Below are 226441 nucleotides of genomic sequence, written 5' to 3' on the forward strand. Positions count from 1 at the left end.
GACGTACGAATGGACGCCCCCTGGCTCCAATCCTGCCGACCATGCTTGCGTAACCACACCAACACCGTCGACCGGCCCTGGATGCCATAACGGGCCTGAGCTTCCTTGTAACTCATTTCGCCTTTTTCGACCTGATCGACCACCGCCAATTTAAAAGCCTGTGTGTAATCGCGCTGGCTACGTCGTACACCTTCTGCCATGGAGCTCTCCTGAAAATAAGGGCAAAGGTGTAAACCTTATTCAGGACGGGACAATGGATGCAGAAAGGCCCGCGAAAGCGGGCCTTTTTCGTTCCCTGTGAATTGGCAGGTTTGTGCGGTTGCCGGGGTCCGCACCCGCCGGTGCTTCCCTAACCCCCGGCCCCTCTCCCCTCTTTGGGGAGAGGACCGTGTCAGACCATCACCCCCGATACTGCGCCACCACCTCGTTCACCGCCCGCTGGATGTCGTTGCGCACATACCCTAACAGCGCGGTTTCGGCGGTATCCGGCTCGTAGCTGACGGTATTGCCGCGCCCGGTGTAGAGCGCCATGTCTGGCAGCAGCGGATGCTCCTGGTCCAGCGACGGCACCTCGGCGTCGTTGCCGACGGCGCGCAGGAAGGTCTCGAAGTATTCCGCGTAGCTGAGGTTCTCGTCCCCCACCAGATAGGCCTTGCCCGACTCGCCATGGAGCAGCGCCCCGAGGATCGCCTGGGACAGCGAGCGGGTGGAGATGAAGTTGCTGCCACCGGCCGGACCGAAGAACGGCAACGGCGCGAACTTGCCCTCGGCGTAACGGGTATAGGCCTCGAACATGTCGACTTTCAGCCCCGCCACCGCACCAACCACGAAGGGCGCATTGACGCTGCACACGCGGAAGTCCGGCGTGGACAGCGCACGTACGCCTTGATCCGACAGATGGCGCGACCGCACGTAGGGAATGCTCTCGATCAGTTCCGGCGCCACCTGGGGATAGAAGCTACCCACCAGCACCGCCTGACGGACACCCGCGCTGCGGGCCAGCTCGAAGAAACGCGGAATGGCCTCGACGTTGGCCCGCTGCCAGTGGGCGTCGATGTCACCACCCTGGGGCGCGTGGCGGATATCACTGCCGGCGGCAAACACCAGGGCGTCGAAGCCGACCAGGTCATCACGGCTGAAGCTACCCGCGACGTAGTCGCCCTGCAGCTGCTTCAGGTCAGCGAGTGCGCTGCCCGCTGCAGCTGGTTTGCGCCCGGCAATGGTCACGTCATGGCCGCGGTCCTTGAGGTAAAGCGCGGCATGGCCGCCGATCAGGCCGGTCCCGCCAATCACCAGAATCTTCATCACTTCCTCACTCCTGCATGGAACCCTTCCAGTCCCGTGGTTGAAGCGCCCGGAGCATCCCGGGCGATGGTCGGTTCAGATCACCCGCGCGGGGTGCTGCACACGCGGTGCGCCGAGCATGTCGCGGTAGGACGGCGGCTGCCGCCCGGCGTCTTCAGTGATGCCGTAGCCGGCGGCGAGCTCGGCGGTGATCAGCGTCTGTCCGGAACGTGCGGCCAGCTCCGGGTCGTTCAGCAGCGCGTTGATCACACGGCCGTTGAACTCCGGGGTCTCCGCCATGGCGAGGAATTCCTCGTACTGGTCGGCACGCTCGGCGCCGGCGATCGCGGTGCGTTCGGTGCGCTGCGGACCCAGCCACAGCGAGACCGCAGCGACTCCGGTGTCTTCCAGGTCGATGGCCATATCAGCGGCGAACTTGTCGACGCCGGCCTTCTGCGCACCGTAGGCCGGGCCGTGCATGTAGCAGCCGGCACCGAAGGAGGAGACGAAAGCGATCAGGCCGTGGCCGTTCTTCACCAGCAGCGGCGCGGCGAAGTAGCTGGCGACATAGGACGAGCGCAGGCCGATATCGAGGATGTCCACCATATCCAGGGGCTTCTGCCAGAAGGGGCCCGGATCGATCAGGTTTTCGTGGATGTAGGTGGCGTTGTTCACCAGCAGATCCAGGCGTCCCTGCTCGCGCTCGACGCGGGCAAAAAGTTCGCGCACCTGCTCGTCGTCACGATGGTCGCAGGCCACGACAATGCCACGGCCGCCAGCGCGGGTTACCGCCTCGGCGGTTTCCGCCAGGCTGCCGGGCAGGGTCTGGCCACGCAGCTGGCTGCTGCTCTGGGTGGCGGAACGGCCGCTGAGGTAAACGGTCATGCCAGCTGCGCCCAGGGCGATGGCGATGCCCTTGCCGACGCCACGACTGGCGCCAGTGACCACGGCGACTCTGGAGTTCTTCGCGTTCATTCGGAATTCCTTGTTGCGATCAGCGAAAGCTGGGGTTCTAGAAGTTGAAACCGTTGCCCGTGATTACCGGAACATTGGTCCAGGTGCCTTTCGGGTCGCGGTACCAGCCCGCAGCAGCCAGGGCGCCGCCGTCCACGTGCAACGTGGTGCCGGTCACCCAGCCGGAAAGCGGACTGGCCAGGAAAAGTGCCGCGCCGGCCATGTCTTCCGGCTGGCCGAATCGCCCCAGGGGAATCCAGTTCGGCAGTTGCGCACCGTGTTCCGGCGCGATCATCAGGGACATCGGCAGCTGCGGGGTTTCGGTGGACTCAGGGGCGATCTGGTTGACGCGGATGCCCACTGGGCCCAGTTCCAGGGCCAGACTCTTGGTGAAACCACCGATGGCAGCCTTGAAGGCGGCGTAGACGCTGCAATTGGGAATGCCGCGGAAGGCCTCGATAGACGACAGGCTGATGATGCTGCCGCCCGCACCCTGACGGCGCAGCAGCGGCAGCATGGTGCGGGTCACGCGGAACACGTGCCCCAGGTTGACGGCGTAAAGCCGATCGATATCGTCATCGCTGTATGCGTCGAACGGTTTGGCGATCATCAGCGAGTCGCCGACGTTGTTGATCAGCACGTCGAGACCACCGAAACGGGCCTCGATCCGTTCAGCCAGTACGGCGACCTGCTCCTTGCAGGTCACGTCCGCTTCCACCACCAGCGCCTCACCGCCGCAACTGGCCAACCAGTCACGCACCTGCGCGGCGCGCTCGGCGTCCCGTTCCGCCACTGCCAGCCGGGCGCCAGCGCGGGCGAAGGCTTCGACCATGGCACGGCCTATGCCCACGCCACCGCCGGTGACCAGCACCGTCTTGCCGGTGAAATCGATCATCGCGTCTTCCTCTTTTTTGTTTCTGTTGGGGGGAATACGTGCACCGGGGGCCGCACGGCGGCCCCGTCCGTCAGTCGACCGGCTGCGCCACGTTGCGGCTACCTTCCGTCGCAGCAGCGGCGTGCTGGGCATGCAGGTCTTCCGCTGCACGGAAGCCGAACACCATGGCCGGGCCGATGGTGGAGCCAGCCCCCGGGTAGGTGCGGCCCATCATGGAAGCGGCGCTGTTGCCGATGGCGTAGAGACCGGTGATGGGCGCGCCGTCCTCGCGCAGCACGCGGGCATGCACGTCGGTGAGCAGACCGCCCTTGGTGCCGATGTCGCCGGCATCCACCTTCACCGCATAGAACGGCGCCTTCACCAGCGGTGCCAGACAGGGGTTGGGGGTTACGCTGGGGTCGCCGTAGTAGCGGTCGAATAGCGAATCGCCCTTGTGGAAATCCAGGTCGCTGCCGGCTTCGGCCATCGGGTTGAAGCGCTCCACGGTACGCATCAGTCCGGCCTCATCGACGCCAATGGCGCGCGCCAGCTCCACCAGGCTGTCGGCCTTGTGGAAGTAGCTCTTGAGGTGCGCCGGCACACGGCTGTCGGGCATGGCATAGCCCGGCAGCAGCGCACCGCAGGGGTATTTGTGGCGATAGTCAGCATCGAAGATCAGCCAGCAGGGCACGCTGGTGGCGCCCTCGCGGTTGCTGCCGTACATCGCGTAAACGATGTCGGTGTAGGGCGCGCCTTCGTTGACGAAGCGCTCGCCCGCCGAGTTCACCATGATGCACCCCGGCAGGTTGCGCTCGACGAACAGCGCGCGCTGTTTTTCCTCGCCCTCCACATGAGTGGTAGGTGCCCACCAGCTGTGGTCCATCAGCGCAGTCCGCGCGCCCAAGGCCTGTCCGGCGCGGATGGCATCACCGGTGTTGAACGGCGGCGTGGCGCTCCAGTCGCTGCGCGACGGTTCCGGGTGGTACTGGGCGCGCATGGCCTGATTGCGCTCGAAGCCACCCGCGCCGAGGATCACACCGCAACGGGTCTCCACGCGCAGGGAACGGCCCTGGTGGACCAACTCGGCGCCCACAATGCGGCCGCCCTCTTCCACCAGTTTTTCCAGCCGGCATTCAAGCTGCAGCGCTACGTCACGATCCTTCAACGAAACCCGCAGCGCCGCCACCAGGGCGTTACCCAGGGTGAGGAAGCGGTCGCGCCGCGAGCGCAGGCGCCAGCCCAGGTCGCGCCAGTAGCGCCACATCACCTTCATGGTCAGGCCGACCCAGCCCGGCCCACGGCAGAGCAGCACGCGGGCTTCCTTCATGGTCATGGTCATACGCCCCAGCATCAGGGTGCCCGGCGAGGGTTCGCGCAGGCGCATGAAGTCTTCGCCCAGTTCGCGGGCATCGAAGGGCCCCGGGTCCATGGAGCGATAGCCGGGCTTGCCGCCAGGCACCTCCGGGTAGTAGTCGGCGTAAGCGGCCTGGGCCTCGAAGCGTACCCGCGAGTTCATTTCCAGGTACTGGATGGCACGGTGGCCGTGCTCGACATAGGCCTCGATGCGGCCATCGTCGACCTCACCGTTGGTCACGGCGCGGATGTAGGCGATGGCTTCTTCGGCCGTGTCTTGGCCGCCCAGCGCGGCAATGCGGTGGTTGCAGGGGATCCAGATTCCGCCGCCGGAGATGGCCGAGGTGCCGCCGAAACGGTCGCTCTTCTCCACCACCAGCACCTTCAATCCCAGGTCGTGTGCCCTGAGCGCGGCGGTCATGGCACCGGCTCCGGATCCGACCACCAGTACGTCGCAGCTTTGGTCCCATTTCGGGCTGTTCGCGCTCATCGGGCATGCTCCCTTTTTGTTGTTCGTGGTGCGCAATTGCCCGGATTCTCAGTGCGCCCCCAACCGCCAACATCGTCCGATGGGACTAAGAAAATTCCACAGGAGCCGGGAAACGACATCCCGGCAATAGGTTCCGACAACCCCTCCGCATTCGTACAAACCTCGTAGTCTTTTCGGACGATGTTGCGCCCCCTCGGTGACCACATAGTCAGCCCGCCACACTCAACTCAATCTTGGGCCTGGCGGACCGAGCTGTGCCCAGACACGCCGAGAGCGACATCATGATAAGAACAAGAAAGGGTCATCCCCTTGCGCCGCTTCACTCCGCGATCCGCATTGCCTGCATGGGGCTCGCCCTTGGCCAGGCAGGGCAGAGCCACGCGCTGGCTTTCCAGCCCAACGATGACCTGAAGATTTCCTGGGACACCACCCTCACCTACGCCCTCGCCTGGCGTACCGAGTCCCGTGACCATGCACTGTCCAATGGCTTCCCGAACCCGGCTATCGCCAACATCGACGATGGCAACAACGCCTTCGACAAGGGCAGCCTGATCACCAACCGCTCCAGCTTCCTCACCGAGGCCAACTTCAACTGGAAGGAAGACTTCGGCCTGTTCGTACGTGCCAGCGGGTTCTACGACGACGTCTACAACCGCAGCAACGACAATGGCACCGGCACTTCCAACTGCGTCGCCGGCGGCCAGTGTTCGCAAGCCAACCACTTCCCTCACGGCACCATCGACCAGCACGGTCATGACCTGCGCCTGCTGGACCACTACGTCTACGGCGCCTGGGACCTGGGCGGCCACAACCTCAACCTGCGCGTTGGCGACCAGGTGGTGAGCTGGGGCGAGAGCCTGTTCATCGGCAACGGCATTTCCGGTGCCATGGCCCCGGTGGATGCCACCAAGGCCAACACCCCGGGTGTGGAACTCAAGGAACTCTTCCTGCCGGTGGGCCAGGTGTTCGGCCAGATCGACCTGACCGACGCGCTGAGCCTCCAGGCGTACTACCAGTACGAGTGGAAGAAAACCGAGATCGACGGCGTCGGCAGCTTCTTCTCCGTTTCCGACCAGATCGATGAAGGCGGCTTCACCGATGCCTTCGGCATCACCCGCCGCCTGCACGACGACAACCCCAGTGACAGCGGCCAGTACGGCGTGGCGCTGAACTACGTGGCGGAATCGCTGAACAACACCGAGTTCGGTCTCTACTACGTGCGCTTCCATGACAAGGCGCCGCAGATCGACTTCCTCACCGACTGGAACACCGCCAACTACCGGGTGAAGTACTTCGAGGACATCGACCTCTACGGCGCGAGCTTCTCCACCGTGGTCGGCGACACCAACATCAGCGGCGAGGTGAGCTATCGCGACGGTCAGCCGGTGCTGGTGGATACCGGCCTGGTGCCGCACCCGGTACGCGCCGAAACCATGCAGGCGCAGATGTCGTTCATCCACTCCATCGGCACCACGCCCTTCGCCGACAACGCCACCCTGACTGGCGAGGTGGGCTACAACGAGGTGCTCGATAACGACAAGGCACCCAGCTTCACCGCTTTCGTTCCGGATGGTCTCGGCGGTGCCTTCCCGCTGGTCACGCCGAACACCGACAAGCTGTATTTCGACAAGAGCTCCTGGGGCTACACCCTCAACCTGTCCCTGGAGTACCTGAACATCTTCAACGGCTGGGACCTGACCGTGCCCCTGATCTTCAGCCAGAACCTGGGAGGCGACTCTTCCATTCCGGGCACCTTCGGCATGGGTGAAGGTGACCATCGCCTGGGCGTCGGCACCACCTGGCGCTACCTCAACAACTTCACAGTGGAAGCTCGCTACAACGCCTTCCTCGGCGATGCCGGCGACACCCCCTTCGCGGACCGCGACAACTTCGGAATCAACGTCAAGTACAGCTTCTGATCCACTGCCGCAGGAGACTCATGATGCAACTTAACAACAAGACCCCGCTCCTGGCCGGCGTTCTCGCCGCCGCTCTCGCCAGCACTCCGGTCCTGGCCAAGGTCACCCCGGAAGAGGCCAAACGCCTGGGCGACGACCTCACCCCCATGGGGGCAGAAAAGGCCGGCAACTCCGATGGAAGCATTCCTGCCTGGAGCGGCAAGTGGCTGGGGGCTCCGCCCCAGGTCAACTACGCAGGTACAGGCACCGCCTATGGCGACCCCTATGCCGATGAGAAGCCGCTGTTCGTGATCACCGCCGATAACATGGCGCAGTACGCCGACAAGCTCACCGAAGGTCAGAAGGCACTGTTCCAGCGCTACAAGAGCACATTCAAGATCCCGGTTTATCCGAGCCATCGCGACTTCCGCTACTCCGACCGGGTCCTGCAGCGCACCCTCGCCAACGCCACCAGTGCCGAGTTGGTCAGCGACGGCAACGGCGTGATCAACGCCATCGGCGCCTCGCCCTTCCCGATCCCGAAGAACGGCTACGAGCTGATGTGGAACCTCAACCTGCCGGCCCGTGCCTGGAAGGAAGACGCCATCTACACCATGGCGCTGACCCTCTCCAATGGCACCCGCTCGCTGGAGTCCATGGACTACAAGATCCTCTCGGTATGGGACTCACCCAAGGAATCCGTGGAAACCTTCGGTGGCCAGCAGGCCTACGCCCTGGTCCAGACCCTGGAGCCGACCCGCAAGAAAGGCGAGATCATCCTCGCCCATACCTTCACCGACCCGATCGCCTCGCCGTCGCAGTCCTGGCAGTACCTGCCGGGTAATCGCCGGGTGCGGCGCGCACCGACCGTTGCCTATGACACCCCGTTCGGCGCCGGTGGCTTCCGCGTAATGGACGAGGACCGCCTGTTCAACGGCGCCCCGGACCGCTACGAGTGGAAACTGGTAGGCAAGAAGGAAATCTACATCCCGTACAACAACTACAAGCTGGACGACCCGAGCCTGAAGCTCGACAACCTGCTTTCCACCAACGGCCACGTCAACCCCGAGTACATGCGTTATGAGCCGCACCGTGTCTGGGTCCTGGAGGCCACGCTCAAGCCCGGCAAGCGTCACATCTACGGTAAGCGCGTGCTCTACATCGACGAGGACTCCTGGATCGCCGTACTGGCCGACAACTACGACGGCAAGGGCCAGCTCTGGCGCAGCAACATGCAGACCACGGCCTACGCCTACGACCTGCAAGGCTTCCAGGCCCGGGTCGCGATCTTCCACGACCTGATCGCCGGCTCCTACCTGACCGACCGCCTGCTCAACGGCAAGCCGCCGGCGAAGCTGAACAACAGCGATTACGAAGCTGACTACTTCTCCGTCGCCAACCTGCGAAAGCTGGGCAAATAAGCGCCCTGATCGAGCGAGGCCCCCGGGCCTCGCTTTTTTGTGTCCCGCTGCAAACCGCCTTAGTTCAGCCAGCAGTCGACCCAAGGTTCCCTTCTTCCGATAGAGGAAACGAGATGACGCACACGCTGTTGAAATCCGCCATCAGCCTGGCCGCCCTGTCCCTTTCGCTCCAGGCCAGTGCCCTGAACATTCTTCTGACCAACGACGACGGCTGCCGCGCTCCCGGCATCGACGCCGTGTACCAGGCGCTGGTCGCCGCCGGCCACCAGGTGACCCTGGTTGGGCCGCAGAACGACAGCAGCGGCATCGGCGCCGCCAGCGTTGTGGTGCCCGGCCAGGCTGTCGCCATTACCCAGCTGGCGCAGGACAAGTACTGCGTCGGCGCTCCCGCCGGCTACACCCCGCCGGCTGGCAAAACCTCCGCCATCGGCACCCCGGTGGACGCGGTGAACGTCGGCCTCGACCTGCTGCTCAAGGACAACCGCCCGGACCTGGTGGTCTCCGGCACCAACTTCGGCGACAACGTCGGCCCGCTGACGCAGATGTCCGGCACCGTGAACGCAGCCGTCCGCGCCATGTTCAAGGGCGTGCCGGCGGTGGCCGTGTCTACCGCCATCGACCTGCAGCTGATCGCACAGAACCCGCAGGCCGGCTACCAGAAAACCCTCAACGCAATGGACGACACCGCACGCTTCGCCGTCCGCGTGATCAACCGCGCCGCCGCCATCGGCGCCGAAGCCAAGCGCATCTGCGATAAGAGCCACGGCAAGGCCAAGCCCTACTGCGAGACCAACGTGATCGGCCTGCCGGGCAACACCGGGCTGAACATCAACTACCCGGCGCTGGAGTCGGGTGAAGTGACAGGCGTGGCCTTCGCGCCGATCAGCGACTGGGGCAACGTGGTCTTCCAGCCGCAGCAAGGCGCTGACGGCGTGGTACGGGTGAACCTCGTCCCTCCGCCCGCCCCCACCGCCGAACAGAAGCAGGGTGACTCCTACCAGCTGTCTCTCGGCAAGGCCGTGATCACCCCCATCGACGGCAACTACACCGCCTCCGCGCTGGTCCAGGCGCAGGCGAAGCTGATGTTGGGTGGCGTGCAACCCTAAGCTTTCAGGGTTAAAAAAAGAGCCCCGCGAATGCGGGGCTTTTTGTTGCGGGTTCGTGGGGAGCTCAATATCGCCTCGCAGCTCCCGTAGGTTGGCGCAGAGCGCAGCGAAGCCCAACGTTACCCGGCATCAGGTCCGTACCGTTGGGCTTCGCGTAGCTCAGCCACAACCTACGAAAGGCGCATGGTGCGTAGGGTGGATGTCGCTCTTTACATACACCAGCGAAGTTCGGGTGAACCCCACGCCTTGTGCGTCAGACGCCGTATCCCCCATCCACCGCCAGTATCTGCCCGGTCGTGTAACCGGCGCGGCGGGATGCCAGGAAGGTCACCGCTTCGGCCACTTCTTCCGCCATGCCCCATCGCTTGATGCACAGCTTGGCCTGCACTGCATCCTTCCACCGCTCGTCGAAGGTGCCGTCGGCCCAGAGGCGGTGGAAGATTCCGGCGTCGATCACGCCGATGGCCACGCTGTTGGCGCGGATGCCGTGGCGGCCCTCTTCCTTGGCGATGCCCTGGATCAGCGACTCGATGGCGGCTTTGGGTGCCACGGACAGCACATCGCCCTCCGGCCAGCGGAACAGCCCGGCGGAGCTGATATGCACGATCGAACCACCGCCCTGTTCGCGCATGTGCGGCAACAGGCACAGCACCAGATTGAGGAAACCGTTGAGGTCGGCGTCGATCACCCGCTTCCATTGCGCGAGGTCGAGATCACCGATGCGCGGCTGGCTGATGTCAGAGCCGGAGGCGATCACCAGGGTGTGAATGCGCCGGCCAGCGGTGAGCTTTTGCAGCGTTGCGGCAACGCCCGCTTCATCGCCGAGGGTCAGTTGCACCGCCTCGGCGCGGCACCCCTGTTCCATCACGGCACCGACCACGGACTGCGCGCGTTCAGCGTTGCGGTGGTAGGTGAGCACGACATCGCTGCCAGCTTCGGCCAGGCGCTCGCAGATTGCCTGGCCCATGCCACCACTGCCGCCCACTACCAGGGCGACGCCTTCGGGGAATGCTTCACGAGTCATGGGTGTTCCTTGTTGTTGTGGATAACGCCTGTAGGAGCGAATTCATTCGCGAAAGGCCGCGAAGCGGCCCCAAATCCCTGAGGCAGAGCCGTGCTCTGCTTCGCGAATAAATTCGCTCCCACAAGAGCATTCGAGCTAGGCAAACACCGCCGGCTGATTCAGCACGCAGCGAATCCCCCCAGGCAGCCCCATGCTGGCCACGCACTGGTTGCAATGGGTGCAGGCGCTGCGCCAGGTGGCGCCTTCGTGCTGAAGGCGTTGCGGCAGGTGCGGGTCGTTGAGCAGGGCGCGGCCGAGGGCGAGGAAATCGAAGCCTTCGTTCACCGCTCGCGCCATACCCTCGGCGCTGGCCACGCCGCCCAGGTACACCAGGGGCATGGACACTGCCTTGCGCATCTGTCGGGCCAGTTCGAGGAAGTAGAGTTCTTCGAACGGCAGGTCCGGGAAGCTCGCGCCGCCAAACCATTTCATCGCCGTGCGCTGCAACGGGTTCTTCTCCAGCGGCACCATCTGCTGCAACGGGCTGTCACCACGGAAGAGGAACATCGGCGTGCGGCTGACCAACCCGCCGCTCATGACGATGGCGTCCAGCCCTGCCTGCTCCAGCAATCGCGCAGCCTGGCAGGCGTCCTCTATGTCCAGACCGCCCTTGAACCCATCGCTCAGGTTGAGCTTGGCCAGGATCGGGAAATCCGGCCCCACGGCGCCGCGCACCGCCGCCAGCACCTGCAGCGGCAGACGCATGCGGTTTTCCAGCGAGCCGCCATAGGCGTCACGACGCTTGTTCAGCGCCGGGGAGATGAACTGGCTGAGCAGGTAGCCATGTCCCATGTGGATTTCGACGGCGTCGAATCCCGCGTCACGGACCAGGCTGGCCGCCGCAGCGTACTCGGCGACGGTACGGCCGATGTCGGCGATGCCCATGGCGCCGCCGAAGGGAATGCCGGAGAACAGCCCGTACTGGTTGATACAGGCGCTTGGGCCACGCGGCCGTGGGATGTTGCGCGGGCGATTGCGACTGAAGTAGCCGCAGTGGGCGAGCTGGGCGGAGATGGCACCACCCTCGGCGTGCACCGCTGCGGCCAGGCGCTGCAACTGCGGGAAGATGCCGGCATGCATCCACATCTGGTCAGGGAAGGTCAGGCCATCCGGAGAGACACCGCAATAGGCCACCGTGGTCAGACCGACACCGCCTCGGGCCATGGCGGCGTGATGGCGGATCAGGTCGTCGCCCGGTATCCCGCCGGGGCACATGCCTTCGAAGGTGGCGGTCTTGATCAGGCGGTTGCGCAGTTGAAGGCCGGCCAGGCGGGCCGGTTGCAGCAAAGTATCCAGTTGCGGGTTCATGCTGGCTCCCGTGCGTCGAAGGGGACGAATTCAGCGACCTCCAGCTCGAAGCCGGACACCGCCTTATAACTCACCGGAAAGCTCAACAGGCGCATCTTGCGCACACCCACATCGCGCAGGATCTGCGCACCGACGCCCAATGTGCGCTGCGGGAAGCTGGGCGGACGCAGCTTCTGCGAACCTTGCTGGAGCTGCTCGATCACCGTCGCCGGGGTTTCCTGGTGCGCCAACAGCACCACGACGCCTGCGCCCTCCTCCGCCACCTTCGCCAGGGAGCGGTCGAGGTTCCACTGGTTCGGGTGGGTGTCGAGCAGGTCGCGCAAGGTCTCCGCCGCCTGTACCCGCACCAGCGTGGGCCGATCGCGGCGGACCTCACCACGAACCAGGGCCAGGTGCAGTTGCCCCTGGTAGTCGTCCAGGTAGGTGATGACGCGGAACTCGCCGTGACGGGTGTGAATGGGGTACTCGCCGGAGCGGCGGATGGTGCCTTCATGCAGGATGCGGTAGTGGATCAGGTCGGCCACGCTGCCCACAGGCAGGCCGTGGCGCTGGGCGAAATCACGCAGCGCCTGGCCACGAGCCGGTTCGCCCTGCTCGTCGAGAATACTGACCAGCACGGCGGCCGGCATCAGGCCGGCGAGCCGAGCGAGATCGCAAGCCGCCTCCACATGGCCGGCCCTCTGCATCACGCCGCCAGGCTGGGCACGCAGGGGGAAGATGTGACCAGGCTGGACGAGGTCAGCGGCGCTGCTGGCGGGGTCCACGGCGACCGCAACGGTGCGGGCGCGGTCAGCAGCGGAAATGCCGGTGGACACCCCGCTTCGCGCTTCGATGGACAGGGTGAAGCCCATCCCGTGGCGGGCACGCGAGTTGGGCACCATGAGCTCCAGGCCGAGGGCCGTGCAGCGCTCCTCGGTCAGGGCAAGGCAGATCAGCCCGCGAGCCTCGCGGGCCATGAAGTTGATGGCGGCGGCATCGGCCTGGCCGGCGGCAATCACCAGCGAGCCTTCGCCTTCCCCTTCATCGTCGGTCACCACCAGCATGGCGCCACTGGCCATGGCTTCGATCAGTCGCTGCGGGCTGTCCATGTCCATTTCCTCAGTTCAATGCCTGGCGCAGGTCGGCAGCCGCCGCTTCCAGCGCGGACTGGGCCTTGCCGACGAATGCGGACATGCTGATGAAGCCGTGGATCATGCCCTCGCAGCGTTCCAGGCGGACCTTGACGCCAGCCTGTTGCAGACGCTTGGCGAAGGCTTCGCCTTCGTCGCGCAACGGATCGTATTCGGCACTGATCAGGGTGGTTGGCGGCAAGCCGGCCAGGTCTTCGGCACGCAGGGGCGAGGCCAGGGCGTCGTCGACCAGCTCGGCACGGGGCAGGTACTGGCTCCAGAACCAGCGCATCTGCTCGCGGGTCAGGAAGTAACCTTCGGCAAAGGCTTCGTGAGACGCGCTGTCACAGCGGGCATCGGTGGCCGGATAGAACAGGCACTGGTAGGCGATACGCGGGGCCTTGCGGATCTGCGCCAGGCGGCTCACGGCGATGGCCAGGTTGCCACCGGCGCTGTCCCCGGCCACGGCCAGGCGGCTGGCGTCAAAGCCCAGTTCGCGGGCACGCTCCACCAGGTCGCAGGTGGCGCGATAGCAGTCGTGGGGCGCCGCCGGGAAGCGGCTCTCCGGAGCCAGGCGGTAGGCCACCGAAACCACCACGGCGTTGCACAGGCGCGCGAGGCTGCGGCAGAGGTTGTCGTGGGTGTCGATATTGCCGATGACGAAACCGCCGCCGTGGAAGAACACCAGCAATGGCAGGTCGTTGCGGTCTTCCGGGCGGTAGAGGCGCGCATCCAGTTCACCCTCGGCACCGGCCAGCTTGAGGTTGCGCACCTCGAACAGGCGGTCGCCGGGAATCGGCGGCATCAGGTTGTCGCAGAACTGCCGGTACTGCACGGGGTCGAGCTGGCTGTAGTCCGGTTGCGGCATGCCGCTGAATTGCTGGAGCACAGCGGCGATCTGGGGGTCGAGTGACATGCTGGCGCTCCTTATGCGTCGGCCATCTGGAAGACCGGATTGGTCTCGTCGAGGATGCTGGTGAGGCGCCGTTCCAGCGCCGGCTTGAAGTTCTTGTGGGGCAGCAGCCAGAAACGCTCTGCCTCGATGCCGGCGAAGACTTCGCGGGCCAGTTCGCGCGGATCCATGCCCTGGCGGATGCTGCTGTCAAGCAACGCGTCGAGCTGGCCGGTGGCGCCACCGGCGGCCTGGTTGGAATTCATGATGTCGCTGGCCACCGGACCCGGGCAGAGCACGGCCACACGGACCTGGGACTGCAGCACGGCCAGTTCGTAATGGAGGGTTTCCGACAGGGCCACCACCGCCTGCTTGCTGACGGTGTAAGGGCCGAGCATGGGGCTGCACACCAGCCCGGCGAGGGAGGCGGTGTTGACCACCTGAGCCGGACGCTGCTGGCCAAGCAGCAGGGGGACGAAGCTGCGGATACCGTTGATCACGCCGCCAAGGTTGATGTCCAGCAGGCGCTGCCAGCGGTCGGCGCCGATCTCCCAACTGAAGCCGGTCTGCAGGACGCCGGCGTTGTTGAACAGCAGGTCGACACCGCCGAAACGTTCCACCGCCAGGTCACGCAGGGCATCCACCTGGGCCGCATCGCCCACGTCGGCCACCCGGCTCACCACCTCCACGCCCTGCCCTTGCAGTTGTTCAGTGAGGGCCGACAGGCGCTGCCCGTCGACGTCGCTCAATACCAGGCGCAATCCCCTCGCGCCCCCTTCTTCCGCCAGGCCGCGGCCTATGCCGCCGGCCGCACCGGTGATCACCGCCACCTGGCCCTGTTCGATACGCATGGCTGACGCTCCTGCCTCTTGTTGTAGTGGTCGCCAGTAGAGCGGCTCCGGCCCGTCTATCCATCGTCCGAGCGGACGAGGCTTGAGGTCAGCCGGCGACTTGCAGCACCTGCTTGCGTCGCGCGTGCCCATGCTGGAGCCGATCGTGGGCGCTGGCCACGTCACTCAGGGGCAGCAGGTCCAGCGCGGGCGGCCGCACCCGGCCAGCGGCCAGCAGGCTGGCGATGCGCCCCAGCAATTCGCCGCTGGGCATGCGGCTGTAGGCCACCGCCGTGCGCAGGCCGCGTCGGGCCGCTTCGGCGTGATCGGGGCCGGCGTCGCCCGGCGCCAGGGTGAGGATGGCGACCAGCGCACCGCCCGGCCGCAACAGGTCGAGCCCGTTCGGCAGGCTGCCGCCGCCGATGCAGTCGAGCACCAGGTCGACGCCCTCCGGCGCCCATCGGCGCAGGGCTCCGTGGATGTCACCGGCGCGGTAGTCGATGGCGAGTTCGGCGCCCAAAGCCTGGGCCTGGCTGGCGTTGTCGGCGCTACAGGTGGTGGCGATGCGCGCACCGGCACAGCGGGCGAACTGAATGGCGAATCCGCCCACCGCACTGCCGCCGCCATGCACCAGCACGGTCTGGCCGGGACGCAGGGCGCCCTCTTCGAGCAGGCCGGTCCAGGCCGCCAGTGCTGGCGTCGGCACAGCGGCGGCAGCGGCGAAGTCGAGGTTCTCCGGCATCGACACCAGGGAGGCACGGGAGACGCAGGCGTACTCGGCGTAGGAGCCCCACTTGCCGGCGCCGACATCACTCTGGGCGAACACCCGGCTGCCCAACGGCAGGTCGTCCACGCCCTCGCCCAACGCGGCTACGGTTCCAGCCAGGTCGAAGCCGAGGACGAAGGGAAAGCGATAGTCGAGGAAGCCGCCCAGGTAACCCTCACGGCATTTCCAGTCCGCCGGGTTCACCCCGGCGCACACCACTTGCACCAGCACTTCGCCGGGGCCGGGTTGTGGACGCTCAAGTTCCTTGAGTTGCAGGACTTCGGCTCCGCCGAGGCGTTCGATCACCACTGCACGCATGCGTGTCTCCAGGTCAGTTTCCAATTGAGTGGCGCGCCTGGGAGCAGTCTTGCCCGGCAGGGACAAATGGCGTGGGCGACGCACTTCGGTTGATGTCAGCGCCGGTTTGTTGCGCTTGCTCGCAGTAAAACCGTGGCGCCAACCAGGGCCATCGTCCGATCAGACGATGCCGGGAAATGCTGGCACCGCAGAATCCGGTCCGTGCACGCGCTGCAACGGTCTGCCTGAGTCGGATGCAGCCCTCCAGAACCCTGATGGGAGAACAAGAAGATGAGTACCCTGCACCGCATCGAAGCCAAGCAGCTGGAGCCCCGTTACGCGCGTGGCTGGCACTGCCTGGGCCTGGCCAGCCAGTACCGTGACGGCAAGGCCCACCGCCTGGATGTATTCGGCACCCGCCTGGTGGCCTTCGCCGGAGAGGACGGGCAGATCCGCATCCTCGACGGCTACTGCCCGCACATGGGGGCCGACCTGAGCCAGGGTTGCGTCGAGGGCGACGCGATCCGCTGCCCCTTCCATGAATGGCGCTGGCGCGCCGACGGCATCTGCGACGACATCCCCTATGCCAAGCGCATTCCGCCGCGGGCGAAGATCAAGTCCTGGCCGGTTTCCGAGCAGAACAATCTGCTGTTCGTCTGGAACGACCCGGAAGGCAACCCGCCGATCGAGGAGCAGGCCATTCCACGTATCGATGCCTGCTTCAGCGACGAATGGGCCGAGTGGGAAGTGGCCGAGCTGAAGATCGACACCAACTGCCGCGAGCTGATCGATAACGTCGCCGACATGGCGCACTTCGACTCGGTGCACGGCACCGAGCTGACCCACTTCAGCAACAAGTTCGACAAGCACCTGGCAATCCAGTACATGCGCGGCGGCAGTGCGCGCCTGTCCGGCGACAGCCAGCTGGCCACGGTGGCCACCTACTACGGCCCGGCCTACCAGATCACCGAAATGACCGGCGCCATGGGCGGTGTGGAAATCCACTCGATCCTACTCAACTGCCATGTGCCCATCGACCTCGACAGCTTCACTTTGCGCTACGGCGTGCTGGTCAAGAAGGTACCGGGGCTGACTGACGAGCAGAACCGCGAGATGGCAAAGGCCTACGTGAAGCAGGCGCAGGATGCGTTCTACGAGGACGTGGCCATCTGGCACACCAAGACCCGCGTGGACAACCCGCTGCTCTGCGATGGCGACGGCCCCGTCTACCAGCTGCGCAAGTGGTACGACCAGTTCTACACCGACATCGCTGAACTGAGCGCCGCCGCCAGCGAGCCCCGCACTTTTGTTGTCCTGGATGTGAAAGAGCCGGCGTAAGCCGGCTCCTTGCCAATCGTCAACCGATCGACGGAAGACGATTGGCCTTGTAAATAAGGCTGAAGAGTCTGTAAGAATCTTCCCAAGTCATAAAAATAAGAAAGCTTTCAGACATGGCACACGTACTCACGCTCGACGAGTTCAGCGGGATGCTCCGCGACCTCTACAAGGGGCCGCTGGAAAACATTCCGTGGACTACGTTCCTCGATCAGCTCAAACACTGCCTTGCGTCCCGCTATGCCACCTTCATCCTGCGGCCACCGAGCCAGCACGTTGAAGGCCTGACCATCAATACCGATGGTGCCTCGGCCGAAGTCACGCACTCCTACAACCAACATTTCTACAACCTGGACCCCTTCGTTGGCCTGCCCAACCGGCAGGTGATCACCCTGGCGGAGTTCGTCACCGACTGCGACTGGCTGAACTCGGAGTTCTACAAGAACTTCATGGAGCCGGTGGACGTGTTCCACATCCTCGGCGCCGACATCAACACCAGCGATGGGGCACAGTGTCGTATCCGCATTTCCCGGGGCAAGCAGGACCCGGCCTTCACCCAGTCTGACAAAGACCTGCTGACCCTGTTCCTGCCGCACCTGGAGCAGGCGGTGCAGTTGCACATGCACCTGAACCGGGTGGAAAGCGAGCGCAACCTCTATGCCGGTGCCGTGGACCAGCTGGCGGTGGGCACCATCATCCTCGACCAGGACGGCAAGTTGCTGCAGAAGAACCGTCTGGCCGAACGCCTGCTGGAGGAAAAGGACGGCATCAAGGTAGTCAACGACACCCTGCAGGTGGGCACGCCGCGCGACAGCCAGCTGTTCCGCCAGTTGGTGAAGCAGGCCCTGCTGTCGCAAAAAAGCAACCACCCGTCGGTGGTGGAGGCCATGCGCGTACAGCGTCCGTCCGGCCGTGCCGACCTCGGTATCATCGTGCGCTCCATTCCGCCCGCCACCTGGAACGAGGGCAAGCAGTGCCCCTCGGTAGCCATCTTCATCAGCGACCCGGAACAGGAATCCAGCGCGCCCCAGGAAATCGTCAAGGCGCTGTTCGACCTGACGCCGGCCGAGGCCCAGTTGGCGATGCTGCTGGCCAACGGCCTGACCCTGGACGAGGCCTCCGACGCCCTCGGCATCAGCCGCAACACCGCACGGGCCCACCTGCGCTCCACCTTCTCCAAGACCGGCGTGACTCGGCAGACCATGCTGGTGCGGTTGATCCTGCGCAGCGTGGCGACACTGGGCTGATTGGTCTGCCCTCCACCGTTCGCCAGCAAGCTGGCTCCTACAGCTGGTGCGACGCTGGGCTGAGCGTCTGGCCCGCGCTGTTTTTGTAGGAGCGAGCTTGCTCGCGAACAGCCCTAGCGCGCAGCCGTTCGCCAGCAAGCTGGCTCCTACAGCTACTGCGACGCTGGGCTGAGCGGCCCGGCCCGCGCTGTTTTTGTAGGAGCGAGCTTGCTCGCGAATAGCCCCCGCGCGTCCGTTCGCCAGCAAGCTGGCTCCTAGAGCGTCCACCGGTGACGTAGTCCATCCAGACGATGCCCCACATCCCTTTGCGCGCGACCCTCTTGCGGAACCGCCACGGGAGCCCGCCATGCGCAGCCTGCCCACCATCCTCAAGACCGAACTGCGCGCCAGGAGCGATTGGTTCCAGATCGAAGCCCTGCACCTGGAGTTCGCCAACGGCCAGCAGCGGGTTTACGAGCGTCTGCGCGGCTCCGGCTATGAATCGGTGTTGGTCGTGGCCCTGGTCGATCCACAGCACGTGCTGCTGGTTCGCGAGTACGCCGTCGGCGTGGAGCAGCGGGTGCTGGGCCTGCCCAAGGGCGGGGTCGAACCTGGGGAAACCACGCTGCAGGCGGCCAATCGCGAACTGATGGAGGAAGTCGGCCTGCGCGCCGGGCACCTCCGTGAACTGGGCGTGCTGACCCTGGCACCCGGACACCTGTGCCATAGCTGCCGCGTGGTGCTGGCCGAAGACCTGCAGCCCTGCACCGCCACGGGCGATGAGCCGGAACCCCTGGAGGTCATGCAGGTACCCCTGTCACAGCTGCCAGCCCTGGTGGCCTCGGGAGAGTTGCAGGAAGCACGCGCCATTGCCGCGCTGTTCATGGCACTCAGCAGGTCGTCCCGAATCTAGTCCATTCGGACGAGGCGGCTTGTCGCAGCAGTTCCTAGTCTTGCTTCACAACAAGATGTCCCTCCATTGCAGAGGAATGACCATGACAATAAGAGAAAAGCTGTGCCTCGCCGTTGCCGTCTGCGCCTTCGGTGCTGCCTACACCGCAGCGCTGATGCGTCCCCTGCCGCAGCCCCTGGCCGCGACCCAGTACTGTCCGCCCGCTTACCCCACCTGCATCATGCCGGTTGCCACCATAGGCTCGATGTTGCGCTGATCGCTGTGCTGCGGCACGTCTGACCGGATCAGAGCCGCTTGCCTCGCCCAACGACCCGCGACCAGATGCCGCACAGCTGTCATGGATTCCACCGCCAGGCGCCCACGCCATGCGTGTTGCGGCCTGGCGGCCCATCACGGCTCATCTGATATGGTTTTTGCCGTCTGATCTGAATCTGTTTTGCCGATCAGTGCCTTCCTATAGTCCGTCTCGCCGTAACAGCCTGATGGGCACTGATCATGAGCGAGAGAATTCCGGCGCAGGTCATCGAGGTCACACCCAACCTGCCCCCCATTGCCAACAAACCCCTTTCCGCCTCCAGCGGACCTATCCACACGCGCCGCTTCACCGGCCTCTTCCGCGACCTGCGCCGCATCGGTGCGGGCCTGCTGTGCCTGCTCTTCTTCGGTACCGTCTGGCTCGACTGGGACGGTCGCCAGGCGGTGCTCTGGAGCCTGGAACAGAGCAAGTTCTACATTTTCGGCGCCACCTTCTGGCCCCAGGATTTCATCCTGCTGTCGGGGCTGCTGATCATCTGCGCCTTCGGCCTGTTCTTCATCACGGTGTTCGCCGGCCGCGTCTGGTGCGGCTACACCTGCCCGCAGAGCGTCTGGACCTGGATGTTCATGTGGTGCGAGCAAGTCACCGAGGGTGATCGCAACCAGCGCATCAAGCTGGCGGCCGCGCCCTGGAGCGCCAACAAGCTGCTGCGCCGTTCCGCCAAGCACGTTCTCTGGCTGGCCATCAGCCTGGCCACCGCCATCACCTTCGTCGGCTACTTCACCCCGGTACGTGACCTGGCGGCGAACCTGGCCACCTGGGAAATCGGCGGCACCGCACTGTTCTGGGTGATCTTCTTCGCCGGGGCCACCTATATAAATGCAGGCTGGATGCGCGAGCAGGTATGCATCCACATGTGCCCCTACGCCCGCTTCCAGAGCGTGATGTTCGACAAGGACACCCTGATCGTCTCCTACGACGCACCCCGCGGCGAATCCCGTGGTCCTCGCAAGAAGGGCAGCGACCCGAAGGCCCAGGGCCTGGGCGACTGCATCGATTGCCAGATGTGCGTGCAGGTCTGCCCCACCGGTATCGACATCCGCGATGGCCTGCAGATCGCCTGCATCGGCTGCGCCGCCTGCATCGACGCCTGCGACTCGATCATGGACCGCATGGGTTACGCCCGAGGCCTGGTGGGCTACAGCTCCGAGCGCGCACTGGAAGGCGGCAAGACAAATCTGCTGCGCCCACGACTGATCGGCTACGCCATCGCCCTCGTGCTGATGACCCTCGCCCTGGCCTGGCTGGGTGCCACCCGTCCGCAACTGTCGGTCGACGTGATCAAGGACCGTGGCATGTTCCGCGAGAACGCCGCCGGCGAGATCGAGAACATCTACAACCTCAAGCTGATCAACAAGACCCAGCGCGACCAGCGTTACGTGGTGGAGCTGGAGGAAGCCCCCGGCTTCCGCCTGCAAGGCGAGCACGAGGTCAGCATCGGCGCTGGCGAGATCCTCTCCCTGCCGGTATCGGTGGCGCTCACCGACGACGAAGGCCCCGCCGGTTCCCGTCCGCTGCGCTTCGTGGTGCGCAGCCTGGATGAACCGGATACCGAGGTCAGCGCCGGCAGCACCTTCGTCAGCCCGAGCCGCTGAAGCATGGGCCGGGATCATGGCGGCGTTCGCGCCGAGCGCTTAGAGTTGGGCACCGCCTTGCCGCTGCCCAACCAGGAAAAGATGAAGCGCTACGAGAAATTCGCCGACGAGATCGCCGAACTGATCCGCACCGGGGTACTTGCTCCGGGTCAAAAAGTACCCTCGGTGCGGCACGCCAGCCGCACCTACGGCGTCAGCGCTTCCACCGTGTTCCAGGCTTATTACCTGCTGGAAAGCCGCGGGCTGATCATCGCCCGCGCCCGCTCCGGCTACTTCGTCTGCGAACACGTGCGCCGGCCCTTGCCCGAACCCCAGCCGGGGCCACGGGAAGCGGCCACCACCGAGGTGGATGTCAGCGAACTGGTGTTCTCGGTGCTGAGTTCCATCAAGGACCCGGACACCGTGCCCTTCGGCTCGGCCTTCCCCAGCCCGGAACTCTTCCCCCTGCAGCGCCTGGCCCGCTCCATGGCCCACGCGGTTCGGGAAATGGACCCGCGCTCCACGGTGGCCGACATGACGCCGGGCAACCATGCCCTGCGCCGGCAGATCGCCCTGCGCTACATGGTCGGCGGCCTGCCGCTGCCCATCGAGGAACTGGTGATCTGCAACGGCGCACTGGAGGCCCTCAACCTCTGCCTGCAAGTGGTCGCCCGGCCAGGTGATCTGGTGGCCATCGAAGCGCCTGCCTTCTATGCCAGCCTCCAGGTGCTCGAACGCCTGAAGCTGAAGGCGGTGGAAATTCCGGTGCACCCCCGCGACGGCATCGACCTGCAGGTGCTGGAAGACAGCCTGGAGCGATTGCCGATCAAGGCCTGCTGGTTCATGAGCAACTTCCAGAATCCGCTGGGGGCGAGTCTTTCGGAAGACAAGAAACGCCAACTGGCTGCGCTGCTGGCCAAACACCAGGTGCCGATGATCGAGGACGACGTCTATGCCGAGCTGTACTTCGGCCAGCACGCCCCCAAGCCGGTGAAGGCCTACGACAGCGAAGGCCTGGTGATGCATTGCAGTTCCTTCTCCAAGAGCCTGGCACCTGGATACCGGGTTGGCTGGGTCTCTGGTGGGCGCTTCGCCGGGCAGATCGAGCGGCTGAAGCTGATGACCAGCATCTCGGCTTCGGTGCCGGCCCAGGCCGCCATCGCCGACTACCTGCAACACGGCGGCTACGACCGTCACCTGCGCAAACTGCGCTACGCCCTGGAGAGCCAGCGCAACGCCATGCTCGCCGCCGTGGCGCGTCACTTCCCCGAAGAAACTCGCGTCAGCCGCCCGGAAGGGGGCTACTTCCTCTGGCTGGAATTCCCCGAGCAGGTGGACTCCCTGCGCCTGTTCCAACTCGCTCTAGCGCAGGGCATCAGCATCGCTCCGGGGCCGATTTTTTCCGCCACACGGCGTTTCGGCCATTGCGCCCGTCTCAACTTTGGTCATCCCTGGAGCAACTCCAGCGAACAGGCGATGGAAACTCTTGGCAGGATTATCCGGTCTCTTCTGGGTAACTCCTGACATTCGAAGAGTAGATATCGTTCGGCCGCTCGGGAATTCTCTGTAATGGAGCTTTCCCGATTCCTTGTTATACTTCGCAACGTTCTTTCGGGGTTTTAAGGGAAATCGACTTCCAATCCCGGAGATTTCGCAGGGACTTTCTGCAGTGCGTAGGAAAGTCCAATTTAGTTGCGATAACTGAACTTTGACCTACAAGAAGGCCGGACCAACGGCCTCGATCGGGCGACCGACGCCAAAGAGGCCAACGCCTCTAGATCGCCTGTTTCAGTTAATGACCATTGATCAAAAAAACGGAATAACCACGTGACGAAAGACGAACTGCGCGCCGAACTCGAGCGCCAGGCGCAACGTTACAAGGACGTATACGGCGGCGAAATCACTACCTATGCCGCGCAAAGGGACCCAGAACGCAAGCCCTGGCGCAAAAAACCCAGCCTGCTCGACAAAAGCTTCGAAAGAGAGCTGGAAAAGATCGAGAAAGAGTTGCGAGAGGAACCCTGACAGATTGTCGCACCCCGCCCGCCGGGAGAATCGATCGTATTGATTTGCGACAACTTCAGTAGGGAATGTCGGAAACCGCTCGGCGTCAGGGTCTGGGCGACGACCGGTTTTCTGGCATAATCGCGGCCCCTTCATGACCTCAGTCACAAAACCTTCATGTTCGATCTCTTCAGCGGGCTAGATGCCTGGCTGGTGCTGAGCCTCTGTCTCGCCCTGGCATTCGTCCTGACCTTCGAGTTCATCAACGGCTTCCATGACACCGCCAACGCGGTAGCCACCGTCATCTACACCAAGGCCATGTCGCCCTACCGGGCGGTGATCCTTTCGGGGATCTTCAACTTCCTTGGCGTGCTGCTGGGCGGTGTCGGTGTGGCCTACGCCATCGTCCACCTGCTGCCGGTGGAGCTGCTGATCAACGTCAATACCGGCCACGGCCTGGCCATGGTGTTCAGCCTGCTGACCGCGGCCATCGCCTGGAACCTGGGCACCTGGTACTTCGGTATCCCGGCCTCCAGCTCCCATACCCTGATCGGCTCCATCCTCGGCGTCGGCCTGGCCAACGCCCTGCTCACCGACGTGCCGCTGGCCGAAGGTGTGAACTGGGGCAAGGCCATCGACATCGGCCTGTCGCTGATCTTCTCCCCGGCCGCCGGCTTCATGGTCGCAGCCCTGCTGCTGCTTGGCCTGAAGTGGATGTATCCGCTGTCGAAGATGCACAAGACCCCGGAAACCCGTAAGGAGCTGGACGAGAAGAAGCATCCGCCCTTCTGGAACCGCCTCGTGCTGGTGATTTCCGCAATGGCCGTGAGCTTCGTGCACGGTTCCAACGACGGTCAGAAAGGCATCGGCCTGATCATGCTGGTACTGATCGGTATCGTTCCGGCCAAGTTCGTACTGGACCTCAACAGCACCACCTACCAGATCGAGCGTACCCGCGACGCCGCGGTCCACCTGAGCCAGTTCTACCAGCGCCACACTGATACCCTTGGCGAGATGCTGGCCCTGGGCAAGAGCAATGGCAGCGACATGCCGGAACTCTACCGCTGCGATCCGAAGCAGACCGAGCCGACCATCGCCGCCCTGCTGAAGACCCTCGACGGCGTCTCCAACTACAAGGACCTGAGCGAAGAGCGCCGCGTCGAAGCCCGCCGCTACCTGCTCTGCCTGGACGACACCGCGAAGAAGGTGGGCAAGCTCTCCGAACTGCCGGCCCGCGAGAAGGCCGACCTGGAGAAACTGCGCAAGGACCTGACCGCCACCACCGAATACGCCCCGTTCTGGGTGATCCTGGCCGTAGCCCTGGCGCTCGGCATCGGCACCATGGTCGGCTGGAAGCGCGTGGTACGTACCGTCGGCGAGAAGATCGGCAAGCACGGCATGACCTACGCACAGGGCATGAGCGCGCAGATCACCGCCGCCTGCGCCATCGGCATGGCCAACATCTACAGCCTGCCGGTGTCCACCACCCACGTACTGTCCTCCGGCGTCGCCGGCACCATGGTCGCCAACAAGAGCGGCCTGCAGGGCGGCACCGTGCGCAACATCCTGATGGCCTGGGTACTCACCCTCCCGACCACCATCCTGTTGTCCGCCGCCCTCTTCTGGCTGGCCATCACCTTCATCGTCTGATTTGGACGAGCATGAAAAAGGGCGCCTTCGGGCGCCCTTTTTCGTTCCTGACTTTTCTGTAGGGGCGAATTCATTCGCCAAGGCAAGGCAGACCTTCGGTCTGCAAGTCGATTGAAATCGACCCTACAGAGGTAGCCGCGCCTTAACGGCGCTTGCTGCCTCCCAACAGCGATCCCATCAATCCACGCACCAGTTGCCGGCCAAGCTGGTTGGCGGCCTGACGTACCGCAGTCTTCATCGCCTGGCTGGCAAAAGTGCCCAGCAGTTCACCAGCCAAATCGCCCATGCCGGGTTGGCTGGCCTCGGCCTTGCCGCTCTTCTGCTCGGGTTCTTCGACCGGTGCCTGGGCCTTTCGAGCCGTGAGCATTTCATAGGCGGACTCACGGTCGATGGGTTTGTCGTAACGCCCGGCCTGGGGTGAGCTGCGTACCAGCACGGCGCGCTCGCTGTCGTTCAGCGGACCAATGCGCGACTGCGGTGGAGCGATGGCCACGCGCTGGACCATGGCCGGTGTGCCTTTCTCTTCCAGGGTGCCCACCAGGGCTTCGCCAATCCCCAGTTCGGTGAGCACGGTCAGGGTGTCGAAAGCCGGGTTGGGACGGAAGCCATCGGCCACTGCGCGCAGGGACTTCTGCTCCTTCGCGGTGAAGGCGCGCAGACCGTGCTGGATGCGCAGGCCGAGCTGGGCCAGCACATCATCGGGCAGGTCGCTGGGGGACTGGGTGACGAAATAGACGCCAACACCTTTGGAGCGGATCAACCGCACCACCTGTTCCAGGCGTTCCTGCAATGCCTTCGGGGTACCGCTGAAGAGCAGGTGCGCCTCGTCGAAGAACAGTGCCAGCACTGGCTTGTCGGCATCGCCGCGTTCGGGCAGTTGCTCGAAGAGCTCCGCCAGCAGCCAGAGCAGGAAGGTGGCATAGACCTTGGGCGCTTCGTGGACCAGGCGGCTGGCATCCAGCAGGTGGATGCGGCCACGGCCGTCGCGGTCGGGCTGGAGGATATCTTCCAGTTGCAGGGCCGGTTCACCGAACAGCGACTCGGCCCCCTGCTGTTCCAGGGTAGCCAGGCGCCGCAGCAGGGCCTGGGCGGAAGCGCCGGCGAACAGGGCGCGGTCTTCTCCAAGCAGCTCCGGATGATCCTTGAGGTGATTGAGCAGCGCCTTGAGATCCTTCAGGTCGAGCAACAGCAGGCCTTCGCGGTCGGCGACCTGGAAGGCGGCATAGAGCGCGGCCTGCTGGCTGTCGGTCAGCTCCAGCAGGTTACCCAGCAGCAGCGGCCCCATTTCACTGAGGGTGGTGCGCAGCGGATGGCCGGTCTGTCCGGCAACGTCCCAGAGGGTGACCGGGTAGGCCTGGGGCCGGTGGCCCAGCCAGGGCATGGATGCGATGCGTTCGGCCACCTTGCCCTGGGGATTTCCCGCCGCGCCAAGGCCGCAGAGATCACCCTTGATATCCGCCGCGAACACCGCCACGCCGGCATCGCTGAAGACCTCCGCCAGATGCTGCAGGGTCACCGTCTTGCCAGTGCCGGTAGCGCCGGCGATCAGGCCGTGGCGGTTGGCCAGTTTCATGGCCTGGGCGACGGCGTTGCCCTGCGGATCAGCGCCAAGCGTCAAGGACCGGGGTTCGGGCATTTTGCACTCCTCGAATTAAAGCTTTGATCGAATCCCGCCGATATATAAACCGACGTTTCTACTCAGTTTTTTCAGTACTCACGTGCCGTAAAGACTGGTGCCTGACCCAACCGGACGCAAGCAAACATGATCAAAAACCTGCGGTTCAGCCACAAGATTCTGCTCGCCGCCTCCCTGGTGGTGATTGCAGCTTTCTCGCTGTTCACCCTGTACAACGATTACTTGCAAAGGAATGCGCTCCGTGACGACCTGGAAAACTATCTGCAGGAAATGGGCGATGTAACCGCCAGCAATATCCAGAACTGGCTTTCGGGCCGGATTCTGCTGGTGGAAAGCGTTGCCGAATCCCTTGCCGCCAACCCATCTGGCGACGCCGTACCCACCCTGCTGCAACAACGGGCCCTGAGTTCCACCTTCGCTTTCACCTACTTCGGCACCCAGGACGGGCAATTCACCATGCGCCCGGACAGCGCCATGCCCGAAGGCTACGACCCGCGCACCCGTCCCTGGTATCAAGGCGCCAAGAGTGCCGGCGGAACCACCCTCACCGAGCCCTACGTGGACGCGGCGACCGGCCAGCTGATCATGACCATCGCCACGCCGGTGCAATCCCTCGGCGTCGCCGGCGGTGACCTGAGCCTGCAGACCCTGGTGCAGATCATCAACGCCCTGGACTTCGATGGCATGGGTTACGCCTTCCTGGTCAGTGCCGACGGCAAGATCCTGGTGCACCCGAACAAGGACATGGTCATGAAGAGCCTGCGGGACATCTACCCGCAGAACACCCCGACCATCAGCACCGGCTTCAGCGAAGTCGACGTGGACGGCACCACCCGCATCCTCACTTTCGCTCCGGTGAAGGGCCTGCCATCGGTGAACTGGTACATCGGCGTATCGGTGGACAAGGGCAAGGCCTACAGCATGCTTAGTGAGTTCCGCGCCTCGGCCATCGTTGCCACCGTGATTGCGGTGGTGATCATCATGATCCTGCTGGGCATGCTGATCCGCGTGCTGATGCAGCCACTGCACACCATGGGTCGCGCCATGCAGGACATCGCCCAGGGTGAAGGCGACCTGACTCGCCGCCTGGCGATCCATACCCAGGATGAGTTCGGCGAACTGGCCAGCGCCTTCAACCGTTTCGTCGAGCGTATCCACGGCTCCATCAGCGAAGTGTCCTCGGCCACCAATCACGTGAACCAGGTGGCCAAGCTGGTGCTGAATGCCTCCAACTCGTCCATGAGCAACTCCGACGAGCAGGCCAACCGCACCAACAGCGTCGCCGCCGCGATCAACGAACTGGGCGCCGCCGCCCAGGAAATCGCCCGCAACGCCGCCGACGCCTCGCACCAGGCCTCCTCCGCGCGCACCCTGGCCGAGGACGGTCGCCAGGTGGTGGAGCGCACCATCGCCGCGATGAACGAGCTGTCCGGGAAGATCCGCGCCTCCTGCGGCAACATCGAGACGCTGAACAGCAAGACGGTGAACATCGGCCAGATCCTCGAAGTCATCAAAGGCATCTCCGAACAGACCAACCTGCTGGCGCTCAACGCTGCCATCGAAGCCGCCCGCGCCGGGGAAGCCGGCCGTGGCTTCGCCGTGGTGGCCGACGAGGTGCGCAACCTGGCCCACCGCACCCAGGAATCGGCGCAGGAAATCCAGCAGATGATCGAGGAACTGCAGGTCGGCGCCCGCGAGGCGGTCACCACCATGACCGAGAGCCAGCGCTACAGCGAGCAGAGCGTGGAGATCGCCAACCAGGCCGGCCAGCGCCTGGGCAGCGTGACCCAGCGCATCGGCGAGATCGACGGCATGAACCAGTCGGTGGCCACCGCCACCGAGGAACAGACCGCCGTGGTCGACTCGCTGAACATGGACATCACCGAGATCAACACCCTCAACCAGGAAGGTGTGGAAAACCTCCAGGCCACCCTGCGCGCCTGCGCCGACCTGGACCAGCAGGCCGCACGGCTGCAGCAGTTGGTGGGGAGTTTCCGGATCTGACGGTGGGTGGTTGCTCGTGTGGGGGGCGAATTCATTCGCGACGGTGGGTAAAAAGAGCGTTATCCACCCTACGAAACCAGGTCGACTCCCAGCCACTCCAGCTCCCCTCACCCCAGCCCTCTCCCAAAGGGAGAGGGGGCAGATCGTGCAGGATGGGCCAGAGCCACAAACAAGAAAGGCGCCCTAGGGCGCCTTTTTCTTTTCTTCCTCTTCCTGCACCTTGCGCCACAACTCGGCGGCCCCGGGAAACTCGGTGCCGTTCTCCTCGCTCAACTCATCCGGGTCGTAGCGCCGGACGCAGCCTTCGCCGAGGGTGGGAGGCGGGGTTGAGGTGGCGCGGTCACGCGGGTCGGCCATGGCAGGGTCCTCAGACTTCCGGAGGTTGTTCGGGGTCGTGCTGGGCGAACGCCTTCACCGCACGCAAGACATCGCGGCGACTGATCTGGCCGACCAGCACGCCCTCCTCCACCACAGGGAAACGCCGACGCTTGTCACGCAGGAAGCGTTGGCAGACTTCGATGATGTCGGTTTCAGGGGAAACGCTCTCGACCTGGGTGGCCATGTAGCTGCTGACGCTGCCGCCGACGGCGTCGAAATATGCGCCGGAGAGAATGCCACGCAAGCAGTCGCCGTCGGAGATCATGCCGATCAGGTGGCCCTGGGAATCCACCACAGGAGCGCCGGATATCCGGTGCTCCAGCAGGCGGTCGATGGCCAGGAAAAGGTCGGTGTCGGACCTGAAGGTCACCAGGTGACGAGTCATGTAGTCGCGCACCTTGATGGACTTGAGCATGGGGCGGGCTCCTCTGCCGGGTGACCGGAGCGGATGCCCGCCGAAGGCATCAGTTGAACACGACAGTCTTGTTGTCGTGCACCAGCACCCGGTCTTCAAGGTGATAGCGTAGCCCACGGGACAACACCATCTTTTCCACGTCCTTGCCGAAGCGAACCATGTCTTCGATGCTGTCGCGATGGGTCACACGCACCACGTCCTGCTCGATGATCGGGCCGGCATCCAGCTCCTCGGTAACGTAGTGGCAAGTGGCGCCGATCAGTTTCACGCCGCGCAGCGAAGCCTGATGGTAGGGCTTGGCGCCGACGAAGGACGGCAGGAAGCTGTGGTGGATATTGATTACCTGATGGGCGTAACGCTGGCACAGCTCGGGCGGGAGGATCTGCATGTAGCGGGCGAGCACCACGGTATCGGCGTTGTGCGCTTCCACCAGGCGGGAAACCTCGTCGAAGGCCGGCTGCTTGTTCTTCGGGTCCACCGGAACATGGAAGTACGGAATGCCGTGCCACTCCACCATGCTGCGCAGGTCGTCGTGGTTGGCGATCACGCAGGGAATCTCGCAATCCAGTTCGCCGCTGTGCCAGCGGTGCAGCAGGTCGGCCAGGCAGTGGGAGTCGCGGCTGGCCATCAGCACCACGCGCTTCTTCACTTCGGAGTCGGTAATGCGCCATTCCATCGAGAACTCGCGGGCGATGGGCGCAAAGGCCTGGCGGAAACCGTCCAGATCGAAGGGCAGCGAGTCAGCACGGATTTCATGGCGCATGAAGAACCAGCCGCTCTGATTATCCGAGTGATGACTGGCCTCGGTAATCCAGCCGTTGTAGGTAGCCAGGAAGTTACTGACCTTGGCTACGATGCCGACGCCGTCCGGACAGGCAATCACCAGACGAAATGTGCGCATTTGGGAACACTCCAGAGACTTCGCAAAGGCGGCCATTCTAGCCAGTACGCGCAAAAACTTCAGTAACCTCGTGGCCTCCAGCGGATTGCCGCTGATCGCGGAACAACACAAGACAGGCAAACTAAGGGGTGAAGCTGGAGCTCGATATAGCGAGTACTCCTGGCGCAATTACGCATTAGAGGGGCCATGGGACTAGTATGAAAGAAGAAGTCGCCAACAATGCGTACAAAACTTTTCCTGCTTATTTACTTGCAGATAATCGCTGTCTATTATTGCTGACACTTCGCAATCGCAAGTCAACGTACGATTCCAACAAGGGACGCCGACATGTCGCTGATCAACGAATACCGGGCAACGGAAGAAGCCATCAAGGAGCTCCAAGAGCGCCTGAAGAACCTGTCCCAGGACGACAAGCTGAAGAAAGAACTGGAGTTCGAAGGCAAACTGCGCACTCTGATGGGTGAATATCAGAAGTCCCTGCGCGACATCATTGCCCTGCTCGATCCGGATGCCCGCTCCGCCAAGGCTCCGCGTGCCGCCAAGGCCGCTGCAGGCGGCAGCAAGCGCGCCCGCAAGGTCAAGCAGTACAAGAACCCGAACACCGGTGAAGTCATCGAAACCAAAGGTGGCAACCACAAGACTCTGAAAGAGTGGAAAGCCAAGTGGGGCGCCGACGTCGTTGAAGGTTGGGCCACCATCCTGGGCTAAGCCTTCGGTAATAAAGAACGCCAGCATCTGCTGGCGTTTTTTATTGGCGAGGGAAAAGCCCCGAAAAGTTTCCAGGGCGTTTATCGCAACTGATAGCGCTGTCCCAGTTCCGTGGCATATCGGCGCCACTCCAGCAAGATCGCCTGTTGTGCCGGCTCTGCTTTGGCCTGAAATTCATCCAGCGCCAGGAAAAAACTCTCCAGGGTATTAGGCGCCCCGAATTCCGGGCTTTTCAGCCGATTTCTACAAAACTCTTCCCAACGCGACCGGTCAGTCTCCGACAAAGTTTCAGGAAAGTTTCTTGCGCGGTAACGGAACAGCAATTCTGGCAGACGCGGGTCGTCGAACGGCCAGTTCTCCAGCGACAGCCGTTGCGGATCGGCGCGTCGCACTTGTTCGCAGAGTCGACGATCGCGATCACCGAGAAATCCGTCATACAACTGCTGCTCCGGATCATCCGGCGAAGCGAATTCTTCTTCCGCATAAATAACCGGCAACTTCTCTTGCCACACGGCGGATTGCGCAGTGAGTAGCGCGGCGCGGCGCTGGCAGAGTTCCAGATCCACGCCAAGCCGCTGGCGATCGTCCTCACGCAGCACGCCGAGGGGCGCCACCACCGGACAACGGTTGATGTGCAACAGCTTCAGCGGTACCGGCAGCTCGCCTTCGGCCAGTTCGTCACGACGGGTGTAGAGACGCCGGCGCAGGGTTTCCCCGTCCTGCTCCAGCAGGGGGGCCGGGTCCGACTGCAGGTCGAGCACGATCAGCGCATTGCGGTTGCGCGGATGCCAGGCCAGCGGCAGCACCACTGCCAGGTAATGACGTTCGCCGGAGAAGCGTCCGGAAATGTGCACCAGCGGCTGCAGCAGGCGAACCTGTTCCTGCACCTTGTGCTTGCTGCGCAACTGATAGAGGTAATCGAAGAGCTTCGGCTGACGCTCACGCAGCAGGCGCGCCAGGGCGATGGTCGCGCGAACGTCGGAGAGTGCATCGTGGGCCTGGCCATGGTCGATGCCGTTGGCCGCCGTGAGCAGCTCCAGGCGCAGGCTGACGCGTCCGTCCTGCTGCGGCCATTCGATGCCTTCCGGGCGCAGGGCATAGGCGGTACGCACCAGGTCGATCAAGTCCCAGCGGCTGTTGCCACCTTGCCACTCGCGGGCGTATGGATCGTAGAAGTTGCGATAGAAGCTGTAACGGGTGACCTCGTCGTCGAAGCGCAGGGTGTTGTAACCAGCGCCGCAGGTGCCCGGCAGTGACAGCTCGGCATGCACCCGGTGCATGAACTCCGCCTCGCCCAGCCCCTTCTCCGCCAAGGTGCCGGGCAGGATGCCGGTAACGAGGCAGGCCGCCGGATGGGGCAGGATGTCGTCGCTGGGCTTGCAGTAGAGATTGATCGGTTCGCCGATCTCGTTGAGCGACTCGTCGGTGCGAATGCCGGCCACCTGCAGCGGCCGGTCGCAGCGCGGATTGATGCCGGTGGTTTCGTAGTCGTGCCAGAAGATGCTGGAAGTCACGGCGTCCCCCCTTGTTCGTGAGCGGGCCAGTCTAACACCGGGCCGAACGCGGCAACGGCGCCGAACTGGGCCGGAAACTTCGCCATCCGCCGTCTTGCTGGCCGCTTTGCCGCAAGCCTAGAATCGCCGCCACTGGATGATCGACCCCGACAAGGACTGCCCCATGCCCGCGCCTACCGCCCCCCGCGCCGACGCCCGCGCGCCATTCGCCTTGTCGAATTCCCCGATCCTTTCACAGCATGCGGGCTGAGTCCTCCCTGCCCGGTTGCCTGGATACCAGCCGCTCGCTAGCATCTGGCTTTCCCCTTGGCGCCCAGCCGATGCCCGCACCCCGATCCGGTTCCCATCCCGCCGATTCCCAGGCCCAGCCGCTGGACACCCGCTACCAGGTCGAGACACCGGAAGGCATCGACCTGGTCCTGCGTCCGGCCGGCCTGCTGCCACGCGCCCTGGCCTATGCCATCGACCTGGCGATTCGCGGTGCGATCATGCTGGTCCTGTTCATCGCCCTGGCCCTGCTCGGGCAGCTCGGCATGGGCCTGGGGCTGATCCTCATGTTCCTGCTCAACTGGTGGTACATGGTGCTATTCGAAGTGCTCAACCAGGGCCGCTCGCCGGGCAAGCAGGTGATGGGCCTGCGCGTGGTGCATGACGACGGCACCCCCGTCGGCTGGTCCTCCTCCCTGGTGCGCAACCTGCTGCGCTTCGTCGACCTGCTGCCCTTCGCTTACACCCTGGGCGCCCTCAGTTGCCTGCTGCACCCCACCTTCAAGCGCCTGGGGGATATCGCCGCCGGCAGCCTGGTGGTCTACCGCGACGAGAAGAGCCAGCGCCCGACATTGCCGGACGCCGAGCCGGAGCGCGCGCCCTTCTCCCTGACCCTCGCCGACCAACGCGCCCTGCTCAGCTTCGCCGAACGCCAGGCCAGCCTGTCCCCGGCACGCCGCGCCGAACTCGCCGGCATCCTGGCCGAACCGTTGTCCGTGCCGGCGGAACAGGCGCAGGCGCGCATCAATGGCATCGCACGCGGCCTGCTGGGGTCGGATTCGCCATGAAACAGAATCTCTTCGAACGCCAGCACCGGGCCAGCTGGAAGGCCTTCGCCGAGCAACTCGAACGTCTCGAACGCGGCAAGGCCGACGCCCGCGCCTGTGAAGCCTTCTCGGCTGATTACCGGCAGGTGTGCCAGCAGTTGGCCCTGGCCCAGGAGCGCGGCTACAGCAGCCATCTGGTGGAACACCTGCAGCAATTGGCCATGCGCGGCCACCAGCAGTTCTATCGCCACCGCAGCCATCTCGGCGCACGCCTGCTGGGCTTCCTGCTCGGAGGCTTCCCGCGCCTGGTACGCAGCCAGTGGCGCAGCATCGCCGCCGCCAGCCTGCTGTTCTACGGCAGCCTGATGCTGATGGGCCTGCTGGTGCACAACTGGCCGGACCTGGTCTACAGCGTGCTGGACCCGGAACAGGTGTCGTCGATGGAATCCATGTACGACCCGGACGCCCGACGCATCGGCCCCATGAGCGAGCGCGACTCGGGGGACGACTGGATGATGTTCGGCCACTACATCATGAACAACATCGGCATCGCCTTTCAGACCTATGCCGGCGGCCTGCTCTTCGGGGTCGGCAGCCTGTTCTTCCTGCTGTTCAACGGCCTGCATATCGGCGCCGTCGCCGGCCACCTGACCCAGATCGGCTTCGGCGAAACCTTCTGGTCCTTCGTCGTCGGCCACGGCGCCTTCGAGCTCACAGCCATCGCCTTTGCCGGCGCCGCCGGCCTGCAGCTGGGCTGGGCCCTGCTCGCCCCGGGCCGCCTGCCCCGTGGCGAGGCCCTGCGCCTGGCTGCCGGGCGCAGCGTGCAGTTGGTGGCCGGGGTGATCCTGCTGTTGGTGATCGCCGCATTCGTCGAGGCCTACTGGTCGTCCATGACGCTGGTGACGCCGCAGGTGAAATATCTGGTGGGCGCGGGCCTGTGGCTGCTGGTCGCGCTCTATTTCGGCCTGGTGGGACGGAGGACGCATGCGCCTGACTGACGCCAGCGTCGCCATCCGCCCACGCAGCGCCTGGGAGGCCATGGACCTCGGCGTGCTGCTGGCGCGCCGCCACGCCGGCCTGCTGATGGCCAGCTGGGCCATCGTCACCTTCCCGGTGTTCGCCCTGCTCACCCTGGTCTGCTGGAACTACCCGGGACTCGCGGTGTTCCTTTTCTGGCAGCTCAAGCCCGCCTACGAACGGCTGCCGCTGTACATCCTGTCCCGCGCCCTGTTCGGCGACACGCCAACCCTCAAGGAAGCCCTGCGCGCCTACCCACGCCTGCTCAAGCCGCAATTGCTCGCCAGCCTCACCTGGCGCCGCCTGAGCACCACCCGCAGCTTCGACCTGCCGGTGCTGCAACTCGAAGGGCTTTCCGGGCACGCGCGCAGCCAGCGTCTGGTAGTGCTGGGCCAGCGTGATGCGGGCGGCGCTACCTGGCTGACGGTCATCGGCGTGCACCTGGAATCGGCCCTCTGGTTCGGACTGCTCACCCTGCTCTACCTGATGCTGCCCCAGCAGGTGGCCATCGACTGGGACTGGCAGAAGCTCCTGGAGATGGCCTCGGGCGAATGGCTCTGGCTGGAACACCTGTCCAACAGTCTCTACGTCCTGGTGCTGATGATCTGGGGACCGGTCTATGTCGCCTGCGGCTTCACCCTCTACCTGAACCGCCGCACGTCCCTGGAAGGCTGGGACATCGAACTGCAATTCCGCCGCCTGCGCCAACGCTTGACCGGCACCGCGTACGCCCTGCTGCTGGGCCTTGGCCTGCTGCTCAGCCAACTGCCGCAACCGGCCATGGCCGAAGATGCGCCCGCCCTCTGCCTCGCACCCCAGGCCTACCTCGACGGCCCGGACGCCGAGCGCCTCACCCACCAGACGCTCACCAGCCAGGCCGCGAAGGACAAGATCACCACGCTGCTCGACGCTGCGCCCTTCCAGAACCGCGAAACCGTCACCCGCTGGCGCCTGGGCGATGAAAACGCCGACAAGGAAGTGAAACCCGAAGACGTCGAAGGCTGGGCCGAGTTCATCCGCAACCTGTTCAAGCTGGCCGAGTACGCCAAGAGCCTGGACAGCGTCGCCCTGGTGATCAAGGTGCTGCTCTGGGGCGTGCTGATCAGCCTCGTCGCCCTGCTGGTCTGGCGTTACCGCGACTGGCTCAGCGCCTTTGCCGGACGCCTGGGCCTGCCCCAGCGCCGCCCGCGTGAAGCCCCTGCCGTGCTGTTCGGCCTTGAACTCGCACCGGAAAGCCTGCCCGACGACGTGGCAGGCGAAGCCGAACGACTCTGGGCCAGCCAGCCCCGCGAGGCCCTCGGCCTGCTCTATCGCGCCCTGCTCAGCCGCCTGCTGCACGACTTCCGCCTGCCCCTCAGGCAATCCCACACCGAAGGCGAAGTGCTGCAACTGGTGCTCCGTCTGGAGAACAGCGAACTGGAAGGCTTCAGCCGGACCCTCACCGACCACTGGCAGAACCTCGCCTATGGCCACCGCCTGCCCGCCGCCGAACTGCGCCAGGGACTCTGCGATGGCTGGCGGCGCCTGTTCGCCAGCGGAGCCGCGCAATGAACCTGCGTCCGCGTTTCCTCATTGGCGCCGGCCTGTTCCTGCTGCTGGGACTGATCGCGATCTACGTCGCCGGCCGGCTGCAGCCTTACCAGGACACCGTCGAGCACGGCCCGTCGCCCGAGGTGCTGGGCAACCCCTATCTGGCGGCCGAATACTTCCTGCGCAAGCAAGGCCTGCAGGTGAACCGCGCCGACGGCCTGGAAGTGCTCGACACCCTGCCCAGCGCCGGCAACACCCTGTTGCTACTCGGCAGCCGTTCGCGCATGACCCCCCGCCAGGCCAATCGCTTGCTGGAATGGGCGAGCAAGGGCGGCCACCTGCTATTCATCGTCGAGCGCCTCTACGACGAGAAGGAAGGCAAGAGCGGTGACCTGCTGGCCGACCGTCTTGGCATCCAGCAGTACGAAACCCGCGACCTCGAAGAAGACGAAAGCACGGAACCGGAGGAGCCCGAAGAGCCGGAAGGCCTGCGCGCCGAGGAACGGCCGGAGGATGCCGCGCCCTCCCAGGACGAAGAGACCGATGCCGAGAACGATCCCTTCCCCGAACTGACCAAGCTCTACCTGGAAAACGAGCAGGCGCCGGCCTACGCCAGCTTCGACACGGATTTCCACCTCTACGACAGCCAGAACCGCGCCCACGCCTGGGCCAACAGCGCCAAGGCCACCCATATGCTGCAGCTGAACCACGGCGACGGACTGGTCACCGTGGTCACCGATGGCTGGATCTGGCAGAACCGCGATATCGACCAGTACGACAACGCCTGGCTGCTCTGGTACCTCACCCAGGACAGCGCCGTCACCCTGCTCTACCGCGCCGAACGCGATGGCCTGGCCACGCTGCTCGGACAGAACTTCCCCGAGGCCCTGGTGGCCCTTGCCTTGCTCATCGCCCTGGTCCTCTGGCACGTCGGCCAGCGCCAGGGGCCCTTGCAGGCACCGGCCAGCCGCGCTCGCCGGCAGCTGGAAGAACACCTGCGCGGCAGCGCCGACTTCCTGCTCCGCCGCAGCGGCCAGGTCAGTCTGCTGCAAGGCCTGCAGCGGGATATCCAGCGCCGCGCACGGCATCGCCATCCCGGATTCGAACGGCTTCCCGTGGCCGAGCAGTGGCAGGTGCTGGGCCGCCTGACCCGCCTGCCGCCCAGCGCCATCAGCCAGGCCATGCGGCCGTTGCCCAAGCAACGTCTCACCGCCGCCGATTTCACCCGCCAGGTCGCCCACCTGCAAACCCTCAGGAATGCCCTATGACGAGCGAACAGATTTCCGATCCGTCGCAAGCCGAAGCCGCCAGCTCCGCGGCGACCTCCACCGCCACCCAGCGCCAGCGCGCCAGCCAGCTTGCCCAGGCACTGCGCCTGGAACTGCAGAAGGCCGTAGTCGGTCAGGTCGCGGTAATCGACGACGTGCTCACCGCCTTGCTGGCCGGCGGCCACGTACTGGTGGAAGGCGTGCCGGGCCTTGGCAAGACTCTGCTGGTGCGGGCTCTCGCGCGCTGCTTCGGCGGTGAGTTCTCGCGCATCCAGTTCACCCCCGACCTGATGCCCAGCGATGTCACCGGCCACGCCGTGTACGACATGCAGAGCGAGCAGTTCAAGCTGCGCAAGGGTCCGGTGTTCACCAACCTGCTGCTGGCAGATGAGATCAACCGCGCCCCGGCCAAGACCCAGGCCGCCCTGCTGGAAGTGATGCAGGAGCGCCAGGTCACCCTGGAAGGCCGCGCCCTGCCGGTGCCGCAGCCGTTCCTGGTGCTGGCGACCCAGAACCCGATCGAGCAGGAAGGCACCTACCCCCTGCCGGAAGCCGAGCTCGACCGCTTCATGCTCAAGCTGCGCATGGACTACCCGGCTGCCGACGAAGAACTCAGCCTGGTGCGTCAGGTCACCCGCTCGGCCCGCGCCGACATGCTCGACGTGGCACCGCTGCGCACCCTGATCCAGGCCCGCGACGTGATTGCCCTGCAGAAGATCGCCAGCGAATTGCCGGTGGATGACCAGGTGCTCGACTACGCCGTGCGCCTGGCCCGCGCCACCCGCAGCTGGCCGGGCCTGGCCATGGGTGCCGGACCACGCGCCTCCATCGCCCTGGTCCGTGGCGGTCGCGCCCGCGCGCTGCTGCGCGGTGGCGACTTCGTGCTACCGGATGACGTCAAGGGCTGCGCCCTGGCTGTCCTGCGCCACCGCGTACGTCTGTCGCCGGAACTGGATATCGAAGGCCTGTCGGTAGACCAGGTGCTCCAGCAGATCCTCGACCAGGTGCCGGCGCCGCGCCTATGAAGCCGTCCCGCGCACTGCTCGCGCTGGTAGCCGGACTCTTCGGTCTGGCCCTGTTGCTCGGTGCCCTGCCGGCGCTGGGTGTCGACCTGCCGGCGCAGCTGCAGCCGCTTTGGTGGGGCCTGCTCTGCGCCCTGGTTCTACTCAGCCTGCTCGACGCCATCTGGCTGCGCCGGCTGCCTTCGCCGCGCCTGGAACGTGCGCTGCCGGGTAACCTGGCGTTGGGCCGCTGGAGCGACGTGCGCCTCACCCTGCATCACGGCTACGGGCGCTCCCTGAACGTCGGCGTGTTCGACCAGGTGCCCGCCGCCATGGACTTCGAACCCCTGCCCCAGCAGGTGGCCCTGCATCCCGGCGAACACACCGAGTTCGGCTATCGGGTGCGACCGCTCAAGCGTGGTCATTTCCACTTCCCGGCCTGCGAATTGCAGCTGCCCAGCCCCCTGGGCCTGTGGCGGCACAAACGGGTGCTCGACCTCCCAGGAGAGGCACGCGTCTATCCGGACTTCGCCCGCCTTTACGGCGCCCAGTTGAAGGCGGTGGACGACTGGCTCAGCCAGCTCGGCGTGCGCCAGCGCCCGCGCCGCGGCCTCGGCCTGGAATTCCATCAGCTGCGGGAATTCCGCGATGGCGACACGCTGCGCCAGATCGACTGGAAAGCCACCGCCCGCAAGCGCACGCCCATCGCCCGCGAATACCAGGACGAGCGCGACCAGCAGATCGTTTTCCTCCTCGACTGCGGGCGCCGCATGCGCAGCCAGGACGGCGACCTTTCGCACTTCGACCACGCCCTCAATGCCAGCCTGCTGCTCAGCTACGTGGCCCTGCGTCAGGGCGATGCGGTGGGCCTGTCCACCTTCGCCGCCGAACGCGACCGCTTCGTGCCGCCCGTGAAAGGCCCGGCCCAGCTGAACGTACTGCTTAATGGCGTCTACGACCTGGACAGCACCTTGCGCCCAGCCGACTTCAGTGCCGCCGCCGAAGCCCTGCTCGCCCGCCAGCGGCGCCGCGCCCTGGTGGTACTGGTCAGCAACCTGCGCGACGAAGACGATGCCGAGCTGTTCAGCGCCGTGAAACGCCTCGGCCGCCAGCATCGCCTGCTGGTGGTCAGCCTGCGCGAGGAAATCCTCGACAGCCTGCGCCATACCCCAGTGCAAGGCTTCGATGACGCCCTCGCCTACTGCGGCACAGTGAACTATCTCAACGCCCGCAACAGCCTCCACGAACGCCTCGCCGCCCGCGGTGTGCCGGTGCTGGACGCCCGCCCCAGCGAATTGGGCCCGCAGTTGGTGAGCCGTTACCTGGCGTGGAAGAAGGCGGGTGCGCTGTAAGGACAGCCCGGCACTGGACTGTCGGCTTTCGCTGCACCCTACGCCAACCTGCCCTCTGTAGGAGCTAGCTTGCTAGCGAATAGGGGCCATTCGCTGGCAAGCCAGCTCCTACGGGCAATGCAGCGGAGTCACGGTCAACCTCGTTGGGCTTCGCTGCGCTCTGCCCAACCTACAAAAGCCCCGCCCCCAACCCTCTCCCTCAATGGAGAGGGAGTTGTCCGAGCTAGGCACAATCGCGGCGCTCTTCCTGTAGGGGCGAATTCATTCGCCAAGGAGGCCGCAGGTCTCCCCTCCCCGTTTCGCGCCCAAAGAAAAAGGCGAAGCCTAAGCTTCGCCTTTTCTCATTCCACTCGACCTCAGTGGTGCTTGCGCGGCACCGACTTGAGCAGTTCGGTGGGGGGCATTTCGCAGTTGATCTTGCGGCCCAGCAGTTCCTCGATCGGCGGCAGGGCGAAGGCGTCGTCCTCACCGGCGAAGCTGATGGAGGTACCGCTGGCGCCTGCGCGGCCGGTCCGGCCGATGCGGTGCACGTAGTCGTCCGGGTCTTCCGGCAGGGTGAAGTTGATCACGTGGCTGATGCCATCGATATGGATGCCACGGCCGGCGACATCGGTGGCCACCAGGACGCGGATCTTGCCTTCGCGGAAGCCTTCCAGAGTCTTGATGCGCTTGTGCTGGGGCACGTCGCCGGACATCTGGGCGGCGCTGATGCCGTCCCTGGTCAGGCGTTCCTCGATGCGGCGCACTTCGTCCTTGCGGTTGGCGAAGACCATCACCCGCTCCCAGTTGTTCTGAGCAACCAGGTTGTAGAGCAGCTTGTACTTGTCGCTACTGGCCACGGCGTAGACGTGCTGTTCGACGGTCTCGCTGGCGACGTTTTCCGGCTCGATCTCGACGATGGCCGGGTCGACGGTCCACTGCTTGGCCAGGTTCATCACGTCTTCGGTGAAGGTGGCGGAGAACAGCAGGGTCTGGCGTTCGCCCTTGAACGGCGTCTGGCGGATGATCTGGCGCACCTGCGGGATGAAGCCCATGTCGAGCATGCGGTCGGCTTCGTCCAGAACCATCACCTCGACCATGTCCAGGTGCACTTCGCCGCGCTGGTTGAAGTCCAGCAGGCGGCCGGGGGTGGCGACCAGGATGTCGCAGAAGCGGGATTCCAGCTGCCTGAGCTGTTTGTCGAAGTCCATGCCGCCGACGAAGCTCATGACGCTGAGGCCGCTGTACTTGGTCAGCGCCTGGGCGTCCTTGGCAATCTGCACCACCAGCTCGCGGGTCGGCGCGATGATCAGCGCGCGCGGCTCGCCCATGTAGCGCTCTTTCGGCGGCGGGGTCTGCAGCAGCTGGGTGATGGTGGAGATGAGGAAGGCAGCGGTCTTGCCGGTACCGGTCTGCGCACGACCGATGGCGTCCTTACCCTTGAGGGTATGGCCGAGGACCTGGGCCTGGATCGGGGTGCAATAGGGGAAACCCAGATCGTGGATGGCGTGCATCAGCGTCGGATCGAGGTTGAAGTCGTGGAAGCGGGTCTTGCCCTCCTGGGGCTCCACCGCGAAGTCTTCCAGCTTCCAGTTGTCCACCGGGGCAGCCGCCTTGGCCGGACGCTCACGGCGCGGCTTGTCGGACTTGGGCTTGTCGCTGCGGGGCTTTTTCTCGCCACGGGGCGGGCGTTCGCTGGAACCTTCGGCCTTTTCGCCTGCTTCACGAGGCGCTTTCTTCGGTTTGGCCGGACGCTCTTGCTTCTCGGTCTGGGCGGGGGCTGGCGCGGCGGGGGCGGGGTTGGCCTGCGGCTCTTCACCCTTGCTGAAAATCTTCTTGAGTGCTTTGAGCACGGTGGTCTCGTCGATTGGTTAAGGAATGAACGGCCGCCAGTGTAAAGCAAGATGCCCGCAGGGCGAAGAGCTGCGGGCACTCAAGGGCTTGACTTGGACTAAGGAAGGGACTCCAGCAGCAGCCGGCGGACGTTTCCGCCCATGATGGCGGCGATGTCGGGCTCACTGAATCCGGCTTCCTTCAGGCCCTGGGTCAGTTGCGCCAGGCCGCTGGTGTCGAAGGGCGTATGCACCGCGCCGTCGAAGTCCGAGCCCAGCGCCACATGCTGCACGCCGACCTTGTCGGCGACGTAGCGGATGGCCTTGACGATGGCCTTGACCGAAGTTTCGCAGACGGCAGTATCCCAGTAGCCGATACCGATCACTCCGCCAGTGGCGGCGATGCGCTGGATATGCGCGTCGGTGAGGTTGCGGGTACCCGGGCAGGTGCCCTCGACGCCGGTATGGGAGACCAGCACCGGACGTTCGGCCATGTTCAGCACATCGTCGATCAGTGCGCGGGAGGCGTGGGCCAGGTCCACCAGCATCTTCTTCTCTTCCAGGCGGGCGATCACCCGGCGGCCGAAGGGCGTCAGCCCGCCCTTCTCCAGGCCATGGGCGGAGCCACCCACTTCGTTATCGAAGAAGTGGGTCAGGCCCATGATGCGGAAGCCCGCGTCGTACATGCGGTCGACGTTCTCCAGCTTGCCTTCCAGCGGATGCAGGCCTTCGGTGGCGAGGATGGCGGCGACCTGGTTCGGGTCCTTTTCCCAGGCGGCGAGGTAGCGGGCGAAGTCGTCGCGGCTGCGCACCAGGGTCAGCTTGCCCTGGCTACCGGCGGCGGCTTCCTCGAGCCTCTTGCCCTGATAGAGCGCGCGCTCCAGCAGGCTGTGCCACGTTGCGCGGGGCCAGCGCTGGGCCATGACCAGCAGGGTGATGTTGTCGGAGTCGGAACCATTGCGCTCGTAGTTGAGGCCGCGCGGGGTCTTGGTCACGGTGGAGAACACCTGCAGGCCGACATGCCCTTCAAGCAGGCGCGGCAGGTCGCTGTGGCCGAAGTCATGGCGATCCAGCAGGTTGCGGCTCCACAGCAAGGCATCGTCGTGCAGGTCGGCGACGAACAGCGTCTTGTGCAGGTTCTCGGCCTCATCCGAGGCGTGATAGGGCGGCGGCGATTCCACCGTGTTCATCTCGCGGTCGAGCAATCCCGGCAGGTAGAAGAAAATCCCCAGGCCAACGGCCACCAGCAGTAGCAAAGCGATCAGGAGTTTGCGCATGTCCAGCTTCCCGGCTGTCTTGTAGTGAACGGACTCTAGCAAACAGACGTTTGAGCGGACGGGAAATCGAGGGCATGCCTCATTCGGGGAAACACCCGTGAGGCTCAGCTACCCGTTCAGTCGATTACGCCCATCGTGCTTGGCCTGGTAGAGCGCGTTGTCTGCCCGGGCGATCAGGCCCTGCAGGCTGTCCGGCTGCTGCATCTCGGCCATGCCGATGGAAACGGTCACGCCGGGCAGCACGCCCAACGGGGAATAGAAGGAGGCAATCTGCTCCAGGCTGACGCGCAGCCGCTCACCAATACTGCGCGCCTCATCGCCGTTGATTTCCGGTAGCAGGATGACGAACTCCTCGCCGCCGTAGCGCGCCATGCTGTCCTTGGGCCGCAGCTGGTTGCGCAGGGTGTGGGAGACCAGGCAGAGCGCGTAGTCGCCAGCCAGGTGGCCGTGACGATCGTTGTAAGCCTTGAAATGGTCCACATCCAGCATGAGCATCGACAGCGGTTGCTCGTTGAAGGCACAGCGGGTGCTTTCGCGCTGAAAGATCTGCTCCAGCCAGCGACGATTGAAGAGCCCGGTAAGGGTGTCGATCTTGGCGTTCTGTTCGGTGTCGAGAATGATCCGGTTGCCCTGGCGCACACGCTCGCAGAGCAACTCCAGCAGGTTCTGCATCAACTGCGGCGACTGCTGGAACAGGCTAACCAGGGACTGCCGGTGCAGGCGCAATACGGTAGTGGGCTCGCTGGCCACCACGTAGGCCGAAGGATGGTCGTTGTCGATGAAGCTGATCTCGCCGGCGCACTCGCCCGCTTCGATGGTGCTCACCGGATTGTTGTCCAGCGAACCGAGATAGACCTTCAGCCGCCCGCTCACCACCAGATAAAGGTGCTGATTGCGGTTGAACGGCGACAACAACACCTCCCCTGCCTCCAGATCGCAAGCACGGAACTCCTTGAGCAACTGCGCGAGACAGTTCGCGGTGACGTTCTGGAACAGACGCAGTCGGCTCAGCAGAGCCAAGTCTTCTTGCCAGTGGACATGCTTCATGGCTGCAACGCCTCGGATGGCAGTCGAAGCGGACGACACCGCTAACGATCCTTGTCTCAGCTGTAAACCCGGTGTGACAGTATTCCCACACTTTTTACCTGACAATGCCCACCTAAAGTTGGGCCGACAGACGGCAGGATAACGGTAAGGAACGCGACGATTACTGATATTCGCCACAATTTCGCAACAGTTTTCCGGGCGCGCAAAAATGCCCCGAGCCGCTTCAGGCGGTTCGGCGCGAGAGTTGCGAATGTTGCACAGCGCAGAAGGCCGCCCCGTGAGGCGGCCTTCGACAGCCAGTATAGATGGCCTCAGGCCAGCAGGCGGAACTTCACCGCGTAGCCGGCCATGCGGGCTTCCAGCTTGGCCCGCAGCGACTCATCCAGCCCCGGCACGCGGATCTCGGCAACCTGGCCGTGGCGATCGTCGTTGACCACTTCCACCGTCACGCCCGGCGCTATGGCGCCCAGCACCTGCTCCAGCACACGGCGGGTGGCGTCGAAACGCAGTGTCGGCTTGAAGGTCTTGCCCACGGCGGTGACCGGAATGGCGTCGATGATCCAGACATCCTTGGGCACCGCCGCGCGCTCGGGTACATGCTGGGCGGCATGCGCCAGCAGTTCGGCCTCGCTGACGCTGGCGCCGGGCTTGAGCTGAACATAGGCCACCGGCAGTTCGCCGACCTTGTCGTCCGGCTTGCCGACGGCGGCGGCCATGGCCACGGCGGGATGGCGGTGCAGGGCCTCTTCGATCATCTGCGGGTCGATGTTGTGGCCGCCGCGAATGATCAGGTCCTTGCTGCGGCCGGTGAGCCAGATGTAGCCATCGGCATCCATCCGCCCGAGATCACCGGTATTGAACCAGTCACCGTCGACCCAGATGTCCTTGTTCTTGCTGGCTTGCAGGTAACCCTTGAACACGGTCACGCCGCGCACGCAGAGGTTGCCGATCTCGTTCTGTTCGGCATCGCGCAAGTAACTACCCTGCTCATCGAGCACCGCGACCTTCACCTGGCAATAAGGCATGCGCATGCCGATGGAGCCGGGCCGGCGCTCGCCGTGGGCGGGGTTGCCACAGGTGCCGCAGGTGGCCTCGGTCAGGCCGTAGCCTTCGATCAGCTTGAGGCCGGTCTTGGCCTCGAATTGGCGGATCAGTTCCACCGGCATGGGCGCGGCGCCGCACAGGGCATAGCGCAGGCTGGACAGGTCGTGCCCCTCGCTGGGCACCTGCAACAGGCCCGCGTAGATGGTCGGCACGCCGCTGAAGAAACTCACCCGGTAGCGCTCGATGACTTTCCAGAAGTTCTGGATCAGCCGCGTATTGCGATAGCCCTGAGGCGTGGCGATGAGGAATTCGGCACCCGCGAAGATCGGGGCGAGGCCGGTGACCATCACGCCATTGACGTGGAACAGCGGCAGGCCGCAGAGGGTGTTGTCGCCCTCCCCCAGGTTGATGGCGTAGGCCAGGATCATCGCCATGGCCACTTCATTGCGATGGCTGTGGGGCGCCAGCTTGGGCGTGCCGGTGGTGCCGCCGGTATGGAAGTAGGAAGCGACGTCATCCGGCGCGATCACCCGGCCGCTCTGCAGGTGGTCGGCGGGGAAGCGGTCGAGCAGTTCGTCGAAGTCCAGCACGCCTTCCGGCAGCGGGCCGCGCTGGGCCTTGATGGCGCTGCGCTGGGGCTCGGGCAGCAGGTTGGCCAGGTCGACGGTGACGATGGCCGCAAGCTCCGGCAGCCGGTCACGCAGGCCGGCCACCTTGTCCCAGAGATCGGTGCCCGGGAACGGCGCCAGCGTCACCAGTACCTTGGAGTCGGCCGCATGGATCAGCTCGGCGATGTGCTCGGGCTCCAGCAACGGGTTGATGGCATTGACCACGCCGGCCGCTTCCCCGCCCCAGATGGTGAAATGGGTATGGGGCAGGTTCGGCAGCAGGAAAGACACCGCCTTGCCCGGGCGTACACCCAGATGATGGAAGGCGTTGGCCGCCTGGGTGACTCGCGCCAGCAGCTGTGCATAAGTCAGCTCGAACGGCGCCTCTTCGGCATCGCCCTGGAGCAGGAAGGTCATGGCGCGCTTGTGCGGATGGCGCTCGGCACTCTGGCGGATCAGCTCATAGGTGCTGTCCGGCATGCCGCGCTCTTCCAGCGAAAGGCGTTCGAGTTCTTCGATGTCGCGCAGGGTAGCGATGGGTGAAGCGGAGGTCTGGGCCATGGTCGGTTCTTGTTCTGTCGGGTTGTGGGGTCAGCTGTGCAGACGCTCCACCAGCCAGGCGCCGATGTCACGGATCTGCTGCGGCAATACCTCGTGGGCCATCGGATAGTCGCGCCACTCCACAGGAACCCCGGCAGCCGCCAGGCGATCGTGGGCGGAGCGCCCCATCGCAGGCAGCACCACGTCGTCGAAAGTGCCATGCAAGCAAAGGACCGGCAGTTGTCGTTTTGTATCCGACAGTTTCATTTCGTCAGCGAAGGTGGGTGCGTAGGTGGACAGCGCCAGCACGCCGCCCAGCTCATCCGCCCAGCGCAGGAAGGCGGTGTGCAGCACCACGGCGCCACCCTGGGAGAAGCCGGCGAGGATGATGCGGCGGGGCTCGATGCCGCCGTCGATCTGTGCCTGCACCAGCGCCATGACCTGCTCGGCCGATTCCTCCAGTTGCGCCTCGTTGATCGCACGCTCAGGGCGCATCGCGAGGATGTCGTACCAAGACGGCATGGCCCAGCCGCCATTGATGGTCACCGCGCGGGTCGGCGCCTGGGGCAGCACGAAGCGCGTGGTGCCCAGCACTTCCTGCAGGGCCTCGGCCACCGGCAGGAAGTCGTAACGGTCCGCGCCCAGGCCGTGGAGCCAGATGACGCAGGCGTCGGCGCGATGTGTGGGCTCCAGGATCAGTGTGTCGCTCATGTGTGGCTCCGTTGTGGTGCATTTGCACAGTTATGGGGCGATGGCATCAGAAGGGGTGGGTTGATAACTGAAAAAGATGTCGCAAGGCTAAAACTTTACCTATTGACCTATCTGAATAGGCCTACTGGCGTCTTGCTGGTACGGCCTTTGCTAACCAGCAGCTCACTGAAACACAGCCGTGGCACGGTAACACTTGCCCGGTGTGCAACGGGTTGGGCAGCGGCTCCGGCCGAGGCCTTGCAGGCGGTCACCTGGCGTCATTCGTGATGCGAGGGCGGGCGCAAATCCGTCTCCAGCCCATTTGACCAATGGGCAGGGAAAGGTCCGGTGGCGAGCGGAGCAGCGCCAACTAGACTCCTTCCTTAGGTCCGACACCCCGGTTGACCCTTTCCAGTGCATAAAGGGTTGAACCTGCCTCACGAGGGTACGGCGGTGGGATCGAGACTCCAACACCAATAAAAGCAACTGGAGGTTTTAATGAAGATGGTGAAATCCACCCTGGCCGTGCTGACCGCGGCAACCGTTCTCGGTGTCAGCGGTTTCGCGCAGGCGGGCGCCACCCTGGACGCGGTGAAGAAGAAAGGCTTCGTGCAATGCGGCATCAGTGACGGCCTCCCGGGCTTCTCCTATGCCGACGGCAAGGGCAACTACAAAGGCATCGACGTTGACGTCTGCCGCGCAGTTGCCGCTGCCGTGTTTGGCGATGCCAGCAAAGTCAAATTCAGCCCCCTGACCGCCAAGGAACGTTTCACCGCGCTGCAGTCCGGCGAAGTCGACGTCCTGTCGCGTAACAGCACCTGGACCAGCTCCCGTGATGCTGCCATGGGCCTGAACTTCACCGGCGTGACCTACTACGACGGCCAGGGCTTCCTGGTGAACAAGAAGCTCGGCGTCTCCAGCGCCAAGGAACTCGATGGCGCCACCGTGTGCATCCAGGCCGGCACCACCACCGAGCTGAACCTGTCCGACTACTTCCGCGCCAACAACCTGAAGTACACCCCCATCACCTACGACACCTCCGACGAGAGCGCCAAGTCGCTGGAGTCCGGTCGTTGCGACGTGCTGACCTCCGACCAGTCCCAGCTCTATGCACAGCGCATCAAGCTGGCCGCTCCGGACGAGTACGTGGTGCTGCCGGAAGTGATCTCCAAGGAGCCCCTCGGCCCGGCCGTGCGCCAGGGTGACGAGGAGTGGTTCGACATCGTGCGCTGGTCCCTGTTCGCCATGCTCAACGCAGAAGAACTGGGTCTGACCTCGAAGAACGTCGAAGAACAGGCCAAGACCACCAAGAACCCCGACATTGCCCGTCTGCTGGGTACTGAAGGCGAGTTCGGCAAGGACCTGAAGCTGCCGAAGGACTGGGCGGTGCAAATCGTCAAACAAGTCGGCAACTACGGTGAAATCTTCGATCGCAACATCGGTGCCGGTAGCGAGCTGAAGATCGAGCGCGGTCTCAACGCCCTGTGGAACAAGGGCGGTCTGCAATACGCACCGCCGGTGCGCTGACCGTCGCCCGGTGGCCACATGAGGTGGCCGCCGGGTTCGAGTTCCGTTTCAACGCGAACCCTGGCCGCCGTCCCCCATCCGGTCGGCCAGCGGTTCCCAGAGGGCTGTCATGCAAAAACCTGCCAACGCCCCGCGTGCCCCGAAAGGTTCGTTCTGGACCGATCCCAAGGCGCGTGCGTGGCTATTCCAGATAATCGCCGTCATCGCGGTCGTGGCACTGGGCTGGTACCTGTTCCAGAACACCCAGCACAACCTGCAACAGCGCGGCATCCTGTCCGGCTTCGACTTCCTCGAACAGAGCGCCGGCTTCGGGATTTCCCAACACCTGATCGATTACAACGAAAGCAACAGCTACGGCCGCGTTTTCGTCATCGGCCTGCTCAACACCTTGCTGGTCTCGTGTATCGGTATCTTCTTCGCCACCATCCTCGGCTTCCTCCTGGGCGTGGCGCGGCTGTCGCCGAACTGGCTGATCCGCAAGCTGGCGACCGTCTACATCGAGACCTTCCGCAACATCCCGCCGCTGCTGCAGATCTTCTTCTGGTACTTCGCGGTGATGCTGCCCATGCCGGGGCCGCGCCAGAGCCTGGCCATCGGCGAGCACTTCTTCCTCAACAACCGCGGCCTGTACATGCCGGCGCCGACCATTGCCGACGGCTTCCTGCCCTTCCTGGTCAGCCTGGTACTGGTGCTGCTGGCGATCATCGCCGTCGCCCGCTGGGCCAAGGCCAAGCGTGAGGCCACCGGCCAGCGCTTCCCGGTACTGCTCACCTCGATCGTGCTGCTGGTGGTCATTCCCGGACTGGTCGCGCTGGTCTTCGGCCGGCCCTTCGAGTGGAGCATTCCGGAGCTGCAAGGCTTCAACTTCCGCGGCGGCTGGGTGGTGATTCCGGAACTGATCGCCCTGACCCTGGCACTAACCGTGTACACCGCGGCGTTCATCGCCGAGAACGTGCGCTCCGGCATCCAGGCGGTCAGCCACGGCCAGACCGAAGCCGCGCGCTCGCTCGGCCTGCCCGCTGCCAAGACCCTGCGTCTGGTGATCATCCCGCAGGCCCTGCGCGTGATCATCCCGCCGCTCACCAGCCAGTACCTGAACCTGACCAAGAACTCGTCCCTGGCAGCCGGCATCGGCTACCCGGACATGGTCTCGCTGTTCGCCGGTACGGTGCTGAACCAGACCGGCCAGGCGATCGAGGTGGTCACCATCACCATGAGCGTCTACCTGGCCATCAGCATCAGCATTTCCCTGCTGATGAACTGGTACAACAAGCGCATTGCGCTAGTCGAGCGGTAAGGGGCGAACCATGACGACACACGTATTCAAGCCCGACCAGCCGCCACCCCGGATGAGCGTCGGTGTACTGGGCTGGCTGCGCGCCAACCTGTTCTCGAACTGGTTCAACACCCTGCTGACCCTGTTCGCCATCTACCTGGTGTGGCTGGTCCTGCCGCCGCTGATCAAGTGGGCCTTCCTCCAGGCTGACTGGAGCGGCAGCACCCGCGCCGACTGCACCAGCGAAGGCGCCTGCTGGGTCTTCATCAAGATGCGCTTCTCCCAGTTCATGTACGGCTTCTACCCAGAAGACCTGCGCTGGCGAGTGGACCTGGCGGTATGGATCGCCATCATCGGCGCCGCGCCGCTGTTCATCCCGCGCTTCTCGCGCAAGGCGGTGTATGGCCTGAGCTTCCTGGTGATCTACCCGATCATTGCCTACTGGCTGCTGCACGGCGGCTTCCTCGGCATGAGCACCGTGTCCAGCAGCCAATGGGGCGGCCTGATGCTGACCCTGGTGATCGCTGCGGTGGGCATCGTCGGCGCGCTGCCGCTGGGCATCCTGCTGGCACTGGGACGGCGTTCGAACATGCCGGCGATCAAGGTCATCTGCGTGACCTTCATCGAGTTCTGGCGTGGCGTTCCGCTGATCACCGTGCTGTTCATGTCCTCGGTGATGCTGCCGCTGTTCCTGCCTGAAGGCCTGTCCTTCGACAAGCTGCTGCGGGCGCTGATCGGCGTGATCATGTTCCAGTCGGCCTACATCGCCGAAGTGGTGCGTGGCGGCCTGCAGGCGATCCCCAAGGGCCAGTACGAAGCCGCTGCGGCCATGGGCCTGGGTTACTGGCGAATGATGGGCCTGGTGATCCTGCCGCAAGCCCTGAAGCTGGTGATCCCCGGCATCGTCAACACCTTCATCGCGCTGTTCAAGGACACCAGCCTGGTGATCATCATCGGCCTGTTCGACCTGCTCAACAGCATCAAGCAAGCCACCACCGACCCGGCCTGGCTGGGCATGGCAACCGAAGGCTACGTCTTCGCCGCCCTGGTGTTCTGGATCTTCTGTTTCGGCATGTCCCGCTACTCCATGAGCCTGGAGCGCAAGCTGGACACCGGCCACAAGCGTTAGGAGTCATCCCATGACTGAAGCAAGCAAGAAAGTAGCCGGCGAGCCGATCATCCGCCTGCAGGGCGTGAACAAGTGGTATGGCCAGTTCCACGTGCTGAAGGACATCAACCTCGATGTGCAGCAGGGCGAGCGCATCGTCCTCTGCGGTCCGTCCGGTTCCGGCAAGTCCACCACCATCCGCTGCATCAACCGCCTGGAGGAGCACCAGCAGGGCCGCATCATCGTCGACGGCACCGAGCTGACCAGCGACCTCAAGCACATCGAGGCGATCCGCAGCGAAGTGGGCATGGTGTTCCAGCACTTCAACCTGTTCCCGCACCTCACCGTGCTGCAGAACTGCACCCTGGCACCGATGTGGGTACGCAAGATGCCCAAGCGCCAGGCCGAGGAAATCGCCATGCACTATCTGGAGCGCGTACGCATTCCGGAGCAGGCGAACAAGTTCCCCGGCCAGCTATCCGGCGGCCAGCAGCAGCGCGTGGCCATTGCCCGCGCCCTGTGCATGAAGCCGAAGATCATGCTGTTCGACGAACCCACCTCGGCACTCGACCCGGAGATGGTGAAGGAAGTGCTCGACACCATGATCGGCCTCGCCCACGACGGCATGACCATGCTCTGCGTGACCCACGAGATGGGCTTCGCCCGCACCGTGGCCAACCGGGTGATCTTCATGGACAAGGGCGAGATCGTGGAACAGAACGAGCCCAACGCCTTCTTCGACAACCCGCAGAACGAGCGGACCAAGCTGTTCCTCGGGCAGATCCTGCACTGAGGATTGGACGCGAAATGATAAAGGGAGCCTTCGGGCTCCCTTTTTCTTTGGCGCGTGCCCCCCGTGGGAGCGAGTTCATTCGCGAAAGGATTGGCACCAAGCCAGCCCTCTCCCCAGCCCTCTCCCGCAGGCGGGAGAGGGGGCAGACCGTGCAGCGCTCCGACTGCTTTCGTCCAGACAAAAAAAGCCGCGCATTCGCGCGGCTTCTTCCCGGCGGCAGATCAATCACTCGCCGTAGATATCGAAGTCGAAGTACTTGGCCTGGATCGCCTGGTATTTGCCGTTCTCGCGCAGGGTCTTGATGGCGTTGTTGAACTTCTCACGCAGCTCGTTATCGCCCTTGCGCACAGCAATGCCGGCACCCTCACCGAAGTACTTCGGATCGTTCAGCACCGGACCGACGAACTCGTAGCCCTTGCCGTTCTCGGTCTTGAGGAAGCCTTCGTTGAGCGGGAAGACGTCGGCCAGCACGCCATCCAGGCGCCCGGACAGCACGTCCAGGTAGATCTCGTTTTGGGTGCTGTAACGCACCACCTTCACACCTTTTGGCTCCAGTACCTCGGCGGCGAAGCGGTCAGTGGTGGTGGAACGCTGGGTGCCGATGGTCTTGCCCACCAGGCTCTTGAATTCCGGGTCGACCACACTGCCCTTCTTCATCACCAGGCGTGCCGGGCTGTAGTAGTACTTGCCGGTGAAGTCCACGGACTTCTTGCGCTCATCGGTGATGGTCATGGACGACAGCACGGCGTCCACCTTCTTCACCTTCAGGGACGGGATCAGGCCATCGAACTCCTGCTCGATCCACTGGCACTTCACCTTCATCTCTTCGCACATGGCATTGCCGATGTCGTAGTCGAAGCCAGAGATCTGGCCGTCCGGCGTCTTGAAGGCGAAGGGCGGATAGGCGGCCTCGATGCCAATGCGCAGGGGCTTGTCAGCGGCGAAAACGCTGGAGGCAAGCAGGCTCAGGGCAAGGCTGCCCAGCAGAACGAGTTTCTTCATGGTGCGACTCCCGCAGTACGGATGGATGCCCGCCACAGGATAGGACGAGCAGGTTCGGAATGGGTTTGCGAGGCAGAAGAAGACACGGCCACGGACGGCCGGGATGGGAATGAGGTGGGTAGCTGGCTGAGGATCATCATGGATGCCGCTAACTTGTACTTATGAGTCCATACTGGACTCAAATGTACAGATCGTCAATCACCCATGAAAAAGCCCGGCGGGTCCGGGCTTCGAGTCCGAACAGCAGGTCAATCTGTGGGAGCGAATTCATTCGCGAAAGGCCGCAGCGCGGCCCAGGCCACCGATGGCAGGCCGTTGGCCTGCTTCGCGAATAAATTCGCTCCTACAGGCTCTCTATTCGTTTTCTAATTCCAGCGCTCGGCAGCCGCCTTGTCGCTGCACCGCCCTTCCACCCAGCGTGGGCCTTCGGCGGTGTCTTCCTTCTTCCAGAAGGGCGCACGGGTCTTGAGGTAGTCCATCACGAAATTGCAGGCATCGAACGCCGCCTGGCGGTGGGCGCTGGCGGTGCCGACGAAGACGATGGGCTCGCCCGGTTCCAGGCGACCAACGCGGTGGAGAATCTCCACATTGAGCAGCGGCCAGCGCTCCCGCGCCTCCACCTCGATCTTCTCCAGGGCCTTCTCGGTCATGCCCGGGTAATGTTCGAGGAACATTCCCGCCACTTCCTGGCCGTCATTGAAGTCGCGCACGTAGCCAACGAAACCGACCACGGCGCCAATGCCGACGTTGGCCGCGTGCAGCGCGTTGAGTTCAACACCGGGATCGAAAGCACCTTCCTGCACGCGAATGGCCATCTCAGCCTCCTGTGACCGTGGGGAAGAAGGCGACTTCGTCGCCATCGGCGAGGGCCTCGTCCAGGCTGCACAGCTCCTGGTTGCGGGCGCACATCAGGTTCTGTTCGGCGAGCACTTCCCACACGCCGCCACGGGCCAGCAGGTGCTGGCGCAGGTCATCCAGTTTCGCGAACGCCGGGTCACAGCTGAGCTGCTCGCCTTCGATGCCGAGCGCTTCACGGTAACGGGCGAAATACTGCACGCGAATCATCATTACTCCCCGGCCTGGTAGTGGCCGCTCTTGCCGCCCAGCTTTTCCAGCAGGCGTACGTTTTCGATGGTCATGCCGCGATCCACCGCCTTGCACATGTCGTAGATCGTCAGGGCGGCGACGCTGGCGGCGGTCAGGGCTTCCATCTCCACCCCGGTCTGCCCGGCCAGCTTGCAGCGGGCGACGATGCGCACGCAGTCGTCCCCTTCCGCCTCCAGCTCTACCTTGACGCTGGTGAGCATCAGCGGGTGACACAGGGGAATGAGGTCGGAGGTCTTCTTCGCCGCCTGGATGCCGGCGATGCGCGCCACGGCGAATACATCGCCCTTGGGGTGGCCGCCTGCCTGGATCATGGCGAGGGTTTCCGGGCGCATGCGCACACGGGCTTCAGCCGTCGCTTCACGGGAAGTCACCGCCTTGTCGGTGACGTCGACCATGTTGGCGCGGCCTTGGGAATCGAGATGGGTAAGCACTGCACGTCTCCTTGGACAGGAGACAGATTGTATACAGAAACCCGCGTCGGGCGGCAGCTGCCGCCCGGCGGGATACTGAGGTCACATATGGGCTTCGGCGAACTCGGCCAGCACGGAGCGCGGCACGCCCTGGAGGGTGATGTGCACGCCGTGGGGGAAGTCCTTGAAGCGTTCGCTCAGGTAGGTCAGGCCGGAGCTCGGCGCGGAAAGGTAAGGAGTGTCGATCTGCGCCAGGTTGCCCAGGCAGATCACCTTGGAGCCAGTACCGGCACGCGTAATGATGGTTTTCATCTGGTGCGGCGTCAGGTTCTGGCATTCGTCGATGATGATCAGGCTCTGCTGGAAGCTGCGGCCCCGGATGTAGTTCAGGGATTTGAACTGCAGGGGCACCTTGCTGAGGATGTAGTCCACGCTGCCGTGGGTGTTCTCGTCATCCATGTGCAGGGCTTCCAGGTTGTCGGTGATCGCCCCCAGCCAGGGTTCCATCTTCTCCGCCTCGGTACCGGGCAGGAAACCGATTTCCTGATCCAGCCCCTGCACACTGCGGGTGGCGATGATGCGGCGATAGCGCTTGCTGACCATGGTCTGCTCGATGGCCGCGGCCAGCGCCAGGATGGTCTTGCCCGAACCCGCCGCGCCGCTGAGGTTGACCAGGTGGATGTCCGGGTCCAGCAATGCGTAGAGCGCCAGCGCCTGATACACGTCGCGCGGGCGCAGGCCCCAGGCTTCCTGGTGCAGCAGCGGCTCCTGATGCAGATCGAGGATCAGCAGCTCATCGGCCTTGATGCCCTTGATCCAGCCGACAAAGCCTTGCTCGTCGACGATGAACTCGTTGACGTGCACGGCTGGAAGGTTGTCGGTGAGCTGCACACGGTGCCAGGTCCGGCCATGGTCCTGGCGCGTCTCCACCGTGCTCACGCGGTCCCAGAATGAACCCGGCATATCGTGGTAGCCACGGGACAGCAGGGAGACGTCGTCCACCAATTGGTCGGTGTGGTAGTCCTCCGAGTCGATTCCGCAGGCCCGCGCCTTCAGGCGCATGTTGATGTCCTTGGTCACCAGCACCACGGACATGCCCGGCTTGCGGCTCTTCAGTTCCACCAGCTGGTTGATGATCTTGTTGTCGTTGAGGTCTTCAGGCAGCCAGGTGATGGGGGCTGCGCGTTTGCTCATGAGAATCGAGAGGAAGCCGCAGGGGCCGCTTTTCTCTCGCTGGATGGGTACTCCGTGCTCCACTTCCTCGGGGGTTGCGCCACTGAGGATCTTGTCGATGTTACGGATGGCCTGCCTGCATTCAGCGGCAACGCCCTGCTTGCCGGTCTTGAGCTTGTCCAGTTCCTCCAACACGGTCATCGGAATGGCCACGTGGTGTTCCTGGAAGTTGAACAAGGCGTTGGGATCGTGGATCAGGACGTTGGTGTCGAGCGCGTACAAGGTTGGAGCGGTAGGGCTGGAGCGTCCGTGGTCATCCATACTCGGTCACCTTCTTATAGGGCCAGGCGACGGAATGCCAGACAGGCGCTCCGCCGCGGGGGACCGCCGACCTCCCCGCTCCGGGTCATGCCGGGTAGAGGATGGAGCCAACAAGGTGAGGGCCTATGGCCGCCACCTGTCTGCAGGGTTCGGCGGTCTGTATTTTTTTTACTCCATTCGGGATGACAGAAAAAAGAACTTTTTTGCCTGTTCGGATCTTTTTTCACAGTGCGACAAAAACCCCTTGGCGCGTACGGGATCGCCCGCTAAAGTCGAAAGTCCCCTCCCCCGAAATTTCCCGAATTTTCCGCCCCAGGCGGTCATCCCGTTCCTGCATCCAGCCTGCCTATCGGCGGGATAGGTGGAGCCAACCGACGCAAATCCCTAGAATCGCCCCGTTCCCGAAGGAGACGATTCGATGCTGTTGGTGATTTCCCCCGCCAAGACCCTGGACTACGAGACCCCGCCGGCCACTTCGCGCTTCACCCAGCCGGAGTTCCTCGACCATTCCCAGGAGCTGATCCAGCAACTGCGCGAACTCAGCCCCGCGCAGATCGCCGAGCTGATGCACCTGTCCGACAAGCTCGCCGGCCTGAACGCCGCGCGCTACGGTAGCTGGCACCCGGATTTCACCCCCGACAACGCCAAGCAGGCCCTGCTGGCCTTCAAGGGCGACGTCTACACCGGCCTCAATGCCGAGGATTTCAGCGAAGCCGACTTCGACTTTGCCCAGCAGCATCTGCGCATGCTCTCCGGCCTCTACGGCCTGCTGCGCCCGCTGGACCTGATGCAGCCCTACCGCCTGGAAATGGGCACCAAGCTGGCCAACGCCCGCGGCAAGGACCTCTACGCCTTCTGGGGTGATCGCATCAGCGGCTGGCTGAACGATGCCCTGGCGGCCCAGGGCGACGACATCCTGCTCAACCTCGCCTCCAACGAATACTTCAGCTCGGTGAAGCGCAAGGCCCTGAACGCCCGCATCATCGACACCGAGTTCAAGGACCTGAAGAACGGTCAGTACAAGATCATCAGCTTCTACGCCAAGAAGGCCCGCGGCCTGATGGCCCGCTACGTGATCAAGGAGCGCCTGCAGGACCCGCAAGGCCTCAAGGATTTCAACTACCAGGGCTACCGCTACTCGGCGGAGCACTCGGGGCCGGACAGCCTGGTTTTCCTGCGCGACGAACCGCAGGAGTGAAATGAGAAAACCCCGCCGACCGGCGGGGTTTTCGTTTTTTAGAGCGCGTATGAGTGTTGTGGTCACCCGCGCCAACCCACGACACCACGAACACGCAACAATTCCCGGTGCCCCGCCCGCCGATTCAGCTCCCCTCATTGGCGATCGAAAAATCGCACTCCCCCGCCTACACCCATCACCGGCCAAACCTGGCACGCCTGTTCCGCAATTCCGGTCTTCAAACCCCAAATCCAATATCACTTCAAGATCATTTAGCCCTCACAACTTCCGTTTTGATACTGGCAAACTTAACTTCAAGTAGTGGCCAACTTGCAAAATGCAATCATGAAAAAATTGCATTTCTCACTATCAGGAACTTTTTTAGAACCGCAAAACTCTGAGCATTCCGTCAGAGCGGAATCGTGCGTAGTCAAGATTCTGCAATAAATCAAACCGGGGACGAACGGTAGGAACTATCCGAAAACGCAGATACTCATACCCCCCGATACCTAAATTCTTCACACGTTGTTTCTGTGTGAATTCCAACTGCCTGGATAACTATCGGCGTAAAGCCGAGGGGTAGTTTTTATCTGGTGAAAACCAAAGAAGTTTATTAAGGAGAAGCGCAACAAACTCGACCTACTGGACAAAACCAACGAGCCAGAGCCATTGCGGCGATCAGCTCAGGACTCTTCCCGGGCAATCAATATTACATGCCCAGTTCAGGCGCCCTAAATTTGGCGTCCGGTATTAATCATGCCTGTGCACCGCAAAGTTGCAGTTGCGACATAACGGTGCAAACGGAAGTGACATTTACGTCACATATTAAACAGCGTGCTGAAAGGACGAGGTGAATACGATGCGAATCAGCATCTTCGGTTTGGGCTATGTTGGTGCAGTGTGCGCCGGCTGCCTCTCTGCTCGTGGTCATGAAGTTATCGGTGTCGATGTCTCTCAGACCAAGATCGACCTGATCAACAATGGCAAATCGCCAATTGTCGAGCCAGGCCTTGAAGAACTTCTGCAACAGGGCGTGAAGACTGGCCGCCTGCGCGGAACTACCGATGTTGCCGGTGCCGTGCGTGATACCCAGGTGTCCTTCATCTGCGTCGGCACCCCGAGCAAGAAGAACGGCGACCTGTCGCTGGATTACATCGAAGGCGTCTGCCGCGAAATCGGTTTTGCCCTGCGCGACAAGGCCGAACGCCACACCGTGGTCGTCCGCAGCACCGTGCTGCCGGGCACCGTGAAGAACGTGGTGATCCCGATCATCGAAGACTGCTCGGGCAAGAAGGCCGGCGTGGACTTCGGCGTAGCGGTGAACCCCGAGTTCCTCCGCGAGAGCACCGCGATCAAGGACTACGACTACCCGCCCATGACCGTCATCGGCGAGCTGGACAAGGCCGCTGGCGACGTACTGGAAACCCTGTACCGCGAACTCGACGCTCCGATCATCCGCAAGGACATCGAAGTGGCCGAGATGATCAAGTACACCTGCAACGTGTGGCACGCGGCCAAGGTCACCTTCGCCAACGAGATCGGCAACATCGCCAAGGCCGTTGGCGTCGATGGTCGTGAAGTGATGGACGTGGTCTGCCAGGACCACAAGCTGAACCTGTCCAAGTACTACATGCGCCCGGGCTTCGCCTTCGGCGGCTCCTGCCTGCCCAAGGACGTTCGCGCGCTGAACTACCGCGCCACCTCCCTGGATGTGGACTCCCCGCTGATCGGCTCGCTGATGCGCAGCAACGCCGGCCAGGTGCAGAAGGCCTTCGACATCATCGCCGGCCATGACAAGCGCCGCGTCGCCCTGCTCGGCCTGTCGTTCAAGGCCGGTACCGACGACCTGCGCGAAAGCCCGCTGGTGGAGCTGGCCGAGATGCTGATCGGCAAGGGTTACGACCTCAGCATCTACGACCGCAACGTCGAGTACGCCCGTGTCTACGGCGCCAACAAGGACTACATCGAGTCGAAGATCCCCCACGTGTCCTCGCTGCTCAACAGCAACTTCGACGCCGTGGTGGACAAGGCCGACATCATCGTCCTGGGCAACCGTGACGAGCTGTTCGCCCCGCTGGCGCAACAGGCTCCCGCCGGCAAGCAGGTGATCGACCTGGTGGGCTTCATGCCCAAGGGCACCCAAGGCAACGCCGAGGGTATCTGCTGGTAAGCGCCCTGCCTCCTCCCCTTGCGGGAGGAGGCATGCCCGAAACGACCAGTACAGGACGATTATCCCAATGGAAAAACTCAAAGATGGCCTGCTCGAAGCCTCGGGCTGGCTGTTCTACCTCATCGCGCTGATGCTGCTGGCACTGGCACTGCCCAAGTCTGTCTTCGATCCCGACTCCAAGCATTTCCTGCTGCTGATCGGGGCCGTCGGCATTTGGCGCTACTCCATGGGCGCCCTGCACTTCGCGCGCGGCACACTGTTCCTCTACTTCGTCTACCCCTGGTACAAGCGGCGCCTGGCCAAGCTCGGCAACGCGGCGGACCCGTCCCACGTGTTCCTGATGGTGACGAGTTTCCGCATCGAGGCCCTGACCACCGCCATGGTCTACCGCTCGGTGATCCAGGAAGCCATCGACTGCGGCTACCCGACCACCGTGGTCTGCTCCATCGTCGAGCTGTCCGATGAGCTGCTGGTGAAGAACCTCTGGACCAAGCTGGCACCGCCGCCGCGGGTCAAGCTGGACTTCGTGCGCATTCCCGGCACCGGCAAGCGTGATGGCCTGGCCTATGGCTTCCGCGCCATCTCCCGGCAACTGCCGGACGCGAACGCGGTGGTGGCGGTGATCGATGGTGACACCGTGCTGGCCGAAGGCGTGGTGAAGAAGACCGTGCCCTGGTTCAAGCTCTTCCCGAATGTCGGCGGCCTGACCACCAACGAGTTCTGCGAGGTGCGCGGCAGCTACATCATGAGCGAGTGGCACAAGCTGCGTTTCGCCCAGCGCCATCTCAACATGTGCTCCATGGCGCTCTCCAAGCGCGTGCTGACCATGACCGGGCGGATGTCGGTGTTCCGCGCCAGCGTGGTGACCGATCCGGACTTCATCGCCGACGTGGAAAGCGATCACCTGGACCACTGGCGCCTGGGTCGTTTCCAGTTCCTCACCGGTGACGACAAGTCCAGCTGGTACAGCCTGATGCGCCTGGGCTACGACACCTTCTACGTGCCGGATGCGGCGATCAACACGGTCGAGCACCCGCCGGAGAAGAGCTTCATCAAGGCCAGCCGCAAGCTGATGTTCCGCTGGTACGGCAACAACCTGCGACAGAACTCCCGCGCCCTGGCGCTGGGTCCGCGCCGCCTCGGCTGGTTCACCACCGTGGTGCTCGCCGACCAGCGCGCGTCGATGTGGACCTGCCTGCTGGGACTGGCCGTGGCCATCATCGCCAGCCTGAAGTACAGCATCGCCTACCTGCTGGTTTACCTGCTGTGGATCGGCATTACCCGCTTCGTCCTGACCCTGCTGCTCAGCATTACCGGGCACCGGATCGGGCCGGCCTACCCGCTGATCCTCTATTACAACCAGATCGTCGGGGCCCTGGTGAAGATCTACGTCTTCTTCCGTCTCGACCAGCAGTCCTGGACCCGCCAGAACACCAAGCTCAACCGTGACCTCGCCAGCTTCTCGCGCTGGTTCAACACCTGGTCCTCACGCGCCATGACCTTCTCCGCAACAAGCGTATTCATCGCCACGCTGCTGGCGATCGTGTGAGCACAAGGAACCTGACAGGAATCGAAGCCATGAATACAGCCGTCAATCTCAATGTGGTGCATGAATCCGAAGCCCAGCGCCAGCACGCGCGGGTGAAGATCCCCGGCAAAGTCCGCTACATCGCTCGCGGCGAACGCTTCGAAGCGTCGCTGCTGGACATCTCCGCCGGCGGTTTCGCCTTCACCGGCGGGCGCTCCGGCGCCAACATCGGCGACCACCACAAGGGCCGCCTGATGTTCCAGATCGACGGTCTCAGCCTCGGCCTGGACATCGAGTTCCAGGTGCGCGCCGTGGATGCGCGCAACGAGCGAGTCGGCTGCGTCTTCCACAGCCTGCAACCGCGCGATATCGCCACCCTGCGCTACCTGATCAGCTCCCACCTTTCCGGCGAGCTTGTCAGCGCCGGCGACCTGCTCAACACCCTGCAGCGCGAGAACTTCACCAAGCCGCGCAAGGGTGGCGCGGGCGGCGGCATGGGCCCGCTGGCGCGCCTGAAGGCGGTCGGCCTCAGTGCCGGCATCTTCGTCGTCGGCGTCACTGCCTTCGGCTACATCCTCAATTCGCTGTACGGCCTGTACTTCGTCACCCACGCCGACTCGGCCATGGTCGCGGTGCCCTCCATGCAGGTCACCATGCCACGCGAAGGTACCGTGCAGAGCCTGGTGAGCGCCGATGCCAGCGTGGAAAAAGGCGCGCCCATCGCGTCCTTCAACGCCACCATGCTGGAGATGCTCAAGGGCCACCTGACCGACGACCAGCTCACCCCGAAGAACGTCGAAGAGCTCTTCGGCAAGCAGATGAAGGGCACCCTCACCAGCCCGTGCAACTGCAAGATCGCCCGCCAGCTCGTGGCCGACGGCCAGTTCGCCAGCAAGGGCGACGTGATCTTCGAACTGGTCCCCCAGGACACCCAGGCCACCGTCCAGGCGCGCTTCCCGTTCCGCAACATCGGCCAGGCCAAGCCCGGCGCCCGCGTCACCTTCCAGGTGGCCGGCGAGGACCAGGTACGCCACGGCAAGATACTCAGCAGCAACCTGCACGACGGCAGCATGTCCGCCGACATCCGCGCCACCATCCAGCCCGACGAGCCGCTGCCCAGCACCCTCGCCGGCCAGCCGGTGGAAGTCAGTGTCGATCGCGGCCCGTCCCTCGACTGGCTGATCGATCGCGCCCTGGCGACAGGTTTCTGAGGAGGGCGCCGCCATGGCCCATCACGCTACTCCCGTCCTGCTGCTGGCCGCGGCCATCGCCCTGGCCGGCTGCGCCGGCCTGCCCGACGAGCGCCTCGCCCGCGAAGCCCTGAAGCGCGGTGACAACGCCACCGCCGAGCAGAACTTCCGCCAGTTGGCCGATCTCGGCTATGCCGACGCTGCGGTCGGTCTGGCCGACCTGCAGGTGGCCAGCGGTGACCCCGAGCAGCTCGCCAAGGCCGAGCAGACCTATCGCCAGGCCATGGACCAGTCGCCCCGCGCCAAGGCACGCCTGGGCAAACTGCTGACGCGCAAGACCGAGCTGAGCCCGGCCGAGCGCCGCGAGACCGCGCAGCTGCTGGAAGAGTCCTTCGCCGCCGGAGAAGAGAGCAGCCTGCTGCCGCTGGTGATGCTCTACCTGCAATACCCGCAGGACTTCCCCGAGGTGAACGTGCCGGCGCGCATCGCCAAGTGGCGTGCCGAGGGCCACACCCAGGCCGAGCTGGCGCAGATCCTCTTCTATCGCACCCAGGGCACCTACGATCAGCACCTGGGCGAGATCGAACAGATCTGCACCCGCAACCTGGCGCTGGCCGATGTCTGCTACGTCGAACTGGCCACCGTCTACCAGAAGCAGGGCAACGCCGATGCCCAGCAGAAGTTGCTGGACCAGCTGATGGCCGGCTACCGCGCCGGGCGCATTCCCGCCCAGCGCGTGGACTCGGTGGCCAACGTGCTGGCCGACGCCGACCTTGGCAAGCCGGACGACGGCAAGGCCAAGGAACTCCTGGAAGCCGTCGCGCCCACCTACCCCGCCGCCTGGGTCAGCCTGGCCAAGTTGCTCTACGACTACCCGGGCCAGGGTGATACCGAACAGCTGCTGGGTTACCTGGAGAAAGGCCGCGCCGCGTCCCTCCCCCAGGCCGAGCTGCTGCTGGGACGCCTCTACTACGAAGGCAAGCTGGTGCCGCTGGACCCGAAGAAGGCCGAGGAACACCTGCTGAAGGCCGCGCCGACCGAACCCCGCGCCAACTACCTGCTGGGTCAGATCTACCTGCGCGGCTACCTGGGTGAAATCGATCCGCAGAAGGCCCTCGAGCGGCTGCTTAGCGCCGCCCGCAACGGCCAGATCAACGCCGACTTCACCCTCGGCCAGATGTACGTCCAGGGCAAGGGTGTCCAGCGCAACCTGATCAATGCCTACGTCTTCAGCCAACTGGCCCTGCCCAAGAACACCCCGCAGGCCCAGGAACTGGCACAGCAGGTAGCGCAGCAATTGCCTCCGGCCGACCGCGCTCGCGCCGAGCAACTGCTGCGTGAAGAGCGCGCAGCCCGTGGCGCTGCAGTTCCAGACACCCAGATGAGCAGCCTATGAATTCCCATCCGCAGTTCTCCCGCGAGACGGCGCCACGCCTGACTAGGCTCAACGAGGCACGCGCTGCGTGCCCCGCCGTGTCGGGCCTTGAGGCTCCGGCACCTACCGCCAAGACGCAGGAACTGCGGACCGAGAGAGACCAATCGATGATGAACAAGAACCCCTGGATCAAGGCAGGCCTCAGCCTGTCCCTGCTGGCCGCAAGCATCGCCCACGCTGCCGAACCCGACGGCAAGAACTTCGGGCTGGATGTGAAGATCACCGCCCAATCGGAAGACGACCGCGACCTCGGTACCCGTGATGGCGGCGACGTGAATGGTATCGGTCTCGACCTGCGCCCCTGGGTCTACGGCGAGCGCGGCGAATGGAGCGCCTTCGCCATGGGCCAGGCGGTCACCGCCACCGATATCGTCGAGACCGACACCCTGGAATCGAGCGACATCGAAGCCGATGCCGGCCAGCGCAACAACGGCCGCGAGCCGGACAAGAGCTACCTGGCCATGCGCGAGTTCTGGGTCGACTACGGCGGCCTCACCGCCTACCCCGGCGAACACCTGCGCTTCGGCCGCCAGCGCGTCCGCAGCGAAGAAGGCACCTGGTGGGACACCAACATCGAAGCCCTGCGCTGGAGCTTCGACACCACCCTGCTGCGCGCCCACGCCGGCGTCGCCGAGCGCTTCAGCGACTACCGCACCGACATCGACGAACTGGCCCCGGAAGACGAAGACCGCCAGCACTTCTTCGGCGACATCTCCACCCAATGGCGCCCCGGCCACTGGGTCGGCGCCAAGCTTCACCACAGCCGCGACAACGGCGACCTGCCCAACGTCGGCGAGGAAGTGGATGAACTGGACAAGCGCACCACCGGCGACCTGACCTGGCTGGGCCTGGAAGCCGATGGCGGCTTCTTCGACCGCCGCTCCACCCTGCCGCTGAACTACTGGGCCCAGGCCACCTGGCTGACCGGCGACGTGGACGAGCTGCAGCAGACGCCGGTGGGCAACCAGAACATCGCCAGCGGCAAGCGCAATGTCGACGTGGATGCCTGGGCGGTCGACCTTGGCCTGCGCTGGAACATCGACGATCAGTGGAAGGTCGGCGGCGCCTACGCCCGTGGCAGCGGCGGTGGCGATAACGACAGCTCCGAGCAGTTCCGCCAGACCGGCCTTGAGAGCAACCGCTCCAACTTCACCGGCACCGAAGCCCGCATGCACCGCTTCGGCGAAGCCTTCCGCGGCGAGCTGAGCAACCTGCAAGTGGCCACCGCCTTCACGTCCTGGCAGATGGGCGAGGACTACGACGCGAGCGTCGTCTACCACCGCTTCTGGCGCGTGGACGACAACCAGGACGTCGGCCAGAGCGGAATCATCGCGCCGCTGGAAGACGGCGAGAAAGACATCGGCCAGGAGATGGACCTGGTGGTCACCCGCTACTTCAAGCAGGGCCTGCTGCCGGCTTCCATGGCCGAGCACATGGACGAGCGTTCGGCCCTGGTGCGCTTCCGTGGCGGCGTGTTCAAGCCCGGCGATGCCTACGCCAGCGGCACCGATTCGGTGATGCACCGCGCCTTCGTCGACTTCATCTGGCGCTTCTGATGGGCATTGGGCGCAAGGGAGGAACAGCCATGAAACGTGGCATGGGAACCACATTGCTGGCGGGGGGCGTCATTCTTGGCGCCCTGCAGTTCGCCTCGCCCTGGGTCCAGGGCGAGGAGCTGACCCAGCAACTCAAGCCGATCAAGAACTACAAGGTGCTCACCGCGCCCGTCGAGCAGTTGCACCTGGACACGCCCAAGCTGCCGGACATGACCGGCTACACGGCCGAGGCCGTGGAAGCGAAGATCGACCGCGGCACCCGTGGCCGCGTGGTGGTCCGGCGCATGCTCCAGCAGGATGCGCTGAAGGACTTCATCGGCGGTAACGAGCGCCTGCGCGAATGGGTCCAGCGCCAGCACGGCATGCCCCAGGCGATCTTCGTCGAGGGCGGCTACGTGACCCCGGAAGACCTGGCCAAGGCCCTGCCCGACAGTCAGTTCAGCGAGACTGAGCCCGGCGTGTACCTCGCCCGCCTGCCGCTGGTGGTGGCCCAGGGCGCGAGCCTGCAGATCGGCAAGGAGACCAAGGACTTCCGCCTCTCCCAGGAGCGCGGCGCCTTCCTGGTCAACGACGGCAAGTTGTTCATCACCGGTACCCAGCTCACCGCCTGGAACGAGAAGAACAAGTCGCCGGCCTGGTTCCACAAGCCCGAGGAGTTCCGCCCGTTCCTGGTGTCCTGGGGCGGCAGCGAGCTGTACATCGTCGGCAGCAAGGTCACGAGCCTGGGCTACGACAACTCCAAGTCCTACGGCGTCTCCATCACCCAGTACACCCCGGGCCAGGCCAAGCGCCTGAAGCGCACCGCGCCCACCGGCTGGCTGCTGGATTCCGAGTTCGTCGACCACTGGTACGGTTTCTACTGCTTCGAAGCCGAAAACGTGGTCATCAAGGGCAATACCTACCGCGACAACATCGTCTACGGCATCGACCCCCACGACCGTTCGAGGGGCCTGCTCATCGCCCACAACACCGTCTTCGGGACCAAGAAGAAGCACGGGATCATCATCTCCCGTGAGGTGGACGACAGCTGGATCGTTCACAACAAGACCTACGACAACAAGCTCTCGGGCATCGTCATCGACCGTAACTCGGTGAACAATCTCGTGGCCTGGAACGAGGTCTACCAGAACCATTCCGACGGCATCACCCTCTACGAGAGCTCGAACAACCTGCTGTGGGGCAACAAGATCCTCAGCAACCAGCGCCACGGCATCCGCGTGCGCAACAGCGTGAACATCCGCCTGTACGAGAACCTCTCGGCGGCCAACGGCCTGACCGGCGTGTATGGCCACATCAAGGACCTCTCCAACACCGACCGGAACGTCAAGCTCGACCCCTTCGACACCAAGGTCTCGCTGATCGTGGTGGGCGGCAAGCTCGCCGGCAACGGTTCCAGCCCCCTTTCCATCGACTCGCCGCTGTCGGTCGAGCTGTACCGCGTCGAGTTGCTCGCCCCGAGCAAATCCACCGGCATCAGCTTCGCCGGCGTACTCGGCGAAAAGCAGGACGAAATCCTCGACCTGATGGTGCGCCGCAAGAAGGCGGTGCTGATCGACCCCGTCGAAAGCCAGGCCGAGCTCCAGGACTGAGGTATCCGCCCATGACCAGACTATCCCGCAAGTGGTTCTCCCCCTCCGCCCTGGCCGCCGCCCTGCTGGCCGCCGCCCAGGGCGCGCACGCGGCGCCCGAGTACAGCGTGCAGGCAACCGGCCCACTCTGTGCCGCGGCGCAGAATCCGGCCAACTACAACACCAAGTACCTGAGCTTCTTCACCACCCTGGTGCAAGGACAGGGCGACTGGCTGTTCCGTACCGAGAACGACCTGCGTACCGACTTCGGTACCACGCAGTTCGGCTGGAGCCAGCTGAAGCGCCTGCGCGATGCGCTCAAGGCCAAGGGCGTCGAGCTGATGGTGGTCTACCAGCCCACCCGTGGCCTGATCGATCGCGAGAAGCTGACCCCGGAAGAGAAGGCCCGCTTCAACTACGAGCTGGCGAAAAAGAACTACCTCGCCGCCGTGGACCACTTCCGCAAGGCCGGCATCTGGGTGACCGACCTCTCGCCGCTGTTCGACGAGAAGGGCGTGGACACCGACTACTACTTCAAGGCCGACCACCACTGGACCCCGGCCGGTGCCGACCGCACCGCCAAGCTGGTGGCCGAGACCCTGAAGCAGATCCCCGGCTTCGGCGACATCCCGAAGCAGGAATACGAGAGCAAGGTGGTGGGCCTGCTGCCCAAGGCCGGCACCCTGCACAAGACCGCAGCGCAGTTCTGCGGCACCGGCTACGCGACCCAGTATGTCGACCGCTACGAGACGGAAGCCTCGGGCGACGGCGGCAGTGGCGACAGCCTGTTCGGCGACGAGTCCAACCCGCAGGTGGTCCTGGTGGGCACCAGTAACAGCGGCCCGGCCTACAACTTCGCCGGCTTCCTGCAGCAACACAGCGGCGCCGAGGTGCTCAACATGGCGGTCAGCGGCGGCGGCTTCGAAAGCGCCCTGATGCAGTACATGAGCAGCAAGGAATTCCACGAGAACACGCCGAAGGTGCTGATCTGGGAGTTCGCCACCCACTACGACATGGCTGAGGCGAGCTTCTATCGCCAGGCGGTGCCGATGGTGAACAACGGCTGCGAAGGCCGGCCCAAGGTGCTGAAGAACAAGATCAAGCTCAAGCCCGGCGCCAACGAAGTGCTGGTCAACAGCAACGGCCTCCCCCTGCGCGGCCGTGACTACCAGGTGGACCTGCGCCTCAGCGACCCGTCCATCCACGAGTTGAAGACCACCGTCTGGTACCTCAACGGCCGTCGCGAAAACTTCAAGCTGGAACAGAGCGACCGCATTGATACCGGCGGGCGCTATGCCTTCGAGCTGCGCAATGAAGCGGACTGGGCCGACCTGAACATGCTCGCCCTGGAAGTCCACAGCCCCGAACCCATGCCCCAGGAACTCAGCGTCGATGTCAGCGTCTGCGCGCGTCCCGGCAAGGGCGGCGGCAACCTCACGGCCAACGCCGAGTGAGGAAGAGGAGGTTCCCATGAACACCAGACACTGGCTGATCGCTCCCCTGCTCGCGGGCATGCTGCTCGCAGGGCAAGCCCATGCCGCCGACCTGGTGCCGCCCAAAGGCTATTTCGCGCCCATCGTGGGCAACGCCAAGTCCGGCGGCACCTGCAAGGCGCCACCGGCGCCCTACACCGCCAAACTGGAGTTCCGCAGCAAGTACGAAGGCTCCGACAAGGCCCGCTCCACGCTCAATCCGGAAGCGGAAAAAGCCTTCCGCGAAAAGACCGCCGCCATCACCGAGATGGAGCGCGGTGTCAGCAAGATGGTCACGGACTACATGCGCAAGGGCCAGCGCACCCAGCTCGAATGCACCCTGCAATGGCTGGATAGCTGGGCCCAGGCCAATGCCCTGCTGAGCACCGAGTACAACCACACTGGCAAGTCCATGCGCAAATGGGCGCTGGGCAGCATGGCTTCGGCCTACCTGCGGCTGAAGTTCTCCGAGTCGCAGCCGCTGGCGCCCTACGCCGCGCAGACCCGGGTGATCGAATCCTGGTTCTCGCACCTGGCCGACCAGGTGGTGCACGACTGGAGCGACCTGCCGCTGAAGCAGATCAACAACCACTCCTACTGGGCCGCCTGGTCGGTGATGGCCACCGCCGTTGCGACCAACCGCCAGGACCTCTTCGACTGGTCGGTGGCGCAGTTCCGCGTGGCCGCCGGCCAGGTGGACGAGGACGGCTTCCTGCCCAACGAACTCAAGCGTCGCCAGCGCGCCCTGGCCTACCACAACTACAGCCTGCCGCCGCTGGCGATGATCGCCAGCTTCGCCCAGGCCAACGGTGTTGACCTGCGCGAGGAGAACGACGGCGCACTGCGCCGCCTCGGCGAGAAGGTGCTGGCCGGCGTGGATGACCAGGACGACTTCAGTGACAAGGCCGGCAAGGACCAGGACATGAGCGAGCTGAAGAAACACAGCAAGTTCTCCTGGCTGGAGCCCTGGTGCTCGCTCTACCAGTGCTCGTCGGAAACCCTCGAACTCAAGGACGAGATGGGCCCCTACAAGACCTTCCGCCTCGGCGGGGACGTGACCCAGGTCTTCCACCCGAAGAAGGAGGGCGGGAGCTAGCAACAGCCCCCTCTTCCGCAAGCGGGAGAGGACGTCGAAGCAGCCGGCTCAAGTGTTCTGCATGGCACAGATAGCCCCCTCTCCCTCCGGGAGAGGGCTGGGGTGAGGGGAATTGGGCTCTGCACGGAGTTCAGCCCCCTCCCCCCCCGCCCCCTCTCCCAATGGGAGAGGGGAGAAAAAACGCCCCCGCCACCGCAGGCGGGCCTGATATCAAACGTTCAACGGAGAGACTCGGATGGTCTTTTCTTCCAACGTGTTCCTGTTCCTGTTCTTGCCGACATTCCTCGGCTTGTACTACCTGGTCGGGACACGCTACAGAAACCTGCTGTTGCTGGTCGCCAGCTACATCTTCTACGCCTGGTGGCGCATCGACTTCCTGGCGCTGTTCGCCGCCGTCACGGTATTCAACTACTGGATCGGCCTGCGTATAGGCGCGGCTGGCGTGCGCACGAAAACGGCGCAGAAATGGCTGCTCCTCGGCGTGGTGGTGGACCTCTGCGTCCTCGGCTACTTCAAGTACGCCAACTTCGGCGTCGACAGCCTCAACGCCATCATCACCTCGTTCGGCATGGAACCCTTCGTGCTCACGCACATCCTGCTGCCGATCGGGATCTCCTTCTACGTCTTCGAGTCCATCAGTTACATCATCGACGTCTACCGCGGCGACACCCCGGCGACGCACAACCTGATCGACTTCGCGGCCTTCGTGGCGATCTTCCCGCACCTGATCGCCGGCCCGGTGCTGCGCTTCCGTGACCTGGTGGACCAGTTCAACCATCGCACTCACACGGTGGACAAGTTCGCCGAGGGCTGCACGCGCTTCATGCAGGGCTTCATCAAGAAGGTCTTCATCGCCGACAGCATCGCGCCGATCGCCGATCACTGCTTCGCCCTCTCCGACCCGACCACGGGGGATGCCTGGCTCGGCGCGCTGGCCTACACCGCGCAGCTGTACTTCGACTTCTCCGGCTACAGCGACATGGCCATCGGCCTCGGCCTGATGATGGGTTTCCGCTTCATGGAGAACTTCAACCAGCCGTACATCAGCCAGTCCATCACCGAGTTCTGGCGGCGCTGGCACATCAGCCTGTCCACCTGGCTGCGGGACTACCTGTACATCAGCCTGGGCGGCAACCGTGGCGGTACGTTCCAGACCTACCGCAACCTGTTCCTCACCATGCTGCTGGGCGGTCTGTGGCACGGCGCCAACTTCACCTACATCATCTGGGGCGCCTGGCACGGCACCTGGCTGGCCATCGAACGCGCACTGGGTGTGAACGCCGCGCCGCGCGCGCTCAACCCGCTGAAGTGGGCCCTCACCTTCCTGCTGGTGGTGATCGGCTGGGTGATCTTCCGCGCCGAGAACCTGGACGTGGCCTGGCGCATGTACGCCGCCATGTTCAGCTTCGGTGACTGGAGCCTCTCCGAACTCAATCGCGCCCAGCTCACCAGCCTGCAGATCGCCACCCTGGTGCTGGCCTATGTAGTGCTGGCCATCTTCGGCATCCGCCAGTTCTACGCCCAGCCGCTGGCCGGCGCGCCCAAGGCGAAGGCCCGCGATGAGGACGACGGCATCGCCATCAATGCGGACGGCAGCGCCACCCTCGGCGCCAGCCGCGTGAAGCTCGGCGCCCTCGCCTTCCACGCCGCCGTGCTGCTGTTGTTCGCCGCCTCGGTGCTGAAGCTCTCGGCGCAGAGTTTCTCGCCCTTCCTGTACTTCCAGTTCTGAGTGGAGCCGACCATGAACAGAACCCTGAACCTGCTCTACATCCTGCTCTTCTCCGCGCTGTTGCTGGCCCTCAGCCTGTGGTCCCTGCGCGGAGTGCTGGGCTTCTCCGTGGCCAGCGAAACCAGTGTGCTGGACGGCAAGCTGGCCCAGGCCTTCGAGAAGCGCTACGACGACCAGTTCCCGATCAAGCAACTGGGTACCAACCTCTGGGCGCTGCTGGACTACAAGCTGTTCGGCGAAGGCCGCCAGGGCGTGGTCATCGGCCAGGACGGCTGGCTCTACTCGGACGAGGAGTTCGACCCGGTAGCCGAGGGCAATCGCCATGTGCGTGACAACCTGGCACTGATCGGGGGCGTGCGCGACGAACTGGCGAAGCACAACGTGGAGCTGATGCTGGCCATCATCCCGGCCAAGTCCCGCCTCTACCCCGAGTACGTGGGCGAAACCACTCCCACCGCCCTGCGCCAGGACCTCTATGAGCGCTTCCGTGGTGTGGCGCGCAAAGCCGGAATCCTCGCCCCTGACCTGCTCGCCACCCTGGAACAGGCCAAAGACAACGGCCAGGTCTTCCTGCGCACCGATACCCACTGGACTCCGCTGGGCGCCGAAGCCGTGGCCGGCAGCCTGGGCAAGGCCGTGGGCGAGGCCATGAGCCTGCGTGGCACGCCGCAGCAGTACGTGACTGAAATCCAGGGCGAGGATGCCTACAAGGGCGACCTGACCCGCTTCCTGCCCCTGGACCCGCTGTTCGAGAACCTGATGCCGGCTCCGGACCAGTTGCAGAAACGCTCCACCCGCAGCCAGAGCGAGGGGTCCGCCGGTGACGACGCGCTGTTCGCCGAAAGCGATGTGCCGGTGGTGCTGGTGGGCACCAGCTACAGCGCCAACGACAAGTGGAACTTCGCCGGTGCCCTGCGCCAGGCCCTGCAGCGTGACCTGGTGAACCACGCCGAGGATGGCCACGGGCCGATCCTGCCGATGCTCAAGTACCTCAAGAGCGACGAACTGAAGGACGCCCCGCCGCAGCTGGTGATCTGGGAATTCCCGGAACGCTACCTGCCGATGCTGAGCGACCTGTCCGATTTCGATCCCGAATGGATCGCCAGCCTGCGCAAGGGCGCCGGCACCGATGAACGCCTGGCTTCGCGCTCGGGCAAATGAATCTCCCCTCACGAGGGGAAAACAGGGCCGAAACCGGCCCGATCAAGAGAGCAGATGGAGGAACACCTCATGAACCGACAGAACAACCGCAGCTGGACGTCTTATGCCTGCGCCCTCGTGCTCGGCCTCGGCGCCCTGCAGGCCCAGGCAGATGAAGGTGGCCTGTACGGCCCGCAGGCGCCCAAGGGCTCCGCATTCGTCCGCGCCTACAACGCCAGCAGCAGCGAGCTCAGCATCAACGTCGGCAACACTGCGCTGAACGACGTGCCTCCGCTCGGCTCCAGCGACTTCAAGTTCCTCCCGGCGGGCAACTACAGCGCCCAGATCGGCAGCAGCAATCTCCCGGTGAAGCTGGAAGCCGACCGCTACTACACCCTGGTCAACCAGACCGGCAAGAACCCGCAACTGGTGGAAGAACCGCCCTACACGAACAAGCAAAAGGCCCTTCTGCGCGTGCAGAACCTGTCCGACGCGAAGCTCACCCTGAAGACCGCCGACGGCAAGACCCCGGTCGTCGAGGACGTGGCTCCGCAAGGCCGCGGCGAACGCGAGATCAATCCGGTGAAAGTCGGCCTCGCCCTGTTCGACGGCACCCGCAAGGTCAGCGACCTCAAGCCCGTCTCCCTGCAGCGCGGTGAAGTGGTCTGCCTCTACATCACCGGCAGCGGCGGCAAGCTCTCCCCGGTCTGGGTCAAGCGCCCGGCCGAATCCTGAGGCCAGGCCTCAACGGAGCGAGAACCGGTGCGGGACGAACCGCGCCGGTCATTACCCGCCACGCAGAGGGCGGGAAAGAAAGAAATGTGATCGATGGAAGCAGTGCCCTCAAACCATGACAGTTCTAGGAGAAACACCATGATTCCCGTGATCCTCTCTGGCGGTAGCGGCTCTCGCCTCTGGCCTCTTTCGCGCAAGCAGTATCCCAAGCAGTTCCTCGCCCTCACCGGCGAACAGACCCTGTTCCAGCAGACCCTGCAGCGCCTGAACTTCGACGGTATGCAACAGGCCGTCCTGGTGGCCAACCAGGATCACCGCTTCATCGTGCAGGAGCAGCTCGACGCCGTCGGCATCCAGGCCCAGGCCATGCTGCTCGAGCCCTTCGGCCGCAACACCGCGCCGGCCGTGGCGATCGCCGCCATGCAGCTTCTGGCCGAAGGCCGTGACGAGCTGATGCTGGTGCTCCCGGCCGACCACGTGCTGCGCGACCAGCGCGCCTTCCAGCAGGCCCTGGCACTGGCCACCATCGCCGCCGAAAAAGGCGAGATGGTGCTCTTCGGCGTTCCCGCCGAGCGCCCGGAAACCGGCTATGGCTACATCCGCAGCAAGGCCGATGTCCGCCTGCCGGATGGCATCAGCCGCGTTGCCGAGTTCGTCGAGAAGCCGAACGAAGACCTGGCCCGCCAGTACGTGGAGTCCGGCGACTACTTCTGGAACAGCGGCATGTTCCTGTTCCGCGCCAGCCGCTTCCTGGAAGAGCTGAAGCACCACGACGTGGACATCTACGACACCTGCCTGCTGGCCCTGGAGCGCAGCAAGCGTGACGGCATCGCGGTGAGCATCGACTCGGCCACCTTCGCCTGCTGCCCGGACAACTCCATCGACTACGCGGTAATGGAGAAAACCGAGCGCGCCTGCGTGGTGCCGCTCTCCGCCGGCTGGAACGACGTGGGCAGCTGGAGCTCCATCTGGGAAGTGCACGACAAGGACCAGGACGGCAACGTCACCAAGGGCGACGTGGTGGTGCAGGACAGCCACAACTGCCTGGTGCACGGCAACGGCAAGCTGGTGTCGGTGATCGGCCTGGACGACGTGGTGGTGGTCGAGACCAAGGACGCCATGATGATCGCCCACAAAGACCGCGTGCAGGACGTGAAGAAGCTGGTCAACAAGCTGGATGCCGATGGCCGCAGCGAAACCCAGAACCACTGCGCCGTGTACCGCCCCTGGGGCTCGTACGACTCGGTGGACATGGGTGGCCGCTTCCAGGTCAAGCACATCACCGTGAAGCCCGGCGCGCAGCTTTCGCTGCAGATGCACCACCACCGCGCCGAACACTGGATCGTGGTCTCCGGCACCGCCCAGGTGACCTGCGACGAGAAGGTGTTCCTGCTCACCGAAAACCAGTCGACCTACATCCCGATCGCCTCCGTGCACCGCCTGGCCAACCCGGGCAAGATTCCGCTGGAGATCATCGAGGTGCAGTCCGGCAGCTACCTGGGTGAAGACGACATCGAGCGCCTGGATGACGTCTACGGCCGCGCGCCGCAAAGCGCGACGGTGCACAGCATCGCCCGCTGACCTGTAGGAGCCGGCTTGCTGGCGAAGGGCAACCTTTCGCGAGCAAGCTCGCTCCTCGGTCATAGGCACTCTTGCTAGCATGGAAGGCCTCAAGGAGGTCCTTCCATGCTCGTTGGCGCCGTTCTCTTCCTCACCTGGCTGATCCTGCTGGTTCGTTACCCGGCCAAGGCCCTGTCGCTGTCCCTGGCGGCCGTGCTTGGCGTAGCGCTGATCGCCGTCTGGGTGCTCTGGGAAGAACGCGGCACGGAACGCCGTTTCTCCCGCCTCGATATCCAGCTCTCGTACGCTCCGCAAAGCTGCCCCGCAGACCGCCCGCTGGCAATTCGGGTGCATAACGGCGACAAGGCGGTACTGCGCGATTTCGCCTGGCAGGTCCAGGCCTTCCGCCCCGGCGACACCATCAACCTCGCCCAGCCCAGCTACGACCATCCGCGCTACCTCGGCCCTTCCGAACTGCAGCCGGGTGCCGCATGGCAGGACTGCCTCGCCCTGCCGCCCATTCGCCAGGGTTATCGCGCACAATCCCTGGAGTTTCGCGCCGCCAATCTGCGTGGCACATTCGTCGACTGAACTGAAAGCACCCTCTCCCCAGCCCTCTCCCTGAAGGGAGAGGGAGCAGTCCGCGCAATGATCGAACTTCGCACAGGCTGCTTGTCTCCCCTCTCCTCTTCAGGGAGAGGGGCCGGGGGAGAGGGAAAACCGGACACAACTGCCTCAAAGGACCCGAGATGCCCACCCCCACCGCCCTGATCACCGGTTGCTCCAGCGGCATCGGCCGCGCCCTGGCCGACACCTTCAAGGCCGCCGGCTACAGCGTCTGGGCTACCGCCCGCAAGCCGCAGGACCTGGCCGCGCTGGAAGCCGCCGGATTCACCGCCGTTGCACTGGACGTCAATGACCAGCCCGCCGTAGCGGCCCTCGCCGCGCGCCTGGAGCAGGAGGAAGGCGGCCTCGACGTGCTGGTGAACAACGCCGGTTTCGGCGCCATGGGGCCGCTGCTGGACGGCGGCGTCGAGGCCCTGCGCAAGCAGTTCGACACCAACGTCTTCGCCCTGGTGGATGTGACCCGCGCCTGCTTCCCGTTGCTGCGCAAACGCCGTGGTCTGGTGGTGAACATCGGCAGCGTCTCCGGCGTGCTGGTCACCCCTTTCGCCGGTGCCTACTGCGCCTCCAAGGCGGCCGTGCATGCCCTCTCCGATGCCCTGCGCCTGGAACTGGCGCCCTTCGGCATCGACCTGATGGAAGTGCAGCCCGGCGCCATCGCCTCCAGCTTCGGCGCCAGCGCCACCCGCGAGGCGGAAAACCTGATCGCCGAGGGTTCGCCCTGGTGGCCGGTGCGTGAAGGCATCCGCGCGCGTGCGCGCGCTTCCCAGGACAATCCCACCCCGGCCGAAGACTTCGCCCGCACCCTGCTTGCTGCGGTGCAACGCAAACCGCGCCCGTCGCTGGTACGCATCGGCAACGGCAGCCGCGCCCTGCCCCTGCTGGCGCGCTGGATACCGAGATCGTTGCTGGACCGGGTGCTGAAGAAGCGCTTCGGCCTCGGCGTCGAGTTGTGACGCCCCCGTAGGTTGGCGCCGAGCGCAGCGAGGCCCAACGCGACGTGCGTTCATGGCCTATCAGCTAGAGTTATCCCCGCCCTGGTCCCGAGGAACCACCATGTCGCTCCCCATGCGCTACGCCGTCGGCGGCGTGGCCCTGGCCATCGTCCTGAACCTGCTCTTGCGCAGCTTCGCCAAAGTTGGCGGCATTTTCGCCACCCTGCTGATCGCCGCCGCCACGGCCGCCCTGCTGGCCCTGGCCTTCCGCTTCATCCAGCGTCGCGCACCGGAGCCGGGCGAGCGCTGGCGCATCGTCCTCGGCTACGGCGGCCTGCTCGGGCTGCTATACCTAGGACTGCTGGCGATGATGACCTTGCAGGACACTCCCAGCCCCATGGGCGTCCTGCTGTTGCTGGTGCATTACCTCTGCTATCCGGTAATGGCCGCATTGCTACTGTCGGAACGGGTGTTCGCGAGATTCCGCTGACGCCCCACAAGGATGTCCACCATGAACTACCGTCCCCTTCGCGTACCGGCCGACAGCGAGCGGCTCGCCGCATTCGATGCCTCCTACTACACGTCCCATATCTGGCGGGTCGAGGCCGATGGCCTGGCCCTGCGGCTGGTGGAGGAAGCGCTGCCCGAGCCCTTCCACAAGGCCTATGACGCCAGGGGCTTCCCCGATGATGTGGCCGATGCCGACTTCGCCCTGGCCGCCGAAGCCTGCGACGGCAGCCTGGCCGGTTTCGCCTGTGTGCGCCTGGTGCCCTGGAACCGCAGCGCCGAACTGAGCGCGCTGTTCGTGGCGCCCAAGCACCAGGGCCAGGGAATCGGCCGGGCGCTCCTGGGCGGTGCCATGACCTACGCACGCAGCCAGGCGATGCGCTGCCTGTGGCTGGAAACCCAGACCAGCAACCACCCGGCCATCGGCTTCTACCAGCGCGCCGGCTTCACCTTCTGCGGCCTCAACACCATGCTCTATGACCCGACCGAGGTGGCGCCCGAAGAGGTTGCGCTCTACCTGAGCCATCCTCTCAACGGTTGAAGACGGACTAGACACTGCCCTCCTTCTCGATCACCAGGATGCGTGCCGCCCCTCTGGGATGGGCGACATGCTCGCAGCCGATCCCGGCGTAGAAGATATCCCCCACGCCCAGCTGGACCCGATGTTCTTCTCCCGCGTCCCGGTAGCGCATTTCCACCTCGCCATCCAGCACCACGAAAACCTCCTGGCCATCGTTGACGTGCCAGATGTAGGGCTGGTCGGTCCAGTGCAGGCGCACCGTGGTGCCGTCGAGGTTGGCGATGTCCAGCGCGCCCCAGGCCCTGTCCGCGGTGAAGTCGCGGCTGCGTACCACTTTCATGCGCGGCCCGCCGTGGCAGCGGCCGGCATGGCCGGCTTGGGCTTGCGGAACACCAGCACGTTGCCGGCCATCACCAGGGCCAGGCCGAACAGTGCCGGCAGCGTCCACTGGTAGCCCTCGACGAAGGCCGAGATGTTCAGCGCCACCACCGGGAACAGCACGGTGCAGTAGGCGGCGCGCTCCGGCCCCATGCGGCCCACCAGGGTCAGGTAGGCGGTGAAGCCGATCACCGAGCCGGGAATGGCCAGGTAGAGCAGCGAACCGATGTAGCGGGTATTCCACTCCATGCCGAACGGCGTGCCGCTGGCCAGGCACCAGGCGCTGAGCATCAGGGCGCCGTAGAGCATGCCCCAGGCATTGGTGGTCAGCGGCTTGAGACCGGCCTTCTGCTGCAGGCTGGAAAGCATGTTGCCGGCGGAGAAACACAGGGTGCCCAGCAGGGCCAACCCCAGGCCGATGAAGGTTTCACGGCTGGCGCTGTGGTGCGAGAGCTCCGGCCAGAACAGCAGCCCCAGGCCGAGCAGGCCGAGGCCACCACCGGCGAGCACGTTGGGCGCGATGCGCTGGCCGAAGAAGATGCGTGCATTGAGGGCATTCCACAGGGTGGCGGTGGAGAACACCACGGCGATCAGGCCGCTGGGGATCCACTGGCTGGCGGTGTAGAAGCACATGAAGTTGACGCAGAACAGGCACAGGCCCTGGGCCAGGCAGATCATCTGGGCGCGGCTGTCGAGCTTCTGCAGGCGGCGGCTGAGCAGCAGGATGGCGAAGAGCACGGCGGCGGCCAGGGCAAAGCGGTAGGCGATGGAGGCGGGAATGGCGACGCTGCCCATCTGCAGCTTGATGGCGATCCAGGTGGTGCCCCAGATCAGGACGGTGAGCAGGTAGAGGGACAGGTTCATCACGGTGACTCCGGTTTCGATGGAGCCAGTCTCCGCCCGCCCCCTCTGCCCCGCTTGCACAAACTTGCGCTTATCTCGTCGGGAGACTGCCGGCGCCCCTCCGCGCGCGTTAGCATGGACTCCATTCGCCAACCGGCCGGCCCTGCCCATGTCCCTGCTCGAACAGAACCAGGTCTTCCAATCCCTCAGCAGTTCGCCCAACGCTCGCCTGGAGCATTGCGCGGAGCTGGGCGATGGCCTGGGCGCGGCGCTCTGGAGCAACCACCACGACGCCCGCGACTACCAGGGGCCGAAGGTGCACACGCTGTCCTGCTACCTGGCGGGCGGCACCGGCACCTTCCGCCGCGAGCGTCCCGATACCAAGGGCGCGCCGGACAAGCTGTGCATCCTGCCCGCCGGGCATGAATCCTCATGGGTGATCAACGGTGAAATCCGCCTGGCGCACCTCTACTTCAGCGCCGAGCACTTCGCCCAGGCTGCGGTCACCTTGCTGGATCGGGAGCCCCGTGAGTTGCAGCTACGCGAACGCACCTTCCTCGACGATCCGCAGCAGGCGCGGAATTTCCGCCAATTGATCACCCTGGACTGGGACGAGCCCGCCGAGCGCCTGCGGGCGACCAGCCTGGCCCACGACATGATCCACCACAGCCTGCTGACCCAGGCCGGGATGCGGGATGGCCTGCGCCTGAAAGGGGGATTGGCACCGGTGCTGCGCCGGCGCCTCATGGAGTACATCGAGAATCGCCTGGCCGAGCCGATCAGCCTGGGCGAACTGGCGACCTTTGCGGCGCTGTCGGAATATCACTTCGCGCGGATGTTCCGCGAGAGCTTCGGCATGCCTCCGCACCAATACGTGCTGGCGCGCCGGCTGGAGCGAGCGCGCAAATTGTTGCGCGATGGCGAGTTGCCCCTTGGAGAAATCGCCCTGGCGTGCGGCTTTGCCAGCGCCAGTCACTTCAGCAATCGCTTCCGCGCGGCGGTTGGCGCAACGCCGGGGGCCTACCGCGCGGCGTTTCGCTGATCAGAACATCAGGTCGGAGAGGCGCCAGACTTCGAAGGCCGGAGTTTCGTAAGGGTGGGCCTTCTTCAGCGCCTTGACCGCATCGTGGATCAGTTCGTCGGCGACGACCATTTCCACCTTCCATTCAGCGACATGCTCGACGGTGCCGGTCTGGCCCAGGTAGGGACTGCTGCCCTCGAGCGGACGGAATTGGCCCTGCCCGAGCGCCTGCCAGCAGCAGCTGTCATAGGCGCCAATGCGCCCCCCGCCTGCCGCGAATATGGCCTTTTTCACAGGTTCCAGATGGCTCTCCGGAACGTAGAAGCACAGCTTGTACATCGAGTTCTCCGCGTGGATCCAACGACGGGTTCATACCCGATAATGATGGCACTTTGACGTCATTTTGCCGAGGCGCTGTTCACATACGCGAGTTGGACCCATGGTGCGCAAAAGCGTTCTCCACGGGAAAGTGCATCTGGCGATAAAGGTGAAGTCCTACTCACCTTTCCAGAAGCGCCGCCAACGCTGGCCAAGGCTGGGGGTAGGCGGGCTGTGGCTGCCATCGCACCAGGGCAGCCGCGCGGACTGGCCGCAACGGCAGAGCAGCAGTCGCTGTTCGCGGCGGGCGGTCAGGCTGAGGCCGTCGGCGCAGTCGGGCGGGCAATCGGGCAATCGTTCCGAGCGGCCGCAGCGACAAAGGCGGCACTGATCGCCGGGCTGCAGCAGGCGGACTTCAGGAAGGATCGGGTCCGGCATGGGCGCGGCTCGAAAACGAAAAAGGCGGGAGAAGAGTGCCTTCTCCCGCCTTTTACTGTCGATGTCCGAGTGGGCCAATCTGAGGCCTCTCGTGCCCTGTTTGACTGGTCGGCGCGGAGGAAAAAACACCCTCTCCCGCCCTTCGGGCACCCTCTCCCCAAGGGGAGAGGGTCATCAGAACGGCCTGCGGCCGGCTCTTAATCCACCCAAACGCGGGCGTTGCGGAACATCCGCATCCAGCCGCCGTCTTCCTGCCACTCATCCGGGCGCCAGGAGTTCTGCACGGCGCGGAACACGCGCTCCGGGTGCGGCATCATGATGGTCACACGGCCGTCTCGGCTGGTGAGACCGGTGATACCACGGGGCGAACCGTTCGGGTTGGCCGGGTAGGTCTCGGTGACCTTGCCGTGGGTATCGACAAAGCGCATGGACACGCAACCGGACAGGTCGGCTTCCAGCAGCGCCTCTTCGCTCTCGAACTCGGCATGACCTTCGCCGTGGGCGATGGCGATCGGCATGCGAGAGCCGGCCATGCCACGCAGGAAGATCGAGGACGACTCCTGCACCTGGACCATGGCCACACGGGCTTCGAACTGCTCCGAGCGGTTGCGCACGAAGTGCGGCCAGAACTCGGTGCCGGGAATCAGCTCGTGCAGGTTGGACATCATCTGGCAACCGTTGCACACGCCCAGGGCGAAGCTGTCCTTGCGCTCGAAGAAGGCCTGGAAGCCTTCGCGGGCACGGGTGTTGAACAGGATCGACTTGGCCCAGCCTTCACCGGCGCCGAGCACGTCGCCGTAGGAGAAGCCACCACAGGCCACCAGGCCCTTGAAGTCTTCCAGGCTGACGCGGCCGGCGAGGATGTCGCTCATGTGCACGTCGATGGCGGAGAAGCCGGCGCGGTCGAAGGCGGCAGCCATTTCCACCTGGCCGTTCACGCCCTGCTCGCGGAGGATCGCCACCTGCGGACGCACACCCTTCTTGATGTAGGGCGCAGCGATGTCCTGGTTGACGTCGAAGCTGAGCTTGACCGACAGGCCGGGGTTGTCTTCTTCCAGCAGTGCGTCGAATTCCTGGTCGGCGCAGTCGGCGTTGTCACGCAGACGCTGGACACGATAGCTGGTCTCGGACCACTGGCGCTGCAGCATGCGGCGCTCGCCGCCGAACACGGCTTCGCCATTGAAGCTGATGGCGATGTTGGCGCCGTTGAACGGCTGGCCGATGACGGCAACGCAGTCACCGAGGCCGGCAGCGCTGAACTGGGCCAGCACTTCCGGCGTGGCGTCCTGGCGAACCTGGATGACCGCACCCAATTCTTCGTTGAACAGGACGGAGGTCAGGCCTTCACGGTTGTCGGCCAGGGCGTCGAGGTAGAGGTCCAGGCCGCAGTGGCCGGCAAAGGCCATTTCCAGCACGGTGGCCAGCAGGCCGCCGTCGGAACGGTCGTGATAGGCCAGCAGGTGGCCATCGGCGTTCAGGCCCTGGATCACGGCGAAGAAGGCTTTCAGGTCTTCGGCGTCATCAACGTCCGGTACCTGCTGGCCGATCTTGCTGTAGACCTGCGCGAGGATGGAGCCGCCCATGCGGTTCTGGCCACGGCCGAGGTCGACCAGGATCAGGTCGGTTTCGCCCTTGTCCAGGCGCAGTTGCGGGGTCAGGGTCTTGCGCACATCGGTGACCGGCGCGAAACCGGTGACGATCAGCGAGAGCGGCGAGGTGACGGACTTGTCCGCGCCTTCATCCTGCCAGCGGGTCTTCATGGACATGGAGTCCTTGCCCACCGGAATGGTGATGCCCAGCGCCGGGCACAGTTCCATGCCCACAGCCTTGACGGTGTCGTACAGGCGAGCGTCTTCGCCCGGGTGACCGGCAGCGGCCATCCAGTTGGCGGAGAGTTTGATATCGCCCAGCTTCTCGATCTTCGAGGCAGCCAGGTTGGTGATGGTTTCACCCACGGCCATGCGACCGGATGCCGGCGCATTCAGCAGGGCCAGCGGCGTGCGCTCGCCCATGGCCATGGCTTCGCCGGTGTAGACGTCGAAGCTGGTGGCGGTGACGGCGCAATCGGCTACCGGGACCTGCCAGGGGCCGACCATCTGGTCGCGGGCCACCAGGCCGGTGATGGTGCGGTCACCGATGGTGATCAGGAAGTTCTTGCTGGCAACGGCCGGGTGGTGCAGCACGCGGCTCACGGCTTCTTCGATGTCCAGTTCGGCGGCGGCGAAGTCATCGCCCAGCTCAGCCTCGCGGCTGACGGAGCGGTGCATGCGCGGCGGCTTGCCGAGCAGGACTTCCAGCGGCATGTCCACCGGCTTGTTGCCGAAGTGGCTGTCGGCCACGGTGAGGTGAGGCTCTTCGATAGCCTCGCCGACCACGGCGAACGGGCAGCGCTCGCGTTCGCAGATGGCCTTGAAACGCTCGAAGTCAGCGGCGTCCACGGAGAGCACGTAACGCTCCTGGGACTCGTTGCACCAGATTTCCAGCGGGCTCATGCCCGGCTCGTCGTTGGGCACGGCGCGCAGTTCGAAACGGCCACCACGGCCACCGTCGTTGATCAGTTCCGGCAGGGCGTTGGAGATGCCGCCGGCACCCACGTCGTGGATGAACTTGATGGGGTTTTCCGAACCCATCTGCCAGCAGCGGTCGATCACTTCCTGGCAACGACGCTCCATTTCCGGGTTGTCGCGCTGTACGGAAGCGAAGTCCAGGTCGGCGGAGCTGGCGCCGGTGGCCATGGAGGAAGCTGCGCCACCGCCGAGGCCGATGAGCATGGCCGGGCCGCCGAGAACGATCAGCTTGGCGCCGATGGAGATTTCGCCCTTCTGCACGTGCTCGGCGCGGATGTTGCCCATGCCGCCGGCGAGCATGATCGGCTTGTGGTAGCCGCGGACTTCTTCACCGTGGGGGGTGTCGATGGCCTGCTCGAAGGTACGGAAGTAGCCAGTCAGGGCCGGACGGCCGAACTCGTTGTTGAACGCGGCGCCGCCCAGCGGGCCTTCGATCATGATGTCCAGCGGGGTGACGATGCGCTCGGGCTTGCCGTAGGGCTTTTCCCAAGGCTGTTCGAAGCCGGGGATCTGCAGGTTGGAAACGGTGAAACCGGTCAGGCCAGCCTTGGGCTTGGCGCCGCGGCCGGTGGCACCTTCGTCACGGATCTCGCCGCCGGAGCCGGTGGAGGCGCCGGGGAACGGAGCGATGGCGGTCGGGTGGTTGTGGGTTTCCACCTTCATCAGGATGTGCACGGGCTCCTGGGTGGCGCCGTACTGACGGGTCGCCGGGTTGGGGAAGAAGCGGCCGGCGGTGGAGCCCACGATCACCGAAGCGTTGTCCTTGTATGCGGACAGTACGCCTTCACGGTTCATCTCGTAGGTGTTCTTGATCATGCCGAACAGGCTCTTCTCCTGCGCCTGGCCGTCAATGTCCCAGCTGGCGTTGAAGATCTTGTGGCGGCAATGCTCGGAGTTCGCCTGGGCGAACATCATCAGCTCGACGTCGTGGGGGTTGCGGCCCAGGTCGTTGAAGCTCTTCACCAGGTAGTCGATTTCGTCTTCGGCAAGCGCCAGGCCCAGTTCGACGTTGGCCTTCTCCAGGGCAGCGCGGCCGCCACCGAGGATGTCCACGGCGGTCAGCGGCTTGGGCTGGGCGTGGCTGAACAGGCCGGCGGCCTCTTCCTGGCCGGCCAGCACCAGTTGGGTCATGCGGTCATGCAGGGTGCTGGCGACGAGCTGCGCGTCGGCGTCGCTGATCTCGCCGGCCACGTAGTAGGCGATACCGCGTTCCAGGCGCTCGATCTTGGCCAGGCCGCAATTGCGGGCGATGTCGGTGGCCTTGCTCGACCAGGGCGAGATGGTGCCGAAACGCGGCACCACCAGGAACAGGCGGCCGCGAGGCTCCTGAACCGGGACGCTAGGGCCGTACTTGAGCAGGCGGGCCAGTACTTGCTCTTCCTCCCCGCTGAGTACGCCAGTCACTTCGGCGAAGTGGGTGAACTCGGCGTAAAGTCCGCTGACGGCGGGGACCTTTTGGGTCAATTGCTCGAGCAGTTTGCCGTGGCGAAAAGCGGAAAGGGCGGGAGCACCGCGCAGGATCAACATCTTCGGGACAGCCTCTGGGGAAGGGGTGTGCTTGGAGGCCGTGCATTCTAGCGCAAAGCGCCGCATTCCGGCACCTCTGAAGGTGCCTCGTGTCGCCTGACAGCTAGCAGAGAAGATGCCCCCTGTCGAGATATGGCGCCCGCCAGGCTTTGCGTATACTCCGTGGATGCTAAATCGACACGTGTTCGGCACACGTCGGGCTTTTTGGGCCCTGGCTACCGGATTCTTCCTGATGCTCGTCGGCTGCAAACAGCCCACTACCCTCGAGCGCGTACAGGAGGAGGGTGTGCTACGCGTGATCACCCGCAACAGCCCGGCCACCTTCTTTGAAGACCGCAACGGCGAGACTGGATTCGAATACGAATTGGTCAAGCGCTTTGCCGACGATCTGGGCGTCGAGCTCAAGATCGAGACCGCCGACAAGCTGGACGACCTCTATTCCCGCCTGGGCCAGGCCAATGGCCCGGTGCTGGCCGCCGCCGGCCTGGTAGCCAGCAATGCGCGCAGGGAAGAAGTGCGCTTCTCCCATTCCTACCTGGACGTCACCCCCCAAGTCATTTACCGCAACGGTGAACGCCGCCCTACCCGCCCCGAGGACCTGGTCGGCCGTCGCATCCTGGTGCTCAAGGGCAGCAGCCACGCCGAACAGCTGGCGTCGCTGAAGGCCACCCTTCCCGAACTGAAGTACGAGGAATCCGACGAGGTGGAAGTGGTCGACCTGCTGCGCATGGTCGACGAAGGGCAGATCGACCTGACCCTGGTGGATTCCAACGAGCTGGCAATGAACCAGGTCTACTTCCCCAACGTGCGCGTGGCCTTCGACCTGGGCGACGCCACCAGCCTGGCCTGGGCCATGGCGCCCGGCGAGGACGATAGCCTCTACAACGAGGTCAACGCCTTCCTCGACAAGGCCCGCAAGGATGGCACCCTGCAGCGCCTGAAGGACCGCTATTACGGCCACGTCGACGTACTCGGCTACGTCGGTGCCTACACCTTCGCCAAGCACCTGCAACAGCGCCTGCCCAAGTACGAGCAGCACTTCCGCCAGGCTTCGCAGAAGAACGAGGTGGACTGGCGCCTGCTGGCGGCCATCGGCTACCAGGAATCCCTCTGGCAGCCCACCGCAACCTCCAAGACCGGCGTGCGCGGCCTGATGATGCTGACCGAGGGTACCGCCAAGGCCATGGGCGTATCCAATCGCCTGAACGCCAAGCAGAGCATCCACGGCGGCGGCAAGTACTTCACTATGATCAAGGACGGCCTCTCCGACGACCTCAAGGAGCCGGACCGTACCTGGTTCGCCCTGGCCGCCTACAACATCGGCATCGCCCACCTGGGCGACGCGCGCAAGCTGGCCGAGGCCGAGGGCCTGAACCCGAACAAGTGGCTGGACGTGAAGAAGATGCTGCCCCGCCTGTCGCAGAAGCAGTGGTACCGCAAGACCCGCTATGGCTACGCCCGAGGCGGCGAGACAGTGCACTTCGTGCAGAACATCCGCCGTTACTACGACATCCTCACCTGGGTGACCCAGCCGCAGATGGAAGGCAGCCAACTGGCCGAGAACGCCACCCACCTGCCTGGCATCAACAAGACCCGCCCACCGGAAAACCGGCAGGACGAAAAGCTCTGAGCCGTCACACCGGCCACAAAAAAGCCCGCATCGAAGCGGGCTTTTTCATTTCAGGCGATCACCAGCCGGACGGCAGCAGGTTCAGCGCGCTGCAAATGGCATAGGCGGCGCTGGCCAGGTAGATCATCACGATGAACACCTGGATCAGCGGATGGGCGATCCAGCCACACTGCCAGGCCGGTTGCAGATCGCCATGGCGACGGGCGGATCGCAGCATGAGGATCGGCATGATGGACAGGATCACGCCACTGAAGGCACCGGCGAAGTACAGCGCATTAACGAACCCGACCATGCCGCTGTAGGCCAGCAGGAAAGGCGGCACGCACACGCTTCCGAGTACCAGCAGGCGGGTCTTCGGCTGGTTCTCCGGGCCGAGCTTGTGGAACTTGTCGAAGATGTTGGTCAGGAAGCTGCCACCCAGCCCCCAGTAGGAGGTCAGCATGGCGCAGAGGGCGAAGGTGTTGGCGGTGTAGAACGCCCACTGTCCCAGCGCCTGGCCCCACGCCAGCGTGGCGACTTCGGTCTGGTTTTCCAGCCCGTTCAGGGAGATCACGGACATGGGCACGATCGCCAGCAGGCAGAAGGTCACCAGCATGCCGGTGATCACCGCCTTGGGCAGTTGCGACGGTGCATGGCTGAAGCCACGAGCCATCTCCGGGACTATGTACTGCGCGGAGAAGCAGAACACCGCGATGTTGAATACCGGCACCATGTAGATCCAGTCGCCTTCCAGCAGGCGGGCGACGTCGGTGTTCTCGTTGACCAGGGTCGCGACCACCAGCACGACGATCATGCTGACCATGCCGATGCTGATGAACTTCTCGCCCTTGCCGATCGCGCCCAGGCCGAGATAGAGCACCAGCGCCGCCGGCAGGAAGAACAGCACGCTACCGAGCGCCGGGCTGATACCCAGGAAGGCACTGAGGATCTTGCCACTGCCGCTCATATAGGCGATCAGGGCACCGATGCTGTTGACCGCAACCGAAAGGAAAATGGCCCAGGCACCGAACGACCCCACGTAGCGCTGTGCTAGACCGCTCAGCTGGTTGTGGGTACGGGTCCGCAGCGCGGTTTCCGATACGTACAGCATGGAAATGGTGGTGAACACGCCCGCCACCGCGAGCCACAGCAGCAAGGGCATGAAGCCGGCCTTGCGGCTGGCGTAGGCCATGGAGAGCACACCTGCCCCAATGTTGGTGCCTACGATCATGGCGACCGCTTCAAGGAAGCTCAGCCGATGGACCGCCAGCCCCGACGAATCGACTGGCTCCGCCCCAACCTGATCCTGATAAGACTGGACCCTGGTTTCACTCATAACAGCACCCTCAACAACACATTCTCGTTTTCAGGAGGCCCCTGACCTGAAGCTGCCATGGCCTTTCCGTCAAACGGTGAATCGGGCACTGCGGGACAACGGGATTACGGATGCCTCCTGGCGGTGGCCCCATGCAGGGACCCTCCCCAGCGACTCGCACTCGAGCCGCTCTGGGCCGCCCTTTTCGGGCGGCCGCGCACCTTAGCACAGGAGGTTTCTGGATCTAGTGAGAAGGGTCCCGACCTTGGTCGAATAGCCTGTCGGAAGCGTCCGAGTCAGACGTCTTTGCGTGCCGCGCGCCGGGCCTGGAAGAAGCCGGAAAGCATCTCGCTGCACGCCTGCGCCAGTACCCCGCCTTCCACCAGCACCCGGTGATTGAGGAATTCCTGGTTGAAGAACTGGCCACGGCTGACCGCCACGCCCGCCTTGGGTTCGGTGGCGCCATAGACCACGCGGGTGATCCGCGAGTGGACGATGAGCCCGGCGCACATGCTGCAGGGCTCCAGGGTGACGTAAAGGGTGCTGCCCACCAGCCGGTAGTTCTCCAGGCGGCTGGCGGCATCGCGCACCGCCACCATCTCGGCATGGGCGCTGGGGTCGTGACCGGAGATGGGGCAGTTGAAGCCGCGTCCGACTATCTCGCCATCCTTGACCAGCACCGCGCCCACCGGCACTTCGCCCAGCGCCGCCCCTTGCAGGGCCAGGGCGAGGGCCTCACGCATGAAGTATTCGTCGCGGCTGCGGTCGATGATCTGGGGTTGGCGCATGGTCGGCTCAGGCTACTTCGATGGCGGCCATCAGGCCGGTTTCCATATGGTCGATGACGTGGCAGTGGAACATCCATATCCCCGGATTTTCCGCTACCAGCGCGATGCGCGCGGTCTCGTTCTTGCCCAGCAGGTAGGTGTCGGTGAAATAGGGAATGATGGACTTGCGGTCCGAATCCAGCACCTTGAACGCCATGCCATGGAGGTGGATGGGGTGAAGGTACTGGGCCATGTTGCGCAGCTCGAAGATGTAGTGGCCATCCTTCTTCAGCTTGGCGATGGGACGGTCGGCGCAAGTCTTGTCGTTGATGTCCCAGGCCTTGCCGTTGATCTGCCAGTAGTTGCTCGGACGTCCGGCAGCGCTGGCCAGGGTAGCGGCCCATTCGAAATTGAAGCGCAGCACCTCGGCCTTCTCCAGATCGGGCTCCGGCACCGGGTTGGCCGGCAGCGCCGCCGGCCAGTCACCGGGCGCCTCGCTGCTGGCCACGCTCTTCAGGGTCGCCAGACGCAGCGGACCATTGCGCAGCGGCAGCTCAGTGCCTTCGGCCGGCACCTTGATGGCCAGTTCAATGCGCATGCCCGGACCCAGCCAGTACTCCTTGCCCAGGTCACGGGGCTCCACGGGATGGCCATCCAGGGAATAGATGCGCACCTCGGCACCCGGAAGGTTGAGCCGGTAGGTGACGGTGTTGTCCAGGTTCAGGATACGCAGGCGCACCACCTGGCCCGCCGGCAGATCCACGGTGGGCAGCTGCTTGCCATTGATGGTGGTCAGACGCCCACGGGTACCTTCGCGGGCGGCTTCGCGGGGGACGCTGAAGGCGGTGAACGCACCTTCCTGGTCCACGTGCCAGGTCTTCAGGCTGAGCACTTTCTCGTGCCTGAAGCCTGTGGGTTCGCGCTCTTCGACGATCAGTGGGCCGACCAGGCCGCGCCCCAGCTGGTGGGCACTGGACAGATGCGGGTGGTACCAGAAGCTGCCGGCGTCGTCGGTCTTGAAGCGGTAGTCGAAATACTCGCCGGGCAGCACCGGCAGCTGCGACACATAGGGCACGCCATCCATCTCCAGCGGCACGCGGATGCCATGCCAGTGGATGGTGGTGGGTTCGTCGAGCTTGTTGATGAAGCGCACCCGCAGCCAGTCGCCCTGGCGGGAACGGAGTTCGACGCCCGGTGCCTGGCCGCCATAGGCCCAGGCGGGTGTCGTGTGGCCGGCAACCAGTTCGAGGTCCAGCGGTGCGGCGATCAGTTCGTAGTCGTGGGTCTTGGCATCCAGGCTGCGGCCCAGCCAGTAGCGGGCGCCGCCGGCACCCAGGCCGACCACGCCGAGGCCGACCAGGCCACCGAGAATCTGTCTGCGAGTGAAGGACATGGGGGTCAGGCTCCTCTGGGGAAGAACGGGGCTGTCCCATCGGCTAATCGAACCAGCCTCTGCCGGGCCGGCTTTCGGGGCGCACAAGATACACCCCGGGCCTGTGAAAGATAAGTGAAAGCATCCGCATTAGCCGCGACCGATGGGCGCAGCCGCCCTTCCCTGCCGGGCGTAGGATGGAGGAATCGGCCAGAGAGGAGCTTGCCCATGCACCCCACCCGCCGCGAAATGGTGCAGCTCTGCATTGGAGGCTTCGTGCTGCTGAACTGGCCTCGCCTGGGCCAGGCCGAAAGTATCGGAGTGTGCCGCCTCAGCCCTGAACAGACTGCCGGGCCCTTCTACCTGGAAGATGCGCTACCGCGCCAGGACATCACCGATGGCAGGCCGGGCACGCCCCTGAGATTGCAGTTCGACGTGCTGCAGGCGGACGGTTGTCGCCCCCTGGGGGACGCCGCCCTGGAGATCTGGCACTGCGACGCCCAGGGCGCCTACTCGGGCGTCGGCGCCGATTCGGCGAGCCGCTTCCTGCGCGGCGTGCAGATCACCGACGACGATGGCCGCGCGGAATTTCGCAGCATCCTTCCCGGCTACTACCCAGGGCGTACCAACCACGTGCACCTCAAGGTGCATCTGGGCGAGCAGGATATTCACACCGGCCAGCTGTACTTCCCGGAAGCGGTCATTCGCCCGGCGATGGCAAAACCGCCCTACGCCCACCCCGGCCAAGTCTGGACACCCCGGGAGCAGGACTACATCTATCGCCGACAGGGCGGGGAACAGTCGGTGGCAGAGCTGGTGGAAGACGGTGACGGGTTCATCGCACGGGTGACGCTGGTGGTGGATACCCGCGCCAATGCCTGACAACTGAATCCGATCCGTAGGGTGCGCCATGCGCACCAGGACTTCCGTGCAGGAATGCCGGTGCGCGCAGCGCACCCTACGGCCACCCCTTCCCCAGAGGTTGCCCCAAAAACAAAACCGGCCAGGCTTTGAGGCCTGGCCGGTTCCGTTTCGCTAGCGCTTGTGCACTCGCATCATTCCCACTCGATGGTCGCCGGCGGTTTGCTCGACACGTCGTAGGTGACGCGGGAGATGCCTTCGATCTCGTTGATGATGCGGTTGGAGACGGTCTCCAGCAGCTCGTAGGGCAGGTGCGCCCAGCGGGCGGTCATGAAGTCGATGGTTTCCACCGCGCGCAGGGCAACGACCCAGGCATAACGGCGGCCGTCACCGACCACGCCGACGGATTTCACCGGCTGGAACACCACGAAGGCCTGGCTGGTCTTGTGGTACCAGTCCGCCTTGTGCAGTTCTTCGATGAAGATGTGGTCGGCACGACGCAGCAGGTCGGCGTATTCCTTCTTCACTTCGCCGAGGATGCGCACGCCCAGGCCCGGGCCCGGGAACGGGTGGCGGTAGACCATGCTGTAGGGCAGGCCCAGCTCCAGACCGATCTTGCGCACTTCGTCCTTGAACAGCTCGCGCAGCGGCTCGACCAGTTCGAATTGCATGTCTTCCGGCAGGCCACCGACGTTGTGGTGGGACTTGATCACGTGGGCCTTGCCGGTCTTGGCGCCGGCCGACTCGATCACGTCGGGGTAGATGGTGCCCTGGGCCAGGAACTTGATGCCCTGCAGCCGGGTGGCTTCCTCATCGAACACTTCGATGAAGGTACGGCCGATGATCTTGCGCTTCTCTTCCGGGTCAGCGACGCCGGCCAGGCGGGAAAGGAACTTCTCTTCAGCGTTGGCGCGAATCACGCGTACGCCCATGTTCTCGGCGAACATGGCCATCACGTGGTCACCCTCGTGCAGGCGCAGCAGGCCGTTGTCGACGAAGACGCAGGTCAGCTGGTCGCCGATGGCGCGGTGCAGCAGCGCCGCTACCACGGAGGAGTCCACGCCGCCGGACAGGCCCAGCAGCACCTTGGACGAGCCCACCTGGGCACGTACGGTGGCGATGGCGTCTTCGACGATGTTGGACGGGGTCCAGAGGGCGGCGCAGCCGCAGATGTCCAGCACGAAGCGGGACAGGATGCGACCACCCTGCTTGGTGTGGGTCACTTCCGGGTGGAACTGCACGCCGTAGTAGGCGCGGTGATCGTCGGCCATGGCAGCGATCGGGCAGCTCGGGGTGCTGGCCAGGATGTGGAAGCCGGCGGGCATGTCGGTGACCTTGTCGCCGTGGCTCATCCACACGTCGAGACCGAGGACGCCATCGTCGTCCACATGGTCTTCGATGCCGTCGAGCAGCCGGGCCTTGCCCACCACATCGACGCGGGCGTAACCGAATTCGCGCAGATCGGAACCCTGCACCTTGCCGCCCAGCTGCTCGGCCATAGTCTGCATGCCGTAGCAGATGCCGAACAGCGGCACATTCAGGTCGAACACGGCCTGCGGTGCGCGCGGGCTGTTGGCTTCGTGAACCGACTCCGGGCCACCGGCGAGGATGATGCCGCGCGGTGCGAAGGCGCGGATCGCGTCATTGCTCATGTCGAAGGGGTGGATTTCGCAGTACACGCCGATCTCGCGCACGCGGCGGGCGATCAGCTGGGTGTACTGGGAGCCGAAGTCGAGGATCAGGATCCGGTGGGCGTGAATGTCTTGGGACATGGCCATCTCTCGTTACGGAATTCACAAACGACACGGGGCTGAATCAGACAGCCCCGTGACGCACTAGCTTTCAGTCAGCCTCAACCAACGCGGTAGTTCGGGGCTTCCTTGGTGATCTGTACGTCGTGGACGTGGGACTCGGCCATGCCGGCGCCGGTGATGCGCACGAACTGCGGCTTGGTGCGCATTTCCTCGACAGTGGAGCAGCCGGTGTAGCCCATGGAGGCACGCAGGCCGCCCATCAGCTGGTGAACGATGGCGGTCAGGGTGCCCTTGTAGGGAACACGGCCTTCGATGCCTTCCGGAACCAGCTTCTCGGCACCGGCCGAGGAGTCCTGGAAGTAACGGTCGGAGGAACCCTGGGACTGCGCCATGGCGCCCAGCGAGCCCATGCCACGGTAGGCCTTGTAGGAACGGCCCTGGAACAGTTCGACTTCGCCCGGAGCCTCTTCGGTACCGGCGAACATGGAGCCCATCATCACGCAGGAAGCGCCAGCCACGATGGCCTTGGACAGGTCACCGGAGAAGCGGATGCCACCGTCGGCGATCAGCGGGATGCCGGAGCCGGCCAGGGCGGCGGCGACGTTGGCGATGGCGGAAATCTGCGGTACGCCGACGCCGGCAACGATACGGGTGGTGCAGATGGAGCCCGGGCCGATGCCGACCTTGACCGCGTCAGCGCCAGCCTCGGCCAGGGCCTTGGCGGCTTCGCCGGTAGCGATGTTGCCACCGATCACCTGCACGTGCGGGTAGGTGTCCTTGACCCAGCGAACGCGCTCGATCACGCCCTTGGAGTGGCCGTGGGCGGTGTCCACCACCACCACGTCGACACCCGCGGCAACCAGTGCGGATACGCGCTCGCCGGTGTCGGCGCCGGTGCCCACTGCCGCGCCAACGCGCAGACGGCCCTGGTCGTCCTTGGACGCCAGCGGGTAGGTCTTGGCCTTCTCGATATCGCGGAAGGTCACCAGGCCGCGCAGGTAGAAGTTCTCGTCGACCACCAGCATCTTCTCGATGCGGTTTTCGTAGAGCTTGGCCTTCATTTCTTCCAGCGGTGTGCCTTCACGGGCGGTGACCAGTTTTTCCTTGGGAGTCATGATCGCGGCAACGGTGTCGCCGACGTTCGGACGGAAGCGCAGGTCGCGGCCGGTCACGATGCCCACCAGCTCGCCCTCTTCCACCACCGGGAAGCCGGAGAAGCCGTATTCACGGGCAATCTGCAGCAGCTCGATGATCTTGGTGGAGGGGGTGACGGTCACCGGGTCACGGACGATGGCGGTCTCGTGACGCTTGACCTTGCGCACTTCGGCAGCCTGCTGCTCGATGGTCATGTTCTTGTGGATGATGCCGATGCCGCCTTCCTGGGCCATGGCGATGGCCAGGCGGGCTTCGGTCACGGTGTCCATCGCCGCGGATACCAGCGGGATGTTCAGTTCGATGCCGCGGGTCAGGCGGGTCTTGAGGCTGACATCCTTGGGCAGAATCTCGGAATATCCCGGAATCAGGAGAACGTCGTCGAAGGTCAGGGCTTCTTGGCTGATGCGCAGCATGGCGGGGGCTCCCAGGCGGGAAAATTGGAAGCGCGCCATTATAACGAGGCCACGGCCACTGCTCAACGCGGCCGACGGGCTACAGATCGGGTTTCTGGTCGCGGAAGCGAATTAATTTCACAACGCAGCGCCACAAACGACGAAACGAAGTCCTCCACGCCGTTTCGCGACGGAAATAACGCCTCTGGTCACCCGTTCGTCCGAACCTGGCGCACCGAGTATCCAAGTCGCTCGCCGAACGCGTCGAGGAAGGTCTGGGTGAAGCGGGTTTCGCCCCAGCCGTTGAAGATGAAACCGAGATTGGAAAAGCCGCAGGGCTGCAGGAAGAGGAAGCCATTGATGTCGTCCTCGAAACCGCATTCCGGGCAATTGAAGTTGTCGGTATGCCCCGGCCACCATTCTTCCAGGCTTTCGAACAGCGGTTCTCCAACTTCCTGGCGGCATTCGGGGCAGCCCGCTTCATTGAGGAAGTCGCGTGTAGGCGTATAGATGCAGCGCTTGTCCACCAGCTCCAGGCCATTCACCGGTTGGCCGAATGGCAGACGTTCCGGATGCTCGACCACATTCCGCGCGCCGGGTGCGATGGCGTAGGCCATGCGGTTGCCGCGCAGCCCACAGGTGCTCGGCAGCGCTTCGACCACCTCGCGCTGGGCCAGCCAGCGCAGCATGCGCCCGACCAGGGCCTGATGCCCGGGAACGGTGGATATCTGCGGCACGATGATCAACTGGCTCGATTCCATCTCTGGCTCCTGCTGCGGTGGAAAGGGCGCGCAGCTTAACCATCGCCCTTTAACCGTCAACTATGGCGCATGGCGGCAAAGCCATTATCATTTCCGCCCATGCTCAAAGACCCCTTTCAACGGCTCGGCCTCGACCGCGAGGTGCTGACCGTCAGCCAGCTCAACCAGCGCGCCCGCCATCTACTGGAGGACGTGTTCCCGCAGGTCTGGGTGGAAGGCGAGATATCCAACCTCGCCCGCCCCGCTTCCGGCCATCTCTATTTCACCCTCAAGGATGCCCAGGCCCAGGTCCGCTGCGCGCTGTTCCGACAGAACGCCCAGCGCGTGCGCCAGGCCCTGCGCGACGGCCTCGCCGTACGGGTACGCGGCAAGGTCTCGCTTTTCGAGGGCCGTGGCGACTACCAGCTGATCGCCGATACCGTTGAACCCGCCGGCGACGGCGCACTGCGCCTGGCGTTCGAAGCGCTGAAGGAAAAGCTTGCCGCCGAGGGACTGTTCGCCGCCGAGCGCAAGCGCCCGCTGCCTGCCCACCCGCAGCGCATTGGCATCGTCAGCTCACCCACCGGTGCGGTGATCCGCGACATCATCAGCGTATTCCGCCGCCGCGCCCCGCAGGTGCAGCTGACCCTGATTCCCACCGCGGTCCAGGGCCGCGAGGCGACCGCACAGATCGTCCGTGCCCTGGCACTGGCCGACGCCCAGGGTTTCGACGCCCTGATCCTGGCCCGGGGCGGCGGCTCGCTTGAGGACCTCTGGTGCTTCAACGAGGAAGCGGTCGCCCGCGCGGTGGCCGCCTGCAAGACGCCCATCGTCAGCGCCGTCGGCCACGAGACGGACGTATCCATCAGCGATTTCGTCGCGGACGTACGCGCTCCGACCCCCTCCGCTGCCGCCGAGTTGCTGGCCCCGGACGCCAGTGAACTGCAGCAGCGCCTGGACAGTCTGCATCGCCGCCTGGTCCTGCGTATGCGGGAACACCTGACCCGCGAGCGCCTGCGCCTGGACGGACTGTTCCGCCGCCTGCGCCACCCCGGCGAGCGGCTGCGCCAACAGGCCCAGCGCCTGGACGACCTGGACATGCGCCTGCGCCGGGCTTTCGAGCGCCAGCTGCAAATTCGTCACGAACGCCTGGCGCGCCTCGATACCCGTCTCGCCGCGCAGCATCCGGGGCGCACCCTGGCCCTGTTGCGACAGCGGCTGGACAGCCTGGCCGAGCGCCTGCCCCGCGCCGCCCGCGACGCCATCAAGGACCGCCGGCAAAAGCTCGACACCCTGGCCCAGACCCTGCACGTGGTCAGCCCCCTGGCCACCCTCGGCCGCGGCTACAGCATCCTGCTGGACGAACGCGGCCAAGCCATCCGCGCCGCCAGCCAGACGCGCCCCGGCCAGCGCCTGAAGGCCCGCCTCGCTGAGGGCGAACTGGACGTGCGTGTCGAAGACAACCACCTCACCCCCGTGAACCTCTCCCTGCTGGACTGACCATGCGCCTGCTCGCCGCCCTGCTCCTCTGCCTCGCCCTGCCCGTCCATGCCGAAGGTTTCATCAGCCGCCTGCTGAACAAGCCGGTACCCGGCGGCGTGGCAGTGATCCAGCTCGGCAGCGCCGCCCAGGCGCCCACCGCGCGCTACCAGGGCAAACCGGTGCTGGTGGTCAAGGAAGACGGTCGCGACTGGATCGCCATCGTCGGTATTCCGCTGGGGACCAAGGCGGGCCAACAGCAGGTCGAGGTGAGCGATGGGCGCAAGCTGGCCTTCAGCGTGGGTCCGCGCACCTATCGCGAGCAACACATCAAACTGGCCAACACGCGCCAGGTGAACCCGTTGCCGGAAGACCTCAAGCGTATCGACCGCGAACTGGCCGAGCAGACCACCGCCTACCGCCGCTTCAGCCCCGGAATGCCGAGCAACCTGCTGTTCGACAAGCCGGTGAACGGCCCGCTTTCCAGCCCCTTTGGCCTGCGCCGCTTCTTCAATGGCGAGGAACGCAACCCGCATTCGGGCCTCGACTTCGCCGTGGGCGCCGGCACGCCGATCAAGGCCCCGGCGGCGGGCAAGGTGATTCTCATCGGCAACTACTTCTTCAATGGCAGGACGGTGTTCGTCGACCACGGCCAGGGCCTGATCAGCATGTTCTGTCACATGTCGAAGGTAGAGGTGAAGCTCGGCCAACAGCTGCCGCGCGGCGGCGTGGTAGGCCGCGTCGGAGCCACCGGACGCGCCACCGGCCCGCACATGCACTGGAACGTCAGCCTCAACGATGTACGCGTGGACCCGGCCATCTTCATCGGCGCCTACAAACCCTGACCGACATCTACGCTTACACCCCAGGCCTGGGGCGGGCCTGGTGGATTTGCTAAGGTCCGGCGCTTTCCGGGGCCCGCCCCGCTCACCAGACTCTCCAAGGGAGCGCCCATGCAGAACGATGTCACCCCCTGGCTCGCCTGGCTGCGGCAGCATGAAGAGCTGCACACCATCGTCACTACCGTAGTCCTCGTCCTCCTCGCGTGGATTTCCAACTGGATCGTCCAGCGCATCCTGATCCGTGGCCTGTTCCGTCTCACCGGCGTGCACGTCCAGGACCACGGACTGATCAAGCGCCTGGCCAACGTGGTGCCCGCCCTGGTGCTGACCGGCGGGGTGCGGGTGGTGCCGAACCTGCCGAACGCGCTGGTGGAGATCATCACCAACGTGTGCGCCGCCTTCATCATCCTCACCATCGCCCTGGCCTTGAGCGCAGCGCTGAATATCGTCAACAGCCTGTATCTGCGCCGCAAGGACGCCCACCTTCGGCCCATCAAGGGCTATATCCAGGTGCTGAAGATCGCCATCTTCGCCATCGCCACCGTCCTGATCATCGCCAGCCTGATCGACCGCTCGCCACTGATCCTGCTCTCCGGCCTGGGCGCCATGGCCGCCGTGCTGCTGTTGATCTTCCAGGACACCCTGCTGTCCCTGGTGGCCAGCGTGCAGATCACCTCCAGCGACATCATCCGCGTCGGCGACTGGGTAGAAATGCCGCAACTCAATGCCGACGGCGACGTGATCGACATCGCCCTGCATACGGTGAAAGTGCAGAACTGGGACAAGACCATCACCACCATTCCCACCAAGCGTTTCATCACCGATTCGTTCAAGAACTGGCGCGGCATGCAGGAATCGGGGGGCCGGCGGATCAAGCGTTGCCTGTACCTGGACCAGAACAGCGTGCGCTTCCTAAACCAGGACGACATCGAGCGACTGCACGACTTCCGCCTGCTGGACAGCTACCTCACCGTCAAGCAGAGCGAGCTGCTGTCCTGGAACAGCCAGTTGGACGAAGAGGAGCGGCTGCCGGTCAACAGCCGCCAGCTGACCAACCTCGGCACCTTCCGCGCCTACGTGGAGCACTACCTGCGGGAGAACCAGGACATCCGCAAGGACATGACCCTGCTCGTGCGGCAGATGGCCCCCACCGCCGATGGCCTGCCCCTGGAGCTGTACTGCTTCACCAACACCACCGCCTGGGCCAGCTACGAGGCCATCCAGTCCGACATCTTCGACCACCTGCTGGCGATACTTCCGGAGTTTGGCCTGCGGGTCTTCCAACACCCAAGCGGAGCGGACATGCGCACGCTGCGCCTGCCTCCAGCGCAATGATCCGGGGGCTGCCCGCGGATTGTCCGGCAACGGGCCTTTCGCGGGCTGGCTGCCTCGCGGCAAAGAAGCCGCGCAATCATTCCTAGAAACCCGCCGCATTCACGCAATAATTTCCCTCCTTGCAGATTCTTGCGCTCTTTTTCACCATTTTTTCCGCGATGCTTGCCATATTCACTCACGATGAATAGGGTTAGCCCCTATGAAAACCGCACACACTCTCATCCTTCTGCGTCAACACGCCTGCCTGCGACTGGTCAGCCCCCGACTGCGTGGCTGAATCCCACCTCCGCCGCACCCGCCGATTTCCAATGCCTGGCCGACCATCACACGGCCCGCAGTAAAAAGGATTTGCCCCATGAGCATGCTGAAAGACCCGTCCAACAAGTACCGTCCGTTCCCGGCCATCAACCTGCCGGACCGTACCTGGCCGTCGAAGACCATCACTGAAGTACCGATCTGGTGCAGCTCCGACCTGCGTGACGGCAACCAGTCGCTGATCGAGCCGATGGACGCGCAGAAGAAGATGCGTTTCTTCAAGACCCTGGTGCAGGTGGGTCTGAAGGAAATCGAGGTGGCCTTCCCGTCTGCCTCGGATACCGATTTCAACTTCGTCCGCGAGCTGATCGAAGGCGGCCACATTCCGGAAGACGTGACCATCCAGGTGCTGACCCAGGCCCGCGAAGACCTGATCACCCGTACCTTCGAGTCCCTGAAAGGCGCGAAGAAGGCCATCGTCCACGTCTACAACGCCACTGCGCCGTCCTTCCGCCGCATCGTCTTCAACCAGGACAAGGCCGGCGTGGTCGAGATCGCCACCAACGCCGCCAAACTGATCAAGAAGCTGGCCGCCGAGCAGCCCGGCACCGACTGGACCTTCCAGTATTCGCCGGAAATCTTCAGCTCCACGGAGCTGGAGTTCGCCGTGGAAGTCTGCGACGCCGTGATCGATGTATGGCAGCCGACTCCTGAGAAGAAGATCATCCTCAACCTGCCGGCCACCGTGGAGTGCGCCACACCGAACGTGTACGCCGACCAGATCGAATGGTTCGGTCGCCACGTCAGCCGTCGTGACTCGGTGATCATCAGCCTGCACACCCACAACGACCGTGGCACCGGCGTGGCCGCCACCGAGCTGGGCCTGATGGCCGGCGCCGACCGCGTCGAAGGCTGCCTGTTTGGCAACGGTGAGCGCACCGGCAACGTCGACCTGGTGACCCTGGCGCTGAACATGTACACCCAGGGCCTGCACCCGCAACTGGACTTCTCCGACATCGACGCCGTGCGCAAGGTCGTCGAAGAGTGCAACCAGCTGCCGGTCCACCCGCGTCACCCCTACGTGGGCGACCTGGTGCATACCGCATTCTCCGGCTCCCACCAGGACGCCATCCGCAAGGGCTTCGCCCAGCAGAAGGAAGACGGCGTCTGGGAAGTGCCCTACCTGCCGATCGACCCGGCCGACATCGGCCGCAGCTACGAAGCGGTGATCCGTGTGAACAGCCAGTCCGGCAAGGGCGGCATCACCTTCCTGCTGGAGCAGGAATATGGCATCAGCCTTCCGCGCCGCATGCAGATCGAGTTCAGCCAGGTGGTGCAGAAGGAAACCGATCGCCTGGGCCTGGAAATGACCGCCGAGCAGATCTACAAGCTGCTGGACGCCGAATACCTGCAGGCCAGCACTCCGTTCACCCTGAAAGGCCATCGCCTGCAGGAAGAGAACGGCACCAGCGCCGTGGATATCGAAGTCCAGGTCAATGGCGAGACCCAGCACCTGCGCGGCATGGGCAAGGGCCCGCTGGAAGCCCTGGTGGCCAGCCTGCCGGTAAAGGTGGAGATCATGGACTACTCCGAGCACGCCATCGGCGCCGGCACCAACGCCAAGGCCGCGGCCTACATCGAGCTGCGCGTCAACGGCGGCCGTGCCCTGCACGGTATCGGCATCGACGAGAACATCACCACCGCCAGCTTCCGTGCCCTGTTCAGCGCCCTCAACCGCGCCCTGAGCCAGGCTGAGGCCGAAGCGGCCTGAAGCCGATAGCGCAATAAAAAACCCCGCCATCTGGCGGGGTTTTCTTTTGTCCGTGGGCCTATTCCTTGTGGGGGCGATTTCAATCGCCAAACGGGCCGCAGGTCCGTCATCGGATCCCAATTGGGACGGCTACGCCGCCCCTGGAGAATGAATTCGCCCCTACCCTAGAGCGACACCCGCCCTAGCCCTGCTGCTGCCAGTGGCACTTACCCCATGCGCACATGGAATCCAGCACCGGCTTCAGACTCAAGCCATGCTCGGTCAGGCGGTACTCGACCCTCGGTGGCACTTCGGCATACACCGTGCGCGAGACAATGCCGTCGCGCTCCAGCTCCCGCAGCTGCTGGGTCAGCATTTTCTCAGTGATGCCAGGCACCAGTCGCTTGAGCTCGGAGAAGCGCCGCGCCTCGGGGATCAGGTGATAGACCAGCAGCGACTTCCACTTGCCGCCGATCACCGCCAGGGTGACTTCCACCGGCGTGTTGTAGACCTTCTCCCCCGCCACCAGCAGGTTGCCTTCGGCAGGTAGCGGCTTGTGTTCGCTCATGGTCGCTCCGGGCTCAGAGATGCAAGTCGAAGGCGTCCGCATCACGCATCGCCGGGAAGCGCTCGCGGTAAGCCGCCAGTTGCGAAGCCGACAGGCTGGCGAAGAACACGCCGTCACCATCACCGGCATCCAGCAGGCTTTCGCCCTGGAAGTCCAAAACCTGGCTGTCGCCGCTGTAGCCATGCCCCTTGCCATCGGTCCCTACACGGTTCACTGCCGCGACAAAGCAGAGGTTCTCGATCGCGCGCGCCGGCAGCAGGCGGTTCCAGTGGTGGCGACGGGCCGCAGGCCAGTTGGCGGTGTAAAGCAGCAGGTCGGTGTCGTGCGGATCACGGCTCCACACCGGGAAGCGCAGGTCGTAGCAGATCAGCGGACGCACCCGCCAGCCTTTGAGCTCGAACAGCGCCTGGGTTTCGCCCGGCGTGTAGTGCTTGTGCTCGCCTGCCATGCGGAACAGGTGTCGCTTGTCGTAATGCAGGACTTCACCGTCTGGACGTGCCCAGAGCAGGCGGTTGCGATGGCTGCCGTCGGCGGCCTGGATGATGAGGCTGCCGGTGATCACCGCATCGAGGCGACTGGCTTGCTCGCGCAGCCAGGCGTGGGTCGGACCCTGCTCGGGTTCGGCGAGGGCCGACGAATCCATGGAGAAGCCGGTGGTGAACATCTCCGGCAGGACGATCAGATCCGCGCCCCTCGCCTGCTCCAGCAGCGCTTCGAAGTGCGCGTGGTTGGCGGCGCAGTCGTGCCAGGCCAGGGTGGTCTGCACCAGGGCCAGCTTGAGGTCGGGCAAGGTGGTCAGATCGCGCATAGCTTTTCCGCCGCCTGACGCAGCGTCTCCTCACGTTTGGCGAAGCAGAAGCGCACCAGGCGCAGGTCTTTCGGCGCTTGCTGGTAGAACACCGAAACCGGAATCGCAGCGACGCCGTGCTCGCGGGTCAGCCATTCGGACATGGCCACGTCGTCCAGGTCGTTGCGAATGGCGCTGTAATCCACCAGTTGGAAGTAAGTGCCGGGGGCGCGGGTGAAACGGAAGCGCGAGCCGGCCAGCAGGTCGCAGAACAGGTCGCGCTTGGCTTGATAGAAGGCCGGCAGCTCGGCCAGGTGCTCCGGATGTGCCGCCATGAAGTCGGCCAGCGCCCACTGCAGCGGAGTGACACCGCAGAAGTTCACGTACTGGTGGACCTTGCGCAGCTCGGCGGAGAGCGCCGGTGGGGCGACTACGTAGCCAGTCTTCCAGCCGGTGACGTGATAGGTCTTGCCGAAGGAGCTGACCACGAAGGCGCGGGCGTAGAGCTCGTCATGGGCCAGCACGCTGACGTGGCTGGCACCGTCGAACACCAGGTGCTCATAGACCTCGTCCGAGACCAGGTAGATATCGCGACCACGGATCAGCTCGGCCAACTGGTCCAGTTCAGCGCGGGAAATCAGCGCGCCGCTGGGGTTGTGCGGGCTGTTGAGGATGATCATGCGGGTACGCGGGCTCAACGCGTCGCGCATGCGCTGCCAATCGATGGAGAAGCCCGGCAGTGCCAGCGGCACGTGGACGCAGCGGCCGCCGGCCAGCTCCACGGATGGTTCGTAACTGTCGTAGCAGGGATCGAGGACGATCACCTCGTCGCCGGCACGGACCACCGCCTGGATGGCGCAGAAAATCGCTTCGGTGGCGCCGGGCGTGATAGTCACCTCGGCATCGGCGCTGACCGCGCGGCCATAGAAAGTGGCCACTTTGGCCGCCACTTGCTCGCGCAGCGCGGGCAGGCCGGTCATCGGGGCGTATTGGTTATGTCCGGCGGCGATGTGCCGACCAACTGCGTCGCACAGGGCGGCTGGCGCGGAGAAATCCGGGAAGCCCTGGGACAGGTTGATGGCACCGACTTCTGCGGCGAGCTGGGACATGCGGGTGAAGATGGTGGTGCCGACGTTGGGCAACTTGCTGGCGATCATTTCTTCAGGCTGCTGGCGACTGGAAAGTGGGTCATAGCTTAAGCCCTGAGGGGTTTCGCCACCACAGGAATGCCGGTAGGAGCGAGATCTGCTCGCGAAACATTGTGCCGGCCCGATTCGCGAGCAGAGCTCGCTCCTACCTGTATTGAGGCCCTGGAAATGAAAAGGGCGCCCATGGGCGCCCTCTTCTTCCAGCCAGTATCAGCGCTTCTTGTCGCGGCGCTTCTTGTCGGCCTTCTTGTGGTGCGACATGAGGCGGCGCTTCTTGTTCACCTGACGCTCGGTGAGGGTGTTCTTCTTGCCCTCGTAGGGGTTCTCGCCGCCTTTGTACTCGATGCGGATCGGCGTACCGACCAGCTTGAGCACGCGCCGGTAGGTGTTCTCCAGGTAGCGCGAGTAGGACTTGGGCACCGATTCCACCTGGTTGCCGTGGATCACGATCAGCGGCGGGTTGGCACCACCCAGGTGGGCGTAACGCAGCTTGATGCGCCGGCCGTTGACCAGCGGCGGCTGGTGTTCCTGCACCGCGTCTTCGAGGATCTGCGTCAGACGGCTGGTGGGCCAGCGGGTGATGGCGGAGCGGAACGACTCCTGCACCGACTTGTACAGGTGGCCAACGCCGGTGCCATGCAGCGCGGAAATGAAGTGGATGTCGGCGAAGTCGACGAAGAACAGCCGGCGCTCCAGCTCGGTCTTCACATAGTCGCGCTCACTTGGCTCCATGCCGTCCCACTTGTTCAGGGCGATGACCAGCGCACGGCCGGTTTCCAGCACGAAGCCCAGCAGGTTGAGGTCGTGCTCGACCACACCTTCGCGGGCGTCCATCACGAAGATCACCACGTTGGCGTCCTGGATGGCCTGCAGGGTCTTCACCACCGAGAACTTTTCCACAGCCTCGAAGATCTTGCCGCGGCGGCGCACGCCGGCGGTGTCGATCAAGGTGTACTTCTCTTCGTTGCGCTCGAAAGGGATGTAGATGCTGTCGCGGGTGGTGCCGGCCTGGTCGTACACGATCACCCGTTCTTCACCGAGCATGCGGTTGACCAGCGTGGACTTGCCGACGTTGGGGCGACCGATGATGGCGATCTTGATGCCGTCCTTCTCGCTCGGGCCGGGAATGCGCTTGGCTTCTTCGCCCTCAGCGACTTCCTCGGCGCTGGCCGCTTCCTCTTCGTCGGCGCCGTCGTCGCGCGGGAACTCACCCAGCGCGACCTGCAGCATCTGGCTGATGCCACGGCCGTGAGCGGCAGCGATCGGCAGGGCGTCGCCCAGGCCCAGAGGGCTGAACTCGGCGCGGGCGAGATCCGGATCGACGGTGTCGACCTTGTTGGCCACCAGGAAGCTGCGCTTGTTCCGCTTGCGCAGGTGCTCGGCGATCATCTGGTCGGACGCGGTCATGCCGGCGCGGGAGTCGACCATGAAGAGCACCGCATCGGCTTCTTCAATGGCCTGCAGCGACTGCTCGGCCATTTTTGCGTCGATGCCTTCCTCATCGCCGGAAATACCCCCGGTGTCGATGACGATATAGGTGCGACCCTGCCATTTCGCCTCGCCGTACTGGCGGTCACGGGTCAGACCCGCGTATTCCGCGACAATCGCGTTGCGGGTCTTGGTCAGGCGGTTGAACAGGGTGGACTTGCCGACGTTGGGCCGACCCACCAGGGCAATTACGGGAACCATGAGGCTCTCCACTCGTTATTTCAGAAAACACAAAGGCCGCTGCCGTTTGACGGCAGCGGCCCGACATCAGGCTTCAGCTTAGCGGATGGTCAGGCCAACCAGCTTGCCGCCGTTGCCATAGGCATACATCCACTCACCGACCACCAGCGGACGGGCACGCAGGCCGTCGCCATCGATCTTCACACGACCGACGAAGTGACCGTCCACCTGGCTCAGCAGGTGCAGGTAACCTTCGAAGTCGCCCACAGCCACGTAGCTGGAGAAGACTTCCGGAGCGGACAGCTGGCGGCGGGCCAGCGCGTCGTTGCTCCACAGGGCGGAGGCGGAACGCTCATCCACACCTTCAACGGTGCCGTTGGCCAGGCTCACGTAGACGTTGCCGAAGCCCTGGGCGACACCAGCGTAGCTGGACGCTTCGCGCTGCCAGAGCACACGGCCGCTCTCCAGGTCCAGGGCGGCGACGCGGCCCTGGTAAGTGGCCACGTAGAGGGTGCCACCGGACAGCAGCAGGCCGCCGTCGATGTCCACTACGCGATCCAGTTCGGAACGGCCTTGGGGCACGGCCACGCGCTGTTCCCAGACCGGAATGCCGCGCTTGATATCCAGCGCGAGCACCTTGCCGGTGGACAGGCCGGCCACGGCCAGGTTGTTGGTCACGACGGGCGCGCCGGTACCACGCAGGGTCAGCACCGCCGGGGTGTTCTCGTAGATCCAGAGCTGGTTGCCGGTGGCGGCATCGAAACCGAACAGGGTGTCGTTCTGAGTCTGCACGACCACCACGTCACCGTTGTTGGCTGCCGGGGCCAGCACTTCGCCGTTGACGCGGGCACGCCATTTCTCTTCACCGTTGGTGGCGTCCAGGGCAACGACTTCACCTTTCAGGGTGCCGACCATCACCAGGCCATAGCCAACGCCCACGGCGCCGGATACCGGGAGTTCCAGGTCCTGCTTCCAGATCACGTCGCCATTGAAGCGGTTGAGCGCCATGACCTCGCCGTTGACGTCCGAGGCATAGATGGTGTCGCCGTCAACGGCGGGCACCAGCAGGTTGTAGGTCTCGCCCTGGCCATCGCCAATGGAGCGGCTCCAACCCTTGTCCAGACTCACCTCTTCAGTGATATCGGGCAGTTCGGCCGGCGGCAGTTCCTTCTTGCTGTTGCTGCTGCAGCCCACGGCCAGAACGGCCAGGGCCAGCACTGCGGCATTCTTCCAGCGCATCACGTCACGCGTCCCCTTTTGCCAGGTCGTCGAGCTTCATCTGCAGGCCACCTACGGCGGCGTCTTCGGGCAGTGCGGCCTTGGCTTTCAGGTAGGCGGCATGCGCGTCATCGGTGCGACCCAGCTGCACCAGCAGGTCACCCTTGAGTTCTTCGCGGCTGGCAGAGAAGGCCTTGTCGGCGTCGCCTTCCAGCAGCTTGAGGGCATCTTCGGCCTTGCCCTGGGCGGCCAGGACACGGGCCAGGCGCTGGCGGGCCAGCTCGCCGAGGGTCGCGTCGGCGGGCTTGTCGAGCACGGCCTTGAGTTCGGCAGCGGCGTCGTCCAGCTTGCCGGCGTCGACCGCGACCTTGGCCACGAACAGGCTGCCGTACTGGGCGTAGTGGGTGCCACCGAAGTCACTCTTCAGCTTGCCGGCCAGTTCGGCGACCTTGGCCGAATCCGGAGTGCCGCTGGGGTTCAGCGCGGTTTCCAGCAGTTGCTGGTAAACGACCGAGGCGCCCTGGGCCTGATTGGTTTCGTACTTCTGCCAGGCCTGCCAACCGAAGACCACCGCCAGCGCCAGTGCGCCGCCAGTGAGCATGGGTTTGCCGTTGCGCTGCCACCAGTCCCTGAACTGCGCAATCTGTTCTTCTTCAGTCTGCATGCTTAACCCCGTACTCCTGATCTTTGAATGCTCAAGCCCGCTTCAAGCAGGCAGCGAGATGCTCAGCCAGAGCATCCCAGGCAATATTTTGTTGTTCGCTGTCGTCGCGAAGCGGCTTGCAACCTACCACGCGCTTGGCCAGTTCGTCGTCCCCCAGGATCAACGCGTACTGGGCGCCGCTCTTGTCGGCCTTCTTGAACTGACTCTTGAAGCTGCCGGCACCGGCATTGACCAGCAGGCGCAGGCCCGGAACCGCATCACGCAGTTGCTCGGAAAGGCCGAGGGCGGCCAGTTCGGCGGCTTCGCCGAAGGCGCAGATATAGACGTCGGCCGGGCTGTTCAGCTCATCCGGTACCAGGCCGAGGGTTTCCAGCAGCAGCACCAGGCGCTCGACACCCATGGCGTAGCCCACGCCCGGAGTCGGCTTGCCGCCGAACTGGGTGACCAGGCCGTCGTAGCGGCCACCGGCACAGACGGTGCCCTGGGAGCCGAGCTTGTCGGTCACCCACTCGAAGACGGTGCGGCTGTAGTAGTCCAGGCCACGCACCAGCTTCTGGTTGATTTCGTAGCGAATACCCACGGCATCCAGACGCGCCTTGAGGCCTTCGAAGTGGGCCAGGGACTCTTCATCCAGGTAGTCGTGGAGAGTCGGCGCATCCACCAACACAGCCTGGGTACCGCCGTCCTTGCTGTCGAGGATACGCAGCGGATTGGTGGTCAGGCGGCGCTGGCTATCTTCGTCCAGCAGGTCGTAACGATCCTGCAGGTAGGCGACCAGGGCATCGCGGTAACGGGCGCGAGCCTCGCTGGAACCCAGGCTGTTCAGCTGCAGGGTTACGGCGTCGGCCAGACCGAGCTTTTTCCACAGGCGCCAGGTGAGCACGATCAGCTCGGCGTCGATGTCCGGGCCAGGCAGGTTGAAGACTTCCACACCCATCTGATGGAACTGGCGGTAGCGCCCCTTCTGCGGCTTCTCGTAGCGGAACATGGGGCCGGCATACCACAGCTTCTGCACCTGGCCGCCACCGGTGAGGCCATGCTCCAGCACGGCGCGCACGCAGCCCGCAGTGCCTTCCGGGCGCATGGTCAGCGACTCTTCGTTGCGATCGAGGAAGGTGTACATCTCCTTGTCGACCACATCGGTACCTTCGCCGATACCGCGGGCGAACAGCTCGGTGAACTCGAGGATCGGTAGGCGGATTTCCTTGTAACCGTAGCTATCCAGCAAGTCGGCGACGGTGTTTTCCAGGTAACGCCAGGCGGGCGTCTGCTCCGGCAGGATGTCGTTCATGCCACGAATGGCTTGCAAGGTCTTGCTCACGTGGGTTCCTTGTTTCAGCTACGGGCGATCAGCGCCGCGTCAGCTTCGGCCTTTGCAGCCGCCTTTTCGCGGATGAGCCGTTCCAGCTCGTCCACCAGGTTGTCGTTGTTCAGCTTCTGCGCCGGCTTGCCGTCGATGTAGACCAGGTTGTTCGGGGTGCCGCCGGTCAGGCCGATATGGGCCTCCTTGGCTTCACCCGGACCGTTGACCACGCAGCCGATCACGGCCACGTCCATCGGTACCAGCAGGTCTTCGAGGCGCCCTTCCAGCTCGTTCATGGTCTTGACCACATCGAAGTTCTGCCGCGAGCAGCTCGGGCAGGCGATGAAGTTGATGCCACGGGAGCGCAGGTGCAGGGACTTGAGGATGTCGAAGCCGACCTTGACCTCTTCCACCGGATCCGCCGCCAGGGAGATACGAATGGTGTCGCCGATGCCTTCGGCGAGCAGCATGCCCAGACCCACCGCAGACTTCACGGTGCCGGATCGCAGGCCACCCGCTTCGGTGATGCCCAGGTGCAGCGGCTGCACGATTTGCTTGGCCAGCAGGCGGTAGGCTTCGACGGCCATGAACACGTCAGAGGCCTTTACGCTGACCTTGAAGTCCTGGAAGTCCAGCTTGTCGAGATGCTCCACATGGCGCAGTGCAGACTCGACCAGAGCCTGCGGCGTGGGCTCGCCGTATTTCTTCTGCAGGTCCTTCTCCAGCGAACCGGCGTTGACGCCGATGCGGATCGGGATGCCTTTGTCGCGCGCGGCATCGACCACCGCCCGGACGCGGTCTTCGCGGCCAATGTTGCCCGGGTTGATGCGCAGGCAGTCGACACCCAGTTCGGCGACGCGCAGGGCGATCTTGTAGTCGAAGTGGATGTCCGCCACCAGCGGCACCTGGACCTGCTGCTTGATGCGGCCGAACGCCTCGGCTGCGTCCATGTCCGGTACGGAGATGCGAACGATATCGACGCCGGCATCCACCAGGCGCTGGATCTGGCCCACAGTGGCGGCGACGTCGCAGGTATCAGTGTTGGTCATGCTCTGCACGGCGATGGGCGCATCGCCGCCCACCGGTACGGAGCCGACCCAGATTTTCCGCGAAACGCGGCGTTTGATCGGGGATTCGCAATGCATGGCTTATTGCCCCAACTTCAGGCGAGCGGTCTCGCCGCGAACATAAGGCGAAATGTCGACCGACTGGCCGTTGTAGCTGACTTGCGCGCCGCGGGCGAAGCCCAGGCGAACTTCCAACGGTGCCTTGCCGGCCAGCTCGACGCTGTCGCCGGTACGTTTGAGGGCGCTGACCAGTACCTTGCCGTCGGCATCGGTGACCTGGGTCCAGCAATTGGCGGTGAACTGGATACGCACCACGCCCTGGCCCTGCTGGGCTACCACGGGGACCGGGGCCTCGGTGGCAGGAGCCGGGGCGGTAGCGGGCGCGGCCGGAGCTACCGGAGCTACCGGCTGGGCGGCGGCAGGAACCACCGGAACTGCGGGAGCAGTAGCGGCCGGAGCAATGGGAGCGGTCGGTTGCGCAGCCGGTGCGGCAGGAGCGGCAATTGCCGGTACCTGGCCCGGTGCGGCCGGGGCCGTGGCGGCAGGCGCGGTCTCACCAGCCGGCGCAACAGGGGCAGCGCCTGCAGCGGCCTGCTGTTCCGGTTGAGCAGCCGTTTCCGGGGAAACTTCAGCCGGGGTCGGCGCGTCGCCTTCCTGGGCCTCGGCCACAGCCTGGTCTTCCGGCTCGTCGAGCGGGTGGATCTGGGTGGTGCCATCGGCACTTTCCACTTCCACATGCTCCATGTTCACGCTGGCCGCTTCTTCGTTGTTGCGGCTGGAATGCTCCTGCCACCAGAAGAAGCCGACAGCACCAAGGGCCACCAGGATGATGAAGCTGACGATACGCAGCACGCTCTGGGACAAGCGCACGGGCTCTTCGATGCGACCCAGGCTGTGCACATTGCTGCCCTTGGCATCGGTGCCGGTGTAATGGTCGAACTCGGCAACCAGAACAGCCTGGTCCATACCCAGCAGCTTGGCGTAGGCGCGCACGTAGCCGCGGGCGAAAGTGTGCCCCGGCAACTGCTCGAAATCACCCGCCTCGAGCTGACGCAGGGCCTGCTCGGTCAGGTTCAGGTGGCGGGCGACCTCGCCCAAGGACAAATCCTTGCTCTCACGGGCCTGACGCAGGGTTTCGCCCGGGTTGGCTCGGGTCGCCGCTACAGCTTCGGGATGCGACGCTTTCATCTTTGCTCCGACAGGTATTGCTGATATTCCGGCGTGCCGGGATAGAGTCGCTTGAGTTGCAGACCAAGGCTGGCAGCCTGGTTGCGGTCTTCGAATATGGTCGCCAGACGCGACCCGAGCAGCAGGCTTTGGGCGGTCTGCTCGGCAATCTGGGAATAGCGCTGGTAGTAGTCACGAGCCGGCACGTACTGCTTCTCGTCGAAAGACAGCTGGGCCATTTCCAGCAGCGCCTTGGGCTGCTGGCGATTCAGGCGCAGGGACTTTTCAAAGTGCTGCTTGGCCAGCGCCGGATTGTTCATCTTCAGCGCGGTCAGGCCGAGGTTCTCGAACACGCGCGAGCGCTCGGGATAGAGGTTGTCGTCTGTGGCTTGCTGGAAGCGGTCGTAGGCATCCTTATAACGGCCCTGCTCGTAGAGGAAGCTGCCGTAGTTGTTGAGGATGCGCGCATCGTTACGGGACGACAGGGCCTTGCGGTAGTGCTGGTCGGCCAGCTCCGGCTCCATCTCGGTCTGGAACACCAGGGCGAGGGCCGCGTTGGCGTCAGCATTGGACGGGTCCAGTTCAAGGGCCTTTTTCAGCGGCACCTTGGCACGCTCGGTGGCCCCTTGCTTCAGGTAGCCGATACCCAGCTCAATGTAGGCATCGCGTGCTGCATCACGACCCTTGTCGGTCTTCATCGGATCGACCTGACCGGTCGACACGCAGGCCGCGAGCAATGCGGTGGAAACGAGGAGCAGCGCAGCGCGCAGGGTCATGGGGTGTCCTTCTCTAGTTCCGGTTCGCGGCGTTGCTGGACGCCTCCGCTTCGGCATTCAGCTGGCGTACGGCGATGTAACGCTCGCTGCGGCGGGTACGGTCCATGACCTGGCCGACCAGCTGGCCACAGGCTGCATCGATATCGTCGCCGCGGGTGGTGCGGACGGTGACATTGTGCCCGGCCTTGTGCAACAGGTCCTGGAAGCGGCGGATCGCATTATTGCTCGGCCGCTCGTAACCCGAATGCGGGAAGGGGTTGAACGGAATCAGGTTGATCTTGCAGGGGAAGTCCTTGAGCAGCTCGATCATCTGGCTAGCGTGTTCGGGCTGGTCGTTGACGTCCTTGAGCAGGGTGTACTCGATGGTCAGCACGCGCTTCTCACCGAGACGGGAGATGTAGCGGCGGCAGGCATCGAGCACTACTTCGAGGGGGTACTTCTTGTTGATCGGCACCAGCTGGTTGCGCAGCGGATCGTTCGGCGCGTGCAGCGACAGCGCGAGGGAAACGTCGATCACCTCGCCCAGCTTGTCGATCATCGGCGCCACGCCCGAGGTGGACAGGGTCACCTTGCGCTTGGAAATGCCGTAACCGAGGTCGTCCATCATGATGTTCATGGCGGCGACGACGTTGTCGAAATTCAGCAGCGGCTCGCCCATGCCCATCATCACCACGTTGGTGATGGCACGGTCGATCTTCGCGGGAATGGTCCCGAAGGACTTGTTGGCGATCCACACCTGGCCGATCACTTCGGCGGCGGTGAGGTCGCTGTTGAAACCTTGCTTGCCCGTGGAGCAAAAGCTGCAGTCCAGGGCGCAACCGGCCTGGGACGAGACGCAGAGCGTGCCGCGACCACCTTGCGGGATGTACACGGTTTCGACGCAGCTGCCGGAGGCCACGCGGACCACCCATTTGCGGGTGCCATCGCTGGAGATGTCCTGGCTGACCACTTCCGGGCCGCGAATCTCGGCAGAGGCCTTGAGCTTGTCGCGCAAGGCCTTGCCGATATTGCTCATGGCGTCGAAATCATCGACGCCAAAGTGGTGAATCCACTTCATCACCTGACCGGCGCGGAAGCGTTTCTCCCCGATGGACTCGAAGAAGCTTTCCAGTTGCGGCTGGGTCAGACCCAGCAGGTTCACTTTACCGGTCGATTCAGTCATGGCTTCACCCTCTCCCAGTCGCGATTAGCGAATGCGAGCGCACACCTCGGTGGCGGCGAAGAAGTAGGAGATTTCGCGAGCAGCGGAAGCCTCGGAATCCGAACCGTGTACGGCGTTTTCGTCGATGGAAACAGCGTAATCGGCGCGGATGGTGCCAGCGTCGGCTTTCTTCGGATCGGTCGCGCCCATCAGTTCACGGTTCTTGGCAACGGCGTTCTCGCCTTCCAGAACCTGAACGACTACCGGACCGGAAGTCATGAAGGAAACCAGGTCTTTGAAGAAAGGACGCTCTTTGTGCTCAGCGTAGAAACCGCCAGCTTCGCGCTCGGACAGTTGAACCATCTTGGCGGCAACGACGCGCAGACCGGCCTTTTCGAAGCGGGTGACGATCTCGCCCACAACGTTCTTGGCAACGGCGTCCGGCTTGATGATGGAGAGAGTACGTTCGACAGCCATGGAAAAACTCCAGAAACAAGGATTAAAGCGAAAAATTAAACCCGCGAATTATACGCGGGTTAGGGGGAAATGCGTAGGGCCGTAGCCCAGGGGCAGAAGCCGGTCAGTCGGCTTCTTCGATCCAGGCGGCCTGGACGGCCTCCAGAACCTTCTCACCACCGCGCTGGGGATCGTCGGAGAATTCCGGCAGAGCCACGATCCAGTTGTGCAGATCGACGAAGTTCACGTAGCGCGGGTCGACGTCCGGCTTGGCTTCAGCAAGCTGGATGGCAATTTCCAGTACGTCAGTCCATTTAAGGCTCATGTTGCGCTCCAAAGGCGGTTTCGGGACTCGCGAGCCAGGCAGGGCAAAGCAGGCGAGGACGCGCAGTTTACAGATTCTAGCGAGCGGCGCTCAGCAGAGTTCGCCCTTGCGGGCGAGCCTCTGACGCAACCGACATGCGGCCGGCTTCGAACCGTGCCTCAGTGACCTTCCGACACCTGGTTGATGGTGTACTTCGGAATTTCCACCACCAGGTCTTCATCCGCAACCAGGGCCTGGCAGGACAGACGGGAATTAGGCTCCAGGCCCCAGGCCTTGTCGAGCATGTCGTCTTCCAGTTCGTCGGACGCTTCCAGCGAGTTGAAGCCCTCGCGCACCACCACGTGGCAGGTGGTACAGGCGCAGGACTTCTCGCAGGCGTGCTCGATGTCGATGCCGCTGCGCAGGGCGGCATCCAGGATGCTCTCGCCCGACTTCGCTTCGATCACAGCACCCTCGGGGCAATGCTCGGCGTGGGGCAGGATGATGATCTGCGGCATTTCTGGGTCAATCCTCGATTTCGTTGAGTCGGCGGCCGGACAGGGCTGCCTTGACGGCGGCATCCATACGACGCGCAGCAAAGGCATCAGTCACCTGGGACAGGCGCTTGATCTGGGCTTCGATGGCGGCGACATCACTGCCGATCGCCAGCTCGCGAAGGGTTTGCATGCTATCCAGGATCGCTGCGCGCTCGGCTTCATCCAGCAGGCGCTCGCCATCCACTTCCAGGGCGGCCTGGACAGCTTCCAGCAGGCGCTCGGCCTCGACCTGCTGCTCGCGCAGGGCACGGGCGTTCTTGTCTTCGCCGGCGTACTGGAAGGAATCCTGAAGCATGCGCGAGATTTCGCCATCGGTCAGGCCATAGGACGGCTTGACCTGGATGCTCGCCTCGACGCCAGAAGCGAGCTCGCGGGCGGTTACGCCCAGCAGGCCGTCCGCGTCCACCTGGAAGGTCACGCGAATCTTCGCCGCCCCTGCCACCATGGGCGGGATACCGCGCAGTTCGAAGCGTGCCAGGGAACGGCAATCCTTGATCAGCTCGCGCTCACCCTGGAGCACATGAATCATCATGGCCGTCTGGCCATCTTTGTAGGTGGTGAAGTCCTGGGCGCGCGCCACGGGAATTGTGGTGTTGCGCGGGATCACCTTCTCCATCAGCCCGCCCATGGTTTCCAGGCCGAGCGACAGAGGAATCACATCCAGAAGCAGCAGCTCTTCGCCGCGCTTGTTGCCGGCCAGGATATCGGCCTGTACGGCGGCGCCGATTGCCACTACCTGATCGGGATCGATATCGGTGAGGGGCTGACGACCGAACATTTCCGCGACGGCTTCACGCACGCGCGGCACACGAGTGGAACCACCCACCATGACCACGGCTTCGACCTCTTCCAGCTCGATGCCAGAATCACGCACCGCGCGGCGGCAGGCCTTGAGGCTACGCGCCACCATGGGTTCGATCAGCGCATCGAACTGCTCGCGAGTCAGCACGCCGCGCCAGTCGCCATAGACCAGTTCGACGCTATCGGTATCGGTCAGGGCCTCCTTGGCATCACAGGCAACGCGCAGCAGGCTGCGCTGAGCCCCCGGATCCAGATCGGCGGACAGGCCGGCCTGCTGCACCATCCAGCCAGCGATGGCGTGGTCGAAATCATCACCACCCAGGGCACTGTCGCCACCGGTGGCCATGACCTCGAAGACACCACGAGTCAGACGCAGGATGGAAATATCGAACGTGCCGCCACCCAGGTCGTAGATGGCGACAACGCCTTCGGCCTGCTTGTCCAGGCCGTATGCCACTGCGGCGGCGGTCGGTTCGTTGAGCAGGCGCAGGACGTTGAGGCCGGCAAGGCGAGCGGCGTCCTTGGTGGCCTGACGCTGGGCTTCATCGAAGTACGCCGGCACAGTGATCACCGCGCCGACCAGTTCGCCACCCAAGGTGTTTTCGGCGCGCTGGCGCAGGGTCTTGAGAATGTCAGCCGAGACTTCCACCGGGCTCTTGGCGCCCTGGACGGTCTCGATGAAGGGCATGTGCGATTCGCCACCGACGAAACGGTAAGGCAGTTGCTCACCCAGCTGCTTGACGTCTTCCAGGCCGCGCCCCATGAAGCGCTTGACCGAGATAATGGTGTTCAGCGGATCGCTGGAAGCGGCCTGCTTGGCACTGCGACCGACTTCGACACGGTCGGCGTGATAGCGGACCGCGGACGGCAGGATGACCTGGCCATCGGCATCCGGCAGGGGCTCGGCGACACCGCTGCGCACAGCGGCGACCAGCGAATTGGTGGTACCCAGGTCGATACCCACCGCCAGACGGCGCTGGTGCGGCTGAGGGCTCATCCCGGGTTCGGCGATCTGCAGTAGGGCCATGCTTGTCTTTTTATCAGGCGTACCGGCAACCAAGACGGCATCGCGGGTTAATCGTCGAGGCGCTCTTCCAGTTGGCGCACTTCTTGGTTCAGCTTGTCGAGGAACTGCATGCGGCGCACCAGACGCTCGGCATCTTCGCGGCGCTCAGCATCATCCCAGCACTCGCCAAACTCGACATCGAGCTCGGCCTGCGCAGCCTTGAGCCGGCGCTTGAAGGCAGCGACACCTTCCAGGTCGGCGCTGTCGTGCAACTCTTCCAGCTCTTCACGCCACTGCATCTGCTGCAGAAGGAACTGCGGGTCCTGCACCGTGACTTCGAGCGGAAGCTCGCGCCCTTTCAGGGCCAGCAGGTACAAGGCTCTCCGCGGCGCACTCTTCAGTGTCTGGTAGGCGTCGTTGAGCTGTGCCGCACGCTCCAGCGCCAAGCGCTGCTCGCGCTCGGAAGCATCAGCGAATCGGTCGGGATGGACGGTGCGCGCCAGCTCGCGATAACGCGTCGCAAGCTGGTCGAGATCCAGTCGATAACCCGGCTTCAGGTCAAACAGCGCAAAATGACAGGGAGTTCCCACACACGCCTCAGACGTTGAAGCTCTCGCCGCAGCCGCATTCGCCGCGCACGTTCGGGTTATTGAACTTGAAACCTTCGTTGAGCCCTTCGCGAACGAAGTCCAGCTCAGTGCCATCGAGGTAGGTCAGGCTCTTGGGATCGATGATCACCTTGACGCCATGACTCTCGAAGACCAGGTCTTCCCCGGTCACCTCATCGACAAACTCCAGCACGTAGGCGAGACCGGAGCAGCCAGTCGTACGCACCCCCAGACGGATACCTTCACCCTTGCCGCGTCCGTCGATGGAACGCTGCACGTGGCGGGCGGCGGATTCAGTCATGCTGATGGCCATTGCAACTCCTTACTCGTTCGAGCGCTTAGAGCAGACCCTTCTTCTGCTTGTAGTCGTGGACGGCCGCCTTGATGGCGTCCTCAGCCAGCACCGAGCAGTGGATCTTCACCGGCGGCAGGGCCAGTTCTTCGGCGATGGTGGTGTTCTTGATGGCAGCCGCCTCATCCAGGGTCTTGCCCTTCATCCACTCGGTGGCGAGGGAGCTGGAAGCAATGGCGGAACCGCAGCCGTAGGTCTTGAACTTGGCGTCTTCGATCACGCCTTGTTCGTTGACCTTTATCTGCAGGCGCATCACGTCGCCGCAGGCCGGGGCGCCGACCATGCCAGTACCCACATTCGGGTCCTGGGCGTCGAGCTTGCCCACGTTACGCGGGTTTTCGTAGTGGTCGATGACCTTGTCGCTGTAAGCCATGGTAACTATTCCTCACTCATCAGGGTGGCGTCAGTGCGCCTGCCATTCGACCTGGGAAAGGTCGACGCCCTCTTTATACATATCCCACAGCGGGGACAGTTCACGGAGCTTGCTGACCGCTTCGCGCACCTTGGCAGCGGCGTAGTCCACTTCTTCCTCGGTGGTGAAACGACCGAAGGTGAAGCGGATGGAGCTGTGCGCCAGCTCGTCGTTACGGCCCAGGGCGCGCAGCACGTAGGACGGCTCCAGAGAGGCCGAGGTGCAGGCGGAACCGGAGGAGACCGCGAGATCCTTGAGCGCCATGATCAGCGACTCGCCTTCGACGTAGTTGAAGCTGACGTTCAGATTGTGCGGTACGCGGGAAGTAGCGCTGCCGTTCAGGTAGAGCTCTTCCATGCCATCGATCTGAGCCCAGAAACGATCGGCCAGGGCCTTGATGCGCTTGTTCTCGCTGGCCATTTCCTGCTTGGCGATATGGAAGGCCTCGCCCATGCCGACGATCTGGTGAGTCGCCAGGGTACCGGAGCGCATGCCGCGCTCGTGGCCGCCGCCGTGCGTCTGGGCTTCCAGGCGTACGCGGGGCTTACGGCGAACGTAGAGGGCGCCAATGCCTTTCGGGCCATAGGTCTTGTGGGCGGAGAAGGACATCAGGTCGACCTTCAGCTTCTCCAGGTCGATTTCCACCTTGCCGGTGGACTGGGCTGCGTCGACGTGGAACAGGATGCCGCGGGCACGGGTCAGCTCACCGATGCCAGCGATATCGTTGACGGTGCCGATCTCGTTGTTCACGTGCATGACCGAAACCAGGATGGTGTCGTCACGCAGGGCCGCCTCGACCATGGCCGGAGTGATCAGGCCGTCTTCGCCCGGTTCCAGGTAGGTCACTTCGAAGCCTTCGCGCTCCAGCTGGCGGGTGGTGTCCAGCACCGCCTTGTGCTCGATCTTCGAGGTGATGATGTGCTTGCCCTTGCCGCTGTAGAAATGCGCAACACCCTTGATGGCCAGGTTGTCGGATTCGGTAGCGCCGGAAGTCCAGACGATTTCGCGCGGGTCGGCATTGACCAGCTCTGCCACCTGACGACGGGCATTCTCCACTGCCTCTTCGGCTTTCCAGCCGAACACGTGGGAACGCGAGGCCGGGTTGCCGAAGTTGCCGTCCACCAGCAGGCACTCGCTCATCTTCTGAGCGACGCGCGGGTCCACCGGCGTAGTGGCGGAGTAGTCGAGGTAAATCGGCAATTTCATCGGGGCTCTCCTATCAGGTATCGAGGCCAATCACGGGCCGGCGCCCTGCTCAATCGATGGCAGACGCTTCAATCTTATCGAGGTGCGGCATCCTGCCATTGCTTCCACAGCGGCGTTGATCCTGCCGCTGAGCGACCTCCTGGACCTCGCGACGGTTGACCAGATCGGCCAGACTGATGCCGCTGAGGAATTCGTGGATCTGCAGACTCAGATCGCACCACAGGTGGTGAGTGAGACAGGTGTCGCCGGAATGGCAATCGCCCAGGCCCTGGCAACGAGTGGCATCCACCGACTCGTTGACCGCATCGATTACCTGGGCAACGTGAATGCCATGCATGTCACGGGAAAGCTGGTAGCCACCACCCGGTCCGCGCACGCTGCTGACCAGATTGCCACGGCGGAGCTTGGCGAAAAGCTGCTCGAGGTAGGACAGGGAAATGCCCTGCCGCTCGGAAATATCTGCCAGAGACACCGGCCCGTGCTGCGCATGTAGCGCCAAGTCGAGCATGGCGGTGACGGCGTATCGGCCTTTGGTGGTCAGTCGCATGGTGGGTACCACGGGATCGCTGGAATGCAGCGAGTATGCGATTCCCGACTATTTAAGTCAACTATAAGCCTGATTAAAACAGTCGGGATTACATCTTGCAGGGGCGAGCATGATAGCAGAGGCACATCCCGTTAGCATCCTAATAATCCGACCTCAGCCCACTGGACCAAGGTCGAATAAGTGGGCCTCAGGCGACCGGCTTGCGCTCGTCGTCCTTCACCCCCGCGAAGTCCTCGTCGCGCAGCTCCGGGAGGGCCTTGGCGCAGTAATCACTGCCCAGCGCGGTGAGCGCTTTGCACATGCCGTCGAGGCGTTCGTCCACGGCCTGTACATGGTCCAGCAACTGGCCGATCGCACGTGCCACCGGGTCCGGCATGTCCTGGCCCAGACCGTAGGCATCGAAGCCGAAACGCTCGGCGATGGCCTGGCGTTTGGCTTCCTGTTCGGGATCGGCCTTGACGATGACTCGACCGGGAATACCCACCGCAGTAGCGCCTGCCGGCACCTCCTTGGTCACCACGGCGTTGGAGCCGATCTTGGCGCCAGCGCCAACGGTGAAGGGACCGAGCACCTTGGCCCCCGCCCCTACCACCACACCATCCTCCAGCGTCGGATGGCGCTTGCCCTGGTTCCAACTCGTGCCGCCGAGGGTCACACCCTGATAGAGAGTGACGTCATTGCCGATTTCGGCCGTTTCGCCGATGACGATGCCCATGCCGTGATCGATGAAGAAGCGACGACCGATCTTCGCTCCCGGATGGATCTCGATGCCGGTCAGCCAGCGACTGAAGTTGGAAACCAGCCGCGCCAGCCACTTCCAGCCTGCAGTCCAGAGAGCATGAGCCACGCGATGCAACCAGATGGCATGCAGGCCCGGGTAACACGTGAGCACCTCGAAGGCATTGCGCGCAGCCGGATCACGGTGGAATACGCTCTGAATGTCTTCTCGAATGCTGTCGAACATCACTTGTCACTCCGCTTGCTTATTTCTCCCCGCACGGCCTTCTGTGTCTCTGTGAGAACGCCGCGCAGGATGTTCATTTCCAGCTTGCTGATATTGGCTCGCCCATACAGACGACGCAGCCGGGACATCAAGTGCCGGGGCTTCTCCGGATCGAGGAAGCCGATTTCCACCAGAGTGCTCTCCAGGTGCTCGTAGTAACGCTCCAGCTCATCGACGGTCACCGGCTGGGCGTTGAGCATGGCGGTGGTTTCCACCTTTTCCACCTTGCTTGGCAGCCCTTCCAACTCCAGCCAGGCCATGCGCGCTTCGTAGACCAGTACCTGGACCGCGGCGGCCAGGTTCAGCGAGGAGAACTCCGGATTGGACGGGATATGCACGTGGTACTGGCAGCGCTGCAGCTCTTCGTTGGTCAGGCCGGCATATTCGCGACCGAACACCAGGGCGACTTCGCCCCCGGCCTGAGCCTGCTCTACCGAGGTCCTGCCGCACTCGCGCGGATCGAGCAGGGGCCAGGGAATTCGGCGATCACGAGCACTGGTGCCAACCACCAGACTGCACCCCACCAATGCATCTTCCAAGGTGGCGACCACCTGGGCAGCGTCAAGAATGTCGTCGGCACCGGAAGCACGGGCGCGCGCTTCGGGACTGGGAAAATCCAGGGGATCTACCAGCACCAGCTTCGACAGGCCCATGTTCTTCATGGCGCGAGCGGCACCACCGATATTGCCGGGATGGCTGGTATTGACCAGTACCACGCGAATGTTCTGCAGCAACGCTCTAGTCTCTCAGCGGAAGCTCTAAGGGAGCGGAATATTACCGGACGCCCCGACGCAACGCCACGAATCACGCAGCCTCCCCTGCCTGCTTCGAGCTTTTTCTGATATCATGTGCGGCTTTCTTCTTTAACGACCCAGGTGAACTCCCCATGCAGCCTATGCTGAATATCGCCCTGCGCGCCGCTCGCAGCGCCGGTGAACTGATTTTCCGCTCTATCGAGCGCCTGGACGTTATCTCCGTCAACGAGAAGGACGCCAAGGACTACGTCACCGAGGTCGATCGCGCCGCTGAGCTGTCCATCGTGCAGGCCCTGCGCAAGGCCTACCCGAACCACGGCATCCTCGGCGAGGAAGGCGGCCTGCTGGAAGGCAAGGGAGAAGGCGCCGACTACCTGTGGATCATCGATCCGCTGGATGGCACCACCAACTTCATCCGTGGCGTTCCGCACTTCGCCGTCAGCATCGCCTGCAAATACAAGGGTCGCCTGGAACACGCCGTAGTTCTGGATCCGGTTCGCCAGGAAGAGTTCACCGCCAGCCGCGGCCGTGGCGCCGCCCTCAACGGTCGCCGTCTGCGCGTCAGCCCGCGCAAGAGCCTGGAAGGCGCCCTGCTCGGCACCGGCTTCCCCTTCCGCGACAACCAGCTCGACAACCTCGACAGCTACCTGGGCATGTTCCGCAGCCTGGTCGGCCAGACCGCCGGCATCCGCCGCGCCGGCTCGGCCAGCCTGGACCTGGCCTATGTCGCGGCCGGCCGTTTCGACGCCTTCTGGGAATTCGGCCTGTCCGAGTGGGACATGGCAGCTGGCGCCCTGCTGGTTCAAGAAGCAGGCGGCCTGGTGAGCGACTTCACCGGCGGTCACGACTTCCTTGAAAAGGGTCACGTGGTAGCGGGCAACACCAAGTGCTTCAAGGCCGTGCTGACTGCCATCCAGCCGCACCTGCCGCCGTCGCTGAAGCGCTGATCGCGCTTCTCGCGACCACAAAAAACCCGGCCTTGGCCGGGTTTTTCGTTTTCTGGACGTTGCTTATTCCTGCACGCCCGCAACACCACCCTGAGGCTGGACAGCGCCCTGCTGACCAAGGATCAGCTGACCATCCTTGCTAACCGGGATCTGCCGGCCCGGATCGTGATCCATGCGCACCTGACCGACCTTGCCGTCGAGCTGGTACTTCACGTCATAGCCCACCAGCTTCTCGCTGGTATCGGTAACCGTTTTGCAGCGGGTTTCAGTGGTGGTGTAGGTGTCGCTTTCCTGCATGTGTTCCTGCACCTTGTTGCCGGCATAACCACCACCTACGGCACCTGCGACCGTGGCGATCTTCTTGCCGTTACCTCCACCAACCTGGTTACCCAGCAGACCACCCGCCACCGCACCCAGCACGGTACCGGCAATCTGATGCTGATCCTTGACCGGACGCTGGCGGGTCACCGCCACGTCATTGCAGACCTCGCGCGGGGTCTTCACGGTTTCATTGATCGGTTGGACAGCGAGCACTTCTGCATACTCCGGGCCGTTGTTACCTACCAGACTGTAGGTGGCCACGGCACCGCCGGCAGTCACGCCAACCGCACCCAAAACAGCACCGACGAGCATCGACTTGTTCACTTGAACCTCCTGACTCTTCCATCGCGGGCTTGCATGCCCTACTCCCTGCCTTGGATAGACGAAAAAACACCGAGTTCCCATGCCTATGGGAATATTCCGACAAATGGGACGTCAGTCTCACACATCAGAAACGACGAGGCCCGGCATTGCCGGGCCTCGCACATGGCGCTAGATCACCTCAGGGACGGTCGTCCACCTCGGCGGTATTCGCCGGCGGAATCAGGTCCTCGGAGGTCAGCTTCAGCCAGATCAGCACCGGGGCACTGATGTAGATGGAGGAGTAGGTACCCACCACCACACCGACCAACAGCGACAGAGCGAAGCCATGCAGACTGTCGCCGCCGAAGATCAGCAGAGCGAACAGCGCCAGAGCGGTCGACATCGAAGTCGCAATGGTCCGCAGCAGAGTCTGGGTGCAGGACACGTCGATGTTTTCGATCAAGTCCGCACGACGCAGCACACGGAAGTTCTCGCGGATACGGTCGAAGATGATGATGGTGTCGTTCAGCGAGTAGCCGATCATCGCCAGGACCGCCGCCAGGACGGTGAGGTCGAAGGGAATCTGGAAGAACGCCAGGATACCCAGGGTCACAACCACGTCGTGGACCAGCGAGGCAACTGCACCGACGCCGAACTTCCACTGGAAGCGGAAGGCCAGGTACAGCAGGATGCCGCCCAGGGCCAGCAGCATGGCCAGGCCACCCTGGTCACGCAGCTCCTCACCCACCTGCGGGCCAACGAACTCGACGCGCTTGAGTTCGAACTTGCTCTCGGCGTCGACCTTGCGCAGGGCTTCGGCGACCTTGTTGCCCAGTTGCGGGTCTTCGCCAGCCAGGCGTACCAGCACATCGGTGGAAGCGCCGAAGCTCTGCACCACGGCATCCGGATAGCCCACCTGACCCAGCTCCTGCTTGATCAGTTCGAGGTTCGCCGGTTTCTCGTAGGACAGCTCGATCAGGGTACCGCCAGTGAAGTCCAGGCCGAAGTTCAGACCCTTGGCGAACAGGCTGCCGATACCGATCAGGCTGATGATCACAGTAATGGCGAACGCAACGTTGCGTATCGCCATGAAACGGATGGTTGACTTGATCATGACAGGCCTCAAATCCACAGTTTCTTGAAGTTGCGGCCACCGAAGATCAGGTTGACCATGCCGCGGGTGAACATGATGGCGGTGAACATCGAGGTGATGATCCCGAGCGACATGGTCACGGCAAAGCCCTTGATCGGACCGGTGCCGAGGGCGAACAGGATGCCGCCCACCAGCAGGGTGGTGAGGTTACTGTCGACGATCGCGGTGTAGGCGCGATCGAAGCCTTCGTGAATCGCACGCTGAACCGACAGGCCATTGGCCAACTCCTCGCGAATCCGCGAGTAGATGAGCACGTTGGCGTCGACCGCCATACCCAGGGTCAGCACGATACCGGCGATACCCGGGAGGGTCAGGGTGGCCCCGATCACCGACATCAGGCCCACCAGCAGCACCAGGTTGAACGCCAGGGCGATGGTGGCCAGGAAGCCGAAGAAACGGTAGATGGCCATAATGAACAGCGACACGAAGACCATCGCCCACTCAGTGGATTCGATGCCCTTGATGATGTTCTCGGCGCCCAGGCTCGGACCGATGGTGCGTTCTTCGGCGAAGTACATCGGCGCAGCCAGGCCACCAGCGCGCAGCAGCAGGGCGAGTTCCGAGGACTCACCCTGGCCGTTCAGGCCGGTGATGCGGAACTGGCTGCCCAGCGGCGACTGGATGGTCGCCAGGCTGATGATCTTCTTCTCTTCCTTGAAGCTCTGCACCGCCACTTCTTTCTGGACGCCGTCGACGTCCTGAGTCACGTAGCGGGTAATCGGGCGCTGCTCGATGAAGATCACCGCCATGCTGCGACCCACGTTGTTGCGGGTGGCACGGCTCATCAGCTCGCCGCCGTGGCCATCGAGGCGGATGTTCACTTGCGGGCGACCGTTTTCGTCGTAGCTGGCCTGGGCGTCGGTCACCTGGTCACCGGTGATGATCAGGCTGCGCTCCAGCGGCACAGCCGGACGGCCCGGCTCACGGAATTCGAACGATTCGGTCGATGCCTTGCTGGCGGTAGCCTCGGCAGCCAGACGGAACTCCAGGTTGGCGGTCTTGCCGAGGATACGCTTGGCTTCGGCGGTGTCCTGCACGCCCGGCAGCTCGACCACGATGCGGTTGGCGCCCTGGCGCTGCACGATCGGCTCGGCCACACCCAGTTCGTTCACGCGGTTACGAACGGTGGTGAGGTTCTGCTTGATGGAGTATTCGCGGATCTCCGCCAGCTTGGCCTGGGTCAGGGCCAGTTGCAGGATCTGCTGATCACCACGCACGGAGGTGGTGATATCGAAGTCGTTGAAGCTCTTGCGGATCAGCGACTGAGCTTTGTCCAGGGATTCCTGGTCGGTGAAGCCGAGCTGGAAGCCGTTTTCCTGGGCCGGAAGGCTGCGGTAGCGGACACGCTCCTTGCGCAGCAGGGTACGAACTTCGCCTTCATAGATCTTCAGGCGCGCATCGACAGCCTTCTCCATGTCCACTTCCAGCAGGAAGTGCACACCACCAGAGAGGTCGAGACCCAGCTTCATCGGTGCGGCGCCGAGCTTGCGCAGCCAGTCCGGAGTGGTCGGGGCCAGGTTGAGTGCGACCACGTAGTCGTCACCAAGGGCCTTGCGCACCACATCCTTGGCCGGCAGCTGGTCACCCAGCTTGGTCAGACGGAGCAGGCCACCGGTTTGGCCGATGCTGGCGGATTTCAGTTCGATGCCGGCCTGCTTCAGCGCTTCGTTCGCCTTGTCCAGGTCCGATTGCTGGATCTTCAGCGCGGTACTGGTGCCGCTGATCTGGATCGCCGGATCGTCCGGATAGAGATTGGGTGCGGAATAGACCAGGCCGATCGCCAGCACCGCCAGGATCAGCAGATATTTCCACAGTGGGTACTTGTTGAGCATGACTCCGCCCGTTATGACGCGGGGCGCCTGTTGGCGCCCCGTCGGTGTTGATCCATGGATCCTTAGATGGCTTTCAGGGTGCCCTTCGGCAGGGTCGCCGCGATTGCCGCCTTCTGGAACTTCAGCTCTACGTTGTCGGACACTTCGACGACCACGAAGTCATCGGCGACCTTGGTGACCTTGCCGGCGATGCCGCCGGAGGTGACCACTTCGTCACCTTTCTGCAGGTTGCCGAGGAGGTTCTTGTGCTCCTTGGCGCGCTTGGCCTGGGGACGCCAGATCATCAGATAGAAGATGACCAGGAAACCGATCAGGAAAACCCACTCGAAGCCGGTACCGGCAGGGCCGGCAGCAGCCGGCGCAGCAGCGTCGGCGTAGGCGGCGGGAATCAGAAAGCTCATTTAGCACTCCTGTTGCGGAAATATGAAAAATCGACTCTGGAAAAATGCGGCTTTATCAGTCCAGGGGCGGAGTCGGTAGTCCGCGCTTGGCATAGAAGGCATCGACAAAGGCGGCCAATTTACCCTGTTGAATTGCCTCGCGCAAACCAGCCATCAGGCGCTGGTAATGCCGCAAGTTGTGGATTGTATTCAACATGCTGCCGAGCATTTCGCCGCATTTGTCCAGATGGTGCAGATAGGCGCGTGAGAAGTGTTTGCAGGTGTAACAGTCGCAGGTCGGGTCCAGCGTGGACTCGTCATGCTTATGCACCGAATTGCGGATTTTCAGTACGCCTGTGTCGATGAACAGGTGGCCATTTCGCGCGTTACGGGTCGGCATCACGCAGTCGAACATATCCACACCACGACGCACGCCTTCCACCAGGTCTTCCGGCTTGCCGACGCCCATCAGGTAGCGCGGCTTGTCCGCTGGCATCTGGCCGGGCAGGTAGTCCAGCACGCGAATCATCTCTTCCTTCGGCTCGCCCACGGAGAGACCACCGATGGCCAGACCATCGAAGCCGATCTCGCTGAGACCTTCCAGGGAGCGCATGCGCAGCTCCTCGTGCATGCCGCCCTGGACGATGCCAAAGAGCGCGGCGGTGCTTTCACCGTGGGCCACCTTGGAACGTTTGGCCCAACGCTGGGACAGTTCCATGGAGCGCTTGGCGACATCGAAGTCCGCCGGATAGGGCGTGCACTCGTCGAAGATCATCACGATGTCGGAACCCAGGTCGCGCTGGACCTGCATGGACTCTTCGGGCCCCATGAACACCTTGGCGCCGTCCACCGGAGAGGCGAAGGTCACGCCCTCTTCCTTGATCTTGCGCATGGCGCCCAGGCTGAACACCTGGAAGCCACCAGAGTCGGTGAGAATCGGGCCCTGCCACTGCATGAAGTCATGCAGGTCGCCATGGCGCTTGATCACCTCCATGCCCGGCCGCAGCCAGAGATGGAAGGTGTTGCCGAGGATGATCTGCGCACCGATGCCTTCGATATCGCGCGGCAGCATCCCCTTCACGGTGCCATAGGTTCCTACAGGCATGAAGGCGGGCGTCTCGACCACACCCCGGGGGAAGGTCAGCCGGCCGCGACGGGCCTTGCCGTCGGTGGCCAGCAACTCGAAGTTCATCCGGCAGGTGCGCGTCATGCTTGGTCCTCGGGTCCGCGCGGGGCGGGATTGCGGGTGATGAACATGGCATCACCGTAACTGAAGAATCGGTAGCCCTGCTCCACTGCGGCGGCGTATGCAGCCATGGTCTCCGGATAGCCGGCGAAGGCCGACACCAGCATCAGCAACGTGGACTCGGGCAGGTGAAAGTTGGTGACCAGGGCATCGACTACATGGAAGGGCCGGCCCGGGTACAGGAAAATGTCGGTGTCGCCGCTGAAGGCCTTGAGCTGGCCATCCCGCGCTGCGCTTTCCAGGGAACGCACACTGGTGGTGCCGACGGCAATGACTCGACCGCCACGAGCACGGCAGGCGGCCACGGCATCCACCACGTCCTGGCCCACTTCGAGCCATTCGTGGTGCATGTGGTGATCCTCGATGCGCTCTACCCGCACCGGCTGGAAAGTGCCGGCGCCGACATGCAGGGTGACGAAAGCACTCTCCACACCCTTGGCAGCGACAGCATCCAGCAGGGCCTGGTCGAAGTGCAGCCCGGCGGTGGGTGCTGCAACGGCGCCCGCGTGGCGGGCATAGACGGTCTGATAACGCTCGCGGTCGGCGTCTTCGTCGGGCCGGTCTATGTAGGGAGGCAGCGGCATATGCCCGACGCGCTCGAGCAGCGGCAGCACTTCCTCGGCGAACTTCAGTTCGAACAGGGCGTCATGCCGGGCAAGCATCTCGGCTTCGCCGCCGCCATCTATCAGCAGGGTCGAGCCCGGCTTGGGCGACTTGCTGGAGCGCACGTGCGCCAGTACGCGATGACTGTCCAGCACCCGTTCGACGAGTATTTCCAGCTTGCCGCCTGAGGCCTTCTGGCCAAACAGGCGCGCGGGAATCACTCGGGTGTTGTTGAACACCATCAGGTCGCCGGGGCGCAGGTACTCCAGCAGGTCGGCAAAATGGCGATGGCTCAGGGAACCGGTCTCGCCATCCAACACGAGAAGACGGCTGGCACGGCGCTCGGCCAGGGGATGACGGGCGATAAGAGCTTCAGGAAGCTCGAAGTGGAAGTCGGCTACGCGCATGGTGGGGGGTCGTATCGCAGGGGCGCAGATAGTACAGGAAATGCCCGTTCCTGACCACGAAGACGGATTGACCGGCCCAGAGCGCCTCCCTATACTGCGCCGCCATCGTGCCTCGGTGGCGGAATGGTAGACGCGGCGGATTCAAAATCCGTTTCTGGCGACAGAGTGAGAGTTCGAGTCTCTCCCGGGGCACCACGATATCTTCAAGCCTGACAAGGCTTCCTCCCGTATTTCCCTACCCGCCCCCAAGGCTATCTACCGCCTGTAAAGATTGGCCTAACGGGGATTGGCAATTCCTCAAAAACTACGTAGAGTTGGCCAACTGTGTTTGCATGGGTCGCTGTTGAATCGTGACCTGATGCGGTAGATCACCAGATCCGCTACATCCCGCTCGACTTCTCTTACCTCTTTGCAACCAGTTTCCAGCCCTTCTGCCGCGTCAGTGAACAGCAGGCTGTCATCAACTTCAGTTTCAAGGAAAAAGATATGTCGAATCGTCAAACCGGCACCGTCAAGTGGTTCAACGACGAGAAAGGTTTTGGTTTCATCACCCCGGAAAGCGGCCCGGATCTGTTCGTTCACTTCCGCGCTATCGAAGGCTCGGGCTTCCGTAGCCTGAAAGAAGGCCAGAAGGTTACCTTCGAAGCCGTACAAGGCCAGAAAGGCATGCAGGCTGACAAGGTTCAGGTAGTTAACTAATTACCTGAGCGTCGCCGAAAGCCCCTGATGGAAACATCAGGGGTTTTTTTATGCCCGCAGATCGACGAAACCTCCTACTCAAAGGCAACTACCGGATTCGCACGCGATACTTCATTGAAGTTCGCCTGCACCTGACGCGCTCAGGGAACGAAGCGCGTAATGCTCACTAACAGCTCCCTTCCCGTTCGACTGTTAGAATGGCGCGCCTTCCACACGCCAAGAGCCCGCAATGCCGAAACATCAGCTGCGCCCCCAGGGCGAATTCCCCACCGCCGGGCTGGTTCGCCGCTTCGCCGCGATCTTCTACGACTTCCTTCTCTGCGTCGCCCTGCTGATGGTGGTTACGCTGATCTACCAACAGGTAGTGCTGCGCCTCATCTACGGCGGCGAGCGACTGCGCCAGTTGGCCGACCAGGGCGCCCTCTCGGGCGATCCGCTGCTCTCCACGCTGCTGGTCTTCGCGCTGTTTGGCTTCTTCGCCAAGTTCTGGACCCACAACGGCCAGACCCTCGGCATGCAGGTCTGGGGCATCCGCGTACAGAACAAGGACGGCTCGGCCATCAGCCTGTGGCAAGCGCTGCTGCGTTTCGTGATCGCCATCGGCTCCTGGCTGGCGCTCGGCCTTGGCTTCTTCTGGAGCCTTTGGGACAAGCAGAAGCGCACCTGGCACGACATCTATTCCGAAACCCAGGTGGTCCGCATCCCCAAGGATGCACACAAAAAATGACCCACAAAAAAGCCGGCGAAAGCCGGCTTTTTCTTGCGTCGTTCAGGGATCAGCCCGCGCGTCTCAGCAACCAGACACCAGCCAGGGCGCAGACGCCTGCTGGCACCAGCACCGCGAACAGCGGCGAGAAGCCGAACACCAGGCTCGACGGCCCGAGCAAGTCCTGGCTAATGCGCACGACGAAGCCGATCACCACGCCAGTGAACACCCGCTGACCGAGGGTCACCGAACGCAGCGGACCAAAGATGAACGAAATCGCCATCAGCACCAGGGCGGCAGTCACCAGGGGCTGCAGAACCTTGGTCCAGAACGCCAGCCAGTAACGGCCGTTGTTCAGCCCCTGCTCCGCCAGATAGTGGGTGTAACGCCAGAGGCCGGAAATCGACAGCGCCTCGGGTTCCATGACTACGGTGCCGAGCAGCTCCGGCTTGAGCTCGACATCCCAGCGCTCGGTAACGCTATTGACCACTTCGGTGTGATCACCACGGAAATGGGTCGTGGTCACATCCTCCAGCTGCCAGTAGTCGCCTTGATACAGCGCGCGCTTGGCGAAACTGGCCGATTGCATGTGACGCTCACCATCGAAGTGGTAGCGGGTCACGCCATAGAGCACGCCGTTGGGTTGCACGGCGTTGATGTGGACGAACTCTTCACCCTGACGATGCCAGAGGCCGCGCTTGGAGCTCTGCGCATCCCCGCTGCCCTGGGCCAGGGAGCGATTGGCCTGGGCCAGGTTTTCGCTCCAGGGTGCGGCGTACTCGCCAATCAGCACACCCACCACCATCAGCACCAGCATGGGCTTCATCACCGCCCAGACGATGCGGCCAATGGATACGCCGGCGGCACGCATCACCGTCAGCTCGCTGCTGCTGGCGAGGGTGCCGAGACCGATCAGACTGCCGATCAGCGCCGCCATGGGCAGCATGTCGTAGACACGGCGCGGCAGGGTGAGGAAGACGTACCAGGCGGCAGCCAGCACGTCGTAGTCGCCGCCCACATCGCCCAGTTCGTCGATGAAGGCGAACAGCGCAGCGAGGCTGACGATGATCCCCAGCACCGCGAGGATGCCGAAGAACACGCTGGTGCCGATGTAACGATCCAACCTAACCATGGGCCACCTCACGGGCATCACGACGAGCCGCCCACTTCAGGCGCAGAGGCTCCCAGTACAACAACAACAGGCCGACGGAGAAGAACAGGCCGTGCACCCACCACAGGCCGACGGACATGGGGATACGCCCCTTGTCCAGCTGGCCACGCGCGGCGATCAGCAGGGCCAGATACGCCATATAAAGCAGGATCGCCGGCAGCAGCTTGAGGAAGCGGCCCTGGCGCGGATTGACCCTGGACAGCGGCACCGCGAGCAGGGTGACGACGAACACCAGCAACGGAATGGAGAGGCGCCACTGCAATTCGGATTGGTAGCGCGGGTCTTTGCTGCCGATCAGCTCGGACGTGGGCACCGCCTCGCGCTCGCCGATCTCGGAGCTGATTTCCGGCTTGGGCAGCAACACACCGTAGGTTTCGTACTGGATGATGCGGTAGTCCGCCTTGCCGGGATTGCCGTCGTAGCGGTAGCCATTCTTGAGGATCAGATAGCGGCTGCCGTCAGGCTGGATCTCCTGATGACCCTTCTCCGCCACCAGCACGCCAATGCCACGGTCCTTGCCGTCCTGCCGCGAAATGCGTTTCTCCGAGATGAACACACTGCCCAGCTCGCCACGGTCGGAGGACAGGGTTTCGGTGTAGGTCACCCGGCCACCCCCCTTGAGGGCCTGGAAGCGCCCAGGAACCAGGGTATCCAGCTCGGTCAGGGCGTCCTGCTCATTGAGAATGCGCGCCACCTGGGATACGCCCTGGGGCGCCAGGCCGAGGCTCAGCCAGGCCACCAGCAGCGCGACCAGCAATGCCGGCGCCAGGCTGTAGGCCATCAGGCGCTGCTGGCTCATGCCAGTTGCGCTCAGAACGGTCATTTCGCTTTCGAGGTAGAGCCGGCCATAGGCCAGCAGGAAACCGAGGAACAACCCGAGGGGAAGGATCAGCTGGAGGAAGCCGGGAATCCGGAATCCCATGATCAGGAACAGCACGCCGGGGTCCAGGGCTCCCTGTGCGGCCTGCGCCAGATACTTGATGAAACGGCCGCTCATGATGATCACCAGCAGCACGGCACTGACCGCGCTCAGGGTAACCAGAACCTCGCGGGAGAGATAACGGAAGACAATCAAACCAGACACTCCAGGGTTGTCAGGCTCAGGCGGCTACGCTCAAACTAGCCGCTTTATGGCCAGCCCGCCGTTCTGACGGGCCACTGAAAAAATAGCCGGCATTATCCTGCAATCCCGGCTCTTTGTCTTGGGGACACATGTCATGGAATTCCTTGTCAAAAGCGCCCGTCTGGAAACCCTGAAAACCGCCACGCTGGTCGTCGCCGTCGGCGAAGGACGCAAGCTCGGCGCGGCCGCCCAGGCCGTAGACGCTGCAGCTGGCGGTGCCATTACCACCCTGCTCAAGCGCGGCGACCTGGCCGGCAAAGTGGGCCAGACCCTGCTCCTGCACAGCCTCCCCAACCTCAAGGCCGAACGCGTGCTACTGGTGGGCAGCGGCAAGGAGCGCGAGCTCTCTGACCGCCAATTCCGCAAAATGATCGCCGCCGTGAACGGCGTGCTGAAAGGCCTCGGTGGCAGCGACGCCATCCTGGCCCTGTCCGAGCTCGCCGTGAAAGGCCGCGACGCTTATGGCAAGGCCCGCCTGATGGTGGAAACCCTGGCCGACGGCGCCTACGTCTTCGACCGCTTCAAGAGCCAGAAGGCCGATCCCAAGGCCCTGAAGAAAGTCACCCTGCTGGTGGAAAAGGCCGACCAGGCCGACGTCGAGCGCGGCAGCCTGCACGCCCAGGCAATCGCCAACGGCATGGCCTTTACCCGCGACCTCGGCAACCTCCCGCCGAACCTCTGCCACCCGAGCTTCATCGCCGAAGAAGCCAAGGCCATGGCCAAGGCGCACAAGAACCTCAAGGTCGAGGTGCTGGACGAGAAGAAACTCAAGGAACTGGGTGCCGGCGCCTTCCTCGCCGTGGCCCAGGGCAGCGAGCAGCCGCCGCGGATGATTGTGCTCAGCTACCAGGGCGGCAAGAAGGACGACAAACCCTTCGCGCTGGTCGGCAAGGGCATCACCTTCGACACCGGCGGCATCAGCATCAAGCCGGCTGCCGGCATGGACGAGATGAAGTACGACATGTGCGGCGCCGCCAGCGTGCTCGGCACCTTCCGCGCCGTGCTCGAGCTGCAGCTGCCGATCAACCTGGTGGGCCTGCTGGCCTGCGCCGAGAACATGCCCAGTGGTGGCGCCACCCGTCCGGGCGACATCGTCACCACCATGAGCGGCCAGACCGTCGAGATCCTCAACACAGACGCCGAAGGCCGCCTGGTCCTGTGCGACACCCTGACCTACGCCGAACGCTTCAAGCCCCAGGCTGTGATCGACATCGCCACCCTTACCGGCGCGTGCATCGTCGCCCTGGGCAGCAATACCTCGGGCCTGATGGGCAACAATGACGCGCTGGTGAAGCAGATCCTCAAGGCCGGTGAATACGCCGACGACCGCGCTTGGCAGCTGCCGCTGTTCGACGAGTATCAGGAGCAGCTGGACAGCCCCTTCGCCGACATCGCCAATATCGGCGGTCCGAAGGCAGGCACCATTACCGCCGGCTGCTTCCTGTCGCGCTTCGCCAAGAAGTTCCACTGGGCGCACCTGGACATCGCCGGCACCGCCTGGGTCAGCGGCGGCAAGGATAAAGGCGCCACTGGCCGTCCGGTGCCGCTGCTCACCCAGTACCTGCTGGACCGCATCAAGTGAGGATAGAGTTCTACGTACTCTCGTCGGCCAACCCGGCGGACCGCCTGCGCGCGGCCTGCCAGTTGGCCGCGAAGGGCTGGCGGCATGGGCTGCCAGTCCTGTTGCGCTGTACCGATGCCGCCCAGCGCGATGAGCTGAACGAGCTGCTCTGGCGGTTCCGTGCCGAAAGCTTCATCCCCCACAGCCTCATCGACGACGACGCCAACGCCCCGGTAGTGCTGGCCCTGGACGAAGCGCCGGCCACCCAGCAGGGTCTGCTGATCAACCTCGCCTCGACCATATCCCCCCACGTCGACCGTTTCAGCCGAGTCATCGAGATCGTCAACCAGGAACCTGCCCTGCTTGCCGCCTGCCGGGAGAATTTCCGCAGCTACCGGCAGCGGGGCTATGATCCGAAACGAGTCGAACTCTAGCCGTAGCCGTACCATGGATACCCCCAAGCTTCCCCCCAAGCCGGCACACTTGCTGGACGACCTCGAATCCATTCGAGCCTTGCTCGGCGACGAGCCCAATGGTGCCGAGCCTCCCCTGCTCACCGAGACCCTGGATGCCGACGGCATTCCACTCCTGTCCGAGATAGTCGAGCCCGCGCCCGTGCCTCCGGCCGTCATGGTGCCGCCAGCCCAGCCGATGCCCCTGTTCCAGGCGGCCCCGATCGCTCCGGCCACTGCCCCGGCTCAGCCAGTCGAGGCGGCGCCGGTGCCTGCGCCCACCCAGCCCATTGCGGATGCCATCCGCCAACGCATGACGCCGGCCGGCAACCCGGAACTGGCGCGCCTGGACAGCGAACTTCGCGCCGCCGCGCAGGTGATCCTGCAGGATGTGATCGACGATTTCGTGCCGCAGATCGAAGCCGAACTCAAACGCCGCCTCGAAGCCCGCCTGACCCGCCTGCTGCCGCCACGCCGGCAGTGATCCGGCGCGCCCGGTAACCACCGGGCGGCAACGGCAACGCGCGCCAATTCTTTCGAGGGGCCGTTGCCGTTATACTCTCCCGTTTTCCCGTTCAGACGCCTCTAGGGTCCCCGCCGAACCATGGACAAGACCTACCAGCCCCACGCCATCGAAACTTCCTGGTACCAGACCTGGGAGAAGAACAACTACTTCGCCCCGCAAGGTTCCGGCGAGCCCTACACCATCATGATCCCGCCGCCGAACGTGACCGGCAGCCTGCACATGGGGCATGGCTTCAACAACGCCATCATGGATGCCCTGATCCGCTTCCGCCGCATGCAGGGTCGCAACACCCTGTGGCAGCCGGGCACCGACCACGCCGGCATCGCCACCCAGATGGTGGTGGAGCGCCAGCTGTCCGCCCAGGGCGTCAGCCGCCATGACCTCGGCCGCGAGAAATTCCTCGAGAAAGTCTGGGAATGGAAGGAACAGTCCGGCGGCACCATCACCCGCCAGATCCGCCGCCTCGGCTCCTCCGTGGACTGGACGCGCGAACGCTTCACCATGGACGACGGCCTGTCCGACGCGGTCAAGGAAGCCTTCGTACGCCTGCATGAAGACGGCCTGATCTACCGCGGCAAGCGCCTGGTCAACTGGGACACCAAGTTCCACACCGCCATCTCCGACCTCGAAGTGGAAAACCACGACGAGAAAGGCAGCCTGTGGAACCTGCGCTACCCGCTGGCCGACGGCCACAAGACAGCCGACGGCAAGGATTACCTGATCGTCGCCACCACCCGCCCGGAAACCATGCTGGGCGACAGCGCCGTTGCCGTGCACCCGGAAGACGAGCGCTACAAGAACCTGATCGGCACCTTCGTCGAGCTGCCCCTGGTGGGCCGCCGCATTCCGATCATCGCGGACGAGTACTGCGACCCCGAGTTCGGCACCGGCTGCGTGAAGATCACCCCGGCCCACGACTTCAACGACTATGAAGTCGGCAAGCGCCACGACCTGCCGCTGATCAACATCTTCGACAAGAACGCTGCCGTGCTCGCCACCGCCCAGGTGTTCAACCTCGACGGAAGCGTCAACGACCAGCTCGACGGCAGCCTGCCCGCGCAATACGCCGGCCTGGACCGCTTCGAAGCGCGCAAACAGATCGTCGCCGCCTTCGAACAACTCGGCCTGCTCGAGAAGATCGAAGACCACGCGCTGAAAGTGCCCAAGGGCGACCGCTCCGGCACCGTCATCGAGCCATGGCTGACCGATCAGTGGTACGTCTCCACCAAGCCGCTGGCGGAACCTGCCATCGCCGCCGTGGAAGACGGCCGCATCCAGTTCGTGCCCAAACAGTACGAGAACATGTACTTCTCCTGGATGCGTGACATCCAGGACTGGTGCATCAGCCGCCAGCTCTGGTGGGGCCATCGCATTCCGGCCTGGTACGACGAAGCCGGCAATGTCTACGTCGGTCGCGACGAAGCCGAAGTGCGCGCCAAGCACAAGCTGGGCGACATCGCCCTGCGCCAGGACGAAGACGTGCTGGACACCTGGTTCAGCTCGGGCCTGTGGACCTTCTCCACCCTGGGCTGGCCGGAACAGACCGAGTTCCTCAAGACCTTCCACCCCACCGATGTGCTGGTCACCGGCTTCGACATCATTTTCTTCTGGGTCGCCCGCATGATCATGCTGACCATGCACCTGGTGAAGAACGAGGACGGCACCCCGCAGGTTCCGTTCAAGACCGTCTACGTCCACGGCCTGGTGCGCGACTCCCAGGGCCACAAGATGTCCAAGTCCAAGGGCAACGTCCTGGACCCGCTGGACATCGTCGACGGCATCGACCTGGACACCCTGCTGGAAAAACGCACCAGCGGCATGATGCAGCCCAAGCTCGCCGAGAAGATCGCCAAGCAGACCAAGGCCGAGTTCCCCGAAGGCATCAACAGCTACGGCACCGACGCCTTGCGCTTCACCTTCCTCTCGCTGGCGTCCACCGGCCGTGACGTGAAGTTCGACATGGGCCGCGTCGAGGGCTACCGCAACTTCTGCAACAAGCTGTGGAACGCCGCCAACTTCGTCATCGAGAACACCGATGGCCAGGACACCGGCGTCAATGACGAACCGGTCGAACTGTCCTCGGTCGACCGCTGGATCATCTCCGCCCTGCAACGCACCGAAGCCGAAGTCACCCGTCATCTGGACGGCTTCCGCTTCGACCTGGCCGCCCAGACCCTCTACGAGTTCGTCTGGGACCAGTACTGCGCCTGGTACCTGGAACTGGTCAAGCCGGTGCTGTGGGACGAGAACGCCCCCATCGAGCGCCAGCGCGGCACCCGCCGCACCCTTATCCGTGTACTGGAAGTGGCCCTGCGCCTGGCACACCCGTTCATGCCCTTCATCACCGAAGAGATCTGGCAGCGCATCAAGGGCCAGGCCGGCAAGAGCGGCGACACCCTGATGCTCGAGCCCTGGCCGGTTGCGGTGGAAGAGCGCATCGACGCTGCCGCCGAAGGCGACATCGAGTGGGTCAAGGCGCTGATGCTCGGCGTGCGGCAGATTCGTGGCGAGATGAACATCTCCATGGCCAAGCGCATCGACATCATCCTCGCCAACGCCAACGACGAAGACCGTCGCCGGCTGGCCGACAACGAACCGCTGCTGAAGAAGCTGGCCAAGCTGGAGACCATTCGCGTCCTGGCCGCTGGTGAAGAAGCACCGATGTCCGCCACCGCCCTGGTTGGCGACATGCAGGTGCTGGTGCCCATGGCCGGCCTGATCGACAAGGACGCGGAACTGGCCCGCCTGGACAAGGAAATCCAGCGTCTGGACGGCGAAGTGAAACGTGTTGGCGGCAAACTTGGCAACGAAGGTTTCGTTGCCAAGGCACCGGCCGAGGTGATCGACAAGGAGCGCGCCAAGCTGGCCGAAGCCGAACAGGCCCTGGCCAACCTGACCGAACAGCGCGCGAGAATCGCCAGCCTGTAACCCCCAACGAGGCCCGCAATTGCGGGCCTCGTTCTATCTGCTGAAGGACAGTCCATGGAAACCAGCAAGACCAAGACCAGCTTCTACCGTCGCCTCTACGTCGCCTGGCTGATCGACAGCGGCACCGCTGTCAGCGTGCCGGCCATCATGGACGCCACCGGCATGCCCCGGCGCACCGCACAGGACACTCTGCTGGCCCTGGGCGAGCTGGATATCGATTGCCATTTCGAGCAGCAGTCCGGCGAGCGCAATAACGCCGGGCACTACGTGATCCGCGACTGGGGTGCCATCGACAAGCACTGGATCGCCGCTAACCTGCAACAGATCAAGGCCGTTCTGAACTACCCCTGACAGACTGCCGCTCCCCGCCAAGGAACCTCCGGGAGTACTGCTTGAACCACGAATTGCTCTTGGTGCTGGCCCTGCTGTTCGCCGCCATCACCCTGTTCGTAATCAACAAGCCACGCATGGACGTGGTCGCCCTGCTGGTCATCGTCGCCCTGCCGCTGACCGGCATTCTCGATATCAGTCATACCCTGGCCGGCTTCAGTGACCCCAGCGTGGTACTGATCGCCGCCCTCTTCGTCATCGGTGACGGCCTGGTCCGTACCGGCATCGCCTATCGCCTCGGCGACTGGCTGGTGGCCCGCGCCGGCAGCAGTGAAACGCGCCTGCTGGTGCTGTTGATGCTGGCCGCCGCTGGCCTCGGCTCGGTGATGAGTTCCACCGGCGTGGTCGCCATCTTCATTCCCGTCGCCCTCGGCGTCGCCGCACGGCTGAAGATCGCCCCGGCGCGGCTGATGATGCCGCTCGCCTTTGCCGGCCTGATCAGCGGCATGCTCACCCTCGTCGCCACCGCCCCCAACCTGGTGGTGCACAGCGAACTGCGCCGCGCCGGCCTGGACGGCTTCGGCTTCTTCAGCCTGACCCCGGTGGGGCTGGCGGTATTGGCGCTGGGTGTCTTCTACATGTTGCTCACTCGGCACTGGTTGACCCCCAGGGGCAGCGACCAGGCCGACGCCGTACCACGCCTGACCCTCACCGACCTGGCCACGGCCTACTCGCTCAACGAACGGGAACGGCGCCTCAAGGTGCGCGCCGACTCGCCTCTGGCGCGCCAGGCCCTCAACGAACTGGAACTGCGCAAGCAGTACGGCATCAACGTAATTGCCGTCGAGCGCCAGCGTCGTTTTCGCACCCTCCTGCTGATGGCTACCGGCGACACCCTGCTGGAACCCGGCGACGTACTCCTGGTAGACCTCGCCAGCCCCACCATCGGCCTGCTCGGCGCCTACCAGGAACTGGGCCTGGAACCCCTGCCGCTGCCCTCCTCCTACTACAGCCTGCATGCCCACTCGCTGGGGTTGGCCGAAGTGGCGTTGCCGCCGGAGTCGAAGCTGCCGGGCAAGACCATCCAGGAGCTGGGTTTCCGCTCCCGCCACAAACTCAATGTGGTAGGCCTGCGCCGACATGGAGAGGCGCTGGACGGCGTGCTGGTTGACGAAAAACTGAAGGCCTCCGACATGCTGCTGGTGGCCGGCGAATGGAAGGCCATCCACCAGTTGCAGGGGCAAAGTCGCGACTTCCTGGTGCTGAGCCTGCCCGCCGAAGTGGATGAAGTGGCCCCCACCGCACGCAAGGCGCCCTACGCGCTGCTCAGTCTGGCAGTGATGATCTTCCTGATGGTCAGCGGCCTGGTCCCCAACGTGATGGCCGCGCTGATCGGCTGCCTGCTCATGGGCGCCTTCCGCTGCATCGACCTGGACAGCGCCTACCGCGCCATTCACTGGCCAACCCTGATCCTGATCGTTGGCATGCTGCCCTTCGCCCAGGCCCTGCAACAGACCGGCGGCATCGACCTGGCGGTGAAGGGGCTGGTCGCCCTGCTCGGCAATGCCGGTCCCTACGCCATGCTCGCCTGCCTGTTCATCGTCACGGCGTTGATCGGCCTGTTCATTTCCAATACGGCCACCGCCGTGCTCATGGCCCCGGTGGCCATCGCCACCGCCCAGCAATTGGGAATGTCGCCCTACCCCTTCGCGATGATCGTCGCCCTGGCAGCCTCGGCGGCTTTCATGACGCCCATTTCATCCCCCGTGAACACCCTGGTGCTGGGCCCCGGCCAGTACCGCTTCGGTGACTTCGTGAAGGTGGGGGTGCCCTTCACCATCCTGGTGATGATCGTCAGCGTGTTCCTGGTGCCGCTGGTGTTCCCGCTCTGAGCTTCAATGAAAGGGACACCGCCGGAGCCCCCTCATGCACAAGTACCGCCGCCTGCTGCTGGTAGCCCTGTTTCTCGGCCTGCTGCTGGCGGCCTTCCAGTTCAGCGGGCTGCGCGAACACCTGAGCCTCCAATATCTCCGTGACATCCTGCTGGCCCACAAGGGCTGGGGCCTGGCGCTTTTCGCCCTACTGTTCGCCCTGGGCAACCTGATCCAGATCCCCGGCTGGATCTTCCTCGCCGCCGCCGTGCTGGCACTGGGGCGCTTCTGGGGCGGCCTGGCCACCTATCTGGCGGCGACCTTCTCCTGCTGCTCCACCTTCGTGCTGATACGGATGCTGGGTGGCAGTGCCCTGCGCGAGCTGGATAGCCGGCTGGCACAGCGCATCCTCGCCCACCTCGACGAGCGTCCGGTGGCAGTCATCACACTGTTGCGGGTGCTGTTCCAGACGGTGCCCGCGCTCAATTACGCCCTCAGCCTCAGCGGCGTGCGCTTTCGTCATTACCTGACCGGAACCCTGCTCGGGCTTCCACTGCCCATTGCCGTCTACTGCCTGTTCTTCGATTACCTGGGCCACGCGCTTCACCTCTCCTGACGCGAGGTCCTCGCCTGTGGGAAAATTCCGCGCTTCCTCCTGCCGACACTGCCACCATGCCGCAACCGCCCAAGCGCCCACGCCCCGCCACCGCCAAGCCACCCGCCGCCAAAGGCCAGTTGCACCCGCGCAACCGCCACCAGGGCCGCTATGACTTTCCCAAGCTGATCCAGGGCAGCCCGGAGCTGGCGCGCTTCGTCATCACCAACCCCTACGGCAAGGAAAGCATCGACTTCGCCGACCCGGAGGCGGTCAAGGTCTTCAACCGGGCGCTGCTGCGGCAGTTCTACGGCATCCGCCACTGGGACATCCCCGCCGGCTACCTCTGCCCGCCCATACCGGGTCGCGCTGACTATCTGCACGGTCTGGCCGACCTGCTGGCTGCGGATAACGGTGGGCAGGTTCCCCACGGCAAGGGCATCCAGGCGCTGGACATCGGCGTCGGCGCCAACTGCATCTACCCGCTGATCGGCCACAGTGAATACGGCTGGCACTTCACCGGTGCCGATATCGACGGCACGGCCCTGGGCTCGGCCCGCGCCATCGTCCAGTCCAACCAGCTGGACAGCGTCATCGACCTGCGCCAGCAGGCCCAGCCGAAAAACATCTTCAAGGGCCTGATCGCACCGGGCGAGCGCTTCGATCTGACGCTGTGCAACCCGCCCTTCCACAGCTCGCTGGACGAAGCCACCCGTGGCAGCCAGCGCAAGTGGAAGAACCTCGGCAAGCTCGACCCCAAGCGCAAGCTACCGGTGCTGAACTTCGGCGGCCAGGGCGCTGAACTCTGGTGCGAGGGTGGCGAAGCCGGCTTCCTGCAACGGATGGTCGATGAGAGCGTGCAGTTCAAGGAGCAGGTGCTGTGGTTCAGCAGCCTGGTGTCCAAAGGCGGCAACCTGCCCGGCATGGAAGCCCGCCTGCGGCGCAGCGACGCCGTGGAAATCCGCGTACTGGAAATGGCCCAGGGCCAGAAGCAGAGCCGCTTCGTCGCCTGGACCTTCCTCGATGCCGCACAGCGCGAAGCCTGGCGCAAGGAACGCTGGGCCTGATCGCCCTCACCCCAGCCCTCTCCCGCAAGCGGGAGAGGGGGCTGCCCGTGTCACCTGTGGGAGCGATTTCAATCGCGAATGAATTCGCTCCCACAGTGATCGCCCGATCTACGCCCGAACCGCGAAGCAGGCATCCAGCCGGCTGTAGCCCATGCCCACGCCCTTGTGCACTTTGAGCTGCACCGGGATGCGCTCTTTCAGGGCTTCCACGTGGCTGATCACGCCGATCATCTTGCCGCTGGCGTTCAGTGCATCCAGGGCGTCGAGTGCGACTTCCAGGGTTTCACCGTCGAGGGTGCCGAAGCCTTCATCGAGGAACAGCGAGTCGATGCTGGTCTTGTGACTGACCAGATCGGACAGCGCCAGTGCCAGCGCCAGGCTGACCAGGAAGCTCTCGCCACCGGACAGGGTCTTGCAGTCGCGGACGACGTCGGCCTGCCAGGTGTCCATTACTTCCAGTTCCAGCTCGCCGCCCTGGCGCCGCGCCAGTTGGTAGCGGCCGTGGAGGCGTTGCAATTGCAGGTTGGCGAGGTGCACCAGGTGATCCAGGGTCAGGCCCTGGGCGAACTTGCGGTACTTGGCTCCGTCGGCCGAGCCGACTAGGCCATTGAAGCGTTGCCAGAGGTCGTACTCGGTTTCCTGCCGGGCGATCTCGGCGAACAGTGCCTGCTGGCTCTGTCGACGCTGCTCGTCGCCGGAAAGTTGGGCACGGATTTCTCCCTGGCGCTGGCTCAACCCACGCATCCGTTCGGTCAGGGACTGCCATTCCGCCTCCAGCCGTTCGCGGTCCAGCTCGCTCTGGGGCGTTGCCTGCAGGCGCCCTACCAGGCCCCGGGCATCGGCCAGCAAGGCGTTGGCATCCCCCAGCTCGCGGTTCAGGCGCTGATGCAACACCAGCAGGGCGTCGCGCTCGGTATCGTCCAGCAATGCGGCCAGGAAGGCCGCCTCGTCGGCAAAGGGGCTGGATGCCAGGCCCTGGCGCCAGGCATCCAGTTGCAGGTGCAGCTGATGCCGGGCTTCCTGGACCCGCTGATCCTGGCTGCGCTCAGTGCCCTTGAGTTGGTTGAGCCGCTGTTGCGCCGCCTCCAGTTCGGTTTCCACAGCGGCAAGCGCCGCTTGGGGATCGTTCACCGGCGCCAGGGGCGCCTGCCCGGTGTGACCGGACGCCTGCCAGCGCCCCTGCCACAGGCGGGCCTGTTCGCGAGCTGTCTCCAGTGCGTGCTGCTGGTCACGCAGCTGGCCGTCCAGTTGCTGGCTGGCCGCCTGGTCCTGTTGCCATTGCAGCCATTCAGCCTCGCGCTCGGCCAGCCAGGCATCTCCGGCCTCCGGCAGGCTGTAGCCCAGGGGCGCGAGACCGGCGGCCAACTGATCGCGAGCCTCGCGCTGCTGGGCGCCCAGCTGTTCCAGACGCTGGAGGGTGGCCTGCTCCTGCTGGCGCAGGCCCTGTTGATCCTTTTCCAGCAACGCAAGCTGGCTGGTGCAGTCATGCAGTGCCTTGTCGCGCTGCAGGCGCAGATCACGGGCCGAGGCCAAGGTGGATTTGGACGCATCCAGTTGAGACAGGCGGTCCTGCAGCGCCTGCAGCCGTTCGCTATGGCCCAGCAGCTCGGCCTGCAAGGTGGCCAGATCGGGTAATTGCAGCTCCAGCGCCTGGCACAACTCGCGCCAGCGCTCCACGAACTCGCGCTGTTCCGTCTCGCCACCTTGCAGCGCCTCGTTGAGCTGCGTGACCTGTGCGTCCAGCGTGGCCAGACGGCTGCTCAGGGTTTCGCCCTGCTGGCGAACTTCGTCCTGGGCAGCTTTGCAATCCAGCAGCCCCTGCTGGGTGGCCGACAGGTTGAGCGCCTGGTATTCGGCGATGGCCGGGTGTTCGTGGGAGCCGCACAGCGGACAGGCTTCGCCGGGCTGCAGGGCCGAGCGATAGGCCTCCAGCTGCTGGATTCGCTGCTCCTGTTCAAGGAGCTTTTCCTTGTCGGCAATCTGCTGCTTGAGCTCGGCGAAGCGACGCCGCAAGCCTTCGCGCTGTTCACTCAAGGCCTTCTGCTCATCCTGCAAGGGCAGCAACTGCTCACGGGCTCGCGACTGGCGCTCGGCCAGTTGCCGTCGCTGCTGGGAGAGCTGCTCCAGGCGCTCAAGCTGACGGCCACGCTCCAGCAATTGCTGCCACTGGCTGCGCAGGGCGGCATCGTCCTGCCCGCCGAGCAGGGCATCGAGTCGGCCCTGTGCTTCAGTCTCCGCGTGTTGGGCCTGTCCCTGTTCAGTCCGGGCGCTTTCCAAGGTGGTACGGGCCAGATCGAGGCGAGCCGACAGTTCACTGGCCTGGCGCGTCAGGCCGACCTGGACACCTCGCTGTTCGGCCAGCTCAGCCTCGCGTCGGGCCAAGGCTCCGAATTCGGCCTTCCAAGCCCCCAGGTGCTCGCCCAGCCGTACCCGCTGGGGTTGTTCAGCCAGACGCTTCTCCAGGGCTTCTCGCTCGATCTGGAGGCTTCCAAGGGCAGTTTGCCGGGTCTGCACCCACTGACCGCCCAGCTGCGCACCCTGCCAGAGCTGGTCGAGGATGCGCTCAGCCAGGCCCTGCAGGTCGTGGCGGGTGACCCGCAGCTCGCTTTCATCCTGATTCAACTGCTGCTGGGCCCGCTGCCAGTCGCGGTGCAGCGGCAACAGTTTGCTGGCCGGCTCGCTGGCGGCGAGGCGGGCCAGCTGCGGCTGCGCCTGTTCCAGCGCGGCGCGGGCAGCGACGCCCTGCTGCTCGGCGGTCTGCTGGCGGGCCAGCGCCTTGTCCAGCTCGTCGCGCCACTGGCGCTGGCGCTGCAGGTCAGCCTGGCGAACCTGCAACTGCTGCTCTTCGCCCGCGAGGGTTTCGGACTCCTGCTGCAGCGCCGCACGAGCCTCCTCGTTGAGCAGTTCAACGCCTTCGGCACGGGCGCGCAGTTGATCCAGCCCGGCCTTCACTTCACGGGTCCGCTCGAACACGCGCTGGGAAATGCGCCCGTAGATTTCAGTGCCGGTCAGCTCTTCCAGCAATTCCGCGCGCTGATTGGCGCTGGCTTCGAGGAAGGCGGCAAAACCGCCCTGGGCCAGCAGCATCGATTTGGTGAAGCGCTCGAAATCAAGACCGGTCAGGCTTTCAGTCAGCTTGAGCTTGTCGTTGATCTTGTCGGTGAGAATTTCCCCATCCTGCACCCGCGCCAGCTCCACCCTGGGCGGCTGCAGGCCGCCATCTGCCTTGTCGCGGGCGCGGCGCTGGCTCCAGAAGGCGCGATAGGCCACGCCCTTTACCTCGAACTCCACTTCGGCCAGGCAATCGGCGGTGTGGCGGGTCATCAGCTCGTTGATGCTGGCCGAGACCGTGCCCATGCGCGGTGTACGGTGGTAAAGCGCCAGGCAGATGGCATCCAGCAGGGTGGTCTTGCCGGCACCGGTGGGGCCGGTGATGGCGAACAGGCCGTTGCCGGCGAAGGGTTCGCCGGTGAAATCGATCTTCCACTCTCCCTTCAGCGAGTTGAGGTTCTTCAGGCGCAGGCTGAGAATTTTCATGCCTGTTCCTCCCGCAGCCCGGCCAGCACTTCACGGTGCAGCCCCAGCAGGTTGCCGCGCAGGGCGTCGTCCAGCTCCTCGCTCTCCAGCCGCTTGTCGAAGACTTCCTCCGGGTTCAGCTCATCGAGGGTCTCCCGTCCCTCGCGCACGAGGCCCGGCTGGGCATTGCCGCGCTCACGGCGGATGCGCAGCACTTCCACCGGCAGGTCTTCGCAAAGGGACGCCAGGCGCGCCTGCAAGTCGTTGAGGTAATCGTCGGCACTGACCATCACTTCCAGCCACACCGGGCGCTCCGGCGTCCCCTCGCGGGAGACCTCGGCCAGTTGCGCGGGCAGATCCGCCAGGGCGCCGCGCAGGGAATGCAGGGCCTGGAAACGCGGCACCGGTAGCGCTTCCACCTTGTGCAGGCCGATGCTGTCCAGCTCCACCAGCAGCACCTCCTTCTGCTGCCGCGCTTCGTCGAACGACAGCGGAATGGGCGAGCCGCTGTAGCGGATGTGTTCCAGGCCACCAACCTTCTGCGGCCTGTGGATATGTCCGAGGGCGATGTAGTCCGCCGCCGGGAAGGCGCTGGTGGGGAAAGCCTCCAGGGCACCGACGTAGATCTCCCGCACCGACTCGCTGGCGCTGGCGCCCACGGTGGTCAGATGGCCGGTGGCGACGATGGGCAGGCCGCCGCCCAGCTCGACGCGGCGCTGCTCGGCCAGGGCGAAGAGCTGCTGGTAGTGATCCTGGATGGCCTGCTGCAGGGACAGCTGCTTGTCCGCCGCACTCTGCCCGGCCTGGCTTTGCAGCACATCGCGCGGACGGATGAAGGGAATGGCGCAGAGGATTGCACCCGGTTCGCCAGAGCGGCGTTTCAGCACCAGCACCTGCTCGTCCAGCTCGGTGCCCACGGCCGGCACCACGCGGGTATCCAGTTGCGCCAGCAGGGTACGGCTTTCGCCGAGCATGGCCACCGAATCATGGTTGCCGCCGAGCACCACCAGGCTGGCGCCGGCGTCGCGCAGTTCGACGATGAACTGGTTGTACTGCTCGCGGGCGTAGCTGGGCGGCGCGCCGGTATCGAAGATGTCTCCGGCGATCAGCACCGCGTCCACCTGGCGTTCGCGCACCTGTTCGATCAGCCAGCGGCAGAAGGCCTGGTGCTCGGCCTGGCGGGTCTTGCCCATGAAGTGCTGGCCCAGGTGCCAGTCGGAGGTGTGGAGGATGCGCATCGTGGATCACTGTGGCGGAACGGAAATGCCGGCAACCCTGTCATTTCCTTGGCAGCCTGGCAACCGCCGAGCCGCTATCCTTCCCAGCATTCGCTGCAGACAAGGACCGACATGCAACGCATCTTCCGTGACCTCAAGATCATGATCCTGGCCAACCTCTGGTTGATCCCGGTGATGGCGGCGCTGGTGGGCGCCCTCTTCTACTTCGTCGCCCCGCCGCCGCCCATGCACGTGCGGCTGGCCACCGGCGGTCCTTCGGGCGGTTACAACGCCTTTGGCGAAAAGCTCAAGGAAGAGCTGGCCAAGCAAGGGTTCGAGTTGGAACTGGTGCGCAGCAGCGGCTCGCTGGACAACCTGGCCAAGCTACAGAGCGGCGAGGTGGAGATGGCCCTGGTGCAGAGCGGCCAGGAGCTGACCCTGAGCGCGCAGGAGCGCGAGCACCTGCACGGTCTTGGCGTGATGTACCAGGAGCCGCTCTGGCTGTTCAAACGCAAGGAGCTGGAAATCGACAGCATGGCCGACCTGCTGCAAATGCGCGTCGCCATCGGCGCCGCGAACAGCGGCACACGCTCGGTCAGCGACGCAGTGCTCGCCGCCAACCAGATCAGTACTGAGCGCTACCCGCAGCAGTGGCAGGCCATCAGCGGCAGCCCGGCGGCCAACGCCCTGCTGACTGGCGAACTGGACGCCGGCTTCTTCCTCGGCCCGGCGGAAAGCACCGTAGTGCAGCGCCTGGCGGCCAGCCCCGAGCTGGACCTGGTGAGCCTGCGCCGCAGCGCTGCCTACCGTGCGCGCCTGCCCTACCTGACCAAGCTGGAGGTGGGCGAAGGTGTGCTGAACCTTGCCAGCAACAGTCCCTCACGAGATATGCGCACCCTGGCGCCGGTGGCCACCCTGGTGGTGAACGACGAATTCCATCCTTCGCTTACCCCGCTGATCCTCGAAGCGGCGCGCGAGGTGATGAAGAACGGCACCCTGCTCGACCCGCCTGGCGCCTACCCCAGCCCCAAACCGCAGACGCTCTCCCCCCTGAGCGAAGCCAATTACTACTACGACAAGGGCCTGCCGATCCTGCAGCGCTACCTGCCCTTCCGCATCGCCTCCCTGGCCGACCGCTACATCATCCTGCTGATCCCGCTGATCGTGATCATGATCCCGCTGTCCAAGGCCATCGGCCCCATCTACCGCTGGCGCATCCGCGCGCGCATCTACCGCTGGTACAAGTACCTGCGCGAGATCGACCGCAAGCTGGACGCCAGCACGCCGCCGGAACAGCTCGCCGCCCAGATCGACGAACTGGAGACACTGGAGCGACGCCTGGCCAAGGTGGAAGTGCCGCTGTCCTACTCCAACGAGTTGTACGACCTGCATGTGCACCTGCGCTATGTGATCGAACGGCTGCAAGCTGTGCAGAGACGGCAGGCAGCGGAAGAACAGGTCGGGTAAACTGGCGAACTTTTTCCACCCGGCGTGTCCTCGCGCCGGATGTGCCCCTGAGAGCGAAGATCCATGCCCATCCGCCACTGCATCGTTCACTTCATCGACAAGAAGCCCGACGGCAGCGCCGCCGTGCTGCATGCCCGGGACAGCGCATTGGCCGAGTCCCAGGCCATGGAAAACCTCCTGGCCGACCTCAATGAGAGCTACAACGCCAAGCAGGGCAAGGCCTGGGGATTCTTCCACGATGAATCCGGCGCCTATCCCTTCAGCGGTTGGCTGAAGGAGTACCAGGACGGCGCCCGCGACTTCACCGCCTTCAGCCGCCAGGCTGTGGAGCACCTGCAGAAGCTGATGGAGGAATCCAACCTCTCCACCGGCGGCCACGTGCTCTTCGCCCACTACCAGCAAGGCATGACCGACTACCTGGCCATCGCCCTGCTCCACCACAGCGAAGGCGTGGCGGTGACCGACTCCCTGGAAGTGACGCCGGCCAAGCACCTGGACCTGGGCCAGCTGCACCTGGCGGCCCGCATCAACATGTCCGAGTGGCAGAACAACCAGCAGTCGAAGCAGTACATCTCGTTCATCAAGGGCAAGAACGGCAAGAAGGTGTCGGACTACTTCCGCGACTTCATCGGCTGCCAGGAAGGCGTCGACCCGCCGAGCGAAACCCGCACCCTGCTCAAGGCCTTCAGCGACTTCGTGGAAAGCGAGGACCTGGCCGAGGAGCAGGCCCGCGAGAAGACCAAGACCCTGGTGGACTACGCCACCACCCAGGCCAAGATGGGCGAGCCGATCACCCTCGACGAGCTGTCCGGCCTGATCGACGAAGACCGCCCGCGCGCCTTCTACGAGCACATCCGCAACAAGGACTACGGCCTGTCCCCGGAGATTCCGCCGGACAAGCGCACCCTCAGCCAGTTCCAGCGCTTCACCGGCCGCGCCGAAGGCCTGTCGATCAGCTTCGAAGCGCACCTGCTGGGCTCGAAGATCGAGTACGACGAGGGCCGCGACATGCTGATCATCCGCCAGCTGCCGACGCAGCTGAAGGATCAGCTGAAGCGGCGCAAGGATTGATAACGACGAAGCCCGGCATATGCCGGGCTTCGTTTTTGGGTGCTCACAAACCGGGACTACGTCATCCGTAGGGTGGGCTTCAGCCCACCTGGGCGGAAGCCTTGTAGGGGCGAATTCATTCGCCAAGGGCAGCGCAGCTGCCCCCTGGGGATTCGAAGGGCAGACCTGCGGCCTGCTTGGCGAATGAATTCGCCCCTACAGAAGAGCGGTTTTCCCCGGCTCAGCGAGCCTCGATACGGAATCCCAGCCGCGGTACGTGCACATGCACCAGGCCTGCGCGTTCATCTTCGCGACGCAGGATGATTTCCTCGCGGCCGGCGAACAGCAGCTCACCCTCCACCGGATCGACCCCATAGTCGGTAGCTGCCACCAGCACGTTCTGGCCGCGGGTGAAGCCATTGGGGTCGACGAAATCTTCGTTGGGCAATGCAGCCGGAGTGGCGCTGCGGGCGATTTCAATCGCTTCTGCGGCAGACAACGGACTGCATGCCCCCTCGCCGAACCCCAGCACGCGGCCGTACCAGGCCGCCACTTCCGGGTAGTCATCCACCAGCGGCGCGGTCACCGGCGTGGCTTTGAGGAACCACAGGCAGTGGGCCAGGGAGAAATCGGCCACCGAGGGTTCACCGAAAAGGAAGTCGCCTTCGCTGCGTTCCAGTTGTTGCTGCAGCCGTCCCATCAGCACCGGCCAGTTGCTGCGGGCCTGATCCGCCGGTAGGCGAGTGGAGCTGCCACCGGAGAACAGCTTGGCGCGGTCGGCGAGGAAGGCCTGCTGCACGGCCGGCGGCAACTGGCCCATGCGCACGGCGATGGATTCGGGCTGGAACACCAGGGTCACGGCGTGCTGGAAGATCACCGAGTCCACCCACAGCGCGAAGCTGGCGACGTTGAACTCCTGGCCTTCCGGGAACAGCGCAGGGCCAGCCTTCTCCTGTTCCAGGCGTCGGGCGATCAGTGCGGTATCGCAGTAGATGTCGGCCCCCACCTGCAGTACCGGGGTCTTGCGATAGCCGCCGGTCAGCGCCATCAGATCGGGCTTGGGCATGATCCGTGGGATTTCTACCGAGCGCCACGACAGCTGCTTGTAACCGAGCATCAGCCGCGCCTTCTTGGCGAAGGGCGAGGGCTCGTAGTGATGCAGGATGAGTTCGGACATTGCAGGGCTCCGCTGCGATTGTGATAAGGCCGGAGCTTATCCGGCCGCTTCTTCGAGGCCTATCGTTTCGGCGCGCGTCCAGCCCTCTATCAGCGACTCTTTGACCGCCTTCTTCATGCGCTTGATAGCGATTTCGCGGCGCAAGGCCTCGCTCTTGTCGGCACAGGCTTCGACGAACACCAGAGCCTGGGCCGGGCTGGAATGGAAGAATCGCGCGCCCTTGCCGCTCTGGTGCTGGGCAAAACGCCGCTGCGGGTCGTCGCTGATGCCGCAGTAGAGGGCACCGTTCTCGGCACGCACCAGGTACACGTACCAGGGCTTGGCGGCAGGGGCGGATTCGGTTTGCTCGGGCATTGCGGGGTCCTGATTGAAGGCCGCCGCATTAGGCATTGCCTCACCTCGTCAAGACAAGTCCTTCAACGCCCCGGCACGGTACGCCGCCAGGCCGCGCGCGGCCTGCTTGCGAATGGCGTTCTGCACGGCCGGCAACCACCCCAGCAGCAGGCCCTTGGCACCCAGGGCCTGGCGAGCCCAGCGCCAGAGGTCGAAGCTGTCGTGGTGCTCGATGATCTGGCCATTGGAGAAGAGGAAGCGCGCCTGGATGCGGTTCTCCACCATGCGCCCGGTCTGGCTGAACAGGTAGGTGGCGACCCAGTTGGCGCGGCCGCTGAGGTCGTCGGCTTCGACGCTATCGAAGGTCAGGCTGAACTGCTGGGCGCGGCTGGCGAGCATGCGCCACATGTCGGCGGCTTCCTGGCCATTGAGGTCGGTGAACACCGGGTCGCTGAAGTGCACGTCCGCGCTGTAGCAAGCGGCCATGGTTTCGGCGTCCAGGCGCTGGAAAGCCTGATAGAAGTGGGTGATGAGCTCAGCGTTGGGGTGAGCCATGGGCAACTCCGGCAGGGACTGTATGGCTAGCAGTATTGACCCGAATGGTTCAGGTGGCGATTGGCGACATCGCCAACTTTGTGTCAATAATCGCCAACCCGGTTGCCGAGCCCGCGCATGATCCGCATCGCCCTTTTCGTCTGCCCACAGACCGTCTGCTCCAGCCTGGCCACGGCCGATGATGCATTCCGCCTGGCCAACCAACTGGCTGGCGAGCCACTGTTCCAGGTCCAGCGCTTCAGTTGCGACGGTCGGCCTGTGGATATCGGCATGGCCGAGGTGCGTGTGGATGGCGACCTGGCACTGGCGGAAACGGCCGACCTTGTCGTGCTGACCGCCACCGGGCCTGCGGTGGACAAGACCCTGGCCGCCAATCAGTCGCTGCTGCCCTGGCTCGCCGCACGACCGGATTCGCAGCAACTCGCCAGCCTGTGCAGCAGCGCTTTCCTGCTGGCCGCCTCAGGCCGGCTCGATGGCCGCCGCGCCACTACCCACTGGGCGCTGGCGCCGGCCTTCCGCAAACGTTATCCACAGGTGCGGCTGGAGCCGGACGCCCTGCTGACCGAAGACGGCAACCTCTTCTGCTCTGGCGGCGCCCAGGCGGGACTGGATCTGTGCCTGTACCTGATCGGCTGGCACGGCGGCGACTGGCTCGCCCAACGGGTGGCCGGCGCCATGGTGTTCGAGATGCAGCGCGGGCGCCAATCGCGCTTCGCCCCTTTGCTGCCCAGTCTTGGCAGCGATGATCCACAGATCGGTCCCTTGCTGCTCTGGCTGCAACGAAACCTGGCCGAGCCACTGGATCTGGAAGCCCTGGCGGCCCAGGCGCACTGTTCGAGCCGAACCCTGTTGCGACGCTTCAAGCTGGCGACCGGCCTGACCCCGAACGCCTACCTGCAACGCCTGCGCATCAGCGCCGCGCAAACCGCCCTGCGCAATCCGGCACGCTCCCTGGAACAGGTAGCGGCCCAGGTGGGCTATGCCGACCGGGCGACCTTCGCCAAGTTGTTCAAGCTGTTGTGCGGGGAGACGCCGGGGGCGTTCAGGCGCAGGCTGCGTGCGCCCTAGGCGGGCGCATCACCTCATACAGGGCGCGGCCTGCTTTCTGTAGGAGCGAATTCATTCGCGAAGGACCGCGCAGCGGTCCGTGGGTCCGTATCGCGAATGAATTCGCTCCCACAAAGGAACAAACCGCTCAGACCGACTCTTCCTTCAATTCCTTGAGGTGTTTGTAGACCGTGGCGCGGCCCATGTTGAGGACGTTGGCCACGTAGTTGGCCGCGCTCTTGCCTTTAAAGGCGCCTTCAGCGTGCAGTGCCAGGACCAGTTCGCGCTTGTGCTCGCGGGTCAGCAGGTTGAGCCCGAGCTGGCGCTGGCGCAGCCAGTTGTGCAGGAAGGTGTTGATGCGCTCCTGCCAGTCGTCGCGGAACAGGGCATCGGGCTGGGGAATGAGCTTGCTGGAGGAAAGGAACAGGTCAAGGGCCGCCTTGGCCGCCTCGAACATGGAAATGTTCAGGTTGATGCAGAGCACGGCAACAGGCGCGCCATGGGCGTCGCGCAGCACGGTGCTCACAGAACGGATCTTCTGGCCGTCCCAGTTGAGCTTCTCGTAGGGGCCGATATTCCGCTCGCCGTCTTCGCCGAGCATGTCTTCCAGGGCGGCATCGTCACCGACACAACGCTTGGAGATGTTGTTGGCGATGTAGTCGATCTTCTGCGTGCGCAGGTCGTGCAGCACCACCTCGGCATGCGGGAAGAACAGCGTGGCGATGGCGTCGGCGACGGCCCGGTAGTTGTCCAGGGCGAGGTCTTGGCGGGGGATCATGGAGCAGCTCCTGGAGCGGGAAGATCGGCGCCGGGCGCGGGGCCCGGCGCAGCGAGTGTGGCGCAAAGCGCCAGCGTCGTCACCCCAGCCGCGCAGGGGACAACATCGCCTCGGTCAGGCCAAAGCGCGCCAGGTGTTCCGGCAGCGGTTGGCGCAGGATCAGGCAGGCGCTGGCCTCGCCCATGGCCGCCGACGTCTGGATGCCGTAGCCGCCCTGCCCCGCGACCCAGTAGAAACCCTGGCTGTGCGGGTCGTAGCCGGACACCAGGTCACCATCGGGGAAGAACGAGCGCAGGCCGGCCCAGACTCGCGTGGGGCGGCGGATGCTCATGGTGGTGTGCTCCTCGATCTGGTAGATGCCGAGGGCGATGTCCAGTTCTTCCGGCTGCACGTCGTGGGCTTCCACCGGGTCGGCGTTGGCCGGCGAACCCAGCAGCACGCCGGCATCCGGCTTGAAGTAGAAGGACTCGTCCAGGCTCACCAGTGCCGGCCACTTGTGCGCGTCCATGCCTTCGGGCGGCGAGAAGATGAAGGCGGCGCGGCGCTTGGGTTGCAGGCCCAGGGGCTGGACGCCGGCCAGTTGTGCGAACTGGTCGCACCAGGCGCCAGCGGCGTTGATGAGCGTCGGCGCCTGGAAAGTGCCCTGGGCGGTCTCCACCACCCACTGTTCACCCTCGCGACGGGCCGCGGTCACTTCACAGCCAAGGCGCACCTCGCCGCCATTGCGACGGATACCGCGCAGATAGCCCTGGTGCAGCGCGTCGGTATCGATATCGGCGGCGCTGGGGTCGAGCATGGCGCCCTGCACCAAGTCGCGGCGCAGTACCGGAACCAGGGCGCAGGCCTGGTCCGGGGTGAGCATCTGCATGTCGGGCACGTTTTCCAGCGCGCTGTCGAACTGGCGCTGCAGTTCTTCGGCGTCGCCGGTGAAGTCCACCACCATCTCGCCACGCGGCGTGAGCAGCGGGTGTTCGCTGAAACCTTCCGGTGGCGCATCGAAGAATGCCCGGCTGGCGGCGGTCAGGGCACGCACCTGCGGCGTGCCGTAGGCGACGGTATAAAGAGCGGCGGAGCGGCCGGTGGAGTGATAGCCGGCGTGCTCTTCGCGTTCCAGCACCAGCACGCGACCATGACGGGACAGCCAGAAGCCGGTGGAAGCGCCGCCGATTCCGGCGCCGATGATGATGAAGTCAGCCTGGTTCATGGTGTCTGCCTCACTGTCCTTGGCGCTGAAGATGATAGAGGGCGTTGGCCAGGGCCATGTCTTCGAGGCCCAGGCCGATGGAGCGGAAGAACACCGAGCGGCTGTAGTCCGGACGCGCGGCCTTGCCGCTCAGCAATTCCGGCAGGTCGCCACGGATGGCTTCGCGGTTCCAGCCGTGGTGCTCGGCGGCCAGCAGCATCTCACCTGCGGAGCCGGGGGTGGTGGCGCGGTAGTCGCAGTAGACATCCATTTCACCCAAGGCTTGCGGTGGCACCTCGTGGGCACGCGGGGCATTGGTGCTGATGGAGGTGACCAGGGCAGGCTTGCCCAGGCTGCGCGGGTCCAGCACGGGACCGGCGGAAGAGGTGCAGAGCATCACCACGTCGGCCTCGGCCACAGCGTCTTCCAGGCTGGCGCTGATTTCCACGCGCGGGTCCAGGGCACGCAGTTGCACCTGGACTTCCGCATCCGCTGCCAGGGCTGGCGAGTAGACGGCGATGCGCTGCCAGTCGCGCAGGCCTTTCACGTAATGCAGGTGGGCACGGGCCACCGGGCCGCTGCCGATCACCGCCAGGCGGCTCGCCCGCGCAGGCGCCAGGGCCTCCACCGCCACCGCCGTAGTCGCGGCGGTGCGTGCGGTGGTCAGCTCGCCGGCATCGCAGAGCAACAGCGGCTGGCCGCTATCCATGGACATCAGCAGAGTCCAGGCGGTCACCAGGGCGCCGTCGGGCTTCTTGATATAGGGCGAGGTCTTGACCCCGTAGACCCCGTCCTTGGCCAGCACGCCCAGGTAATTGATGAAATCGCCGGCTGCATTGGGGAATTCCACCAGTTGCTGGGCCGGCTGCACGGCTTCACCGGCGGCCAGGTCGAGGAACATCTGGCGCATGGCCTGGTGCACGTCGACCTGCTGGAGCAGGCGGCGGGCTTCGGCTTGCGCGAGAACGAGGGGCGAAGTGCTGGACATGGGGACGCTCCCGGGGCTGGAAATAAACATTTTGTCCATCTTGGACTTTTAAGTTTACATCAGCAAGGGGACGGCGAACCGGATGTACGAGATTGGCGCCTGGGTATAAAGGCATCGGACGTGGGAGCGATTTCAATCGCGAATGAATTCGCTCCCACACCTGCGGCTGGCTTACTACCAGCCCACGCCGAATCCGACGGTGTAGCGGGTTTCGTCGACATCGCCCTCGGCGCCGCTGACCTGGTCCTTCTCCGCCTTGACGTTGAGCGAGGCCCAGTCGGTGACCTTGTAGCGCAGGCCCATTTCGGCATCCAGGGCGTAGTCGGCAGTGTTGTCCAGCGGGCGGCCGATCTCGCCGGTGGTGAAGAACTCTACGGTCTTGCCCACTAGGTAGCGGTTGTAGTCCCACTTGGTACTGAGGGAATAGAAGTTTTCCTTCTCGCCGTTGGAGAAGTCGTAGTCGGTCCGGTTGACCAGGCCGGCGAGGGAGAAGGCGCCCAGTTCGTCATCCCAGAACTGGTAACCCGGGCCGGTACCCAGGGTACGCTGGCGCTCGAGGTCTTCGATCTTGTCGCGCTTGTACTCGCCGCGGCCCTGCCAGAAGAACTTGTCGGTGATGAAGCGATCGAGCGCGTACTCGGCTTCCCAGTTGTCCGTGGTCTTCACCTCGTCGGTGAATTCCCGGTTGTACTCACCATTGGCGTTGTGCCGCCAGCGACCGTGTCGGGCCTTGGTATTGAAGTCGACGTCGTAGTCGTCGGTGTCCTTGTCGGCACGTTTGTAATCCAGCGACAGGTCGACGTTGCCAGTCCAGGTCAGGTCCTCGACCAGGGGCTTGGGCTTCATGATCTGTTCGATGCTGGCCAGTTCCACTTCCTTCGGCGCCTCGCCGTTGGCCAGGATGACCTTGCCATCGTCGGCGCGATGCAGCGACTTGGCGCGCTCGCCGTCGAAGTCGCCCTGCTTGATCAGCAGTTCGCGGTCACTTTCCAGGGTGGCGATCTTCTTCCAGTCCAGCGGAATGGTTCCGCCATAGTCGGTCTCCAGCACCAGCTTGCCACCATCGAAAACGCGGATGGTGCCGGTGAGCCGGTCGCCATTCTTCAACCAGACGGTGTCAGCGAAAGTGGCGGAGGAAGCGGCGGCGAGCGCCACGCATAGCAGGGATCGGGACAGCATAAAACGGCTTCTTTGCTCGGGTTCTCAAAAAAAAGCCGGGCATTATCCTTATGACCGACAGCAGAGCAAGGACTGACCGGCCTGCGTCCGCTGAGTTCCGAAAAATCGATGGGCGTGACCTGGCGTAACGCTACCAGCCGACGCCAACGCCGATGAGGTAATGCCTGTCCGAATCGCTCTGGCCCATGCCCCGTATCTGGTCCAGCTCATAGAGCAGCGAGAGCCGCGCCCAGTCGTTGAGGCGGTAGCGCAGGCCGAATTCACTGTCGAGTACGTAGTCGATCTCTTGGATCCGTGGCACCTGCAACTGAGCCTTGGAATAGAGCTCGAAGCGCGTGCCCCAGATCAGCCGTTTGAAGTCCCACTCAAAGGAATAGGCGTTGAAGTCGACATTTCCGGCGTCACTGTCCAGCTGGAAGCGGCTGAGCTGGGCGATCAGGTCGAAGCGGCCCAGCTCGTTGTCCCAGAAGCGATAACCCGGACCGACGCCATAGGAACGCTGGCGCTCGAAGAACTGGAACTGGTCGTTCTCCTGGTCGTAGCTGCCGCGAACGAACCAGTGCTCGGTGAGGAAGCGGTCGAGGTCGTACTCCAGCTCCCAGTTGTCCTCGGTGCGCTCGCCGTTCGTGGTCTCCTTTTCGAACTGGCCGCTCAGCACGTGGCGCCAGCGGCCATGCTCGACGCGGGTATCGCCCTTGAGCTTCCACTCGTCCGTCTTGTCCTCGTTGCGCTCCAGATCCAGCTTGACGTCGAGGTTGCCCTCCCACACACGATCCTTGATGAAAGGCCGGGGTGGCACGATCTGACGGATGCTCGCCAGCGGCACCGTTTCGCTCTTGCCGTTCTGCAGCCGCACCATGCCCTTGCCCGCCGCTGCGAGGCTGTGGCTATGCTGGCTGTCGAGGCCTTTGCGCTTGATCAGCAGCGGTTTCTCGGAGCGCAGGGTGTCGATATCCTTCCAGTCGATCAGCACCTGGCCGGCGTATTTGGTCTTCAATGCCAGCTTGCCGCCATCCAGCAGGATGATTTCGCCACTCAGGCGGTCGCCGTTGTTCAACCAGACGGTGTCGGCCCAGAGCGGCGAGCAGGCCAGGCACACGAACAAAGCACTTAGGCTACGGAGCAGCATGGTCGGTAAGAAGAAGAAGGAAGAGGCGCCAGAGCATGCATGGGGGGACTTGCCGACAGCAAGCGTGGACGTGCGTCGCGAGGCCCTCTACCTGACCCTGGCGCAGGTGCCGGAAGGCAAGGTGGTGACCTATGGCCAACTGGCCGACCTCGCGGGCCTTGGCCGTGCCGCACGCTGGGTCGGGCGCACGTTGAGCCAGCTGCCGATGGGCACCCAGTTGCCCTGGCATCGCGTGCTGGGCGCCGGCGGGCGCTTCAGCCTGGCATTGGGCACCCCCTCCGGCGATGAGCAGCGAGCACGTTTGCGCGCCGAAGGGGTCAGTATCCAGAACGATCGGGTGGACATGCGTCGGCACGGCTGGCATCCCATACCGCCCAAGGGTTAGAGTGCGCCCTGCCCTGTTTTCAGCCCCCATCCTGGACGCCGCGAGCAGCCCAATGCCCAGCACCACGCTTTTCGGACCGCACCGCTAATGCCCCATCGTTCCTGGCGCGCAGCCATCGCCGCCTATGCCTCGCCGGCCACTCTTTCGCTATTGCTGCTGGGTTTCGCCGCCGGCCTGCCCTACATGCTGGTGTTCTCCACCCTGTCCGTCTGGCTTCGTGAGGCCGGGGTATCCCGCGAGACCATCGGCTTCGCCAGCCTGATCGGCCTGGCCTACGCCTTCAAATGGATCTGGTCGCCGCTGCTCGACCAATGGCGCCTGCCGCTGCTGGGGCGACTCGGCCGTCGGCGTTCCTGGCTGGTGCTCTCCCAGGCGCTGGTGGGCCTCGGGCTGGTGGGCATGGCCCTGTGCGACCCACAGACGAACCTCACCTGGCTGATCGCCCTGGCCGTGGTAGTGGCCTTCGCATCGGCCACCCAGGACATCGCGATCGACGCCTACCGCCTGGAAATCGCCGAGGACAGCCGCCAGGCCGCCCTGGCCGCCAGCTACATGACCGGCTACCGGGTCTCCGCGCTGCTCGCCACCGCCGGTGCGCTCTACTTCGCCGAGTGGTTCGGCTCCACCGCCAAGGTCTACGAATACGGTGCCTGGGCCGGCACCTACCTGCTCTTCGCGTTGCTGATGCTGCCGGGCCTGATCACCAGCCTGTGGATGCGCGAGCCGCTGGTGGACCTGCCGGCACAGGGCAACAACTCCCGCTTCAAGCTCAAGCACCAGCTTTCCTCGGTACTGATCCTGCTGGTGATGCTGATCTCCCTGCCGGCGATGATCACCGGCATGCTCGACCGCGCCTGGCCGCGCGCCGCGCTCTACGCGATCTTCCTGGTCACCTGCCTGTCGCCCTGGGGCATGCGCCAGATCATGCCGGTGCGCGAACTGCTCAGCCAGCAACGCCGCCAACTGTTGGTGGCTGCGCGGGGCAAGGTCATGCCCAACTTCGACTTCGTCCACCAGGCGGTGTCGATCATCGTGCTGATCGTGATCCTGGTGACCATCGCTGCCGCAGTGAAAGCCTTCTCTTCCGGCGCCTGGCCGCGCGGCACGCTGTTCCTGCTGATCACCCTGGCCTGCTTCTCCGCCGCCGGGCGTCTGCTGATGGCACCGGTGCTGACGCCGATCAGCGAGTTCGTCCAGCGTTATCGCTGGCAGGCGCTGCTGCTGCTGGGCCTGATTGCCACCTACCGGATGTCCGACACCGTGATGGGCGTGATGGCCAACGTGTTCTACATCGACCAGGGCTTCAGCAAGGAGCAGATCGCCAGTGTCAGCAAGCTGTTCGGCCTGGTGATGACCCTGTTCGGCGCGGCAGCCGGCGGTGTGCTGATCGTGCGCTTCGGCATCCTGCCGATCCTCTTCATCGGCGGCGTGAGCTCAGCGGCCACCAACCTGATGTTCGTGGCCCTGAGCGACATGGGCCCGCACCTGAACATGCTGATCCTGACCATCTCCTGCGACAACTTCAGCGCAGGGTTGGCCACCTCGGCCTTCGTCGCCTATCTCTCCAGCCTGACCAACCTGAAGTTCTCCGCCACCCAGTACGCCCTGCTCAGCTCCATCATGCTGCTGCTGCCGCGCCTGATCGGCGGTTACTCGGGGGTGATGGTGGAAAGCGTCGGCTACCACAACTTCTTCATGCTCACCGCATTGCTGGGCATCCCCACCCTGGTGCTGATCGCCATCCAGTGGGGACGTGACCGCCAGCATCCGAAGGAGAACGGCTCCTCCGACGCGCCGGCGGCACCCGGCTCCCCCGAGCAGCCCTGATTATCCACAGGCATGAAAAAGGCCGGCGATTGCCGGCCTTTTTCATGGGTGGTTCTTCAGGCGCTTTGCACCAGCTTCACCACGCGGTGGGGAAACGGGATGCTGATCCCCGCTTCGTCCATCTTCTCCTTGGCGCGCTCGATGAAGTCGAAATTCACCGCCCAGTAGTCGGCTGTTTCGACCCAGACACGCAGGGAAATGTTGATGGCGCTTTCGCCCAGCCCGGTGACGAAAACCACCGGCTCAGGGTTCTTCAGCACGCGGGGATCGCGAGCGATCTCCAGCAGCACCTGACGGGCGCGTTTGATGTCGCAGTCGTAGTCGATGCCGATGTTGATATCGACACGGCGCGTCTTCTCCCGCGAGTAGTTGGTGATGTTGCCGTTGGACAGGCTGCCGTTGGGCACGATCACGACCTTGTTGTCGCCGGTCTTCAGCGTGGTGTGGAAGATGTGGATGGCATCCACCGTCCCGGCCACGCCCTGCCCTTCGATCCAGTCACCCACCTTGAACGGGCGGAACAGCAGGATCAGCACACCGCCGGCGAAGTTCGCCAGGCTACCTTGCAGCGCCAGGCCGATAGCCAGGCCCGCCGCACCGATGGCGGCAACAAAGGAGGTGGTCGAGATGCCGACCATCGAGGCCACGCTGACCAGCAGCAGTACTTTGAGAATGATGTTGGCCAGGCTGCCGACGAACCCCTGCAGGGTACGGTCGACACGGCGGTGCTGCATCAGGGCACCGACCTTGCCGGTCAGCATGTTGATCAGCCACCAGCCCAGCAGCAGGGTGATCAGGGCCAGGGTCAGCTTTCCACTGTACTCCAGCACGACGGGCATCCAGGATTCGGATGCCTTCACCAGTTGGTCGACGTTCATCTCCATGCGTGTTCTCCTGCGCTATTTCAGCAATGCAAAACCAGGCCGCCATGGACAAGCCATGGCAGCGAAGGTTCAAAAGGTTCCAGTTCTGCGACGCTGATCGGTCGCGAAGGTTCCGCTCAGTCGCGGAAGTTGTTGAACTGCAGGGGCATGCCGAATTCCTTGGCACGCAGGGCAGCGATGGCTTCCTGGAGGTCGTCACGCTTCTTGCCGGTCACCCGTACCTGTTCGCCCTGGATGGCGGCCTGGACCTTGAGCTTGCTTTCCTTGATGTGGGCGACGATCTTTTTCGCCAGTTCCTTGTCGATACCTTCGCGCAGCACGGCTTCCTGCTTCACGACCTTGCCGGACGCGTAGGAATCCTTGATCTCCAGGCACTGGACATCGATCTTGCGCTTGACCAGGGCCATCCTGAGGATTTCCAGCATCTGTTCCAGCTGGAAATCGGCGTCTGCGGTCAGGGTGACGGTCAGTTCCTTGAACTCGAAGCTGCCCTTGCCGCGCAGGTCGTAGCGGCGATCGAGCTCCTTCATGGCGTTGTCGACAGCGTTGGTGACTTCGTGTTTGTCCAGTTCGGACACCACGTCGAACGAGGGCATGGGATTCCTCCAGATAGACGGCGCGATCTGCATCACGGATATGAACGCGCCTGGCTTGACGGTAAAAAATGCGGACCCATTATAACCGAGCGACAAGCCGTCTTCCGGGGGCCGCCCCCAGCAGTCCGAAACCGGCAGAACGGTGGGGCGACAAGGCAACCTGGATAAGGCTTGATATCATAACGCCATACTCTGCTATTCCACCCTCCTTGCGAGCCTGCCAAATGCCCAACCCCTATCTCAGTATCCTGGTGGTGGACGATGCCAAATTCTCCAGCGCCATGATCGGCCGAGCCCTGAGCCAGGCCGGTTACCAGGATCTGCGATTCGCCAGCAGCGCCAGCGAAGCCCTCAAGCTGCTGGAAGACAAGCCTGCCAACGTCATCCTCGCCGACTGGCTGATGCCCGAAATCGACGGCCTGGAACTGACCGCGCGGGTCCGCCAGCTGGATGAGATGACCGACCACTACAGCTACATCATCCTGCTCACCGGCAAGGAGGGTGAAAACGTCCTGGGCGAGGCTTTCGACCGGGGCGTGGACGACTTCATCAGTAAGGCGGCCATGAGCGAGCAACTGGTTCCTCGCGTCTACGCCGCCGACCGTCTGTGCAACACCTTGCAGCGCCTGCTGCAGGAAAACCGCCTGCTCACCCAGAACATCGCCAGCCTGGAACAGCGCAACCTGGTGGACTCCCTGACCGGCCTCGGCAACCCGCGCTACCTGCGACAGAAGCTCGCCGACAGCCTGCGCCAGGTGGAGTCCCGTGGCGGCGCGCTGTGCTACCTGCTGATCGGCCTGCTGGACGCGCCGCAACTGCGCCAGCAGTACGGAGAAACCTTCTACAACGAGCTGCTGCACGGGGTCGCGCGGCGCCTGCAGCAACTGGTGCGCCCGCTGGACGTGCTGACACGCGTGGATGACAGCCACTTCGGCCTGATCACGCTGCTCGACGACCTCCACGAATGCTCGCCGAGCAGCTTCCGCCGCCTGCACGAAGGGCTGAACCTCAAGGCCTTCAAGACCAGCGAAGGTTTCATCACCCTCAAGGCCGGCATCGCCCTCGTGGGCCTGGACACCAAGGCCCTGCCCCTGGACGTCGAGGAGCTGCTGGACAAGGCCAGCGCCATGCTGCCCGAAGCCTACGCCAGCGGCCGCGTCACCGCGCTGCGCCTGCCCCAACCATGACCTGGCACATCCTCGGCGCCGGTAGCCTGGGCAGTCTCTGGGCCGCTCGCCTGGCGCGCGCGGATCTGCCGGTACGGCTGATCCTGCGTGATCGCGCCCGCCTCAAGGCTTACGAAGCAGCCGGTGGGCTGACCCTGATGGAACAGGGCCAAGCCCGCCAGTACGCCATCCCTGCGGTGCTGCCCAGCACTGCCGGCCCCATCAGCCGGCTGCTGGTGGCCTGCAAGGCCTATGACGCGGAAGCGGCGGTCCAGCCCCTGCTGCCCTACCTGGCCCCTGGCGCCGAACTGATCCTGCTGCAGAACGGCCTGGGCAGCCAGGACGCCGTTTCCCTGCGCTTGCCACACGCTCGCTGCGTGCTCGCCTCCAGTACCGAAGGTGCCTTTCGCGAAGCGGACTTCCGCGTGGTCTTCGCCGGCCATGGCTTCACCTGGCTCGGCGACCCGCTGCAGCCTGCCGCGCCGGACTGGCTCGCGGACCTGGAACGGGCCGGCATTCCCCATGGCTGGACGCCAGACATCCTCTCCCGCCTGTGGCGCAAGCTGGCACTGAACTGCGCCATCAACCCCCTCACCGTGCTGCACGACTGCCGCAACGGTGGCCTGGCCAATCACCCGGCCGAGGTCAGCGTGCTCTGCGCGGAACTGGCCGAACTGCTCCAGCATTGCGGGCAGCCGGATGCGGCCGAAGGGCTGCATGAGGAAGTGCTGCGAGTGATCCAGGCCACCGCAGCGAACTACTCGTCCATGTACCAGGATGTCGCCAACGGCCGCCGCACCGAGATCAGCTACCTGCTCGGCCACGCCTGTGCCACCGCCGCGCGCCATCGGCTCAAGCTGCCGCATCTGGAAAGCCTGCATACCCGCCTCAGGGCCTATCTGGAACAGCGCGGATTGCCCGTCACCTGACCCCGCGCTAACCTGCGTTTCTGCCCAGCTGCGGATATCACCCCCCTTGACCAGCCTGCGTCAGCGCCTCGAAAACCTCTCGGTCGGCCGCAAACTGCTCGCCGCCCTGCTGGTTCTGCTCGCTACCGTCCTGCTCATCGCCAACCTGGCCTTCATCAGCGCCGCCTACTGGATCTCCCAGGAAAGCGTGGCCCCCCAGGGCCTGGAAACCCTTGGCCGGCTCTTCGCCACCTCGGCCGTCGGGCCCGAGGCGTTGTCTTCGGAAGAAAATGCCAAGGAGATGCTGCAGCGCCTGAACGGCTACACGCCGCTGCGCGCTGCTGCACTGTACGACACCGATGGCCGGTTGCTGGCCCAGTTGCAGCGTGGCGAACAACTCGACCTGCCGTTGAAGGCCAGCGACATTTCCAGTTGGCGCCTGCGGGAGTTCCGCACCAGTCACCTCGCCGAGCTGCCCATCCCCGGCAAGCCCGCCGGCCATCTGCTGCTGGTGGCCTCCAGCGAGCTGCCCAGTGTGTTCTATACCGGCACCCTGACCGCGAGCCTGGCGATCCTCGCCTGTAGCGTGCTGCTCTGGCTGCTGGTGGCACGGCAGATCCGGCGCATGGTCACCCGTCCCATCCGCCGCCTGGAGGAACTCTCGCGCCAGGTGACCCGGGAAGAGAACTACTCGCTGCGCGCGCCCCGTGGCAACCGCGACGAAATCGGCAACCTCGCCGATGCGTTCAACACCATGCTCAGCCGCATCGAAGCCCGCGAACAGCAACTCAAGCGCGCCCGCGACGACGCCCAGGCCGCCTTCGACCAAGCCCACGAACTGGCCGAGGAAACCCGCCACTCCAACCGCAAGCTGGAGCTGGAAGTGCAGGTGCGCAGCAAGATCGAGAAGAAACTCACCGGCTTCCAGAACTACCTCAACAGCATCATCGACTCCATGCCCTCGGCGCTCATCGCGCTGGACGAGCAGCTCTACGTCACCCAATGGAACCAGGAGGCCAGCGCGCTTTCCGGCACCTCCATGGACGATGCGCTGAACCAGCCGGTCTTCCTGGCCTTCCCCTCACTCAAGCCGTTCCTCCCGCAGATCCGCCTGACCGCTGAGAAGCACAAGGTGGAGAAGGTGGAGCGGGTGAGTTGGCTGGTAGGCGAGAACGTCCACCACTATGCCCTGACCTTCTACCCGTTGATGGGCGGCACCGGGCGCGGCGTGGTGATCCGCATCGACGACATCACCCAGCGCCTGTCCATGGAAGAGTTGATGGTGCAGTCGGAGAAAATGCTCTCGGTAGGCGGCCTGGCCGCCGGCATGGCCCACGAGATCAACAACCCCCTAGGCGCCATCCTGCATAACGTGCAGAACATCCGTCGGCGCATCTCCCCGGAGCTGGACCGCAACCAGGAACAGGCCGCCATCAACGGCATCAGCCTGGAATCCATCAACCGCTATCTGGATGCCCGCGAGGTGCCCAAGCTGCTGGACGATATCCACCAGGCAGGGGCCCGCGCGGCCAAGATCGTGAGCCACATGCTCGCCTTCAGCCGGCGCAGCAATCGCCAGCTGGCGCCCTGCCAGTTGCCGGTGCTGATCGACCAGGCGCTGGAGATCGCCAGCAATGACTTCGACCTGACCGAAGGCTTCGACTTCAAGGGCCTGCAGATCGTCCGAGAGTTCGACGCCGAACTGGGGCCGGTACCCGGCACCGCCAACGAGCTGGAGCAGGTGCTGCTCAACCTCCTGAAGAACGCGGCCCAAGCCATCCACCAACGCGAGGACGACGAGGAAGGCCGCATCACGCTACGTACCCGCCTGAGTCCGCCCTGGGCGGAAATTCAGGTGGAAGACACAGGCGTGGGCATTCCCGAGAACGTGCGCAAACGCATCTTCGAGCCCTTCTTCACCACCAAGGAGGTGGGCCAGGGCACGGGCCTGGGGTTATCGGTCTCGTATTTCATCATCACCAACAATCACAAGGGCCAGATGGAAGTGCAGTCCAAGCCCGGCCAGGGCACCTGCTTCACCCTGCGCCTGCCGCTGACTTCCAGCGCCACCGAAGTCGGAGCTTGATATGGGTAATCGCCTTTCCAGGATCTACACGCGCACCGGAGACAAGGGCGAGACCGGCCTGTCCAGCGGCCGGCGCGTATCCAAGGACCACCCACGCATCGAGGCGATTGGCGAGGTGGACACCCTGAACAGCCAGCTCGGCCTGCTGCTGGCGGAGCTGGCCGAAAGCGCGCAGAGCTGCCCGGGCCTGGATGAGGTGATTGGCGTACTGACGCCATGTCAGCACCGCCTCTTCGACCTTGGCGGCGAACTGGCGATGCCGGAATACCAGGTGGTGGACATGCAGGAGATCGAGCGGCTGGAAGCCGCCATCGACCTGTGGAACGAAGAGCTCGGGCCGCTGAAGAACTTCATCCTCCCCGGCGGCTCCCGCCTGGTGGCCCTGGCCCACATCTGCCGCAGCTTCGCCCGCAGCGCCGAACGCCGCGCCCAGACCCTGAACGGCGAAGAGCCCTTGCGCGAGGAACTGCTGGCCTACCTCAACCGCCTCTCCGACCTGCTCTTCGTCGCCGCCCGCCTGATCGCCCGGCGACAGGGGGTGGATGAGGTGTTGTGGCAGGCTGCGAAGAAAGAGTGATCGCCTGACGCTAGCTCTGCAGGGGCGATACCAATGGCTATCTCTGCGTTAGCTGTTGCTGATCGAAATGGAACGCTCTAGCACAGAACCTCCAGGACTCCACGCCAGCCTGACATAACCCTCACCCCCCGCCCCTCTCCCAGAGGGCGAGGGGTGACTCGCGCCGGCGAGGCACAAGTCATCCTGAAGCCCACACGGGCCTGAACCTGAGCGTCTGAGGTGGGGCAGCGACTGCGCCCCGTCAGGAGGCCGAGCGGAATCGTTGCAGAGGGGACGAGCGGCATGGATGCCGCGAGAGGCGTGTGGGGCCATGGATGGCCCCTCTCGCCGTGCCCCCGGCGCAACGATAGAGCGAGGGGAGTTTGGCGAAGCCAAACCCGGATGCAGGGGCAAGCGTTTTGGTTCCTTTTGGGCGTTTGCAAAAGGGACTCGCCTGGGAAGGCGAAACCAGAAACATCCGCAAAACCCGGTAAGCAACCTGGCTCAGCACCTTCCAGGAACGCTCAACGCATTCATAGCCATACCAATCGCACTGCAAGCCAAAGGCCTGCGCCGTCGATCATTCGGGCCAGAACGCCCGTATCCCCGCCACACCCTGGGCACCGACCTTCCAGGCCTGCTCCAGGTCATCAGGGCCAACGCCGCCCAGCAGATAGACCGGCTGATTGAAGCCGCGAAGCAGCTCCTCGGCACGCTCCCATCCCAGGGGCTGGGCTTCGGGATGGGTCTGGGTGGCCTGCACCGGCGAGAGGGTGACGAAATCCACTTCCATGGCCGCCGCCAGCTGCAACTCCTCGATGCTGTGGCACGAAGCCGCCAGCCAGCGCTCTCGCGGGAACGGACGGCCGTTGGGGGCGTACTTGCGCAATTGCTCGGCGGTCAGGTGCCAACCAGCTGCGGGGAAGTCGCCCAGCCATTCCAGCGGGCCCTTGAGCATCAGTTGCGCCTTGCCGGCACAGAGACCCTGCACGTCGACCGCCAGGTCGCGGTACTGGGCGTCGAACATGCGCGGCGCACGCAATTGCACCAGGCGCACGCCCTTGGCCAGGGCGGCCTTGAGGCCGGCCAGCAGCGCCTGAGGTTCAATGTCGTCAGGCGTGATCAGATAGCGGTCGGGCAGACGCGCCGCTGCCACGATCGGCTTGTTGGCCGCCGGGAATTCGTAATCCCCCAACTCACGCGGTGAGGCCCAGGCCAGCGGCTGGCCCTCGGCGCCATGGGGTTCGCCGGTGAAAGCGCTGACTTCCCAGACATCCAGCAGCACATGCTTGTCCGGGTAGTCGTGGTGCACCTGGATCAGCGGACGGGCAGCGCTGACACGGATGCCCAGTTCCTCCTCCAGTTCTCGGGAAAGCGCAACCTGCACGGCCTCGCCCTCCTCCACCTTGCCCCCGGGAAACTCCCAGAGGCCGCCCTGGTGCTTGTCGTCCGGGCGCCTGGCGATCAGCACCCGGCCGTCGGCGCCGCGGATCACCGCGGCTGCCACATGCACTCGTTTCATTCGATGATCTCCGTTTCCTGCAAGGCGGCCTGGTACCAGCGCTGGAAGGCAGGCCACCGGTAAATGGTGTCGACGTAGGCCGCGGCGTCTGCCGGCAGCTCCACGGCGTAGCTGCGCAGGCGGCTGGCCACCGGCGCGTAGAAGGCGTCGGCGATGCTGGCATGGCCGAACAGATAGGGGCCATCCTGGCCGAAGCGCGCACGGCACTCGGCCCAGATGGCACAGATGCGGCGAATGTCTTCCGCAACCTCGTCCGGCACCTCGGCGAGCGCCTGGTTGCGCTTCATGTCCATCGGCATATGGCTACGCAGCGGCACGAAGCCACTGTGCATTTCAGCGCATACCGAACGGGCCATGGCGCGGGCCGCTTGGCCAAAGGGCCAGAGGTGCGCCTCGGGGAAGCGCTCGGCGAGGTATTCGGCGATGGCGAGGGAATCCCAGACGGTGCCGTCTTCGGACTGCAACACAGGCACCTTGGCGGTGGGCGAGTAGCCGAGCAGGCGCTTGTGGCTATCGGCCTGGTAGAGCGGAATGCGGACCTCGTCGTAGGGTGAGCCGGTCAGCTCCATGGCCAGCCACGCGCGCAACGACCAGGACGAGTAGTTCTTGTTGCCAATTACCAGTTTCAGGGACATGCCTTCCTCCTTTTTCCAGTTCCCTTGGGTGTCGCTGGATCATGGAAGCTGCCTGCGCCCATGGCAAATTCCCGATTTTCATCGGGGGATGAAAATCGGGAATGCCGCTGCACTACTGAACCCGTTCACGATCTTGCGAACTACAGAAGAACAAGGCGGGAATGGCTGAGGGCGCGGAGTTTACGAGCTGTAAATGAGCAAGCCCGAAGCCATTCCCAACGCAGTTATTCCGACGCGCAGCTGATCGTGGGCCGGTTCTCAGGTGCGGTACTCGGCGTTGATCTTCACGTATTCGTGGGACAGGTCGGTGGTCCAGATGGTTTCGCTGCAGTCACCACGGCCCAGTTCGATGCGGATGGTGATCTCTTCGCGAGCCATCACCGCAGCGCCCTGCGCTTCGGTGTAGGTGGAGGCGCGGCCACCCTGGCTGGCGATGCAGACTTCGCCGAGGAACACGTCGATCTTGCTCACGTCCAGGTTCGGCACACCGGCGTAGCCCACGGCAGCCAGGATGCGGCCCCAGTTGGGGTCGGAGGCGAACAGCGCGGTCTTGATCAGCGGCGAGTGGGCTACGGCGTAGGCCACGTCCAGGCATTCCTGGTGGTTGCCACCGCCATTGACCTGCACCGTGACGAACTTGGTCGCACCTTCGCCGTCGCGCACGATGGCCTGGGCGATTTCCATGAAGACGTCGAACACGGCCTGCTTGAGCTTGGCGAACAACTCACCGCTGGCAGCGGTGATTTCCGGCAGGGCGGCCTGGCCGGTGGCGATCAGCATGCAGCAGTCGTTGGTGGAGGTGTCACCATCGATAGTGATGCGGTTGAAGGACTTGTTCGCGGCATCGCGCACCAGTGCCTGGAGCACGTCACCAGCCACCTTCGCGTCAGTGGCGATGTAGCCGAGCATGGTGGCCATGTTCGGGCGGATCATGCCGGCACCCTTGCTGATGCCGGTGATGGTGACGGTCACGCCGTCGTGCTCGAACTGGCGGCAGGCACCCTTGGGCTGGGTGTCGGTGGTCATGATGCCTTCGGCAGCCTGGGCCCAGTTATCCACCCTGAGGTCAGCCAGTGCCGCCGGCAGTGCGGCTTCGATCTTCTCGACCGGAAGCGGCTCGCCGATCACGCCGGTGGAGAACGGCAGCACGGCGTCTTCGCTCACGCCAGCCAGTTCAGCCAGCCTGGCGCAGGAACGGCGCGCGCGGACCAGGCCGTCCGGACCGGTGCCGGCGTTGGCATTGCCGGTGTTGGTCAGCAGGTAGCGTACTTCGCCCTGCAGGCGCTCACGGGTGATCAGCACCGGGGCAGCGCAGAAGGCATTGGTGGTGGTCACGCCGGCGATGGTGGAGCCTTCGGCACAGCGCATCACGACCACATCCTTGCGCCCAGGGCGCTTGATGCCGGCAGAGGCGATGCCGAGTTCGAAACCGGGAACCGGGTGCAGGGTAGGCAGAGGGCCAAGACCAACAGCCATAGGAAGCGCTCCTTTGTCAGCAGGCGACCGGCTGCGGACGGCGCAGACGGCCAGGGATATCAGGAAAAACGCCGCGAGCGGCAGGGCCGGTCGCGGCGTTGGAATTACAGCAGAGCCTTAGTTGATTTGACCGTGGCAGTGCTTGTATTTCTTGCCGGAGCCACAGGGGCACGGCTCGTTACGGCCAACCTTGGGCTCGGTGCGTACCGGAGCGGCCGCGGTGGCGACAGCCACATCGCCCTGCTCTTCGCTCACTTCCGGCTCATCGAGGCTCGGCGCGGCGGCATGCTCGAACTGCATGCGACGGGCCATTTCCTCGGCCTCGCGGCGCAGTCGGGCTTCTTCCTCGACCGGGTCTTCGCGGCGGACCTGGACGTGGGAGAGGACACGGATGGTGTCGCGCTTGATGGAGTCGAGCAGGTCCTGGAACAGGGTGAAGGACTCGCGCTTGTACTCCTGCTTCGGGTTCTTCTGGGCGTAGCCGCGCAGGTGAATACCGTGACGCAGGTGATCCATGGTGGACAGGTGATCCTTCCACAGGTCGTCCAGCACGCGCAGCAGCATCTGCTTCTCGAAGGCACGCAGGGCTTCGGCGCCGGCGAGGTCTTCCTTCTCGTTGTAGGCGGCGAGCAGCTGCGTCAGGATCTTCTCGCGCAGGGTCTCTTCGTAGAGCTTGTCGTCTTCGTCGAGCCACTGCTGCACCGGCAGCTTCAGGCCGAAATCGCTGTACAGGGCGGCTTCCAGACCGCTGACGTCCCACTGCTCAGGCATCGACTGCGGCGGAATATGGGCGTCGATGGTGCTGTTCAGCACCTCTTCGCGGAACTCGCTGATGGTGTCGCCGATGTGCTCTGCGGCCAGCAGGCTGTTGCGCATGTGGTAGATCACCTTGCGCTGTTCGTTGGCCACGTCGTCGTATTCGAGGAGCTGCTTGCGGATGTCGAAGTTGCGACCTTCGACCTTGCGTTGCGCCTTCTCGATGGCGTTGGTCACCATGCGGTGCTCGATGGCCTCGCCGGACTGCATGCCCAGGGCCTTCATGAAGTTCTTCACCCGGTCGGAGGCGAAGATGCGCATCAGGTTGTCTTCCAGCGACAGGTAGAAGCGGCTGGAACCCGGGTCACCCTGGCGACCGGCACGGCCACGCAGCTGGTTGTCGATACGGCGGGATTCGTGACGCTCGGAAGCGACCACATGCAGGCCGCCGGACTCGATCACCTGCTGGTGACGCTTCTGCCACTCGGCCTTGATCTGCGCGACCTGCTCGTCGGTCGGAGCTTCCAGGGCCGCCACTTCGGCTTCCCAGTTGCCGCCGAGGAGGATGTCGGTACCACGACCAGCCATGTTGGTGGCGATGGTCACGGCACCCGGACGACCGGCCTGGGCGATGATCTCGGCTTCTTTCTCGTGGTACTTGGCGTTGAGTACCTTGTGCTCGATGCCCGCCTTGCCCAGCAGTTGGGAAACGTACTCGGAGCTCTCGATCGAGGCGGTACCCACCAGCACCGGACGGCCGCTGGCCTGGCATTCCTTGATGTCGGTGATGATGGCGCCGAACTTCTCTTCCTGGGTCAGGTAGACCAGGTCGTTGAAATCCTTTCGAGCAACCGGACGGTGAGTCGGGATGACTACCACGTCCAGGCCGTAGATCTGGCGGAACTCGAAGGCCTCGGTATCGGCGGTACCGGTCATGCCGGACAGCTTCTTGTAGAGGCGGAAGTAGTTCTGGAAGGTGGTGGAAGCCAGGGTCTGGCTCTCTGCCTGGATCGGCAGGTTTTCCTTGGCTTCGATGGCCTGGTGCAGGCCTTCGGACAGGCGGCGACCGGGCATGGTACGGCCGGTGTGCTCGTCGATCAGCAGCACCTGGTCGTTCTGCACGATGTATTCGATGTTGCGGTGGAACAGGGTATGGGCGCGCAGCGCAGCGTAGACATGGGTCAGCAGGCTGAGGTTATGCGCCGAATAGAGGCTCTCGCCCTCGGCCAGCAGGCCTGCCTCGGTGAGCATTTCCTCGATGAACTGGTGGCCCATCTCGTTGAGCTCGACCTGACGGGTCTTCTCGTCGACCGAGTAATGGCCTTCCTGGGTGACCTGCCCCTCAACCTCTTCGATGTGCTGCTTCAGGCGCGGGATCAGCTTGTTGATCTGGATGTAGAGCTTGGAGCTGTCTTCGGCCTGGCCGGAGATGATCAGCGGGGTACGCGCTTCGTCGATGAGGATGGAGTCCACTTCGTCGATCACGGAGAAGTTCAGCTCGCGCTGGAACTTGTCGTCCAGGCTGAATGCCATGTTGTCGCGCAGGTAGTCGAAGCCGAACTCGTTGTTGGTGCCGTAGGTGATGTCGGAAGCGTAGGCGGCGCGCTTCTCTTCCGGCGGCTGGAAGGGGGTGACGATGCCGACGGACAAGCCGAGGAATTCATACAGCGGACGCATCCAGTTGGCGTCGCGGCGGGCGAGGTAGTCGTTCACGGTAACCACGTGCACGCCCTTGCCGGACAGCGCGTTCAGGTAGACCGCCAGGGTACCTACCAGGGTCTTGCCCTCACCGGTACGCATCTCGGCAATCTTGCCCTCGTGCAGGGTCATGCCACCGATGAGCTGGACGTCGAAGTGGCGCATGCCCATGACGCGCTTGCCGGCCTCACGCGCCACGGCGAAGGCTTCCGGCAACAACTGGTCGAGGGTCTCGCCCTTGGCCAGGCGCGCCTTGAACTCTTCGGTCTTGGCACGCAGCTGGTCATCGGACAGGGCCACCATCTGCTCTTCGAACGCGTTGATAGCCTGCACAGCCTTGGCCATGCGCTTCACTTCGCGTTCGTTCTTGCTTCCAAAGAGTTTCTTCAACAATGGCGCAAACATATAGAGAGGATCTTCCACACATTGAGATGGAGGGCGGCCTGTAGTCGCCCGCGCAGCCGCCATGGCTGCTTGCGAAGGGGGCATTCTACCCGGATTCCTTGCTGAGGAAAGCGGGAGCACTTCCCGGTCGCCGTAGGACGGCGTCCACACTTCCCGGTCATGGCCAATCGCTACATGGACCCAGGGGAACCGACAGCCTGAGCGATCGAATTGCGCGCACAAGCCGAGGCGAGGAACTGCCTCTGTTAATATGGGCGCACAAGCCCTCATTCAAGCACCCATCATGGCGTTTCGTCCCCTACCCGCCCGCTCCCCCGCCGCGCTATTGCGCGAGGAGAAGCCATTGCGGGCTCTTTTCAACGAAGCCCAGCGCATCGACCAGCTGCAGCAGCTGCTCGCCAGCCAGCTACAGCCCGCCGCTCGCGAACACTGCCATGTCGCCTCCTGGCGCGAAGGCCGACTGCTGCTGATCGTCACCGATGGTCATTGGGCGACCCGGCTGCGTTACCAGCAGACCCGCCTGCTGCGCCAGTTGAAGGGATTCGAGGCCTTCGCCGGCCTGGAGCGGATCGTTTTCAAGGTCCAGCCGAGTTTCACCCCGAGCAGCGCCCCAGTGACTGAAGGCCGCCTGTCAACAACCGCCGCGGAGAGCCTGCAAGCCACGGCGGAAACCGTCAGCGATCCGCGCCTGAAGGAAGCGCTGGAACGCCTGGCGCGCCACGGCAAATCACAGGACTGAGCAGGTCGAAAACCTGGAGATAAAAAAAGGCCACCCGAAGGTGGCCTTTGAAGTCAGGAAAGAGGGTATTGCTTAAACGGCTGCTACCGGTCGCATATAGGAGATAGGTGCAGTCCTGGCATCCTCGAAGGTCACCACTTCCCAGGCGTCCTTCTGCTCGATGAGCTGGCGCAGCAAACGGTTGTTCAGCGCGTGGCCCGACTTGAAGCCACGGAATTCGCCGATCAGGCTGTTGCCGAGCAGATAGAGGTCACCGATCGCATCGAGAATCTTGTGCTTGACGAACTCGTCCTCGTAACGCAGGCCGTCTTCGTTGAGCACCTGGTTCTCGTCAACCACGATGGCGTTCTCCACGCTGCCGCCGAGTGCCAGGTTCTGGGAACGCAGGAACTCGATGTCGCGCATGAAGCCGAAGGTCCGCGCACGGCTGACCTCCTTGACGAACGAGGTGCTGGAGAAATCCACGCTCGCACTCTGGGTACGATTGCGGAATACCGGGTGATCGAAATCGATCTCGAAGCTCACCTTGAAACCGTCGAAGGGCACGAAGGTGGCGCGCTTGTCGCCCTCCTCCACAGTCACTTCGCGCAGAATGCGGATGAACTTCTTCGGCGCGTCCTGCTCCTGCAGGCCGGCGGATTGAATCAGGAAGACGAAGGGACCAGCGCTGCCGTCCATGATCGGCACTTCCGACGCGGAGAGTTCGACGTAGGCGTTGTCGATGCCCAGGCCTGCCATGGCCGAAAGCAGGTGCTCCACGGTGTCCACCTTGACCTCACCGTTGATCAGTGTGGTCGACATGGTGGTCTCACCGACATTCTCTGCGCGTGCAGGAATATCCACCACGGGATCGAGGTCGGTACGGCGGAACACTATGCCAGTGTCCACAGGAGCGGGCTTGAGGGTCAGGTAGACCTTTTCCCCGGAATGCAGCCCCACGCCAGTGGCACGGATAATGTTCTTGAGAGTGCGTTGTCTGATCATGGCATTGGCCGCTTGTGCGCAAGTTGCGAACTGTTTTCAACAATGGGCGGCGATAATAGCAGAACCGCCCTTTGCTGAACACCAATCACCCTAATGCTCCTGATACAAATCATCAATCAGCCTGGCGACGCAGGAATGCCGGGATATCCAGGTAATCCAGGTCATCCTGAGTGTTGAGCTTGGCCGCGGTGGCCGCACCGGCGTGAGCCTGATTACGCATCACAGTCGGGCGATCCAGGTCGCGGTAGTTGACGGACGGCTGCTCCGGACGAGCGGCAACGGTGGCGGTGGCCACGGCGGCTGCCTGAACAGTGTTGTCGACCACCTTGACCGGCTTCTCGATGCGCGCACCCAGGCCAGTGGCCACGACGGTTACGTGCAGTTCATCACGCATATCCGGGTCGATCACGGTACCCACCTTGACGGTGGCGTGCTCGGAAGCGAACTGCTCGATGATGTTGCCCACGTCGGAGTACTCGCCCAGGGACAGGTCCGGACCAGCGGTGATGTTCACCAGGATGCCGCGAGCGCCCTGCAGGTTCACGTCGTCCAGCAGCGGGTTGCGGATAGCAGCCTCGGTGGCTTCGCGAGCGCGATTCGGACCGCTGGCGCAGCCGGTACCCATCATCGCCATGCCCATTTCGCCCATCACGGTCTTAACGTCGGCGAAGTCGACGTTGATCATGCCGGGACGCTTGATGATGTCGGAGATGCCACGCACCGCGCCGGCGAGCACGTCGTCGGCCTTGGCGAAGGCGGCCAGGAGGCTGGCGTCCTTGCCGAGGATGGTCAGCAGCTTCTCGTTGGGGATGGTGATCAGCGAGTCGACGCTTTCCGCCAGGGAGCGAATGCCCTCGTCGGCGATCTGCATGCGCTTGCGGCCTTCGAACGGGAACGGACGGGTCACCACCGCAACGGTGAGGATGCCCATTTCCTTGGCCACTTCAGCGATGATCGGTGCAGCGCCGGTACCGGTGCCGCCGCCCATGCCGGTGGTGATGAAGACCATGTCGGCGCCCTGCAGCACTTCGGCGATGCGCTCACGGTCCTCGATGGCAGCCTGACGGCCGACTTCCGGATTCGCGCCGGCACCCAGGCCCTTGGTCACGCCCGGGCCGAGTTGCAGCACGGTGCGCGCGCCGATGTTCTTCAGCGCCTGGGCATCGGTGTTGGCGCAGATGAACTCGACGCCTTCGATGCTGCTCTTGGCCATGTGGTTCACGGCGTTGCCACCGCCACCACCGACGCCGATTACCTTGATGACCGCTGTTTGCGGAACGTTATCTACGAGTTCGAACATTTTCCCCTCTCCTTCCTTTTTTAGTTTTTTCGCCTACTGCGTACCGCGGTTAAAAATTGCCCTGAACCCAGCGCTTGAGCCGTTCCAGTACAGGAGCCTTGGCTTCTTCGGCATAGCCGTAGCTGCCAGTGGAGACAGGCATGCCGTCGGACTGCTTCTGCAATCCGTACATCAGCAGGCCTACGCCCGTGGAATAGATGGGGTTGCGCACGACATCGGCGAGCCCCTTCACGCTATGCGGTACGCCCAGGCGCACCGGCATGTGGAAAATCTCTTCGGCCAGTTCCACCGCGCCTTCCATCTTGGCGGTGCCCCCGGTCAGGACGATGCCCGCCGGAATCAGGTCTTCGTAACCGCTGCGGCGCAGCTCGGCCTGAATCAGAGTGAAGAGCTCGTCGTAACGCGGCTCGACCACTTCAGCCAGGGCCTGGCGCGACAGTTCGCGCGGCGGACGGTCGCCCACGCTGGGCACCTTGATGGTTTCGCCGGCACCGGCCAGCTTGGCCAGGGCGCAGGCGTAGCGGATCTTGATCTCTTCGGCGTACTGGGTCGGCGTACGCAGGGCCATGGCGATGTCGTTGGTCACCTGGTCGCCGGCGATCGGGATCACCGCGGTGTGGCGAATCGCGCCCTCGGTGAAGATAGCGATGTCGGTGGTGCCGCCGCCGATGTCCACCAGGCAGACGCCCAGCTCTTTCTCGTCATCGGTGATGACCGAGTAGGCCGAGGCCAGTTGCTCGAGGATGATGTCGTCGACTTCGAGACCGCAGCGGCGCACGCACTTCTCGATGTTCTGAGCGGCATTCACCGCGCAAGTCACCACGTGCACCTTGGCTTCCAGGCGGACGCCGGACATGCCCAGCGGCTCGCGCACGCCTTCCTGGTTATCGATCACGTAGTCCTGGGCCAGGGTGTGCAGCACACGCTGGTCGGCCGGGATGGCGACAGCCTGGGCGGCATCCAGTACGCGTTCGATATCGGCGCCGCTGACTTCGCGATCGCGAATCGCCACGATGCCGTGGGAGTTCAGGCTGCGGATGTGATTGCCGGCGATGCCGACGAAGGCCGAGTGGATGCGGCAACCCGCCATCAACTGAGCCTCTTCCACCGCGCGCTGGATGGATTGCACGGTGGATTCGATGTTCACCACCACGCCCTTCTTCAGGCCGCGCGACGGGTGAGTGCCAATGCCGACGATCTCGAGTTGGCCATCAGCCGCAACCTCGCCCACCAACGCCACCACCTTGGAGGTGCCGATGTCCAGGCCGACGATCATCTTGCCGCTCTGTACGCTTGCCATGCTTCTAACCTTCTCTCTAATTCACTGCACGGCGACCGTGGTCGCCGCCGGGGCCTCGACCGGCGTCCGCCAGGCCACTGCGAGGCCGTTGGGATAGCGCAGGTCGACGCGCTCTATGTTCGCAATCTGGTCCTTCAGCGTTTTTTCGTAGATCGAGATAAAACGTCGCATCTTCTCCACCAGATGATCCCGCCCAAGCAGGAGCTCGACGCCCTGCCCGGTGGACAGGAACCAACTGCCGCGCTCGCGCAGCTCCAGCCGGACTATGGAAAAGCCGAGCGGGCGCAGCATCTGGCTGAGCATCTGGTATTGCTGCATTACCTGCTCCTGGGCGCGCTGCGGTCCCCAGAGCTGCGGCAGCTGTTCGTAGTGGGCCAGTTCGCGCGGGGCGAATGCCTGGCCCTGGTTGTTCAGCAGTGCCTCGTCGCCCCAGCGGGCGATGGGCAGTTGTTCTTCCAGTCGGACCATCACCTGGTCCGGCCACACCCGGCGTACCTCGGCGTGGGCGATCCACGGCATCTGCTCCAGCTCGCGGCGCATGCCCGCCAGGTCGATGCTGAAGAAGCTCGCGGCGATGTACGGCGCAATGCGCTGCTGAACCGCCTGCTGGCTGATGTAGCTCAGATCGCCCTGGACATTGACCTTGGCGATGGGCCGGTCGGCGTACGGTAGCAGCCGCTGGGCCGCTTCGTAGGCACCGAAACCGAGCACCACGAGCATCACCGGCCAGACCAGCTTGCGCAGGAAGCCAAAACTGGGCTTGGGCAGGCGCTGGCTCAGCGGTTCCTTGGCCACCGTCCGGCTGGCGCCACGCGGTATCGGCTTGCGCGACGGAGCGACGCGGCCGATTACGGGTTCCTGGCGGCGGATAGTGGCGCTACGCATGGGATCAGCCCCTTGCCTCGACGCTGTCGGTCAGGATCGCCAGCACCAATTGCTGGAAATCCAGACCCGCAGCGCGTGCGGCCATGGGCACCAGGCTGTGATCGGTCATGCCCGGTGCGGTGTTGACTTCAAGGAGCCAGAAGCGCCCTTCGGCGTCCTGCATGACGTCGGCACGGGCCCAGCCCTGGATGCCGAGGGTTTCGCAGGCGCGCGCGGTGAGTTGCTTCAGCTCCTCTTCCTTGTCCGCATCCAGGCCACAGGGGATCTGGTAGCGGGTATCACTGGCCAGGTACTTGGCGTCGTAGTCGTAGAAGGTGTGCGGGGTACCGAGGCGGATGGGCGGCAGCACTTCGCCGCGCAGCCAGGCAACGGTGAATTCCGGGCCGTGGATCCACTGTTCCACCAGTACCTGCGGGTCGTAGACGCCTGCATCACGCCAGGCCTCGATCAGCGCGTCGACGTCCTCGACCTTCGCCATGCCGATGCTGGAACCTTCATGCGCCGGCTTGACGATCAGCGGGAAGCCCAGCTCAGTGGCTGCCTGGCGGCAGTCCTGCTCGCTGGCCAGCACGGCGTGGCGCGGCGTCGGCAAGCCGAGGCTGATCCACAGCTGCTTGGTACGCAGCTTGTCCATCGCCAGGGCCGAAGCCAGGATGCCGCTGCCGGTATAGGGGATTTCCAGGCACTCCAGCAGGCCTTGCATGCTGCCGTCTTCGCCGCCACGGCCGTGGAGGATGATGAAGGCGCGGTCGATCTTTTCCGCCTGCAGCCGTTGCAGCAGGTCGTCACCGACATCGATGCCGAAAGCGTCCACACCGGCAGACTGCAGGGCTTGCAGCACCATGGCGCCGGATTTCAGCGAAACCTCGCGCTCGGCGCTCTTGCCGCCGTAGAGCACGGCGACCCGACCGAACGCAGCCGGCTCGAGGGTGGATTTGAAGTGCGCGCTCATTTCGTCTTCCTCTTGGCGGCGTCTTCGGCCTGACCGCCAAACAGCGGGTTCTGGATCAGTTGCGGTGCCAGTGCACCGATGTCACCGGCCCCCTGGCAGAGCAGGATGTCGCCGGGACGCAGCAGCGGATTGACCAGTGGCGCGAGGTCCACGCCACGCTCGATATAGATCGGGTCCAGCTGGCCGCGCTGACGAATGCTGTGACAGAGCTGACGGCTGTCGGCACCGGGAATCGGCTCTTCGCCAGCCGGGTAGACCTCCATCAGCAGCAGGACGTTGGCTTCACCCAGTACCTGCACGAAATCGTCGTAAAGATCGCGGGTACGGCTGTAGCGGTGCGGCTGGTAGACCATCACCAGGCGGCGCTCCGGCCAACCACCACGAACGGCCTTGACCACTGCGGCCACTTCGCGCGGATGGTGGCCGTAGTCGTCTACCAGCATCACGCTACCGCCTTCGATTTGAAGCTCGCCGTAGACCTGGAAGCGCCGGCCCACGCCCTGGAAGCCGGACAGGCCCTGGACGATGGCTTCGTCGCTGATGCCTTCGTCGGTGGCAATGGCGATGGTGGCCAGGGAATTCAGCACGTTGTGGTTGCCCGGCATATTCACCGAGACATCCAGCGGCTCGCGGTCCTTGCGCAGGACGGTGAACCAGGTGCGCATGCCTTCCTGACGGATATTGATGGCGCGTACGTCGGCGTCTTCGGAGAAGCCGTAGGTCACGGTGGGGCGTGCCACCTGGGGCAGGATTTCGCGGACCACCGGGTCATCCACGCAGAGCACGGCCAGACCGTAGAACGGCAGGTTGTGGAGGAACTCCACGAAGGTCTTCTTCAGTCGATTGAAGTCGCCCTCGTAGGTGCTCATGTGGTCCGCGTCGATGTTGGTGACCACGGCCACCATCGGCTGCAGGTGCAGGAAGCTGGCGTCGCTCTCGTCGGCCTCGGCCACCAGATAGCGGCTGGTGCCGAGCTGGGCATTGGTGCCCGCGGCATTCAGGCGACCGCCGATGACGAAGGTCGGGTCCAGGCCGCCGGCGGCGAAGACCGACGCGATCAGGCTGGTGGTGGTGGTCTTGCCGTGGGTACCGGCGACGGCGATGCCGTGGCGGTAGCGCATCAGCTCGGCGAGCATTTCAGCGCGCGGCACCACCGGGATACGGCGTTCCAGGGCGACCGCAACCTCGGGGTTGGATTTGTTCACGGCGCTGGACACCACCAGCACATCGGCGTGCTCGGCGTTCTCGGCGCGGTGGCCGATGAAGATTTGCGCGCCGAACTTCTCCAGGCGCTCAGTCACGGCCGAGGCCTTGAGGTCGGAACCGGAAACCCGGTAGCCCAGGTTCAACAGCACTTCGGCGATCCCGCACATCCCCACGCCGCCGATGCCGACGAAGTGGATACGACGGATGCGGCGCATCTCCGGCTGGGGCATGGCTTTCTGGCTCTCAACCATTGGCCACCTCCAGGCAGATCTCGACCACGGTGCGGGTGGCTGCGGGTTTGGCCAGACGGCGGGCGGTAGCGCCCATGGCCTTGAGTTTCTCGGGCTGCATCAGGACCTCGGTCAGCTGAGCGGCCAGCGTGGCCGCGTCAGTGGAATGTTGCGGAAGAAGGACGGCCGCGCCCTCCTTCGCCAGGTATTCGGCATTGCGCGACTGGTGGTCGTCGATCGCATGGGGCAGCGGCACCAGGAACGATGGCAGGCCGGCAGCGGCCAGTTCGCTCACGGTCAGGGCGCCCGCACGGCAGATGACCAGATCGGCCCAGGCATAGGCACGGGCCATGTCCTTGATGAAAGGCGCGACCTCCGCTTCGACCGCGGCCTCGCGATAACGCTCCGCAGTGATCTCGTCATGTTTGCGACCGGCCTGGTGGAACACTTCCGGGCGCAGGTCAGCGGACAGCCGGGAAAGGGCTTCGGGCAGCAGCTTGTTCAGGGGCTCGGCGCCCAGGCTGCCGCCCAGCACCAGCAGGCGCGGCTTGCGACCGGCCAGGGTGTCACGCGGAGTTTCCAGGAACAGCTCTTCACGCACCGGGTTGCCGGTGGTGCGCCGCTTGTCGCTTTTCCCGAAGGTATCGGGGAAGGCCTCGCAAACGCGGCTGGCGATCGGTGCCAGGCTGCGGTTGGCAGTGCCAGCCACGGCGTTCTGCTCATGAATGATCAGCGGTACGCCGGACAGGCGCGCGGCCAGTCCGCCGGGACCGGTGACATAGCCGCCCATGCCCAGCACGCAGACCGGCTTGAGCTCACGCACGATGCGGCGCGCCTGGAACAGCGACTTGAGCAGTTCGAATGGAGCCTTGAGCAAGGACTTCAATCCCTTGCCGCGCAGGCCACTCACCTGGATCAGGTGCAGCGGCAGGCCGGCCTGGGGAACCAGTTCGTTCTCGATGCCTTTCGGCGTACCCAGCCAGTGCACTTTGAAACCACGGGCCTGGAACTCGCGAGCACAGGCCAGGGCGGGGAATACGTGGCCGCCGGTGCCGCCGGCCATGATCAGCACGTTGCCGCTCATGGGCGCACCTCCTCGTCGAAGAAATCACTCTCGACGAACTCCACTTCCTCGTTGCCCAACTGGGTACGCCGCTCCCATTCGATTCTCAGCAACAAGGCCAGGCTGACGCAGCAGATCACCAGGGAGCTGCCGCCGTAGCTGAGGAACGGCAGGGTCAGGCCCTTGGTTGGCAGCAGACCGACGTTCACGCCGATGTTGATCAACACCTGGCCGATCCAGAGGAAAGCGAGGCCGTAGGCGACGTAGGCGGAGAAATACTGGCGCGCCTTCTCAGCCCACAGCCCAATGTAGAGGGCCCGGACGCTGACGAAGACGAACAGGCCGACGGTTGCCAGTGCGCCCACCATTCCCAGCTCTTCGGCCAGCACGGCGAACACGAAATCGGTATGGGCTTCCGGCAGGTAGAACTGCTTCTGGATGCTGTTGCCCAGGCCAACACCGAACCATTCGCCACGACCGAAGGCGATCAGTGCCTGGCTGAGCTGATAGCCCGCGCCGTACTGGTCGGCCCAGGGATCCACGAAGTTGGTCAGACGCTGCATCCGGTAGCTTTGGCTGGTCATGACCAAGACGCCGGCAGCCAGTACAGCGCCTGCCAGGGGGATGAAGCGAACCAGATTGATACCGCCGAGGAAGAGCATCGCGATGCAGGAGCCCACCAGCACCACGGTGGCTCCGAAGTCCGGTTCGGCCAGCAGCAGTACGGCGATCGGGCCCAGCACCAGCATTGGCTTGATGAAGCCGGTCAGCTTCTCGCGAACTTCGTCCTGGCGACGCACCATGTAGCCGGCGATGAACATCACGGTGAACAGCTTGGCCAACTCGGACGGCTGCAGGTTGAACAGACCGAAACCAATCCAGCGCTTGGCGCCGTTGATCTCTCGGCCGATCCCGGGAAGCAGGACCATGATCAGCAGGACGATGGCAGCCAACATCAGTCGAGCACCATGGCGCTGCCAGAAAGCCATGGGGATCTGTAGCGTGATCAGGCCCGCGACGAGACCGATCATCAGGTAAATCAGGTGGCGGATCATGTGGTACAGCGGGTTGCCGGACAGCGCCGCCGCGACTTCCGACGAAGCCGAGGTGATCATCACCAGGCCCAGGCCGAGCAGCGACAGGCAACCGGCCAGCAGCGGGAAGTCAATGTCGATGCCGCGGCGGCTGCGCAGCGGCGACGGGGCGGCGAGCAGACGGGCCAGCATCAGACGAGCCCCTCCACGGCCTGGGCGAATAGACGCCCGCGTTCTTCGAAGTTCTTGAACATGTCCAGGCTTGCGCACGCCGGCGAGAGCAGTACGGCGTCGCCAGCCTCGGCCAGTTCGGAGCAGCGCAGCACGGCGTCGTCCAGGGTTTTGACCCGAACCAGCGGCACGGCATCTCCCAGCGCGGCGGCGATCAGCTCGGCATCGCGGCCCAGCAGAACGACGGCGCGGCAGAACGCTTCCACCGGGCCCTTGAGGCCAGAGAAATCAGCGCCCTTGCCATCACCGCCGGCAATCAGCACCAGCTTGCCGTCGATATCGGCGCCCAGGCCTTCGATGGCCGCCAGGGCTGCACCGACGTTGGTTGCCTTGGAATCGTCGTAGTAGGACACGCCACGCAGTTGGCGCACCCACTGGCAGCGATGGGCCAGCCCGGCGAACGTGCGCAGGGTATCGAGCATGGGTTCGAACGGCAGGCCGACCGCGTGGCCCAGAGCCAGGGCAGCCAGCGCATTGGATTGGTTGTGGGCGCCGCGAACCTTCAGTTCGCGAACCGACATCAGCTTGTCGAACTGGTAGGCCAGGTACTTCTCGCCGTCTTCCTCTATCAGGCCGAAGGACTTGAAGTCAGGTTTGTTCAGGCCGAATGTCCAGCACGGCAGTTGGTCGGCCACCAGCGGACGCGACAAGGCGTCGCCGCGATTGACAACGACCTGGCGCGCGCCACGGAAGATGCGGTGCTTGGCGAGGTGGTAGGCCTGCATGTCAGCGTAGCGATCCATGTGGTCTTCGCTGACGTTGAGCACGGTGGCCACCTCGGCATTCAGCCGGTCGGTGGTTTCCAGTTGGAAACTGGACAGCTCCAGCACGTAGAGCTCGACGTCGTCATCCAGCAAGTCCAACGCCGGGGTACCAAGATTGCCGCCTACAGCGACACGCTTGCCGGCGGCCTGGGCCATGTCGCCCACCAGGGTGGTGACAGTGCTCTTGGCGTTCGAGCCGGTGATGGCGACGATCGGCGCCTTGGCATGGCGAGTGAACAGTTCGATGTCACCGGACAGCTTGGTACCGCGCCTTGCCGCTTCTTGCAGCGCAGGCGTGGCCACGGCCAGGCCAGGGCTCACGTAAAGCTCGCTGGCGCGGCTGAGGAAATCCGGATCGAGCTCGCCACAACGCACTTCCACCTGCGGGAACTGGCTCTGGATCGTCGCCAGCTCCGGCGGGTTCGCACGGGTATCAGCCACGGCAAACGGCACGCCCTGGCGCGCCAGGAAGCGCACCAGGGACATGCCGCTCTTGCCGAGGCCGACAACGATGCGGAACTGGTCGGAAGCGATCAGCGTCACTCTCGATTACCTCAGTTTCAGGGTGGCAAGACCAACGAGCACCAGGATCACAGTGATGATCCAGAACCGTACGATGACCCGGGGTTCGGGCCAGCCTTTCAGTTCGAAGTGGTGATGGATAGGGGCCATTCGGAAAACACGACGACCGGTCAGCTTGAACGATGCGACCTGGATCATCACCGACAAGGTCTCCATGACGAACACGCCGCCCATGATGAACAGCACCACTTCCTGGCGCACGATCACGGCGATGGTGCCCAGCGCCGCGCCCAGGGCCAGGGCGCCGACGTCACCCATGAAGACCTGGGCCGGGTAGGTGTTGAACCAGAGGAAGCCGAGGCCGGCGCCCACCAGGGCGGCGCAGAACACGATCAGCTCGCCCGCGCCCGGTACGTAAGGGATCAGCAGGTAGTCGGCGAATTTGATGTTGCCCGACAGGTAGCAGAAGATCCCCAGCGCGCCGCCGACCATCACGGTGGGCATGATGGCCAGGCCGTCGAGGCCGTCAGTCAGGTTCACCGCGTTGCTGGAGCCGACGATCACAAAGTAGGTCAGCACCACGAAGCCAATGCCCAGCGGGATCTCGATGTTCTTCACCAGCGGCAGGATCAGTGTGGTCTCGGCCGGCGTGCTGGCGGTCATATAAAGGAAGATCGCGGCGGCGATGCCGAACACGGACTGCCAGAAATACTTCCAGCGGCTCGGCAGGCCCCGGGAGTTCTTCTCGATCACCTTGCGATAGTCATCCACCCAGCCGATGGCGCCGAACGCCAGGGTCACGGCCAGCACCACCCACACATAGCGATTGGACAGGTCGGCCCAGAGCAGGGTGCTGATGGCGATGGCGGTCAGGATCAGCGCGCCACCCATGGTCGGCGTGCCGGATTTCGACAGGTGCGATTGCGGGCCATCGTTACGTACGGCCTGACCGATCTGGCGGATCTGCAGGGTGCGGATCATCCAGGGACCGAGCCAGAGCGACAGCGACAGCGCTGTCAGGACGCCGAGAATCCCGCGCAGGGTCAGGTACTGGAATACGCCGAACCCTTTATAGAACTGTTGCAGGTACTCAGCGAGCAGCAGCAGCATGATTAGTGAGCCTCCCCCGTCCCGCAGAATGCCGCGACGACTTTGTCCATCGCCGCGCTGCGGGAGCCTTTGATCAAAATTGTGGTGTTTGCATCCTGCTCGCTGACCAGCGCCTGGATCAGGCTGGCCTGGTCGGCGAAGTGGCGCCCCTGGGCACCAAAGGCAGCGACGGCGTGCGCCATCAGCGGGCCAACGGCGTACAGGGCACTGACTTTGCCGCGAGCATATTCGCCAACTTCGCGATGCCCTTGCTCGGCCCAGTCGCCAAGCTCGCCCATATCTCCGAGCACCAGGACGGTGCGACCGGAAAAGCCGGCGAGTATATCAACGGCGGCCAGCATCGACGCGGGGTTGGCGTTGTAGCTGTCGTCGATCACGCGCATGCCGCTCGTGGCGAGCTGCGCTACGGCGCGGCCTTTGACAGGCTGCAGGTTTTCCAGGCCTGCCTTGATCCCGACCAGCGGCACGCCAAGGGCGTGTGCGGCGGCAGCGGCGGCCAGGGAGTTGGCGACGTTGTGCGCCCCCAACAGGTTCAGCTGGATGTCCGCGTCACCGGCCAGGCCACGAAGGCTGAAGGCCATGCAACCGCGCGCATCGCGGGTCAGGTTCTCGGCACGTACATCGGCGCGGCCATCAGTCACGCCGAAGCTGATCACGCGGCGGCCTGCAGCGCGGGTGTGCCAGATGTCGAATGCGCGGTCGTCGCGGTTCAGCACGGCGACGCCGTCAGCCGGCAGCCCCTCGAGGATTTCGCCTTTGGCTTCGACAATCTTTTCCGGACCACCGAACTCGCCCACATGGGCAGTACCGGCGTTGTTCAGAATCGCCACCTGCGGCCGGGTCAAGCCGACGGTGTAGAGGATTTCACCGACGCGCGAGGCACCCAGTTCGATCACCGCACTGTCGTGTTCGGCACCCAGCTCCAGAAGGGTCAGGGGCACGCCGAGGTCGTTGTTCAGGTTGCCGCGCGTTGCCAGCACGCTTCCCTGGGTCCGCAGGATGCTGGCAAGCATCTCCTTGACGGTGGTCTTGCCGCTGGAACCGGTGACCGCTGCGACGCGGCCGGTGAAACCGTCGCGATTGTAGGCACCCAGGCGGCCAAGACCTTCGCGGGTATCGGCCACCACCAGTTGCGGGATGGGCGCATCCGCCACCTTGCGCTGTACCAGAGCGGCGATGGCGCCCTTGGCAGCAACGTCGCCAAGGTAGTCATGGCCGTCGAAACGCGGGCCAACCAGGGCGATGAACAGTTGTCCGGCTTCGATCTTGCGGCTGTCGCTGGAAACGCCGGTGAAGGCGACGTCGGCCCCCACCAGCTCGGCTTGCAGCGGTCCGAGGAGTTCGGAAAGACGGAAGGGCTTAAGCATTGGGCACCTCCCTCGCGTCCAGCGCCTTGGCCGCCTCATCGAGATCGGAGAAGGGATGGCGTACGCCAGCAATCTCCTGGTAATCCTCATGGCCCTTGCCGGCCAGCAGCACGACGTCGTCAACGCCAGCGGAAGCGATCAACTGGGCGATAGCCAGGCCACGGCCGGCGATGAACTCGACCTTGTCCGCATCGGCGAAGCCCGGACGGATATCAGCGAAGATCTGCGCCGGGTCCTCGGTACGCGGGTTGTCGTCGGTTACCAGCACGTGGTCGGCCAGGTGCTCGGCAACGGCAGCCATCAGCGGACGCTTGCCGCGATCGCGATCGCCGCCACAACCGAACAGGCAGAGCAGGCGACCACGGACATGGGGACGCAGAGCCTGCAGAACCTTCTCCAGGGCATCCGGCGTGTGGGCGTAATCCACCACCACCAGCGGCTTCTCGCCGCCGCCCAGTCGTTGCATACGCCCTACCGGGCCTTGCAGCGACGGCAGGACCTTCAACACATCGGCCAGCGGGTAATCCATGGCCAGCAACGCGCCGACAACGGCCAGCAGGTTGCTCAGGTTGAAGCGCCCCAACAGCGGACTGCGCAGCAAGCCTTCACCCTGATGGGTAACCAGGTGGGCACGCACGCCGTGATCGTCGAAATGGGCTTCTCGGCAATAAAGGAAGGCACTGGAATCTTCCAGGCTGTAGCTGAACAGACGCGACTCGTGCTGTTCGCCGGCCAGTTTGCGGCCGAATTCGTCATCCAGGTTGATCACCCGCGCACGCAGGTTCGGCCAGTTGAACAGCTTGGCCTTGGCGGCCGCGTAGGCCTCCATCGAACCATGGAAGTCCAGGTGGTCGCGGGACAGGTTGGTGAACGCCGCGACATCGAAGTCCAGCGCAGCAACCCGACCCTGCTCCAGGCCATGGGAGGAAACTTCCATGGCCACGGCACGGGCACCGGCTTGTTTCAGGCCTGCCAGGGTGGCCTGCACGGCCAGCGGATCGGGTGTGGTGTGGCGACCGCTTTCCAGCTCGCCATAGAAGCCGGTACCCAGGGTACCGACGATGCCGCAGCGCTCGCCCAACTGGTCGAGGGCCTGGGCCAGCAGCTGGCTGACACTGGTCTTGCCATTGGTGCCGGTGACACCGACCAGGCGCAGGGCACGGCTCGGCTCACCATAGAAGCGACCGGCAATAGCCGACAGCTGACCGGCCAGGCCTTTGATCGGGATCAGCTCGGCACCAGCGGCTTCCGACACCTTCGCATCCACGGTTTCATAGGCCACGGCGACGGCGCCACGGGACACCGCATCAGCAATGTGGTCTCGACCGTCGTGCTGGGCACCGGGCACGGCCAGAAACAGATCGCCCGGACGCACCTTGCGGCTGTCCAGGGTCAGTTCACGAATCAGGGTGGCGCTTTGCGCCTGGGGCAACAATTGGTTCAGTGGCATGGGCATCAGATCCGCCCTCCTTTGCCGGTGGCCGCTTCCGCGGTCTGTTGTTCCTCGGTGGGCAGGTTGTCCGGCGCGATGTTCATCAGTCGCAGCGCGCCGGCCATCACCTTGCCGAATACCGGGGCCGAAACCAGGCCGCCGAAGTAGCCCGCCTTGCTGGGCTCGTCGATCACCACCACCATCGCAATGCGCGGATTGGTGGACGGACCGAAGCCCGCGAAGAGCGAGCGATAGGCGTTCTGGGTGTAGCCCTTGGTTCCTACGCTGGCTTTACGCGCCGTACCACTCTTGCCGGACACGTGGTACCCAGGCACTTGTGCGCGGAACACACCGCGCGGCGCCTCGACCACCTGCTGGAGCATGCCCTGCATGGTCTTGGCCACTTCTTCCGGAAGGACCTGGGCACCGTCGGGGATGCTGTCCACCCGGGTCATCGACAGCGGCACGGCCTGACCGTTGTTGGCCAGGGTGGCGTAGGCATGGACGAGCTGGATCGCGGTAGTGGACAAACCGTAGCCATAGGACAGGGTGGCGGTTTCGGCCTTGCGCCACTCGCGGTGGTTGGGCAGGTTGCCCACACGCTCGCCCGGGAAGCCGAGACCGGTATCCTGGCCGAGGCCGAGCCTGCGCATGGTGTCGTAAATGGTCTCGCCGCCAATATCGAAGGCGATCTTGCTCATGCCGACGTTACTGGAGTTGATCAGGATTCCGGTCAGGTCGAGGATCGGCCCTTCGGTCCTGGACACGTCCTTGATGGTGTAACGGCCGATCTGCAACGAGCCGGGGTATACCTCGACCTTGTTCTCGGGCTTCCAGCGGCCGGTCTGCAGCGCAGCGGCCATGGAGATCGGCTTGACCGTAGAACCCGGCTCGAACACGTCGATCATCGCGCGGTTACGCATGGCGGCCGGTTGCAGGTTGCGACGGTTGTTCGGGTTGTAGGTGGGCTGGTTGGCCATGGCCAACACTTCGCCAGTCTTCACGTCGACGATCACCAGGCTGCCAGCCTTCGCGCCGTTCTCTACCAGGGCGTTGCGCAGCTCCCGATGGGCCAGGTACTGCAGGCGCAGGTCGATGGACAGGGCCAGGGTCTTGCCCGGCTTGGCATTGCGGGCGACCTGGACGTCCTTGATCAGACGGCCACGTCGATCCTTGAGGACCTGGCGCTTGCCGGGCACGCCGGCCAGCCATTCCTCGAACGAAAGCTCGACACCTTCGCGCCCACGATCATCGACATCGGTGAAGCCAACCACATGAGCGGTCACTTCACCCGCCGGATAGAACCGGCGGAATTCCTCGATCCCATAAACGCCCGGCAGCTTGTTGGCCAGAACAGCCTGCCCCTGCTCCGGGGTGAGGCCGCGCGCCAGGTACATGAATTCGCGATTGGCGTTCTGCTCGATGCGCTGGGCGAAGCCTTTCGGGTCCTGACCCAGCGCTTGGGCGATGCGCGGCCACTCGTCGCGAACCGCCATCAGATCCTTGGGGTTGGTCCAAAGCGTGGTGACCGGGGTACTCACCGCCAGCGGTTCACCATTGCGGTCGGTGATCAGGCCGCGGTGGGCGGGAATCGGGATATGCCGAACGCTACGAGCATCGCCATGCGCCTTGAGGAAGTCATGGTCGATCACGTGCAGGTCGACGATACGCCAGGAAATGGCGCCGACCATGATGGCAAGCAGGCCCAGAACGATCCGGAAGCGCCAGGGATAGAGTGCGCCTTCCAGCTTCATCATGGCGCCACCATCCGCACTTCGGCCGGATCAGGGATGCGCATCTTCAGCTGTTCGCTGGCCAGGGACTCGATGCGGTTGTGTGCGGTCCAGGTACTCTGCTCGAGGACCAGGCGCCCCCATTCGGCCTGGGCTTTGTCGCGCACGCTGAGTTCCGCGTAGAGCTCGTTGAGCAGCTTGCGGTTCCAGTGGGCGCTATAGGAAACGGCAATGGCGGACAGCAGGACGCCACCAAACAGCAGCAGCATCAGCAGGCTGCCACCGGGCAGGGGCTTGGCGTAAATGCGGCTCATCGCAGCTTCTCCGCCACACGCATGACTGCACTGCGCGAACGCGGGTTGGCCTTGAGCTCTTCGTCCGACGCGTATTGCGGCTTACCCAGCAGCTTCAGGCGCGGCTCGAAAACGGCCTGACGAATCGGCAGGTCGCGGGGCAGCTTGTCGGCTTCGCCCTTGGCGTGCTTGCGCATGAACTGTTTGACGATGCGGTCTTCCAGGGAGTGGAAGCTGATCACCACCAGGCGACCGCCAACGGCGACTGCCTCGAGCGCGGCATCAAGCCCCTGCTCAAGGTCGCCCAGTTCGTTGTTGACGTGAATTCGGATGCCCTGGAACGCACGGGTCGCAGGGTTCTTGCCCTTTTCCCAGGCCGGGTTGGCGGCGCTCAGTACGGCCGCAAGGTCGGCGGTGCGTTCGAAGGGCTTCTCTGCGCGACGCTGCACCACGGCACGGGCCATTCGCTTGGCAAAACGCTCTTCGCCGTAGTCCTTGAAGACACGGGCGATTTCGTCCTCGCTGGCACCGGCGATCCACTGCGCAGCGCTCTGGCCGCGATCAGGGTTCATGCGCATGTCCAGCGGGCCATCATTGAGAAAACTGAAACCACGCTCCGGATCGTCCAGCTGTGGGGACGAGACGCCAAGGTCGAGCAGAACGCCGTCCACCTTGCCATCCAGGCCGCGCTGGCGCACTTCGTCACCGAGCTCGGCAAAGCTCCTTTGCACAATGACAAAGCGGCCGTCATCGGCCGCCAGAGCTTGCCCCGTCGCAATCGCTTGCGGGTCCTTGTCGAATCCCAGCAAGCGCCCCCCGGGTCCAAGCCGCTCAAGGATGAGCCGGCTATGCCCGCCCCGCCCGAACGTGCCATCCAGGTAGCAGCCATCCGCGCGCAGGGCGAGGCCTTCCACTGCCTCTTCGAGCAGGACGGTGATATGGCGGAAGCTGCTGGTTGCACTCACAGGATTAGGTCACGTAGTTCGTCCGGCAGACCGCCGGGCTGTTTGATTGCCATGAGGTCTGCCTCGGAAATCGCGTTCCAGGCATCCTCATCCCACAGTTGGAATTTGTTCAGTTGACCGACCAGCATGGCCCGCTTGTCCAGTCCGGCGTGCTCGCGCAGGCGCGGCGGCACCAGAAAGCGACCGGCGCTATCGAGCTCCAGGTCCACGGCATTACCGATCAGCAAACGTTGCAGGCGACGAGTTTCCTCGCGCAGGGAAGGCAGCTCTCGTAGCTTGGCTTCGATGAGCTCCCATTCAGGCAGGGGGTAAACAGTCAAACAGGGATCGACGGCGTCGATTGTAACGATGAGCTGGCCACCACAACGCGAAACGAGCTCGTCCCGATACCGACTTGGCATCGCGAGTCGCCCCTTAGCGTCGAGACTGATGGCGTTGGCTCCGCGAAACACGGCTGCGCTCCCCCTTTGATTGGCTTTCCTTGCCGATAAATCCCACTTCTACCCACTTCACTCCACTTCCGCACACTATAGAAATGGGCCAGCCCCACCGTCAAGGCGCGCAAAAGCGGAAAATTCCTTACAGGACGGCAATTTAGCGAGGGCTGAGAGGGGATTTAGACGGTTTTGACGGAGTAAAGCAGGAGGAAAATCCAGCACTTACAAGGAGCTGAACTTCGAACTTAAAGTAATTTGTTAAGAGTAAGATCTTTTCGGCATTTGAAAGGAGGGGAACGCAACACCGAAGAGCTAACGCGGAGAGAAGTAAAAAAGCAGAGAGTCGATCTGTAAGCCGGGTTCTGTCGAGGACAGTCATTCATCTACGGCTGCCATCACTGACAGCCTTTAGCAACCTACCCGAATCCGACGCGGGCCACGCCATGGATTCCTATTTGGTCTTGCTCCGAGTGGGGTTTACCTAGCCACGAACTGTTACCAGTCGTGCGGTGCGCTCTTACCGCACCTTTTCACCCTTACCGGCGCTTACGCGCTTAGGCGGTTATTTTCTGCGGCACTTTCCGTAGGCTTGCGCCTCCCAGGCGTTACCTGGCACTCCGCCCTATGGAGCCCGGACTTTCCTCCCTCTCAAAATCGCAGAACGAAATGAGACAGCGACTGTCCGATCGACTCTCCGCCGCCAAGGTTAACGGCAGGCGCCTCCGAGAACAAGCTCAGGAATCAGCCTGTCGCTCCAGAGCCGCCTGATAGAGCAGATTCTTGCGCACACCGGTGATCTCCGCCGCCAGCGCGGCAGCCCGCTTGACCGGCATTTCAGCCAGCAGCAGATCCAGCACCCGCAGGACTTCGGCACTCAGCGCGCCCTCACCTTCCGGAGCCTGCCAGCCGCCCACCAACACTACGCACTCCCCCCGTTGCTGGTTGGAGTCAGCCGCCACCCAGCCGCACAGTTCATCCAGCGGCGCGCCCTTCAGAGTCTCGAAAGTCTTCGTCAGCTCACGCGCCAGCACTGCAGGACGATCACCACCGAAGACGCTGCGCATATCCTCCAGCGACTCCAGAATCCGGTGGGGTGCCTCATAGAAGATGAGGGTGCGCGGTTCCTCCCTCATTTCTTCCAGCCGCCCGCGACGCGCATTGGCCTTGGCCGGAAGGAAACCTTCGAAGATGAACCGATCCGACGGTAATCCGGCCGACGACAGGGCGGCGATCAGGGCGCAGGCACCGGGCACCGGCACCACCGCGACGCCAGCGGCACGCGCCTGGCGCACCAGGTGAAAGCCCGGATCTGAAATCAACGGCGTACCCGCGTCGGAAATCAGCGCCACGTCTTCTCCGGCCTGCAGGCGCGCGAGAAAGCGGCCACCCTGGTCGCGCTCATTGTGCTCATGGCAGGCCGCCAGAGGAGTTTCGATTCCGAAGTGCTGCAGGAGGCGCGCAGAGTGACGGGTATCCTCGGCGGCGATCAGAGCAACCTCCCGCAGCACCCGCAAAGCTCGGGCAGTGATGTCGTCGAGATTGCCGATTGGCGTTGCGACTACGTAAAGCGTGCCGGAGGCGTTGCCGCTGGCGGAGGAAAGAGTCACAAGGCACCTCGGAAAAGACTGAAAGCGCGCATTGTATCCCGATTCACCGGCCCGACATCGCGCCTCAACCGGTGCTTGGGTACAATCGCGTCTTTCTTTAACGAGTATCGGGATCGATAAATGATCGCTTGCCTGCGTCCGCTCTCCGCCCTATGCCTCGCTGGCCTGCTGGCTGCCTGCTCCAGCTCGCCCTCGTCCAGCCTTGGCGAATTGCCCCGCACCCCCGAGGCCAGCATCGAGCAACTGCTACAGCAGGCTAGCGAGGCCAAGCCGGAACAGGCCGTGCTGCTGCGTCTTTCTGCCGCCGACCTCGCCTACAAACAGCAGGACGTTGGCCGATCCGCTCGAATCCTTGAGCAGATTCCGATGGAAAGCCTGAAGCCCGCTCAGCAGATATTCGCCAGCACCCTGGCCGCTGAATTGGCCATGGCCCGCAACCAGCCGAAGAGCGCCCTCAAGGCCCTGAGCCACCCCAGCCTCGAGCACCTGGCCGAGCTGCCCGTCGACCAGCAGGTGCGCACCCAGCTCGTCCGCGCCCGCGCCCTGGAGGCCGATGGCCAGACCCTCGCCGCCGCACGCGAGCGTGTGTTCATTGCCCCCCTATTGAGTGGCGAAGCTGCCAGCAACAACCACGAAGCCATCTGGGCACTGGTTTCCAGCCTGCCGCTGGACCAGCTGCAAGGTGGCGCCGACAAGGATCTGGCCGGCTGGCTGGAGCTCGCGCGACTGACCAAGACGTCTTCCACCCTCGAACAGCAGCAGGCCGCTATCGACAACTGGCGTGCACAGAACCCGGACCACCCGGCCGCCAAGCAGCTGCCGCAGGCCCTGACCAAGCTGAAGGAAATCGCCGGCCAGCCGCTGACCAAGATTGCCCTGCTGCTGCCCCAGGAAGGCCAACTTGCCTCGGTATCCCGCGCACTGCGTGACGGTTTCCTCGCCGCCCACTACCAGGCCCAGCAATCCGGTCAGCCGCAACCAGCCATCGAGCTGTATGACAGCTCCAAGCTGACCTCCATCGACGACTTCTACCGCCAGGCCCAGGCCGACGGAGTGCAACTGGTGGTCGGTCCGCTGGAGAAGCCGCTGGTCAAGCAACTCAGCTCCCGCGAACAACTGCCCATCACCACCCTGGCCCTGAACTACAGCGACTCCGGCCAGGAAGGTCCTGCCCAACTCTTCCAGTTCGGCCTCGCCGCCGAAGACGAAGCACGCGAAGTGGCTCGTCGCGCCTGGGCTGACGGCATGCGCAGCGCCGTGGCACTCGTTCCTCGTGGCGAGTGGGGCGACCGTGTACTGCGCGCCTTCCAGCAAAGCTGGCAAGCTGAAGGCGGCCGACTGATCGCTGCCGAGCATGTCGATCAGCCTGTCGCACTGGCCCAGCAGATCGCCGATCTCTTCCAGCTCCGCCAGAGCGAAGCCCGCGCCAAGCGCCTGCAGGGAACCCTGGGAGTTCCGGTGGCCGCCCAGCCGGCACGCCGCCAGGACGTCGACTTCATCTTCCTCGCCGCTACCCCGCAGCAGGCCCAGCAGATCAAGCCGACCCTGGCCTTCCAGTACGCAGGCGATGTACCGGTCTACGCCACCTCCCACCTCTATTCCGCGAGCAACGACCCGGCCCAGTACCAGGACCTGAACGGCATTCGCTTCTGCGAGACCCCGTGGCTGCTGAATGGCGATGATCCGCTGCGCCAGCAGGTAGGCAGCCAATGGCCCCAGGCTGGCGGAAGCCTCGGCCGCCTCTACGCAATGGGCGCTGACGCCTATCGCCTGGCACCGCGCCTGACGCAACTGAAGGCCCTGCCGGAAACAAAGGTTGATGGCCTTTCCGGTCGCCTGACCCTCAACCCCGCTCGTCGAGTCGAGCGCCAGCTGCCCTGGGCCGAGTTCCGCGACGGCCAGGTCCAGCGCCTGCAAGACAGCGACTCTTGATCGATCGACGAGTCCGCGGGCAAGCGGCAGAAGCCGCTGCCCGCGCCCACCTGGAAGCAAATGGGCTTCGTCTGTTGTCCCAGAACTGGCTGTGCCGGCGGGGCGAGCTCGATCTGGTCATGCTCGACGGCGATACAGTAGTATTCGCCGAAGTCCGCTACCGGCGTCATGCCGGATGGGGCGGCGCACTCGAGAGCGTCGATGCCCGCAAGCGCGAAAAACTGGCATACGCCGCCCAGCAGTTCCTCCAGCAGGAATCCCGCTGGGCAAAACACCCTTGTAGATTTGATGTGATTGCCGTCGATGCAATGGACGGTGATTCGCCCCCGCGACTGACTTGGCTGAAGAACGCCTTCGACACCTGATCGGTCGCCCCACTGAAGGTCTTACCCGATGGACATGCAACCCCGTATCCGCCAACTCTTCCAAGCCAGCATCGACACCAAGCTGCAGGCCATGGAAGTGCTGGCCCCGCACATCGAGCACGGCAGCATGGTGATGGTCCACGCGCTGCTCAATGAGGGCAAGATCCTGTCCTGCGGCAACGGCGGCTCGGCCGGCGATGCCCAGCACTTTTCCTCGGAACTGCTCAATCGCTTCGAACGCGAGCGCCCGAGCCTGCCGGCCATTGCCCTGACCACCGACAGCTCGACCATCACCTCCATCGCCAACGATTACAGCTACAACGAAGTCTTTTCCAAGCAGATCCGCGCGCTCGGCCAACCTGGTGACGTCCTCCTGGCCATCTCCACCAGCGGCAACTCGGCCAACGTGATCCAGGCCATCCAGGCCGCCCACGACCGCGAGATGGTCGTCGTCGCCCTGACCGGGCGTGATGGCGGCGGCATGGCCTCCCTGCTTCTTCCGGAGGACGTGGAAATTCGTGTGCCGTCCAAGATCACCGCACGAATCCAGGAAGTGCACCTGCTGTCCATCCATTGCCTCTGCGACCTGATCGACCGCCAACTGTTTGGGAGTGAAGAATGATCCGTTCCCCACTGATACTCGCCGGCCTGGCCCTTTGCCTCGCGCTCTCCGGCTGCGGTGGCCGCACCATCGGCAAGACCATCGATGACCAGTCCACACCATCGAAAGTACGCGCCAAAGTCGAAGCGGCCAGCCCTGATCTGAAGACCAACTCGCACATCGTCGTATCCAGCTACAACGGCGTCGTCCTGCTTGCCGGCCAGACGCCGCGCGCCGACCTCAAGGAACTGGCCGGTCAGGCCGCCCAGTCCGCTCAGGGTGTTCGTCGTGTGCACAACGAGCTGCAAGTGCTGCCGCCCTCCTCCACCCTGGCGCGCATGAACGACAGCACCATCACCACCAAGATCACTACCCAGCTACTGGCCGACAGCAAGGTCCCCAGCTCGCAGATCAAAGTCATCACCGAGAACGGCATCGTCTATCTGCTGGGTCTGGTTACCCGCCAGGAAGCGCAGCTGGCCACCAGCATTGTCCAGAGCGTCTCTGGGGTACAGAAGATCGTCCGACTCTTCGAATACACCAACTGACCTTACGGCAGGCATGAAAAAGGCGATCCGGGGATCGCCTTTTTTATTACTTGACCACTTTCAGGCTGGGCCGGCCGCTGGGTCGCGAAGGCTCGCCACCCGAGCCCGACGGCTCGTCACCGGAAGGCCCATCGCCATCTGGCTCCGGATCATCACCAGGCAGCGGCGGCTCAAGATCGAACACCATGCCCTGGCCATTCTCACGGGCGTAGATGGCCATGACCGCAGCCGAAGGAATGTAGAGGCTATGGGCAACACCACCAAAACGCCCTTCGAAGCTCACCGCTTCGTTATCCATGTGGAGATGGCGCACCGCGCTCGGTGAAACATTGAGCACGATCTGGCCATCGTTGGCGTAACCGGGCGGAACCCGCACGCCGGCGTGCTCGGCATTGACCAATAGGTGCGGGGTGCAATCGTTGTCGACAATCCACTCATACAACGCGCGGACCAGATAGGGACGACTGGAATTCATCTAGGTCTCCTTAGCGCATTTCGCGCTCGACGGCGGACAGACTGGCCTGGAAGGAGTCACGGGCAAACGCCCGCTCCATGTAATCCAGGAGAGGCTTGGCCGGCCGCGGCAATTCGATGCCCAGTACGGGAAGGCGCCAGAGAATCGGCAGCAGGCAGCAATCCACCAGGCTGAAATCTTCGCTCAGAAAGAAGGGCTTGTCCGCAAAGAGTGGCGACACGCCAGTCAGGCTTTCACGAAGCTCCTTGCGCGCCAGCGCCTTGTCGGCGTCCTTGCTGCGCGGATCGAGAATGCGGTCCACCAGCGAGCACCAGTCGCGCTGCACGCGATGGATGAGCAGGCGGGTATTGGCACGAGCCACCGGATACACCGGCAGCAGCGGCGGATGGGGATATCGCTCTTCGAGATACTCCATCACTACCGTGGATTCATAGAGAGCCAGATCGCGATCCACCAAGGTCGGAACGCTGCCATAGGGGTTCACCTCGGCCAGCTTGGGTGGGCAACGGCCCGGCTCGACATTGATGATCTCGGCGGCGACCCCCTTCTCGGCGAGCACAATGCGCACGCGATGGGAGTAGTGGTCGGCAGGGTCGGAATAACAGGCCAGCCTATTGGTGACGGCCATTGCGCCCTCCTCACTCGAATTATTCAGGGGCAGAAAGACGCGCGCGCCCTATAAGGGCGCGCGCTTTGACAACGGTACAGCGGCGTATCAGTGAACGTCCTTCCAGTACTCACGCTTGAGCAGGTAGGCGAACACGAAGAAGAACGCCAGGTACAGCAGGACATAGGTACCGATGCGCTGGCTTTCCAGCTTGACCGGGTTGGCCGAGTAGGCGAGGAAGGTCACCAGGTTCTGGACCTTCTCGTCGAACTCAGCTTCGGTCAGCTTGCCGGTCTTCGGCAGCACGGTCAGCTGGTCGCAGGCCTCATGGGTCAGCGGTGCACCAGTCAGCGGATCGAACTGCTTCTTGCCGTCCTCAACCACTTGAACCTGCTTGCAACCAACGACCTGACGGCCCTGCAGGCTGACCAGTACGTTCGGCATGCCCACGTTCGGGAAGACCTTGTTGTTCACGCCCCACGGACGTGCAGGATCTTCATAGAAGGAACGCAGGTAGCTGTACAGCCAGTCGGTGCCACGTACGCGGGCAACCAGGGTCAGGTCCGGCGGCGCTGCACCGAACCATACCTTGGCGTCCTGCGGCTGCATGCCGATCTTCATGTGGTCGCCGATCTTGGCGCCAGTGAGGACCAGGTTCTGCAGCATCAGCTCTTCCGAAATGCCCAGATCCTTGGCTACGCGCTCGTAACGCTGGAACTTGGCACTGTGGCAGCCCATGCAGTAGTTCGCGAAGGTACGCGCGCCGTCCTGCATGGCAGCCTTGTCGGTCAGGTCGATGTCGACCTTGTCCAGATGTACATCATGACCGCCAGCAGCAAAGGAAAGAGCCGGCAGAGCAGCAAATACAAATGCAGCAAATAGCTTTTTCATCAGCCTGTCACCCTTTCCGGTACCGGTTTGGTTTTTTCCATCCTTGTGTAGAACGGCATCAGGATGAAGTACGCGAAGTACAGGGTGGTGCACACCTGGGACAGCAGGGTACGACCCGGAGTCGGAGCCAGAACACCCAGTACGCCGAGGATGACGAAGGAAATGCAGAACACCAGCAGCCAGATTTTGCTCAGCCAGCCCTTGTAACGCATGGACTTCACAGGGCTGCGGTCCAGCCACGGCAGCACGAACAGCACGGCGATGGCAGCACCCATGGCGATTACGCCGAGGAGCTTGTCCGGTACCGCACGGAGGATCGCGTAGAACGGAGTGAAGTACCAAACCGGCGCGATGTGCTCAGGAGTCTTGAACGGGTTGGCCTGTTCAAAGTTCGGCTTCTCGAGGAAGTAACCACCCATTTCCGGGAAGAAGAACACCACGAAGCAGAACACGAAGAGGAACACCACTACGCCGACGATGTCTTTCACGGAGTAGTAGGGGTGGAACGCGATACCGTCGAGCGGAATGCCGTTCTCGTCCTTCTTCTTCTTGATGTCAACGCCGTCCGGGTTGTTCGAACCCACTTCGTGCAGCGCCAGGATATGCAGCACGACCAGACCGAGCAGGACGATCGGCAGGGCGATCACGTGCAGGGCGAAGAAGCGGTTCAGGGTAATACCGGAGATCAGGTAGTCACCGCGGATCCACTGGGTCAGGTCATCACCCACAACCGGGATGGCACCGAACAGCGAGATGATCACCTGGGCACCCCAGTAGGACATCTGGCCCCAGGGCAGCAGGTAGCCCATGAAGGCCTCGGCCATCAGGGCGAGGTAGATCAGCATGCCGAAGATCCACACCAGTTCACGCGGCTTCTGGTAGGAACCGTAAAGCAGGCCGCGGAACATGTGCAGGTAGACAACGATGAAGAACGCCGATGCACCGGTGGAGTGCAGGTAGCGGATGATCCAGCCGTACTCCACGTCGCGCATGATGTACTCGACGGACGCAAAGGCTTCTTCTGCGGACGGAGTGAAGCTCATGGTCAGCCAGATACCGGTGAGGATCTGGTTGACTAGTACCAGCAGTGCCAGCGAACCGAAGAAATAGAAGAAGTTGAAGTTCTTCGGCGCGTAGTACTTGCTCAGATGGTCTTCCCACATCTTGGTCGCGGGGAAGCGCGCATCGACCCATTCCATGAATTTGCTCATCAGGCCTTCTCCTGGTCCACACCGACGACGATGACGTCATCCGTCTCATACGAGTACGGCGGCACCGGCAGGTTGATCGGCGCGGGTTGCGCCTTGTAGACACGGCCGGCGAGGTCATAGCGGGAGCCATGGCAGGGGCAGAAGTAGCCACCAACCCACTCGGCACCCAGGTCAGCCGGGGCGACTTCCGGGCGGAAGGACGGCGAGCAGCCCAGGTGGGTGCAGATGCCGACCAGTACCAGAATTTCCGGCTTGATCGAGCGGCTGACCGGATCCACGTAGGTCGGCTGCACCGAAGCCTTGGACTCCGGGTCGGCCATGCGGTCGTGGATCTTCGGCAGGTTAGCCAGGATTTCCTCGGTACGACGCACGATGAACACCGGCTGACCACGCCATTCGGCAATGATCTGCTGGCCTGCTTCGACCTTGCTTATATTCACCTTGACCGGTGCACCCGCGGCCTTGGCCTTGGCACTGGGCAGCCATGACCCCACGAACGGGACCGCAGCCCCCACCGCTCCCGCAGCACCGACCACGGACGTGGCCGCTACGAGGAAGCGACGCCGGCCTGCATTCACGCCGTCATTGCTCATTCAGTCGTCTCCCATCAGCTTCTGTGGCCTGTTGTTCAGGCCTCTACTAAGTAAAAAATCGAGCCGCGCAAAAAATTCGCCAAATGGTAAAGAAAACCCCCTTTGCTGACAAGGTAATAGCCGGATACAAATGACCCGAAAGCCTTGATTGGCGGGGGATCCGCGCGTGCGACAAGCTGTCGCAGGACGTAATTCTTTGCGCATAAAAAAACGCCCAGCTCCGAAGAAACTGGGCGTTTTTTGCAAGCGTCGGATTAACGCTTGGAGTACTGCGGACGCTTACGCGCTTTACGCAGACCGACTTTCTTACGTTCAACTTCGCGAGCATCGCGAGTTACGTAGCCGGCCTTACGCAGCGGGCTGCGCAGGGTCTCGTCGTATTCGATCAGGGCGCGGGTGATGCCGTGGCGGATAGCACCGGCCTGACCGCTTACACCACCGCCAACGACGGTAACGTAGATATCGAACTTCTCGACGGTCTCGGTCAGCTCCAGGGGCTGACGCACGACCATGCGAGCGGTTTCGCGGCCGAAGAAGGTATCCAGGCTGCGGTTGTTGATGGAGATCTTGCCAGTGCCCGGACGCAGGAAGACGCGAGCGGTAGCAGTCTTACGACGGCCGGTGCCGTAATTTTGAGTCGCCGACATAATGAACTTATCCCGTTAAATCTTCAGTTCTTGGGGCTGCTGAGCGGTGTGCGGGTGAACAGCACCCTTGTACACCTTCAGCTTGCGATACATGTCGCGGCCCAGCGGATTCTTCGGCAGCATGCCTTTTACCGCGGTCTCGATCACGCGCTCAGGGGCCTTGGCAATCAGCTTCTCGAAGTTGATTTCCTTGATGCCACCCGGGAAGCCGGAGTGCGAGTAGTACATCTTGTCGGTGGTCTTGGCACCGGTAACACGAACCTGCTCGGCATTGATCACGACGATGTAGTCGCCGGTGTCAACGTGAGGGGTGTATTCGGGCTTGTGCTTGCCACGCAGACGGCTGGCAATTTCGGTGGCCAGACGACCCAGGGTCTGACCTGCAGCGTCGACGACGTACCAGTCGCGCTTAACAGTTTCCGGTTTTGCAGTAAAAGTCTTCATTCGCTATAGCCTCAGGGGCCGCCCTGAAAATAAGACGGCGGATCTTACTGAATAGTGCTCGCCCTGACAAGTCAGGGACAGCCGGAAACAGACGCTATCGGGGGCTCGGGTCAGCGCGTCCGCTACGGCAAAAGGTTTTTCGGCGGGCTAGGCATCCCCACCTTCAATCTTCGCAGGCTAGGCATCCCCGCAAAGAAAGCCGCGGAATTATGCCGATTGCAGGAAAAATTTCAACCTGATTTCATGCGTTCTTTATCGAAGACGCAGGAGGCAGCGATGGAATACCGCCAACTTGGCCGCACTGATCTCAAGGTCAGCAGCCTTTGCCTGGGGACGATGACCTGGGGCGAGCAGAACACCGAGACCGAAGCCTTTGCCCAGATCGAGCGTGCCAAGGCCTACGGCATCAACTTCATGGATACCGCCGAGATGTATCCGGTGCCGCCACGCGCCGAAACCTACAGCGCCACCGAAACCATCATCGGCAACTGGTTCGCCAGGCGCCGTGACCGCGCCGACTGGATCCTGGCGAGCAAGGTCGCCGGCCCCGGCAACGGCATCAGCCACATCCGCGGCGGCAACCTGAAGCACAACCGCCAGCACATCACCGCCGCCCTGGATGCCAGCCTCAAGCGCCTGCAGACCGACTGGATCGACCTCTACCAGCTGCACTGGCCCGAGCGCAGCACCAACTTCTTCGGCCAGCTCGGCTATCAGCACAAGGACGAAGCATTCACTCCGCTGCAGGAAACCCTCGAAGTACTCGGCGAACAGGTGAAAGCCGGCAAGATCCGCCACATCGGCCTGTCCAACGAAACGCCCTGGGGAACGATGAAGTTCCTCCAACTGGCCGAGCAACTCGGTCTGCCCCGCGCCGTGTCCATCCAGAACCCTTACAACCTGCTCAACCGCAGCTTCGAGGTGGGCCTGGCCGAAGTGGCGATGCGCGAGCAGTGTGGCTTGTTGGCCTATTCGCCCATGGCCTTCGGCATGCTCTCCGGCAAGTATGAGGACGGCGCCCGCCCGGCCAACGCCCGGATTACCCTGTTCAGCCGTTTCACCCGCTACACCAACCCACAATCCCAGTCCGCCTGCTCGCGCTATGTCCAACTGGCTCGCGAACATGGCCTGGACCCGGCGCAGATGGCTCTGGCCTTCGTGACTGCGCAACCTTTCGTGACCAGCAACATCATCGGGGCCACCTCCCTGGAGCAGCTGGAAGCGAACCTGCGCAGTACCGAGCTGACGCTTTCGGAAGACGTGTTGGAAGGCATCGCCGCCATCCACAAGGACCAGCCGAACCCGGCTCCGTAAAAACGCAGAAGCCCGGCAATTGCCGGGCTTCTCGCATCCGCCGGAGGCTCAGACCAGGGAGCGGGCGATGATCTCCTTCATGATTTCGTTTGTGCCGGCATAGATCCGCTGCACGCGCGCATCTGCCCAGGCCCGCGCCACCGCGTACTCCCACATGAAGCCGTAGCCACCGTGCAGTTGCACGCACTCGTCCAGCACCTTGCACTGCAGGTCGGTACCCCAGTACTTGAGCATTGCCGCAGTGGGCACATCCAGCTTGCCTTGCAGGTGCAGCTCCAGGCACCGATCAACGAAGACACGGCCAATCTGGATCTCGGTAGCCATTTCCGCCAGCTTGAAGCGGGTGTTCTGGAATTCGGCGACTGACTTGCCGAACGCCTTGCGCTCGCGGGTGTAATCCAGGGTCCAGTTCAGCGCCGCCTCGGCCGAGGCCAACGCGCCGATGCCGACCGTCAGGCGCTCCTGGGGCAACTCTTGCATCAGATAGGCGAATCCCATGCCCGCCTGGCCCAGCAGATTCTCCTTCGGCACGCGAACATCCTGGAAGAACAGCTCGGAGGTGTCCTGGGCCTTCATGCCCACTTTTTCTAGACGTTTGCCCTTGGCGAAGCCCGGCGTGCCCGCTTCCACCAGGAACAGGCTGGTGCCCTTGGCGCCCGCCTTGGGATCGGTCTTGGCCACCACAATCACCAGATCGGCCAGGAAACCGTTGGTGATGAAGGTCTTGGAGCCATTGATGACGTACTCGTCGCCGTCCAGCACAGCGGTGGTCTTCACGCCCTGGAGGTCGGAACCGGCGCCCGGCTCGGTCATGGCGATGGCCGTCACCAGCTCGCCGCTGACCAGCTTGGGCAGGTATTTCAGCTTCTGCGCCCCGGAACCGTAGTGAAGGATGTAGGGCGCAACGATGTCTGAGTGTAGGGAAAAGCCGATGCCGGTCAGGCCCAGGCGGCCGATCTCCTCGATCACCACCGCGCTGTAGAGGAAGTCAGCGCCCATGCCGCCGTACTCCTCCGGGATATGCGAGCAGAGCATTCCGGCCTCGCCAGCTTTGTTCCACAGGGTCCGGTCGATATGGCCGTCCTTCTCCCACTGGTGGTGATAGGGCACCGCCTCCTGCTCGAGGAACTTACGCACGCTATCGCGGAAGAGTTCGTGATCGGAGCTGAACAGGGTTCTCGGGATCATGGCATCACCTTGGAATGAAACTGCTTGTCGTGTGGGGTTCGGAGGCCACCGACTCTAGGCCAGTCCCCTGCCCCGCCATACTGGACACATAGGACAAAAAATAAGACGATCCAGCCGCAGAATGACCGCTTTCCCCTAATAAGAACAACACCATGAGCATTACGCAGTCTCCCAACCTTCGACAGGTCAGCATCCTGGCCATCGACGGTGTCTTCGCCTCCACCCTGATGCAGGCCAAGGACTTCTTCCACATGGCCAGCCTGCGCTTCGGCAAGCTGCAGGGCAAAGGTTTTACCCCCGCCTTCCAGACCCGCCTGGTCAGCCCTGATGGCCAGCCGGTGACCAGTTTCAGCGAGGTACGCATCCCGGTGGACGGGGCGCTGGATGAAGCGGACATCATCGTCATCCCGACCTTCTGGGGTGACTTCGACGCCCTGCTCGCCCGCTACCCAAGCGTCTGCGAGTGGTTGCGCGAACGCCACGCTGCCGGCAGTGCCATCTGCGGCGAAGCGTACGGGGTGTTCTGGATGGCCCAGGCCGGCCTGCTGGACGGCAAGGAAGCAACCACCTACTGGCGCTTCTTCGGCGAATTCGCCGAACGCTTCCCCAAGGTTCTGCTGAACCAGGACAAGCACCTTTCCGATGCCGACAACCTCTACTGCGCCGGCGGCGTCACCTCGGCCTGCGACCTCTATATCTACCTGATCGAGCGCTTCTGCGGCGCGGGTATCGCCCAGGCCGTGGCCCGCGACATCCTCTATGAAGTGCAGCGCAGCTACACGCCGGGCCGCATCGGCTTCGGCGGACAGAAACTGCACCACGACATGACCATCCTGCAGATCCAGCATTGGCTGGAAGACCACTTCGCCGACAAGTTCCGCTTCGAGGATGTAGCGCGGGAACACGGCATGAGCATTCGCAATTTCATGCGGCGATTCCAGGCAGCCACCGGCGACAAACCACTGCACTACCTGCAGCGGTTACGCATCGAAACGGCGAAAGGGCTGCTCTCGGCTACGCGCAAGAGCATCAAGACCATCAGTTACGAAGTGGGCTACGACGACGCCAGCTTTTTCGCCCGACTGTTTCGGCAGCACACCCAGCTCTCACCTAATCAGTACCGCCGCCAGTACCAGCAGAAAGGCGAGTGAAACTGCTGCGCTCGGCCATGCCGTGTTGGAAACAGCCTCAGAATGCTCATTTACAGCTCGTAAACTGCGCCTCTTCGGCTGCCTCCGCCTTGCCTGGCCTTCGCTCGCGACGTTTTCACGTTAGGTGCGGCGCCATCCCAAGGATGGGTTGGCCGCCACCGCCACCGCCCTATGATCGGCCCATGCCCGAACGGGATGCCCCGCACCCGCGCCAGCCCCGGCGCGGGAGGACAACAACAAGAAAAGGTCCATCGCCATGCGCCGCTACCTGCTTGCCCTGCTGGCCGCCTGCAGCCTCACCGCTGTGGCGGACGACAACTGGAAACCCTTCCCCTACGACAAGGCCGCCTACGACTATTCCGGCGACAAGCTGCGCGAAGCCTGGCCTCGACTGACCCGCGGCTTTGGCGCGAACTACCCCTACCCGGACGCCGACTGGGTCGTAACCATGGCCACCAAGTACCCCAAGGCCCTGGAGCTCACCGTGACCGGCAATACCGGCTTCACCGGCAAGCCAGAGGAGGCCGAGGTATATGCGGCCAAGCTGCAGGACGTGTGGCGCCTGATGTTCCGTGGCGACTTCGCCGCAGCCAAGAAGCAAGGCCTGGCCCTAGGCGTCGGCGGCCAGATCCCCGCCATGTTCGCCCAGGTGGTTTACGCCATGTTCCTGGTGCCGGACCAGACGGAGAAGCATCGCCTGCTGGAAGAAGTGATCCGCTATACCGATGAGGCCGGCGAGCTGGTGAAGGCCGACGTAGTCGCCCAGTTCGGCAGCGCCTACGCCAAGGCCCGCCTTGGCGAGGAGCTACCGGTACCGGTGGTGCTCAAGCGTGGTTACACCAGCCAGATCCCCGAAGAACTGGATGCGCTGCTGAAGACGCAGCCGCAACAGCCGTTCGCCCTGGCGCTCTACGGTGGCTACGAGGCCGGCGTGATCCGCCGGGTCGGCAAGCTGGTGGGCAAGATGACCTACGGCGTCAGCTCGGACAAGATGGAGCAGTACTTCGCCCGTTCCTTCAAAGCCACGGACGACCTGCCCATCGGCCACTATGAGTACGCCAACGCGCTGGATTACGTATACGGCGAGGACGAGGAAGCCAAGGCGCTGGACCACCTGAAAAAGGCTGTGGCGATCAAGCCGATCAACGCCATGGAAGCCCTGGAAGTGGCCCATGCGCAGAAGCTGCTGAAACAGCGGGAAGAGAAGCTGGCGCAGAACTGAGCCCACAAGCCGGAATGAAAAAAGGCTGCCCTCGGGCAGCCTTTTTCATTACACCGACCTCAGGGTTTGTGAGGCCGCGACAGGAACTCGTGCGACTGCATCTCCAGCAGGCGGCTGAGGGTGCGCTGGAACTCGAAGTTCAGGCGGCCACCGGAGTAGAGATCCTTCAGCTCCACCTCGGCAGAGATGATCAGCTTCACGTTGCGATCGTAGAACTCGTCCACCAGGTTGATGAAGCGCCGCGCCATGTCGTCCTTGGCCACGCCCATCTGCTCGACGTTGGCGAGGATCACCGCGTGGAAGATCTTGCCCAGTTCGATGTAGTCGTTCTGGCTGCGCGGACCATCGCAGAGCTCACGGAACTCGAACCAGGCAACGTCTTCGCAGACGCGCACGGCACGGATTTCGCGGTTCTCGATCATCAGGGCTTCGTTTTCCTGGGCCATGGTGCAGTCAGGCAGCAGGCTCTTGAAGCTGCGGCTCAGGCTGGCCTCGGCCTCGGCGTCCAGCGGGAAGTGGAACAGCTCGGCCTGTTCCAGGGCGCGCAGGCGGTAGTCGACACCGCTGTCGACGTTGACGATATCGGTGTGCTCCTTGAGCAGCGCGATGGCCGGCAGGAAACGCGCACGCTGCAGGCCGTCCTTGTAGAGCCCATCAGGAACGATGTTGGAGGTCGCCACCAGGCTGACGCCATTCTTGAACAGTTCTTCGAGGAGCGTGGCCAGAATCATGGCGTCGGTGATATCGGAGACGAAGAATTCGTCGAAGCAGATCACCCGGGCCTCGTCGGCAAAACGCTTGCCAATGATGGTCAACGGGTTCTTCTCGCCCTTGAGGGTTTTCATTTCCTCGTGGACGCGCTTCATGAAACGGTGGAAGTGGGTACGCATCTTCTGCTTGAACGGCAGCGCGTCGTAGAAGGTGTCCACCAGGTAGGTCTTGCCGCGACCCACGCCACCCCAGAAGTACAGGCCCTTGACCGGGCCCTGGCGCTTCTTGCCGAACAGGCTGCCCAGCAGGCCGGGCTTGCTGCGGTCATCGGCGATCAGGTCGTCGTACAGCCGCTGCAGATGGCGAACGGCGGCTTCTTGCGCGGCATCGTGGAAGAAATCCGGCCGCTTGAGATCGGACTGGTAGCGCTCGAGGGGGGTCATGATCGATAGCAAGGCAACGAAAAACGGGGCGGCTACTTTAGAGCTTGCCCCGTTGATTGGCAATTGGCCGGCAGAACCGGCCGCTGGGAAGACAGTTATTCCTGAGGTGCGAGAGCCGAATAGAGGCGCTGGATCGCCGCATCTCGGGCTGCATCGTCAACGAATGCGGGGCTGGAAGCGACTTGCTCATCGTCCAGCCAGATACCGAACGCGTCACCTTCCACACGCAGGTCCAACTCATCACCCGACTGCAGACGCTTGCTGACCTGCCCGGCAGCCTTGCCATCGGCGAAGGAGCGGGACAGCAGCAGCTGCTCGCCATCGGCATCCAGCAGGCGGAAACGGAAGCTGCCGTCCTCGTCGCGGAAGCTGACAAAGCGAGCGCTTTTGGTCGCCTTCTTCTTCGCCTCGGCGCCGGCCTGCACGTTGGTGCGGAACGAGCGTAGACCCACCGCTTCGCGCAGCTCGTTGAGGAACGGGGTAGCGATCTTGCGGGCCTTGGCGGCACCAGTGAGGAGGATGTCCTCCAGATCGGACGGACGCTCGATCAGCGCGTGATAGCGCTCGCGAGCTTCGCCCAGTTCGTTGTCCAGCAGCTGGAACAGGCGCTGCTTGGCTTCGCCCCAGGCGAGACCCGCCAGCAACTCGGCGCGGAACTCGGCCAGTTGCGCGGGAGTGGCAAAGGCCTGGTAGAGGGTGAAGAGGTGGGAGTTGTCCGGATCCTTCGGCTCACCGGGAGCGCGGGAGTCGGTGACGATGCGCGCGATGGCATCCTTCAACTGCTTGGCACTGCCGAACAGTGGAATGGTGTTGTCGTAGCTCTTGGACATCTTGCGGCCGTCGAGGCCGGGCAGGGTCGCCACCTCTTCCTCGATCACCGCTTCCGGCAGGGTGAAGAACTCACGACCGGCGCCGAACAGGTGGTTGAAGCGCTGGCCGATGTCGCGGGCCATTTCAACGTGCTGGATCTGGTCACGGCCGACCGGCACCTTGTGGGCGTTGAACATCAGGATGTCCGCGGCCATCAGCACCGGGTAGCTGTACAGGCCCATGGTGACGCCGGCGTCCGGGTCTTCACCGTTTTCCAGGTTCTTGTCCACCGACGCTTTGTAGGCATGGGCGCGGTTGAGCAGGCCCTTGGCGCTGACACAGGTCAGCAGCCAGGTGAGCTCGGGAATTTCAGGAATGTCGGACTGGCGATAGAAGGTCGCCTTGTCGACATCCAGGCCACAAGCCAGCCAGGTGGCGGCGATCTCAAGGCGCGAGCGCTGAATACGGGCCGGGTCGTCGCACTTGATCAGGGCGTGGTAGTCGGCCAGGAAGTAGAAGGAATCGACGTCGCTGGCGCGGCTGGCGACGATGGCCGGACGGATGGCGCCAGCGTAGTTGCCGAGGTGCGGCGTGCCGGTGGTGGTAATGCCGGTAAGGATACGAGTAGTCATGGTGTTCGCTTGTCGGACTTAATTCGGAATCAGAGGCGCGGCAGGACCAGGTCCTTGAGGTCGGTCAGCTTGCCGTGGAAGAAGTGCCCGCATTCTGCCACTTTCAGCAGCTCATGGGGGCGCGCGAGGCCGGCGGACCAGTCGTACACGGCCTGGGGCGATACGACTTCATCCGCGTCAGGCTGGATCACGGTCAACTGGCCGGACTCGGGCAATGGGTTGTCGTCAGTCATGCGCATCACCGCCGGCGCCACCATGAACAGGCGCGGCACATCGATGCCCCGGCGCGCCAGTCGTCCCGCGAGGCTGGCAGCGACGAAGCCGCCGAAGGAGAACCCCATCAGGGTCAGGGGCAGCTCCGGGCGCTGGCCATGGAACCAGTGGGCCGCCGCTTCGGCGTCATCCACTTCACCGGTGCCCATGTCATGGCTACCGGCGCTGGCGCCGACGCCGCGATAGTTGAAACGCAAGGTGCTGTAACCTGCGTCACGAGCGGTACGCTGCAGGGTGGAAACCACCTTGTTGAGCATGGTGCCGCCCTGCACCGGATTGGGATGACAGATCAGCACCAGGCCCTTGGCCTCGGGCAGATCGAGATGCAGCGCTTCGAGCTGGCCGCAAGGGCCATCGAGCAGGAGAGGGATTTCGCGGCTCAACTGGGGAAACTCCGTGACCCCGTGACGGGTCGACTCGTCTTGGATTAGCACAACAGGGCTTGCGTCGCGGTATACAGCGCGGATTCGAGCCGTTAACGTAAAGCAAAGCCGTTTATAGAGGAAGGACTCGTGGAACAGTCGCTCACCGTCTGGTTGTTACCAGCCTTCGCCCTGCTCGCCGGTATCGGCATCGGTTTCCTGATCGCCCGCCTGGTGCCCAATGCGGCTCCGGGCCGGACACAGCGTCAGCTGGATGATCTGCAGGAACGCTTCGATACCTACCAGAGCGAGGTGGTCACTCACTTCAACACCACCGCCAACCTGGTGAAGAAGCTCACCCAGAGCTATCAGGAAGTGCAGGAACATCTGTCCGAAGGCGCCAGCCGCCTGGCCCTGGACGAGCTTACCCGCCAGCGCCTGCTGGCCGCCCTGCACGCCGACGAGGCCGCCAGTCCGCGCGAGCGTCTGACCCCGCCGAAGAGCAACGAAGCTCCCAAGGACTACGCGCCCAAAGCTCCAGATGCCCCCGGCACCCTGGACGAAACCTTCGGCCTGAAAGGCAAGTACTGATTCCGCCAAAGCTCGGCCGGACAACCCGGCCAGCCAAACCGGAAGCCAACAAAAAGCCCCGCAATCGCGGGGCTTTTTGTTGGGCTGTCGCTTAGATCGCGCCGCGCTCGCGGAGCAGATCGATCACCAGCTTCGCACCCTCTTCCACGTTGGTGGACTGGGTGTCGATCACCAGATCGGCATTCAGCGGCACATCGTAGGGGAAGGACTCGCCCGGGATGTTGTCCTGGCCAGCTGCGTAAAGTCCCTGCGGATCGCGCTCGCGGCAAGCCAGCGGCGACGCCTGGACATAGACGGTGATCAGGCGATCGGCACCGATGAGGGCCTTGGCCTGTTCGCGACCTTCGGCATCCGGCGCAACGAAGGCAGCCAGGGTGACCAGGCCGGCTTCGTTGAACTGACGCGCAACGTGAGCGGCACGACGCCAGTTCTCGGTACGTCCGGCGCGATCCTGCGGCAGGCCCTTGTTCAGGTCATGACGCAGGTTCTGACCATCCAGCACGTAAACGGCACGGCCCATGTCGAACAGCTTGCGCTCCACGGCATAAGCCAGGGTGCTCTTGCCAGCGCCGGACAGGCCGCTGAACAGCACGGTGGCCGGCTGTTGGCCGAAGCGCGCGGCGCGCTCTTCGCGGGATACGTGAGCCTGCTTGCCGTGGTGACCATCGACATTACGACCCGCCTGCGGATCGGCGATGATCATGCCGGCGCCGACGGTGCCGTTGGTCAGGCGATCGATGACGATGAAGGCACCAGTGGTGCGGTTCTGCTCGTAGCCATCGAGGGCGATGGGCGCATCCAGGCTGACCTTGACCTTGGCGATCTCGTTCAGTTGAAGGCTGCTGCCAGCGGTTTCCTCAAGGGTGTTCACATCCACCTTGTGGGTGATGCTCGGAATCGAGCCCGGCACGTAGCTGGTCGCGCGCTTGATGTCGTACTTCTTGCCCGGGAGCATCGGCTCTTCGGACATCCACACCAGCATCGCTTCGAAGCCTTCGGTGATCTGCGGACGGTTGTCGGCATGCACCAGCATGTCCCCGCGGGAGACGTCGATTTCGTCTTCCAGGGTCAGGGTGACGGCCTGGCCCGGACCGGCCTGTTCCAGTTCGCCTTCATAGGTGACGATGGACTTGACCCGGCTGCCCTTGCCCGACGGCAGAGCCACCACCTCATCCCCCTTGCGCACGATGCCGCTGGCCAGGGTGCCGGCGAAACCGCGGAAGTTGAGGTTCGGACGGTTCACATACTGCACCGGGAAGCGCATGTCGGAGACGTTGCGGTCACCGGCGATTTCCACGGTTTCAAGGATTTCCATCAGCGACTGGCCGGTGTACCAGGGCGAGCGCTCGCTCTTGTTCACCACGTTGTCGCCCTTCAGCGCCGACATCGGCACGAAGTGGATCGACGTGGGATTGAGCTTGATGCGTTCGGCAAACTGCAGGTAGTCGGCCTTGATGCTCTCGAACACACCCTGGTCGAAGTCTTTCAGGTCCATCTTGTTGATGGCGACGACGATGTGCTTGATACCCAGCAAGGACGCGATGTAGCTGTGCCGGCGGGTCTGGGTCTGCACGCCGTAGCGGGCGTCGACCAGGATGATGGCCAGGTCACAGGTGGACGCGCCGGTGGCCATGTTGCGGGTGTACTGCTCATGGCCGGGGGTGTCGGCAATGATGAACTTGCGCTTGGCGGTGCTGAAGTAGCGGTACGCCACGTCGATGGTGATGCCCTGCTCGCGCTCGGCCTGCAGGCCGTCTACCAGCAGCGCCAGGTCGACGTCGTCACCGGTGGTGCCGACCTTCTTCGAGTCGCGGGTGATGGCTTCCAGATGGTCTTCGTAGATCATCTTGGAGTCGTGCAGCAGGCGCCCGATCAGGGTGCTCTTGCCGTCGTCGACGTTGCCGCAAGTGAGGAAGCGCAGCAGTTCCTTGCGTTCGTGCTGGGCCAGGTACGCGAGGATGTCCTCGCTGATCAGATCGGATTGATGGCTCATGGTGCGGAATCCTTAGAAATAGCCCTGACGTTTTTTCTCTTCCATCGAGCCGGCGGCGTCGTGGTCGATGACCCGGCCCTGGCGTTCGGAAGTACGGGTCAGGAGCATTTCCTGGATGATTTCCGGCAACGTGGTCGCCGTGGACTCCACCGCGCCGGTCAGCGGGTAGCAGCCCAGGGTGCGGAAGCGCACCATACGCTTCTCGATGCGTGCTTTCTCCTCGTCGGAGAGGTGCTCGAGAATGCGCTCGTCGTCGATCATGATCAGCGTGCCGTTCTTCTCGATGACTTCACGCTCAGCAGCGAAGTACAGCGGGACGATCGGGATCTGTTCCAGATAGATGTATTGCCAGATGTCCAGCTCGGTCCAGTTGGACAGCGGGAAGACGCGGATCGACTCGCCCTTCTTCACCTTGCCGTTGTAGACGTTCCACAGCTCCGGGCGCTGATTCTTCGGATCCCAGCGGTGCTTGCTGTCGCGGAAGGAGTACACGCGCTCCTTGGCACGGGACTTCTCCTCGTCGCGACGGGCCCCGCCGAAGGCTGCATCGAAGCCGTACTTGTCGAGCGCCTGCTTCAGACCCTCGGTCTTCATCACGTCAGTGTGCTTCGCGCTGCCGTGGGTGAAGGGGTTGATGCCCTGGGCGACGCCTTCCGGGTTCACGTGAGTGATCAGGTCCAGGCCCATCTCGGCGACCATCTTGTCGCGGAACTGGTACATCTCCTGGAACTTCCACCGGGTGTCGACGTGCATGACCGGGAAGGGCAGCTTGCCGGGGAAGAACGCCTTGCGCGCCAGGTGCAGCATGACGGCGGAGTCTTTACCGATGGAATAGAGCATCACCGGGTTGTCGAATTCGGCGGCCACTTCACGAATGATGTGGATGCTCTCCGCCTCCAGCTGTTTCAGGTGCGTCAGTTTATCGAGCATGGCTACTCACGAAGGTCTTTCTGATACGACGGCCGGCGGGCCGTGGACGAGCGGGCACTCTATCACAGCGCAAGGCTCTAACTGGGGGACTGGTTATACCGAAAAAATATACTTATATAGCCGTACGAATTCAGTGGCAGCAAAGCTGCCAAGGCCCTTCTACCCGAGCTACTTCGCAGCCTCGGACGGTGACTCGGCCAGGAGCACCCATTGCCGGCAAAGCTGACTCGCGACTTGTTCCTGCGCAGCGCTGCGCTAGGATAGCCAGCACTTTTTCCTGTCCCGAAAGACCTCCCATGCGCCGCGTCGCTTTCGCCCTGCCTTTGTTCGTCCTGATCTCCGCCTGCAGCAGCAAACCAACTCCCGTCCCGCAACCGGTCCAGAAGCCAAAGCAACCGACGCTCATCACCCCCAGTGCCCATCCGACATTCGGTTCGGTGCAACCGATCACGCCGCTGCGCGGCGACTTCGCGGGCAACGTCAGCGCCCAGCGGTTCATCGATCGCATGGTCAGCCAGCACGACTTCAATCGCCAGCACCTGCAGGACCTTCTCGCCCAAACCCGAGAACTTGATTGGGTGATCCGCCTGATGGACCGCCAGGCGCCGACCTACACACCGCCCAGCGGCCCCAACGGCGCCTGGCTACGCTACCGGAAGAAATTCATCACGCCGGGCAACGTGCGCAATGGCGTGTTGTTCTGGGACCAGTACGAAGCTGATCTGCAGCGCGCCTTCCACACGTACGGCGTACCGCCGGAAATCATTGTCGGCATCATCGGTGTGGAGACCCGTTGGGGACGTGTGATGGGCAATACACGGATCATCGACGCGCTGGCTACCCTTGCCTTCTCTTACCCTCGCCGCGCCGAGTTCTTCAGCGGTGAACTGGAGCAGTTTCTTCTGCAAGCGCGCAAGGAAGGTGAGGACCCGCTGTCGCTGCGCGGCTCCTATGCCGGCGCGATGGGCTACGGACAGTTCATGCCGTCGTCCTTCACCCAATATGCCGTGGACTTCGATGGCGACGGACAACGAGACCTGTGGAACCCCCGCGATGCTATCGGCAGCGTGGCCAACTACTTCAAGCAGCATGGCTGGGTCACCGGCGACACCGTGGCCGTGCGCGCCACCGGCCAGGCGCGCTCGCTGGAAAACGGTTTCGATACCCAGTATCCGATCAGTGTGCTGAATGCAGCCGGGCTCCAGCCGCAGAGCTCGCTGGGCAATCACCAAAGTGCCAGCCTGCTGCGCCTGGACATGGGCAACACCTACCAGTACTGGTACGGCCTACCGAACTTCTACGTGATCACCCGCTATAACCACAGCACACACTACGCCATGGCGGTGTGGGAACTGGGCAGGGCGGTACAGAGCCAACGTCACAGTTCCCGATGAAAAACGGCCGGCTCACTGAGCCGGCCGTTTTTTCTTGCCCTACGAACTCAGGCAGGATTGGCGCAGTCGATGAACAAGTGCTCGATGGCGAAGCGCTTGGCCAGGTAGTCGCCTAGCGCCTGCACGCCATAGCGCTCGGTGGCGTGATGGCCGGCGGCGATGAAGCTGACACCATTCTCCCGCGCACTGTGCACGGTCTGTTCGGAGACTTCGCCAGTGAGATAGGCATCGACACCCGCCGCAATCGCCTGATCGATATAGCCCTGGCCACCGCCGGTGCACCAGCCGATGCGACTGATCATGCGGTCGCCCTCCACCAGCAGGGGCTCGCGCCCGAGCACCTCGCGCACGCGACGGGCGAAATCGGTGGCGGTCATGGGTTCGGCCAGGGAACCGATCAGCCCGACGGTCCGGGGGTCATCCGGCTCCAGCGGGCCTTCGACGATGATGTCGAGTTGACGCGCCAACTGGACGTTGTTACCCACTTCCGGATGCAGGTCCAACGGCAAATGGTAGGCAAGCAGGCTGACGTCGTTGGCCAGCAGGGTCTTCAGCCGACGCTGCTTCATGCCCACGACACAGGGGTTCTCGCCCTTCCAGAAGTATCCGTGGTGCACCAGCACCACATCTGCCTCGGCCTCGACCGCAGCGTCCAGCAGCGCCTGGCTGGCGGTGACGCCAGTAACGATACGGCTGACCTGCGGACGCCCCTCGACCTGCAGGCCGTTGGGGCAGTAATCCTGGATGCGCGAAGCGTTCAGATAGCGGTCCGCTTCTTCCACCAGAGTGTTCAGGGCAATGGCCATGGCATTCCTCACAAGCTGTTGCGGACGACTCGTTTTTAACGGGCGCCCTCGTATAATGGCGCCACCTTAAGGGGCACCCCTGCCCCCCGCAACCCTCAGGATTCTCCCTCGATGCTCAAGGCCCTGCGATTTCTCAGCTGGCCCCTGATTGTCGGCGTGCTCGTGGCACTGCTGATCATCCAGCAATACCCGGAATGGGTCGGCATGCCCCGTCAGGAAGTGCATCTGCAGGAAGCCCCCAAGTTCAACTTCACACGCCAGGGCCCGGACTCCTATGCCGACGCCGTGACCAGCGCTTCGCCGGCCGTGGCCAACCTCTACACCACCAAGATGGTAAGCAAGCCGGCCCACCCGCTGTTCGAGGACCCGCAGTTCCGCCGCTTCTTCGGCGACAACCTGCCCCGCCAGCGGCGCATGGAATCCAGCCTGGGTTCGGCGGTGATCATGAGCCCGGAAGGCTACCTGCTGACCAACAACCACGTGACCGCCGGCGCCGACCAGATCGTGGTCGCCCTCAAGGATGGACGCGAAACCCTGGCGCGCCTGGTGGGCAGCGACCCGGAGACCGACCTGGCGGTACTGAAGATCGACCTCAAAGACCTGCCGCCCATCACCCTCGGCCGCTCGGACAACATCCGCATCGGCGATGTCGCGCTCGCCATCGGCAATCCCTTCGGCGTCGGCCAGACCGTGACCATGGGGATCATCAGCGCCACCGGCCGCAACCAGTTGGGCCTGAACACCTACGAAGACTTCATCCAGACCGACGCCGCGATCAACCCCGGCAACTCCGGCGGCGCCCTGGTCGACGCCAGTGGCAACCTGATCGGCATCAACACCGCGATCTTCTCCAAGTCCGGCGGCTCCCAGGGCATTGGCTTTGCCATCCCGGTCAAGTTGGCCCTGGAAGTGATGAAGGCTATCGTCGAGCACGGCTCGGTGATTCGCGGTTGGCTGGGTATCGAAGTACAGCCCTTGACCCCCGAACTGGCGGAGTCCTTCGGCCTGGAAGGTCGCCCCGGCATCGTGGTCGCCGGCATCTACCGAGACAGTCCGGCCCAGCGTGCCACCCTGCAACCCGGCGACATCATCCTCAGCATCGATGGCGAACCGGCAGGTGACGGTCGCCGCTCCATGAACCAGGTAGCCCGGACTCGCCCGGGCGAGAAGGTCAGCATCCAGGTGATGCGCAACGGCCAGGAACTGGAGCTGACCGCCGAAGTTGGCGTTCGCCCGCCGCCGAGCAGCAACGGCGGGAGCTGATCAGCAAGAAACGGCGCCTTCGGGCGCCGTTTTCGTTTCTGCATTCTGACGCAAGATCACTCCGACACTGGACAGGAACCATTCTCACCTCGCAAAATGTTATGTTATTACATATTTGCGAGATCATTCGATGCCTCCCCATCACCTTGCACCTGCCACCGGACTGCTGTTGAGCCTCCTGGGTGAAGCCACCGCCGCCGAAACCGCCCTCCCCCTGCTGTTGGATGACATCCAGATCGACAGCCGCCGCCAGGAAAGCGTCGATGGCCCGGTGCAGGGTTATCGCGCCACCCGCTCGGCCAGCGCCACCCGCACCGATACCGATATTCGCGACATTCCCCAGGCCATCAGCGTGATTCCGGCGCAAGTGCTGGATGATCTGGATAACACCCGCCTCGACCGCGCGCTGGATTTCGCCGGCGGTGTATCGCGGCAGAACAACTTTGGCGGGCTGACCTTCCTCTCCTACAGCATTCGCGGCTTCACCACCGGCGAGCTGTACAAGAATGGCTTTGCCATCAATCGCGGCAGCTACAGCTCGCCGGACGCGTCCGGTATCGAGCGCATCGAAGTGCTCAAGGGGCCTGCCGCCAGCCTCTACGGCCGAGGCGATCCGGGTGGCACGGTGAATATCGTCACCAAGAAACCCCAGGTCGAAACCTTCTCCCGCTTCAAGGCCAGCGCGGGAAGCTGGGATCGCTATCGCGCCAGCCTGGACGTAAACGCTCCGCTCGACGAGGAGGACAGACTGCTTTCGCGCGTCAACCTGGCGACGGAGGACAACGGCAGTTTCCGCGACCATGTCGGCAACCAGCGCCTGGTCGTCAGCCCATCCCTGAGCTGGCAACTGAACCCCGATACCCGCCTGTTGCTGGAAACCGAATTCGTCCAGCACGACTCGGTGTTCGATCGCGGCATTCCCGCGGTCAACGGCGAAATGGGCGCGGTCAAGCGCTCCACCTTCCTTGGCGAACCCAATGACGGTGATATCCGCAACCGCAATCAGATGTTCCAGGCCAGCCTCGAACACCACCTCGACGACACGTGGAAGATCCGACTGGCCAATCACTACGCCCAGGGACACCTGCAAGGCGACGCCACGGAAGCGTCACGACTGATCGGCAACCAGGTCAGCCGCTTCTATCGGCAGCGCGACTTCGAATGGAACGACAGCATTACCCAACTGGAACTGCATGGCCTGTTCGAGACCGGCAGCTGGCTGCACCAGACCCTCGCCGGACTGGAGTACGAGAACTACCGCAATAGCCAGAAGTATCCACAGAGCCTTGCTTCCCTGGACTACGGACAGGACATCTACAACCCGGTGTACGGCAGGCCGAAGCCGGCACTGGTCAATCCCAACGACTTCTTCGAGCAGGTGGAAAGCCACGCGCTGAACCTGCAGGACCAGATTGACTTCGGTGGTGGCTGGAAGGGGCTGATCGGCGCGCGCTTCGAGCATTTCGAACAGTCCGCACTGAATCGCACCACCAGCGTTCGCAACGACCAGCACAAGGACAGCCTGACCCTGCGCAGCGGCCTGTTATACCAGCTGACGCCGGAGATCGGCCTGTTCGCCAACGCCGCCACTTCGGTCAAACCCAACGCCATTGGCAGCCAGGGCACCGTATTTGAACCGGAGAAAGGACTGGGCAAGGAAGCCGGCCTCAAGCTCGCCCTGTTGGAAGGCCGTCTCGGGACCACGGTCGCACTCTTCCACATCGACAAGGAAAACGTGCTGACCGCAGACCCGAACGAACCGGGGCAGAACATCGCCGCCGGCCGGGCACGAAGCCAGGGCCTGGATCTGCAGGTCAGCGGCCAGTTGACGGATGCCCTGCGGATCATTGGCGCCTACGCCTACATCGATGCCGAAGTCACCAAGGACAACGTCCTCCCCGAAGGCAGCCGACTGCTTGGCATACCAGAGCACAGCGGCAGCCTGCTCGCTGTCTATGAACTCCAGGACGGGCACCTTCGCGGCTCGGATGTCGGTGCCGCCTTCAACCATGTCGGCGACCGCTCCGGGCAGGCCGGCAGCCAGTTCGAACTACCCGCTTACAGCACCGTCGACCTGCTCGCCCACTACAAGGCCAGCAAGCGGGTAACGGTCGGCCTGAACCTCAACAACCTCTTCGATCGCAAGTACTACGAGCGCTCGTACAACAGCGTCTGGGTCATGCCCGGCGAGCCCCGCAACCTCAACCTCAGCCTCATCCTCGACCTCTGAAAAAGGAAATCCCATGCGACTGGAGAAACGCTTCCTCGTCACCCCCATCCTCGCCGTCTTCTTCGCCGGCAACGTGCAAGCACACGGCCTGTGGACCGAGCAGCGGCGCGGCAACATTGAAGTGATCTACGGCCATGGCGCCGAAGACGACGCCTTCAAGGCAGAAAAAGTCAGCGGCGCCTGGGCGTTCGACGGACAGGGCCGGATGATCCCGGTAACGGTCGAGCGCCTTGCAGACCACGCTCGACTCAAGCCCCTGAAAGCCGCGGCGACCCTGGCCGTGGCCCTGGATAACGGCCCCTGGTCGCAAACCGCCGACAAGCAGTGGATCAACCAGGGCCAAAGGCAGGTGCCGGGCGCGGTCGCCTCCATTCATACCTGGAAGTACAGCCTGGCCTTTTATCAGCCCGGCGCCCACTTGCCGGAGCTCAAGCGCATCCGCCTGGCTATCGTGCCGGAAGTCGATCCACTGGAGGTCGGGCCGGGCAAGCCGCTGCCGGTAAAGGTTCTGCTCGATGGCAAGCCGGCTGCCGGTATCGAACTGATTGGCGACTATCGTGGCGAGCCTGATGCCGTCAGCGCGAAGACCGATGCCAAGGGCCGCGCCCAGGTCATGGTGCGCAATGCCGGACTGAACATCATTGCTGCCCAGGTGACCCTGGATACGCCGAATGATCCCGACGTCAAACAGCAGGGCCTGTTCAGCTCGCTGACCTTCCTCGGTGCGCCCCACCAGGAGTAAGCACGCAAGAAAAAAGCCGAGGCGGTGACCCGCGCTCGGCTTCGTTCATTTCCCTGCGACTCAGAGCGAGCCGAGGGCGTCCAGCAGCGCCTGGTTCTGCTCCGGCGTGCCGATGGTGATGCGCAGGAACTGGGCAATGCGCTCCTGCTTGAAGTGACGAACGATCACGCCCTGCTCGCGCAACCCTGCGGCGATGCCGGCGGCGTCTTTCTGCGGGTGGCGGGCGAAGACGAAGTTGGCTGCCGAAGGCAGTACTTCGAAGCCCAGCTTGCCCAGCTCGGCGACCAAATGCTCGCGGCTGTCGATCACCTTACGACAGGTTTCCTCGAAGTAGGCCTTGTCCTCGAACGCAACTGCGGCGCCAACGATGGCCATGCGATCCAGCGGGTAGGAGTTGAAGCTGTTCTTGATCCGCTCCAGCGCCTCGATCAGGTCCGGATGCCCCACTGCCAGCCCCACGCGCAAGCCCGCGAGGGAGCGGGACTTGGACAGCGTCTGGGTGACCAGCAGGTTGGGATAACGGTCCACCAGGCTGATGGCGGTTTCGCCCCCGAAGTCGATGTAGGCCTCATCCACCACTACCACCGTATCCGGGTTGGCCTGCAGCAGGCGCTCGATGGCTTCCAAGGCCAGCAGGCAACCGGTGGGCGCGTTGGGGTTGGGGAAGATGATGCCGCCATTGGGGCGCGCGTAATCTTCGACACGGATCTGGAACTGCTCGTCCAGCGGCAGCGCCTCGAAGGGGATGCCGTAGAGACCGCAGTAAACCGGATAGAAGCTGTAGGTCACGTCCGGGAACAGCAGCGGCTTGCCGTGCTGGAACAGCCCGTGGAACGCGTGCGCCAGGACCTCGTCCGAACCGTTGCCGACGAACACCTGATTGGTTTGCACGCCGTAGTAGTCGGCCACCGCCTGCTTCAGCCGGTCGCTGTTGGGGTCCGGGTAGAGGCGCAGGTTGTCACCGACTTCCGCCTGCATGGCCGCGATCGCCTTGGGCGACGGGCCATAGGGGTTCTCGTTGGTGTTCAGCTTGACCAGCTTTGCCAGCTTGGGCTGCTCGCCAGGTACGTAGGGCACCAGGTCCTTGACGAAGGGACTCCAGAACTTGCTCATGCTCACTCCCCCTGCCCTTTGTCAGAAACAATTCGGTATTCGGCGCTGCGCGCGTGGGCGGTCAGCGACTCGCCGCGGGCCAGGATGGACGCAGTCTTGCCCAGTTCGGACGCACCGTCGGCCGAGCAGAAAATGATCGAGGAACGCTTCTGGAAGTCGTACACGCCCAGCGGCGAGGAGAAGCGCGCGGTGCCGGAGGTCGGCAGCACATGGTTCGGGCCGGCACAGTAATCGCCCAGGGCTTCGGCGGTGTAGCGGCCCATGAAGATGGCGCCCGCGTGACGAATGTGCGGCAACCAGGCCTGCGGGTCGGCAACGGACAGTTCCAGGTGCTCGGGAGCGATGCGGTTGGCCACCTGGCACGCCTGGGCCTGGTCGGCCACGAGGATCAATGCGCCACGATTCTGCAGCGAGGTGCGGATGATCTCGGCGCGCTCCATGGTCGGCAGCAGCTTGTCGATGCTGGCGGCCACCTTGTCGAGGAAGGCAGCGTCGGGGCTGACCAGAATGGCCTGGGCGTCTTCGTCGTGTTCAGCCTGGGAGAACAGGTCCATGGCGATCCAGTCAGGATCGGTGCCGCCATCGCAGACCACGAGGATCTCCGAAGGGCCGGCGATCATGTCGATACCGACCTGGCCGAAGACGTGGCGCTTGGCGGTGGCAACGTAGATGTTGCCCGGGCCGACGATCTTGTCCACTTGGGGCACGCTCTCGGTGCCGTAGGCCAGTGCGGCCACGGCCTGGGCGCCGCCGATGGTAAAGACGCGGTCCACGCCGGCCACGCAGGCGGCAGCCAGGACGATCTCGTTGATTTCGCCACGCGGCGTCGGAACCACCATCACCACTTCGCCGACGCCGGCGACCTTGGCGGGAATCGCGTTCATCAGCACGGAGGACGGGTAGGACGCCTTGCCACCGGGTACGTAAAGGCCGGCGCGATCCAGCGGAGTCACCTGCTGGCCCAGCACCGTGCCGTCGGCTTCGGTGTAAGTCCAGGAATCCTGCTTCTGCTTCTCGTGGTAGCTGCGCACACGAGCCGCGGCGGTTTCCAGAGCCTTGCGTTGCTCAGCGGTAATGCGGGTCAGGGCCAGCTCCAGACGCTCACGCGGCAGGATCAGTTCGGCCATGCTGGTCGCCTGCACACCATCGAAGCGCTGGGTGAACTCGACCACAGCGGCATCGCCGCGCTCGCGAACGGCCTGGATGATGTCGAGGACACGCTGGTTGACCGCTTCGTCGGACACGCTTTCCCAGCTCAGCAGATGATCCAGGTGTCGCGCGAAATCCTGATCAGCGGCATTGAGTCGACGGATTGCGATTGGAGCGGTCATAGCGGGCCTCATGAATGGCAATTGCTCGGGCGCCGCTAGAGTAGCAAGCCCACCGTGCGGGCACCCGAGAATATTGGCTATGACACGGATAGGCGCGTGCGGCGCAGGGCCGCACTCAGGTGTCAGCTTTGGTGTCGGGATTCGACGGCGTTGCGCAGCACTTCGATCAGCGCCTGGATGCGCGCGTGCTGCATCTTCATCGAAGCCTTGTTGACGATCAGGCGCGAGCTGATGGTGGCGATCAGTTCCTGGGGTTCCAGGCCATTGGCGCGCAGGGTGTTGCCGGTGTCGACGACGTCGATGATCTTGTCGGCCAGGCCAACCAGCGGCGCCAGCTCCATTGAACCGTACAGCTTGATCACATCGACCTGGCGGCCCTGTTCGGCGTAGTAGCGCTTGGCGACGTTGACGAACTTGGTGGCGACACGCAGGCGCCCCTTGGGCTCAGGCGCACCAACCGCACCGGCGGTCATCAGCTTGCAGCAGGCGATCCGGAGATCCAGGGGCTCGTACAGGCCCTGACCACCGTACTCCATCAGCACGTCCTTGCCGGCAACGCCGAGATCGGCCGCGCCATGCTCGACATAGGTCGGCACGTCAGTGGCACGTACGATGAGCAGGCGCACATCCTCCTGGGTGGTGGGGATGATCAGCTTGCGGCTCTTGTCCGGATTCTCGGTGGGCACGATGCCGGCTTCGGCGAGCAACGGCAGGGTATCGTCGAGAATGCGGCCCTTGGACAGCGCGATGGTGAGCATGAAACTGGTTTTCCTTGGCTACGGCCCCTTCGGGGCCTGTTGCGCGGTCGTCATGGTCCCGGCCCATTCAGGGCCGGTCCGTATTTCGACCTAACCCGGCACGCGGCGAATCTTGGCGCCGAGCAACTGCAGTTTTTCTTCGATGCACTCGTAACCACGGTCGATGTGGTAGATGCGGTCGATCAGGGTATCACCCTCGGCCACCAGGCCGGCGATCACCAGGCTCGCGGAAGCCCGCAGGTCGGTAGCCATGACCGGTGCACCCTTGAGCTTCGGAACGCCGGTGACGATGGCGGTATTGCCTTCGACCAGGATCTGAGCGCCCATGCGATTCATTTCATAAACGTGCATGAAGCGGTTCTCGAACACGGTCTCGATCACCGCACCGGTGCCTTCGGCCACGGCGTTCATGGAAATGAACTGGGCCTGCATGTCGGTGGGGAATGCCGGGTACGGCGCAGTGCGCACGTTGACCGCTTTCGGGCGATTGCCCTTCATATCCAGCTCGATCCAGTTGTTGCCGGTGTTGATATGGGCACCGGCCTCTTCCAGCTTCTGCAACACGGCCTCGAGGATGGTCGGATCGGTGTCCTTCAACTTGACGCGGCCACCGGTGGCGGCAGCGGCTACCAGGTAGGTACCGGTTTCGATACGGTCGGGCATCACGTTGTAGCGAGCACCGCCGAGGCGCTTCACGCCGTCGATGGTGATGGTGTCGGTACCGGCACCCTGGATCTGCGCGCCCATGGCGATCAGGCAGTTGGCCAGGTCGACCACTTCCGGCTCGCGAGCGGCGTTCTGCAGAACGGAGCGACCGTTGGCCAGGGCAGCGGCCATCATGATGTTTTCGGTACCGGTCACGCTGACGGTGTCGAAGAAGAAATTGGCGCCACGCAGGCCGCCGGCCGGAGCCTTGGCTTTGATGTAACCACCTTCTACATCGATCTTCGCGCCCATGGCCTCAAGACCGCGGATGTGCAGGTCCACCGGGCGGGAGCCGATGGCGCAACCGCCGGGCAGGGCCACTTCGGCTTCACCGAAACGAGCCACCATGGGACCCAGCACCAGGATGGAGGCGCGCATGGTCTTGACCAGCTCGTAGGGCGCGACCAGGGTCTTGATGCTGCTGGCGTCGACTTCAACGGCCAGCTTCTCATCGATCACCGGCTGCACACCCATGCGACCGAAGAGCTCGATCATGGTGGTGATGTCGTGCAGGTGCGGCAGGTTGGCCACGGTGACCGGAGTGTCGGCCAGCAGCGTAGCGGCCAGAATCGGCAGCGCGGAGTTCTTGGCGCCGGAAATGCGGATCTCGCCATCGAGGCGTTGACCGCCGGTAATAATCAGTTTGTCCATTGCTCTCTCGGAAGCTGGGCTCAGGAACGCCCGGCCCAGTCGGCCCGGCTGAAGAATTTCATGGTGACGGCGTGGATGCTGCCATCGGCGATCCAGGCGTTCAGGTGGGCGTAAACCTGCTGCTGACGCTTCACCGGGCTCAGGCCGGCCAGCTCATCGCTGATCAGGTTCAGCTGGAAATTGCAGCCTTCCCCTTCAACTTCCACCTGGGTACCTGGCAGTTTTGCCTCCAGGAGGCTTTTCACTTCTACGGCCTGCATGCTCAACCTCAATCGGCGCCCAACGCGCGCGGGTCGGCCATGATACAAAAAAGCCCTCCGCCTGCGAACCCCGCGTGCGCGGGGCCTGACGGAGGGCCGTTGGACCGGCTCAAGCCTCGAGGGGTAACAGCTCGGTCACCCCGGAGACTTCGGCGATCTGCCGCATGTCTTCGGGCATTCCGCGCACCTTCACCGCCTTGCCGGCGGCTTCGGCGTCGCGCAGGAAAGCCAGCAGCAGGGCCAGCCCGACGCTGCTGGTCTTCTCCACTGCGGAGCAGTCCAGCAGCAGAGCTGCGCCGTTGCTCGCGCGGATCAGTTGCCCGCCCTTCTCACGCAGCTGCGGTCCGATGCTGTAGTCGAGCACGCCGATCAGGCGCAACTCGCCCGGAGCGGCCTGCTCGATACGGGCGTCACTCATTGGCCGCCTGCCTTCTTGGCTTCTTCGGATTCCTTGGCCTTGGCAACCACTTCCGCCCAACCATTGATGGTCTTGTCGAGGTCGTTGCCATTGCGCTGCATGGTGTCGGCGAACTGGTCACGGAACAGCTTGCCGATGTTGATGCCGTTGATGATCACGTTGCGCAGCATCCACTGCCCGTTGATGTTCACCATGGTGTAGGAGACCGGGTAGATGGCGCCATTGCTGCCCTTGACCTCCATGCTGACGCTGGTGCGCTCGGGGTCTTCCTGCTTGGGCGGCAGCACGCGGATTTCCTGGTTGTCGTACTCCAGCAGGGCATTACCGTAGAACTGGATCAGGCTGCGCTTGAAGTTCTCCTGGAAGCGCGTCATCTGCTCGGGCGTAGCCTTGCGCGAGTACTTCACGGTCATGATGCTACGAGAGATGCCGTCAGCATCCACCACCGGACCGAGGATGTTGTTCAGGGCGTCATAGAACGCGTTCGGGTCACTGCGATACTGCTGCTTGTTGGCCTTGAGGTCAGCGAGCAGTTGGTCGGTCGTCTGCTTTACCACGTCGTGCGCACTCGGCGCAGCACTGGCAAACAGGGGAAGTGCTGCCAGCAGCACCAGTAGGCCGTTTCGCAGGGCTTTCATCATCGTTCGAATCCTCATTTGCTTTCTTTGTTGACCGTGTTCAGCAGGAACTTGCCGATCAGGTCTTCCAGCACCAGGGCCGACTGGGTGTCACGGATGGTACCGCCATCCTTGAGCAACTCTTCGTCACCACCGACGCTGATGCCGATGTACTTCTCGCCCAGCAGGCCAGCCGTGAGGATGGAAGCCGTGGAGTCAGCGGGCAGGTTGTCCACGCGTTTCTCGACTTCCATCGTGACGCGGCCGGTATAGCTGTCGCGATCAAGATCGATGGCCGTGACCTTGCCAATGGTGACGCCGGCCATGGTTACCTTCGCTCTGACAGTCAAACCGGCAATATTGTCGAAATGAGCATAGAGCTTGTAGGTATCGCCATTGGCGCCATACGACAGACCGCTGACCCGCAGGGCCAGAAGCAGCAAGGCCAAGATACCGGCCAGGAGGAACAGGCCGACACCAATCTCCAAGGTGCGGATTTGCATCAGAAATCTCCAAACATCAAGGCAGTCAGGATGAAGTCCAGCCCCAGCACGGCCAGAGAGGCATAGACCACGGTTTTAGTCGTTGCGCGGCTGATCCCTTCCGAGGTCGGCTCGCAGTCATAGCCCTGGAACACGGCGATCCAGGTCACGACGAAGGCAAAGACGACGCTCTTGACCACGCCGTTCAGCACATCCTCGGTGAATTGCACACTATTCTGCATGTTGGACCAGAAGGAGCCTTCATAGACTCCCAGCCAGTCCACGGCCACCATTGCGCCACCCCAGATGCCCACCACGCTGAAGATCATCGCCAGCAGTGGCATCGAGATGAAGCCCGCCCAGAGGCGCGGGGCAATGATGTACTTGAGCGGATCGACACCGATCATCTCCAGGCTGGAGAGCTGCTCGGTGGACTTCATGTTGCCGATTTCCGCAGTCAGGGCGGAGCCCGCGCGGCCCGCGAAGAGCAGGCCGGTCACCACCGGGCCGAGCTCACGCAGCAGGGTGAGTGCAACCATCTGCCCCACCGCCTGTTCGGAACCATAGTCGACCAGGATGTTATAGCCCTGCAGGGCCAGCACCATACCGATGAAGACGCCCGAAACCACGATGATCGCCAGCGACAACACGCCGACGGCGTAGAGCTGTTTGACCAGCAAGTGGAAACCCTGGCCCACACCGGTGCGGCCGAACAGGGCATGCATCAGGAAGAGCGTGGAGCGCCCAAGCGCCTCCAGCACGTCCAGACCGGAACGCCCGAGCAGGCGAATGCGCTCGAGCAAGGATTTCTTGCGCATCAGCGCCCCCCCAGCAAGTCTTTGCGGTAATCCGGTGCCGGGAAATGGAAGGGCACCGGACCATCCGGAATACCTTGCATGAACTGGCGGATACGCGGGTTATCGGAATTCATCAGCTCGTCCGGAGTCCCCTGCCCCAGCACCTGGGCATCACCCACCACATAGATGTAGTCAGCGATGCTGGCAGTTTCCGCCAGGTCGTGGGAAACCACGATGCTGGTGATGCCAAGGGCGTCGTTGAGCAGTCGGATCAGACGCACCAGCACGCCCATGGCAATGGGATCCTGGCCGACGAACGGCTCGTCGTACATCAGGATCTGCGGATCGAGGGCGATCGCACGGGCCAGCGCCACGCGACGCTTCATGCCGCCGGACAGCTCATCCGGCATCAGCTCGATGGCACCACGCAGGCCGACCGCCTGGAGTTTCATCAGGACGATGTCACGAATCATTTCCTCGGGAAGCTTGGTATGCACCCGAAGCGGGAAAGCGACGTTCTCGAACACGTCGAGATCGGTGAACAGCGCGCCGCTCTGGAACAGCACACCGAACTGTTTGCGCATGTCGAACAGGTCGGCGCGAGAGAGCTTGGGCAAGTTCTGGCCGTTGACCCAGACCTCGCCACTTGCGGGCTTGAGCTGGGCGGCGATCAGGCGCAGCAACGTGGTCTTGCCGCAACCGGAAGGCCCCATGATGCCGGTGACCTTGCCGCGCGGGATACGAATGTCGACATCTTGGAAAATGCTGCGCGTGCCGCGTTTGAAGGTCACCCCCTTCAGTTCGACGGCATAGGCGTTTTCGGCGCTCATCTAGACTCCTTGCGATACAGCCTCCCTGAGAGACGACGCGCCCCAACGGAAGGACACCCCGCCCAGGACGGGCCGAACAAGGCGCGAACTATATCACCGCGCCAATGCGCCTCCCAAGGCCGCTCCAGCGTCTGTTCAGCTTTGCGACAGCATCCACGGCATTGGCGCGTGAGCTAAATCACCTTTATCGCTATAATCGCTGTCTTTTTCTTCGGCAACTGCACGCCTTCCATGAGCCAATCCAGCGATCTCATCAAGTCCGCACAACGCACTATCCAGCTCGAACGCGAGGCGATCGACGCCCTTCTGACGCGCATCGACGCCGATTTCGTTCGCGCCTGCGAGCTCATCCTGGCCTGCAAGGGACGCGTGGTAGTCGTGGGCATGGGCAAGTCCGGACATGTCGGTAACAAGATTGCAGCCACCCTGGCCAGCACCGGCACGCCGTCCTTCTTCGTACACCCCGCCGAAGCCAGCCATGGCGACATGGGCATGATCACCCGTGAAGACGTGGTAATCGCCCTGTCCAACTCCGGCTCCACCGCCGAAATCGTGACCCTGCTGCCGCTGATCAAGCGCCTGGGCATCACGCTGATCAGCCTCACCGGCAATCCGGATTCGCCGCTGGCCAAGGCCGCAGCCGCCAACCTGGATGCACGCGTGGCCCAGGAAGCCTGCCCGCTGAACCTGGCCCCCACCTCCTCCACCACCGCTGCCCTGGTACTGGGTGATGCCCTGGCGATCGCACTGCTGGAGGCCCGCGGCTTCACCGCCGAAGACTTCGCCTTCTCCCATCCGGGTGGTGCCCTGGGCCGGCGCCTGCTGCTCAAAGTAGAGAACATCATGCATGGCGGCGACAGCCTGCCCAGCGTCTCCCGTGGCACTCCGCTGCGCGAAGCGCTGCTGGAAATGACCCGCAAGGGCCTGGGCATGACCGCGGTAGTGGAAGACGATGGCCACCTCGCCGGTATCTTCACTGACGGCGACCTGCGCCGCACCCTGGACAAGGGCGTCGACGTGCGCCAGGCCAGCATCGACGATGTCATGACCGTCCATGGCAAGACCGTGCGCCCGGACATGCTCGCCGCCGAAGCCCTGAAGATCATGGACGACCACAAGATCAACGTGCTCGTCGTCGTCGATGCAGACGACCGCCCCATCGGCGCCCTGCACATCCATGACATGACCCGCGCCGGAGTGATCTGATGAGCAACGAACTCCTCGCCCGCGCCAAGGCCGTGCGCCTGGCCGTATTCGATGTCGACGGTGTACTGACCGACGGCCGCCTCTACTTCCTGCCCGGAGGCGGCGAATTCAAGACCTTCAACACACTCGACGGCCATGGCATCAAGATGCTGATGAGCACCGGCGTACGAACTGCCATCATCAGCGGCCGCCAGTCCGAGGTGGTCGAGCGCCGCGCGCAGAACCTCGGCATCCAGCACCTGTTCCAGGGGCGCGAAGACAAGCTGGTGGTGCTCGACGGCCTTCTTGCGGAACTCGGCCTGACCCATGACCAGGTTGCCTATCTGGGCGACGACCTGCCCGACCTGCCGGTGATCCGCCGTGTAGGCCTCGGCATGGCGGTAGCCAATGCCGACGCCTTCGTGCGCCAGCATGCCCATGGCGTTACCCAGGCACGTGGAGGCGAAGGCGCTGCCCGTGAGTTCTGCGAACTCATCCTGCGCGCCCAGGGCAGCCTCGAAGCGGCCCAGGCCGCCTACCTCTGAGATCCGACATGCCGAAGAACATACGCCTGGCGCTCATCCTGATTCCCATTGCAGCGCTATTCATTGCCCTGGGTTACTGGAACATCCGCCCAGAAAGCTTCATGGATCGCACCACCGCGACGGGCAACGACAACGCCATCGACTTCTATGTCGAAAACGGCAAGAGCACCCAGTTCCAGGAAGACGGCAAGCTCCATTACGAGATGACCGCCACGCGCCTCGAACATATGAAGGCCACTGATGTCACACTGCTGACCACCCCCGACCTGCTCCTGCACCGTGGCACTGACTTCCCCTGGCACGTGCAGAGCGAGCGTGGAGAAGTGGGCCCCGAGGGCAAGCAAGTCGAACTGATCGAGAAGGTCCGGGTAGCGCGCACCGATGCCAAGGGACGCCCGACTATCCTGACCACCAGCCGGCTGACCGTGTTCCCCGACCAGGAATATGCGCAGACCCAGCAAGCCGTTAGAATCGAAGCGGCCAATGGGGTGACCACGGCACAAGGAATGAAAGCGTACTTGAATGACAGCAGGATGCTCCTGCAGTCCAACGTAAGAGGCCAGCATGAGGTTCGTTAATACCCTCCCCCTATTGCTCAGCCTGGGCACCGCACTCGGAAGTGCCGCCGCCTGGGCACTGCCCACGGACCGCGACCAGCCGATTCGCGTACAGGCCGATAGCGCCGAGCTCGATGACAAGCAGGGCGTCGCGGTTTACCGCGGCAACGTCGTGATCACCCAGGGCACCCTCAAGATCACCGGCGACACCGTTACCATCACTCAGGACGCCAATGGCGACGTCGAGGTCTTCACCTCGGTCGGCAAGCCCGCGTACTACGAGCAGAAGCCATCAGTCGACAAGCAGATCGTCAAGGCCTACGGCCTGACCATCCAGTACTTCGCCGCCAATGAGCGCATCATCCTGCTCGACCAGGCCAAGGTCGTACAGGAAGGCAACACGTTCGAAGGCGAGAAGATCGTCTACGACACCCAGCGCCAGATCGTGAACGCAGGCCGCGCCACCGGCGGTAACGTGACCACTCCGCGTCCGCGGATCGACATGGTCATCCAGCCGAAGAAGAAAGAGCAGAAAGCACAGTAATGGCGACTCTCAAAGCCCAGCACCTGGCCAAGAGCTACAAGAGCCGCCAGGTGGTC

General features: G+C 64.0%; 209 protein-coding genes, 1 tRNA gene and 1 other RNA gene (1 of these 211 cut by a window edge). 86 read left to right on the forward strand and 125 right to left on the reverse strand.

Annotated elements, in window-relative coordinates; all coding sequences use genetic code 11:
- From E8E91_RS01250 to E8E91_RS01270, 5 genes are all read right to left on the reverse strand, one after another.
- A partial coding sequence (locus tag E8E91_RS01250; protein WP_280374028.1) for a helix-turn-helix domain-containing protein occupies positions 1–200 on the reverse strand: 200 nt, incomplete at its 3' end.
- 199 nt (positions 201–399) lie between these two features.
- Positions 400–1305 (reverse strand): NAD(P)-dependent oxidoreductase, encoded by a 906-nt coding sequence (locus tag E8E91_RS01255; protein WP_280374434.1) that lies wholly within the window; start codon positions 1303–1305, stop codon positions 400–402.
- Between the two features lie 75 nt (positions 1306–1380).
- Positions 1381–2259, reverse strand: a complete 879-nt coding sequence (locus tag E8E91_RS01260) for an SDR family NAD(P)-dependent oxidoreductase (RefSeq protein WP_151132138.1) — start codon at positions 2257–2259, stop codon at positions 1381–1383.
- 37 nt (positions 2260–2296) lie between these two features.
- Complete coding sequence (locus E8E91_RS01265; protein WP_280374277.1) at positions 2297–3133, reverse strand: SDR family NAD(P)-dependent oxidoreductase; 837 nt, start codon at positions 3131–3133, stop codon at positions 2297–2299.
- 70 nt (positions 3134–3203) lie between these two features.
- Complete coding sequence (locus tag E8E91_RS01270) at positions 3204–4955, reverse strand: FAD-binding protein (protein ID WP_280374278.1); 1752 nt, start codon at positions 4953–4955, stop codon at positions 3204–3206.
- Positions 4956–5236: 281 nt separating this feature from the next.
- Here E8E91_RS01270 and E8E91_RS01275 point away from each other — a divergent pair, with 281 nt between their 5' ends.
- From E8E91_RS01275 to E8E91_RS01285, 3 genes are all read left to right on the forward strand, one after another.
- Positions 5237–6874, forward strand: a complete 1638-nt coding sequence (locus E8E91_RS01275; protein ID WP_280374279.1) for a DUF1302 domain-containing protein — start codon at positions 5237–5239, stop codon at positions 6872–6874.
- 23 nt (positions 6875–6897) lie between these two features.
- The gene (locus E8E91_RS01280; protein ID WP_280374280.1) at positions 6898–8274 is read left to right on the forward strand and encodes a DUF1329 domain-containing protein; all 1377 of its coding nucleotides are present in this window, start codon (positions 6898–6900) and stop codon (positions 8272–8274) included.
- A 113-nt stretch (positions 8275–8387) separates the two neighbouring features.
- Positions 8388–9380 carry a 5'/3'-nucleotidase SurE gene (locus E8E91_RS01285; protein WP_280374281.1) on the forward strand — a complete coding sequence of 331 codons (993 nt, stop codon included), beginning with the start codon at positions 8388–8390 and terminating at the stop codon, positions 9378–9380.
- A gap of 253 nt (positions 9381–9633) precedes the next feature.
- Here E8E91_RS01285 and E8E91_RS01290 read toward each other — a convergent pair whose 3' ends face one another.
- From E8E91_RS01290 to E8E91_RS01315, 6 genes are all read right to left on the reverse strand, one after another.
- Positions 9634–10404 carry an SDR family NAD(P)-dependent oxidoreductase gene (locus E8E91_RS01290; RefSeq protein ID WP_280374282.1) on the reverse strand — a complete coding sequence of 257 codons (771 nt, stop codon included), beginning with the start codon at positions 10402–10404 and terminating at the stop codon, positions 9634–9636.
- Positions 10405–10539: 135 nt separating this feature from the next.
- Positions 10540–11751 carry an NADH:flavin oxidoreductase gene (locus E8E91_RS01295; RefSeq protein WP_280374283.1) on the reverse strand — a complete coding sequence of 404 codons (1212 nt, stop codon included), beginning with the start codon at positions 11749–11751 and terminating at the stop codon, positions 10540–10542.
- On the reverse strand, positions 11748–12839 hold the full coding sequence (gene ribB, locus E8E91_RS01300) for a 3,4-dihydroxy-2-butanone-4-phosphate synthase (protein WP_280374284.1): 1092 nt from the start codon (positions 12837–12839) through the stop codon (positions 11748–11750). The genes E8E91_RS01295 and ribB overlap by 4 nt, the downstream gene beginning before the upstream one ends.
- Before the next feature lie 10 nt (positions 12840–12849).
- Positions 12850–13776, reverse strand: a complete 927-nt coding sequence (locus E8E91_RS01305; protein WP_280374285.1) for an alpha/beta hydrolase — start codon at positions 13774–13776, stop codon at positions 12850–12852.
- 11 nt (positions 13777–13787) lie between these two features.
- The gene (locus tag E8E91_RS01310; protein WP_280374286.1) at positions 13788–14603 is read right to left on the reverse strand and encodes an SDR family NAD(P)-dependent oxidoreductase; all 816 of its coding nucleotides are present in this window, start codon (positions 14601–14603) and stop codon (positions 13788–13790) included.
- A gap of 88 nt (positions 14604–14691) precedes the next feature.
- Positions 14692–15666: an NADP-dependent oxidoreductase gene (locus E8E91_RS01315; protein ID WP_280374287.1), complete on the reverse strand. Its 975-nt coding sequence runs from the start codon at positions 15664–15666 to the stop codon at positions 14692–14694.
- Between the two features lie 270 nt (positions 15667–15936).
- Between E8E91_RS01315 and E8E91_RS01320 the strand changes: the two genes are divergently transcribed.
- The 8 genes from E8E91_RS01320 (at position 15937) to E8E91_RS01355 (ending at position 24663) form a co-directional block, all read left to right on the forward strand.
- Positions 15937–16983 carry a Rieske 2Fe-2S domain-containing protein gene (locus tag E8E91_RS01320; protein ID WP_280374288.1) on the forward strand — a complete coding sequence of 349 codons (1047 nt, stop codon included), beginning with the start codon at positions 15937–15939 and terminating at the stop codon, positions 16981–16983.
- A 113-nt stretch (positions 16984–17096) separates the two neighbouring features.
- Complete coding sequence (locus E8E91_RS01325; protein WP_280374289.1) at positions 17097–18227, forward strand: helix-turn-helix transcriptional regulator; 1131 nt, start codon at positions 17097–17099, stop codon at positions 18225–18227.
- 346 nt (positions 18228–18573) lie between these two features.
- On the forward strand, positions 18574–19119 hold the full coding sequence (nudE, locus tag E8E91_RS01330; protein ID WP_280372062.1) for an ADP compounds hydrolase NudE: 546 nt from the start codon (positions 18574–18576) through the stop codon (positions 19117–19119).
- Positions 19120–19201: 82 nt separating this feature from the next.
- Complete coding sequence (locus tag E8E91_RS01335) at positions 19202–19375, forward strand: hypothetical protein (RefSeq protein WP_178119272.1); 174 nt, start codon at positions 19202–19204, stop codon at positions 19373–19375.
- A gap of 239 nt (positions 19376–19614) precedes the next feature.
- Positions 19615–21030 carry a cytochrome c oxidase accessory protein CcoG gene (ccoG, locus tag E8E91_RS01340; RefSeq protein WP_280374290.1) on the forward strand — a complete coding sequence of 472 codons (1416 nt, stop codon included), beginning with the start codon at positions 19615–19617 and terminating at the stop codon, positions 21028–21030.
- Between the two features lie 81 nt (positions 21031–21111).
- Entirely contained in the window at positions 21112–22533 is a 1422-nt protein-coding gene (gene mapR, locus E8E91_RS01345; protein WP_280374435.1) for a GntR family transcriptional regulator MpaR, read from the forward strand.
- 303 nt (positions 22534–22836) lie between these two features.
- Positions 22837–23034, forward strand: coding sequence for a hypothetical protein (locus tag E8E91_RS01350; protein ID WP_151132120.1), 198 nt, complete (start codon positions 22837–22839; stop codon positions 23032–23034).
- Between the two features lie 156 nt (positions 23035–23190).
- Positions 23191–24663: an inorganic phosphate transporter gene (locus E8E91_RS01355; protein WP_280374291.1), complete on the forward strand. Its 1473-nt coding sequence runs from the start codon at positions 23191–23193 to the stop codon at positions 24661–24663.
- 142 nt (positions 24664–24805) lie between these two features.
- Here E8E91_RS01355 and E8E91_RS01360 read toward each other — a convergent pair whose 3' ends face one another.
- The gene (locus E8E91_RS01360) at positions 24806–26299 is read right to left on the reverse strand and encodes a helicase HerA-like domain-containing protein (protein WP_280374292.1); all 1494 of its coding nucleotides are present in this window, start codon (positions 26297–26299) and stop codon (positions 24806–24808) included.
- A gap of 126 nt (positions 26300–26425) precedes the next feature.
- Here E8E91_RS01360 and E8E91_RS01365 point away from each other — a divergent pair, with 126 nt between their 5' ends.
- Positions 26426–28303, forward strand: coding sequence for a methyl-accepting chemotaxis protein (locus E8E91_RS01365; protein WP_280374293.1), 1878 nt, complete (start codon positions 26426–26428; stop codon positions 28301–28303).
- 183 nt (positions 28304–28486) lie between these two features.
- On the opposite strand, the gene E8E91_RS01370 is transcribed toward E8E91_RS01365, so the two are convergent.
- The 3 genes from E8E91_RS01370 to purU are packed head-to-tail and all read right to left on the reverse strand — an operon-like array spanning position 28487 to position 29997.
- Positions 28487–28660: a hypothetical protein gene (locus tag E8E91_RS01370; protein ID WP_226283628.1), complete on the reverse strand. Its 174-nt coding sequence runs from the start codon at positions 28658–28660 to the stop codon at positions 28487–28489.
- Between the two features lie 10 nt (positions 28661–28670).
- Positions 28671–29096, reverse strand: coding sequence for a CBS domain-containing protein (locus tag E8E91_RS01375; RefSeq protein ID WP_190827407.1), 426 nt, complete (start codon positions 29094–29096; stop codon positions 28671–28673).
- Between the two features lie 49 nt (positions 29097–29145).
- On the reverse strand, positions 29146–29997 hold the full coding sequence (gene purU, locus E8E91_RS01380) for a formyltetrahydrofolate deformylase (protein ID WP_280374294.1): 852 nt from the start codon (positions 29995–29997) through the stop codon (positions 29146–29148).
- 327 nt (positions 29998–30324) lie between these two features.
- On the opposite strand from purU, the gene mvaT reads away from it, so the two are divergent.
- Positions 30325–30705, forward strand: a complete 381-nt coding sequence (gene mvaT / locus E8E91_RS01385; RefSeq protein ID WP_151132114.1) for a histone-like nucleoid-structuring protein MvaT — start codon at positions 30325–30327, stop codon at positions 30703–30705.
- 80 nt (positions 30706–30785) lie between these two features.
- Here mvaT and sbcB read toward each other — a convergent pair whose 3' ends face one another.
- Positions 30786–32219 (reverse strand): exodeoxyribonuclease I, encoded by a 1434-nt coding sequence (gene sbcB / locus E8E91_RS01390; RefSeq protein ID WP_280374295.1) that lies wholly within the window; start codon positions 32217–32219, stop codon positions 30786–30788.
- A 320-nt stretch (positions 32220–32539) separates the two neighbouring features.
- On the opposite strand from sbcB, the gene E8E91_RS01395 reads away from it, so the two are divergent.
- The 6 genes from E8E91_RS01395 to E8E91_RS01420 are packed head-to-tail and all read left to right on the forward strand — an operon-like array spanning position 32540 to position 39421.
- A complete protein-coding gene (locus E8E91_RS01395) occupies positions 32540–33274 on the forward strand; it encodes an RDD family protein (RefSeq protein WP_280374296.1) in 735 nt (244 codons plus the stop codon).
- The gene (locus tag E8E91_RS01400; protein WP_280374297.1) at positions 33271–34251 is read left to right on the forward strand and encodes a stage II sporulation protein M; all 981 of its coding nucleotides are present in this window, start codon (positions 33271–33273) and stop codon (positions 34249–34251) included. The genes E8E91_RS01395 and E8E91_RS01400 overlap by 4 nt, the downstream gene beginning before the upstream one ends.
- A complete protein-coding gene (locus tag E8E91_RS01405; protein WP_280374298.1) occupies positions 34238–35821 on the forward strand; it encodes a DUF4129 domain-containing protein in 1584 nt (527 codons plus the stop codon). Before E8E91_RS01400 ends, E8E91_RS01405 begins: the two co-directional genes overlap by 14 nt.
- Entirely contained in the window at positions 35818–37068 is a 1251-nt protein-coding gene (locus E8E91_RS01410; protein WP_280374299.1) for a DUF4350 domain-containing protein, read from the forward strand. The genes E8E91_RS01405 and E8E91_RS01410 overlap by 4 nt, the downstream gene beginning before the upstream one ends.
- Positions 37065–38093: a MoxR family ATPase gene (locus tag E8E91_RS01415; RefSeq protein WP_280374300.1), complete on the forward strand. Its 1029-nt coding sequence runs from the start codon at positions 37065–37067 to the stop codon at positions 38091–38093. Before E8E91_RS01410 ends, E8E91_RS01415 begins: the two co-directional genes overlap by 4 nt.
- Positions 38090–39421, forward strand: coding sequence for a DUF58 domain-containing protein (locus tag E8E91_RS01420; protein WP_280374301.1), 1332 nt, complete (start codon positions 38090–38092; stop codon positions 39419–39421). Before E8E91_RS01415 ends, E8E91_RS01420 begins: the two co-directional genes overlap by 4 nt.
- A 356-nt stretch (positions 39422–39777) precedes the next feature.
- Here E8E91_RS01420 and rhlB read toward each other — a convergent pair whose 3' ends face one another.
- The 5 genes from rhlB to E8E91_RS01445 form a co-directional block, all read right to left on the reverse strand.
- A complete protein-coding gene (gene rhlB, locus E8E91_RS01425) occupies positions 39778–41253 on the reverse strand; it encodes an ATP-dependent RNA helicase RhlB (protein ID WP_280374302.1) in 1476 nt (491 codons plus the stop codon).
- A 98-nt stretch (positions 41254–41351) separates the two neighbouring features.
- Positions 41352–42509, reverse strand: coding sequence for a dipeptidase (locus E8E91_RS01430; RefSeq protein WP_280374303.1), 1158 nt, complete (start codon positions 42507–42509; stop codon positions 41352–41354).
- A gap of 108 nt (positions 42510–42617) precedes the next feature.
- Positions 42618–43556 carry a GGDEF domain-containing protein gene (locus E8E91_RS01435; protein WP_280374304.1) on the reverse strand — a complete coding sequence of 313 codons (939 nt, stop codon included), beginning with the start codon at positions 43554–43556 and terminating at the stop codon, positions 42618–42620.
- A 311-nt stretch (positions 43557–43867) separates the two neighbouring features.
- On the reverse strand, positions 43868–45769 hold the full coding sequence (locus E8E91_RS01440) for an acyl-CoA synthetase (RefSeq protein ID WP_280374305.1): 1902 nt from the start codon (positions 45767–45769) through the stop codon (positions 43868–43870).
- A 30-nt stretch (positions 45770–45799) separates the two neighbouring features.
- A complete protein-coding gene (locus E8E91_RS01445; protein WP_280372044.1) occupies positions 45800–46459 on the reverse strand; it encodes an alpha/beta fold hydrolase in 660 nt (219 codons plus the stop codon).
- A 477-nt stretch (positions 46460–46936) separates the two neighbouring features.
- On the opposite strand from E8E91_RS01445, the gene E8E91_RS01450 reads away from it, so the two are divergent.
- The 4 genes from E8E91_RS01450 (at position 46937) to E8E91_RS01465 (ending at position 51142) form a co-directional block, all read left to right on the forward strand.
- A complete protein-coding gene (locus E8E91_RS01450) occupies positions 46937–47965 on the forward strand; it encodes an amino acid ABC transporter substrate-binding protein (RefSeq protein WP_151132101.1) in 1029 nt (342 codons plus the stop codon).
- Positions 47966–48074: 109 nt separating this feature from the next.
- Positions 48075–49262, forward strand: a complete 1188-nt coding sequence (locus E8E91_RS01455; RefSeq protein ID WP_280374306.1) for an amino acid ABC transporter permease — start codon at positions 48075–48077, stop codon at positions 49260–49262.
- A 10-nt stretch (positions 49263–49272) separates the two neighbouring features.
- Positions 49273–50370 carry an amino acid ABC transporter permease gene (locus E8E91_RS01460; protein WP_280372042.1) on the forward strand — a complete coding sequence of 366 codons (1098 nt, stop codon included), beginning with the start codon at positions 49273–49275 and terminating at the stop codon, positions 50368–50370.
- A gap of 10 nt (positions 50371–50380) precedes the next feature.
- Positions 50381–51142 carry an amino acid ABC transporter ATP-binding protein gene (locus E8E91_RS01465; RefSeq protein WP_103102884.1) on the forward strand — a complete coding sequence of 254 codons (762 nt, stop codon included), beginning with the start codon at positions 50381–50383 and terminating at the stop codon, positions 51140–51142.
- A 225-nt stretch (positions 51143–51367) separates the two neighbouring features.
- Here the strand turns inward: E8E91_RS01465 and E8E91_RS01470 are convergent, their stop codons facing one another.
- From E8E91_RS01470 to E8E91_RS01490, 5 genes are all read right to left on the reverse strand, one after another.
- On the reverse strand, positions 51368–52144 hold the full coding sequence (locus tag E8E91_RS01470; protein ID WP_151132098.1) for an ABC transporter substrate-binding protein: 777 nt from the start codon (positions 52142–52144) through the stop codon (positions 51368–51370).
- Between the two features lie 365 nt (positions 52145–52509).
- Positions 52510–52959: a molybdopterin synthase catalytic subunit MoaE gene (gene moaE / locus E8E91_RS01475; RefSeq protein WP_280374307.1), complete on the reverse strand. Its 450-nt coding sequence runs from the start codon at positions 52957–52959 to the stop codon at positions 52510–52512.
- Between the two features lies 1 nt (position 52960).
- The gene (locus E8E91_RS01480) at positions 52961–53209 is read right to left on the reverse strand and encodes a MoaD/ThiS family protein (RefSeq protein WP_280374308.1); all 249 of its coding nucleotides are present in this window, start codon (positions 53207–53209) and stop codon (positions 52961–52963) included.
- Positions 53210–53211: 2 nt separating this feature from the next.
- Positions 53212–53682 (reverse strand): cyclic pyranopterin monophosphate synthase MoaC, encoded by a 471-nt coding sequence (moaC, locus tag E8E91_RS01485; RefSeq protein ID WP_190827388.1) that lies wholly within the window; start codon positions 53680–53682, stop codon positions 53212–53214.
- Between the two features lie 81 nt (positions 53683–53763).
- Positions 53764–55155: a PhoH family protein gene (locus E8E91_RS01490; protein ID WP_280374309.1), complete on the reverse strand. Its 1392-nt coding sequence runs from the start codon at positions 55153–55155 to the stop codon at positions 53764–53766.
- 418 nt (positions 55156–55573) lie between these two features.
- Here E8E91_RS01490 and yaaA point away from each other — a divergent pair, with 418 nt between their 5' ends.
- The 17 genes from yaaA to E8E91_RS01575 all read left to right on the forward strand — a co-directional run bounded on the left by yaaA (position 55574) and on the right by E8E91_RS01575 (position 76118).
- A complete protein-coding gene (yaaA, locus tag E8E91_RS01495; RefSeq protein ID WP_280374310.1) occupies positions 55574–56353 on the forward strand; it encodes a peroxide stress protein YaaA in 780 nt (259 codons plus the stop codon).
- An 838-nt stretch (positions 56354–57191) separates the two neighbouring features.
- A complete protein-coding gene (gene algD / locus E8E91_RS01500) occupies positions 57192–58502 on the forward strand; it encodes a GDP-mannose 6-dehydrogenase (protein WP_280374311.1) in 1311 nt (436 codons plus the stop codon).
- Positions 58503–58569: 67 nt separating this feature from the next.
- Positions 58570–60051, forward strand: a complete 1482-nt coding sequence (alg8, locus tag E8E91_RS01505) for a mannuronan synthase (RefSeq protein WP_280374312.1) — start codon at positions 58570–58572, stop codon at positions 60049–60051.
- Positions 60052–60080: 29 nt separating this feature from the next.
- A complete protein-coding gene (locus tag E8E91_RS01510; RefSeq protein WP_280374313.1) occupies positions 60081–61241 on the forward strand; it encodes an alginate biosynthesis protein Alg44 in 1161 nt (386 codons plus the stop codon).
- A 13-nt stretch (positions 61242–61254) separates the two neighbouring features.
- Positions 61255–62616 (forward strand): alginate biosynthesis TPR repeat lipoprotein AlgK, encoded by a 1362-nt coding sequence (gene algK, locus E8E91_RS01515; RefSeq protein ID WP_280374314.1) that lies wholly within the window; start codon positions 61255–61257, stop codon positions 62614–62616.
- Between the two features lie 149 nt (positions 62617–62765).
- A complete protein-coding gene (locus tag E8E91_RS01520) occupies positions 62766–64211 on the forward strand; it encodes an alginate export family protein (protein ID WP_280374436.1) in 1446 nt (481 codons plus the stop codon).
- A gap of 29 nt (positions 64212–64240) precedes the next feature.
- Positions 64241–65800, forward strand: a complete 1560-nt coding sequence (gene algG, locus E8E91_RS01525; RefSeq protein WP_280374315.1) for a mannuronan 5-epimerase AlgG — start codon at positions 64241–64243, stop codon at positions 65798–65800.
- 11 nt (positions 65801–65811) lie between these two features.
- Positions 65812–67233, forward strand: a complete 1422-nt coding sequence (locus E8E91_RS01530) for an alginate O-acetyltransferase (protein ID WP_280374316.1) — start codon at positions 65812–65814, stop codon at positions 67231–67233.
- A gap of 16 nt (positions 67234–67249) precedes the next feature.
- A complete protein-coding gene (locus tag E8E91_RS01535) occupies positions 67250–68347 on the forward strand; it encodes a mannuronate-specific alginate lyase (protein ID WP_280374317.1) in 1098 nt (365 codons plus the stop codon).
- Positions 68348–68582: 235 nt separating this feature from the next.
- Entirely contained in the window at positions 68583–70076 is a 1494-nt protein-coding gene (locus E8E91_RS01540) for an MBOAT family protein (RefSeq protein ID WP_280374318.1), read from the forward strand.
- 12 nt (positions 70077–70088) lie between these two features.
- Positions 70089–71237: an alginate O-acetyltransferase gene (locus tag E8E91_RS01545; protein WP_280374319.1), complete on the forward strand. Its 1149-nt coding sequence runs from the start codon at positions 70089–70091 to the stop codon at positions 71235–71237.
- A gap of 69 nt (positions 71238–71306) precedes the next feature.
- Entirely contained in the window at positions 71307–71951 is a 645-nt protein-coding gene (locus tag E8E91_RS01550) for an alginate O-acetyltransferase AlgF (RefSeq protein ID WP_280374320.1), read from the forward strand.
- Positions 71952–72089: 138 nt separating this feature from the next.
- Positions 72090–73532: a mannose-1-phosphate guanylyltransferase/mannose-6-phosphate isomerase gene (locus tag E8E91_RS01555; RefSeq protein WP_280374321.1), complete on the forward strand. Its 1443-nt coding sequence runs from the start codon at positions 72090–72092 to the stop codon at positions 73530–73532.
- Positions 73533–73637: 105 nt separating this feature from the next.
- Positions 73638–74102: a multidrug transporter gene (locus tag E8E91_RS01560; protein WP_280374322.1), complete on the forward strand. Its 465-nt coding sequence runs from the start codon at positions 73638–73640 to the stop codon at positions 74100–74102.
- 158 nt (positions 74103–74260) lie between these two features.
- On the forward strand, positions 74261–75091 hold the full coding sequence (locus E8E91_RS01565) for an SDR family oxidoreductase (RefSeq protein ID WP_280374323.1): 831 nt from the start codon (positions 74261–74263) through the stop codon (positions 75089–75091).
- 100 nt (positions 75092–75191) lie between these two features.
- A complete protein-coding gene (locus tag E8E91_RS01570; protein WP_280374324.1) occupies positions 75192–75560 on the forward strand; it encodes a hypothetical protein in 369 nt (122 codons plus the stop codon).
- A 21-nt stretch (positions 75561–75581) separates the two neighbouring features.
- A complete protein-coding gene (locus E8E91_RS01575) occupies positions 75582–76118 on the forward strand; it encodes a GNAT family N-acetyltransferase (RefSeq protein ID WP_280374325.1) in 537 nt (178 codons plus the stop codon).
- A gap of 7 nt (positions 76119–76125) precedes the next feature.
- On the opposite strand, the gene E8E91_RS01580 is transcribed toward E8E91_RS01575, so the two are convergent.
- Positions 76126–76437 (reverse strand): cupin domain-containing protein, encoded by a 312-nt coding sequence (locus tag E8E91_RS01580; protein WP_280374326.1) that lies wholly within the window; start codon positions 76435–76437, stop codon positions 76126–76128.
- The gene (locus E8E91_RS01585) at positions 76434–77339 is read right to left on the reverse strand and encodes a DMT family transporter (RefSeq protein WP_280374327.1); all 906 of its coding nucleotides are present in this window, start codon (positions 77337–77339) and stop codon (positions 76434–76436) included. The genes E8E91_RS01580 and E8E91_RS01585 overlap by 4 nt, the downstream gene beginning before the upstream one ends.
- A 148-nt stretch (positions 77340–77487) precedes the next feature.
- Here E8E91_RS01585 and E8E91_RS01590 point away from each other — a divergent pair, with 148 nt between their 5' ends.
- Positions 77488–78360, forward strand: a complete 873-nt coding sequence (locus E8E91_RS01590; protein WP_280374328.1) for an AraC family transcriptional regulator — start codon at positions 77488–77490, stop codon at positions 78358–78360.
- Here E8E91_RS01590 and E8E91_RS01595 read toward each other — a convergent pair whose 3' ends face one another.
- The 3 genes from E8E91_RS01595 to purL form a co-directional block, all read right to left on the reverse strand.
- Positions 78361–78678 carry a YqfO family protein gene (locus E8E91_RS01595; protein WP_280374329.1) on the reverse strand — a complete coding sequence of 106 codons (318 nt, stop codon included), beginning with the start codon at positions 78676–78678 and terminating at the stop codon, positions 78361–78363.
- Between the two features lie 156 nt (positions 78679–78834).
- A complete protein-coding gene (locus tag E8E91_RS01600; protein WP_280374330.1) occupies positions 78835–79095 on the reverse strand; it encodes a CDGSH iron-sulfur domain-containing protein in 261 nt (86 codons plus the stop codon).
- 197 nt (positions 79096–79292) lie between these two features.
- Positions 79293–83189 (reverse strand): phosphoribosylformylglycinamidine synthase, encoded by a 3897-nt coding sequence (purL, locus tag E8E91_RS01605; RefSeq protein WP_280374331.1) that lies wholly within the window; start codon positions 83187–83189, stop codon positions 79293–79295.
- 166 nt (positions 83190–83355) lie between these two features.
- Here purL and mltF point away from each other — a divergent pair, with 166 nt between their 5' ends.
- Positions 83356–84819: a membrane-bound lytic murein transglycosylase MltF gene (gene mltF / locus E8E91_RS01610; RefSeq protein WP_280374332.1), complete on the forward strand. Its 1464-nt coding sequence runs from the start codon at positions 83356–83358 to the stop codon at positions 84817–84819.
- A 58-nt stretch (positions 84820–84877) separates the two neighbouring features.
- Here mltF and E8E91_RS01615 read toward each other — a convergent pair whose 3' ends face one another.
- The 3 genes from E8E91_RS01615 to E8E91_RS01625 all read right to left on the reverse strand — a co-directional run bounded on the left by E8E91_RS01615 (position 84878) and on the right by E8E91_RS01625 (position 88273).
- Complete coding sequence (locus E8E91_RS01615; RefSeq protein WP_280374333.1) at positions 84878–86134, reverse strand: amino acid permease; 1257 nt, start codon at positions 86132–86134, stop codon at positions 84878–84880.
- 275 nt (positions 86135–86409) lie between these two features.
- The gene (gene tadA, locus E8E91_RS01620) at positions 86410–86901 is read right to left on the reverse strand and encodes a tRNA adenosine(34) deaminase TadA (protein ID WP_280374334.1); all 492 of its coding nucleotides are present in this window, start codon (positions 86899–86901) and stop codon (positions 86410–86412) included.
- Between the two features lie 7 nt (positions 86902–86908).
- Entirely contained in the window at positions 86909–88273 is a 1365-nt protein-coding gene (locus E8E91_RS01625; protein ID WP_280374335.1) for a multicopper oxidase family protein, read from the reverse strand.
- A 207-nt stretch (positions 88274–88480) separates the two neighbouring features.
- On the opposite strand from E8E91_RS01625, the gene E8E91_RS01630 reads away from it, so the two are divergent.
- Positions 88481–89134, forward strand: coding sequence for an intradiol ring-cleavage dioxygenase (locus tag E8E91_RS01630; protein WP_280374336.1), 654 nt, complete (start codon positions 88481–88483; stop codon positions 89132–89134).
- Between the two features lie 173 nt (positions 89135–89307).
- Here the strand turns inward: E8E91_RS01630 and guaA are convergent, their stop codons facing one another.
- From guaA to E8E91_RS01645, 3 genes are all read right to left on the reverse strand, one after another.
- Positions 89308–90885, reverse strand: coding sequence for a glutamine-hydrolyzing GMP synthase (gene guaA, locus E8E91_RS01635; protein WP_280374337.1), 1578 nt, complete (start codon positions 90883–90885; stop codon positions 89308–89310).
- Positions 90886–90965: 80 nt separating this feature from the next.
- Entirely contained in the window at positions 90966–92435 is a 1470-nt protein-coding gene (gene guaB / locus E8E91_RS01640; protein WP_280374338.1) for an IMP dehydrogenase, read from the reverse strand.
- 188 nt (positions 92436–92623) lie between these two features.
- A complete protein-coding gene (locus E8E91_RS01645) occupies positions 92624–93175 on the reverse strand; it encodes a sugar ABC transporter ATPase (protein WP_280374339.1) in 552 nt (183 codons plus the stop codon).
- Between the two features lie 99 nt (positions 93176–93274).
- Between E8E91_RS01645 and xseA the strand changes: the two genes are divergently transcribed.
- From xseA to leuA, 4 genes are all read left to right on the forward strand, one after another.
- Entirely contained in the window at positions 93275–94654 is a 1380-nt protein-coding gene (gene xseA / locus E8E91_RS01650; RefSeq protein ID WP_280374340.1) for an exodeoxyribonuclease VII large subunit, read from the forward strand.
- Positions 94655–94656: 2 nt separating this feature from the next.
- Positions 94657–95478 (forward strand): peptidoglycan DD-metalloendopeptidase family protein, encoded by an 822-nt coding sequence (locus tag E8E91_RS01655; protein WP_280374341.1) that lies wholly within the window; start codon positions 94657–94659, stop codon positions 95476–95478.
- A gap of 108 nt (positions 95479–95586) precedes the next feature.
- Positions 95587–96810, forward strand: coding sequence for a mechanosensitive ion channel family protein (locus E8E91_RS01660; protein WP_280374342.1), 1224 nt, complete (start codon positions 95587–95589; stop codon positions 96808–96810).
- 355 nt (positions 96811–97165) lie between these two features.
- Positions 97166–98836, forward strand: a complete 1671-nt coding sequence (gene leuA / locus E8E91_RS01665; protein ID WP_280374343.1) for a 2-isopropylmalate synthase — start codon at positions 97166–97168, stop codon at positions 98834–98836.
- A 181-nt stretch (positions 98837–99017) separates the two neighbouring features.
- Here the strand turns inward: leuA and E8E91_RS01670 are convergent, their stop codons facing one another.
- The 22 genes from E8E91_RS01670 to trmJ all read right to left on the reverse strand — a co-directional run bounded on the left by E8E91_RS01670 (position 99018) and on the right by trmJ (position 118308).
- On the reverse strand, positions 99018–99383 hold the full coding sequence (locus E8E91_RS01670) for a helix-turn-helix domain-containing protein (protein ID WP_280367333.1): 366 nt from the start codon (positions 99381–99383) through the stop codon (positions 99018–99020).
- Positions 99384–99396: 13 nt separating this feature from the next.
- On the reverse strand, positions 99397–100191 hold the full coding sequence (locus tag E8E91_RS01675; RefSeq protein WP_280374344.1) for an amidohydrolase: 795 nt from the start codon (positions 100189–100191) through the stop codon (positions 99397–99399).
- On the reverse strand, positions 100179–101327 hold the full coding sequence (locus E8E91_RS01680) for a pyridoxal phosphate-dependent aminotransferase (RefSeq protein WP_280374345.1): 1149 nt from the start codon (positions 101325–101327) through the stop codon (positions 100179–100181). The genes E8E91_RS01675 and E8E91_RS01680 overlap by 13 nt, the downstream gene beginning before the upstream one ends.
- 201 nt (positions 101328–101528) lie before the next feature.
- Complete coding sequence (gene der, locus E8E91_RS01685; RefSeq protein WP_280374346.1) at positions 101529–103007, reverse strand: ribosome biogenesis GTPase Der; 1479 nt, start codon at positions 103005–103007, stop codon at positions 101529–101531.
- A gap of 78 nt (positions 103008–103085) precedes the next feature.
- On the reverse strand, positions 103086–104225 hold the full coding sequence (bamB, locus tag E8E91_RS01690; protein ID WP_280374347.1) for an outer membrane protein assembly factor BamB: 1140 nt from the start codon (positions 104223–104225) through the stop codon (positions 103086–103088).
- 4 nt (positions 104226–104229) lie between these two features.
- Positions 104230–104868, reverse strand: coding sequence for a YfgM family protein (locus E8E91_RS01695; RefSeq protein WP_280374348.1), 639 nt, complete (start codon positions 104866–104868; stop codon positions 104230–104232).
- A gap of 31 nt (positions 104869–104899) precedes the next feature.
- Positions 104900–106189, reverse strand: coding sequence for a histidine--tRNA ligase (hisS, locus tag E8E91_RS01700; protein WP_280367315.1), 1290 nt, complete (start codon positions 106187–106189; stop codon positions 104900–104902).
- Positions 106190–106203: 14 nt separating this feature from the next.
- Positions 106204–107316, reverse strand: coding sequence for a flavodoxin-dependent (E)-4-hydroxy-3-methylbut-2-enyl-diphosphate synthase (gene ispG / locus E8E91_RS01705; protein ID WP_120652801.1), 1113 nt, complete (start codon positions 107314–107316; stop codon positions 106204–106206).
- Positions 107317–107319: 3 nt separating this feature from the next.
- Positions 107320–108426 (reverse strand): helix-turn-helix domain-containing protein, encoded by a 1107-nt coding sequence (locus E8E91_RS01710; protein WP_280374349.1) that lies wholly within the window; start codon positions 108424–108426, stop codon positions 107320–107322.
- The gene (gene pilW, locus E8E91_RS01715) at positions 108423–109181 is read right to left on the reverse strand and encodes a type IV pilus biogenesis/stability protein PilW (RefSeq protein WP_280367311.1); all 759 of its coding nucleotides are present in this window, start codon (positions 109179–109181) and stop codon (positions 108423–108425) included. The genes E8E91_RS01710 and pilW overlap by 4 nt, the downstream gene beginning before the upstream one ends.
- A 13-nt stretch (positions 109182–109194) precedes the next feature.
- Complete coding sequence (gene rlmN / locus E8E91_RS01720) at positions 109195–110343, reverse strand: 23S rRNA (adenine(2503)-C(2))-methyltransferase RlmN (protein ID WP_190827294.1); 1149 nt, start codon at positions 110341–110343, stop codon at positions 109195–109197.
- A 24-nt stretch (positions 110344–110367) separates the two neighbouring features.
- Complete coding sequence (gene ndk / locus E8E91_RS01725) at positions 110368–110799, reverse strand: nucleoside-diphosphate kinase (RefSeq protein ID WP_280367306.1); 432 nt, start codon at positions 110797–110799, stop codon at positions 110368–110370.
- A 103-nt stretch (positions 110800–110902) separates the two neighbouring features.
- On the reverse strand, positions 110903–111103 hold the full coding sequence (gene iscX, locus E8E91_RS01730; RefSeq protein WP_280374350.1) for a Fe-S cluster assembly protein IscX: 201 nt from the start codon (positions 111101–111103) through the stop codon (positions 110903–110905).
- 158 nt (positions 111104–111261) lie between these two features.
- Positions 111262–111600, reverse strand: coding sequence for an ISC system 2Fe-2S type ferredoxin (fdx, locus tag E8E91_RS01735; protein ID WP_280374351.1), 339 nt, complete (start codon positions 111598–111600; stop codon positions 111262–111264).
- A gap of 7 nt (positions 111601–111607) precedes the next feature.
- On the reverse strand, positions 111608–113467 hold the full coding sequence (hscA, locus tag E8E91_RS01740; RefSeq protein ID WP_280374352.1) for a Fe-S protein assembly chaperone HscA: 1860 nt from the start codon (positions 113465–113467) through the stop codon (positions 111608–111610).
- 47 nt (positions 113468–113514) lie between these two features.
- Entirely contained in the window at positions 113515–114036 is a 522-nt protein-coding gene (gene hscB / locus E8E91_RS01745) for a co-chaperone HscB (RefSeq protein WP_280374353.1), read from the reverse strand.
- A 7-nt stretch (positions 114037–114043) separates the two neighbouring features.
- Positions 114044–114367, reverse strand: coding sequence for an iron-sulfur cluster assembly protein IscA (iscA, locus tag E8E91_RS01750; RefSeq protein WP_280367296.1), 324 nt, complete (start codon positions 114365–114367; stop codon positions 114044–114046).
- Positions 114368–114392: 25 nt separating this feature from the next.
- The gene (iscU, locus tag E8E91_RS01755; protein ID WP_151132043.1) at positions 114393–114779 is read right to left on the reverse strand and encodes a Fe-S cluster assembly scaffold IscU; all 387 of its coding nucleotides are present in this window, start codon (positions 114777–114779) and stop codon (positions 114393–114395) included.
- Positions 114780–114809: 30 nt separating this feature from the next.
- Complete coding sequence (locus tag E8E91_RS01760) at positions 114810–116024, reverse strand: IscS subfamily cysteine desulfurase (RefSeq protein WP_280374354.1); 1215 nt, start codon at positions 116022–116024, stop codon at positions 114810–114812.
- Between the two features lie 49 nt (positions 116025–116073).
- A complete protein-coding gene (iscR, locus tag E8E91_RS01765; RefSeq protein WP_016491067.1) occupies positions 116074–116571 on the reverse strand; it encodes a Fe-S cluster assembly transcriptional regulator IscR in 498 nt (165 codons plus the stop codon).
- A 187-nt stretch (positions 116572–116758) separates the two neighbouring features.
- The gene (gene cysE, locus E8E91_RS01770; protein WP_280374355.1) at positions 116759–117535 is read right to left on the reverse strand and encodes a serine O-acetyltransferase; all 777 of its coding nucleotides are present in this window, start codon (positions 117533–117535) and stop codon (positions 116759–116761) included.
- Positions 117535–118308, reverse strand: coding sequence for a tRNA (cytosine(32)/uridine(32)-2'-O)-methyltransferase TrmJ (trmJ, locus tag E8E91_RS01775; protein ID WP_280374356.1), 774 nt, complete (start codon positions 118306–118308; stop codon positions 117535–117537). The genes cysE and trmJ overlap by 1 nt, the downstream gene beginning before the upstream one ends.
- Positions 118309–118460: 152 nt before the next feature.
- On the opposite strand from trmJ, the gene suhB reads away from it, so the two are divergent.
- A complete protein-coding gene (gene suhB, locus E8E91_RS01780) occupies positions 118461–119276 on the forward strand; it encodes an inositol-phosphate phosphatase (protein ID WP_151132039.1) in 816 nt (271 codons plus the stop codon).
- Positions 119277–119339: 63 nt separating this feature from the next.
- Here suhB and E8E91_RS01785 read toward each other — a convergent pair whose 3' ends face one another.
- The 6 genes from E8E91_RS01785 to queA form a co-directional block, all read right to left on the reverse strand.
- Positions 119340–119921, reverse strand: a complete 582-nt coding sequence (locus tag E8E91_RS01785; protein WP_280374357.1) for a glycine zipper 2TM domain-containing protein — start codon at positions 119919–119921, stop codon at positions 119340–119342.
- 178 nt (positions 119922–120099) lie between these two features.
- Complete coding sequence (gene secF / locus E8E91_RS01790; protein WP_280374358.1) at positions 120100–121014, reverse strand: protein translocase subunit SecF; 915 nt, start codon at positions 121012–121014, stop codon at positions 120100–120102.
- 8 nt (positions 121015–121022) lie between these two features.
- Positions 121023–122885: a protein translocase subunit SecD gene (gene secD / locus E8E91_RS01795; RefSeq protein ID WP_280374359.1), complete on the reverse strand. Its 1863-nt coding sequence runs from the start codon at positions 122883–122885 to the stop codon at positions 121023–121025.
- A 62-nt stretch (positions 122886–122947) separates the two neighbouring features.
- On the reverse strand, positions 122948–123286 hold the full coding sequence (yajC, locus tag E8E91_RS01800) for a preprotein translocase subunit YajC (RefSeq protein WP_280367281.1): 339 nt from the start codon (positions 123284–123286) through the stop codon (positions 122948–122950).
- Positions 123287–123341: 55 nt separating this feature from the next.
- Entirely contained in the window at positions 123342–124457 is a 1116-nt protein-coding gene (tgt, locus tag E8E91_RS01805; protein ID WP_280374437.1) for a tRNA guanosine(34) transglycosylase Tgt, read from the reverse strand.
- A gap of 14 nt (positions 124458–124471) precedes the next feature.
- A complete protein-coding gene (gene queA, locus E8E91_RS01810) occupies positions 124472–125521 on the reverse strand; it encodes a tRNA preQ1(34) S-adenosylmethionine ribosyltransferase-isomerase QueA (RefSeq protein ID WP_280374360.1) in 1050 nt (349 codons plus the stop codon).
- Positions 125522–125630: 109 nt separating this feature from the next.
- Between queA and E8E91_RS01815 the strand changes: the two genes are divergently transcribed.
- The 3 genes from E8E91_RS01815 to E8E91_RS01825 all read left to right on the forward strand — a co-directional run bounded on the left by E8E91_RS01815 (position 125631) and on the right by E8E91_RS01825 (position 126947).
- Positions 125631–125716: transfer RNA gene (locus E8E91_RS01815), tRNA-Leu, on the forward strand.
- Positions 125717–126007: 291 nt separating this feature from the next.
- A complete protein-coding gene (locus E8E91_RS01820) occupies positions 126008–126220 on the forward strand; it encodes a cold-shock protein (RefSeq protein WP_016491057.1) in 213 nt (70 codons plus the stop codon).
- 229 nt (positions 126221–126449) lie between these two features.
- Entirely contained in the window at positions 126450–126947 is a 498-nt protein-coding gene (locus tag E8E91_RS01825) for an RDD family protein (RefSeq protein WP_280374361.1), read from the forward strand.
- 49 nt (positions 126948–126996) lie between these two features.
- On the opposite strand, the gene lptG is transcribed toward E8E91_RS01825, so the two are convergent.
- Positions 126997–128058, reverse strand: coding sequence for an LPS export ABC transporter permease LptG (gene lptG, locus E8E91_RS01830; protein ID WP_280374362.1), 1062 nt, complete (start codon positions 128056–128058; stop codon positions 126997–126999).
- Positions 128051–129172 (reverse strand): LPS export ABC transporter permease LptF, encoded by a 1122-nt coding sequence (lptF, locus tag E8E91_RS01835; protein WP_280367273.1) that lies wholly within the window; start codon positions 129170–129172, stop codon positions 128051–128053. Before lptF ends, lptG begins: the two co-directional genes overlap by 8 nt.
- Before the next feature lie 142 nt (positions 129173–129314).
- On the opposite strand from lptF, the gene E8E91_RS01840 reads away from it, so the two are divergent.
- The 8 genes from E8E91_RS01840 to rlmF all read left to right on the forward strand — a co-directional run bounded on the left by E8E91_RS01840 (position 129315) and on the right by rlmF (position 138550).
- Positions 129315–130802, forward strand: coding sequence for a leucyl aminopeptidase (locus E8E91_RS01840; protein WP_280374363.1), 1488 nt, complete (start codon positions 129315–129317; stop codon positions 130800–130802).
- Positions 130799–131215 (forward strand): DNA polymerase III subunit chi, encoded by a 417-nt coding sequence (locus E8E91_RS01845; RefSeq protein WP_280374364.1) that lies wholly within the window; start codon positions 130799–130801, stop codon positions 131213–131215. The genes E8E91_RS01840 and E8E91_RS01845 overlap by 4 nt, the downstream gene beginning before the upstream one ends.
- Positions 131216–131228: 13 nt before the next feature.
- Positions 131229–131717, forward strand: coding sequence for a DNA polymerase III subunit chi (locus E8E91_RS01850; protein WP_280374365.1), 489 nt, complete (start codon positions 131229–131231; stop codon positions 131715–131717).
- Positions 131718–131837: 120 nt separating this feature from the next.
- Complete coding sequence (locus E8E91_RS01855) at positions 131838–134687, forward strand: valine--tRNA ligase (protein ID WP_280374366.1); 2850 nt, start codon at positions 131838–131840, stop codon at positions 134685–134687.
- A gap of 54 nt (positions 134688–134741) precedes the next feature.
- Entirely contained in the window at positions 134742–135038 is a 297-nt protein-coding gene (locus tag E8E91_RS01860) for a winged helix-turn-helix domain-containing protein (RefSeq protein WP_280367262.1), read from the forward strand.
- A 41-nt stretch (positions 135039–135079) separates the two neighbouring features.
- On the forward strand, positions 135080–136909 hold the full coding sequence (locus E8E91_RS01865; protein ID WP_280374367.1) for an SLC13 family permease: 1830 nt from the start codon (positions 135080–135082) through the stop codon (positions 136907–136909).
- Positions 136910–136943: 34 nt separating this feature from the next.
- Positions 136944–137504, forward strand: coding sequence for a VTT domain-containing protein (locus E8E91_RS01870; protein ID WP_280374368.1), 561 nt, complete (start codon positions 136944–136946; stop codon positions 137502–137504).
- A 56-nt stretch (positions 137505–137560) separates the two neighbouring features.
- Complete coding sequence (gene rlmF, locus E8E91_RS01875) at positions 137561–138550, forward strand: 23S rRNA (adenine(1618)-N(6))-methyltransferase RlmF (protein WP_280374369.1); 990 nt, start codon at positions 137561–137563, stop codon at positions 138548–138550.
- A gap of 108 nt (positions 138551–138658) precedes the next feature.
- On the opposite strand, the gene E8E91_RS01880 is transcribed toward rlmF, so the two are convergent.
- Together E8E91_RS01880 and sbcD are read right to left on the reverse strand one after the other, a co-directional pair.
- Positions 138659–142087, reverse strand: coding sequence for an AAA family ATPase (locus tag E8E91_RS01880; RefSeq protein WP_280374370.1), 3429 nt, complete (start codon positions 142085–142087; stop codon positions 138659–138661).
- Positions 142084–143304 (reverse strand): exonuclease subunit SbcD, encoded by a 1221-nt coding sequence (gene sbcD / locus E8E91_RS01885; protein ID WP_280374371.1) that lies wholly within the window; start codon positions 143302–143304, stop codon positions 142084–142086. The genes E8E91_RS01880 and sbcD overlap by 4 nt, the downstream gene beginning before the upstream one ends.
- 111 nt (positions 143305–143415) lie before the next feature.
- Between sbcD and E8E91_RS01890 the strand changes: the two genes are divergently transcribed.
- Both E8E91_RS01890 and yejK read left to right on the forward strand, forming a co-directional pair.
- Entirely contained in the window at positions 143416–144750 is a 1335-nt protein-coding gene (locus E8E91_RS01890) for a TAXI family TRAP transporter solute-binding subunit (RefSeq protein WP_280374372.1), read from the forward strand.
- Between the two features lie 63 nt (positions 144751–144813).
- Entirely contained in the window at positions 144814–145821 is a 1008-nt protein-coding gene (gene yejK, locus E8E91_RS01895; RefSeq protein ID WP_190827244.1) for a nucleoid-associated protein YejK, read from the forward strand.
- A gap of 220 nt (positions 145822–146041) precedes the next feature.
- On the opposite strand, the gene E8E91_RS01900 is transcribed toward yejK, so the two are convergent.
- From E8E91_RS01900 to E8E91_RS01910, 3 genes are read right to left on the reverse strand one after another with little or no spacing between them, the layout of a single operon-like run.
- Positions 146042–146977 carry a glutathione S-transferase family protein gene (locus E8E91_RS01900; RefSeq protein WP_280374373.1) on the reverse strand — a complete coding sequence of 312 codons (936 nt, stop codon included), beginning with the start codon at positions 146975–146977 and terminating at the stop codon, positions 146042–146044.
- 36 nt (positions 146978–147013) lie between these two features.
- Positions 147014–147331 (reverse strand): GIY-YIG nuclease family protein, encoded by a 318-nt coding sequence (locus tag E8E91_RS01905; protein WP_280374374.1) that lies wholly within the window; start codon positions 147329–147331, stop codon positions 147014–147016.
- A gap of 48 nt (positions 147332–147379) precedes the next feature.
- Positions 147380–147865 carry a nuclear transport factor 2 family protein gene (locus tag E8E91_RS01910; RefSeq protein WP_280374375.1) on the reverse strand — a complete coding sequence of 162 codons (486 nt, stop codon included), beginning with the start codon at positions 147863–147865 and terminating at the stop codon, positions 147380–147382.
- 117 nt (positions 147866–147982) lie between these two features.
- Here E8E91_RS01910 and E8E91_RS01915 point away from each other — a divergent pair, with 117 nt between their 5' ends.
- Entirely contained in the window at positions 147983–148933 is a 951-nt protein-coding gene (locus E8E91_RS01915) for a helix-turn-helix domain-containing protein (protein ID WP_280374376.1), read from the forward strand.
- Between the two features lie 127 nt (positions 148934–149060).
- On the opposite strand, the gene E8E91_RS01920 is transcribed toward E8E91_RS01915, so the two are convergent.
- The 5 genes from E8E91_RS01920 to E8E91_RS01940 all read right to left on the reverse strand — a co-directional run bounded on the left by E8E91_RS01920 (position 149061) and on the right by E8E91_RS01940 (position 154169).
- The gene (locus E8E91_RS01920) at positions 149061–149690 is read right to left on the reverse strand and encodes a transcriptional regulator (RefSeq protein WP_280367240.1); all 630 of its coding nucleotides are present in this window, start codon (positions 149688–149690) and stop codon (positions 149061–149063) included.
- A 79-nt stretch (positions 149691–149769) separates the two neighbouring features.
- Positions 149770–150894: an FAD-binding oxidoreductase gene (locus E8E91_RS01925; RefSeq protein ID WP_280374377.1), complete on the reverse strand. Its 1125-nt coding sequence runs from the start codon at positions 150892–150894 to the stop codon at positions 149770–149772.
- A 10-nt stretch (positions 150895–150904) separates the two neighbouring features.
- On the reverse strand, positions 150905–151861 hold the full coding sequence (locus E8E91_RS01930) for an ornithine cyclodeaminase family protein (protein WP_280374378.1): 957 nt from the start codon (positions 151859–151861) through the stop codon (positions 150905–150907).
- A gap of 174 nt (positions 151862–152035) precedes the next feature.
- Positions 152036–153040 (reverse strand): DUF481 domain-containing protein, encoded by a 1005-nt coding sequence (locus tag E8E91_RS01935; protein ID WP_280374379.1) that lies wholly within the window; start codon positions 153038–153040, stop codon positions 152036–152038.
- Positions 153041–153170: 130 nt separating this feature from the next.
- Positions 153171–154169, reverse strand: a complete 999-nt coding sequence (locus E8E91_RS01940) for a DUF481 domain-containing protein (protein ID WP_280374380.1) — start codon at positions 154167–154169, stop codon at positions 153171–153173.
- Here E8E91_RS01940 and E8E91_RS01945 point away from each other — a divergent pair.
- Together E8E91_RS01945 and E8E91_RS01950 are read left to right on the forward strand one after the other, a co-directional pair.
- A complete protein-coding gene (locus E8E91_RS01945; RefSeq protein WP_280374381.1) occupies positions 154168–154554 on the forward strand; it encodes an MGMT family protein in 387 nt (128 codons plus the stop codon). The genes E8E91_RS01940 and E8E91_RS01945 overlap by 2 nt on opposite strands.
- 87 nt (positions 154555–154641) lie before the next feature.
- Positions 154642–156381: an AmpG family muropeptide MFS transporter gene (locus E8E91_RS01950; protein ID WP_280374382.1), complete on the forward strand. Its 1740-nt coding sequence runs from the start codon at positions 154642–154644 to the stop codon at positions 156379–156381.
- Positions 156382–156437: 56 nt separating this feature from the next.
- On the opposite strand, the gene E8E91_RS01955 is transcribed toward E8E91_RS01950, so the two are convergent.
- Together E8E91_RS01955 and E8E91_RS01960 are read right to left on the reverse strand one after the other, a co-directional pair.
- Complete coding sequence (locus tag E8E91_RS01955; protein ID WP_280367226.1) at positions 156438–157265, reverse strand: mechanosensitive ion channel domain-containing protein; 828 nt, start codon at positions 157263–157265, stop codon at positions 156438–156440.
- 116 nt (positions 157266–157381) lie between these two features.
- Positions 157382–157861, reverse strand: coding sequence for a YajQ family cyclic di-GMP-binding protein (locus E8E91_RS01960; protein ID WP_151132006.1), 480 nt, complete (start codon positions 157859–157861; stop codon positions 157382–157384).
- Between the two features lie 224 nt (positions 157862–158085).
- Between E8E91_RS01960 and E8E91_RS01965 the strand changes: the two genes are divergently transcribed.
- The 4 genes from E8E91_RS01965 to E8E91_RS01980 are packed head-to-tail and all read left to right on the forward strand — an operon-like array spanning position 158086 to position 162598.
- Positions 158086–159048, forward strand: coding sequence for a response regulator (locus tag E8E91_RS01965; protein WP_280374383.1), 963 nt, complete (start codon positions 158086–158088; stop codon positions 159046–159048).
- On the forward strand, positions 159045–159956 hold the full coding sequence (locus tag E8E91_RS01970) for a putative 2-dehydropantoate 2-reductase (protein ID WP_280374384.1): 912 nt from the start codon (positions 159045–159047) through the stop codon (positions 159954–159956). Before E8E91_RS01965 ends, E8E91_RS01970 begins: the two co-directional genes overlap by 4 nt.
- Before the next feature lie 46 nt (positions 159957–160002).
- Complete coding sequence (locus E8E91_RS01975) at positions 160003–162021, forward strand: ATP-binding protein (RefSeq protein WP_280374385.1); 2019 nt, start codon at positions 160003–160005, stop codon at positions 162019–162021.
- Position 162022: 1 nt separating this feature from the next.
- On the forward strand, positions 162023–162598 hold the full coding sequence (locus E8E91_RS01980; RefSeq protein ID WP_280374386.1) for a cob(I)yrinic acid a,c-diamide adenosyltransferase: 576 nt from the start codon (positions 162023–162025) through the stop codon (positions 162596–162598).
- Positions 162599–163157: 559 nt separating this feature from the next.
- Here the strand turns inward: E8E91_RS01980 and E8E91_RS01985 are convergent.
- The 4 genes from E8E91_RS01985 to secA all read right to left on the reverse strand — a co-directional run bounded on the left by E8E91_RS01985 (position 163158) and on the right by secA (position 169069).
- Positions 163158–164099, reverse strand: coding sequence for a Nudix family hydrolase (locus tag E8E91_RS01985; protein ID WP_280374387.1), 942 nt, complete (start codon positions 164097–164099; stop codon positions 163158–163160).
- A complete protein-coding gene (locus tag E8E91_RS01990; protein ID WP_280374388.1) occupies positions 164096–164734 on the reverse strand; it encodes a glutathione S-transferase family protein in 639 nt (212 codons plus the stop codon). Before E8E91_RS01990 ends, E8E91_RS01985 begins: the two co-directional genes overlap by 4 nt.
- Before the next feature lie 258 nt (positions 164735–164992).
- A complete protein-coding gene (gene argJ / locus E8E91_RS01995; protein ID WP_280374389.1) occupies positions 164993–166210 on the reverse strand; it encodes a bifunctional glutamate N-acetyltransferase/amino-acid acetyltransferase ArgJ in 1218 nt (405 codons plus the stop codon).
- A 117-nt stretch (positions 166211–166327) separates the two neighbouring features.
- Positions 166328–169069, reverse strand: a complete 2742-nt coding sequence (secA, locus tag E8E91_RS02000) for a preprotein translocase subunit SecA (RefSeq protein ID WP_280374390.1) — start codon at positions 169067–169069, stop codon at positions 166328–166330.
- A 283-nt stretch (positions 169070–169352) separates the two neighbouring features.
- On the opposite strand from secA, the gene E8E91_RS02005 reads away from it, so the two are divergent.
- Positions 169353–169808 carry a DUF721 domain-containing protein gene (locus E8E91_RS02005; protein ID WP_280374391.1) on the forward strand — a complete coding sequence of 152 codons (456 nt, stop codon included), beginning with the start codon at positions 169353–169355 and terminating at the stop codon, positions 169806–169808.
- Positions 169809–169880: 72 nt separating this feature from the next.
- Here E8E91_RS02005 and lpxC read toward each other — a convergent pair whose 3' ends face one another.
- The 18 genes from lpxC to rsmI all read right to left on the reverse strand — a co-directional run bounded on the left by lpxC (position 169881) and on the right by rsmI (position 189223).
- The gene (gene lpxC, locus E8E91_RS02010) at positions 169881–170792 is read right to left on the reverse strand and encodes a UDP-3-O-acyl-N-acetylglucosamine deacetylase (protein WP_028628442.1); all 912 of its coding nucleotides are present in this window, start codon (positions 170790–170792) and stop codon (positions 169881–169883) included.
- 112 nt (positions 170793–170904) lie between these two features.
- Positions 170905–172092: a cell division protein FtsZ gene (gene ftsZ / locus E8E91_RS02015; RefSeq protein WP_190827198.1), complete on the reverse strand. Its 1188-nt coding sequence runs from the start codon at positions 172090–172092 to the stop codon at positions 170905–170907.
- Positions 172093–172141: 49 nt separating this feature from the next.
- Positions 172142–173392 carry a cell division protein FtsA gene (ftsA, locus tag E8E91_RS02020; RefSeq protein WP_190827196.1) on the reverse strand — a complete coding sequence of 417 codons (1251 nt, stop codon included), beginning with the start codon at positions 173390–173392 and terminating at the stop codon, positions 172142–172144.
- Between the two features lie 21 nt (positions 173393–173413).
- Positions 173414–174277, reverse strand: coding sequence for a cell division protein FtsQ/DivIB (locus E8E91_RS02025; RefSeq protein WP_190827194.1), 864 nt, complete (start codon positions 174275–174277; stop codon positions 173414–173416).
- A 4-nt stretch (positions 174278–174281) separates the two neighbouring features.
- Positions 174282–175229 (reverse strand): D-alanine--D-alanine ligase, encoded by a 948-nt coding sequence (locus E8E91_RS02030; protein WP_280374392.1) that lies wholly within the window; start codon positions 175227–175229, stop codon positions 174282–174284.
- Complete coding sequence (murC, locus tag E8E91_RS02035; RefSeq protein ID WP_280374393.1) at positions 175226–176686, reverse strand: UDP-N-acetylmuramate--L-alanine ligase; 1461 nt, start codon at positions 176684–176686, stop codon at positions 175226–175228. The genes E8E91_RS02030 and murC overlap by 4 nt, the downstream gene beginning before the upstream one ends.
- Complete coding sequence (murG, locus tag E8E91_RS02040; protein WP_280367194.1) at positions 176679–177749, reverse strand: undecaprenyldiphospho-muramoylpentapeptide beta-N-acetylglucosaminyltransferase; 1071 nt, start codon at positions 177747–177749, stop codon at positions 176679–176681. The genes murC and murG overlap by 8 nt, the downstream gene beginning before the upstream one ends.
- On the reverse strand, positions 177746–178954 hold the full coding sequence (gene ftsW, locus E8E91_RS02045) for a putative lipid II flippase FtsW (protein ID WP_280374394.1): 1209 nt from the start codon (positions 178952–178954) through the stop codon (positions 177746–177748). The genes murG and ftsW overlap by 4 nt, the downstream gene beginning before the upstream one ends.
- Positions 178954–180300: a UDP-N-acetylmuramoyl-L-alanine--D-glutamate ligase gene (murD, locus tag E8E91_RS02050; RefSeq protein ID WP_280374395.1), complete on the reverse strand. Its 1347-nt coding sequence runs from the start codon at positions 180298–180300 to the stop codon at positions 178954–178956. The genes ftsW and murD overlap by 1 nt, the downstream gene beginning before the upstream one ends.
- Before the next feature lie 6 nt (positions 180301–180306).
- On the reverse strand, positions 180307–181389 hold the full coding sequence (gene mraY, locus E8E91_RS02055) for a phospho-N-acetylmuramoyl-pentapeptide-transferase (RefSeq protein ID WP_280355911.1): 1083 nt from the start codon (positions 181387–181389) through the stop codon (positions 180307–180309).
- A 2-nt stretch (positions 181390–181391) separates the two neighbouring features.
- Positions 181392–182756: a UDP-N-acetylmuramoyl-tripeptide--D-alanyl-D-alanine ligase gene (murF, locus tag E8E91_RS02060; RefSeq protein ID WP_280374396.1), complete on the reverse strand. Its 1365-nt coding sequence runs from the start codon at positions 182754–182756 to the stop codon at positions 181392–181394.
- A complete protein-coding gene (gene murE / locus E8E91_RS02065; RefSeq protein WP_280374397.1) occupies positions 182749–184212 on the reverse strand; it encodes a UDP-N-acetylmuramoyl-L-alanyl-D-glutamate--2,6-diaminopimelate ligase in 1464 nt (487 codons plus the stop codon). The genes murF and murE overlap by 8 nt, the downstream gene beginning before the upstream one ends.
- Entirely contained in the window at positions 184212–185942 is a 1731-nt protein-coding gene (locus tag E8E91_RS02070) for a penicillin-binding transpeptidase domain-containing protein (protein WP_280367372.1), read from the reverse strand. Before E8E91_RS02070 ends, murE begins: the two co-directional genes overlap by 1 nt.
- On the reverse strand, positions 185942–186235 hold the full coding sequence (ftsL, locus tag E8E91_RS02075) for a cell division protein FtsL (RefSeq protein ID WP_280367183.1): 294 nt from the start codon (positions 186233–186235) through the stop codon (positions 185942–185944). The genes E8E91_RS02070 and ftsL overlap by 1 nt, the downstream gene beginning before the upstream one ends.
- Positions 186232–187179 (reverse strand): 16S rRNA (cytosine(1402)-N(4))-methyltransferase RsmH, encoded by a 948-nt coding sequence (gene rsmH, locus E8E91_RS02080; RefSeq protein ID WP_280374398.1) that lies wholly within the window; start codon positions 187177–187179, stop codon positions 186232–186234. Before rsmH ends, ftsL begins: the two co-directional genes overlap by 4 nt.
- Positions 187176–187631: a division/cell wall cluster transcriptional repressor MraZ gene (gene mraZ / locus E8E91_RS02085; RefSeq protein ID WP_151131983.1), complete on the reverse strand. Its 456-nt coding sequence runs from the start codon at positions 187629–187631 to the stop codon at positions 187176–187178. The genes rsmH and mraZ overlap by 4 nt, the downstream gene beginning before the upstream one ends.
- Positions 187632–187951: 320 nt before the next feature.
- Positions 187952–188310: RNase P RNA component class A (gene rnpB, locus E8E91_RS02090), an RNA gene on the reverse strand.
- A 40-nt stretch (positions 188311–188350) separates the two neighbouring features.
- Positions 188351–189223, reverse strand: coding sequence for a 16S rRNA (cytidine(1402)-2'-O)-methyltransferase (gene rsmI / locus E8E91_RS02095; RefSeq protein WP_280374399.1), 873 nt, complete (start codon positions 189221–189223; stop codon positions 188351–188353).
- 120 nt (positions 189224–189343) lie between these two features.
- On the opposite strand from rsmI, the gene E8E91_RS02100 reads away from it, so the two are divergent.
- Genes E8E91_RS02100 through E8E91_RS02115 form a run of 4 tightly spaced genes read left to right on the forward strand, consistent with a single transcriptional unit; the run spans position 189344 to position 192669 of the window.
- Positions 189344–191155 carry a penicillin-binding protein activator gene (locus E8E91_RS02100; RefSeq protein WP_280374400.1) on the forward strand — a complete coding sequence of 604 codons (1812 nt, stop codon included), beginning with the start codon at positions 189344–189346 and terminating at the stop codon, positions 191153–191155.
- The gene (locus tag E8E91_RS02105; protein ID WP_280374401.1) at positions 191152–191520 is read left to right on the forward strand and encodes a YraN family protein; all 369 of its coding nucleotides are present in this window, start codon (positions 191152–191154) and stop codon (positions 191518–191520) included. The genes E8E91_RS02100 and E8E91_RS02105 overlap by 4 nt, the downstream gene beginning before the upstream one ends.
- A gap of 28 nt (positions 191521–191548) precedes the next feature.
- Entirely contained in the window at positions 191549–192142 is a 594-nt protein-coding gene (locus E8E91_RS02110) for a phosphoheptose isomerase (protein ID WP_077526499.1), read from the forward strand.
- Positions 192139–192669 carry a BON domain-containing protein gene (locus E8E91_RS02115; RefSeq protein ID WP_280374402.1) on the forward strand — a complete coding sequence of 177 codons (531 nt, stop codon included), beginning with the start codon at positions 192139–192141 and terminating at the stop codon, positions 192667–192669. Before E8E91_RS02110 ends, E8E91_RS02115 begins: the two co-directional genes overlap by 4 nt.
- A 46-nt stretch (positions 192670–192715) precedes the next feature.
- Here the strand turns inward: E8E91_RS02115 and E8E91_RS02120 are convergent, their stop codons facing one another.
- The 7 genes from E8E91_RS02120 to rplM all read right to left on the reverse strand — a co-directional run bounded on the left by E8E91_RS02120 (position 192716) and on the right by rplM (position 197537).
- Positions 192716–193144: a ClpXP protease specificity-enhancing factor gene (locus E8E91_RS02120; protein WP_280367170.1), complete on the reverse strand. Its 429-nt coding sequence runs from the start codon at positions 193142–193144 to the stop codon at positions 192716–192718.
- Positions 193145–193154: 10 nt separating this feature from the next.
- The gene (locus E8E91_RS02125) at positions 193155–193772 is read right to left on the reverse strand and encodes a glutathione S-transferase N-terminal domain-containing protein (protein ID WP_280374403.1); all 618 of its coding nucleotides are present in this window, start codon (positions 193770–193772) and stop codon (positions 193155–193157) included.
- 87 nt (positions 193773–193859) lie between these two features.
- Positions 193860–194642, reverse strand: a complete 783-nt coding sequence (locus tag E8E91_RS02130; protein WP_280367166.1) for a cytochrome c1 — start codon at positions 194640–194642, stop codon at positions 193860–193862.
- Positions 194642–195853 carry a cytochrome bc complex cytochrome b subunit gene (locus E8E91_RS02135; protein ID WP_280367164.1) on the reverse strand — a complete coding sequence of 404 codons (1212 nt, stop codon included), beginning with the start codon at positions 195851–195853 and terminating at the stop codon, positions 194642–194644. The genes E8E91_RS02130 and E8E91_RS02135 overlap by 1 nt, the downstream gene beginning before the upstream one ends.
- Positions 195853–196446: a ubiquinol-cytochrome c reductase iron-sulfur subunit gene (gene petA, locus E8E91_RS02140; protein ID WP_151131975.1), complete on the reverse strand. Its 594-nt coding sequence runs from the start codon at positions 196444–196446 to the stop codon at positions 195853–195855. Before petA ends, E8E91_RS02135 begins: the two co-directional genes overlap by 1 nt.
- Positions 196447–196700: 254 nt before the next feature.
- Positions 196701–197093 (reverse strand): 30S ribosomal protein S9, encoded by a 393-nt coding sequence (gene rpsI, locus E8E91_RS02145; RefSeq protein WP_003448478.1) that lies wholly within the window; start codon positions 197091–197093, stop codon positions 196701–196703.
- A 15-nt stretch (positions 197094–197108) separates the two neighbouring features.
- Complete coding sequence (gene rplM / locus E8E91_RS02150; protein WP_016490991.1) at positions 197109–197537, reverse strand: 50S ribosomal protein L13; 429 nt, start codon at positions 197535–197537, stop codon at positions 197109–197111.
- Positions 197538–197813: 276 nt separating this feature from the next.
- Between rplM and E8E91_RS02155 the strand changes: the two genes are divergently transcribed.
- A complete protein-coding gene (locus E8E91_RS02155; RefSeq protein WP_280374404.1) occupies positions 197814–198851 on the forward strand; it encodes an NADP(H)-dependent aldo-keto reductase in 1038 nt (345 codons plus the stop codon).
- 48 nt (positions 198852–198899) lie between these two features.
- Here the strand turns inward: E8E91_RS02155 and E8E91_RS02160 are convergent, their stop codons facing one another.
- Positions 198900–200039 (reverse strand): acyl-CoA dehydrogenase family protein, encoded by a 1140-nt coding sequence (locus tag E8E91_RS02160; RefSeq protein ID WP_280374405.1) that lies wholly within the window; start codon positions 200037–200039, stop codon positions 198900–198902.
- A 251-nt stretch (positions 200040–200290) separates the two neighbouring features.
- Between E8E91_RS02160 and E8E91_RS02165 the strand changes: the two genes are divergently transcribed.
- Both E8E91_RS02165 and E8E91_RS02170 read left to right on the forward strand, forming a co-directional pair.
- Positions 200291–201190 (forward strand): GlxA family transcriptional regulator, encoded by a 900-nt coding sequence (locus tag E8E91_RS02165; protein WP_280374438.1) that lies wholly within the window; start codon positions 200291–200293, stop codon positions 201188–201190.
- A gap of 256 nt (positions 201191–201446) precedes the next feature.
- Complete coding sequence (locus E8E91_RS02170; protein ID WP_280374406.1) at positions 201447–202412, forward strand: hypothetical protein; 966 nt, start codon at positions 201447–201449, stop codon at positions 202410–202412.
- Positions 202413–202471: 59 nt separating this feature from the next.
- Here the strand turns inward: E8E91_RS02170 and zapE are convergent, their stop codons facing one another.
- From zapE to E8E91_RS02185, 3 genes are all read right to left on the reverse strand, one after another.
- Positions 202472–203566 (reverse strand): cell division protein ZapE, encoded by a 1095-nt coding sequence (zapE, locus tag E8E91_RS02175; protein WP_280374407.1) that lies wholly within the window; start codon positions 203564–203566, stop codon positions 202472–202474.
- A 95-nt stretch (positions 203567–203661) separates the two neighbouring features.
- Positions 203662–205008 carry a tryptophan--tRNA ligase gene (locus tag E8E91_RS02180; RefSeq protein WP_280374408.1) on the reverse strand — a complete coding sequence of 449 codons (1347 nt, stop codon included), beginning with the start codon at positions 205006–205008 and terminating at the stop codon, positions 203662–203664.
- A 29-nt stretch (positions 205009–205037) separates the two neighbouring features.
- The gene (locus E8E91_RS02185; protein WP_280374409.1) at positions 205038–205664 is read right to left on the reverse strand and encodes an alpha/beta fold hydrolase; all 627 of its coding nucleotides are present in this window, start codon (positions 205662–205664) and stop codon (positions 205038–205040) included.
- 129 nt (positions 205665–205793) lie between these two features.
- Here E8E91_RS02185 and E8E91_RS02190 point away from each other — a divergent pair, with 129 nt between their 5' ends.
- Positions 205794–206234: a DUF1043 family protein gene (locus E8E91_RS02190; protein WP_280367150.1), complete on the forward strand. Its 441-nt coding sequence runs from the start codon at positions 205794–205796 to the stop codon at positions 206232–206234.
- A gap of 91 nt (positions 206235–206325) precedes the next feature.
- Here E8E91_RS02190 and cysN read toward each other — a convergent pair whose 3' ends face one another.
- The gene (cysN, locus tag E8E91_RS02195) at positions 206326–208227 is read right to left on the reverse strand and encodes a sulfate adenylyltransferase subunit CysN (RefSeq protein WP_280374410.1); all 1902 of its coding nucleotides are present in this window, start codon (positions 208225–208227) and stop codon (positions 206326–206328) included.
- 12 nt (positions 208228–208239) lie between these two features.
- Positions 208240–209157: a sulfate adenylyltransferase subunit CysD gene (gene cysD / locus E8E91_RS02200; RefSeq protein WP_120652885.1), complete on the reverse strand. Its 918-nt coding sequence runs from the start codon at positions 209155–209157 to the stop codon at positions 208240–208242.
- A gap of 296 nt (positions 209158–209453) precedes the next feature.
- Between cysD and mltB the strand changes: the two genes are divergently transcribed.
- The gene (mltB, locus tag E8E91_RS02205; protein WP_280374411.1) at positions 209454–210551 is read left to right on the forward strand and encodes a lytic murein transglycosylase B; all 1098 of its coding nucleotides are present in this window, start codon (positions 209454–209456) and stop codon (positions 210549–210551) included.
- 47 nt (positions 210552–210598) lie between these two features.
- On the opposite strand, the gene E8E91_RS02210 is transcribed toward mltB, so the two are convergent.
- Positions 210599–211357, reverse strand: a complete 759-nt coding sequence (locus E8E91_RS02210) for a Nif3-like dinuclear metal center hexameric protein (RefSeq protein WP_280374412.1) — start codon at positions 211355–211357, stop codon at positions 210599–210601.
- A 111-nt stretch (positions 211358–211468) separates the two neighbouring features.
- Between E8E91_RS02210 and algW the strand changes: the two genes are divergently transcribed.
- The 3 genes from algW (at position 211469) to E8E91_RS02225 (ending at position 215592) form a co-directional block, all read left to right on the forward strand.
- Entirely contained in the window at positions 211469–212620 is a 1152-nt protein-coding gene (algW, locus tag E8E91_RS02215) for a Do family serine endopeptidase AlgW (RefSeq protein WP_280374413.1), read from the forward strand.
- A 130-nt stretch (positions 212621–212750) separates the two neighbouring features.
- Entirely contained in the window at positions 212751–214850 is a 2100-nt protein-coding gene (locus E8E91_RS02220) for a TonB-dependent siderophore receptor (protein ID WP_280374414.1), read from the forward strand.
- Positions 214851–214863: 13 nt separating this feature from the next.
- Entirely contained in the window at positions 214864–215592 is a 729-nt protein-coding gene (locus E8E91_RS02225) for a DUF4198 domain-containing protein (protein WP_280374415.1), read from the forward strand.
- Between the two features lie 60 nt (positions 215593–215652).
- On the opposite strand, the gene hisC is transcribed toward E8E91_RS02225, so the two are convergent.
- The 10 genes from hisC to E8E91_RS02275 form a co-directional block, all read right to left on the reverse strand.
- On the reverse strand, positions 215653–216705 hold the full coding sequence (gene hisC / locus E8E91_RS02230; RefSeq protein ID WP_280374416.1) for a histidinol-phosphate transaminase: 1053 nt from the start codon (positions 216703–216705) through the stop codon (positions 215653–215655).
- A gap of 2 nt (positions 216706–216707) precedes the next feature.
- Complete coding sequence (gene hisD / locus E8E91_RS02235; RefSeq protein WP_280374417.1) at positions 216708–218036, reverse strand: histidinol dehydrogenase; 1329 nt, start codon at positions 218034–218036, stop codon at positions 216708–216710.
- 122 nt (positions 218037–218158) lie between these two features.
- Positions 218159–218794 (reverse strand): ATP phosphoribosyltransferase, encoded by a 636-nt coding sequence (hisG, locus tag E8E91_RS02240; RefSeq protein ID WP_280367133.1) that lies wholly within the window; start codon positions 218792–218794, stop codon positions 218159–218161.
- A 90-nt stretch (positions 218795–218884) separates the two neighbouring features.
- Entirely contained in the window at positions 218885–220150 is a 1266-nt protein-coding gene (murA, locus tag E8E91_RS02245; protein ID WP_179061779.1) for a UDP-N-acetylglucosamine 1-carboxyvinyltransferase, read from the reverse strand.
- 20 nt (positions 220151–220170) lie between these two features.
- Positions 220171–220410, reverse strand: a complete 240-nt coding sequence (locus E8E91_RS02250; protein WP_151131957.1) for a BolA family protein — start codon at positions 220408–220410, stop codon at positions 220171–220173.
- A gap of 109 nt (positions 220411–220519) precedes the next feature.
- Entirely contained in the window at positions 220520–220828 is a 309-nt protein-coding gene (locus E8E91_RS02255) for an STAS domain-containing protein (protein ID WP_280374418.1), read from the reverse strand.
- Positions 220825–221469: an ABC transporter substrate-binding protein gene (locus E8E91_RS02260; protein WP_280374419.1), complete on the reverse strand. Its 645-nt coding sequence runs from the start codon at positions 221467–221469 to the stop codon at positions 220825–220827. Before E8E91_RS02260 ends, E8E91_RS02255 begins: the two co-directional genes overlap by 4 nt.
- 11 nt (positions 221470–221480) lie before the next feature.
- Positions 221481–221948 (reverse strand): outer membrane lipid asymmetry maintenance protein MlaD, encoded by a 468-nt coding sequence (gene mlaD, locus E8E91_RS02265; RefSeq protein ID WP_190827132.1) that lies wholly within the window; start codon positions 221946–221948, stop codon positions 221481–221483.
- Positions 221948–222745, reverse strand: coding sequence for a lipid asymmetry maintenance ABC transporter permease subunit MlaE (mlaE, locus tag E8E91_RS02270; protein ID WP_280374420.1), 798 nt, complete (start codon positions 222743–222745; stop codon positions 221948–221950). Before mlaE ends, mlaD begins: the two co-directional genes overlap by 1 nt.
- A complete protein-coding gene (locus E8E91_RS02275; protein ID WP_226283571.1) occupies positions 222745–223554 on the reverse strand; it encodes an ATP-binding cassette domain-containing protein in 810 nt (269 codons plus the stop codon). The genes mlaE and E8E91_RS02275 overlap by 1 nt, the downstream gene beginning before the upstream one ends.
- Before the next feature lie 231 nt (positions 223555–223785).
- Between E8E91_RS02275 and E8E91_RS02280 the strand changes: the two genes are divergently transcribed.
- The 5 genes in view from E8E91_RS02280 to lptB are tightly spaced (at most 8 nt apart) and all read left to right on the forward strand, a layout consistent with a single transcriptional unit that may run on beyond the window.
- Positions 223786–224760: a KpsF/GutQ family sugar-phosphate isomerase gene (locus tag E8E91_RS02280; protein ID WP_280374421.1), complete on the forward strand. Its 975-nt coding sequence runs from the start codon at positions 223786–223788 to the stop codon at positions 224758–224760.
- Positions 224760–225284: an HAD family hydrolase gene (locus E8E91_RS02285; RefSeq protein ID WP_280374422.1), complete on the forward strand. Its 525-nt coding sequence runs from the start codon at positions 224760–224762 to the stop codon at positions 225282–225284. Before E8E91_RS02280 ends, E8E91_RS02285 begins: the two co-directional genes overlap by 1 nt.
- Positions 225285–225292: 8 nt before the next feature.
- Complete coding sequence (gene lptC / locus E8E91_RS02290) at positions 225293–225862, forward strand: LPS export ABC transporter periplasmic protein LptC (RefSeq protein WP_280367121.1); 570 nt, start codon at positions 225293–225295, stop codon at positions 225860–225862.
- Positions 225849–226385 carry a lipopolysaccharide transport periplasmic protein LptA gene (gene lptA, locus E8E91_RS02295; RefSeq protein WP_190827124.1) on the forward strand — a complete coding sequence of 179 codons (537 nt, stop codon included), beginning with the start codon at positions 225849–225851 and terminating at the stop codon, positions 226383–226385. Before lptC ends, lptA begins: the two co-directional genes overlap by 14 nt.
- A protein-coding gene (gene lptB / locus E8E91_RS02300; protein ID WP_190827122.1) for an LPS export ABC transporter ATP-binding protein crosses the window boundary here: on the forward strand, positions 226385–226441 show its 5' end (the start). It continues 669 nt past the right edge of the window; only the first 57 of its 726 coding nucleotides appear in the window; it begins with the start codon at positions 226385–226387; its stop codon lies beyond the right edge, outside the window. The genes lptA and lptB overlap by 1 nt, the downstream gene beginning before the upstream one ends.

Source organism: Pseudomonas sp. BN515 (genome assembly GCF_029873155.1).
In the GTDB taxonomy this organism is placed as follows: Bacteria; Pseudomonadota; Gammaproteobacteria; order Pseudomonadales; family Pseudomonadaceae; genus Metapseudomonas.

What these genes read in the sequence shown, in the direction of transcription:
- E8E91_RS01255 (WP_280374434.1), bottom strand. Translation starts at nt 1,305, where the DNA reads ATGAAGATTCTGGTGATTGGCGGGACCGGCCTGATCGGCGGCCATGCC.
- E8E91_RS01260 (WP_151132138.1), bottom strand. Translation starts at nt 2,259, where the DNA reads ATGAACGCGAAGAACTCCAGAGTCGCCGTGGTCACTGGCGCCAGTCGT.
- E8E91_RS01265 (WP_280374277.1), bottom strand. Translation starts at nt 3,133, where the DNA reads ATGATCGATTTCACCGGCAAGACGGTGCTGGTCACCGGCGGTGGCGTG.
- E8E91_RS01270 (WP_280374278.1), bottom strand. Translation starts at nt 4,955, where the DNA reads ATGAGCGCGAACAGCCCGAAATGGGACCAAAGCTGCGACGTACTGGTG.
- E8E91_RS01275 (WP_280374279.1), top strand. Translation starts at nt 5,237, where the DNA reads ATGATAAGAACAAGAAAGGGTCATCCCCTTGCGCCGCTTCACTCCGCG.
- E8E91_RS01280 (WP_280374280.1), top strand. Translation starts at nt 6,898, where the DNA reads ATGCAACTTAACAACAAGACCCCGCTCCTGGCCGGCGTTCTCGCCGCC.
- E8E91_RS01285 (WP_280374281.1), top strand. Translation starts at nt 8,388, where the DNA reads ATGACGCACACGCTGTTGAAATCCGCCATCAGCCTGGCCGCCCTGTCC.
- E8E91_RS01290 (WP_280374282.1), bottom strand. Translation starts at nt 10,404, where the DNA reads ATGACTCGTGAAGCATTCCCCGAAGGCGTCGCCCTGGTAGTGGGCGGC.
- E8E91_RS01295 (WP_280374283.1), bottom strand. Translation starts at nt 11,751, where the DNA reads ATGAACCCGCAACTGGATACTTTGCTGCAACCGGCCCGCCTGGCCGGC.
- ribB (WP_280374284.1), bottom strand. Translation starts at nt 12,839, where the DNA reads ATGGACAGCCCGCAGCGACTGATCGAAGCCATGGCCAGTGGCGCCATG.
- E8E91_RS01305 (WP_280374285.1), bottom strand. Translation starts at nt 13,776, where the DNA reads ATGTCACTCGACCCCCAGATCGCCGCTGTGCTCCAGCAATTCAGCGGC.
- E8E91_RS01310 (WP_280374286.1), bottom strand. Translation starts at nt 14,603, where the DNA reads ATGCGTATCGAACAGGGCCAGGTGGCGGTGATCACCGGTGCGGCCGGC.
- E8E91_RS01315 (WP_280374287.1), bottom strand. Translation starts at nt 15,666, where the DNA reads ATGCGTGCAGTGGTGATCGAACGCCTCGGCGGAGCCGAAGTCCTGCAA.
- E8E91_RS01320 (WP_280374288.1), top strand. Translation starts at nt 15,937, where the DNA reads ATGAGTACCCTGCACCGCATCGAAGCCAAGCAGCTGGAGCCCCGTTAC.
- E8E91_RS01325 (WP_280374289.1), top strand. Translation starts at nt 17,097, where the DNA reads ATGGCACACGTACTCACGCTCGACGAGTTCAGCGGGATGCTCCGCGAC.
- nudE (WP_280372062.1), top strand. Translation starts at nt 18,574, where the DNA reads ATGCGCAGCCTGCCCACCATCCTCAAGACCGAACTGCGCGCCAGGAGC.
- E8E91_RS01335 (WP_178119272.1), top strand. Translation starts at nt 19,202, where the DNA reads ATGACAATAAGAGAAAAGCTGTGCCTCGCCGTTGCCGTCTGCGCCTTC.
- ccoG (WP_280374290.1), top strand. Translation starts at nt 19,615, where the DNA reads ATGAGCGAGAGAATTCCGGCGCAGGTCATCGAGGTCACACCCAACCTG.
- mapR (WP_280374435.1), top strand. Translation starts at nt 21,112, where the DNA reads ATGAAGCGCTACGAGAAATTCGCCGACGAGATCGCCGAACTGATCCGC.
- E8E91_RS01355 (WP_280374291.1), top strand. Translation starts at nt 23,191, where the DNA reads ATGTTCGATCTCTTCAGCGGGCTAGATGCCTGGCTGGTGCTGAGCCTC.
- E8E91_RS01360 (WP_280374292.1), bottom strand. Translation starts at nt 26,299, where the DNA reads ATGCCCGAACCCCGGTCCTTGACGCTTGGCGCTGATCCGCAGGGCAAC.
- E8E91_RS01365 (WP_280374293.1), top strand. Translation starts at nt 26,426, where the DNA reads ATGATCAAAAACCTGCGGTTCAGCCACAAGATTCTGCTCGCCGCCTCC.
- E8E91_RS01370 (WP_226283628.1), bottom strand. Translation starts at nt 28,660, where the DNA reads ATGGCCGACCCGCGTGACCGCGCCACCTCAACCCCGCCTCCCACCCTC.
- E8E91_RS01375 (WP_190827407.1), bottom strand. Translation starts at nt 29,096, where the DNA reads ATGCTCAAGTCCATCAAGGTGCGCGACTACATGACTCGTCACCTGGTG.
- purU (WP_280374294.1), bottom strand. Translation starts at nt 29,997, where the DNA reads ATGCGCACATTTCGTCTGGTGATTGCCTGTCCGGACGGCGTCGGCATC.
- mvaT (WP_151132114.1), top strand. Translation starts at nt 30,325, where the DNA reads ATGTCGCTGATCAACGAATACCGGGCAACGGAAGAAGCCATCAAGGAG.
- E8E91_RS01395 (WP_280374296.1), top strand. Translation starts at nt 32,540, where the DNA reads ATGCCCGCACCCCGATCCGGTTCCCATCCCGCCGATTCCCAGGCCCAG.
- E8E91_RS01400 (WP_280374297.1), top strand. Translation starts at nt 33,271, where the DNA reads ATGAAACAGAATCTCTTCGAACGCCAGCACCGGGCCAGCTGGAAGGCC.
- E8E91_RS01405 (WP_280374298.1), top strand. Translation starts at nt 34,238, where the DNA reads ATGCGCCTGACTGACGCCAGCGTCGCCATCCGCCCACGCAGCGCCTGG.
- E8E91_RS01410 (WP_280374299.1), top strand. Translation starts at nt 35,818, where the DNA reads ATGAACCTGCGTCCGCGTTTCCTCATTGGCGCCGGCCTGTTCCTGCTG.
- E8E91_RS01415 (WP_280374300.1), top strand. Translation starts at nt 37,065, where the DNA reads ATGACGAGCGAACAGATTTCCGATCCGTCGCAAGCCGAAGCCGCCAGC.
- E8E91_RS01420 (WP_280374301.1), top strand. Translation starts at nt 38,090, where the DNA reads ATGAAGCCGTCCCGCGCACTGCTCGCGCTGGTAGCCGGACTCTTCGGT.
- E8E91_RS01430 (WP_280374303.1), bottom strand. Translation starts at nt 42,509, where the DNA reads ATGCGCAAACTCCTGATCGCTTTGCTACTGCTGGTGGCCGTTGGCCTG.
- E8E91_RS01435 (WP_280374304.1), bottom strand. Translation starts at nt 43,556, where the DNA reads ATGAAGCATGTCCACTGGCAAGAAGACTTGGCTCTGCTGAGCCGACTG.
- E8E91_RS01440 (WP_280374305.1), bottom strand. Translation starts at nt 45,769, where the DNA reads ATGGCCCAGACCTCCGCTTCACCCATCGCTACCCTGCGCGACATCGAA.
- E8E91_RS01445 (WP_280372044.1), bottom strand. Translation starts at nt 46,459, where the DNA reads ATGAGCGACACACTGATCCTGGAGCCCACACATCGCGCCGACGCCTGC.
- E8E91_RS01450 (WP_151132101.1), top strand. Translation starts at nt 46,937, where the DNA reads ATGAAGATGGTGAAATCCACCCTGGCCGTGCTGACCGCGGCAACCGTT.
- E8E91_RS01455 (WP_280374306.1), top strand. Translation starts at nt 48,075, where the DNA reads ATGCAAAAACCTGCCAACGCCCCGCGTGCCCCGAAAGGTTCGTTCTGG.
- E8E91_RS01460 (WP_280372042.1), top strand. Translation starts at nt 49,273, where the DNA reads ATGACGACACACGTATTCAAGCCCGACCAGCCGCCACCCCGGATGAGC.
- E8E91_RS01465 (WP_103102884.1), top strand. Translation starts at nt 50,381, where the DNA reads ATGACTGAAGCAAGCAAGAAAGTAGCCGGCGAGCCGATCATCCGCCTG.
- E8E91_RS01470 (WP_151132098.1), bottom strand. Translation starts at nt 52,144, where the DNA reads ATGAAGAAACTCGTTCTGCTGGGCAGCCTTGCCCTGAGCCTGCTTGCC.
- moaE (WP_280374307.1), bottom strand. Translation starts at nt 52,959, where the DNA reads ATGGCCATTCGCGTGCAGGAAGGTGCTTTCGATCCCGGTGTTGAACTC.
- E8E91_RS01480 (WP_280374308.1), bottom strand. Translation starts at nt 53,209, where the DNA reads ATGATTCGCGTGCAGTATTTCGCCCGTTACCGTGAAGCGCTCGGCATC.
- E8E91_RS01490 (WP_280374309.1), bottom strand. Translation starts at nt 55,155, where the DNA reads ATGGATGACCACGGACGCTCCAGCCCTACCGCTCCAACCTTGTACGCG.
- yaaA (WP_280374310.1), top strand. Translation starts at nt 55,574, where the DNA reads ATGCTGTTGGTGATTTCCCCCGCCAAGACCCTGGACTACGAGACCCCG.
- algD (WP_280374311.1), top strand. Translation starts at nt 57,192, where the DNA reads ATGCGAATCAGCATCTTCGGTTTGGGCTATGTTGGTGCAGTGTGCGCC.
- alg8 (WP_280374312.1), top strand. Translation starts at nt 58,570, where the DNA reads ATGGAAAAACTCAAAGATGGCCTGCTCGAAGCCTCGGGCTGGCTGTTC.
- E8E91_RS01510 (WP_280374313.1), top strand. Translation starts at nt 60,081, where the DNA reads ATGAATACAGCCGTCAATCTCAATGTGGTGCATGAATCCGAAGCCCAG.
- algK (WP_280374314.1), top strand. Translation starts at nt 61,255, where the DNA reads ATGGCCCATCACGCTACTCCCGTCCTGCTGCTGGCCGCGGCCATCGCC.
- E8E91_RS01520 (WP_280374436.1), top strand. Translation starts at nt 62,766, where the DNA reads ATGAACAAGAACCCCTGGATCAAGGCAGGCCTCAGCCTGTCCCTGCTG.
- algG (WP_280374315.1), top strand. Translation starts at nt 64,241, where the DNA reads ATGAAACGTGGCATGGGAACCACATTGCTGGCGGGGGGCGTCATTCTT.
- E8E91_RS01530 (WP_280374316.1), top strand. Translation starts at nt 65,812, where the DNA reads ATGACCAGACTATCCCGCAAGTGGTTCTCCCCCTCCGCCCTGGCCGCC.
- E8E91_RS01535 (WP_280374317.1), top strand. Translation starts at nt 67,250, where the DNA reads ATGAACACCAGACACTGGCTGATCGCTCCCCTGCTCGCGGGCATGCTG.
- E8E91_RS01540 (WP_280374318.1), top strand. Translation starts at nt 68,583, where the DNA reads ATGGTCTTTTCTTCCAACGTGTTCCTGTTCCTGTTCTTGCCGACATTC.
- E8E91_RS01545 (WP_280374319.1), top strand. Translation starts at nt 70,089, where the DNA reads ATGAACAGAACCCTGAACCTGCTCTACATCCTGCTCTTCTCCGCGCTG.
- E8E91_RS01550 (WP_280374320.1), top strand. Translation starts at nt 71,307, where the DNA reads ATGAACCGACAGAACAACCGCAGCTGGACGTCTTATGCCTGCGCCCTC.
- E8E91_RS01555 (WP_280374321.1), top strand. Translation starts at nt 72,090, where the DNA reads ATGATTCCCGTGATCCTCTCTGGCGGTAGCGGCTCTCGCCTCTGGCCT.
- E8E91_RS01560 (WP_280374322.1), top strand. Translation starts at nt 73,638, where the DNA reads ATGCTCGTTGGCGCCGTTCTCTTCCTCACCTGGCTGATCCTGCTGGTT.
- E8E91_RS01565 (WP_280374323.1), top strand. Translation starts at nt 74,261, where the DNA reads ATGCCCACCCCCACCGCCCTGATCACCGGTTGCTCCAGCGGCATCGGC.
- E8E91_RS01570 (WP_280374324.1), top strand. Translation starts at nt 75,192, where the DNA reads ATGTCGCTCCCCATGCGCTACGCCGTCGGCGGCGTGGCCCTGGCCATC.
- E8E91_RS01575 (WP_280374325.1), top strand. Translation starts at nt 75,582, where the DNA reads ATGAACTACCGTCCCCTTCGCGTACCGGCCGACAGCGAGCGGCTCGCC.
- E8E91_RS01580 (WP_280374326.1), bottom strand. Translation starts at nt 76,437, where the DNA reads ATGAAAGTGGTACGCAGCCGCGACTTCACCGCGGACAGGGCCTGGGGC.
- E8E91_RS01585 (WP_280374327.1), bottom strand. Translation starts at nt 77,339, where the DNA reads ATGAACCTGTCCCTCTACCTGCTCACCGTCCTGATCTGGGGCACCACC.
- E8E91_RS01590 (WP_280374328.1), top strand. Translation starts at nt 77,488, where the DNA reads ATGTCCCTGCTCGAACAGAACCAGGTCTTCCAATCCCTCAGCAGTTCG.
- E8E91_RS01595 (WP_280374329.1), bottom strand. Translation starts at nt 78,678, where the DNA reads ATGTACAAGCTGTGCTTCTACGTTCCGGAGAGCCATCTGGAACCTGTG.
- E8E91_RS01600 (WP_280374330.1), bottom strand. Translation starts at nt 79,095, where the DNA reads ATGCCGGACCCGATCCTTCCTGAAGTCCGCCTGCTGCAGCCCGGCGAT.
- purL (WP_280374331.1), bottom strand. Translation starts at nt 83,189, where the DNA reads ATGTTGATCCTGCGCGGTGCTCCCGCCCTTTCCGCTTTTCGCCACGGC.
- mltF (WP_280374332.1), top strand. Translation starts at nt 83,356, where the DNA reads ATGCTAAATCGACACGTGTTCGGCACACGTCGGGCTTTTTGGGCCCTG.
- E8E91_RS01615 (WP_280374333.1), bottom strand. Translation starts at nt 86,134, where the DNA reads ATGAGTGAAACCAGGGTCCAGTCTTATCAGGATCAGGTTGGGGCGGAG.
- tadA (WP_280374334.1), bottom strand. Translation starts at nt 86,901, where the DNA reads ATGCGCCAACCCCAGATCATCGACCGCAGCCGCGACGAATACTTCATG.
- E8E91_RS01625 (WP_280374335.1), bottom strand. Translation starts at nt 88,273, where the DNA reads ATGTCCTTCACTCGCAGACAGATTCTCGGTGGCCTGGTCGGCCTCGGC.
- E8E91_RS01630 (WP_280374336.1), top strand. Translation starts at nt 88,481, where the DNA reads ATGCACCCCACCCGCCGCGAAATGGTGCAGCTCTGCATTGGAGGCTTC.
- guaA (WP_280374337.1), bottom strand. Translation starts at nt 90,885, where the DNA reads ATGTCCCAAGACATTCACGCCCACCGGATCCTGATCCTCGACTTCGGC.
- guaB (WP_280374338.1), bottom strand. Translation starts at nt 92,435, where the DNA reads ATGCTGCGCATCAGCCAAGAAGCCCTGACCTTCGACGACGTTCTCCTG.
- E8E91_RS01645 (WP_280374339.1), bottom strand. Translation starts at nt 93,175, where the DNA reads ATGGAATCGAGCCAGTTGATCATCGTGCCGCAGATATCCACCGTTCCC.
- xseA (WP_280374340.1), top strand. Translation starts at nt 93,275, where the DNA reads ATGCTCAAAGACCCCTTTCAACGGCTCGGCCTCGACCGCGAGGTGCTG.
- E8E91_RS01655 (WP_280374341.1), top strand. Translation starts at nt 94,657, where the DNA reads ATGCGCCTGCTCGCCGCCCTGCTCCTCTGCCTCGCCCTGCCCGTCCAT.
- E8E91_RS01660 (WP_280374342.1), top strand. Translation starts at nt 95,587, where the DNA reads ATGCAGAACGATGTCACCCCCTGGCTCGCCTGGCTGCGGCAGCATGAA.
- leuA (WP_280374343.1), top strand. Translation starts at nt 97,166, where the DNA reads ATGAGCATGCTGAAAGACCCGTCCAACAAGTACCGTCCGTTCCCGGCC.
- E8E91_RS01670 (WP_280367333.1), bottom strand. Translation starts at nt 99,383, where the DNA reads ATGAGCGAACACAAGCCGCTACCTGCCGAAGGCAACCTGCTGGTGGCG.
- E8E91_RS01675 (WP_280374344.1), bottom strand. Translation starts at nt 100,191, where the DNA reads ATGCGCGATCTGACCACCTTGCCCGACCTCAAGCTGGCCCTGGTGCAG.
- E8E91_RS01680 (WP_280374345.1), bottom strand. Translation starts at nt 101,327, where the DNA reads ATGATCGCCAGCAAGTTGCCCAACGTCGGCACCACCATCTTCACCCGC.
- der (WP_280374346.1), bottom strand. Translation starts at nt 103,007, where the DNA reads ATGGTTCCCGTAATTGCCCTGGTGGGTCGGCCCAACGTCGGCAAGTCC.
- bamB (WP_280374347.1), bottom strand. Translation starts at nt 104,225, where the DNA reads ATGCGCTGGAAGAATGCCGCAGTGCTGGCCCTGGCCGTTCTGGCCGTG.
- E8E91_RS01695 (WP_280374348.1), bottom strand. Translation starts at nt 104,868, where the DNA reads ATGCAGACTGAAGAAGAACAGATTGCGCAGTTCAGGGACTGGTGGCAG.
- ispG (WP_120652801.1), bottom strand. Translation starts at nt 107,316, where the DNA reads ATGCATTGCGAATCCCCGATCAAACGCCGCGTTTCGCGGAAAATCTGG.
- E8E91_RS01710 (WP_280374349.1), bottom strand. Translation starts at nt 108,426, where the DNA reads ATGAAAGCGTCGCATCCCGAAGCTGTAGCGGCGACCCGAGCCAACCCG.
- pilW (WP_280367311.1), bottom strand. Translation starts at nt 109,181, where the DNA reads ATGACCCTGCGCGCTGCGCTGCTCCTCGTTTCCACCGCATTGCTCGCG.
- rlmN (WP_190827294.1), bottom strand. Translation starts at nt 110,343, where the DNA reads ATGACTGAATCGACCGGTAAAGTGAACCTGCTGGGTCTGACCCAGCCG.
- ndk (WP_280367306.1), bottom strand. Translation starts at nt 110,799, where the DNA reads ATGGCTGTCGAACGTACTCTCTCCATCATCAAGCCGGACGCCGTTGCC.
- iscX (WP_280374350.1), bottom strand. Translation starts at nt 111,103, where the DNA reads ATGAGCCTTAAATGGACTGACGTACTGGAAATTGCCATCCAGCTTGCT.
- fdx (WP_280374351.1), bottom strand. Translation starts at nt 111,600, where the DNA reads ATGCCGCAGATCATCATCCTGCCCCACGCCGAGCATTGCCCCGAGGGT.
- hscA (WP_280374352.1), bottom strand. Translation starts at nt 113,467, where the DNA reads ATGGCCCTACTGCAGATCGCCGAACCCGGGATGAGCCCTCAGCCGCAC.
- iscA (WP_280367296.1), bottom strand. Translation starts at nt 114,367, where the DNA reads ATGGCCATCAGCATGACTGAATCCGCCGCCCGCCACGTGCAGCGTTCC.
- iscU (WP_151132043.1), bottom strand. Translation starts at nt 114,779, where the DNA reads ATGGCTTACAGCGACAAGGTCATCGACCACTACGAAAACCCGCGTAAC.
- E8E91_RS01760 (WP_280374354.1), bottom strand. Translation starts at nt 116,024, where the DNA reads ATGAAATTGCCGATTTACCTCGACTACTCCGCCACTACGCCGGTGGAC.
- iscR (WP_016491067.1), bottom strand. Translation starts at nt 116,571, where the DNA reads ATGCGACTGACCACCAAAGGCCGATACGCCGTCACCGCCATGCTCGAC.
- cysE (WP_280374355.1), bottom strand. Translation starts at nt 117,535, where the DNA reads ATGTTCGACAGCATTCGAGAAGACATTCAGAGCGTATTCCACCGTGAT.
- suhB (WP_151132039.1), top strand. Translation starts at nt 118,461, where the DNA reads ATGCAGCCTATGCTGAATATCGCCCTGCGCGCCGCTCGCAGCGCCGGT.
- secF (WP_280374358.1), bottom strand. Translation starts at nt 121,014, where the DNA reads ATGATCAAGTCAACCATCCGTTTCATGGCGATACGCAACGTTGCGTTC.
- secD (WP_280374359.1), bottom strand. Translation starts at nt 122,885, where the DNA reads ATGCTCAACAAGTACCCACTGTGGAAATATCTGCTGATCCTGGCGGTG.
- yajC (WP_280367281.1), bottom strand. Translation starts at nt 123,286, where the DNA reads ATGAGCTTTCTGATTCCCGCCGCCTACGCCGACGCTGCTGCGCCGGCT.
- tgt (WP_280374437.1), bottom strand. Translation starts at nt 124,457, where the DNA reads ATGAACTTCGAGTTGCTGGCCACCGACGGCAAGGCCCGTCGCGGCCGG.
- queA (WP_280374360.1), bottom strand. Translation starts at nt 125,521, where the DNA reads ATGCGCGTAGCCGACTTCCACTTCGAGCTTCCTGAAGCTCTTATCGCC.
- E8E91_RS01820 (WP_016491057.1), top strand. Translation starts at nt 126,008, where the DNA reads ATGTCGAATCGTCAAACCGGCACCGTCAAGTGGTTCAACGACGAGAAA.
- E8E91_RS01825 (WP_280374361.1), top strand. Translation starts at nt 126,450, where the DNA reads ATGCCGAAACATCAGCTGCGCCCCCAGGGCGAATTCCCCACCGCCGGG.
- lptG (WP_280374362.1), bottom strand. Translation starts at nt 128,058, where the DNA reads ATGGTTAGGTTGGATCGTTACATCGGCACCAGCGTGTTCTTCGGCATC.
- E8E91_RS01840 (WP_280374363.1), top strand. Translation starts at nt 129,315, where the DNA reads ATGGAATTCCTTGTCAAAAGCGCCCGTCTGGAAACCCTGAAAACCGCC.
- E8E91_RS01850 (WP_280374365.1), top strand. Translation starts at nt 131,229, where the DNA reads ATGGATACCCCCAAGCTTCCCCCCAAGCCGGCACACTTGCTGGACGAC.
- E8E91_RS01855 (WP_280374366.1), top strand. Translation starts at nt 131,838, where the DNA reads ATGGACAAGACCTACCAGCCCCACGCCATCGAAACTTCCTGGTACCAG.
- E8E91_RS01860 (WP_280367262.1), top strand. Translation starts at nt 134,742, where the DNA reads ATGGAAACCAGCAAGACCAAGACCAGCTTCTACCGTCGCCTCTACGTC.
- E8E91_RS01870 (WP_280374368.1), top strand. Translation starts at nt 136,944, where the DNA reads ATGCACAAGTACCGCCGCCTGCTGCTGGTAGCCCTGTTTCTCGGCCTG.
- rlmF (WP_280374369.1), top strand. Translation starts at nt 137,561, where the DNA reads ATGCCGCAACCGCCCAAGCGCCCACGCCCCGCCACCGCCAAGCCACCC.
- E8E91_RS01880 (WP_280374370.1), bottom strand. Translation starts at nt 142,087, where the DNA reads ATGAAAATTCTCAGCCTGCGCCTGAAGAACCTCAACTCGCTGAAGGGA.
- sbcD (WP_280374371.1), bottom strand. Translation starts at nt 143,304, where the DNA reads ATGCGCATCCTCCACACCTCCGACTGGCACCTGGGCCAGCACTTCATG.
- E8E91_RS01890 (WP_280374372.1), top strand. Translation starts at nt 143,416, where the DNA reads ATGCAACGCATCTTCCGTGACCTCAAGATCATGATCCTGGCCAACCTC.
- yejK (WP_190827244.1), top strand. Translation starts at nt 144,814, where the DNA reads ATGCCCATCCGCCACTGCATCGTTCACTTCATCGACAAGAAGCCCGAC.
- E8E91_RS01900 (WP_280374373.1), bottom strand. Translation starts at nt 146,977, where the DNA reads ATGTCCGAACTCATCCTGCATCACTACGAGCCCTCGCCCTTCGCCAAG.
- E8E91_RS01905 (WP_280374374.1), bottom strand. Translation starts at nt 147,331, where the DNA reads ATGCCCGAGCAAACCGAATCCGCCCCTGCCGCCAAGCCCTGGTACGTG.
- E8E91_RS01910 (WP_280374375.1), bottom strand. Translation starts at nt 147,865, where the DNA reads ATGGCTCACCCCAACGCTGAGCTCATCACCCACTTCTATCAGGCTTTC.
- E8E91_RS01915 (WP_280374376.1), top strand. Translation starts at nt 147,983, where the DNA reads ATGATCCGCATCGCCCTTTTCGTCTGCCCACAGACCGTCTGCTCCAGC.
- E8E91_RS01920 (WP_280367240.1), bottom strand. Translation starts at nt 149,690, where the DNA reads ATGATCCCCCGCCAAGACCTCGCCCTGGACAACTACCGGGCCGTCGCC.
- E8E91_RS01925 (WP_280374377.1), bottom strand. Translation starts at nt 150,894, where the DNA reads ATGAACCAGGCTGACTTCATCATCATCGGCGCCGGAATCGGCGGCGCT.
- E8E91_RS01930 (WP_280374378.1), bottom strand. Translation starts at nt 151,861, where the DNA reads ATGTCCAGCACTTCGCCCCTCGTTCTCGCGCAAGCCGAAGCCCGCCGC.
- E8E91_RS01935 (WP_280374379.1), bottom strand. Translation starts at nt 153,040, where the DNA reads ATGCTGTCCCGATCCCTGCTATGCGTGGCGCTCGCCGCCGCTTCCTCC.
- E8E91_RS01945 (WP_280374381.1), top strand. Translation starts at nt 154,168, where the DNA reads ATGGTCGGTAAGAAGAAGAAGGAAGAGGCGCCAGAGCATGCATGGGGG.
- E8E91_RS01940 (WP_280374380.1), bottom strand. Translation starts at nt 154,169, where the DNA reads ATGCTGCTCCGTAGCCTAAGTGCTTTGTTCGTGTGCCTGGCCTGCTCG.
- E8E91_RS01950 (WP_280374382.1), top strand. Translation starts at nt 154,642, where the DNA reads ATGCCCCATCGTTCCTGGCGCGCAGCCATCGCCGCCTATGCCTCGCCG.
- E8E91_RS01955 (WP_280367226.1), bottom strand. Translation starts at nt 157,265, where the DNA reads ATGGAGATGAACGTCGACCAACTGGTGAAGGCATCCGAATCCTGGATG.
- E8E91_RS01960 (WP_151132006.1), bottom strand. Translation starts at nt 157,861, where the DNA reads ATGCCCTCGTTCGACGTGGTGTCCGAACTGGACAAACACGAAGTCACC.
- E8E91_RS01965 (WP_280374383.1), top strand. Translation starts at nt 158,086, where the DNA reads ATGCCCAACCCCTATCTCAGTATCCTGGTGGTGGACGATGCCAAATTC.
- E8E91_RS01970 (WP_280374384.1), top strand. Translation starts at nt 159,045, where the DNA reads ATGACCTGGCACATCCTCGGCGCCGGTAGCCTGGGCAGTCTCTGGGCC.
- E8E91_RS01980 (WP_280374386.1), top strand. Translation starts at nt 162,023, where the DNA reads ATGGGTAATCGCCTTTCCAGGATCTACACGCGCACCGGAGACAAGGGC.
- E8E91_RS01985 (WP_280374387.1), bottom strand. Translation starts at nt 164,099, where the DNA reads ATGAAACGAGTGCATGTGGCAGCCGCGGTGATCCGCGGCGCCGACGGC.
- E8E91_RS01990 (WP_280374388.1), bottom strand. Translation starts at nt 164,734, where the DNA reads ATGTCCCTGAAACTGGTAATTGGCAACAAGAACTACTCGTCCTGGTCG.
- argJ (WP_280374389.1), bottom strand. Translation starts at nt 166,210, where the DNA reads ATGGCTGTTGGTCTTGGCCCTCTGCCTACCCTGCACCCGGTTCCCGGT.
- secA (WP_280374390.1), bottom strand. Translation starts at nt 169,069, where the DNA reads ATGTTTGCGCCATTGTTGAAGAAACTCTTTGGAAGCAAGAACGAACGC.
- E8E91_RS02005 (WP_280374391.1), top strand. Translation starts at nt 169,353, where the DNA reads ATGGCGTTTCGTCCCCTACCCGCCCGCTCCCCCGCCGCGCTATTGCGC.
- lpxC (WP_028628442.1), bottom strand. Translation starts at nt 170,792, where the DNA reads ATGATCAGACAACGCACTCTCAAGAACATTATCCGTGCCACTGGCGTG.
- ftsZ (WP_190827198.1), bottom strand. Translation starts at nt 172,092, where the DNA reads ATGTTCGAACTCGTAGATAACGTTCCGCAAACAGCGGTCATCAAGGTA.
- ftsA (WP_190827196.1), bottom strand. Translation starts at nt 173,392, where the DNA reads ATGGCAAGCGTACAGAGCGGCAAGATGATCGTCGGCCTGGACATCGGC.
- E8E91_RS02025 (WP_190827194.1), bottom strand. Translation starts at nt 174,277, where the DNA reads ATGCGTAGCGCCACTATCCGCCGCCAGGAACCCGTAATCGGCCGCGTC.
- E8E91_RS02030 (WP_280374392.1), bottom strand. Translation starts at nt 175,229, where the DNA reads ATGAGCGCGCACTTCAAATCCACCCTCGAGCCGGCTGCGTTCGGTCGG.
- murC (WP_280374393.1), bottom strand. Translation starts at nt 176,686, where the DNA reads ATGGTTGAGAGCCAGAAAGCCATGCCCCAGCCGGAGATGCGCCGCATC.
- murG (WP_280367194.1), bottom strand. Translation starts at nt 177,749, where the DNA reads ATGAGCGGCAACGTGCTGATCATGGCCGGCGGCACCGGCGGCCACGTA.
- ftsW (WP_280374394.1), bottom strand. Translation starts at nt 178,954, where the DNA reads ATGCTGGCCCGTCTGCTCGCCGCCCCGTCGCCGCTGCGCAGCCGCCGC.
- mraY (WP_280355911.1), bottom strand. Translation starts at nt 181,389, where the DNA reads ATGCTGCTGCTGCTCGCTGAGTACCTGCAACAGTTCTATAAAGGGTTC.
- murF (WP_280374396.1), bottom strand. Translation starts at nt 182,756, where the DNA reads ATGCTTAAGCCCTTCCGTCTTTCCGAACTCCTCGGACCGCTGCAAGCC.
- murE (WP_280374397.1), bottom strand. Translation starts at nt 184,212, where the DNA reads ATGCCCATGCCACTGAACCAATTGTTGCCCCAGGCGCAAAGCGCCACC.
- E8E91_RS02070 (WP_280367372.1), bottom strand. Translation starts at nt 185,942, where the DNA reads ATGAAGCTGGAAGGCGCACTCTATCCCTGGCGCTTCCGGATCGTTCTG.
- ftsL (WP_280367183.1), bottom strand. Translation starts at nt 186,235, where the DNA reads ATGAGCCGCATTTACGCCAAGCCCCTGCCCGGTGGCAGCCTGCTGATG.
- E8E91_RS02100 (WP_280374400.1), top strand. Translation starts at nt 189,344, where the DNA reads ATGATCGCTTGCCTGCGTCCGCTCTCCGCCCTATGCCTCGCTGGCCTG.
- E8E91_RS02110 (WP_077526499.1), top strand. Translation starts at nt 191,549, where the DNA reads ATGGACATGCAACCCCGTATCCGCCAACTCTTCCAAGCCAGCATCGAC.
- E8E91_RS02115 (WP_280374402.1), top strand. Translation starts at nt 192,139, where the DNA reads ATGATCCGTTCCCCACTGATACTCGCCGGCCTGGCCCTTTGCCTCGCG.
- E8E91_RS02120 (WP_280367170.1), bottom strand. Translation starts at nt 193,144, where the DNA reads ATGAATTCCAGTCGTCCCTATCTGGTCCGCGCGTTGTATGAGTGGATT.
- E8E91_RS02125 (WP_280374403.1), bottom strand. Translation starts at nt 193,772, where the DNA reads ATGGCCGTCACCAATAGGCTGGCCTGTTATTCCGACCCTGCCGACCAC.
- E8E91_RS02130 (WP_280367166.1), bottom strand. Translation starts at nt 194,642, where the DNA reads ATGAAAAAGCTATTTGCTGCATTTGTATTTGCTGCTCTGCCGGCTCTT.
- E8E91_RS02135 (WP_280367164.1), bottom strand. Translation starts at nt 195,853, where the DNA reads ATGAGCAAATTCATGGAATGGGTCGATGCGCGCTTCCCCGCGACCAAG.
- petA (WP_151131975.1), bottom strand. Translation starts at nt 196,446, where the DNA reads ATGAGCAATGACGGCGTGAATGCAGGCCGGCGTCGCTTCCTCGTAGCG.
- rpsI (WP_003448478.1), bottom strand. Translation starts at nt 197,093, where the DNA reads ATGTCGGCGACTCAAAATTACGGCACCGGCCGTCGTAAGACTGCTACC.
- rplM (WP_016490991.1), bottom strand. Translation starts at nt 197,537, where the DNA reads ATGAAGACTTTTACTGCAAAACCGGAAACTGTTAAGCGCGACTGGTAC.
- E8E91_RS02155 (WP_280374404.1), top strand. Translation starts at nt 197,814, where the DNA reads ATGGAATACCGCCAACTTGGCCGCACTGATCTCAAGGTCAGCAGCCTT.
- E8E91_RS02160 (WP_280374405.1), bottom strand. Translation starts at nt 200,039, where the DNA reads ATGATCCCGAGAACCCTGTTCAGCTCCGATCACGAACTCTTCCGCGAT.
- E8E91_RS02165 (WP_280374438.1), top strand. Translation starts at nt 200,291, where the DNA reads ATGGCCAGCCTGCGCTTCGGCAAGCTGCAGGGCAAAGGTTTTACCCCC.
- E8E91_RS02170 (WP_280374406.1), top strand. Translation starts at nt 201,447, where the DNA reads ATGCGCCGCTACCTGCTTGCCCTGCTGGCCGCCTGCAGCCTCACCGCT.
- zapE (WP_280374407.1), bottom strand. Translation starts at nt 203,566, where the DNA reads ATGACCCCCCTCGAGCGCTACCAGTCCGATCTCAAGCGGCCGGATTTC.
- E8E91_RS02180 (WP_280374408.1), bottom strand. Translation starts at nt 205,008, where the DNA reads ATGACTACTCGTATCCTTACCGGCATTACCACCACCGGCACGCCGCAC.
- cysN (WP_280374410.1), bottom strand. Translation starts at nt 208,227, where the DNA reads ATGAGCCATCAATCCGATCTGATCAGCGAGGACATCCTCGCGTACCTG.
- cysD (WP_120652885.1), bottom strand. Translation starts at nt 209,157, where the DNA reads ATGCTCGATAAACTGACGCACCTGAAACAGCTGGAGGCGGAGAGCATC.
- mltB (WP_280374411.1), top strand. Translation starts at nt 209,454, where the DNA reads ATGCGCCGCGTCGCTTTCGCCCTGCCTTTGTTCGTCCTGATCTCCGCC.
- E8E91_RS02210 (WP_280374412.1), bottom strand. Translation starts at nt 211,357, where the DNA reads ATGGCCATTGCCCTGAACACTCTGGTGGAAGAAGCGGACCGCTATCTG.
- algW (WP_280374413.1), top strand. Translation starts at nt 211,469, where the DNA reads ATGCTCAAGGCCCTGCGATTTCTCAGCTGGCCCCTGATTGTCGGCGTG.
- E8E91_RS02220 (WP_280374414.1), top strand. Translation starts at nt 212,751, where the DNA reads ATGCCTCCCCATCACCTTGCACCTGCCACCGGACTGCTGTTGAGCCTC.
- E8E91_RS02225 (WP_280374415.1), top strand. Translation starts at nt 214,864, where the DNA reads ATGCGACTGGAGAAACGCTTCCTCGTCACCCCCATCCTCGCCGTCTTC.
- hisC (WP_280374416.1), bottom strand. Translation starts at nt 216,705, where the DNA reads ATGAGCAAGTTCTGGAGTCCCTTCGTCAAGGACCTGGTGCCCTACGTA.
- hisD (WP_280374417.1), bottom strand. Translation starts at nt 218,036, where the DNA reads ATGACCGCTCCAATCGCAATCCGTCGACTCAATGCCGCTGATCAGGAT.
- hisG (WP_280367133.1), bottom strand. Translation starts at nt 218,794, where the DNA reads ATGCTCACCATCGCGCTGTCCAAGGGCCGCATTCTCGACGATACCCTG.
- murA (WP_179061779.1), bottom strand. Translation starts at nt 220,150, where the DNA reads ATGGACAAACTGATTATTACCGGCGGTCAACGCCTCGATGGCGAGATC.
- E8E91_RS02250 (WP_151131957.1), bottom strand. Translation starts at nt 220,410, where the DNA reads ATGCAGGCCGTAGAAGTGAAAAGCCTCCTGGAGGCAAAACTGCCAGGT.
- E8E91_RS02255 (WP_280374418.1), bottom strand. Translation starts at nt 220,828, where the DNA reads ATGAGTGACGCCCGTATCGAGCAGGCCGCTCCGGGCGAGTTGCGCCTG.
- E8E91_RS02260 (WP_280374419.1), bottom strand. Translation starts at nt 221,469, where the DNA reads ATGATGAAAGCCCTGCGAAACGGCCTACTGGTGCTGCTGGCAGCACTT.
- mlaD (WP_190827132.1), bottom strand. Translation starts at nt 221,948, where the DNA reads ATGCAAATCCGCACCTTGGAGATTGGTGTCGGCCTGTTCCTCCTGGCC.
- mlaE (WP_280374420.1), bottom strand. Translation starts at nt 222,745, where the DNA reads ATGCGCAAGAAATCCTTGCTCGAGCGCATTCGCCTGCTCGGGCGTTCC.
- E8E91_RS02275 (WP_226283571.1), bottom strand. Translation starts at nt 223,554, where the DNA reads ATGAGCGCCGAAAACGCCTATGCCGTCGAACTGAAGGGGGTGACCTTC.
- E8E91_RS02280 (WP_280374421.1), top strand. Translation starts at nt 223,786, where the DNA reads ATGAGCCAATCCAGCGATCTCATCAAGTCCGCACAACGCACTATCCAG.
- E8E91_RS02285 (WP_280374422.1), top strand. Translation starts at nt 224,760, where the DNA reads ATGAGCAACGAACTCCTCGCCCGCGCCAAGGCCGTGCGCCTGGCCGTA.
- lptC (WP_280367121.1), top strand. Translation starts at nt 225,293, where the DNA reads ATGCCGAAGAACATACGCCTGGCGCTCATCCTGATTCCCATTGCAGCG.
- lptA (WP_190827124.1), top strand. Translation starts at nt 225,849, where the DNA reads ATGAGGTTCGTTAATACCCTCCCCCTATTGCTCAGCCTGGGCACCGCA.